This window comes from Demequina sp. NBRC 110057, assembly GCF_002090175.1.
In the GTDB taxonomy this organism is placed as follows: domain Bacteria; phylum Actinomycetota; class Actinomycetes; order Actinomycetales; family Demequinaceae; genus Demequina.
Window position 1 is genome coordinate 335,289 of sequence record NZ_BBRN01000004.1, and the last position, 225,416, is coordinate 560,704.

At 70.2% G+C, this 225,416-nt stretch carries 211 protein-coding genes, 7 tRNA genes and 2 pseudogenes (2 of these 220 cut by a window edge); 142 read left to right on the forward strand and 78 right to left on the reverse strand.

The window, feature by feature from the left end:
• On the reverse strand, nucleotides 1-174 hold the start of the coding sequence (locus B7K26_RS06500) for a LacI family DNA-binding transcriptional regulator (RefSeq protein WP_084078110.1). Its footprint begins 867 nt before the window's first position; the window shows 174 of its 1,041 coding nt (coding positions 1-174); the start codon lies at nucleotides 172-174; the stop codon falls past the left edge of the window.
• A 38-nt stretch (nucleotides 175-212) separates the two neighbouring features.
• On the reverse strand, nucleotides 213-1,859 hold the full coding sequence (locus B7K26_RS06505) for a glycoside hydrolase family 13 protein (protein ID WP_084078111.1): 1,647 nt from the start codon (nucleotides 1,857-1,859) through the stop codon (nucleotides 213-215).
• A 284-nt stretch (nucleotides 1,860-2,143) separates the two neighbouring features.
• Here B7K26_RS06505 and B7K26_RS06510 point away from each other — a divergent pair, with 284 nt between their 5' ends.
• Nucleotides 2,144-2,464 (forward strand): DUF2249 domain-containing protein, encoded by a 321-nt coding sequence (locus tag B7K26_RS06510; protein WP_084078112.1) that lies wholly within the window; start codon nucleotides 2,144-2,146, stop codon nucleotides 2,462-2,464.
• Here B7K26_RS06510 and B7K26_RS06515 read toward each other — a convergent pair.
• The 3 genes from B7K26_RS06515 to B7K26_RS06530 form a co-directional block, all read right to left on the reverse strand.
• Nucleotides 2,461-4,506 (reverse strand): UvrD-helicase domain-containing protein, encoded by a 2,046-nt coding sequence (locus tag B7K26_RS06515; RefSeq protein WP_159449630.1) that lies wholly within the window; start codon nucleotides 4,504-4,506, stop codon nucleotides 2,461-2,463. The genes B7K26_RS06510 and B7K26_RS06515 overlap by 4 nt on opposite strands.
• Before the next feature lie 225 nt (nucleotides 4,507-4,731).
• Complete coding sequence (locus B7K26_RS13030) at nucleotides 4,732-6,510, reverse strand: 3-hydroxyacyl-CoA dehydrogenase NAD-binding domain-containing protein (protein ID WP_200811006.1); 1,779 nt, start codon at nucleotides 6,508-6,510, stop codon at nucleotides 4,732-4,734.
• 47 nt (nucleotides 6,511-6,557) lie between these two features.
• On the reverse strand, nucleotides 6,558-7,187 hold the full coding sequence (locus tag B7K26_RS06530) for a TetR/AcrR family transcriptional regulator (RefSeq protein ID WP_159449631.1): 630 nt from the start codon (nucleotides 7,185-7,187) through the stop codon (nucleotides 6,558-6,560).
• Nucleotides 7,188-7,277: 90 nt separating this feature from the next.
• On the opposite strand from B7K26_RS06530, the gene B7K26_RS06535 reads away from it, so the two are divergent.
• Complete coding sequence (locus tag B7K26_RS06535) at nucleotides 7,278-8,141, forward strand: 3-hydroxyacyl-CoA dehydrogenase family protein (protein ID WP_084078115.1); 864 nt, start codon at nucleotides 7,278-7,280, stop codon at nucleotides 8,139-8,141.
• A gap of 94 nt (nucleotides 8,142-8,235) precedes the next feature.
• Here the strand turns inward: B7K26_RS06535 and glnA are convergent, their stop codons facing one another.
• Nucleotides 8,236-9,666, reverse strand: coding sequence for a type I glutamate--ammonia ligase (gene glnA / locus B7K26_RS06540; RefSeq protein ID WP_084078116.1), 1,431 nt, complete (start codon nucleotides 9,664-9,666; stop codon nucleotides 8,236-8,238).
• Nucleotides 9,667-9,849: 183 nt separating this feature from the next.
• Here glnA and B7K26_RS06545 point away from each other — a divergent pair, with 183 nt between their 5' ends.
• Both B7K26_RS06545 and B7K26_RS06550 read left to right on the forward strand, forming a co-directional pair.
• Complete coding sequence (locus B7K26_RS06545; RefSeq protein ID WP_159449632.1) at nucleotides 9,850-10,278, forward strand: RDD family protein; 429 nt, start codon at nucleotides 9,850-9,852, stop codon at nucleotides 10,276-10,278.
• Complete coding sequence (locus B7K26_RS06550; RefSeq protein WP_143340549.1) at nucleotides 10,275-10,931, forward strand: HAD-IA family hydrolase; 657 nt, start codon at nucleotides 10,275-10,277, stop codon at nucleotides 10,929-10,931. Before B7K26_RS06545 ends, B7K26_RS06550 begins: the two co-directional genes overlap by 4 nt.
• A gap of 81 nt (nucleotides 10,932-11,012) precedes the next feature.
• On the opposite strand, the gene B7K26_RS06555 is transcribed toward B7K26_RS06550, so the two are convergent.
• Genes B7K26_RS06555 through lipB form a run of 3 tightly spaced genes read right to left on the reverse strand, consistent with a single transcriptional unit; the run spans nucleotide 11,013 to nucleotide 13,487 of the window.
• Nucleotides 11,013-11,708: a DUF4191 family protein gene (locus tag B7K26_RS06555; protein ID WP_084078119.1), complete on the reverse strand. Its 696-nt coding sequence runs from the start codon at nucleotides 11,706-11,708 to the stop codon at nucleotides 11,013-11,015.
• Nucleotides 11,709-11,760: 52 nt separating this feature from the next.
• Nucleotides 11,761-12,786 carry a lipoyl synthase gene (gene lipA / locus B7K26_RS06560; RefSeq protein ID WP_084078120.1) on the reverse strand — a complete coding sequence of 342 codons (1,026 nt, stop codon included), beginning with the start codon at nucleotides 12,784-12,786 and terminating at the stop codon, nucleotides 11,761-11,763.
• Entirely contained in the window at nucleotides 12,783-13,487 is a 705-nt protein-coding gene (gene lipB / locus B7K26_RS06565; RefSeq protein WP_084078121.1) for a lipoyl(octanoyl) transferase LipB, read from the reverse strand. The genes lipA and lipB overlap by 4 nt, the downstream gene beginning before the upstream one ends.
• Nucleotides 13,488-13,595: 108 nt before the next feature.
• Between lipB and B7K26_RS06570 the strand changes: the two genes are divergently transcribed.
• Together B7K26_RS06570 and B7K26_RS06575 are read left to right on the forward strand one after the other, a co-directional pair.
• On the forward strand, nucleotides 13,596-15,791 hold the full coding sequence (locus tag B7K26_RS06570) for an MMPL family transporter (protein WP_084078122.1): 2,196 nt from the start codon (nucleotides 13,596-13,598) through the stop codon (nucleotides 15,789-15,791).
• A gap of 53 nt (nucleotides 15,792-15,844) precedes the next feature.
• Complete coding sequence (locus B7K26_RS06575) at nucleotides 15,845-17,035, forward strand: RIO1 family regulatory kinase/ATPase (RefSeq protein ID WP_084078123.1); 1,191 nt, start codon at nucleotides 15,845-15,847, stop codon at nucleotides 17,033-17,035.
• A gap of 4 nt (nucleotides 17,036-17,039) precedes the next feature.
• Here the strand turns inward: B7K26_RS06575 and B7K26_RS06580 are convergent, their stop codons facing one another.
• The 3 genes from B7K26_RS06580 to lpdA are packed head-to-tail and all read right to left on the reverse strand — an operon-like array spanning nucleotide 17,040 to nucleotide 21,189.
• Nucleotides 17,040-17,930: a TIGR01777 family oxidoreductase gene (locus tag B7K26_RS06580; RefSeq protein WP_084078124.1), complete on the reverse strand. Its 891-nt coding sequence runs from the start codon at nucleotides 17,928-17,930 to the stop codon at nucleotides 17,040-17,042.
• Between the two features lie 6 nt (nucleotides 17,931-17,936).
• Nucleotides 17,937-19,781 (reverse strand): 2-oxoglutarate dehydrogenase, E2 component, dihydrolipoamide succinyltransferase, encoded by a 1,845-nt coding sequence (gene sucB / locus B7K26_RS06585; RefSeq protein ID WP_084078125.1) that lies wholly within the window; start codon nucleotides 19,779-19,781, stop codon nucleotides 17,937-17,939.
• Between the two features lie 22 nt (nucleotides 19,782-19,803).
• On the reverse strand, nucleotides 19,804-21,189 hold the full coding sequence (gene lpdA / locus B7K26_RS06590) for a dihydrolipoyl dehydrogenase (RefSeq protein WP_084078126.1): 1,386 nt from the start codon (nucleotides 21,187-21,189) through the stop codon (nucleotides 19,804-19,806).
• An 88-nt stretch (nucleotides 21,190-21,277) separates the two neighbouring features.
• Here lpdA and B7K26_RS06595 point away from each other — a divergent pair, with 88 nt between their 5' ends.
• Nucleotides 21,278-21,613: an oxidoreductase gene (locus B7K26_RS06595; RefSeq protein WP_084078127.1), complete on the forward strand. Its 336-nt coding sequence runs from the start codon at nucleotides 21,278-21,280 to the stop codon at nucleotides 21,611-21,613.
• A 202-nt stretch (nucleotides 21,614-21,815) separates the two neighbouring features.
• Here the strand turns inward: B7K26_RS06595 and B7K26_RS06600 are convergent, their stop codons facing one another.
• A complete protein-coding gene (locus tag B7K26_RS06600; protein WP_084078128.1) occupies nucleotides 21,816-23,258 on the reverse strand; it encodes a leucyl aminopeptidase in 1,443 nt (480 codons plus the stop codon).
• Nucleotides 23,259-23,290: 32 nt separating this feature from the next.
• On the opposite strand from B7K26_RS06600, the gene B7K26_RS06605 reads away from it, so the two are divergent.
• A complete protein-coding gene (locus tag B7K26_RS06605; RefSeq protein WP_084078129.1) occupies nucleotides 23,291-24,295 on the forward strand; it encodes a quinone-dependent dihydroorotate dehydrogenase in 1,005 nt (334 codons plus the stop codon).
• A gap of 81 nt (nucleotides 24,296-24,376) precedes the next feature.
• On the opposite strand, the gene B7K26_RS06610 is transcribed toward B7K26_RS06605, so the two are convergent.
• Complete coding sequence (locus B7K26_RS06610) at nucleotides 24,377-25,483, reverse strand: C4-dicarboxylate ABC transporter (protein ID WP_159449633.1); 1,107 nt, start codon at nucleotides 25,481-25,483, stop codon at nucleotides 24,377-24,379.
• An 82-nt stretch (nucleotides 25,484-25,565) separates the two neighbouring features.
• Between B7K26_RS06610 and B7K26_RS06615 the strand changes: the two genes are divergently transcribed.
• Complete coding sequence (locus tag B7K26_RS06615) at nucleotides 25,566-26,468, forward strand: LysR family transcriptional regulator (protein ID WP_084078131.1); 903 nt, start codon at nucleotides 25,566-25,568, stop codon at nucleotides 26,466-26,468.
• 7 nt (nucleotides 26,469-26,475) lie between these two features.
• Here B7K26_RS06615 and B7K26_RS06620 read toward each other — a convergent pair whose 3' ends face one another.
• The 9 genes from B7K26_RS06620 to nadA all read right to left on the reverse strand — a co-directional run bounded on the left by B7K26_RS06620 (nucleotide 26,476) and on the right by nadA (nucleotide 37,099).
• Nucleotides 26,476-27,252, reverse strand: coding sequence for a creatininase family protein (locus B7K26_RS06620; RefSeq protein ID WP_084078132.1), 777 nt, complete (start codon nucleotides 27,250-27,252; stop codon nucleotides 26,476-26,478).
• Between the two features lie 77 nt (nucleotides 27,253-27,329).
• Nucleotides 27,330-29,606 (reverse strand): alpha-xylosidase, encoded by a 2,277-nt coding sequence (yicI, locus tag B7K26_RS06625; protein WP_084078133.1) that lies wholly within the window; start codon nucleotides 29,604-29,606, stop codon nucleotides 27,330-27,332.
• Entirely contained in the window at nucleotides 29,603-30,508 is a 906-nt protein-coding gene (locus tag B7K26_RS06630; protein WP_084078134.1) for a carbohydrate ABC transporter permease, read from the reverse strand. Before B7K26_RS06630 ends, yicI begins: the two co-directional genes overlap by 4 nt.
• A gap of 1 nt (nucleotide 30,509) precedes the next feature.
• Nucleotides 30,510-31,475, reverse strand: coding sequence for a carbohydrate ABC transporter permease (locus B7K26_RS06635; RefSeq protein ID WP_084078135.1), 966 nt, complete (start codon nucleotides 31,473-31,475; stop codon nucleotides 30,510-30,512).
• A gap of 61 nt (nucleotides 31,476-31,536) precedes the next feature.
• The gene (locus tag B7K26_RS06640) at nucleotides 31,537-32,853 is read right to left on the reverse strand and encodes an ABC transporter substrate-binding protein (RefSeq protein WP_084078136.1); all 1,317 of its coding nucleotides are present in this window, start codon (nucleotides 32,851-32,853) and stop codon (nucleotides 31,537-31,539) included.
• A gap of 101 nt (nucleotides 32,854-32,954) precedes the next feature.
• Complete coding sequence (locus B7K26_RS06645) at nucleotides 32,955-33,977, reverse strand: LacI family DNA-binding transcriptional regulator (protein WP_084078137.1); 1,023 nt, start codon at nucleotides 33,975-33,977, stop codon at nucleotides 32,955-32,957.
• 203 nt (nucleotides 33,978-34,180) lie between these two features.
• Nucleotides 34,181-35,191, reverse strand: a complete 1,011-nt coding sequence (locus tag B7K26_RS06650; RefSeq protein WP_084078138.1) for an aldo/keto reductase family protein — start codon at nucleotides 35,189-35,191, stop codon at nucleotides 34,181-34,183.
• 74 nt (nucleotides 35,192-35,265) lie between these two features.
• The gene (locus B7K26_RS06655; protein WP_084078139.1) at nucleotides 35,266-35,859 is read right to left on the reverse strand and encodes a DUF3043 domain-containing protein; all 594 of its coding nucleotides are present in this window, start codon (nucleotides 35,857-35,859) and stop codon (nucleotides 35,266-35,268) included.
• Nucleotides 35,860-35,893: 34 nt separating this feature from the next.
• Nucleotides 35,894-37,099: a quinolinate synthase NadA gene (nadA, locus tag B7K26_RS06660; RefSeq protein WP_084078140.1), complete on the reverse strand. Its 1,206-nt coding sequence runs from the start codon at nucleotides 37,097-37,099 to the stop codon at nucleotides 35,894-35,896.
• Between the two features lie 40 nt (nucleotides 37,100-37,139).
• Between nadA and B7K26_RS06665 the strand changes: the two genes are divergently transcribed.
• Nucleotides 37,140-38,099 carry a glycerate kinase gene (locus B7K26_RS06665; RefSeq protein WP_084078141.1) on the forward strand — a complete coding sequence of 320 codons (960 nt, stop codon included), beginning with the start codon at nucleotides 37,140-37,142 and terminating at the stop codon, nucleotides 38,097-38,099.
• A gap of 85 nt (nucleotides 38,100-38,184) precedes the next feature.
• A complete protein-coding gene (erpA, locus tag B7K26_RS06670; RefSeq protein ID WP_084078142.1) occupies nucleotides 38,185-38,538 on the forward strand; it encodes an iron-sulfur cluster insertion protein ErpA in 354 nt (117 codons plus the stop codon).
• Between the two features lie 66 nt (nucleotides 38,539-38,604).
• Here the strand turns inward: erpA and B7K26_RS06675 are convergent, their stop codons facing one another.
• Nucleotides 38,605-39,729 (reverse strand): cysteine desulfurase family protein, encoded by a 1,125-nt coding sequence (locus B7K26_RS06675; RefSeq protein ID WP_084078143.1) that lies wholly within the window; start codon nucleotides 39,727-39,729, stop codon nucleotides 38,605-38,607.
• Between the two features lie 56 nt (nucleotides 39,730-39,785).
• Between B7K26_RS06675 and coxB the strand changes: the two genes are divergently transcribed.
• From coxB to B7K26_RS06690, 3 genes are read left to right on the forward strand one after another with little or no spacing between them, the layout of a single operon-like run.
• Nucleotides 39,786-40,631 carry a cytochrome c oxidase subunit II gene (gene coxB / locus B7K26_RS06680; RefSeq protein ID WP_084078144.1) on the forward strand — a complete coding sequence of 282 codons (846 nt, stop codon included), beginning with the start codon at nucleotides 39,786-39,788 and terminating at the stop codon, nucleotides 40,629-40,631.
• Entirely contained in the window at nucleotides 40,631-42,355 is a 1,725-nt protein-coding gene (gene ctaD, locus B7K26_RS06685) for a cytochrome c oxidase subunit I (RefSeq protein ID WP_084078145.1), read from the forward strand. Before coxB ends, ctaD begins: the two co-directional genes overlap by 1 nt.
• Nucleotides 42,356-42,358: 3 nt before the next feature.
• Nucleotides 42,359-42,760: a cytochrome c oxidase subunit 4 gene (locus B7K26_RS06690; protein ID WP_084078146.1), complete on the forward strand. Its 402-nt coding sequence runs from the start codon at nucleotides 42,359-42,361 to the stop codon at nucleotides 42,758-42,760.
• 222 nt (nucleotides 42,761-42,982) lie between these two features.
• On the opposite strand, the gene B7K26_RS06695 is transcribed toward B7K26_RS06690, so the two are convergent.
• From B7K26_RS06695 to B7K26_RS06720, 6 genes are all read right to left on the reverse strand, one after another.
• Nucleotides 42,983-43,657, reverse strand: coding sequence for a potassium channel family protein (locus tag B7K26_RS06695; protein ID WP_159449634.1), 675 nt, complete (start codon nucleotides 43,655-43,657; stop codon nucleotides 42,983-42,985).
• 92 nt (nucleotides 43,658-43,749) lie between these two features.
• On the reverse strand, nucleotides 43,750-44,370 hold the full coding sequence (locus B7K26_RS06700; RefSeq protein ID WP_084078148.1) for a superoxide dismutase: 621 nt from the start codon (nucleotides 44,368-44,370) through the stop codon (nucleotides 43,750-43,752).
• Nucleotides 44,371-44,596: 226 nt separating this feature from the next.
• Nucleotides 44,597-46,312 carry a ubiquinol-cytochrome c reductase cytochrome b subunit gene (locus tag B7K26_RS06705; protein ID WP_084078149.1) on the reverse strand — a complete coding sequence of 572 codons (1,716 nt, stop codon included), beginning with the start codon at nucleotides 46,310-46,312 and terminating at the stop codon, nucleotides 44,597-44,599.
• Nucleotides 46,312-47,409, reverse strand: coding sequence for a ubiquinol-cytochrome c reductase iron-sulfur subunit (locus tag B7K26_RS06710; protein ID WP_084078150.1), 1,098 nt, complete (start codon nucleotides 47,407-47,409; stop codon nucleotides 46,312-46,314). The genes B7K26_RS06705 and B7K26_RS06710 overlap by 1 nt, the downstream gene beginning before the upstream one ends.
• Entirely contained in the window at nucleotides 47,406-48,191 is a 786-nt protein-coding gene (locus B7K26_RS06715) for a cytochrome c (RefSeq protein WP_084078151.1), read from the reverse strand. Before B7K26_RS06715 ends, B7K26_RS06710 begins: the two co-directional genes overlap by 4 nt.
• A gap of 10 nt (nucleotides 48,192-48,201) precedes the next feature.
• Entirely contained in the window at nucleotides 48,202-48,831 is a 630-nt protein-coding gene (locus tag B7K26_RS06720) for a heme-copper oxidase subunit III (RefSeq protein ID WP_084078152.1), read from the reverse strand.
• A 111-nt stretch (nucleotides 48,832-48,942) separates the two neighbouring features.
• Here B7K26_RS06720 and B7K26_RS06725 point away from each other — a divergent pair, with 111 nt between their 5' ends.
• Together B7K26_RS06725 and trpD are read left to right on the forward strand one after the other, a co-directional pair.
• Nucleotides 48,943-49,371, forward strand: a complete 429-nt coding sequence (locus tag B7K26_RS06725) for a response regulator transcription factor (RefSeq protein ID WP_143340551.1) — start codon at nucleotides 48,943-48,945, stop codon at nucleotides 49,369-49,371.
• A 38-nt stretch (nucleotides 49,372-49,409) separates the two neighbouring features.
• Entirely contained in the window at nucleotides 49,410-50,450 is a 1,041-nt protein-coding gene (trpD, locus tag B7K26_RS06730) for an anthranilate phosphoribosyltransferase (protein WP_084078154.1), read from the forward strand.
• A 28-nt stretch (nucleotides 50,451-50,478) separates the two neighbouring features.
• Here trpD and B7K26_RS06735 read toward each other — a convergent pair whose 3' ends face one another.
• A complete protein-coding gene (locus tag B7K26_RS06735; RefSeq protein ID WP_159449635.1) occupies nucleotides 50,479-52,167 on the reverse strand; it encodes a DEDD exonuclease domain-containing protein in 1,689 nt (562 codons plus the stop codon).
• Between the two features lie 86 nt (nucleotides 52,168-52,253).
• Between B7K26_RS06735 and B7K26_RS06740 the strand changes: the two genes are divergently transcribed.
• Nucleotides 52,254-52,457 (forward strand): hypothetical protein, encoded by a 204-nt coding sequence (locus tag B7K26_RS06740; RefSeq protein ID WP_084078607.1) that lies wholly within the window; start codon nucleotides 52,254-52,256, stop codon nucleotides 52,455-52,457.
• Between the two features lie 5 nt (nucleotides 52,458-52,462).
• On the opposite strand, the gene B7K26_RS06745 is transcribed toward B7K26_RS06740, so the two are convergent.
• The gene (locus B7K26_RS06745) at nucleotides 52,463-54,259 is read right to left on the reverse strand and encodes a long-chain fatty acid--CoA ligase (protein WP_084078156.1); all 1,797 of its coding nucleotides are present in this window, start codon (nucleotides 54,257-54,259) and stop codon (nucleotides 52,463-52,465) included.
• Nucleotides 54,260-54,345: 86 nt separating this feature from the next.
• Here B7K26_RS06745 and B7K26_RS06750 point away from each other — a divergent pair, with 86 nt between their 5' ends.
• From B7K26_RS06750 to B7K26_RS06765, 4 genes are read left to right on the forward strand one after another with little or no spacing between them, the layout of a single operon-like run.
• On the forward strand, nucleotides 54,346-55,326 hold the full coding sequence (locus B7K26_RS06750; RefSeq protein WP_084078157.1) for an ROK family glucokinase: 981 nt from the start codon (nucleotides 54,346-54,348) through the stop codon (nucleotides 55,324-55,326).
• 27 nt (nucleotides 55,327-55,353) lie between these two features.
• Nucleotides 55,354-56,076 (forward strand): 1-acyl-sn-glycerol-3-phosphate acyltransferase, encoded by a 723-nt coding sequence (locus B7K26_RS06755; protein ID WP_084078158.1) that lies wholly within the window; start codon nucleotides 55,354-55,356, stop codon nucleotides 56,074-56,076.
• 40 nt (nucleotides 56,077-56,116) lie between these two features.
• Nucleotides 56,117-57,316 carry a pyrophosphate--fructose-6-phosphate 1-phosphotransferase gene (locus B7K26_RS06760; RefSeq protein ID WP_084078159.1) on the forward strand — a complete coding sequence of 400 codons (1,200 nt, stop codon included), beginning with the start codon at nucleotides 56,117-56,119 and terminating at the stop codon, nucleotides 57,314-57,316.
• Between the two features lie 4 nt (nucleotides 57,317-57,320).
• Nucleotides 57,321-58,667, forward strand: coding sequence for a class II 3-deoxy-7-phosphoheptulonate synthase (locus B7K26_RS06765; RefSeq protein WP_084078160.1), 1,347 nt, complete (start codon nucleotides 57,321-57,323; stop codon nucleotides 58,665-58,667).
• Between the two features lie 68 nt (nucleotides 58,668-58,735).
• Here B7K26_RS06765 and pknB read toward each other — a convergent pair whose 3' ends face one another.
• On the reverse strand, nucleotides 58,736-60,682 hold the full coding sequence (gene pknB / locus B7K26_RS06770; RefSeq protein ID WP_159449636.1) for a Stk1 family PASTA domain-containing Ser/Thr kinase: 1,947 nt from the start codon (nucleotides 60,680-60,682) through the stop codon (nucleotides 58,736-58,738).
• 65 nt (nucleotides 60,683-60,747) lie between these two features.
• Nucleotides 60,748-62,133, reverse strand: coding sequence for a lytic transglycosylase domain-containing protein (locus B7K26_RS06775; RefSeq protein ID WP_234998724.1), 1,386 nt, complete (start codon nucleotides 62,131-62,133; stop codon nucleotides 60,748-60,750).
• 127 nt (nucleotides 62,134-62,260) lie between these two features.
• Here B7K26_RS06775 and B7K26_RS06780 point away from each other — a divergent pair, with 127 nt between their 5' ends.
• Nucleotides 62,261-62,611 carry an Rv2175c family DNA-binding protein gene (locus B7K26_RS06780; RefSeq protein WP_234998725.1) on the forward strand — a complete coding sequence of 117 codons (351 nt, stop codon included), beginning with the start codon at nucleotides 62,261-62,263 and terminating at the stop codon, nucleotides 62,609-62,611.
• Nucleotides 62,612-62,619: 8 nt separating this feature from the next.
• On the opposite strand, the gene B7K26_RS06785 is transcribed toward B7K26_RS06780, so the two are convergent.
• The gene (locus B7K26_RS06785) at nucleotides 62,620-63,693 is read right to left on the reverse strand and encodes a polyprenyl synthetase family protein (RefSeq protein ID WP_159449637.1); all 1,074 of its coding nucleotides are present in this window, start codon (nucleotides 63,691-63,693) and stop codon (nucleotides 62,620-62,622) included.
• Between the two features lie 108 nt (nucleotides 63,694-63,801).
• On the opposite strand from B7K26_RS06785, the gene B7K26_RS06790 reads away from it, so the two are divergent.
• Nucleotides 63,802-64,854, forward strand: a complete 1,053-nt coding sequence (locus B7K26_RS06790) for a DUF4192 family protein (protein WP_084078609.1) — start codon at nucleotides 63,802-63,804, stop codon at nucleotides 64,852-64,854.
• Between the two features lie 215 nt (nucleotides 64,855-65,069).
• Nucleotides 65,070-66,326, forward strand: a pseudogene (locus B7K26_RS06795) (RNA polymerase sigma factor); the annotation flags it as partial.
• Between the two features lie 70 nt (nucleotides 66,327-66,396).
• Here B7K26_RS06795 and B7K26_RS06800 read toward each other — a convergent pair.
• On the reverse strand, nucleotides 66,397-67,845 hold the full coding sequence (locus B7K26_RS06800; protein WP_084078165.1) for a sodium:alanine symporter family protein: 1,449 nt from the start codon (nucleotides 67,843-67,845) through the stop codon (nucleotides 66,397-66,399).
• Between the two features lie 108 nt (nucleotides 67,846-67,953).
• Here B7K26_RS06800 and B7K26_RS06805 point away from each other — a divergent pair, with 108 nt between their 5' ends.
• Both B7K26_RS06805 and B7K26_RS06810 read left to right on the forward strand, forming a co-directional pair.
• On the forward strand, nucleotides 67,954-68,328 hold the full coding sequence (locus B7K26_RS06805; RefSeq protein WP_084078166.1) for a hypothetical protein: 375 nt from the start codon (nucleotides 67,954-67,956) through the stop codon (nucleotides 68,326-68,328).
• A 1-nt stretch (nucleotide 68,329) separates the two neighbouring features.
• Complete coding sequence (locus B7K26_RS06810; RefSeq protein WP_084078167.1) at nucleotides 68,330-68,824, forward strand: GNAT family N-acetyltransferase; 495 nt, start codon at nucleotides 68,330-68,332, stop codon at nucleotides 68,822-68,824.
• 1 nt (nucleotide 68,825) lies between these two features.
• Here the strand turns inward: B7K26_RS06810 and B7K26_RS06815 are convergent, their stop codons facing one another.
• Nucleotides 68,826-69,683, reverse strand: coding sequence for a tryptophan-rich sensory protein (locus tag B7K26_RS06815; protein WP_200811007.1), 858 nt, complete (start codon nucleotides 69,681-69,683; stop codon nucleotides 68,826-68,828).
• Nucleotides 69,684-69,810: 127 nt separating this feature from the next.
• Between B7K26_RS06815 and B7K26_RS06820 the strand changes: the two genes are divergently transcribed.
• The 6 genes from B7K26_RS06820 (at nucleotide 69,811) to B7K26_RS06845 (ending at nucleotide 78,229) form a co-directional block, all read left to right on the forward strand.
• Nucleotides 69,811-71,910 (forward strand): type IIA DNA topoisomerase subunit B, encoded by a 2,100-nt coding sequence (locus tag B7K26_RS06820; RefSeq protein ID WP_234998726.1) that lies wholly within the window; start codon nucleotides 69,811-69,813, stop codon nucleotides 71,908-71,910.
• A 152-nt stretch (nucleotides 71,911-72,062) separates the two neighbouring features.
• Complete coding sequence (locus B7K26_RS06825) at nucleotides 72,063-72,824, forward strand: hypothetical protein (protein ID WP_084078169.1); 762 nt, start codon at nucleotides 72,063-72,065, stop codon at nucleotides 72,822-72,824.
• Nucleotides 72,825-72,895: 71 nt separating this feature from the next.
• Nucleotides 72,896-73,585, forward strand: coding sequence for a class F sortase (locus B7K26_RS06830; RefSeq protein ID WP_084078170.1), 690 nt, complete (start codon nucleotides 72,896-72,898; stop codon nucleotides 73,583-73,585).
• 84 nt (nucleotides 73,586-73,669) lie between these two features.
• Nucleotides 73,670-74,044, forward strand: a complete 375-nt coding sequence (locus B7K26_RS06835; RefSeq protein ID WP_084078171.1) for a hypothetical protein — start codon at nucleotides 73,670-73,672, stop codon at nucleotides 74,042-74,044.
• Between the two features lie 108 nt (nucleotides 74,045-74,152).
• A complete protein-coding gene (locus B7K26_RS06840) occupies nucleotides 74,153-75,466 on the forward strand; it encodes a threonine/serine exporter ThrE family protein (RefSeq protein WP_084078172.1) in 1,314 nt (437 codons plus the stop codon).
• A gap of 93 nt (nucleotides 75,467-75,559) precedes the next feature.
• Nucleotides 75,560-78,229: a phosphoenolpyruvate carboxylase gene (locus B7K26_RS06845; protein ID WP_143340555.1), complete on the forward strand. Its 2,670-nt coding sequence runs from the start codon at nucleotides 75,560-75,562 to the stop codon at nucleotides 78,227-78,229.
• Between the two features lie 82 nt (nucleotides 78,230-78,311).
• Here the strand turns inward: B7K26_RS06845 and B7K26_RS06850 are convergent, their stop codons facing one another.
• The gene (locus B7K26_RS06850) at nucleotides 78,312-80,759 is read right to left on the reverse strand and encodes a DNA topoisomerase (ATP-hydrolyzing) subunit A (RefSeq protein WP_084078173.1); all 2,448 of its coding nucleotides are present in this window, start codon (nucleotides 80,757-80,759) and stop codon (nucleotides 78,312-78,314) included.
• 122 nt (nucleotides 80,760-80,881) lie between these two features.
• Between B7K26_RS06850 and B7K26_RS06855 the strand changes: the two genes are divergently transcribed.
• Genes B7K26_RS06855 through B7K26_RS06865 form a run of 3 tightly spaced genes read left to right on the forward strand, consistent with a single transcriptional unit; the run spans nucleotide 80,882 to nucleotide 83,201 of the window.
• On the forward strand, nucleotides 80,882-81,448 hold the full coding sequence (locus B7K26_RS06855; protein ID WP_234998727.1) for a DUF5998 family protein: 567 nt from the start codon (nucleotides 80,882-80,884) through the stop codon (nucleotides 81,446-81,448).
• Complete coding sequence (locus tag B7K26_RS06860) at nucleotides 81,445-82,617, forward strand: alkaline phosphatase family protein (protein WP_084078175.1); 1,173 nt, start codon at nucleotides 81,445-81,447, stop codon at nucleotides 82,615-82,617. Before B7K26_RS06855 ends, B7K26_RS06860 begins: the two co-directional genes overlap by 4 nt.
• Nucleotides 82,614-83,201 carry an alpha/beta hydrolase gene (locus B7K26_RS06865; protein ID WP_234998728.1) on the forward strand — a complete coding sequence of 196 codons (588 nt, stop codon included), beginning with the start codon at nucleotides 82,614-82,616 and terminating at the stop codon, nucleotides 83,199-83,201. Before B7K26_RS06860 ends, B7K26_RS06865 begins: the two co-directional genes overlap by 4 nt.
• 44 nt (nucleotides 83,202-83,245) lie before the next feature.
• Here B7K26_RS06865 and sepH read toward each other — a convergent pair whose 3' ends face one another.
• Entirely contained in the window at nucleotides 83,246-84,274 is a 1,029-nt protein-coding gene (sepH, locus tag B7K26_RS06870) for a septation protein SepH (RefSeq protein ID WP_084078176.1), read from the reverse strand.
• A gap of 87 nt (nucleotides 84,275-84,361) precedes the next feature.
• Here sepH and B7K26_RS06875 point away from each other — a divergent pair, with 87 nt between their 5' ends.
• From B7K26_RS06875 to B7K26_RS06900, 6 genes are all read left to right on the forward strand, one after another.
• Nucleotides 84,362-85,189, forward strand: coding sequence for an inositol monophosphatase family protein (locus B7K26_RS06875; protein WP_084078177.1), 828 nt, complete (start codon nucleotides 84,362-84,364; stop codon nucleotides 85,187-85,189).
• A 111-nt stretch (nucleotides 85,190-85,300) separates the two neighbouring features.
• Nucleotides 85,301-85,600, forward strand: coding sequence for a DUF4193 domain-containing protein (locus B7K26_RS06880; RefSeq protein ID WP_084078178.1), 300 nt, complete (start codon nucleotides 85,301-85,303; stop codon nucleotides 85,598-85,600).
• 7 nt (nucleotides 85,601-85,607) lie between these two features.
• A complete protein-coding gene (gene dut, locus B7K26_RS06885) occupies nucleotides 85,608-86,063 on the forward strand; it encodes a dUTP diphosphatase (protein WP_084078179.1) in 456 nt (151 codons plus the stop codon).
• Nucleotides 86,056-86,658: a DUF3710 domain-containing protein gene (locus tag B7K26_RS06890; protein WP_084078180.1), complete on the forward strand. Its 603-nt coding sequence runs from the start codon at nucleotides 86,056-86,058 to the stop codon at nucleotides 86,656-86,658. Before dut ends, B7K26_RS06890 begins: the two co-directional genes overlap by 8 nt.
• Nucleotides 86,655-86,933, forward strand: a complete 279-nt coding sequence (locus B7K26_RS06895; protein WP_084078181.1) for an OB-fold nucleic acid binding domain-containing protein — start codon at nucleotides 86,655-86,657, stop codon at nucleotides 86,931-86,933. The genes B7K26_RS06890 and B7K26_RS06895 overlap by 4 nt, the downstream gene beginning before the upstream one ends.
• Entirely contained in the window at nucleotides 86,930-87,646 is a 717-nt protein-coding gene (locus B7K26_RS06900; RefSeq protein WP_084078182.1) for a DUF3159 domain-containing protein, read from the forward strand. Before B7K26_RS06895 ends, B7K26_RS06900 begins: the two co-directional genes overlap by 4 nt.
• Here the strand turns inward: B7K26_RS06900 and B7K26_RS06905 are convergent.
• Nucleotides 87,564-88,250 (reverse strand): TrkA family potassium uptake protein, encoded by a 687-nt coding sequence (locus B7K26_RS06905; RefSeq protein ID WP_084078183.1) that lies wholly within the window; start codon nucleotides 88,248-88,250, stop codon nucleotides 87,564-87,566. The two genes, B7K26_RS06900 and B7K26_RS06905, sit on opposite strands and share 83 nt — an antisense overlap.
• Nucleotides 88,247-88,912 carry a TrkA family potassium uptake protein gene (locus tag B7K26_RS06910; RefSeq protein ID WP_234998729.1) on the reverse strand — a complete coding sequence of 222 codons (666 nt, stop codon included), beginning with the start codon at nucleotides 88,910-88,912 and terminating at the stop codon, nucleotides 88,247-88,249. The genes B7K26_RS06905 and B7K26_RS06910 overlap by 4 nt, the downstream gene beginning before the upstream one ends.
• A gap of 42 nt (nucleotides 88,913-88,954) precedes the next feature.
• Here B7K26_RS06910 and B7K26_RS06915 point away from each other — a divergent pair, with 42 nt between their 5' ends.
• The 4 genes from B7K26_RS06915 to dxs all read left to right on the forward strand — a co-directional run bounded on the left by B7K26_RS06915 (nucleotide 88,955) and on the right by dxs (nucleotide 96,898).
• Nucleotides 88,955-90,850 (forward strand): APC family permease, encoded by a 1,896-nt coding sequence (locus tag B7K26_RS06915; protein WP_143340557.1) that lies wholly within the window; start codon nucleotides 88,955-88,957, stop codon nucleotides 90,848-90,850.
• A complete protein-coding gene (locus tag B7K26_RS06920) occupies nucleotides 90,847-92,043 on the forward strand; it encodes a class I SAM-dependent RNA methyltransferase (RefSeq protein ID WP_084078185.1) in 1,197 nt (398 codons plus the stop codon). The genes B7K26_RS06915 and B7K26_RS06920 overlap by 4 nt, the downstream gene beginning before the upstream one ends.
• 74 nt (nucleotides 92,044-92,117) lie before the next feature.
• Nucleotides 92,118-94,928, forward strand: coding sequence for an aconitate hydratase AcnA (gene acnA, locus B7K26_RS06925; protein WP_084078186.1), 2,811 nt, complete (start codon nucleotides 92,118-92,120; stop codon nucleotides 94,926-94,928).
• Between the two features lie 101 nt (nucleotides 94,929-95,029).
• On the forward strand, nucleotides 95,030-96,898 hold the full coding sequence (gene dxs / locus B7K26_RS06930) for a 1-deoxy-D-xylulose-5-phosphate synthase (RefSeq protein WP_084078187.1): 1,869 nt from the start codon (nucleotides 95,030-95,032) through the stop codon (nucleotides 96,896-96,898).
• 122 nt (nucleotides 96,899-97,020) lie between these two features.
• Here the strand turns inward: dxs and B7K26_RS06935 are convergent, their stop codons facing one another.
• Nucleotides 97,021-98,289 carry an HRDC domain-containing protein gene (locus B7K26_RS06935; protein ID WP_084078188.1) on the reverse strand — a complete coding sequence of 423 codons (1,269 nt, stop codon included), beginning with the start codon at nucleotides 98,287-98,289 and terminating at the stop codon, nucleotides 97,021-97,023.
• On the reverse strand, nucleotides 98,286-98,846 hold the full coding sequence (locus B7K26_RS06940; protein WP_084078189.1) for a DUF3000 domain-containing protein: 561 nt from the start codon (nucleotides 98,844-98,846) through the stop codon (nucleotides 98,286-98,288). The genes B7K26_RS06935 and B7K26_RS06940 overlap by 4 nt, the downstream gene beginning before the upstream one ends.
• A 113-nt stretch (nucleotides 98,847-98,959) precedes the next feature.
• Between B7K26_RS06940 and gndA the strand changes: the two genes are divergently transcribed.
• On the forward strand, nucleotides 98,960-100,396 hold the full coding sequence (gene gndA, locus B7K26_RS06945; RefSeq protein ID WP_084078190.1) for an NADP-dependent phosphogluconate dehydrogenase: 1,437 nt from the start codon (nucleotides 98,960-98,962) through the stop codon (nucleotides 100,394-100,396).
• A 94-nt stretch (nucleotides 100,397-100,490) separates the two neighbouring features.
• Entirely contained in the window at nucleotides 100,491-101,468 is a 978-nt protein-coding gene (gene zapE / locus B7K26_RS06950; RefSeq protein ID WP_084078191.1) for a cell division protein ZapE, read from the forward strand.
• A gap of 7 nt (nucleotides 101,469-101,475) precedes the next feature.
• On the opposite strand, the gene B7K26_RS06955 is transcribed toward zapE, so the two are convergent.
• Nucleotides 101,476-101,940 (reverse strand): MarR family winged helix-turn-helix transcriptional regulator, encoded by a 465-nt coding sequence (locus B7K26_RS06955; RefSeq protein ID WP_084078192.1) that lies wholly within the window; start codon nucleotides 101,938-101,940, stop codon nucleotides 101,476-101,478.
• A gap of 167 nt (nucleotides 101,941-102,107) precedes the next feature.
• Here B7K26_RS06955 and B7K26_RS06960 point away from each other — a divergent pair, with 167 nt between their 5' ends.
• Nucleotides 102,108-103,583: an MFS transporter gene (locus B7K26_RS06960; protein ID WP_084078193.1), complete on the forward strand. Its 1,476-nt coding sequence runs from the start codon at nucleotides 102,108-102,110 to the stop codon at nucleotides 103,581-103,583.
• Nucleotides 103,584-103,650: 67 nt separating this feature from the next.
• On the opposite strand, the gene treZ is transcribed toward B7K26_RS06960, so the two are convergent.
• The 3 genes from treZ to B7K26_RS06975 all read right to left on the reverse strand — a co-directional run bounded on the left by treZ (nucleotide 103,651) and on the right by B7K26_RS06975 (nucleotide 108,466).
• A complete protein-coding gene (gene treZ / locus B7K26_RS06965) occupies nucleotides 103,651-105,384 on the reverse strand; it encodes a malto-oligosyltrehalose trehalohydrolase (protein WP_084078194.1) in 1,734 nt (577 codons plus the stop codon).
• Nucleotides 105,381-107,900, reverse strand: a complete 2,520-nt coding sequence (gene treY, locus B7K26_RS06970) for a malto-oligosyltrehalose synthase (RefSeq protein ID WP_084078195.1) — start codon at nucleotides 107,898-107,900, stop codon at nucleotides 105,381-105,383. Before treY ends, treZ begins: the two co-directional genes overlap by 4 nt.
• A gap of 137 nt (nucleotides 107,901-108,037) precedes the next feature.
• The gene (locus B7K26_RS06975) at nucleotides 108,038-108,466 is read right to left on the reverse strand and encodes an organic hydroperoxide resistance protein (protein WP_084078196.1); all 429 of its coding nucleotides are present in this window, start codon (nucleotides 108,464-108,466) and stop codon (nucleotides 108,038-108,040) included.
• Between the two features lie 107 nt (nucleotides 108,467-108,573).
• On the opposite strand from B7K26_RS06975, the gene B7K26_RS06980 reads away from it, so the two are divergent.
• Together B7K26_RS06980 and B7K26_RS06985 are read left to right on the forward strand one after the other, a co-directional pair.
• On the forward strand, nucleotides 108,574-109,116 hold the full coding sequence (locus tag B7K26_RS06980) for a TetR/AcrR family transcriptional regulator (RefSeq protein WP_143340558.1): 543 nt from the start codon (nucleotides 108,574-108,576) through the stop codon (nucleotides 109,114-109,116).
• 23 nt (nucleotides 109,117-109,139) lie between these two features.
• Complete coding sequence (locus B7K26_RS06985; RefSeq protein WP_084078198.1) at nucleotides 109,140-109,736, forward strand: DUF1684 domain-containing protein; 597 nt, start codon at nucleotides 109,140-109,142, stop codon at nucleotides 109,734-109,736.
• Nucleotides 109,737-109,745: 9 nt separating this feature from the next.
• Here B7K26_RS06985 and B7K26_RS06990 read toward each other — a convergent pair whose 3' ends face one another.
• From B7K26_RS06990 to B7K26_RS07020, 7 genes are all read right to left on the reverse strand, one after another.
• The gene (locus B7K26_RS06990) at nucleotides 109,746-110,012 is read right to left on the reverse strand and encodes a PLD nuclease N-terminal domain-containing protein (protein WP_084078199.1); all 267 of its coding nucleotides are present in this window, start codon (nucleotides 110,010-110,012) and stop codon (nucleotides 109,746-109,748) included.
• Nucleotides 110,013-110,078: 66 nt separating this feature from the next.
• Nucleotides 110,079-110,153: transfer RNA gene (locus tag B7K26_RS06995), tRNA-Val, on the reverse strand.
• Nucleotide 110,154: 1 nt separating this feature from the next.
• Nucleotides 110,155-110,225, reverse strand: a tRNA-Cys gene (locus B7K26_RS07000).
• Between the two features lie 34 nt (nucleotides 110,226-110,259).
• Nucleotides 110,260-110,332: transfer RNA gene (locus tag B7K26_RS07005), tRNA-Gly, on the reverse strand.
• 258 nt (nucleotides 110,333-110,590) lie between these two features.
• Nucleotides 110,591-110,665, reverse strand: a tRNA-Val gene (locus tag B7K26_RS07010).
• 1 nt (nucleotide 110,666) lies between these two features.
• Nucleotides 110,667-110,737, reverse strand: a tRNA-Cys gene (locus tag B7K26_RS07015).
• A gap of 34 nt (nucleotides 110,738-110,771) precedes the next feature.
• Nucleotides 110,772-110,844 (reverse strand) — tRNA-Gly (locus B7K26_RS07020).
• A gap of 93 nt (nucleotides 110,845-110,937) precedes the next feature.
• Here B7K26_RS07020 and B7K26_RS07025 point away from each other — a divergent pair.
• From B7K26_RS07025 to B7K26_RS07050, 6 genes are all read left to right on the forward strand, one after another.
• The gene (locus B7K26_RS07025) at nucleotides 110,938-112,029 is read left to right on the forward strand and encodes a chorismate-binding protein (protein WP_159449638.1); all 1,092 of its coding nucleotides are present in this window, start codon (nucleotides 110,938-110,940) and stop codon (nucleotides 112,027-112,029) included.
• A complete protein-coding gene (locus tag B7K26_RS07030) occupies nucleotides 112,026-112,898 on the forward strand; it encodes an aminotransferase class IV (RefSeq protein WP_084078201.1) in 873 nt (290 codons plus the stop codon). The genes B7K26_RS07025 and B7K26_RS07030 overlap by 4 nt, the downstream gene beginning before the upstream one ends.
• Before the next feature lie 24 nt (nucleotides 112,899-112,922).
• Nucleotides 112,923-112,997, forward strand: a tRNA-Val gene (locus B7K26_RS07035).
• 179 nt (nucleotides 112,998-113,176) lie between these two features.
• Entirely contained in the window at nucleotides 113,177-113,770 is a 594-nt protein-coding gene (locus tag B7K26_RS07040) for a thymidine kinase (RefSeq protein WP_084078202.1), read from the forward strand.
• A gap of 50 nt (nucleotides 113,771-113,820) precedes the next feature.
• Entirely contained in the window at nucleotides 113,821-114,540 is a 720-nt protein-coding gene (locus B7K26_RS07045; protein ID WP_084078203.1) for a TylF/MycF/NovP-related O-methyltransferase, read from the forward strand.
• 78 nt (nucleotides 114,541-114,618) lie between these two features.
• The gene (locus B7K26_RS07050; RefSeq protein ID WP_084078204.1) at nucleotides 114,619-115,824 is read left to right on the forward strand and encodes an aminoglycoside phosphotransferase family protein; all 1,206 of its coding nucleotides are present in this window, start codon (nucleotides 114,619-114,621) and stop codon (nucleotides 115,822-115,824) included.
• Nucleotides 115,825-116,026: 202 nt separating this feature from the next.
• Here the strand turns inward: B7K26_RS07050 and B7K26_RS12940 are convergent, their stop codons facing one another.
• The 3 genes from B7K26_RS12940 to B7K26_RS07065 are packed head-to-tail and all read right to left on the reverse strand — an operon-like array spanning nucleotide 116,027 to nucleotide 118,679.
• Entirely contained in the window at nucleotides 116,027-116,521 is a 495-nt protein-coding gene (locus B7K26_RS12940) for a hypothetical protein (RefSeq protein WP_159449639.1), read from the reverse strand.
• A gap of 20 nt (nucleotides 116,522-116,541) precedes the next feature.
• Nucleotides 116,542-117,207 (reverse strand): response regulator transcription factor, encoded by a 666-nt coding sequence (locus B7K26_RS07060; protein ID WP_084078206.1) that lies wholly within the window; start codon nucleotides 117,205-117,207, stop codon nucleotides 116,542-116,544.
• Nucleotides 117,204-118,679 carry a cell wall metabolism sensor histidine kinase WalK gene (locus B7K26_RS07065; RefSeq protein WP_234998730.1) on the reverse strand — a complete coding sequence of 492 codons (1,476 nt, stop codon included), beginning with the start codon at nucleotides 118,677-118,679 and terminating at the stop codon, nucleotides 117,204-117,206. Before B7K26_RS07065 ends, B7K26_RS07060 begins: the two co-directional genes overlap by 4 nt.
• A 143-nt stretch (nucleotides 118,680-118,822) precedes the next feature.
• Between B7K26_RS07065 and thrS the strand changes: the two genes are divergently transcribed.
• From thrS to B7K26_RS07155, 18 genes are all read left to right on the forward strand, one after another.
• Entirely contained in the window at nucleotides 118,823-120,847 is a 2,025-nt protein-coding gene (gene thrS / locus B7K26_RS07070) for a threonine--tRNA ligase (RefSeq protein WP_084078208.1), read from the forward strand.
• Between the two features lie 27 nt (nucleotides 120,848-120,874).
• Nucleotides 120,875-121,402 (forward strand): HIT domain-containing protein, encoded by a 528-nt coding sequence (locus B7K26_RS07075; RefSeq protein ID WP_084078615.1) that lies wholly within the window; start codon nucleotides 120,875-120,877, stop codon nucleotides 121,400-121,402.
• Complete coding sequence (gene pgsA / locus B7K26_RS07080) at nucleotides 121,402-122,079, forward strand: phosphatidylinositol phosphate synthase (protein ID WP_084078209.1); 678 nt, start codon at nucleotides 121,402-121,404, stop codon at nucleotides 122,077-122,079. Before B7K26_RS07075 ends, pgsA begins: the two co-directional genes overlap by 1 nt.
• Nucleotides 122,076-122,972, forward strand: a complete 897-nt coding sequence (locus B7K26_RS07085) for a phosphatidylinositol mannoside acyltransferase (RefSeq protein WP_084078210.1) — start codon at nucleotides 122,076-122,078, stop codon at nucleotides 122,970-122,972. The genes pgsA and B7K26_RS07085 overlap by 4 nt, the downstream gene beginning before the upstream one ends.
• Entirely contained in the window at nucleotides 122,969-124,099 is a 1,131-nt protein-coding gene (locus tag B7K26_RS07090; RefSeq protein WP_084078616.1) for a glycosyltransferase family 4 protein, read from the forward strand. The genes B7K26_RS07085 and B7K26_RS07090 overlap by 4 nt, the downstream gene beginning before the upstream one ends.
• 47 nt (nucleotides 124,100-124,146) lie before the next feature.
• Nucleotides 124,147-125,052 carry a pyridoxal 5'-phosphate synthase lyase subunit PdxS gene (gene pdxS / locus B7K26_RS07095; RefSeq protein ID WP_084078211.1) on the forward strand — a complete coding sequence of 302 codons (906 nt, stop codon included), beginning with the start codon at nucleotides 124,147-124,149 and terminating at the stop codon, nucleotides 125,050-125,052.
• Nucleotides 125,042-125,620, forward strand: a complete 579-nt coding sequence (locus B7K26_RS07100) for an NUDIX hydrolase (RefSeq protein ID WP_084078212.1) — start codon at nucleotides 125,042-125,044, stop codon at nucleotides 125,618-125,620. The genes pdxS and B7K26_RS07100 overlap by 11 nt, the downstream gene beginning before the upstream one ends.
• Nucleotides 125,617-126,201, forward strand: a complete 585-nt coding sequence (gene pdxT / locus B7K26_RS07105) for a pyridoxal 5'-phosphate synthase glutaminase subunit PdxT (RefSeq protein WP_084078213.1) — start codon at nucleotides 125,617-125,619, stop codon at nucleotides 126,199-126,201. Before B7K26_RS07100 ends, pdxT begins: the two co-directional genes overlap by 4 nt.
• Nucleotides 126,202-126,337: 136 nt before the next feature.
• A complete protein-coding gene (locus tag B7K26_RS07110) occupies nucleotides 126,338-126,805 on the forward strand; it encodes a tetratricopeptide repeat protein (RefSeq protein ID WP_234998732.1) in 468 nt (155 codons plus the stop codon).
• A 31-nt stretch (nucleotides 126,806-126,836) separates the two neighbouring features.
• The gene (locus B7K26_RS07115) at nucleotides 126,837-127,487 is read left to right on the forward strand and encodes a hypothetical protein (protein WP_084078214.1); all 651 of its coding nucleotides are present in this window, start codon (nucleotides 126,837-126,839) and stop codon (nucleotides 127,485-127,487) included.
• On the forward strand, nucleotides 127,484-127,858 hold the full coding sequence (locus tag B7K26_RS07120; protein WP_084078215.1) for a hypothetical protein: 375 nt from the start codon (nucleotides 127,484-127,486) through the stop codon (nucleotides 127,856-127,858). The genes B7K26_RS07115 and B7K26_RS07120 overlap by 4 nt, the downstream gene beginning before the upstream one ends.
• A gap of 143 nt (nucleotides 127,859-128,001) precedes the next feature.
• Entirely contained in the window at nucleotides 128,002-128,754 is a 753-nt protein-coding gene (locus B7K26_RS07125) for a YebC/PmpR family DNA-binding transcriptional regulator (protein ID WP_084078216.1), read from the forward strand.
• A gap of 3 nt (nucleotides 128,755-128,757) precedes the next feature.
• Nucleotides 128,758-129,309 carry a crossover junction endodeoxyribonuclease RuvC gene (gene ruvC, locus B7K26_RS07130; RefSeq protein ID WP_084078217.1) on the forward strand — a complete coding sequence of 184 codons (552 nt, stop codon included), beginning with the start codon at nucleotides 128,758-128,760 and terminating at the stop codon, nucleotides 129,307-129,309.
• A gap of 71 nt (nucleotides 129,310-129,380) precedes the next feature.
• Nucleotides 129,381-129,989: a Holliday junction branch migration protein RuvA gene (ruvA, locus tag B7K26_RS07135; protein ID WP_084078218.1), complete on the forward strand. Its 609-nt coding sequence runs from the start codon at nucleotides 129,381-129,383 to the stop codon at nucleotides 129,987-129,989.
• Nucleotides 129,973-131,034 (forward strand): Holliday junction branch migration DNA helicase RuvB, encoded by a 1,062-nt coding sequence (ruvB, locus tag B7K26_RS07140; RefSeq protein WP_200811009.1) that lies wholly within the window; start codon nucleotides 129,973-129,975, stop codon nucleotides 131,032-131,034. Before ruvA ends, ruvB begins: the two co-directional genes overlap by 17 nt.
• Nucleotides 131,035-131,142: 108 nt before the next feature.
• Nucleotides 131,143-133,119, forward strand: a complete 1,977-nt coding sequence (secD, locus tag B7K26_RS07145; RefSeq protein ID WP_159449640.1) for a protein translocase subunit SecD — start codon at nucleotides 131,143-131,145, stop codon at nucleotides 133,117-133,119.
• Nucleotides 133,120-133,122: 3 nt separating this feature from the next.
• Nucleotides 133,123-134,199 carry a protein translocase subunit SecF gene (gene secF, locus B7K26_RS07150; protein WP_084078219.1) on the forward strand — a complete coding sequence of 359 codons (1,077 nt, stop codon included), beginning with the start codon at nucleotides 133,123-133,125 and terminating at the stop codon, nucleotides 134,197-134,199.
• Between the two features lie 190 nt (nucleotides 134,200-134,389).
• Complete coding sequence (locus tag B7K26_RS07155) at nucleotides 134,390-136,639, forward strand: bifunctional (p)ppGpp synthetase/guanosine-3',5'-bis(diphosphate) 3'-pyrophosphohydrolase (protein ID WP_084078220.1); 2,250 nt, start codon at nucleotides 134,390-134,392, stop codon at nucleotides 136,637-136,639.
• Here B7K26_RS07155 and B7K26_RS07160 read toward each other — a convergent pair.
• From B7K26_RS07160 to B7K26_RS07170, 3 genes are all read right to left on the reverse strand, one after another.
• Complete coding sequence (locus tag B7K26_RS07160; RefSeq protein ID WP_084078221.1) at nucleotides 136,597-137,193, reverse strand: hypothetical protein; 597 nt, start codon at nucleotides 137,191-137,193, stop codon at nucleotides 136,597-136,599. The two genes, B7K26_RS07155 and B7K26_RS07160, sit on opposite strands and share 43 nt — an antisense overlap.
• Nucleotides 137,194-137,318: 125 nt before the next feature.
• The gene (locus B7K26_RS07165) at nucleotides 137,319-138,683 is read right to left on the reverse strand and encodes a DUF349 domain-containing protein (protein ID WP_084078222.1); all 1,365 of its coding nucleotides are present in this window, start codon (nucleotides 138,681-138,683) and stop codon (nucleotides 137,319-137,321) included.
• The gene (locus B7K26_RS07170; protein ID WP_084078223.1) at nucleotides 138,680-139,489 is read right to left on the reverse strand and encodes a peptidylprolyl isomerase; all 810 of its coding nucleotides are present in this window, start codon (nucleotides 139,487-139,489) and stop codon (nucleotides 138,680-138,682) included. Before B7K26_RS07170 ends, B7K26_RS07165 begins: the two co-directional genes overlap by 4 nt.
• 96 nt (nucleotides 139,490-139,585) lie before the next feature.
• On the opposite strand from B7K26_RS07170, the gene hisS reads away from it, so the two are divergent.
• Together hisS and aspS are read left to right on the forward strand one after the other, a co-directional pair.
• Nucleotides 139,586-140,935 (forward strand): histidine--tRNA ligase, encoded by a 1,350-nt coding sequence (gene hisS / locus B7K26_RS07175; protein WP_084078620.1) that lies wholly within the window; start codon nucleotides 139,586-139,588, stop codon nucleotides 140,933-140,935.
• A gap of 96 nt (nucleotides 140,936-141,031) precedes the next feature.
• Nucleotides 141,032-142,822: an aspartate--tRNA ligase gene (aspS, locus tag B7K26_RS07180; RefSeq protein ID WP_084078224.1), complete on the forward strand. Its 1,791-nt coding sequence runs from the start codon at nucleotides 141,032-141,034 to the stop codon at nucleotides 142,820-142,822.
• A gap of 15 nt (nucleotides 142,823-142,837) precedes the next feature.
• Here aspS and B7K26_RS07185 read toward each other — a convergent pair whose 3' ends face one another.
• Nucleotides 142,838-143,818, reverse strand: coding sequence for an EamA family transporter (locus tag B7K26_RS07185; protein ID WP_084078225.1), 981 nt, complete (start codon nucleotides 143,816-143,818; stop codon nucleotides 142,838-142,840).
• Nucleotides 143,819-143,889: 71 nt separating this feature from the next.
• Between B7K26_RS07185 and B7K26_RS07190 the strand changes: the two genes are divergently transcribed.
• The gene (locus tag B7K26_RS07190) at nucleotides 143,890-144,792 is read left to right on the forward strand and encodes a LysR family transcriptional regulator (RefSeq protein ID WP_084078226.1); all 903 of its coding nucleotides are present in this window, start codon (nucleotides 143,890-143,892) and stop codon (nucleotides 144,790-144,792) included.
• Here B7K26_RS07190 and B7K26_RS07195 read toward each other — a convergent pair.
• Together B7K26_RS07195 and B7K26_RS07200 are read right to left on the reverse strand one after the other, a co-directional pair.
• A complete protein-coding gene (locus B7K26_RS07195) occupies nucleotides 144,776-146,116 on the reverse strand; it encodes an MFS transporter (RefSeq protein ID WP_159449641.1) in 1,341 nt (446 codons plus the stop codon). The genes B7K26_RS07190 and B7K26_RS07195 overlap by 17 nt on opposite strands.
• On the reverse strand, nucleotides 146,113-146,712 hold the full coding sequence (locus tag B7K26_RS07200; protein ID WP_084078228.1) for a transcriptional regulator: 600 nt from the start codon (nucleotides 146,710-146,712) through the stop codon (nucleotides 146,113-146,115). Before B7K26_RS07200 ends, B7K26_RS07195 begins: the two co-directional genes overlap by 4 nt.
• Nucleotides 146,713-146,790: 78 nt before the next feature.
• On the opposite strand from B7K26_RS07200, the gene B7K26_RS07205 reads away from it, so the two are divergent.
• The 34 genes from B7K26_RS07205 to coaBC all read left to right on the forward strand — a co-directional run bounded on the left by B7K26_RS07205 (nucleotide 146,791) and on the right by coaBC (nucleotide 184,498).
• Nucleotides 146,791-148,146 carry a replication-associated recombination protein A gene (locus tag B7K26_RS07205; RefSeq protein ID WP_084078229.1) on the forward strand — a complete coding sequence of 452 codons (1,356 nt, stop codon included), beginning with the start codon at nucleotides 146,791-146,793 and terminating at the stop codon, nucleotides 148,144-148,146.
• Nucleotides 148,147-148,266: 120 nt separating this feature from the next.
• Nucleotides 148,267-148,893 carry a 30S ribosomal protein S4 gene (gene rpsD / locus B7K26_RS07210; protein WP_084078230.1) on the forward strand — a complete coding sequence of 209 codons (627 nt, stop codon included), beginning with the start codon at nucleotides 148,267-148,269 and terminating at the stop codon, nucleotides 148,891-148,893.
• Between the two features lie 174 nt (nucleotides 148,894-149,067).
• Nucleotides 149,068-151,728, forward strand: coding sequence for an alanine--tRNA ligase (gene alaS, locus B7K26_RS07215; RefSeq protein ID WP_084078231.1), 2,661 nt, complete (start codon nucleotides 149,068-149,070; stop codon nucleotides 151,726-151,728).
• Nucleotides 151,721-152,206 carry a Holliday junction resolvase RuvX gene (ruvX, locus tag B7K26_RS07220; protein ID WP_084078232.1) on the forward strand — a complete coding sequence of 162 codons (486 nt, stop codon included), beginning with the start codon at nucleotides 151,721-151,723 and terminating at the stop codon, nucleotides 152,204-152,206. Before alaS ends, ruvX begins: the two co-directional genes overlap by 8 nt.
• On the forward strand, nucleotides 152,199-153,341 hold the full coding sequence (gene mltG / locus B7K26_RS07225; RefSeq protein ID WP_084078233.1) for an endolytic transglycosylase MltG: 1,143 nt from the start codon (nucleotides 152,199-152,201) through the stop codon (nucleotides 153,339-153,341). The genes ruvX and mltG overlap by 8 nt, the downstream gene beginning before the upstream one ends.
• 2 nt (nucleotides 153,342-153,343) lie before the next feature.
• The gene (locus B7K26_RS07230; RefSeq protein ID WP_084078234.1) at nucleotides 153,344-154,201 is read left to right on the forward strand and encodes a shikimate dehydrogenase; all 858 of its coding nucleotides are present in this window, start codon (nucleotides 153,344-153,346) and stop codon (nucleotides 154,199-154,201) included.
• 101 nt (nucleotides 154,202-154,302) lie between these two features.
• Entirely contained in the window at nucleotides 154,303-155,964 is a 1,662-nt protein-coding gene (locus B7K26_RS07235) for a GspE/PulE family protein (RefSeq protein WP_084078235.1), read from the forward strand.
• A 120-nt stretch (nucleotides 155,965-156,084) separates the two neighbouring features.
• On the forward strand, nucleotides 156,085-157,644 hold the full coding sequence (locus B7K26_RS07240; RefSeq protein ID WP_304441438.1) for a type IV pilus twitching motility protein PilT: 1,560 nt from the start codon (nucleotides 156,085-156,087) through the stop codon (nucleotides 157,642-157,644).
• Entirely contained in the window at nucleotides 157,644-158,870 is a 1,227-nt protein-coding gene (locus B7K26_RS07245; RefSeq protein ID WP_084078236.1) for a type II secretion system F family protein, read from the forward strand. The genes B7K26_RS07240 and B7K26_RS07245 overlap by 1 nt, the downstream gene beginning before the upstream one ends.
• A 99-nt stretch (nucleotides 158,871-158,969) precedes the next feature.
• Entirely contained in the window at nucleotides 158,970-159,446 is a 477-nt protein-coding gene (locus B7K26_RS07250; RefSeq protein WP_084078237.1) for a type II secretion system protein, read from the forward strand.
• Between the two features lie 97 nt (nucleotides 159,447-159,543).
• Nucleotides 159,544-161,418, forward strand: coding sequence for a prepilin-type N-terminal cleavage/methylation domain-containing protein (locus B7K26_RS07255; RefSeq protein WP_084078238.1), 1,875 nt, complete (start codon nucleotides 159,544-159,546; stop codon nucleotides 161,416-161,418).
• Nucleotides 161,408-162,079, forward strand: coding sequence for a type II secretion system protein J (locus B7K26_RS07260; protein WP_084078239.1), 672 nt, complete (start codon nucleotides 161,408-161,410; stop codon nucleotides 162,077-162,079). Before B7K26_RS07255 ends, B7K26_RS07260 begins: the two co-directional genes overlap by 11 nt.
• A gap of 8 nt (nucleotides 162,080-162,087) precedes the next feature.
• Nucleotides 162,088-163,644 carry a hypothetical protein gene (locus tag B7K26_RS07265; RefSeq protein ID WP_084078240.1) on the forward strand — a complete coding sequence of 519 codons (1,557 nt, stop codon included), beginning with the start codon at nucleotides 162,088-162,090 and terminating at the stop codon, nucleotides 163,642-163,644.
• Nucleotides 163,645-164,433, forward strand: a complete 789-nt coding sequence (locus tag B7K26_RS07270; RefSeq protein ID WP_084078241.1) for an A24 family peptidase — start codon at nucleotides 163,645-163,647, stop codon at nucleotides 164,431-164,433.
• 82 nt (nucleotides 164,434-164,515) lie between these two features.
• Nucleotides 164,516-165,562 (forward strand): type IV pilus assembly protein PilM, encoded by a 1,047-nt coding sequence (gene pilM, locus B7K26_RS07275; RefSeq protein ID WP_234998764.1) that lies wholly within the window; start codon nucleotides 164,516-164,518, stop codon nucleotides 165,560-165,562.
• 95 nt (nucleotides 165,563-165,657) lie between these two features.
• Complete coding sequence (locus B7K26_RS07280) at nucleotides 165,658-166,317, forward strand: hypothetical protein (RefSeq protein ID WP_084078243.1); 660 nt, start codon at nucleotides 165,658-165,660, stop codon at nucleotides 166,315-166,317.
• The gene (locus tag B7K26_RS07285) at nucleotides 166,317-167,177 is read left to right on the forward strand and encodes a hypothetical protein (protein WP_084078244.1); all 861 of its coding nucleotides are present in this window, start codon (nucleotides 166,317-166,319) and stop codon (nucleotides 167,175-167,177) included. The genes B7K26_RS07280 and B7K26_RS07285 overlap by 1 nt, the downstream gene beginning before the upstream one ends.
• A 79-nt stretch (nucleotides 167,178-167,256) precedes the next feature.
• Nucleotides 167,257-168,441, forward strand: a complete 1,185-nt coding sequence (gene aroC / locus B7K26_RS07290; RefSeq protein WP_084078245.1) for a chorismate synthase — start codon at nucleotides 167,257-167,259, stop codon at nucleotides 168,439-168,441.
• Nucleotides 168,441-168,962, forward strand: a complete 522-nt coding sequence (locus tag B7K26_RS07295) for a shikimate kinase (RefSeq protein ID WP_084078246.1) — start codon at nucleotides 168,441-168,443, stop codon at nucleotides 168,960-168,962. The genes aroC and B7K26_RS07295 overlap by 1 nt, the downstream gene beginning before the upstream one ends.
• On the forward strand, nucleotides 168,959-170,080 hold the full coding sequence (gene aroB, locus B7K26_RS07300; protein ID WP_084078247.1) for a 3-dehydroquinate synthase: 1,122 nt from the start codon (nucleotides 168,959-168,961) through the stop codon (nucleotides 170,078-170,080). Before B7K26_RS07295 ends, aroB begins: the two co-directional genes overlap by 4 nt.
• A gap of 5 nt (nucleotides 170,081-170,085) precedes the next feature.
• The gene (locus B7K26_RS07305; RefSeq protein WP_084078248.1) at nucleotides 170,086-170,526 is read left to right on the forward strand and encodes a type II 3-dehydroquinate dehydratase; all 441 of its coding nucleotides are present in this window, start codon (nucleotides 170,086-170,088) and stop codon (nucleotides 170,524-170,526) included.
• Nucleotides 170,527-170,604: 78 nt separating this feature from the next.
• Nucleotides 170,605-171,168, forward strand: a complete 564-nt coding sequence (gene efp / locus B7K26_RS07310; RefSeq protein WP_084078249.1) for an elongation factor P — start codon at nucleotides 170,605-170,607, stop codon at nucleotides 171,166-171,168.
• Nucleotides 171,168-171,599, forward strand: coding sequence for a transcription antitermination factor NusB (gene nusB, locus B7K26_RS07315; protein WP_084078250.1), 432 nt, complete (start codon nucleotides 171,168-171,170; stop codon nucleotides 171,597-171,599). The genes efp and nusB overlap by 1 nt, the downstream gene beginning before the upstream one ends.
• A gap of 484 nt (nucleotides 171,600-172,083) precedes the next feature.
• Complete coding sequence (locus B7K26_RS07325) at nucleotides 172,084-173,694, forward strand: HNH endonuclease signature motif containing protein (RefSeq protein ID WP_234998765.1); 1,611 nt, start codon at nucleotides 172,084-172,086, stop codon at nucleotides 173,692-173,694.
• Between the two features lie 151 nt (nucleotides 173,695-173,845).
• Nucleotides 173,846-174,391, forward strand: a complete 546-nt coding sequence (pyrR, locus tag B7K26_RS07330; protein WP_084078253.1) for a bifunctional pyr operon transcriptional regulator/uracil phosphoribosyltransferase PyrR — start codon at nucleotides 173,846-173,848, stop codon at nucleotides 174,389-174,391.
• Entirely contained in the window at nucleotides 174,388-175,371 is a 984-nt protein-coding gene (locus tag B7K26_RS07335; RefSeq protein ID WP_084078254.1) for an aspartate carbamoyltransferase catalytic subunit, read from the forward strand. The genes pyrR and B7K26_RS07335 overlap by 4 nt, the downstream gene beginning before the upstream one ends.
• Entirely contained in the window at nucleotides 175,368-176,681 is a 1,314-nt protein-coding gene (locus B7K26_RS07340; protein ID WP_084078255.1) for a dihydroorotase, read from the forward strand. The genes B7K26_RS07335 and B7K26_RS07340 overlap by 4 nt, the downstream gene beginning before the upstream one ends.
• The gene (gene carA, locus B7K26_RS07345; protein WP_084078256.1) at nucleotides 176,678-177,826 is read left to right on the forward strand and encodes a glutamine-hydrolyzing carbamoyl-phosphate synthase small subunit; all 1,149 of its coding nucleotides are present in this window, start codon (nucleotides 176,678-176,680) and stop codon (nucleotides 177,824-177,826) included. The genes B7K26_RS07340 and carA overlap by 4 nt, the downstream gene beginning before the upstream one ends.
• A complete protein-coding gene (carB, locus tag B7K26_RS07350) occupies nucleotides 177,826-181,119 on the forward strand; it encodes a carbamoyl-phosphate synthase large subunit (RefSeq protein WP_084078257.1) in 3,294 nt (1,097 codons plus the stop codon). Before carA ends, carB begins: the two co-directional genes overlap by 1 nt.
• An 87-nt stretch (nucleotides 181,120-181,206) precedes the next feature.
• The gene (gene pyrF / locus B7K26_RS07355; protein WP_084078258.1) at nucleotides 181,207-182,049 is read left to right on the forward strand and encodes an orotidine-5'-phosphate decarboxylase; all 843 of its coding nucleotides are present in this window, start codon (nucleotides 181,207-181,209) and stop codon (nucleotides 182,047-182,049) included.
• A 33-nt stretch (nucleotides 182,050-182,082) separates the two neighbouring features.
• Nucleotides 182,083-182,397 (forward strand): integration host factor, actinobacterial type, encoded by a 315-nt coding sequence (gene mihF / locus B7K26_RS07360; protein ID WP_084078259.1) that lies wholly within the window; start codon nucleotides 182,083-182,085, stop codon nucleotides 182,395-182,397.
• Nucleotides 182,394-182,948, forward strand: a complete 555-nt coding sequence (gmk, locus tag B7K26_RS07365) for a guanylate kinase (protein ID WP_084078260.1) — start codon at nucleotides 182,394-182,396, stop codon at nucleotides 182,946-182,948. The genes mihF and gmk overlap by 4 nt, the downstream gene beginning before the upstream one ends.
• A gap of 47 nt (nucleotides 182,949-182,995) precedes the next feature.
• Nucleotides 182,996-183,262 carry a DNA-directed RNA polymerase subunit omega gene (rpoZ, locus tag B7K26_RS07370; RefSeq protein WP_084078622.1) on the forward strand — a complete coding sequence of 89 codons (267 nt, stop codon included), beginning with the start codon at nucleotides 182,996-182,998 and terminating at the stop codon, nucleotides 183,260-183,262.
• A gap of 12 nt (nucleotides 183,263-183,274) precedes the next feature.
• Nucleotides 183,275-184,498: a bifunctional phosphopantothenoylcysteine decarboxylase/phosphopantothenate--cysteine ligase CoaBC gene (gene coaBC / locus B7K26_RS07375; RefSeq protein ID WP_084078261.1), complete on the forward strand. Its 1,224-nt coding sequence runs from the start codon at nucleotides 183,275-183,277 to the stop codon at nucleotides 184,496-184,498.
• Between the two features lie 10 nt (nucleotides 184,499-184,508).
• Here coaBC and B7K26_RS07380 read toward each other — a convergent pair whose 3' ends face one another.
• Complete coding sequence (locus B7K26_RS07380; RefSeq protein ID WP_084078262.1) at nucleotides 184,509-185,237, reverse strand: SDR family NAD(P)-dependent oxidoreductase; 729 nt, start codon at nucleotides 185,235-185,237, stop codon at nucleotides 184,509-184,511.
• A gap of 31 nt (nucleotides 185,238-185,268) precedes the next feature.
• Nucleotides 185,269-185,781, reverse strand: a complete 513-nt coding sequence (locus B7K26_RS07385; protein ID WP_084078263.1) for a YpsA SLOG family protein — start codon at nucleotides 185,779-185,781, stop codon at nucleotides 185,269-185,271.
• Between the two features lie 110 nt (nucleotides 185,782-185,891).
• Here B7K26_RS07385 and metK point away from each other — a divergent pair, with 110 nt between their 5' ends.
• The 19 genes from metK to B7K26_RS07480 are packed head-to-tail and all read left to right on the forward strand — an operon-like array spanning nucleotide 185,892 to nucleotide 205,779.
• On the forward strand, nucleotides 185,892-187,061 hold the full coding sequence (metK, locus tag B7K26_RS07390; RefSeq protein ID WP_084078264.1) for a methionine adenosyltransferase: 1,170 nt from the start codon (nucleotides 185,892-185,894) through the stop codon (nucleotides 187,059-187,061).
• Between the two features lie 28 nt (nucleotides 187,062-187,089).
• Nucleotides 187,090-189,144 (forward strand): hypothetical protein, encoded by a 2,055-nt coding sequence (locus tag B7K26_RS07395; RefSeq protein WP_084078265.1) that lies wholly within the window; start codon nucleotides 187,090-187,092, stop codon nucleotides 189,142-189,144.
• Between the two features lie 59 nt (nucleotides 189,145-189,203).
• Nucleotides 189,204-190,136: a methionyl-tRNA formyltransferase gene (fmt, locus tag B7K26_RS07400; protein WP_084078266.1), complete on the forward strand. Its 933-nt coding sequence runs from the start codon at nucleotides 189,204-189,206 to the stop codon at nucleotides 190,134-190,136.
• Nucleotides 190,133-191,608 (forward strand): RsmB/NOP family class I SAM-dependent RNA methyltransferase, encoded by a 1,476-nt coding sequence (locus B7K26_RS07405; RefSeq protein WP_084078267.1) that lies wholly within the window; start codon nucleotides 190,133-190,135, stop codon nucleotides 191,606-191,608. Before fmt ends, B7K26_RS07405 begins: the two co-directional genes overlap by 4 nt.
• Before the next feature lie 29 nt (nucleotides 191,609-191,637).
• Nucleotides 191,638-192,303, forward strand: a complete 666-nt coding sequence (gene rpe / locus B7K26_RS07410) for a ribulose-phosphate 3-epimerase (RefSeq protein ID WP_084078268.1) — start codon at nucleotides 191,638-191,640, stop codon at nucleotides 192,301-192,303.
• A 1-nt stretch (nucleotide 192,304) separates the two neighbouring features.
• Nucleotides 192,305-193,336 carry a bifunctional diaminohydroxyphosphoribosylaminopyrimidine deaminase/5-amino-6-(5-phosphoribosylamino)uracil reductase RibD gene (gene ribD / locus B7K26_RS07415; RefSeq protein ID WP_084078623.1) on the forward strand — a complete coding sequence of 344 codons (1,032 nt, stop codon included), beginning with the start codon at nucleotides 192,305-192,307 and terminating at the stop codon, nucleotides 193,334-193,336.
• Complete coding sequence (locus B7K26_RS07420; protein ID WP_084078269.1) at nucleotides 193,336-193,926, forward strand: riboflavin synthase; 591 nt, start codon at nucleotides 193,336-193,338, stop codon at nucleotides 193,924-193,926. The genes ribD and B7K26_RS07420 overlap by 1 nt, the downstream gene beginning before the upstream one ends.
• Nucleotides 193,923-195,173: a GTP cyclohydrolase II gene (ribA, locus tag B7K26_RS07425; RefSeq protein WP_084078270.1), complete on the forward strand. Its 1,251-nt coding sequence runs from the start codon at nucleotides 193,923-193,925 to the stop codon at nucleotides 195,171-195,173. Before B7K26_RS07420 ends, ribA (B7K26_RS07425) begins: the two co-directional genes overlap by 4 nt.
• Nucleotides 195,170-195,634, forward strand: a complete 465-nt coding sequence (gene ribH, locus B7K26_RS07430; protein WP_084078271.1) for a 6,7-dimethyl-8-ribityllumazine synthase — start codon at nucleotides 195,170-195,172, stop codon at nucleotides 195,632-195,634. Before ribA (B7K26_RS07425) ends, ribH begins: the two co-directional genes overlap by 4 nt.
• A gap of 49 nt (nucleotides 195,635-195,683) precedes the next feature.
• Nucleotides 195,684-195,947, forward strand: a complete 264-nt coding sequence (locus B7K26_RS07435) for a phosphoribosyl-ATP diphosphatase (protein ID WP_084078272.1) — start codon at nucleotides 195,684-195,686, stop codon at nucleotides 195,945-195,947.
• Between the two features lie 10 nt (nucleotides 195,948-195,957).
• The gene (hisG, locus tag B7K26_RS07440; protein ID WP_084078273.1) at nucleotides 195,958-196,800 is read left to right on the forward strand and encodes an ATP phosphoribosyltransferase; all 843 of its coding nucleotides are present in this window, start codon (nucleotides 195,958-195,960) and stop codon (nucleotides 196,798-196,800) included.
• Nucleotides 196,801-197,772 carry a YafY family protein gene (locus B7K26_RS07445; RefSeq protein WP_084078274.1) on the forward strand — a complete coding sequence of 324 codons (972 nt, stop codon included), beginning with the start codon at nucleotides 196,801-196,803 and terminating at the stop codon, nucleotides 197,770-197,772.
• Nucleotides 197,765-198,685 (forward strand): YafY family protein, encoded by a 921-nt coding sequence (locus B7K26_RS07450; protein WP_084078275.1) that lies wholly within the window; start codon nucleotides 197,765-197,767, stop codon nucleotides 198,683-198,685. Before B7K26_RS07445 ends, B7K26_RS07450 begins: the two co-directional genes overlap by 8 nt.
• A 36-nt stretch (nucleotides 198,686-198,721) precedes the next feature.
• A complete protein-coding gene (gene tatA, locus B7K26_RS07455; RefSeq protein WP_084078276.1) occupies nucleotides 198,722-199,009 on the forward strand; it encodes a Sec-independent protein translocase subunit TatA in 288 nt (95 codons plus the stop codon).
• On the forward strand, nucleotides 198,999-199,772 hold the full coding sequence (gene tatC, locus B7K26_RS07460) for a twin-arginine translocase subunit TatC (protein ID WP_084078277.1): 774 nt from the start codon (nucleotides 198,999-199,001) through the stop codon (nucleotides 199,770-199,772). The genes tatA and tatC overlap by 11 nt, the downstream gene beginning before the upstream one ends.
• Nucleotides 199,769-200,707: a diacylglycerol kinase family protein gene (locus B7K26_RS07465; protein WP_084078278.1), complete on the forward strand. Its 939-nt coding sequence runs from the start codon at nucleotides 199,769-199,771 to the stop codon at nucleotides 200,705-200,707. The genes tatC and B7K26_RS07465 overlap by 4 nt, the downstream gene beginning before the upstream one ends.
• A 10-nt stretch (nucleotides 200,708-200,717) precedes the next feature.
• Complete coding sequence (locus B7K26_RS07470; protein ID WP_084078279.1) at nucleotides 200,718-203,459, forward strand: RNA helicase; 2,742 nt, start codon at nucleotides 200,718-200,720, stop codon at nucleotides 203,457-203,459.
• Nucleotides 203,460-203,506: 47 nt separating this feature from the next.
• On the forward strand, nucleotides 203,507-205,042 hold the full coding sequence (gene lnt / locus B7K26_RS07475; RefSeq protein WP_084078280.1) for an apolipoprotein N-acyltransferase: 1,536 nt from the start codon (nucleotides 203,507-203,509) through the stop codon (nucleotides 205,040-205,042).
• Nucleotides 205,039-205,779 carry a polyprenol monophosphomannose synthase gene (locus B7K26_RS07480; protein ID WP_234998735.1) on the forward strand — a complete coding sequence of 247 codons (741 nt, stop codon included), beginning with the start codon at nucleotides 205,039-205,041 and terminating at the stop codon, nucleotides 205,777-205,779. Before lnt ends, B7K26_RS07480 begins: the two co-directional genes overlap by 4 nt.
• A gap of 4 nt (nucleotides 205,780-205,783) precedes the next feature.
• On the opposite strand, the gene B7K26_RS07485 is transcribed toward B7K26_RS07480, so the two are convergent.
• From B7K26_RS07485 to B7K26_RS07495, 3 genes are all read right to left on the reverse strand, one after another.
• A complete protein-coding gene (locus tag B7K26_RS07485) occupies nucleotides 205,784-206,122 on the reverse strand; it encodes an RNA polymerase-binding protein RbpA (RefSeq protein ID WP_084078281.1) in 339 nt (112 codons plus the stop codon).
• Nucleotides 206,123-206,259: 137 nt separating this feature from the next.
• Nucleotides 206,260-207,366: an ACR3 family arsenite efflux transporter gene (gene arsB / locus B7K26_RS07490; protein ID WP_084078283.1), complete on the reverse strand. Its 1,107-nt coding sequence runs from the start codon at nucleotides 207,364-207,366 to the stop codon at nucleotides 206,260-206,262.
• Nucleotides 207,363-207,767 (reverse strand): arsenate reductase ArsC, encoded by a 405-nt coding sequence (locus tag B7K26_RS07495; RefSeq protein ID WP_084078285.1) that lies wholly within the window; start codon nucleotides 207,765-207,767, stop codon nucleotides 207,363-207,365. Before B7K26_RS07495 ends, arsB begins: the two co-directional genes overlap by 4 nt.
• A 72-nt stretch (nucleotides 207,768-207,839) precedes the next feature.
• Here B7K26_RS07495 and B7K26_RS07500 point away from each other — a divergent pair, with 72 nt between their 5' ends.
• Complete coding sequence (locus tag B7K26_RS07500; RefSeq protein ID WP_084078287.1) at nucleotides 207,840-208,184, forward strand: helix-turn-helix transcriptional regulator; 345 nt, start codon at nucleotides 207,840-207,842, stop codon at nucleotides 208,182-208,184.
• Here the strand turns inward: B7K26_RS07500 and B7K26_RS07505 are convergent.
• Complete coding sequence (locus B7K26_RS07505; RefSeq protein ID WP_084078289.1) at nucleotides 208,181-208,966, reverse strand: alpha/beta fold hydrolase; 786 nt, start codon at nucleotides 208,964-208,966, stop codon at nucleotides 208,181-208,183. The two genes, B7K26_RS07500 and B7K26_RS07505, sit on opposite strands and share 4 nt — an antisense overlap.
• A gap of 44 nt (nucleotides 208,967-209,010) precedes the next feature.
• On the opposite strand from B7K26_RS07505, the gene B7K26_RS07510 reads away from it, so the two are divergent.
• From B7K26_RS07510 to B7K26_RS07525, 4 genes are read left to right on the forward strand one after another with little or no spacing between them, the layout of a single operon-like run.
• Complete coding sequence (locus tag B7K26_RS07510) at nucleotides 209,011-209,454, forward strand: helix-turn-helix transcriptional regulator (RefSeq protein WP_234998736.1); 444 nt, start codon at nucleotides 209,011-209,013, stop codon at nucleotides 209,452-209,454.
• A gap of 4 nt (nucleotides 209,455-209,458) precedes the next feature.
• The gene (locus B7K26_RS07515; protein ID WP_084078291.1) at nucleotides 209,459-209,869 is read left to right on the forward strand and encodes a VOC family protein; all 411 of its coding nucleotides are present in this window, start codon (nucleotides 209,459-209,461) and stop codon (nucleotides 209,867-209,869) included.
• Between the two features lie 53 nt (nucleotides 209,870-209,922).
• Nucleotides 209,923-212,277 (forward strand): excinuclease ABC subunit UvrA, encoded by a 2,355-nt coding sequence (locus B7K26_RS07520; protein ID WP_084078293.1) that lies wholly within the window; start codon nucleotides 209,923-209,925, stop codon nucleotides 212,275-212,277.
• Nucleotides 212,274-212,546: a DUF1905 domain-containing protein gene (locus tag B7K26_RS07525; RefSeq protein WP_084078295.1), complete on the forward strand. Its 273-nt coding sequence runs from the start codon at nucleotides 212,274-212,276 to the stop codon at nucleotides 212,544-212,546. The genes B7K26_RS07520 and B7K26_RS07525 overlap by 4 nt, the downstream gene beginning before the upstream one ends.
• A gap of 84 nt (nucleotides 212,547-212,630) precedes the next feature.
• Here B7K26_RS07525 and B7K26_RS07530 read toward each other — a convergent pair.
• A pseudogene (locus tag B7K26_RS07530) lies at nucleotides 212,631-213,443 on the reverse strand (EamA family transporter); the annotation flags it as partial.
• Between the two features lie 76 nt (nucleotides 213,444-213,519).
• Between B7K26_RS07530 and B7K26_RS07535 the strand changes: the two are divergent.
• Genes B7K26_RS07535 through B7K26_RS07550 form a run of 4 tightly spaced genes read left to right on the forward strand, consistent with a single transcriptional unit; the run spans nucleotide 213,520 to nucleotide 216,228 of the window.
• Nucleotides 213,520-214,083: a MarR family winged helix-turn-helix transcriptional regulator gene (locus B7K26_RS07535; protein WP_234998737.1), complete on the forward strand. Its 564-nt coding sequence runs from the start codon at nucleotides 213,520-213,522 to the stop codon at nucleotides 214,081-214,083.
• Between the two features lie 53 nt (nucleotides 214,084-214,136).
• Nucleotides 214,137-214,814: a GTP cyclohydrolase II gene (ribA, locus tag B7K26_RS07540; protein ID WP_084078299.1), complete on the forward strand. Its 678-nt coding sequence runs from the start codon at nucleotides 214,137-214,139 to the stop codon at nucleotides 214,812-214,814.
• 47 nt (nucleotides 214,815-214,861) lie between these two features.
• Nucleotides 214,862-215,704: a VOC family protein gene (locus B7K26_RS07545; protein ID WP_084078301.1), complete on the forward strand. Its 843-nt coding sequence runs from the start codon at nucleotides 214,862-214,864 to the stop codon at nucleotides 215,702-215,704.
• A complete protein-coding gene (locus tag B7K26_RS07550) occupies nucleotides 215,701-216,228 on the forward strand; it encodes a GNAT family N-acetyltransferase (RefSeq protein WP_084078303.1) in 528 nt (175 codons plus the stop codon). The genes B7K26_RS07545 and B7K26_RS07550 overlap by 4 nt, the downstream gene beginning before the upstream one ends.
• Nucleotides 216,229-216,287: 59 nt before the next feature.
• Here the strand turns inward: B7K26_RS07550 and B7K26_RS07555 are convergent, their stop codons facing one another.
• Nucleotides 216,288-216,545 (reverse strand): hypothetical protein, encoded by a 258-nt coding sequence (locus B7K26_RS07555; RefSeq protein ID WP_143340566.1) that lies wholly within the window; start codon nucleotides 216,543-216,545, stop codon nucleotides 216,288-216,290.
• Nucleotides 216,546-216,624: 79 nt separating this feature from the next.
• On the opposite strand from B7K26_RS07555, the gene B7K26_RS07560 reads away from it, so the two are divergent.
• Complete coding sequence (locus B7K26_RS07560; RefSeq protein ID WP_159449643.1) at nucleotides 216,625-216,933, forward strand: PASTA domain-containing protein; 309 nt, start codon at nucleotides 216,625-216,627, stop codon at nucleotides 216,931-216,933.
• Between the two features lie 385 nt (nucleotides 216,934-217,318).
• Here the strand turns inward: B7K26_RS07560 and B7K26_RS07570 are convergent, their stop codons facing one another.
• On the reverse strand, nucleotides 217,319-217,507 hold the full coding sequence (locus B7K26_RS07570) for a hypothetical protein (protein WP_084078311.1): 189 nt from the start codon (nucleotides 217,505-217,507) through the stop codon (nucleotides 217,319-217,321).
• An 11-nt stretch (nucleotides 217,508-217,518) separates the two neighbouring features.
• Between B7K26_RS07570 and B7K26_RS07575 the strand changes: the two genes are divergently transcribed.
• The gene (locus B7K26_RS07575; protein WP_084078313.1) at nucleotides 217,519-217,986 is read left to right on the forward strand and encodes a hypothetical protein; all 468 of its coding nucleotides are present in this window, start codon (nucleotides 217,519-217,521) and stop codon (nucleotides 217,984-217,986) included.
• A 106-nt stretch (nucleotides 217,987-218,092) separates the two neighbouring features.
• Nucleotides 218,093-218,761: a hypothetical protein gene (locus B7K26_RS07580; protein WP_084078315.1), complete on the forward strand. Its 669-nt coding sequence runs from the start codon at nucleotides 218,093-218,095 to the stop codon at nucleotides 218,759-218,761.
• 66 nt (nucleotides 218,762-218,827) lie between these two features.
• Here the strand turns inward: B7K26_RS07580 and B7K26_RS07585 are convergent, their stop codons facing one another.
• The 6 genes from B7K26_RS07585 to B7K26_RS07610 all read right to left on the reverse strand — a co-directional run.
• The gene (locus B7K26_RS07585) at nucleotides 218,828-219,325 is read right to left on the reverse strand and encodes a flavodoxin domain-containing protein (RefSeq protein WP_084078317.1); all 498 of its coding nucleotides are present in this window, start codon (nucleotides 219,323-219,325) and stop codon (nucleotides 218,828-218,830) included.
• Nucleotides 219,326-219,501: 176 nt separating this feature from the next.
• Nucleotides 219,502-222,909: a pyruvate carboxylase gene (locus B7K26_RS07590; RefSeq protein WP_084078319.1), complete on the reverse strand. Its 3,408-nt coding sequence runs from the start codon at nucleotides 222,907-222,909 to the stop codon at nucleotides 219,502-219,504.
• 222 nt (nucleotides 222,910-223,131) lie between these two features.
• Nucleotides 223,132-223,704 (reverse strand): MerR family transcriptional regulator, encoded by a 573-nt coding sequence (locus tag B7K26_RS07595; RefSeq protein WP_084078321.1) that lies wholly within the window; start codon nucleotides 223,702-223,704, stop codon nucleotides 223,132-223,134.
• An 89-nt stretch (nucleotides 223,705-223,793) separates the two neighbouring features.
• Nucleotides 223,794-224,516 (reverse strand): MerR family transcriptional regulator, encoded by a 723-nt coding sequence (locus B7K26_RS07600; protein WP_084078323.1) that lies wholly within the window; start codon nucleotides 224,514-224,516, stop codon nucleotides 223,794-223,796.
• 4 nt (nucleotides 224,517-224,520) lie between these two features.
• Nucleotides 224,521-224,940: an FHA domain-containing protein gene (locus B7K26_RS07605; protein ID WP_084078325.1), complete on the reverse strand. Its 420-nt coding sequence runs from the start codon at nucleotides 224,938-224,940 to the stop codon at nucleotides 224,521-224,523.
• Nucleotides 224,937-225,416 carry the 3' portion of a CDP-alcohol phosphatidyltransferase family protein gene (locus B7K26_RS07610; RefSeq protein ID WP_159449644.1) on the reverse strand. Its footprint extends 171 nt past the window's final position, so only the last 480 of its 651 coding nucleotides appear in the window; its start codon lies beyond the right edge, outside the window; it ends in the stop codon at nucleotides 224,937-224,939. The genes B7K26_RS07605 and B7K26_RS07610 overlap by 4 nt, the downstream gene beginning before the upstream one ends.

Below are 225,416 nucleotides of genomic sequence, written 5' to 3' on the forward strand. Positions count from 1 at the left end.
GCGGCCGGAGGCGAGCGATGACGCCGAGGCGGAGACGACGTACCCCAGCTCCTTCGCGGCGGCCTCGACCCTCGCCTTGGTGGCGGGGGAGACCGACGACTTGCCGGCAAGCGCACGGGAGACCGTCGCGGTGGACACGCCAGCGAGTTCAGCGACCTTCTGAATCTTCGCCATCGACGTATCCCTTCGCGAACGGTCTCCCGGGACGCCTGTTAGCGCCGCAGCCAGACCGTGGTGTCCGCAGGAATGGTATCGGTCACCGGGGCGGAGGCCAGCAAGACCTCTCCGTCGGGAAGCGGCACCTCGACGCCGGGGTCGACAGCCGCCCACACCTCGATGCCGCCGGTACGGAACGCGAGAGCACCCTCGGGCACTCCGTCGATCCACTCGACCTCGCCCTCGGCCAGGCCCAGCTCGCGGCGCAGCCGCAGCGCCCTGCCGTAGAGGTTGAGAGTCGACGACGGGTCGTCCAGCTGCACGTCGCGCGCGAGGCCGGCCCACTCGGCGGGCTGGGGCAGCCAGGTGTCGCCCGTGGTGTTGAACCCGTAGGCGGGGGCATCGGCGCTCCACGGCAGCGGCACGCGGCAGCCGTCACGGCCGTAGCGCTCACCCTCGGTGCGGAACCAGGTGGGGTCCTGGCGCGCCTCGTCGGGGATGTCGATGGCCTCGGGAAGGCCGAGCTCCTCGCCCTGGTAGACGTACGCGGAGCCGGGAAGCGACAGCATGAGCGCTGACGCCGCGCGGCCGCGGCGCAGGCCGAGCACGGGGTCGGGAAGGCCGAGAGACTTGGGGCCGATGCCGTGGCCCTGCGGGTTCTCGGCGCTCAGCGCGAGACGACTCGCGTGGCGCACCACGTCGTGGTTCGACAGCACCCAGGTCGAGGGGGCACCGACCTTGCCAAACTCCTCGAGCGACTCGTCGATGACGCCGCGCAGGTCCGCGGCCTTCCAGTCGGTCTCGAGGTAGGCGAAGTTGAAGGCCTGGTGCATCTCGTCCGAGCGGACCCACTTGGCCATCTTCGACAGCGGCAGCACCCAGGCCTCGGCGGCGAGGACGCGGTCACCCTCGTACTCGTCGACGACGCGGCGCCAGCGGCGCCAAATGTCGTGGACGCCCTCGAGGCCGAAGTATGGCGACTGCGGGCCCTCGGTGCCGCCCATCGAGTTGGCGTCGTCGTCGAAGGTGAAGTCGGGAAGGCCGTCGGCCTTGATGAGGCCGTGTGCCACGTCGACGCGGAAGCCGTCGGCGCCGCGGTCCAGCCAGAAACGCAGGACGCGGTCAAACTCCTCGAGCACCTCGGGGTTGGTCCAGTCGAAGTCGGGCTGCGTCGAGTCGAACAGGTGAAGGAACCACTGGCCGGGGGTGCCGTCGGCGTTGACCGAGCGCGTCCAGGCGGGGCCGCCGAACACTGAGTGCCAGTTGTTGGGCGGCAGCTCGCCGGCCTCGCCGCGGCCATCGCGGAACACGTAGCGGGCGCGCTCGGGGGAGCCCTCGCCCGCGGCGAGCGCGGCCTTGAACCATGCGTGCTGGTCGGAGGAGTGGTTGGGGACGATGTCGACGATGACCCTGAGGCCCAGCTCGTGGGCGCGCGCCACCATCTCGTCGAAGTCGGCGAGGGTGCCGAAGAGGGGGTCCACGTCGGTGAAGTCGGCGACGTCGTAGCCGGCGTCCTTCTGCGGCGAGGTGTAGAACGGCGACAGCCAGATGGCGTCGACGCCGAGCGCGGCGAGGTCGTTCAGGCGCGAGGTGATGCCGGCGAGGTCGCCGATGCCGTCGCCCGAGGCATCCGAGAAGGAACGGGGGTAGATCTGGTAAATGACGGCGGTACGCCACCATTCGGCGGGAGCTGCGGTGCTCATCGGGGTCCTCTCGGAACGAATCATGCGGGCGGCGCGCGAAGGCGTGCCACGGGACGGGGCCGGTCGGGTCAGGCCCGCGGCTTGCCCACCAATGTAAACGTTTGCAGGCGTGGCGCGCAAACGCGACGATCCCCGCCGGCGTGGCGAGCGGCCGTGACTGTCGCCAAGCCCGGGACGTACGTCCCGCCGCGACCGCCGACACGGCGCCTAGCCTGGTGGGCAGACGGGTGGCGCTCCGGGGACACAGGCGCCACCCGTCTTCATTCTTTCCCGGGAGGCTGACCATGCGCGACGGCGGACACACGCTCATCGACGAGATCGACCTGATCGCGCTGGGCCACATGCCGGGTGGAGCGGCGCTGGCGCGTCCGCGGCCGCTCGCGCACCTCGACCTCACCGGCCTCGACCCGCAGGCGGCACGCCAGGTCGCGCTGGCCGAGGTGGCGCGGCTCGTGCCCGGCGACACGATCATCGTCGTGACAGCCGATGCCCCCTTTGCGCTGCTGGACGCGCTCCACTCCGCGACGGACGGACGGTGCCTGTTTGAGTACCTGGCGACCGGCCCCGAGGCCTGGGCCACGGCCGTCTCGCGCCTCGACTCTTAGCGCCCCGCGCCTGCGACGCGCTCGCCATCGCCGATGCGGAGAGGGCCCTCCGTGACGACGGCGGGGTCGGCGACGAGCTCCTCCACGAAGGGCGACTCCTCGCCCTCGACGGTGAGGATGGTCACGGACACGCGCGCCCGCGTGAGCGCCACGTACAGGAGCCTGCGCTCCTCCGCATCCGGGAAGTCGTCCTCGCTCGCTGTCGCGAGGGCGAGGAGGGGATCATCGGCGCGCGACGAGGGGAACCCATCCCTGCCGCGCGTCATCGCGGGGACGATAACGTGGTCGGCTTCCAGCCCCTTCGACCCGTGCATGGTGCGGAAGGTGACGTCGATTCCCATGGGCGTGTCGCGGGGGAGGAGCGCCTCGTCGGAGCGGTAGCGGCCCAGGACGTCGACGGTGGCGCCGTCCGATGCCTCGGCAAGCCCTGCGAGGCGGTCCCTGAGGGCGGCCGTGAGGTCTCGTCGCCTCGTCACGGTCACGACGGTCACGGGTGCGCCGCCCGGCCCGGCAGCGGCGTGAACCGCCTTGGTGATCTGCGCGGGGTTGCGGGCCACGAAGCGTCCCGCGACGTCCGCGATGGTCTGGGTGGTGCGGAAGGTGGTCTCGAGGCGTCGCGTGAGCGCCGGCCCGCACCAGGAGGCGAAGTCGGTCAGGAGGGAGGCATCGGCCCCGGCGAAGCCGTTGATGGCCTGCCAGTCGTCGCCGACCACCAGCAGGTGGGTGCCGTCCCTGTCGGCGAGCGCCTTCACCAGTCGCGCCCGCGCGGGGCTCGTGTCCTGGAACTCGTCGACCATGACGAGGTCGACCGGCAGGAGCGTGCGCTTGCGCTCGAGGTGGCGCGCGGCCTCGGACAGCATCGCGTCGTAGTCGACGGCGCCCGCCTCGGCGAGGTCCTGGTCCCACCGGTCGTGCACCTTCCAGTACAGGTCCAGCAGGCGGCGCGTCCGGGTGGCGTCCTCGTCACGACGTCCCGCGAGCCGGGAGCGCAACTCCGCCCGGGTGAGGTTGCCCGCTTTGACGTGTCCCATGAGGCGATGCAGGAGCGCCGGAAGCCGATCGGGGCTCACCGTCTCCGGCTCGGGCAGGGGGACCCCGTCGGCCACGAGGTCCGCGAGGATCCCCGCGATGTGCTCGGTCTCCGTGCCGTCCGCCACCCAGGACGCGAGCGGAGGACGCGTCCCGGTGGCGCGCTCGATCACGTCGAGGCCGAAGGCGTGGAAGGTACTGACCCTGATCCCCTCGGGGTCGAGGCCCGCGCGGGTGAGGCGGTGCCGCACGCGCGCATCGAGCTCGCGGGCGGCATCCGCGTTGAACGCGAGCATCACGATCCTGTCGGGCGCGGCGAAGCCACGGTCGATCGCGTACGCGGCGCGCGCCACCATCACCGCGGTCTTGCCCGAGCCCGCCGCCGCGATGACCCGCACACGGCTGTCATAGGTGAGCACCGCGCGCGACTGCTCAGGGGTGAGCGGCGAGGACTCGACCGTGGACAGGAGGCGCGCGCGCGAACGGAGTTCGGCCTGGAGGATCGGCTGATTCGCGGCGCTGACGCGGGCAAGGTGGTCGGTCGACAGGAATTCCAGAAGGCCCCGCTGCGCCTCGTCGAGGCTCGCGCCGAGCTCGGCGAGTTGCCGCTCGTCGAGTTCGGCGAGCGCCTCCGCGTGGGTCGGCATGCCGCGCAGGCACGCGACCACGTCGTCGTAGGCGATCCAGCGTTGCTCCCGCTCGCGCGTGGCGATGAGGCGGTCCAGCCGATCGCGGGCAAGAGAGGCGGCGTCGAGGTGGGGCACAAGGAGCCCGCGTGCCGATGCCCGGGAGACCGCACGGCGGATCACCACGGCATCGGCCCTGCGCACCCCCACGAGCCGCCACGGCACGGGGCCGTCGACGACGAGCGAGCGGCGCAGGAACCATCGCGATACCCGCAGGCGCTGCGCCTCGTCACCTTCGAGCGTGAGGGTGCGTCCGGCGGCGTGCACCAGGAGGCGGCCCGGCTGCTGCTCGACGCTCCACCCCGTCCGCGTCACCCTGCCTGCCACGCGTCTATTGTCGCCGATGAGCGCGGCGCCTCTCGCCGCAGCCCCGGCGTCCATAGTGCCGCGCGGCACTCAGAAACCCTCAGATGTCGGGTATGCGACTGGGCCCTATCGCGGGGCGCGGCATGCGCCTACCGTGGCGGGCATCGGCCTCGCGTCCGCCATCTCGTGTGGCCGATGCGAAGGGGCGTGGGTCACCGACCCACGCCCCTTCATCATGGGCGCGCGCTACAGGGCGGCGTCGCGGCGCCAGCCGAGCGCCAGACCGGTGGCGGACCCGGCCAGGGTCGTGACGACCCGGTCCTCGCCGGTCGCGAGGGTGATGGCGCGGATGGTGCCGCCGAGGTCGCCGACGTACGCCACGCCGTGGCGCTCGTCCAGGGCGAGTCCGATGGCCTCGGTAAAGCCGGTCGCGAGGACCGTCGAGGCGACGCCTGCCTCGCTCGGGGCGGGCAGCGGTGCGCGGTTCAGGGAGTTGCCGCGCTCGCCCGCGCCGCGGTCGGTCCAGTACAGGAAGCCGTGGGCGGCGTCGACGTGCAGGTCGATGGGTTCGGGAAGGTCGGACCACAGCGTCTCGACGTCGGTGCGCGTGGCGGGGTCCTTGCCGGCGGGGAGGTCGAGCGCCGCACGGAAGATGCGACCCTGGCCGGCCTTCGATGCACCCTTCTGGGTCCAGTAGAGGTGTCCCCGCCCGGGGTCGACGGCGATGCCGACACAGTGCTCCTCGGCCTCGCTCGGGCCGTGGCCGGCCGTGAGAACCAGGGCGGTGACGCCGGAGCCATCGCGCTCGGCGCGGTAGACGCCGCGACCCTCGCGGTCGGTCCAGTACAGGCGCCCCGTGGCGGGGTCCTGGGTGACCTGCTTGCCGGTCGTGAAGGCGCCGCGCTCCACCAGCACCGTGGGGGTGCCGCCGGCGAGGGGAAGGGTCTGGAGGGAGCCGTTGCGGGTGGTGAACGGGGGCTCGTTGCCCGGCACCAGGTCGCCGGCAGCGGCGTCGGGTGCGCCCATCATCGAGACGACTAGGCGGTCTCCGTCCACGACGATGCCGTCCGGCGCCTCGGCGATCCCCTCGGCGAGGGCGGTCGACTCGCCGGTGGTGACGTCGATGCGGTGCACCGCGCCGCGAGCGATGTCGAGGGCGTAGAGGTCGGGCACCTCGTTCTCGCGCGACACGGCGCTGGCGACCGCCGTCGTGATCCTGTCGCGACGCGCGACGCGCTCGGCGTAGGTGTCAGCGGTGCCGTAGGCGCGCTCGACGCCCTCGACCACGCGACGCATGTCGTCGTCCTCCCGGGACGGGGTGTGAAGGTCGAAGGCGTTGAGGGCGGCGCCCACGTGCTTGAGGATGTGTCCGAGCCCACCGGGACCGCCACCGAGGTGGCCGGCCTCGAGTACGCCGGTGGACGCCCAGCGCAGGCCGAGCGAGCCTTGCACCACCTGGTCGAAGCCCTGGGCGTCGACGACGCCCTGCTGGATAAGCCACAGCGCCTCGTCGAGGACTGCCTTCTGGACGCGGTTGCCGACGAAGCCGGGCACCTCCTTGGCCAGCGCGACCGGGTTCTTGCCCACCGCGCGGTACATCTCCACGGCCCGCGCGACGAGCTCGGGGCGGGTGGACGGCGCGGGAACGACCTCCACTAGCGGCATGAGCTCCGGCGGGTTGTAGGGGTGGCCCACCAGGATCTGGTCGGCACGCGCGTTGCCCTCGGCGAGGAGCGAGGGGAGCAGGCTCGACGTCGAGCTCGCGATGATGGTCTCGCCGTGAGCTGCGGTGGCGATGTCGGCCAGCAACTGACGCTTGATGTCGAGGCGCTCGGGCCCGTTCTCCTGCACCAGGTCGGCGCCGTCGACGGCATCCGCGATCGTGGTGGCGACGCGGTAGCCGCGGTCGCGGGGGATCGCGTCGGGGTTGACGTCGAAGACGGCGACATCGTCGCCGTGGGTGGTGAAAAGGTCGGCCCACGAGAGTCCGATGACTCCCGCGCCGATGATCGCGATACGTGACATGTGTCTCTCTCCGGGGTGATGCGAGGGGTGGTGCGCGGACGCCTGGGTCAGGCGGACGCGGGATCGCCGTCGTGCGCGGCCACGGGGATCGTGAGGCCGCTCAGGGTGGCAAGGATGGTGTCGCGGCGCAGCGTGTCGGGATCCTCGACCAGCGGCGCCTGCAGGACCGCGCCGACGTTCGCGGCGATGAGAGCGCGGACCGCGGCGGCGGCGTCGAGGGTCAGGCGGCGTCCCGCTGCGGCGACGATGGCGAGGACGAGGGGCTCGAGGCCCTCGCGCAGTTCCTCGCCATGGTCGCGCAGCGACTGCGTGCTGTCGGCGTGAAGGTGCTGCTGGCGCGCGAACGAGGCGCGAAGGGCGTACCAGTCGGGCTCCGCGGGGATGAGGTCGAGCACGTAGTCGACGAGGCCGCCAAGGGTGGCCTCAGACGGGAGCTCGGGGTCCGCGGCGGCGAGGCGGCCGAGCAGCGCCTCGGTGCGCCGCTCGTAGACGGCGAACAGGAGGTCCGTCATCGATGAGAAGTTGGAGTAGAAGGCGCCGCGGGTGAAGCCCGCGCGCTGGCAGACGTCGTCGATGCCGAGGTCGGTGCCGCGTACCGCGAGGAGGTCCTCCGCGGCGTCGAGGAGCCGCGCGGTGGTCTGCGCGCGTCCGCGCTTGGCGCCCGTGTCCTGGGACATGACCGACCTCCGTGTCGTCAGATGCATAATGTATTGAATACAGAATGTATCGAAGCCTCGCAGGCGAGGCAAACGACAGGAGGCGTCCCCATGACCTACTCGCTCCCCACCGACATCGTCGGCCGTCCCGTCACCGTGATCGGCGCGGGCACGCTCGGCCGCCGCATCGCGGCAGTGTTCGCGAGCGGAGGCTCGCCCGTCCGCATCGTGGACTCGGTCGCCCAGCAGCGCGACGCCGCCGTGGCCTACGTGGGTGAGGCGGCCCCGGGCCTCGCCGCGAGCATCGGCCGCGAGGGACAGGCCCTGGGTGAGGTGACCGCGTACGAGGACGCTGCCTCGTCCGTGCCCGGAGCGTGGCTCGTCATCGAGGCAGTGCCCGAGCGCCTCGACATCAAGACCCCGCTTTTCGGTGAGCTCGACCGTCTCGCAGACGCCGAAGCGATCCTCGCCACCAACTCGTCGTCGTACGCCTCGCGCCTGGTGATCGACGAGGTCTCACACGTCGAGCGCGTCATCAACATGCACTTCGCTATGCCGCCCGCCTCGATGGCCGTCGAGCTGATGTCGGACGGACACACCGACGAGGCCATCCTTCCGTTCCTCGACGACCAACTGCGGGGCTACGGCCTGCTGCCGTTCATCGCGCACCGCGAGAGCACCGGCTTCATCTTTAACCGCATCTGGGCCGCGATCAAGCGCGAGAGCCTCGACGTGGTGGCGCAGGGAGTGAGCACTCCCGAGGACGTCGACGCCATCATGAAGGCGAACATGGGCATGCACACGGGCCCGTTCGCGGCGATGGACCAGGTGGGCCTCGACGTGGTCCTCGACATCGAGGAGCACTACGCCGCCGAGAACCCCCACCTGCCCGAGGGGCCGCGCACCCTGCTGCGCTCCTACGTGGAGGCCGGCAAGCTAGGCCGCAAGTCAGGCGAGGGCTTCTACACGTACTAAGCCTCAGCCGCGCGCGCGTTCAGGCGCGGCATGGAAAACACGAAGCCCCCGGCATCCTCGCGGACGCCGGGGGCTTCGTGGCTACGAGAGCGACTTAGCAGTCGTAGTACAGCTCAAACTCGTGCGGGTGGGGACGGAAGCGCAGCGGGTCGATCTCCGCGGTGCGCTTGTAGTCGATCCACTCGGCGATGAGGTCCTCGGTGAACACGCCACCCTCCGTGAGGTAGGCGTGGTCGGCCTCGAGCTCGTCGAGCACCTTGGACAGCGAGTCCGGAACCTGGGGGATCGAGGCGTGCTCCTCGGGGGGAAGCTCGTACAGGTCCTTGTCGATGGGGGCCGGCGGCTCGATCTTGTTCTTGATGCCGTCCAGGCCCGCCATCAGCAGCGCGGCGAACGCGAGGTAGGGGTTACCCGACGAGTCGGGGGCGCGGAACTCGATGCGCTTGGCCTTGGGGTTCGAGCCGGTGACCGGGATACGGACGGCGGCCGAACGGTTACGGGCCGAGTACACCAGGTTGACGGGCGCCTCGTAGCCGGGAACCAGGCGGTGGTAGGAGTTCACCGTGGGGTTGGTGAACGCGAGCAGCGACGGAGCGTGCTTCAGGATGCCGCCGATGTACCAGCGGGCGATGTCCGACAGGCCGCCGTAGCCGGCCTCGTCGTAGAACAGCGGCTCGCCGTTCTTCCACACCGACTGGTGCACGTGCATGCCCGAGCCGTTGTCGCCGAACAGGGGCTTCGGCATGAAGGTGGCGGTCTTGCCGTTCTTCCACGCGACGTTCTTGACGACGTACTTGAACTTCATCAGGTCGTCGGCGGCGTGCAGCAGCGTGTTGAAGCGGTAGTTGACCTCCTGCTGGCCGGCGGTGCCCACCTCGTGGTGCGCGCGCTCGAGCTCGAGGCCCACCTCGCCGAGGACGGTGCACATCTCGTCGCGCAGGTCGGCCATCTGGTCGCCGGGGGAGACGGGGAAGTAGCCCCCCTTGATGCGGGTCTTGTAGCCAAGGTTCGGCGAGCCGTCGGCCTCCTTCTCGACGCCGGTGTTCCACCAGCCCTCGGAGGAGTCGATGTGGTAGTAACCCTCGTGCTGGTTCGTGTCGAAGCGCACGGAGTCGAAGATGAAGAACTCGGCCTCGGGGGCGAAGAACGCGGTGTCGCCGATGCCGGTCGACTTCAGGTACTCCTGCGCCTTCATCGCGACGTTGCGCGGGTCACGGGAGTAGGGCTCGTCGGTGAAGGGGTCCACCACGGAGAAGTTGATGACCAGCGTCTTGGCCTTGCGGAAGGGGTCGAGGTACGCGGTCTGAAGGTCGGCGATGAGCTTCATGTCGGACTCGTTGATGGCCTGGAAGCCGCGAATCGACGAACCGTCGAATGCCGCGCCGTCCTCCAGGACGGTCTCGAACTGGGCGGCGGGAACGTTGACGTGCTGCATCGCGCCCGGAAGGTCGCAGAAGCGGATGTCGATGTACTCGACCGCCTCGTCCTTCACATAAGCGATTGCCTCTTCGGCAGTCTTGAACATCCGTGTGCTCCTTGATTGGGTCGTGCCTGTCGCTGGCGAGGCCAGCCTAGGGTCAGGCGGTTTCCCCCAGGTTCGCCAAATGTTACAAACGCGTTTCCTGGGTCCACCGGGCGCACCCCCTCAGACGGGGCGCTGACATCGGCGTCGCCCTCGACCCTATACCCAGCGCTTTACGATGGACCGGTGAGTGACACCCCCACCGCCCAGGCGCCCAGCGGCGCACTCGTCGGCCGCCGTCTCCTCGGCATCGGCATCGACTGGGTGCTGTGCCTCCTGATCTCGTCGGCCTTCTTCGTCGCCCCCGCGCTCGAGGACGCGACGGGGGTGGAGCGCGTGCTCCTCGCCGGGGACCCCACGGCAACCCTCATCATCTGGGCGGCGCAGCATCTGGTGCTGGTCTCGCTGCTGGGCACCACCATCGGCCACCGTGTCGCGGGGCTGCGAGTGGTGCGCGAAGACGGCGCGCCGTACGTGGGCCCGCTCAAGGGCCTGGGGCGCACAGTCCTGCTAGGCCTCGTCATCCCCGCCGTCGTCTGGGGACCCGACGGTCGCGGCCTTCACGACCGCGCCATGGGGACACGCGTCGTCGACGTGAGGGCGGCCCGGCCGTGAGCGCGCCGCAACGGCTTGAGGTCGCAGGGGTGCTCTTCGACATGGATGGCACCCTCGTCGATTCGAATGCCCCCGTCGACGTGATCTGGAACGAGTTCTCCGATGCGCACGGCCTGGACAGCACCGAGGTGCGGGCCTACGCCCACGGCCGCCCGTCGCGAGCGACCGTCGCAACCTACCTCCGCGATGACCAGCAGATCGCCCACTGGATCGACAGGATCCACCACCTCGAGGCCACCATGTTCGACGTGGTCACGGAGATCCCCGGCGCCGGCGCCCTGGTGCGGTCACTGCCCGAGGACCGCTGGGCGGTCGTGACGTCGGCCATCCGCGAGCCCGCGCGCGAGCGCATCGGCGCGGTCGGCATCCGCGTCCCCGCCGTCTTGATCGGCGCCGACGACGTGACGCACGGCAAGCCCGACCCCGAGGGATACCGCGCGGGTGCCGCGGCGCTCGGCCTCGACCCCGCCGACTGCGTCGTCTTCGAGGACACCGACGCTGGCGCCAAGGCGGGACTCGCGGCCGGCTGCCGCGTGGTCGTCGTGGGCCAGGGGCGCTCGGAGACCCTCGACGCACTGCCGCGAGTTGCCGACCTCACCCACGTGACGGCCGATGCCACGGCCGCCGGTCGCATCGGCCTCACCCTGTCCTAGGGCCACCCACCGCATCGGCGCTGGGAAACGACGAACGCCGCCCTCCCACGGGGGAGAGCGGCGTTCGGAACGGCGATGAGGTCAGCGACCGCGCATGGCCTTGCGGTCGGGGCGCGCGCGCATGGGGTCGACGCCCTTGGGCATGGGCAGCTTGGCGCCGCCGATGGCGTTGAGGCGGGCCGAGACCTGCGCACGCTGCGCCTTGGTGAGCGCCTTCTTGTGGCCCTTGATGGCCTTGACGAGGCTCTTCAGCGGGACCTGGCCCTCGCCGGTGCCCTCGTAGATCGCGTGCACGGGGACGCCGGGAACCAGCTTCGTGAGGCGACGCGTGGTCGCCTCGACCTGCTTGCGTGCCCCGTTGCCGCCCTCGGCGATGAGGACGATGCCGCCCTTGCCGACGCCCTGGAAGACGATGCCCTTGCCGCGCGGGTCGACCGACACCGGCTCCTCATTGAACTGCCATCCCGAGCGGATCGACTGGGCGATCGAGATCGAGGCGCCGCGCTGGCCCTCCATGCGGATGTACGCGTTGCGCTCGAAGCGGCGCGTCAGCGTGTACATGCCCGCGAGCACCGCGACGAGGATCGAGAAGATGATCGCGTAGACCAGGATCCAGGTGGAGCCCGACGCGAGACCGATCGCGACGCCGGCGCCGATAATGATCAGCGGGATGCCGATCAGGAGCGGCAGCAGCCACTTGTCATAGGGTGCCGTGGACGTATAGGCCTGCGCGACGAGCTTGTACCACCGCGGGCGCTTCTCGGGTTCTTTCGCCATGATGCGGCACAGTCTAGTCGCGTCCCGGACGCGCCGGGAGCGACGTTCGCCGTCAGCAGGAAGGACGCGAGGGCGCGGCCCAGGTGAGCAGGGCCGATGCCTCCTGGCGTGCCTCCATCGGCTCACCCAGGTGCGCGAGCGCCTCGGGGATGGGGCGGCCCTTGCTGGTCATGGCCTGTCCCCACAGCCGGCCGGCGCGGTAACTGGAGCGGACGAGCGGGCCCGACATGACGCCGAGGAAGCCGATCTCCTCGGCGGCCTCGGACAGGTCGACGAACTCCTCGGGCTTGACCCAACGCTCGACTGGGTGGTGGCGGGGGCTGGGGCGCAGGTACTGCGTGATGGTGATGAGGTCGGTGCCGGCATCGTGCAGATCCTGCAGCGCCTGAAGCACCTCCTCCATCGTCTCGCCCATGCCGAGGATGAGGTTGGACTTGGTCACGAAGCCGTCGGCCTGGGCCCGGCTGATGACCTCAAGGGAGCGCTCGTAGCGGAACGCGGGGCGGATGCGCTTGAAGATGCGCGGCACCGTCTCGACGTTGTGGGCAAGCACCTCGGGGCGCGAGGAGAAGACCTCCGCGAGCTGGTCGGGGTCGGCGTTGAAGTCCGGGATCAGCAGCTCGACGCCAGTGCCGGGGTTGAGCTCGTGGATCTGGCGCACGGTCTCCGCGTAGAGCCACGCGCCGCCGTCGTCGAGGTCGTCACGCGCGACGCCGGTGACCGTCGAGTACTTGAGGCCCATCTGCTGGACGGACTTGGCGACCTTGAGGGGCTCCATGCGGTCGAGCGCCGTGGGCTTGCCGGTGTCGATCTGGCAGAAGTCGCAGCGGCGCGTGCACTGGGCGCCCCCGATGAGGAACGTCGCCTCGCGGTCCTCCCAGCACTCGAAGATGTTGGGGCAGCCGGCCTCCTCGCACACCGTGTGCAGGCCGCCGCCCTTCACGAGCGACTTGAGCTCGGAGTACTCGGGACCCATGGTGGCCTTGGTGCGGATCCACTCGGGCTTGCGCTCGATGGGAACCTCGGCATTGCGGGCCTCGATGCGCAGCATCCGGCGGCCTTCGGGGGCGATGGTCACGCGAGCTCCTTGTGGGGGTCGGGGACGGCGAGGGCTCCGGCGGGGGTGTCCGCCTGCGCCTCTAAGCGTACGGGGGTGAGGGAACGTTCGAGGAACCGCAGGGCACGGGGCAGCACCTCGGCGATGGTGACGTCGCGTCCCAGCTCGAGGGACAGCGAGGTGACGTCGGCGTCGGAGATGCCGCAGGGCACGATGCGGTCGAAGCGGTCGAGCGAGGGATTGCAGTTGAGCGCGAACCCGTGCATGGTCACGCCGCGCGCGACGCGCACGCCGACGGCGCACACCTTGCGCTCGAGGCGGTCGGCCGTGGCGGGGAGCCACACCCCCGAGCGGCCCTCGACGCGGACAGCCTCGAGGCCGTAGTCCTCGCACAGGTCGATGACGGACTGCTCGAGGTGGCGCACGTAGCGCACGACGTCGATGGGCTCGGTGAGCTTCACGATGGGGTAGCCCACCAACTGGCCGGGGCCGTGCCAGGTGATCCTGCCGCCGCGGTCGACGTCGACGACGGGGGTGCCGTCCGTGGGTCGATCCCACGACGCCGTGCGCCGGCCCGCGGTGTACACGTCCTCGTGCTCGACCAGCACGAGAGCGTCGTCGCGTTCATCGGCGGCGCGCGCGGCGTGCAGGTCGCGCTGGACCTGCCAGGCCTCGTCGTACGGCACCAGCCGCTCGCCAAGGCCGAGGGGAAGAATCTCCATAGATGGTCCAGGCTAACGCGGGGCCAGCGAGAGGGGAACTCCTCCCCACGGCCGATCACGGTTCGGCTACGACGGGAATAGCCTGGCACCTTCGTCGTTGGGAGGGACATGTCCACGTCTGCGCGCGCCTGGTGGCGCCCACTCGCCATCCTTGTCGTCATCGTCGTCTGGCTCGCCATCGGAGGCGCCGGAGGGCAGACGTTCGGCAAGCTGTCCGACGTCCAGGAGAACGACTCCGCAGCCTTCCTACCTTCCTCTGCCGAGTCCACGGAGGCGGCCGACGCCCACCGCGAGTTCTCGCCCGTCACGAGCCTGCCAGGCATCTTTGTCGTCGACGGCGTGAGCGGCGAGGACGATCTCGCGGCGGTGCAGGCCTTCGTCGACGACGTGGTCGCGACGGAGATCCCGGGTGACGCCGACGGACGCACCGTGGGCGAGGTGCTGTCACCCGCGGCCGACCAGCAGGCGCCGCAGGTGGTGCCGAGCGAGGACGGCGAAGCAGCGCTCGTCGCGTTCTCGATCGACGCCGATGTCGCGGAGGAGAGCGTGGGCGAGGGCACCATGGGCGAGGTGGTCGCCGAGACCATCCGCGACGTGTGGGCCGAGCAGGCCACGCAGCTGGAGGGGCACCTCACCGGCGGCCTCGGCATCCTTGCCGACCTGCTCGAGGCCTTCGCCGGGATCGACGGCGTCCTCCTCGTGGTGGCGCTGGCCGTGGTGCTCGTCATCCTTCTCGTCGTTTACCGCAGCCCCGTGCTGCCGCTGCTGGTGCTGTCGACCGCGATGATCGCCCTCACCGGCGCGATCCTCGCCGTGTACGCGATGGCCGACGCGGACATCATCACGCTCAACGGTCAGTCGCAGGGGATCATGTTCATCCTGGTCGTCGGCGCCACGACCGACTACGCGCTGCTACTGGTCGCGCGCTATCGCGAGGAGCTCCTGCGCACGCCGTCGCCGTACGCCGCCATGGCACACGCGTGGCGCCGGTCCGTGGAGCCGATCGCCGCCTCGGCGGTGACGGTCATCCTGGGACTGCTGGTGCTGCTGCTCAGCGACCTCAAGTCCAACGCCGCCCTCGGCCCGGCCGGCGCCCTCGGCATCGTCGCGGCCCTGCTCGCCGCGCTCACGCTGCTTCCCGCCCTGCTTCTCCTCGGCGGCAAGCACGCCCGCGGAGTGTTCTGGCCCGCGATGCCGCGGTACCGCGAGGAGGCGGCCGATGCCGCTGTCGCCGACCCGTCGCAGGGCACCGGGATCTGGGCACGCGTGGCGCGGGGCGTCGACGCGCACCCGCGCCGCACGTGGCTGGCGGCCGCCGGTGGCCTGCTGGTCCTCGCCGCCTTCGTGCCGACCTTCAAGGCATCGGGCCTGGGAGAGCAGGAGGTCTTCACCCGCGACACCGACTCGGTACTCGGCACCGCGGTGCTGGAGGACCACTTCGACGCCGGCGCCACCTCGCCCATTCGGATCATCGTGCCGGAGGACCAAGCGCAGGCGGCGGTGGACGCCGTGCTCGCCGTCGACGGCATCGAGGACGCCTACCCGCTGACCGAGTCCGTTGCCCAGGGCGCGCCCGCCGGCGTGGCGGGACCCGAGGACCCGATCGTCGTGAACGGCGAAGTCGAGGTGGTCGCCATCACCCAGGTGTCGTCGAGCTCCAACGAGGCCGCGGACATCGTGGTCGACGTGCGCGACGCCGTTCACCCGCTCGGTGATGACGTCCTCGTCGGCGGCACCGCCGCCGAGCAGCTCGACACACGCCTCACCACCCAGCGCGACACCCTCGTGATCCTGCCCACGATCCTCGCGGTGATCTTCGTGGTGCTCGTCCTGCTGCTGCGCGCCGTCGTGGCGCCCCTGCTCATCGTCGGGGCGAACATCGTGTCCTACGGCGCCACCATCGGCCTGTCGGCGCTGCTGTTCAACCACGTGTTCGGGTTCCCCGGATCGGACCCCTCGGTGCCGCTGCTGGGCTTCGTGTTCCTCGTCGCGCTCGGCGTCGACTACTCGATCTTCCTCATGTCCAGGGCCCGCGAGGAGTCGCTGGCACACGGCAACCGCGCGGGCATCAGGCGGGCGCTTGCCGTCACGGGCGGCGTCATCACGTCCGCGGGAATCGTGCTGGCGGCGACGTTTGCCGCGCTCGGGGTGATCCCGCTGATCTTCCTGGCGCAGATCGCGGTGATCGTCGGACTCGGCGTCCTCATCGACACCTTCGTGGTGCGCTCGCTGCTGGTGCCCGGACTCGTGGCGGACGTGGGCAGGCGCTCCTGGTGGCCGTGGCAGGGACGCATCTCCGACTGATCCCGGCTTGTGGATAGCGGCCGCGCGGGCTCTCCGCGCGGCACGCTTGACGCATGACCACCGCGACGAGCGCCCCAGCCCTCCTGGGCCGCGTGCTCGGCGCCGGGGAGGGACTCGAAGCGCGGGCACGTGCACGAGGGGAACGCCTCGCCCGGCTAGCGCGTGACGACGTGCTCGCGCCGGCCGAGATCGACTGCGACGCACACGGGCTGGTGACCGCCCGCGTGCCCGTCGTCGACGGGGTCGACCTGGCTCAGCTCGCCGTCCACCGCGCCCCGCTCAGCGCGGGGGAGTGCGTGTGGTTGGGGCGACGCATCGCCGCCGCGTTAGCAGCGATGCACGCGGCGGGGCTGGTCCACGGCGACGTGGCGCCCGCGAACGTCCTTGTCAGGCGCGACGGCGTCACCCTCGTCGACACCCTGGGAGCCGCGCGGGCCGACGAGCGCGGCACGCCCGGCTTCCGCGCGCCGGAGACCGTCGCGGGCGAGCACGGGGAGGCCGCCGACGTGTTCGCACTCGGCCGGCTCCTGCGGTGGGCAGTGAACGACGCCGACGAGGACACGGTGCGCGCCTGGACCGTCCCGCTGGTGGCCGCGGACCCGGCGGCACGCCCGTCCGCTGCCGCGGTCGACGCGGTCCTCGCGCTGTGCGCTCCCGAGCGCAGCGTGGCACCCTCGCCACCCGACATCGTCTCGTCGGTGCGCCAGCGAGCGATGGATCGCACCGAGCGGTTGGCCTCCGGGCGGGCGTGGAGGGCATGGCGCTGGGGACTGCGTGCGGTCGCGGTCGCGGCGGCGACGCTGACCGTCGCGTGGGGCGCGCTCAGCGTGCCGGGGCTGCTCGACAGTGCCGAGGGGGAGGACGGCACCGGCGACCCCGCCACCGCGGCGCGTGACCTTACCGAGGCCCGCATCGGGGCCCTCGCCGCTGGCGACCCCGACGCGCTGCTCGCCACGGTCACCGGCGACGGCACTGTCGCCAAGGACGCGAGCACCGCGGCCGAGGAGCTCGCGTCGGGCACTTCGTACGAGGGCCTAGGGGTGGAGGTTCAGGACGTCGCGGTGCTGTCCGAGGACGAGGACTCCGCACGCGTCGCGGTCACGTACGTGGTGTCGGAGCACACCGTCGTGTCGCAGGGGGAGGGCACGGTGGTACCGGCCACGCGTCAGGCAGTGGACCTGACGCTGACCGCCACGAGCGACGGATGGAGGGTGGCGGCCGCCGTGGCGACGGAAGCGAGCTGACGCCTCAGGCGTCGGCCATGACCGCGTGGGCGGCGGCGGTGATCTCCGGGTGTCGCCACTCGAAGCCGAGCCGCGTGAGCACGCCGGGGCTCGCGAGTTGGCTCGACAGCAGGTCCTCGACGGCCGGCCCGATGGCGGCGCGCAGCGCGAAGGCGGGGACCGGCAGGCCGGGGGAGCGTCCAGCGGCGTCGGACATCACCCGGATGAGCTCGCGGTCGCGCACGGGGATGGGCGCGATGATGTTGGCCGGGCCCGCGTGGTCCGAGTCGAGGAGGAAACGCTGGGCGCGGATCTGATCCGTCAGCGTGATCCAGGAGTGCCAGGCCTCGCCCGAACCCAGCGTGCGCAGCAGGCCGCGCTTCACGAGGGGCATGAGCCGCTCCGCGAAGCCGCCGTGGCCGGCGAGCACCAGCCCGGTGCGGCAAAAGACGGTGCGGATGCCGGCCTCGACCGCGGGGGAGGCGGCCGCCTCCCACTGGGTGACGATCGAGGCGAGAAGGGTGTCTCCCGGGCCCGAGCGCTCGGACAGGCGCTCCTCGCCGCGGGCCCCGTAGTAGCCCATCGCCGAGCCCTGGAGCAGCACGCCGGAGAAGCCGGCGTCGACGAGGCCATGGACCAGCGTCGAGGTGGAGTCAAGGCGGGACTGCAGCACCACGTCGGCGTAGGAATCGGTGAGGCGCTTCGCTCCGATCGACGCGCCCGCCAGGTTGACCACGGCATCGGCCGTGCCCAGGAGCTGCGTGTCGACGGTGCCCGCCTGGGGGTCCCAGGCGGATTCATGCGGTCCGCGCGCCTCGCGACGGACCAGCGAGACGACATCGTGGCCGTCCGACCTCAACGACTGCTGCAGGGCAGTGCCGATGAGGCCGGACGAGCCAGCGATGACGACGCGCATGGGTCGTTACAGACCCAGCTCGGACTCGAACTCGCCCGCCTCGATGATGCGCTTGACCGTCTGCAGGAAGCGGGCGGCGTCGGCACCATCGACGATGCGGTGGTCGTAGCTGAGCGGCAGGTAGCACATCGGGCGCACCGAGATGACGTCCTCGCCGTCGGGGCCCTTGACCACGACGGGCTTCTTCACGATCGCGCAGGTGGCGAGGATGCCGACCTGCGGGCTCGGGACGATCGGGGTGTCGAACAGCGTGCCGCCCGAGCCGGTGTTGGTCACCGAGAACGTGCCGCCCGAGATCTCGTCGGACTTGAGGCCGCCGTTGCGGGCCTTGCCGGCGAGGTCGACGATGCCCTGGGCGTGCTCCACGATGGTCTTCGAGTCAGCGTCACGCAGCGTCGGCAGCATGAGGCCCTTCTCGGTGTCCACGGCGAGCGACAGGTTGACGCTCGGGTGGTAGACGATCGAGTCGCCGTCGACGGAGGCGTTGAGGAACGCGTGCTCCTGCAGCGCGATCGCGACAGCGCGGGTGAAGAAGGGCAGGAACGTGAGGTTCACGCCGTGCTTCTCGGAGAACGCTGCCTTGTTCTTGGCGCGCAGGGCCCAGATCTTGGTGCAGTCGACCTCGACGACGGAGGTGAGCTGCGCCATGCCGTGCAGCGACTCCATCATCTTGTCCGACGTGATCTTGCGGATGCGGGTCATCTTGACCGTCTGGCCACGCAGCTCGGAGACCTCGACCTCGTTCGCCGACGACGCCGGGGCGGCGGCAGCGGGAGCGGCCGATGCTGCGGCAGGGGCAGCGGCGGGCTTGGCCTCGGCAGCGGCGAGCACGTCCTCCTTGCGGATGCGGCCACCGACGCCGGTGCCGGACACCGTCGCCAGGTCGATGCCACGCTCCTTGGCGAGCTTGCGCACGATGGGCGTGACGTAGCCCGAGCCGCCCGTGGGGGCGTCGCCGGCGGGTGCCGACTGCTGCGCGGGGGCGGCCGATGCCGCGGCGGGTGCCTCAGTCTCCGGCTGCGGAGCGGGAACGCTCGCGGGTGCAGGAGTGGGGGCGGGCGCGGAGGCGGCGGCCGGCTGGATGGCCGGTGCCGATGCCTGGGCGGGCGCAGACGCCTGGGCGGGAGCCGCGGGCGTCGCGGCGGGAGCGGACTCCTGAGCCGGGGCCGACTCAGCGGCCGGGGCGGCGGATCCGTCTCCGATGCGGGCCAGGACGGCGCCCACCTCGGCCTCCTCGTCCTCGTTCACGAGGATCTCGAGGAGGGTGCCGGCGACGGGCGACGGGATCTCGGTGTCGACCTTGTCGGTCGAGACCTCGAGGAGGGGCTCGTCGACCTCGACCTCTTCACCCACCGACTTGAGCCAGCGGGTGACGGTGCCCTCGGTGACGGACTCGCCAAGGGCGGGAAGCGTCACGTCCTGGCCACCGGCCGACCCAGAGGCGGCGGGGGCAGAGGCGGCGGCGGGAGCGGCCTGCTCCTGCTGGGCGGGGGCGGAGGCCTCGGCGGCCGGGGTGGCGGCGGGCTCGGCCTGGGCGGGGGAGGGCTCCGCGGGAGCGGACTCCTGCGCGGGGGCCGAGTCGGCAGCGGGTGCGGCGTCGCCGCCGGACTCGCCTGCCTCGCCGATGCGGGCCAGGACGGCGCCCACCTCAGCCTCCTCGTCCTCGTTCACGAGGATCTCGAGGAGGGTGCCGGCGACGGGCGACGGGATCTCGGTGTCGACCTTGTCGGTCGAGACCTCGAGGAGGGGCTCGTCCACCTCGACGGTGTCGCCGATGGACTTCAGCCAGCGGGTGACGGTGCCCTCGGTGACGGACTCGCCAAGGGCGGGAAGAGTGACGTCGTTGCTCATATGAGTGATCTTCTCCGTTGAATCAGTCGTGCGCGTGGAGCGGCTTGCCGGCGAGGGCGAGGAACGCCTCGCCCACGGCCTCGGTCTGGCTGGGGTGGGCGTGGATCAGGGGAGCGACATCCTCGGGGTGAGCGTCCCAGCTCACGATGAGCTGCGCCTCGCCGATGAGCTCGCCGACGCGGGCGCCCAGCATGTGGACGCCGACCACGGGGCCCTCCTTGACGCGCACGAGCTTCACGAAGCCCTGCGTACCGAGGATCTGGCTCTTGCCGTTGCCGCCCAGGTTGTACTCGACGGTCTCGACGGCGTCCTCGCCGTGCGTCTCCTTGGCCTTGGCCTCGGTGAGGCCCACCGACGCGACCTCGGGGTCGCAGTAGGTGACGCGGGGGATGTTCGACTCGACGATGGGCTGCGGGCTGAGGCCGGCAATCGTCTCGGCGACGAAGATTCCCTGGCCGAAGCCGCGGTGGGCGAGCTGGAGACCGGGAACGATGTCGCCGACCGCGTAGATGTTGCCCACACCGGTGTGGAGCTTCTCGTCGGTGAGCACGAAGCCGCGGTCAACACGGATGCCCTGCTCCTCGTAACCGAGGCCGGTGGTGCGGGGGCCACGGCCCACGGCGACCAGCAGGATCTCGGCCTCGAGGACGGTGCCATCGGCGAGGGTGACCTTGACGCCCTGGTCGGTCTGCTCGACCTTCTCGAAGAACACGCCGAGCTTGAAGTCGATCTTGCGCTTGCGGAATGCACGCTCGAGGCCCTTGGAGATGGCCTCCTCCTCGTTGGGAACGAGGTGCGGCAGGCCCTCGACGATGGTGACGTTCGAGCCGAAGGAGTTCCACACGGAGGCAAACTCGACGCCGATCACGCCTCCGCCGAGGATGATCGCCGAGGCGGGCACCACGTCGAGCTCGAGCGCCTGGTCGGACGTCATCACGCGGCCGCCGATCTCGAGACCGGGGAGGGTGCGCGAGTAGGAGCCGGTGGCCAGGACGATCGACTTCGCGGTGTAACGCTCGCCGCGCACCTCGATCGCGTCGGGGCCCACGAGCGTGCCGTGGCCCTCGATGACGGTGACCTTGCGCGACTTGATGAGGCCCTGAAGTCCCTTGTACAGGCGGTCGATGACGCCCTGCTTGTACTGGTTGACGACGTTCATGTCGATCGACTCGAGCGTGGTGTTCACACCGTACTTCGCGCCCTCACGCGCGTTGTCCGCGAGCTCCGCGGCGTGCAGGAGGGCCTTGGTCGGGATGCATCCGTTGTGCAGGCAGGTGCCGCCGAGCTTGGACTCTTCGACGAGTCCCACGGTCAGGCCGAGCTGCGCGGCGCGCAACGCAGCGGCGTAGCCACCGGAGCCGCCGCCAAGAATGAGTAGGTCGTACGAGCGTGGGGTGGACTCGGTCACTATGTGTACTCCTTGTGGGTGTCGGTCCCTCCCATCTTGCCACTCCAGCACGTTCCCGCGAACCGCCACGCGTGACTAACCTGGGCACATGGGGATGTTCTCGCGCATGTTCGGGTCCAAGAAGACCGCCAAAGCCGGTGGCACGTCGTCCAGTCAGGCGCGCGAGGAGACCATCGCGCACCTCAAGGAATTCGTCCGCAGCCGGCCGGGCTGTGAGGCGTTCATCGAGCCGCCTACGCGCGTGACGCAGACGACGATGGTGGTCGTCGCCGAGTCGGGCGAATGGACGCGGCGCCGCGTGCCGGACCAGGACACCGCGCGCAAGGTCGCGTCCCAGCTGGGCGTGCCCGCGTTCGACGTCAACCTGTCCGGCTACCCCTCCCGCATGCGCGAGTGGAACGAGAAGCAGCGCAAGCAGCGCTAGCCGGCCCCCGCATCGGCCCCACCCTGTGGCGCGCAAATGGCCTCATTTGCGTCACGAACGCGAGTGTGAGGCCGCAAATGGCCGCATTTGCGGCAGGAGAGTAGCCCGCAGGCGAGTGGAGAGGTGCGGCCGATGCCGCGGCCGCCACACGCACGAGCGCCCGGCCACCAAGCGGTGGCCGGGCGCTCGTGCGTCAGAGGGGTCAGGCTCCCGCGCGCTGCTCCAGGAAGCGGAACAGGGTGCGCACACCGAAGCCGGTGGCGCCGGCGGGGGTGTAGCCCCACGGTGCGCCCTCGTTGAACGCGGGGCGCGCGATGTCGAGGTGGGCCCACGGGGTGTCGCCGACGAACTCCTGCAGGAACACGCCGGCCGTCAGCATGCCGCCGCCATTCGGGTCACCCATGTTCTGCAGGTCCGCGACCTTCGACTTGATGCCGTCGCGCAGGTGGTCGGGCAGGGGCATGGGCCAGAAGGGCTCGTTCGCGCCGCCGGCGGCGTCGACCACCTCGGTGCGGATGTCGTCGTCGCCCATGACGCCGGCGGTGCGGGTGCCGAGCGCGACGCCCTGGGCGCCCGTGAGGGTCGCGATGTCGAGCACCACGTCGGGGTTGTCCTCGATGGCGCGGGCGAGGCCGTCGGCCATGACGAGGCGGCCCTCGGCGTCGGTGTTCAGCACCTCGACGGTCTTGCCGCCGTAGATGCGGATGACATCGGAGGGACGCTGGGCGGTGCCGGACGGCATGTTCTCCGCCATGCACAGCCAGCCGGTGACCTTGACGGGAAGCTCCGCCTTGGCAGCGGCGAGCACGGTGTGGAGCACCGCGGCCGAGCCCGACATGTCGGACTTCATCGTCTCCATCGACTTCGACGGCTTCAGCGAGATGCCGCCGGTGTCGAACGTGATGCCCTTACCGATAATCGCGACGTGCTGCGAGGCGCCCTCGGGGGCCCACTCGACCTTGACCAGGCGAGGCAGGCGCGAGGAGCCCATGCCGACGGCCAGCAGGCCGCCGAAGCCCTCGTCGGCGAGGCGCTGGGGCTCCCAGACCTCGACCTCGACGCCGTGGGCCTCGCCGTAGGACTGCGCGATCTCGGCCACGGCGCCGGGGAACATGTCCAGCGGCGGGGTGTTGACCAGGTCGCGCGCGCCGGCGACGGCGCCGGCGAGGATGCGGGCACGGGTGATGGCGGCCTCGGAGGCGCCAGCGATCAGCCAGTCGGGGCCGTGGTAGCCGGCGACCTCGTCGTCGGACTTGTACGCGTTGAAGGAGTAGGCGCCCAGCACGGCACCCTCGGCGATCGCTGAGGCGGCGGCGTCGTCGGCGGCGGGCAGCGCGACCACGACGGTGGCGGGACGGGTGCCGATCGCGCGAGCGGCAGCGCCGGCGGCCTCGCGCAGCTCGCCCTCGGAGCCGCCGCCGATGCCGACGACGACGATGCGCTTGGCCTCGACGCCCGTGCCGGGCAGGACGACGGTCGAGCCGACCTTGGCGGACGCCTCGAGCGTCGCCGCGGACTCGGCCACCGCGGCGCGCACGGACTCGTCGAGGAGCTCGTGGGAGATGACATCGCCGTCGAAGCCCAGGATGAGGGCGTCGGCGGCGAGAGTGGACACAGAAGTGCTCGTGGCATTCATGGAGGTCATGCCTCGAGCCTACGCCGCGCTACCGTGGTCGCGTGTATCGGGCCCTTTACGACCATGTCCTCTCCCACGTCGACGCCGAGCGCTCGCACCGCATCGGCGTCCTGGGATTCAAGTACGGGGCGTGGGCGTTCCGTGCGGGGCGCGCGGTCGGCATGCTGCCCAAGGTCACGACGCGGGTCGAGGCGCTCGGCCTGACCTTCCCCGGTCGCGTGGGCCTCGCCGCCGGTATGGACAAGAACGCCGAGGCAGTGGTGGGCCTCGCGGACTCGGGCTTCGCCTTCGTCGAGGTGGGCACCGTGACCGCGCAGGGCCAGCCGGGCAACGAGAAGCCGCGCTCGTGGCGAGAGAAGGACCTGAGAGCGCTGCGCAACCGCATGGGCTTCAACAACGACGGGGCCGATGCCGTGGCCGAGCGCCTGCGCCGCCTCCGCGCGAGCAAGCGGGGCTCCCGCGTGGTGCTGGGCGTGAACATCGGCAAGACCAAGGTGACGGCCCCCGAGGATGCGGCGGCCGACTACGCCTACTCGGCGACAAGGCTCGCGCCCTTCGCCTCGTATCTGGTGGTGAACGTGTCGTCGCCGAACACGCCGGGCCTGCGCGACCTGCAGTCGACCGAGTCGCTGCGTCCCATCCTCGTCGCGGTCCGGGAGGCGGCCGATGCCGCGGTGACGGAGCGGCGCGTGCCGCTGCTCGTCAAGATCGCCCCGGACCTGGCAGACGAGGACGTCGACGCCGTCGCGGACCTCGCGCTCGAGCTGGGACTCGACGGCATCATCGCCACGAACACGACCATTGCGCACGATCGCGGCCCGGGCGGCGTCTCGGGTCCGCCCGTGCGCGTTCGCGCGGTGGAGGTCGTGACGCGCCTGCGCGAGCGGGCGGGTGAGGGCCTGGTCATCATCGGCGTCGGTGGCATCGAGTCCGAGGCCGATGCCCGCGCGCTGCTGCGGGCGGGTGCCACCCTGCTGCAGACCTACACGGGATTCGTGTACCAGGGGCCGGGGTGGGTCGCGCGCCTCAACGCCGCCATCGCGTGACGCGCCGCTGAGAGGGGATCCACTTCCATGGCACCAGCGCCGGTGTCATGAAAATGGATCCGCCCCCAGCGGTCGTCGCGCTCAGATGGCGTAGGTCGCCGCCACCGTGCGATCGGCGTCCGCGGCGGCGAGCGTCTCGCCTCCCCACGCGGCGCGCCGGCGCGTCAGCTCCCTCACTGTGCCCCACGCGCTCACTGCCCACCCGCCCAGCAGCGCCGCCAGGAATGCCACGGCCAGCGCGAGGAGCGCCCCCGAGCCCGTCAGGGTCGCGAGGCCGGCGGCGCCCGTCGCGCAGGTGCCCACGGGGAACGTGAACGACCACCACGACATCGCGTACGGCAGGCGTCGCCCCGCGACGCGCACGGCCACCGCTATGGCCACGGCGAGCCACAGGACCGCGAAGCCGAGCACGGGTATCCCGATGAGGATGGCGGCGGGGGCGAGCGCCTGGCGGACCCACGGCAGCGCGTCGCCCGCGTGCAGCGCGAGCATGGCGAGCACGGTCACCGACTGCCCGAGTGGGCCCAGGACGACCCACAGCGCGGGGACAGTCGATGCGTCGGCGTGCTGGTGGTGAGCGAGCCTCCACCACACCGCGGCGATGGTGAGGGCGGCGGCGATGCCGGCGGCACCGGCCATCGCGAGGCAGGCGAGCGCCACCGCCTGCGCGAGGGCGGGGGAGTCGAGGCGGTCGGCCAGTGCGGCGCCGGTGGCGGCCGAGACCATCGGCGCGACGACCGGGAGCAGCCACGTCGGCGAGGCGGCATCGGTACCCACGCGGTGCGTCGTGAATTGCCTGGCCGGCACGGCGACCGCCACGGTGAGGCCTGCGGCCGTGCCGACTGTCCAGAGCGCGACGTCCGCGACGACGGGCCACGTCCCGCCCAGGACGGGCGCCAGGGCGAGGGTCGCCCCGCCCACGGCGAGGAGTGCCATCGGTGGAGCGCCGAAGAACGGCGCGACCGCGGAGTCGGCGACCTCACGCTGCAGGAGCGAGCGGTCGCGTCGGTACGCGCGGACAGCGTGCGTCACCGCCGCCCCGAGCAGCACCACGGCGAGGGCCCAGGCGCCGACGGCGACGGAGTCGAGCACCGGGGAGGAGATGGGCAATGCCTCGACCGCGGTCGCCACGATGGCCGTGCCCATGACGGGCGTGAACCATTGCGGGGTCGAGGACGGGGGTGCCATGGGGTCCATGCTCCAGCCTCGCTCCGCGCGCCGGTAGGGTGACCTCCACAGGTATCCACAAGGGATTGTTGTGGGAGGTGGGATGACCGAGCCGTCGCTGGAGGAGTTGCGCATGCTGCTCGCCGTTCAACGCCAGGGCTCCCTCACGGCCGCCGCCGAGGACCTGGGCGTCACCCAGCAGGCGGTGTCCCAGCGCATGCGGACCCTCGAACGACGGCTCGGCCTTAACCTCCTTGAGCGCAGCGCCAGGGGATCGACCCTCACCTCTCACGGTCGGCTCATCGCCGACTGGGCGCGAGGAGTGATCGACCAGGTCGAGGCGCTGACGGCGGCCGCCGCCGCGCTGCGCGAGGACCGCGACGCGCAATTGAGTGTCGCCGCGTCCATGACCATTGCGGAACACCTGATGCCACGCTGGCTGGTCGCCGGCAGGGCGCGGGGTGTCCAGGCACGCCTTGAGCTCGCCGCCGTGAACTCCGCCTCCGTGGTGGATCGGATCCGGGCGGGCGAGGCGGAGCTGGGCTTCATCGAGTCGCCTGACGTCCCCCGCCGCCTCGCGAGTCGCGCGATCGGCGCGGACGAGGTGGTCGTCGTGGTCGCGCCAGGGCACCCCTGGTCGCGGCGCACCCGCGTGGGCGCCGACGAGGTGGCACGCACCGCGCTGATCTTGCGAGAAGAGGGCTCAGGCACGCGCGTCACCCTGGAGCGCGCACTCGCCGCGTCAGGCCTCACGCTCGCGCCACCGGCGGCGGAGCTGTCGACCACGGCCGCGATCCGCGCCGTCGTCATGGCCGGCACGGGGGCAGCGGCGGTGTCGGAACTCGCCGTGCGGGACGACCTCGCCTCGGGCGCGCTGGTCCGCGTCCCCGTCGACGGCCCCCCGCTCACCCGACACTTCACCGCCGTATGGGACGGCTCGCGCGCGCTGTCGCCAGCGGGCGCCGGATTCCTCGAACTCGCGACAGCGCTCGGCGTCGGCCAGTAGCGAGGACTCAGGCCGCGGGGTCGAAGGTCGCGATCTCCTGCAGGGCCTCGACGCCGTCGGCGATGAGGCCCGAGGCGATGCGTTCGCCCGCCCCGGCGCTCGCACCGGTGGGATCGCCGAGCACGCCATCGAACCCGAAGTCGTCGCTGAGCCAGCCGAACTCGACGCTCGCGCCCGCGAAGCCGAGATGACGGTGGTCGGCCAGCGTCGGCGGGATGGCGCGAGCGAACTGGGCGGCGTCGACGAGCTCGGGGCGCAGGTGCATGAGGAGCGACGCCTCGCCCCAGCCTCCGTGGATGCCGAGCCCGCGTTCGTCGGGGCCGTCCACGCCGTCGCCCGAGGGGATGGCGACCGACATCGCGAAGGTGCGGAGCCCGTACAGGCGCCGCAGCTCGCGCAGCGCGGTGGCAAGCACAGGGGTGTTGCCGCCGTGGCCGTTGTAGAACACCAGCGTGCGCGCGGGAGTGGAGGCGAGGGAGCGGCCGATGCTGCGCAGCGTCGCGAGGAGCTCGTCGGCGCCGATCCAGAAGGTCCCGGGTGCCCAGGCGTGCTCGTCGGACTTGGCATAAGCGATGGGGGGCAGGCGCCACACGTCGAGGCCGGCGTCCACGGCCGCGGAGGCGAGACGCGCGGACATCTGGTCCGCCGCGATGAGGTCCGTGGCAAGGGGCAGGTGCGGGCCATGATGCTCGATGGACCCGACGGGCAGCAGCACGATCGAGTCGGGGGTGAGGGTGGCGGCGAGCGCCGGCCCGCTGAGGTCGGCAAGGTCGCGAGTCGTCATGGGCCGAGTCTCACACACGGCCGCGCCCCCGACACCGGGTCACACGGTGTCGGGGGCGCGGCGCGTCGTCGGGAGGCCTAGCGGTGGACGCGCACCTCGGGCGTCGCCGTGGTGCCTACCGCCGTGGCCGTCGCGCTGTCGCCCTCGCCGTTCACCGTGAACGTCACGCGCTCGCCGTCGGGCGTGACGACGTCGACGGAGCCCGTGATCTCGTCCGCCTCCGGGTAGACGTCAAGGACCAGGCCGTCGAGGTAGTCGTAGTCCGGCCGGTCGGTGCGCGAGCCGCGCGCGATGACGGCCCCAGGCCGCACATACAGGGGCAGCGAGTCGAAGCCGTGGCTCTCGCGAAGCCACCGGCCACCCTCGACGCGCTCGCCGGTGATCAGCGAGGTCCACGTGCCCGAGGGCAGGTACACGTCGACGGTGCCGTCCGCGCTCATGACGGGGGCGACGAGCACCTCGGACCCGAGCATGTACTGGCGGTCCAGGTACGTGACGGCGGGGTCGTCGGGGAACTCGAAGAACATCGGCCGCGCGATGGACACTCCCGTGGCCGCAGCATCGGCCCCCGCCGCGAGCAGGTACGGCATGAGGCTGTTCTTCAGCTCCGCGAACCGGCGCGTCACCGCGACCGCCTCGTCGTCGAACGCCCACGGGACGCGGTACGAGTCCGAGCCGTGCAGGCGGGAGTGCGACGACAGCAGGCCGAACGCCACCCAGCGCTTGAACACCCCGGGATCCGGGGTGCCCTCGAAGCCGCCGATGTCGTGGCTCCAGTAGCCGAATCCGCTCGCCGCGAGGGACAGGCCGCCGCGCAGCGTCTCCGCCATCGAGGGGTAGGTCGACGTGTTGTCGCCGCCCCAGTGCACGGGGAACTGCTGGCCTCCGGCGGTCGCCGAGCGGGCGAAGAGCACCGCCTCGCCCTCACCTCGCTCCTCCTTGAGCACCTCGAACACGGCGTCGTTGTACAGCTGTGTGTAGAGGTTGTGCATCACCGTCGGGTCGGAACCGTCGTGGTACGTGACGTCGGTGGGGATGCGCTCGCCAAAGTCAGTCTTGAGCGCGTCAACCCCCTGACGCAGGAGCGTCCTGAGGCGGTCCTGGAACCACCGGCGTGCGGCGGGGTTCGTGAAGTCCACGAGCGCCATGCCCGCGACCCACAGGTCCCACTGCCACACCGTGCCGTCGGGGTTCTTCACGAAGTACCCGTGCTCGAGCCCCTCGTCGAACATCGAGGAGGCCTGGGCGATGTACGGGTTGATCCACGCGCACACCCTGAGGTCCCGCTCGTGCAGGCGCGCGAGCATGCCCTCGGGATCGGGGAAGGTGCGCTCGTCCCAGGTGAGGTTGGTCCACTCGAACTCGCGCATCCAGAAGCAGTCGAAGTGGAACACGGACAGCGGGATGTCGCGCTCGCGCATGCCGTCGATGAAGCGGTTGACAGTGGCCTCGTCGTAGTCCGTCGTGAACGAGGTCGACAGCCACAGCCCGTAGGACCAGGCGGGAACGCTCGCCGGGCGCCCCGTCAGGCGGGTGTACCGGTCGATGACGTCCTTGGGCGTCGGGCCCGCGAACACGAGGTACTCGAGCGACTGGCCGGGGACCGAGAACTGGACCCTCTCGACAGTCTCCGAGCCGACCTCGAAGGACACGTGCTCGGGGTGGTTGACCAGCACGCCGTAGCCGCGGTTGGTGAGGTAGAACGGAATGTTCTTGTAGGACTGCTCGGACGAGGTGCCGCCGTCGGCGTTCCAGATGTCGACGCTCTGACCGTTCTTCACGAGCGGCCCAAATCGCTCGCCGAGGCCGTAAACCACCTCGCCCACGCCGAGGTCGAGCTGCTCGTGCGTGTAGGCACGCGCCGGCGCGCGGCCGTCGTGCGCGACCCCGGTCTCCCCGGCGGGCTCCGCCGCCACGGCGGCATCGGCCCCGAGCACCATGTGGCCCGGGCCCTTTTCTCCCGACCCGGTCAGCCGCGTGTCGCCGTCGAAGAACTCCAGGTTCCACGGGGCTCCCGCGGTCACGACCGCACGCAGGCGACCCGCCGTGACGGTGCCCGCGGTCTCGGTGACCTCAACCTCGCCGCCACAGCCGGCATCGGCCGTCAGCGCGAACCCGGGGGAGCGGCGCACGCCGCGATGGTGGTCGATGCGCACGCGGATAACACCCTCGGCGACGGGAGCCACCGTGACCTCCAGCGCGGGAAGGTTGAGGACATTGCCTCGCGCCTGGATCTCGCGGGTGGGCGCGAGGACGTGCAGGGCCCCGTCGCGTTCCGTGAGGCGGAAGGCCTCGCGGGCGTAGAGGGCCTCGACGCCGGGGCGGCGCTGCCAGAATCCGTCGGTGAACTTCACTTCACTGCTCCTGCCGTAATGCCTCGGGTCAGCGTGCGCTGGAAGATGAGGAAGAAGATGATGGTGGGGATGATGCTGATGAGCGTGCCGGCCACGAGGGTCGTGGTGTCGGTCTGTCGCTCGCCGTTCAGCTGCTCAAGGACCAGCGGCACCGTGAGCGAGTCGGGGGAGTTCAGGAACGCCAGGGGCAGCAGGAACTCGTTCCACGTCCAGATGAAGAAGAACACCATCAGCACGCTCAGCGTGGGCTTGATGATGGGCACGATGACCGATCGCAGCGAGCGCCAGCGGGTGGCGCCGTCCATGGCCGCGGCCTCCAAGATCTCCTTGGGGAACGTTCCCAACAGACTGGACAGCAGGTAGGTGCCGAAGGCCGCCTGGATGACGGTGAACGTGATGATGACGGACCACGGGTTGGACAGCAGCCCGAGGTCGTCGTACAGCTGGAACAGCGGGTCGAACAGCATCTCCTGAGGCACCAGGTTGGCCATCAGGAAGAGCAGCACAATCCAGGTGCGGCCCTTGACGCGGCCGATGCCGATCGCGAACGAGTTCAGCACCGACAGGATCACGGCGAACACGGCCACGAGCGTCGAGATGAAGATCGAGTTCCACAGTGCGCGCGGGAAATTCTGCTCCTCCCAGAAGGTCTGGATGCCGGTGAAGTCCAGGGACTCGGGGAAGTCCAGCGGCGACGAGTTCGCGTAGTCCGCGGGCGACTTGAAGGCGTTCATGAGCAGGAGCAGCACCGGGAAGATGATGACGAGTGCTCCCACGACGGCGAGGATCATCAGGATCCACTCCGCCGGCGTGCGGGGGCGAGCCTTGTTGCGGCTCGTGGGGTCGGCGCTTGCCTTGCGGCGAGGCTTGCGGTCGGCCGATGCCTGGGCGAGGTCGGTCATGTCAGGCGTCCTTTCGCTCGGCGCGGTTTTGCACGCGGATGAAGATGACGGCGACGATGAACACGACGACCGTGACGGCGGTGGCGATGGTCGCGGCGTAGCCCTTGTCCTGGCCGTTGATGAACTCGTTGTAGGCGTAGAACGACGGCACGTAGGTGGACTTGTTGGGGCCGCCCTGGGTCAGGATGAAGACCGGGGCGAACACCTTCAGGGCAGCGATCGTGGTCGTGAGGGACACCACGAAGACCTCGGGACGAATCATCGGCAGGGTGATGGCGCGGAAGCGCTCAAACCAGTTGGCGCCGTCGAGTTCGCTGGCCTCGTACAGTTCGGGGTCGACGCGCTGCAGGGCGGCCATGAAGATCACGATGGGGTAGCCGATCTGGATCCAGATCATGAGCACCATGACCGATGCCATGGCGGTGCCGTACGAGCCGCCCAGCCAGTTGATGGTGACGTCGTCGCCAGTGATTGCGCTGAGGAACTGGTTGACCACGCCATCGGAGTTGGGCTTGAGCAGCCAGCCGAACAGCACGCCGGCGACGGCGATGGGGAGGATCTGCGGGATGTAGTACGTGGCGCGCAGGAAGCTCGAGAGCTTGCCGCCGAAGCGGCGGCCCACCACGTCGAAGAGCAGCGCGGCGATCACGAGGCCCAGCAGGGTGGGCACGATCACCATCGCGATGATGACCAGGAAGATGTTCTGGAAGGACTGCAGGAACTCGTGGTCCTGGAACAGGGCGGTCCAGTTGTCGAGGCCGGCGAACTGCTCCTCGGCGCGGCCCCCGCGCCAGTGGAAGAAACTCAGCCGCACGTTGCGCACGATGGGGTAGAAGATGATCGCGGCCATGAGGAGCAGGCCGGGAATGAAGTAGAGCCAGTAGCCCCACTTGTGGCCGCCGCGCTGGGGGATGCGCGCGGCATCGGCCGGGCTGGTGGAGCGCCGCCGGGTGGGTGTCGTCGTCATGGTGTCATTCCTCTCGGGCGCGGCCCGGGCAGGGCCCGGGCCGCGCCGGTGAGCGGGTCGGTCAGCGCAGGTCCGCGGCGTACGACTCGTAGTACTCCTCGAGCTGTGCCTCGGCGCTCGCGACGTCGTAGTCGCCGTTCACGAGGCCCTGCAGCACGGCGTTGAGGTCGCCGTAGAAGTCGGGCGTGGGCCAGTCGGGGTAGAAGGCGAGTCCGTCGCGGTCGTTGACCTCGTTGAACAGGCCGATCAGCTGCTGGGCGTCCGGGTCGGTGATGTCATCGGTGTTGGCCGCGACCGGGAGGCCGCCGGACTCGCCGAGCAGCGCCTGCACCTCGGGGCGCATGGTGACGTCGATGAAGATCCGCGCGAGGTCGGGCTCCTGCGACTCGACGGGAACCACCCACATGTTGCCGCCGGATCCGGGCGTGAGGGTGGTGTCGGGCCAGTTGGTGGTGCCGAGCTCGAAGTCGGTGATGTCCGACAGGAAGCGGCCGTACCACCAGGAGCCGGAGTAGAACATGGGGGTCTCGCCGTTGATGAACTGCAGACCCGCGTCCTCGGCGGTCATGCCCGTGATGGCGGTGTCGAGGTAGCCCGACTCGACCCAGTCCGCGATGGTCTGCGTGGCGTAGGTGATCTCCTCGCCGGTCCAGTCCACGGGCTCCGTGTACAGCTGGTAGGCGTCGACGAAGTCGCGGTCGGCCTTGCTCAGCGCCAGCTGGTACCACAGCTGGCCCAGGGGGTACTCCTGTGCCGACTCGGCGAACGGGGTGATGCCCTGGTCGGCGAAGGTGGCGGCGGCGGCCTCGATGTCGGCCATCGAGGTGGGCTCCTCGAGCCCGGCCTCCGCGAACATGTCCTTGTTGTAGTAGAGGAACACGAACTCGCCGTAGTTGGGAACGCCGTAGTAGCTGCCCGAGCCCATGACGCCGTTCTCGTCGTACTGCGCGGTCGTGGCGACCGAGTCGGACAGTGCGTCGGACCAGCCGTACTCCTCGTAGGCGTCGTCGAGGTTCTGGATGACGCCGATGGCGGCGAGCTGGCCCGCGGTGGCGTTCCCCTTGTTGTACTCGGACACGTCGGGGGCGTCGCCGGAGTCGAAGAGCTGCTCGGCCGAGGTGCGAAGGTCCTCGAAGGCGGTGGTCTCGAGGTTGACCTCGGCGCCGGTCTCCTCCTCGAAGATCTCGATGGCCTTGTCCCACGCGATGCCCATTGCGGAGTCGGCGCCCTCGTAGTGGAGGACGTTGAGGGTGTGGCCGGACCAGTCGCCGTCCTCGGGGACGTCGCCGCCCCCGTCGCCTCCGGAGGAGCACGCCGTGAGGGCGATGAGTGCGCCGGCTGCGCCCAGCGCGCCGGTGTAGCGGATACGGGTATTCATGCGGGTTCTACCTCCTTGTAGTGGCCGCGGGGGCCGGGTGCGATGTCTTTCGAAGCGCTTCGAAAGTGGGGTGGGCAAGAGTGAGGGCGCCGGCGGCGGCCTCACACCTCTGAGGGCCGAGTTGTCGCGTGGACCACAGAGCCGCGAGTGATGTAGGTCGGCGGGAGCAGGGTCGTCTCGGGCGCGACGAACCCGTCGTCGATGATGCGCGCGAGGAGGTCGACGGCGGCAGAGCACGAGGCGCTGGCGTCGAGCGGGATGGTGTCGAAGGGAACGGTGAAGCGGGCAGTAGAGAAGGTGACGCCTGCGGCGATGACGCTGACGTCGCCCGGCACTGTGCGGCCGTGCTCGACGAGCGCGGCGGTGACGGATGACGCCACCTCGGCTGTCGTGTTGAGCACGAGCCCGTCGAGATCGGGCTGGGCCTCCAGGAGCGCGGCGACGGCCTCGTGCGCCCGGTGAAACTCGGGGTGCGCCACGGGTGCCTCCAGCCCCACCTCCCGCGCGTGGTCCACGAAGCCCTCGCGGAACCTCAGCGGAAAGTTGGACTCGCGGCGCATCGTCTCCAGCGGGTGCGACACGAGGCCGATGTTGCGGCGTCCGGCCACGAGCAGCGCGTCGATGGCGTCGCGCGCCGCCGCGGCGAAGTCGAGGTCCACGCACACGAGGCCGGTGGTGTCGGCCGGAATGCCGATGAATACCGTGGGGCAGGCGATGTCGCGCGCGAGCTGGGCACGCTCGTCGTGCGCGTCGACGTCGAGGACGACGATGCCGTCGGCGAGCGCCGTGCCGGCCGAGCGGCGCATGCCCTCGCTCGCGTCGGTGTCGACGAGCAGGAGGGTGTCGTAGTCGTGAAGGCGCGCGGCCTTCGTCACCTCCATGGCAAACACCATGTGCGCGCTGTGATCGGTGTCGGGGTGGAGCGGGGCGGTGACAGCGAGGATGTGGGAGCGGTTGGCGGCGAGCATGCGGGCCGAGGCGTGGGGGAGATACCCCAGGGCGGCGGCGGCGGCGAGCACTCGCTCGCGCGTCTCGGCCTTCAGCGATCGCTTGCCGGAGAGTGCATAGGACACGGTCGAGATGCTGACGCCCGCCTCGCGGGCGACATCCTGAATCGTGGCCATCGTGACTCCGTCGTCTGATCGTGCTGCATTTCGAAGCGCTTCGAAGAGCGCGTCCCGACGACCATAAGTTGCCTGCGACAACTTAGCAAGGGGGGTAGCGATGATTTACCGTTTTGTGACCTTGGCGCCGGTACACACCCCGGACGGCAGAGGGCCCCGCAACCATCGTGGTCGCGGGGCCCTCCGCCATGCCTGTGGTCGGTTTAGCGGCCGGGCTTGGGGTTGGTCTCGACGGTCTTGCCCGGGTCGCGCTCCACGATGTCGCCGAGCGCCTCGTCGATCCTGGCCATCGCCTCGGCGGGGATCTCGACGCCGGACGCCTTCGCGTTCTCGTAGACCTGCTCCGGTCGGGAGGCGCCGATGATCGCCGCAGACACGTTGGGGTTCTGCAGCACCCACGCCAGCGCGAGCTGCGCCATGGTGAGGTCGAGCTCTTCGGCGACGGGCGCGAGCGCCTGCACCCGCGTGAGGACGTCGTCGTTCATGAACCGCTGAATCATGTTCGCGCCGCCCTTCTCGTCGGTGGCGCGCGAGCCGGCGGGCGGCTCCTGGCCGGGCTTGTACTTGCCGGTCAGCACGCCCTGGGCGACGGGGGACCACACGATCTGCCCCAGGCCGGCCTCGACCGAGGCGGGGATCACCTCGTCCTCAATGACGCGCCACAGCATCGAGTACTGGGGCTGCGAGGACACGAGCGGGATGCGCAGCTCGCGGGCGAGGGCGGCGGCCTCGCGAATCTGGCTCGCCGTCCACTCGGAAACGCCGATGTAGTGCGCCTTTCCCGCATGGACCACGTCGGCGAAGGCGGACATGGTCTCCTCGAGCGGCGTGTCGTGGTCGTAGCGGTGTGCCTGGTAGACGTCCACGTAGTCGGTCTTGAGGCGGCGCAGCGAGCCGTTGATGGACTCGAGGATGTGCTTGCGCGACAGCCCCATGTCGTTGGCACCCTTGGGCCCGGTGGGCCAGTAAACCTTGGTGAAGATCTCCAGGCTCTCGCGGCGCTCGCCGGCGAGGATCTCGCCCAGCACCGTCTCCGCGGCGGTGTTGGCATAGACGTCGGCAGTGTCAAACGAGGTGATGCCCACGTCGAGTGCCGCCTTGACGCAGGCAGCCGCCTGCTCGTTCTCGACCTGCGAGCCGTGGGTGAGCCAGTTGCCGTAGACGAGTTCGGTGATCTTCAGTCCTGAGTTGCCCAGGTAGCGGTAGTTGACCATGCCGTCACCCTAACGCGGCGATGGCCCGCCGCCCCGGGTGGGGCGACGGGCCATCGGCCATGAAAGACGGCGCGTCAGACGGGGAACTCGCCGCGTGCCACCTTGGGGCGGGGAACGCGGAAGCGGCGCATGTTGAGCGCGCGCGAGATGACGTAGAAAGTCCAGCCGCGGGGCATCCGCGAGGCGCCGAACTTCTCGATGAAGCGCTTCTTCATGCGGCGCACCATGACGAACGTCTCAACGGCTGCGGCGAGCACGAGGACGTAGAAGATGAGCACCATGAGGCCGCCCAGGGCGCCGAACTGGCCCATGAACAGCGACAGGATCACGAAGATGATCGCGACGGGGAGCAGGAACTCGCCCATCGACCAGCGCGCGTCCACGTAGTCGCGCAGCCAGCGACGCTCGGGGCCCCGGTGCTCGAGCGGCATGTTGCGCTCGTCGCCCTCGCGCATCGCCTGGTACTCCTTGTCGCGCTGGACCCGCATCTTCTCGCGGTCGGCCTTCTTGGCCGCCTTGGGGTCGTCGAACAGCGTGCGACGGTTCGCGGCCTCCTGGTCCTTGCGCTTGGGGGTGGGGCGGCCCTTCTTGTCGGAGGGCGCGGCGATCGTCGAGTCGTCAGCGGGGACCTCGACGGTGGAGTCGTCGCTGGGGGTCTTGTCAGTCATGGGTTCCTTGCAGGCGGCCGATGCGGGCGCCGGGTCAGTTCTTGGGTGCGGTGATGCCGGGCAGCGCCAGCATCTGGTCGAGGGCCACCTTGGCCTCGGCCTGGGTCTGGGGGTCGACGACGATGCGGTTGGGCACCTCGCCAGCGACGAGCGACTCGAGAGCCCACACGAGGTGGGGAAGGTCGATGCGGTTCATCGTCGAGCAGAAGCACACCGTGTCCTCGAGGAAGTGGATCTCCTTGTCGGTGTGCTGATTAGCGAGCCTACGCACCAGGTTGAGCTCGGTGCCGATGACCCACGTGGACCCGGGCTCGGCCGCGTCGAGCGCCTGGATGATGTACTCGGTGGAGCCCACGTAGTCGGCGGCACGGACCACGTCGTTGGTGCACTCGGGGTGCACGATCACGTTGATGCCTGGCACCTTGGCGCGGGCGCTGTCCACGTTCTCCTTGCGGAAGCGTCCGTGGACCGAGCAGTGGCCGCGCCACAGGATGATGCGCGCCGCCTCCAACTGCTCGCGGGTGTTGCCGCCGAGCGGCTTGCGCGGGTCGTAGACCACGCAGTCGTCAAGGCTGTAGCCGAGCTTCTCGACGGCGGTGTTGCGGCCAAGGTGCTGGTCGGGAAGGAACAGCACCTTGCCGTCGCCGTCCACGCCGCCCACCTGGTCGTAGGCCCAGCGCAGCGCGACCTCGGCGTTGGACGAGGTGCACACCACGCCGGAGTTGCGGCCGCAGAATGCCTTGATCGCGGCGGTCGAGTTCATGTAGGTGACCGGCACGGTGCGGTCGGCGATGCCGGCCTCGCGCAGCTGGTCCCACGCGTCCTCGACCTGGTTGATGTTCGCCATGTCGGCCATCGAGCAGCCCGCGGCCATGTCGGGAAGCACCACCTGCTGCTCGTCCGAGGTGAGGATGTCGGCTGACTCCGCCATGAAGTGGACGCCGCAGAACACGATGTACTCGGCCTCGGGCCTGGCGGCCGCCTCGCGGGCGAGCTTGAAGGAGTCGCCGGTCACGTCGGCGAACTGGATCACCTCGTCACGCTGATAGTGGTGACCGAGGATGAAGACGCGGTCGCCCAGCGCCTCCTTTGCGGCGCGTGCGCGCGCGACGAGGTCGGGGTCCGAGGCGGATGGGAGGTCACCGGGGCAGTCGACGCCACGCTCCGAGAGCGGGTCGCGGCGGTTGCCCAGGAGCAGGAGCGCCGGAGACTGAGTGGGCTCGGAGAACGTCGTGCTCATACGCACATTGTGGCACGGTCGCCAGGGCACACTAGAGGCCATGCAGATCCTGGTCCTGACCGAAGACTGGCCCGGCGTTCCGGCGGCGCGCGCGGCGGCGCTGGCCCGCGAATCCTGGGCACGGGTAAACCCCGCGGTCGAGGTGACGGCCCTCGCCCTGGGCGGCGGCTCCGCCCGCACGGCCGATGCATGGGAGGGCGAACGCACCGCAGTCGCCGGGGTCGAGGTGGTGTCGGTCGCGGGCGCGACACTCGTGGCGCCCGCGGAGGGCGCGACAAGGTGGGACCCCGATGCTCTCGGTGGTGCGCTGCGGCACCTCGCCGCGGCGCATCACGCGGGACCCGTGCTCGTCCCCGTCGGCGACGACGCTCCCGCGGGCGACGCCACCACCCTGTGGGCCGGCGACGTGGTCGCGATGCGTGAGGCGGTGCGTGGTCTCGATATCCAGGTGCTCATCGCCGCCGACCGACCGCTCGTGGGATTCCATGGCATGTCGAACGCTGTGCGCGACGGGCGGGAGTCCGATGCGGCACTCGCCGTCGCCGCGCAGGCGCAGGAGGAGAGGTGGAGCGCTGTGGCGCGTGCCACCGATCCCGCCGCGCGCTCCTCACTCGTCGGCCCGGCCCGGCTGTCCGATGCGCCCGGCACCGGCGCCGCCGGTGGTCTTGCGTATTGCCTCGCCGCCGTCGGCGCGCACCTGACCCAGGCATCGGCTCGCCTCGCCAGCCTCGCGGGGGCTGACGCGACCGAGGCCGACGTGGTGGTGTCCGTTGGAGGAGAGCTCACGCCCAGGACGCTCGACCACGGCATCGTCCCCGCCGCGAGCAGGCTGGCAGGCCAGCGCGCCGTGCCGTGCGTCGTGGTCGCGCCCCAGGTGCACGTGGGGCGCCGCGACCTCATGGCGGCCGGCGTGGTGGGCTCCCACGAGGGTGAGCCGGGCGAGGCAGGGCTGTCGTCGCAACTCGAGCGCGTCGCGCACACGTGGACGCCGGTGCGCTGACCCCCACGGCATCGGCCACGGATAGTGGCGCTTTCAACGATTCGGCGTAGGCTAGTGCGCACCGACAAGAGAGAGGAGGCGGCATATGACTGACACCGCTGTTGAGGTTCCGACTCACGGAGTGGTCATCACCGACGCCGCCGCTGGCAAGGTGAAGAGCCTGCTCAAGCAGGAGGGTCGTGACGACCTCCGTCTGCGCCTTGCGGTGCAGCCGGGTGGCTGCTCCGGCCTCATCTACCAGCTGTACTTCGACGAGCGCATGCTCGACGGGGACGCGGTCAAGGAGCACGAGGGCGTCGAGGTGGTCGTGGACAAGATGTCCGTGCCCTATCTCGATGGCGCGACGATCGACTTCGCGGACACGATCGAGAAGCAGGGCTTCACGATCGACAACCCGAACGCGTCGAGCTCCTGCGCGTGTGGAGACTCCTTCGCCTGAGTCGACGACCGATACTGCGCGAACGGGCGGTGCGGGCCTTGCGGCCCCGCCGCCCGTTCTGCTGTCTCAGGCCGTCATCGACTGACGGACCTGTTCCACCACCCTGGGCAGCACCGCGAGGAAACGGTCCACGTCCGCCTCGGTCACCCCGGGGTGAAGACCGATGCGCAGGTTGCCGTGGGTAAGGGCGCCCATGGCGGCGAGCACGTGACTGGGCTCGAACGCCGCCTTCCCACAGGCGGAGCCGGACCCGACGGCGATGCCCTCGCGGTCCAGACGCGTCACGAGCGGCTCGCCGTCCAGATAAAGAAAGGCGGCCGTCAGCAGGTGGGGGAGGCGTTCCACGGCGTCGCCGACGAGGTGCACACCCTCGACCCGCGCGAGCCCCGCCCGCATGCGGTCGACGAGAGCGTGTTGTCGGCGCGCCTCGGCCTCCATTCCCTCGAGCATTTCCTGGAGGGCGACTGCCGCGGCCAGCGCGAGGGGCACCGAGACGCCGCCCGGCGCCCACGGGTCGGAGCCCTCGGGCCAGTGGGGGAGCCAGCGGGTGCGGGGGCCCAGCGCGATGACGCCGAGGCCTGCCGGTGCTCCCCAGTCGGCGGGATCCGCGATGAGCGCGTCCCAGCGCTCGGGGGCCGGCACGTGGCCGATCGTGGCCGTCGCGTCGACGACCAGCGGGACCCCGGCGGGCTCGGTGATGTCCGCGACGGCGTCCAGCCGCTGGAGGGTGCCGATCTCGTGGTTGCCATGCTGCAGCGCGATGAGGGCCGTACCGGGGTGCGTGGCGCCCTGCCGCACGGCATCGATGTCGACGTGGCCGTCGGCGTCGACGGGGTAGCGGTCGACCGCACCGGGCGCGAGGAAGTCGGCGGTGTCGAGAACGAGGTCCCGTTCGATGGTCGACACGCCGATGCGATCGCGTCCCCGGCGAGCCGTAAAGACCCCCGTGAGCAGGCGTTCGACGGCGAAGGGAACGGACGAGGCGAGGTGCACGTTGTCACGGTGGACACCCCACGCTTCGGCGATGGCCTCGCGGGCCCCGTCGACAAGCGCCCTGGCACGGCGCGACTCGGCCGTCAGACGCGCCGGATCGGCCCAGCCATCCGCAAGTCCGGCCCGCAGCGCATCGGCCGTACGAGGGGTGACGGGGGCGCGGCCCCCGGCGTCAAGGAAGAGGCGCTGCGCTGGCATGCCCTCACGGTATCGCGCGCTAGACTGCCCGTGTGTCCCACGAACTACGTCCCCGCATGCCCAGAAAAGCCGTCATGGGTGCCGGCGCGGCGGCCGCGGTCCTCCTGCTCTCGGGGTGTTCCCAGGGCATCGAGAACGGCGCGCTTCCCTCGACTCCGGAGATCACCAATCAGACCGGCCGCGTCATCGACCTGTGGAACGGCTCCTGGATCGCCGCGCTCATCGTCGGCGTCATCACCTGGGGTCTGATCCTCTGGTGCGTCGCCGTCTACCGCAAGCGCAAGGGCGACAACAAGCTTCCCGTCCAGACCAGGGTGAACCTGCCCCTCGAGCTGATGTACACCATCGTGCCGATCATCGCGATCGGCGTGCTGTTCAAGTACACCGCCGAGGACATCTCGTTCCTCACGGACACCTCCGCCGACGCCGACATCGAGATTCAGGTGGTCGGTAAGCAGTGGAGCTGGGACTTCAACTACCTGACGGACGACGTGTTCGACCCGGGTGTGCAGGCTCAGCTCACGGGCGAGGAGGGCGTCGAGGAGACTCTCCCGACCCTGTACCTGCCCGTCAACGAGACGGTGCACTTCTACCTCAACTCGCGCGACGTCATCCACTCGTTCTGGATCCCCGCGTTCCTCTACAAGGAGGACACGGTCCCCGGTCGCACCAACGAGTGGCAGGTGACTCCCACCAAGACCGGTACCTATCAGGGCAAGTGCGCCGAGCTGTGCGGCGAGTACCACGCCTCCATGCTCTTCAACGTGAAGGTCGTGGAGCGCGACGAGTACGACGCGTACATGGAGGAGCTGCGCGACAAGGGCTACGAGGGTGCCTTGGGCCTCGAGTACAGCCGCGACCAGGTGGTCGAGTTCACCACCGAGCACGGGGAGACTGAGTAATGGCCACGGCCACGTATGAGACCGAGCGCGACCTCACCGAGGCACCCGCGCCGACCGCAGCCCCCGCCCGCTCGGGGTCCATCGTCATCAAGTGGATCACCTCCACCGACCACAAGACGATCGGGTACATGTACCTGATCACGTCGTTCATGTTCTTCATCATCGGCGGCGTGCTTGCGCTGCTGATCCGTGCCGAGTTGTTTGCGCCCGGCATGCAGGTGGTGCAGTCGGCGGAGCAGTACAACCAGCTGTTCACAATGCACGGCACGATCATGCTGCTGCTGTTCGCGACGCCGCTGTTCGCCGGTTTCGCCAACGTCATCACCCCGCTGCAGATCGGTGCGCCCGACGTCGCGTTCCCGCGTCTGAACATGTTCGCGTACTGGCTGTACCTCTTCGGCGGTGTCATCGCCGTCGCCGGCTTCTTCACGCCGCAGGGTGCCGCGTCGTTCGGATGGTTCGCCTACTCGCCGCTGTCCAACGCCGTGTACTCGCCCGGCGTGGGTGGAAACCTGTGGGTCTTCGGCCTCGCGCTCGGTGGCTTCGGCACCATCCTCGGTGCGGTGAACTTCATCACCACCATCGTCACCATGCGTGCGCCCGGCATGACGATGTTCCGCATGCCGATCTTCACGTGGAACATCCTCGTGACCTCGATGCTGGTCCTGCTGGCCTTCCCGCCGCTGGCCTCGGCCCTGTTCGCGCTCGGCTCGGACCGCGTCCTTCACTCGCAGGTGTTCAACCCGGACAACGGCGGCGCCATCCTGTGGCAGCACCTGTTCTGGTTCTTCGGGCACCCCGAGGTCTACATCATCGCCCTGCCGTTCTTCGGCATCATCACGGAGATCCTCCCCGTCTTCTCGCGCAAGCCGCTGTTCGGTTATCACGGCCTGGTCTACGCGACGATCGCGATTGCGGCGCTGTCCGTGACCGTGTGGGCACACCACATGTACGTCACCGGCGCGGTCCTGCTGCCGTTCTTCTCGTTCATGACGATGCTGATCGCGGTGCCGACAGGCGTGAAATTCTTCAACTGGATCGGCACGATGTGGCGAGGGAAGCTCACCTTTGAGACCCCGATGCTGTGGACCATCGGCTTCCTCATCACCTTCCTCTTCGGCGGCCTCACCGGCATCATCCTGTCGGCCCCGCCGCTGGACTTCCCGATCTCGGACTCCTACTTCGTGGTCGCCCACTTCCACTACGTGGTGTTCGGCACCGTCGTGTTCGCGATGTTCGCCGGCTTCTACTTCTGGTGGCCCAAGTTCACGGGCAAGATGCTCAACGAGCGCTGGGGCAAGGTGCACTTCTGGCTGCTGTTCGTCGGCTTCCACACCACGTTCCTCATCCAGCACTGGCTGGGCGCCTCCGGCATGGCGCGACGCTACGTCGACTACATGCCCGAGGACGGCTTCACCTGGATGAACCAGGTGTCGACCGTGGGCTCCGTGATCCTCGCGCTGTCGACCCTGCCGTTCTTCTGGAACGTGTACATCACCGCGAAGCGTGCGCCCAAGGTCACCGTCGACGACCCGTGGGGCTACGGCAACTCGCTCGAGTGGGCCACCTCGTGCCCCCCACCGCGCCACAACTTCGTGTCGATCCCGCGCATCCGTTCGGAGCGTCCCGCGTTCGACCTCCACCACCCGGAGGCCGCCGCACGCGACCACGCGTCGGCGCACCACGCCCCCGTGGACGCCGCCCCCGTCTCGAAGGAGTCCTGACCCATGCGTCTTGAAGCCAACATCTTCACGCTACCGTCGCTCTTCTTCCTCGTGGCGGGAACGGCCTACGGCATCTTCACCGGCTGGTCGGAGTGGGTGGGTCTCACCTGCATCCTGCTGACCTTCGGCATGTTCATCATGGTGGGCATCTACTTCAAGATGCTCGCCAAGCGTCACGGTATGCGCGCCGAGGACGACAACGACGGCGAGATCTCGCAGCTGTCCGGAGAGCAGGGTGTGTACGCGCCGTGGAGCTGGTGGCCGCTGCCGCTGGCCCTCGGAGGCGCCCTCGCCTTCACCGCGATGGCCGTGGGCTGGTGGCTCATGGTTCCCGCCGCCGTCATCGGCGTCGTGGGCCTGTGTGGCTGGGTGATGGAGTTCTCCACCGGCCGCCACGCGCACTAACTCTCAGCATCGACGAAGGCCCGTCTCCCCACGAGGGGAGGCGGGCCTTCGTCATGTCCTCTCGTCCTTCACCCGCCTGCCACCCGCCCCGCTCCCACCCCCACCGTGACCGTCGCAAATGGCCACATTTGCGGCACTCAACGCGCGTTCGAGCCGCAAATGTGGCCATTTGCGGCCGGAGCGGAGGGGGCGTGGTGGCGTGGTGGCGGCACCGCGGACGAGCTAGCGCTTGTCTCGCTGCATGAGCCCCGCGACGCCGACCAGGCGCGCGATGACGACCGCCACGAACAGTGGCCCCACCACGGCCTCGGCGGCGGCCAGGGAGCGTGCCCACGGCCCGACGGGGACGATGTCGCCGAAGCCCAGGGTGGCGAGCGTGACGAAGCTCGCGTAGACCATGTCCTGCCACCCGAGGTCCTCACCGGTCGACAGCGCGACCCAGGAGCCCGGGTCGAGCAGCACCTGCAGGCCCGTGAAGGCCGCGAAGACGCCGCCGATGAGGAGATACGCGCTGAGGGCTATGAGCAGCATGTCGGTGGTGCGCAGGTCCGCAGGGGGCCTCAACAGCGCGTCTCCGAGGGTGACGAGGAGAGCGGCCTGCAGCACCCCGATGCCGCTGACCAGAATCGCCTGGGCGGCGGTCGAATCCTGGTGCAGGACAAACCACAGTCCGGCGGCTCCCATCACCACAGAAGCGCCGATGAGCAGCCGGTGCTGCGCGGCATTGGGCGCGAAGCGCGTGACGGCGACCGCGATCAACGCGATGTACACGGCGACGTAGACCGCGGCCCACCCATGGCCCCGCAGCGTGAGGGGCGCGCCAAACTGCGCAACCGTCAGGACGATCAGCAGGGCCGCCAGGTGCCGTCGGGACGGAGCCGCGGGGGAGTCGGTCATAGTCACGCAATCTAGCGGCAGCATGTGCCCGGACGCGCGAAGGGCGGGTCACCCCTCGGGGTGACCCGCCCTTCGCGGTGGTCGCGTGGCGATTACTGGACGATGAGGCCCTGGGTCGCGGTCGCGGTGATGAAGCGCTGCTGGACGTTGGCCCAGTCCACGACGTTCCACCACGCCTTGACATAGTCGGCCTTCACGTTCTTGTACTGGAGGTAGAACGCGTGCTCCCACATGTCGAGCATGAGCAGCGGGATGAGGCCGACGGGGACGTTGCCCTGCTGGTCGTAGAGCTGGACGATGATGAGCTTCTTGCCGATGGTGTCCCAGGCGAGGATCGACCAACCCGAGCCCATGATGGTCATGGCGTTGTTGGTGAAGTGAGCCTGGAAGCCGTCGAACGAGCCGAAGTGCTCGTCGATCGCAGCGGCGAGCTCGCCGGTGGGCTTGTCGCCGCCCTCGGGGGAGAGGTTGGTCCAGAAGATCGAGTGGTTGGTGTGGCCACCGAGGTTGAAGGCGAGGGCCTTCTCGAGGCCAGCGATGGCGCCGAAGTCGCCTGACTCGCGCGCGGCGGCCATCTTCTCCAGTGCGGTGTTGGCGCCCGCGACGTAGGCGGCGTGGTGCTTGCTGTGGTGCAGCTCCATGATTTCGCCGGCGATGTGGGGGTCAAGTGCGCCGTAGTCGTAGCTCAGATCGGGCAGCGTGTAGTCAGCCATGCTTCCTCCTGCTCAGGGCGCGGCGGTGGCCGCGCTGGTATTTCCGGGGTACGGGTCGAGCCTATCGCCGTCGACGCGGCGACGGGCACCGATGCCCGGGTGTGTCAACGCCGGGCGAGGCTCACGGATTCCTCCTCATGCGTGCCGGGTGCGAGTGGGCCGGATGAACGACGAGGGCGGCACCCCCGTGGTGGGGATGCCGCCCTCGTGTGCGGTGCGGGGAGGGCTACTTAGCCTCGTCCTCGACCTTGTTCCACTCGCCGGTGAGGCGCTCGTCGGCGTCCTTCGCATCGGCGGCCTGGATGTCGGCCTCGGCGTTGCCGTGACCGTGGTGGTGCTGAGCCTCGTCGTACTCCGCCTTGGTGACGGGCGAGATGCGCTCCTCGTAGTAGAAGCGCGACAGGGCCTGCTTGAAGCGGTCCCAGCGGTAGCCCTTGCGGCGCACACCGTTCTCGTTGTACTCCGGCGCCACCTCGAGCGGGGCGATGTCGTCGTGCGAGACGCGCAGCCACACCTCCTGCTCGTCCAGCGGGCTGTGAACCTCGATGTACTCGCCGTTCTCGTGGCGGACGATGGTGCCCGTCTCGTGTCCGTGGAGCACCAGCTCGCGGTCCTTGCGCTGAAGGCCCATGCAGATGCGCTTGGTGACCCAGAACATGATCGGGGGCAGGATGAAGATCGCCCACTGGAAGAAGATCGTGAGGTCGTTGAGCGACAGGTGGAACAGCGTCGCGACGATGTCGTTCGATCCCTCGAGCACCAGGATCACATAGAAGGTGATGGTGGCGACGCCGATGCCCGTACGGACCGGGACGTTGCGAGGACGGTCGAGGACGTGCTTCTCGCCGCGGTCGCCGGTGGCCCACTTCTCGATCCACGGGTACATCGCGATGAATCCGAAGAACAGTCCGGGCATGATCAGCGCGGGCAGGAGGATGTTCATCGACAGGGTGTAGCCGAAGATCTCCCACTCCATCGGGATGCCGAACAGCCAGCCGGGCATGAGGCGCAGGGCGCCGTCGACGAACAGGATGTACCAGTCGGGCTGGGTTCCCGCGGAGACGGGGGACGGGTCGTAGGGGCCGTAGTTCCACACCGGGTTGATGGTGAAGACCGCAGCCACCAGGGCGATGATGCCGAAGACGACGAAGAAGAAGCCGCCGGCCTTCGCGGTGTAGACGGGGAACAGGGGCAGGCCGACCACGTTGCGGTCGGTCTTGCCGCCGCCCGGGTACTGGGTGTGCTTGTGCAGGAACACCAGGAACAGGTGCACAGCGATCAGCGCCAGGATCAGGCCGGGAACCAGCAGGATGTGCGCGGTGAACAGGCGGGGAATGATGTCGCCACCCGGGTACTCGCCGCCGAACAGCCAGTAGGACGTGTACGAGCCGATGATCGGGATCGACTTCACGACGCCGTCGATGATGCGCAGGCCGTTGCCGGACAGCACGTCATCGGGAAGCGAGTAGCCGGTGAAGCCGGCCGCGAGGCCGAGGACCATGAGCGTGAAGCCGACGAGCCAGTTGAGCTCGCGGGGCTTACGGAACGCGCCGGTGAAGAACACGCGGCACATGTGGGTCATGATCGCGGCGAGGAACAGCAGCGCCGACCAGTGGTGAATCTGGCGAATCAGCAGGCCGCCGGGGACCTCGAAGGAGATCTTGAGGGTCGAGGCAAAGGCCTCGGTCATCGAGACGCCGTGCATGGTCTCGAAGGCGCCCTCGTAGTGGACCTCGGTCATCGACGGCACAAAGAAGGCCGTGAGGAAGACACCCGAGAGCAGCAGGACCACGAACGAGTACAGGGCGATCTCGCCCAGCATGAACGACCAGTGGTCGGGGAAGAGCTTGCGCGCGAAGAACTTGACGAAGCCGCCGATCGAGGTGCGATCGTCGACAAAGTTCGCGGTGCCGCCTGCGGCGTTGTTCAGCTTGGTGCCCATCAGTGGCTCTCCTCCTCGACGGACGTGGCCTCGGTGGTCGAGTCACCCTTGAGGCGCGTCCAGTACGACGGACCCACGGGCTCGTCGAAGTCGTTCTGCGCGACGATGTAGCCATCGTCATCCACCGAGATGGGCAGCTGCGGCAGGGGGCGCTTGGCGGGGCCGAAGACGACCTTGGCGCCGTCCGAGACGTCGAAGGTCGACTGGTGGCACGGGCACAGCAGGTGGTGCGTCTGCTGCTCGTACAGGGCCACGGGGCAACCGACGTGCGTGCAGATCTTGGAGTACGCGATGACGCCGTCGAACGACCAGTCCTCGCGGCCCTCCTGGATCTTGAGGTCCTCGGGGTTGAGGCGCAGCAGCAGGACGACGGCCTTGGCCTTCTCCGCCATCTTCTCGTGGTGCTCGAGGTCGTTGAGGCCCTCGGGAATCACGTGGAAGACGGAGCCGATGGTGACGTCGGCTGCCTTGATGGGCGAGCCATCGGGGTCGCGGGTCAGGCGTACACCGGGGCCCCACATGGTGTGGCGGAACTTGGAGATGTTCCAGTCCGAGCCCATGTTGCCGATCTGCGGCACGAGCACCGACAGGGGAGCGATCGCGAGGGCGGTGATGAGCGAACCCTTAAGCAGGCTGCGGCGCTTGACGCCGGTGCCCGCCTCGTCGGGGGTGCCGAGGCCGGAGTCGGTGACGCCGTCCTTGAGGTTCTGGATGGCAGCTTCGCGGTTCTCGTCGGACGTGCGCAGCGCGTGGCGCTCCTCGACCATCTCGTGGTCGCGCATGAGGGTCTTGGCCCAGTGAATGGCGCCGAAACCGATGCCGACCATGGCGAGGAACACGCCAATGCCGATCCACAGGTTCATGCGGTGGACCGCGTCGACGTCGCTGCCATCGCCCGCGTCGAGGCCGAAGTAGGCCCAGATCGCGATGATGGTGCCCAGCGCCGACAGGCCGAACAGGGCGGCGACCTGGCGCTCGGCGCGACGGTCGGCCTTGGGCTCGACGTCCGCGCGACGGGGACGGTGGTGCGCGAGTCCGGGGTCCGTAAACCCGTTCTTCGTCACGGGCTCTTCTTCGTGGTGCTCAGGGGTGCTCATGAGGAACGTGCTCCAACCCAGACGGTAGCGCCGATGATCAGGCCGAGGAGGACCAGCCAGGCCCAGAAGCCCTCGGAGACGGGGCCGATGGCGCCCAGCGACAGGCCGCCGGGGGAACCCTCCTGCTGGGCCGTGAGGTAGGCGATGACGTCGCGCTTGTTCTCGGGCGTGATGTTGGCGTCGTTGAAGACCGGCATCGACTGCGGGCCGGTCAGCATGGCCTCGTAGATGTGGGTGGGGGTGGTCTCGAGCAGCGAGGGCGCGTACTTGCCCTGCGTCAGGGCGCCGCCTCCACCGATCGAGCCGTGGCACATCGCGCAGTTGGTGCGGAACACCTCCATGCCGTTGGCGGCGTCGCCCAGCGAGGCGTCGACCTGCTCAGCGGTCGGGACGGCGGGGCCTGCACCGAGCGAGGAGACCCACGCGGCGAGCTGGTCGATCTCGTCCTGGGTGAACTGCGCCTTCTTGGCGATGGCCTGCGGACCGGAGGCCTGCATCGGCATACGACCGGTGCCGACCTGGAAGTCGACGGCCGCGGCACCCACGCCGACGAGCGACGGCGCGACGCCGTCCTGACCCTCGGCGTCGAGGCCGTGGCAGGACGCGCAGTTCGCGGCGAAGAGGGCCTCGCCGGTCGCGATGTCGTCGGCCGATGCGGTCTCGGTTGCGGCCGCGGTGGAAGGCGCGGCGATGGCCGCCACGCCGGTGATCAGAGCGAGCAGCGCGAGCACCAGCAGCAGCGGTGCTGCTTTGTGGTGGCGCCTGCGAGCGATTGCGTGCATCGGGATTCCCTTACTGAACCAGGTAGATCACGGCGAACAGGGCGATCCAGACGACGTCGACGAAGTGCCAGTAGTAGGACACGACGATCGCCGTGGTCGCCTCGTGCGTGCCGTACTTCTTCGCGGCGAACGAGCGCGCGAGCACGAACAGCATGGCGATGAGTCCACCGACGACGTGCAGGCCGTGGAAGCCGGTCGTGAGGTAGAACACCGACCCGTACGGGCTCGACGAAATGGTGAGTCCCTCGGACACGAGCATCGCGTACTCGTAGACCTGGCCGGCGACAAAGACCGAGCCCATGATGAACGTCAGGACAAACCACTCGTGCATGCCCCACGACTTCACGTTCCAGAAGGAACCGGTGCGGCGGCGCTGGTAGCGCTCGGCCGCCCACACGCCAGCCTGGGCGGTGAAGGAGGACAGCACCAGCACGGTGGTGTTCGCGAGAGCGAAGGGGACGTTCAGGAGCTCCGTCTTATCGGCCCAGACCTCGGGCACCTGAGCACGCAGCGTGAAGTACATCGCGAAGAGACCCGCGAAGAACATCAGCTCCGAACTGAGCCAGACGATCGTGCCGACGGCTACCTGGTTAGGGCGCGTGGCATGGATGGGTGACGGCATAGTCGTCGCTTGGGACATAGGTCCCATTAAAGCGCAAGAAAGAGGCCGCGGGCGCCAGGTGGGGCTGCCTGTCGCGGCTCTCGAAGGGGTTAACGAACGACCTTCTCGGAACGTGCCAGAATGGCCACCATGAGTGACGTGGCCAAGCACGAAGAATCTGCCGCGACGCCGTCCAAGGCGCGCATCCTTGTCTACAGCGACGACCGCAACGTGCGGGAGAAGGTGCGCTTCGCGGTCGGGTCGTCCACGCACGGCCGTCCCGTCGACTGGCACGAGACCGCGACGCACGCCGCCGTGATCGAGGCAGTCGAGACGCAGCGCTTCGACCTGCTCATCCTCGACGGCGAGGCCGCGAAGGTGGGCGGCATGGGCATCTGCCGCCAGATCAAGAAGGAAATCTTCGACGCGCCCCCGGTCCTGCTCCTGGTGGGTCGTCCCGCCGATGCGTGGCTCGCGACCTGGTCCGAGGCGGAAGCCGCCGTGGCCCACCCGCTCGACCCCTTCGTGGTCCGTGACGCCGTCGACGCGTTCTTTGCGCCCGCCGCGCAGAACTCCTGATTCCCTCATCCCGCCCCTGACCTAACTACGGAGGCGCCGTGGCCGCGCTGCAGGAACTGCTGTCCCGACTCGTCGAGCATGAGGACCTGACCGCGGAGGAGACGGCCGCGGTGATGGACGACATCCTCACCGACTCGGCGTCGCCCGTGGCGATGGGGGCGTTCCTCGCGGCCCTGCGAGTCAAGCGGGAGACGCCCACGGAGGTGGCCGGCCTTGCCGCGGCGATGCTGCGGCATGCGCTGCGCTTCGAAGTGCCCGGTCGCACCGTCGACATCGTGGGCACGGGTGGCGACGGGTTCTCGACCGTCAACATCTCGACAATGTCGTCGCTCGTGATGGCGGGTGCCGGCCTGACCGTGGTCAAGCATGGCAACCGCGCCGCCACCTCGAAGTCGGGGAGTGCCGATGTGCTGGGCGAGCTCGGCGTGCGGTTGGATCTGCCGGTCGAGCGGGTGAAGGAACTCGTAGGTGAGGTCGGCATCACGTTCTGCTTCGCCCAGGTGTTCCACCCGGCCATGCGTTTCGCCATGCCCATCCGCAAGGAGCTGGGCGTGCCGACGACCTTCAACATCCTCGGGCCGCTGACGAACCCCGCGCAGCCGTCCGCGACGGCCATCGGGTCGTCGAGCCTCAGGGTGTCGCCCGTCCTCGCCGGCGTTGTCGCCGAGCAGGGTCGCGAGGCTCTCGTGTTCTACAGCGACAACGGGCTCGACGAGCTGGCGGGCACCTGCCCCGCGACGGTGTGGGAGGTGCGCGGCGGGGGAGTGACGGAGCTTCGTCTCGACCCCGTGGCCGACCTTGGCCTCACGCCCATCGGCGTCGAGGACATTCGTGGCGGCAGCGCGGCGGAGAACGCCGTGGTCGCACGCGAGCTGCTCGCCGGGGCGACCGGTCCCGTGCGCGAGACGGTGCTCCTCAACGCCGCCGCCGGCATCGTGTCCGATGCGACTCTGCCAGGCACGGCCTCCGGCACCCTTGTCGAGCGCATGCGGGTCGGCATGGACCACGCCGCGCGGGCCATCGACTCGGGGGCCGCGGCCTCCGTGCTCGAGCGGTGGGCGGCAGCGAGCCAGTCCTAGCGACGCGCGGCGCTGATCCCCGGGGCGGCTACCGCGCCGTCGCGGCGATCTTGCCGTGATCGAGGCGGCGCGCGTCCACCCAGCGATGGTGGCGACCGGCCGAGGTGAGCGGCGAGGCCCACTCGCCGTCGACATACAGCAGTCGGGTACCGGGGCGTTCGAGCCAGCGCAGGATCATCTCCTGCTCCTCGACGAGCGGCTCCTCGATCTCGAGGGAGTCCCACGCGTCGCGGAGCGGTGCCGCCGCGTCCCAGACGCCCGACCGGACCCTTGCAGACCCCACGAGCGTGCCGCCCGCGGTGGCGACAAGTTCCCACGCATCGTCGACGCGGCGCACCGCGACGATCTTGCAGGCACGCAGCGACGCGAGTCGGCTCGCGCGCTCGGCGGCGTCCACCACGGCACTGATGGCGTCGCGCGCATCGGCCGCGCGCTCGAACTCCTCGGCCGCGGCGTGGTGGGCGACGTCGGCGGCGAGCGCCTCGACGACGGGAGAGATGTCGAGCCTTAGCGCGTCTCGCGCCGCGTCGACAGTGGCCTCGTAGCCGCTCGCGGTCCCGAGCACGCACGGGGCGGTGCAGCGCCCGAGGTCCTGCTGGATGCAGGCGCGGGCGCCGGCGCGAGGGGCGCGCGTGAGGCGCGTGGTGCACGTGCGTACCCCGAGGGCATGCTGGAGTGCCTCGACGGCACGCCGCGCATCGGCGGCCGAGCGCATCGGCCCCAGGTCCGCGCCATCGGCCGCGGCCGACCGGCTGACGACCAGTCGCGGAAACGCCTCATCGGTCAGCCGCACCCACGGCGTGCGCTCGGGCCGCGCCGAGCGGCGGTTGTACCGGGGCCGGAACGAGTCGATCATCCGCACCTCGAGGACGTTCGCCTCGAGTTCGGTGGGGCACACCACGGTGTCGACGCTCACCGCAAGGTCGATCATCTCGCGGATGGGTCGGCGCGTCTCCGCCTTGGTGAAGTACGACTTCACCCGCGAGCGGAGGTTCTTGGAGGTACCCACGTAGAGCCTCTCGCCCCGCGGACCCCGAAACGTGTAGACGCCGGGTTTGGCGGGGACGGTGTCGGCCATGGTGGCCTTGCGCCTGACCTTGTCGGACACCGGGTCCCTAAGCGTGGCGAGATCGGCGCGGTGAGTGATGCCGAAGGCCGCGAGGCGCTCGAGCATCCCGTGGAGAATCTCGCCGGTCGCGCGGGCATCCTCCAGCGCACGATGGTTGGGGGTGACGCGGGTGCCGAACACGCGCGCCAGCGTGCCGAGCTTGCGGTTGGGCGCCTCCTCCTTGGTGACCACGCGTCGGGCCAGCGTGAGGGTGTCGACGACCTCGGGGCCCGGCCACCGGTATCCGTGGGCACGGCAGGCGGCCCTGAGGAAGCCCACATCGAAGCGGGCGTTGTGAGCGACGAGCACGGCGTCGCCGAGGAATTCAAGGAACGCCGGGAGCACCTGTTCGATGCGAGGCGCCGCGACCACCATCGCGTCGGTGATGCCCGTGAGCGCGACGATCATCGGAGGGATGGGCGAGCCTGGGTCCACGAGCGTCTGGAACTCGCCGATGACCTCGCCGCCGCGGGTCTTGACCGCGCCGATCTCGGTGATGCCACAGTCGGCAGGGGAGGCGCCGGTGGTCTCCAGGTCGACGACGACGAAGGTGGTGGCCGAGAGCGGCTCGCCGATCGCGTCGAGGCTGTCCTGGACTTCAAAGCTCATGAGGGACACGGTACGTCCGGCCACCGACATCGACGTCACGGGCCTCGGAGCGTGCGATGTCAGAGGCGCGACATAGCGTCGCGAGCATGAACATTGATTGCGACACCTGCGAGGTGAAGGGGAAGGCCTGCGGCGACTGCTTCGTGTCCTTCCTCACCGTGCGGACACGGACGCCGGACGCCGTGGAGATGGACGACGCCCAGCGCCGCGCGGTCGACACGATGGTCGCAGGCGGCCTGGTGCCGCCGCTGCGGCTCGTCGACGCGAGGCAGCGCCGACGAGCCGGATAGCGGGCCTAGTTGCCGCCGTGCTTGCCGGAGTAGATCGACTCGATCACCGGCGCGAAGTCGGCGAGCACGCGCGCACGCTTCACCTTGAGCGAGGGCGTCAGGTAGCCGTTCTCCACCGTGAGGTCGCCGTCGATGATGCGGAAGGTGCGGACGGACTCCGCTCGCGACACTGCACGGTTGGCGCGATCCACGGCCTTCTGAATGCGCTCAAGGATGCGGGGGTCCTGCGCTGCCTCTGCCGCGGTCATCGGCTCCCAGCCCTTGCCCTTGAGCCAGCCGGGCAGCGCGTCCGCGTCGAGCGTGATGAGGGCCGCGATGAACGGCTGCGCGTCACCGACGACGACGCACTGGCTGACGAGGGCGTAGCCGCGGATGCGATCCTCGAGCTCCGCCGGCGCGACGTTCTTGCCGCCCGCGGTGACGATGATCTCCTTCTTGCGACCGGTGATCGTGAGGTAGCCGTCCGCGTCCTCCGCGCCGATGTCGCCGGTGTGGAACCAGCCGTCCACGACGGCCTCGTCGAAGGCCGTGGGGTTGCGGTGGTAGCCCGTGAAGAGCTGCTCGCCGCGCATGAGCACCTCGCCGTCGTCGGCGATGCGCACCTCGATGCCGGGAAGCGCGGGGCCCACCGTGCCGATCTTCGCGAGTCCCGTGCGGTTCACGTGCGAGGCCGCGTTGGTCTCAGTGAGGCCGTATCCCTCGAGCACCACGAGTCCGAGGCCACGGTAGAAGTGGCCCAGGCGGTCGCCCAGCGGCGCCGATCCCGAGACAGCCCAGTGCGCGCGCCCACCGAGCAGCGCGCGGATCTTCTTCAGCACCAGCGCGTCGGCGACAGCATGCTTGAGCTTGAGGCCGATGCCGGGGCCACGCTCCGTGTCGAGCGCCTTGGAGTGGGCGATGGACTGCTGGGCGGCCCAGCGGAAGATCTTGACCTTGCCGTCGGCGGCAGCCTTCTGCTCGGCGCCGTTGTAGACCTTCTCGAATACGCGCGGAACCGCGAGCAGCAGCGTGGGGCGCATGGTGCCGATGAGAGGCACGAGCCGCGAGGCATCGGGGCAGTAGCCGATGACCACGCCACCCGCGAGCAGGATGTGCTGCACCAGGCGCGCGAGCGAGTGCGCAAGGGTGAGGAACAGCACCGTCGAGGCGCCGTCCTCGAGGATGATCTCGCTCATCTCGTCCGTCATGCCGGCGATGTGGCGGGTGTACGAGAACTGCGTGAGCTCCACGCCCTTGGGCCGGCCCGTGGTGCCGGACGTGTACATGATGGTCGCGAGCGTCTCGTGACCCACCGTGGCCAGCGCGGCGTCGAGCTCACCGTCGGTGACGGCGGCGCCGTCGGCCGCGAGCGTGTCCATCGCGCCCTCGTCGATGACGAGGACCTCGCGCAGCGGCGTGCTCGCCTGGGCGAGCACCTCACGGGCGCGCGCGGCGTGCGACTCACGCTCGGCGATGACCACGGAGACCTCGGCGTCTTCGCAGATCCACTGAATCTGGTCCACCGAGGAGGTGTCGTAGATCGGCACGGGAATCGCGCCGGCGGTCATGATGGCGAGGTCGCACACGGTCCACTCCCACCGCGTGCGCGCGAGGATCGCCACGCGGTCGCCCGGCTTCACGCCGTGAGCGATGAGCCCCTTGGCGGTGGCGTCCACCTGCGCGCGTGCCTGCGCGCCCGTGATGTCGACCCAACTGTCGTCGGGGAGGGGGCTCCTCGCGACGGTGGTGGTGGCGCGAGAATCCCAGGTCGTGCGGACCAGGGAGACGATGTGGGGCGCATACGTTGCGTCCTGAGGGGGCATGAGGTTCTGTCTCCGTCGCTTCAGCAGGTGGCGCTCACGATACCCTCTAGGGAGTCCCACCACCCAACATGAGGGAGCCCTGGCACATGCATGCGATCGGCGTTGACATCGGCGGTACCAAGATTGCCGTCGGCGTGGTCGATGACGAAGGTCGAATCGTTGCGAAGACGCGGCGCAAGACCCAGCCCGAGGATGCCGCGAGCATCGACAGCGCGATCGCCGATGCGGTAGCTGAGTTGTCGCGGGACTACGAGTTCACGTCGATCGGCCTGGCGGCGGCCGGCTTCGTCTCGTCCGACCGCGAGCGGGTGCTCTTCGCCCCCAACATCGCCTGGCGCGAGTACCCCCTGGCGCAGCGCGTGCGCGAGGCGATCGGTCGCGACGACCTCACTGTCGTCGTCGAAAACGACGCCAACGCTGCAGGCTGGGCCGAATTCGCGTTCGGCCCCGCGCGCGAGGCCTCCAGCCTCATCATGCTGACCATCGGCACCGGCCTGGGCGCCGCCATCATCTCCGACGGCAAGCTGGTGCGAGGATCCGAGGGCTTCGCCGCCGAGCTGGGGCACGTGCGCGTGGTCCCTGGTGGGCACGCCTGCGGCTGCGGCCTCAAGGGTTGCTGGGAGCAGTACGCGTCGGGCTCCGCCCTGGTGCGCGAGGCGAAGCGCGCGGCGCACGAGCGCCCCGTGCGCGCCGCCGGCCTGCTGCGCCTCGTCGGCGGCAACCCCGACGACATCACCGGCCCGCACGTGACGCAGATCGCCGAGGACGGTGACGACCTCGGCATCGAGCTCCTGACCGACCTTGGCCGCTGGATCGGCGAGGGCGCGGCATCCCTGGCGGCCGCGCTCGACCCCGAGATGTATGTGGTCGGTGGGGGAGTGGTCGCGGCCGGCGACATGATCCTCACGCCTGCCCGCGACGCCTACCGCGAGCACCTTCCCGCCGCGTCGCACCGCACCATCGCGCCGATCGTCGCGGCGTCGATGGGTAACGACGCGGGTATCGTGGGCGCCGCGGAACTCGCACGCCTCGACCTGGACGGCAACCGGATCGACGCGGGCGCCTAAGCCACAGCCGACAGGAGGCCACTCGCCGTGTACTACGGGCTCTTCAAGCACGTCCTCATCGGACCGCCGGTGAAGACGTACTATCGCCCCTGGTCGGAGGGCACCGAAAACGTGCCCGCCACGGGCGGTGCCATCCTCGCCTCCAACCACCTGTCCTTCTCCGACTCGATCTTTCTTCCGCTCGTGCTCAAGCGGAAGGTGCTCTTCCTCGGCAAGGCTGAGTACTTCACCGGCAAGGGAATGAAGGGGTGGGCCACGAAGGCCTTCATGGAGGGCTCCGGCGTGATTCCCGTCCACCGCGGTGGAGGTCGCGCCTCCGAGGCTGCCCTGCGCACTGGGCTCGAGACGCTGCAGGCCGGCGAACTCCTCGGCATTTACCCCGAGGGAACTCGCAGCCCGGACGGGCGTCTGTACCGCGGCAAGACGGGCGTGGCTCGTATGGCCATCGAGGCGGGCGTCCCCATCGTCCCGGTCGCCATGATCGATACTCACATCGCTCAGCCCATCGGCAAGAAGGTGCCGAGCCGGCACCCCGTCGGCGTACGCATCGGCGAGCCCATCCCGATCACCGCCTACGCGGGCCGTCAGGACGACCGCGAGGCGCTGCGCGAACTCACGGACTCCGTCATGCAGGCCATCGCCGCGCTGTCGGGTCAGGAATACGTCGACCGCGACGCCGCGCAATACAAGCATCAGCTGGAGCGGGAGGCGAGGGCCGCGCGGCCCGAGCCCGATGCATCGGCCCCCTAGAATGACAACGCAACCCACCACATCCCACGAAAGGTCTGCCATGTCGGTCCGCCGTGTCGCCCTGCTCACCGCGGGTGGTTTCGCCCCCTGCCTGTCCTCCGCCGTCGGAGGGCTGATCGAGCGTTACACCGAGATCTCCCCCGAGGTCGAGATCATCGCCTACCAGCACGGCTACTGGGGCCTTCTGCAGGGTAAGTATGTGGAGATCACGGACACCGTCCGTGAGAAGGCAGGCCTGCTGCACAACTTTGGTGGCTCGCCCATCGGCAACTCGCGCGTCAAGCTCACCAACTACGAGGACTGCTTCAAGCGTGGCCTCGTGGGCGAGGGCGAGGACCCGCTGAAGGTGGCCGCGGAGCAGCTGAAGGCCGACGGCGTCGATGTCCTGCACACCATCGGTGGCGACGACACCAACACCACCGCCGCGGACCTCGCTGCCTACCTTCACGAGAACGACTACGAGCTGACCGTCGTGGGCCTGCCCAAGACGATCGACAACGACGTGGTGCCGATCCGCCAGTCGCTGGGCGCCTGGTCGGCCGCCGAGCAGGCCTCGGAGTTCGCGCAGAACGTCATCGGCGAGCACCGTTCGGGCCCGCGCATGCTGATCATCCACGAGGTCATGGGCCGCGCCTGTGGCTGGCTCACCGCTGCCGCCGGTATGAAGTACCGCCAGTGGCTCGACACGCAGGAGTGGCTGCCCGAGATCGGCCTGTCCAAGGAGCGCTGGGACATCCACGCCCTGTACGTGCCCGAGCAGAAGCTTGACATCGACGCCGAGGCCGAGCGCCTGAAGGCCGTCATGGACGAGGTCGGCAACGTCAACATCTTCCTGTCCGAGGGCGCCGGCGTGCCCGAGATCATCGCGGAGATCGAGGCGTCCGGCGGCACCGTCGAGAAGGACCCCTTCGGTCACGTGAAGCTCGACACCATCAACCCCGGCCAGTGGTTCGCGAAGCAGTTCGCGGAGAAGCTTGGTGCCGAGAAGGTCATGGTGCAGAAGTCGGGTTACTTCTCGCGTGCGGCCAAGGCCAATGCCGAGGACCTCCGCCTCATCAAGTCGATGACCGACCTCGCCGTCGAGTGCGCCCTGCGTGGCGAGCCCGGCGTGATCGGCCACGACGAGGAGGACGGCGGACGCCTCAAGGCGATCGAGTTCCCCCGCATTGCGGGCCACAAGCCGTTCGACACCACCACCGAGTGGTACACCGAGCTCCTGACCGAGATCGGTCAGGGCTGATCGGATGAGCGAGGCAGCCCTCGCGGCCGCCGGCGTCGACTCGTACCGCGCCCTCGAGGCGAAGCAGCAGCCCACCTGGCCCGACCGTGCCGCGCTCGACGCGGTCACGGGACGGCTGAGTGAGCTGCCCCCGCTGGTGTTTGCCGGTGAGGCCGATGTGCTGCGCGAGCAGCTGGCCGCCGCAAGCAGGGGAGAGGCCTTCGTCCTCATGGGTGGCGACTGCGCCGAGATCTTCTCGGAGGCGACCGCCGACCGGATCCGCAACAAGATCAAGACGATCCTGCAGATGGCCGTCATCCTCACCTACGGCGCCTCGACGCCCGTGGTGAAGATGGGCCGCATGGCGGGCCAATACGCCAAGCCGCGCTCCTCGGACGAGGAGACGCGCGATGGCGTCACGCTTCCCGCCTACCGCGGCGACATCGTCAACAACTTCGCGTTCACCGAGGAGGCGCGGGTGCCCAACCCGCAGCGCCTGCTCGACGCGTATCACGTGTCCGCGTCGACGCTGAACCTCATCCGTGCGTTCACGCACGGTGGCTTCGCGGACCTGCGCGCCGTCCACTCGTGGAACCAGGGCTTCGCCGCCAACCCGGCGTACGCCCGCTACGAGCAGATGGCGGCGCAGATCGACCGTGCCGTGAAGTTCATGGGCGCGGCCGGCGGCGACTTCGACGCCCTGCGCAACGTGGACCTGTTCGCGTCCCACGAGGCCCTGCTGCTCGACTACGAGCGGGCGCTGACGCGCATCGACTCACGGTCGGGCGATGCGTACGACTGCTCTGGCCACTTCCTGTGGATCGGGGAGCGCACGCGCGAGCTGGACGGCGCTCACGTCGAGTTCATGTCGAAGATTCGTAACCCCATCGGCGTGAAGCTCGGCCCCACCGCATCGGGCGCCGACGCGATCGCGTTGGCGGAGAAGCTCAACCCCGAGAACACCCCGGGGCGCCTGACCTTCGTGGCCCGCATGGGCGCGGCGAAGGTGCGCGAGTCGCTTCCGCCGCTGGTCGAGGCCGTCCGCGACGCGGGGCTCAACGTCACGTGGCTGACGGACCCGATGCACGGCAACACGTTCACGTCGGAGTCGGGCTACAAGACCCGCCGCTTCGACACGATCCTGGACGAGGTCACCGGCTTCTTCGAGGTGCACCGCGCGCTCGGGACCGTCCCCGGCGGGCTCCACGTGGAGCTCACTGGCGACGACGTCACCGAGGTCATGGGCGGCACCGAGGAGATCGACGACGAGGGCCTCGCCGCGCGTTACGAGACCAAGGTCGACCCGCGCCTGAACCACCAGCAGTCGCTCGAGATGGCGTTCCTGGTGTCGGAGCTGCTCAGCCAGCGCTGACCCGACGCCGCACAGACGGAAGGGCCGATGCCAGGTTTCCCTGGCATCGGCCCTTCCGTCTGTGGGGCTTAGTACTCGAGGTAGACCGACGTGCCGCGCTCGACCTGGGTATTGGGGCCGGGGTCCATGTTGAACACGACGGTGGAGAAGTTCCACGGGTTGTCGTCACCGGTGACCGTGAGGCCCTGCGCCTCGAGGGCCGCCTTGGCCTCGTCGAAGCCCATGCCGCGGACGTCCTGGATCGTGACGAGCGGCAGGCCCTCGGACACGGTGATGGACATCTCCTGGGTGCGGAAGCCGTCGGTGCCGGCCGCGGGGGTCTGCTCGTAGACCTCGCCCGTGGCGACGGCCTCGGTGCGGCCCGTCGCGATCGTGGGCTCGATGCCCAGCTCGGCCAGGGTGGCGACGGCCTCGTCCTGCGTCATGCCGGTGAGGTCGGGGGTGGTGATGGGTTCGGGGCCGTCGGAGACGGTGAGGGTCACGATCGTGTCGTGGCGCACGGATTCGCCGGCCTCGGGAGACATCGAGAGCACCTCGCCAGCGGCGGCGGTGTCGGAGTACTCGTGCTCCGTCTCGCCGAGTCCAAAGCCCTCGTCGGTGAGCTGCTCCTCGGCGTCGTCCTGGGTCGAGCCGACGACGTCGGGGACGTCGCTCATGCGCGGCCCCTGGGACACCGTGACGATGATCTCGGCGCCGTCGAGGGCGCGCGCGTTCTTGCTGGGATCGGTGCTGATGACGATGCCCTCGGCGACCACGTCGTCGAAGGCGTCCTCGGTCGACACCGTGAAGCCGAGACCCTCCAGGGTGGCGGTGGCCTGGTCCTCGGTGAGCCCGGCCACGTCGGTGACGGTCGTGTAGGCGCCGGGGCCGATGGCCTGGTACCACCACACCACGAGCGAGCCCAGCACGATGATCGCGGCGATGATGGCGCCGATCCACCAGCCGGCACGGTGACGGTGCCGGACGGGCTCGGCGGCCTCGGGGTCGTCCTCGGGCGGATCGGTGGTGACGGTGAGCGCGGTCGCCTGGCCGTCGAGGCCGATGGGCAGGGCGATCGTGGCGCCGGCGGGGGCCTCCTCGAGCACCGTGGTGTGGTCGTGATCGTCGGCAGGCGGCTCGCTGCCGGCGGGACGGGCCGCCTGGCGGTCGAGGGTGGGGTCGTCGAGGGCCGAACGCGCGGTGCGGACGGCCACGAGGGCCGCGGCGGCATCGGCAGGGCGGTCGTCGATGTCGCGTGCGGTGAGCAGCGCCACCAGGTCGTCGATCTCGACGGGTAGCCACGGGACGAGCTCCGACGGCGGGGGAACGTCCTCGTGGACGTGGCGCGAGGCGACGGCGAGGGCGGTTTCGCCGGTGAACGGCTGGCGCCCGGTGATCATCTCGAACAGCAGGATGCCGGTGGAGTAGACGTCGGCGCGGGCATCGGCGGAGGCCTCGGTCACGACCTCGGGGGCGAGGTAGGCGACGGTACCCAGGAGCGTTCCGGTGGCGGTCGACGTGACCTCGGTGACGGCGCGTGCCAGCCCGAAGTCGGTGAGCTTGGGCCCGCCCTCCTCGTCCAGCAGGACGTTCTCGGGCTTGACGTCGCGGTGCACGAGGTCGGCGCGATGCGCGGCAGCCAGGGCGTCGAGCACCCGCTCGGTGATGCCGAGCGACTCGCCCACGGTCAGGGGACCCTCGTGGGTCATGCGCTGACGGAGGTTCTCGCCGCCCACGTACTCCATGGTGAGGTACGAGATGGAGCCGTCGACGCCCTGGTCGTAGACCCGCACCATGCCAGGATGGGTCAGGCGGGCCGCGGCCTTCGCCTCACGCCGGAAGCGCGCCACAAAGTCGGCCTCGGATGCATCGGCAGCGAGGTGGGGGTGCATGACCTTCAGTGCGACGTCGCGCTCGAGGCGACGGTCGAAGGCAACGTAAACGGTGGCCATCCCGCCGGCAGCGACGCGCTCACGCACCTCGTAGCGGCCGTCGATGACGCGGCCGAGCAGGGGGTCGGTGAGGGTCTCTGACACGGTGTTCATTGTAGGCGCGGGCGAGGGCGGCTCGGAGATGCCGCGGCGGTGAGCCGCGCGACTGCTCAGAAGCGCGCCATGAGGGACTTGACGGAGGCAACGTACTGCTTGGTGTCGGCGTACATGCCGTACTTCGCGACGCCGGTCTCGCCCTGGTAGTACCCGGCGATGGCAGTGTCGAGCGAGCGGCCCCCGCGCGTGAGGTGCTTCAGGACGGCCACCCCCGCCTCGACGTTGTCGACGGGGTCGAGCAGGTTGAGGTCGCGTCCCACCAGGTCGGAGGCCCACTCGCCGGTGGTCGGGATGACCTGCATCACGCCCACGGCGTTGGCGGGGGAGACGGCACGCATGTTGAAGCCGGACTCCTGGTAGGCGACCGCCTGCGCGAGCGAGGGGTCGACGCCGTAGCGGTTGGCGGCGGCCACGACCATCGACTGCATCTGGGCGCGCGTCGGGACGGACATGGAGTTCAGCGTCGCCTTGTTCTGGTTGGCGGCGCCGACCGTGCCCGCGGCGTAGGTGCGACCGGCGAAGGTCGAGCCCACGAGTCCCGTGGGGGTGCCGCCAGAGATGGTCAGGGTCTGGCCGATGCGGATAACGGACGTGTCCGACAGCCCGTTCGCCTTGGCGATGGAGGCGACGGTGACTCCCTGCGCGGCCGCGATCTTGCTGAGCGTGTCGCCGGACTTGACGGTGTACGTCACCGTGGCGCCGCCGAACGAGGACAGGTTGCCCTCGGTGGCGAGCGTGCCGGAGGAGGTCGAGGAGGAGCTCACGGTCTTCGACACGGTGGTCACCGTCGCGGTGCCGGAGGCGCCGGGGATGGTGAGGGTCTGGCCGATGCGGATGGTGGCGCTCGAGCCCAGGGAGTTGGCCTTGGTGATGGCGGAGACGCTGGTGCCGTACTTCTTGGCGAGGTCCCACACGGTGTCGCCGGCGGCGACGGTGTGGCGGCCGCTCGTGGCCGCAGTGGTGCTCGCTCCGCCGCTCGACGCCGTCGCGGACGTGCCAGCGCCGGGAATGGTGAGAGTCTGGCCGATGCGGATGGTGGCGCTCGAGCCCAGGGAGTTGGCCTTGGTGATGGCGGAGACGCTGGTGCCGTACTTCTTGGCCAGGTCCCACACGGTGTCGCCGGCGGCAACGGTGTGGCGGCCGCTTGTCGTCACCTTGGTGGCGGAGGCTTGGGACGTGCCCGAGGCCGTCACCGAGGGGATGGTGAGGGTCTGGCCGATCACGATGAGGGCGTCGCCGTCGAGGTGGTTCGCGGCGACGATGCGCTGGACCGAGGTGCCGTACTTCGTCGCGAGCGCGGAGACCGTGTCGCCGGGGGCCACGCGGTGCTCGTCGGCGGCGACGGCCGGGATGGCGCCGGTCGCGGTGATGGCGAATGCCGTGCCTGCGGCAACGGCGGCGCCGCGAGCGGCGCGCTTCATGTCTACTGAACGTCCCACGACCGAGTCCTCCTGAGGCTGATGTGTCTCATGTGACAAATGTGACTCAAGTGACTGTAGTTCACGTCTGAGGCGTCCGCAACAGGCGTCGGCGCGCGTCCGCGCCGAGGTTTTGTACGCTTGTCCCGTGAGTGACGAGGTTTCCTGGCTGTCCGTTCCCGACTTCGCCGATGCATGGGGCGTGAGTGCATCCGACGTGCGCGACGCGCTGCGCACTGGCGCCCTCGTGGCCGTGCGACGCGGCGAGAACGATGCGTGGCACCTGCCGGCGGGCTTCCTCGAGGAGCACGAGGGTCAGGTCCGCGTGCTGCCCACGTTGGTGGGCACGCTCACCCTGCTGCGCGACAACGGCTTCTCCGACGAGGAGATCGTCGCCTGGCTGCTCGAGTTCCACGAGGAGCTCGGCGCATCGCCGCTGGGCGCGCTGCGCGAGGGCCGTCGTGCCCCGGTGCGCCGCGTCGCGCAGACCCTGCTGTAGCGCGCGGCCTAGTGCTGGCGGTCGACCGCCAGCGTCACGAGCGCGTCGATGGCCGCCGCTCCCGCATCGGCCATCTCCACCGTGGCAAGTGATTCCCGTGCCTGCCGCGTGAGGGCCGCGATCTCCCGCTCCACGGCGTCGAGTGCGCCGGTGGAGACGATGGCAGCCACCGCGGCGGCGACCTCGTCGTCACTGGCGTCGCGCCGGCCGAAGGCGCGCGTCACCGTGTCGCGGCACGCGTCAGCGCCGTAGAGCCACGCGTGCCACACGAGAAGGGTGCGCTTTCCCTCGCGGACGTCGTCCCCGGCGGGCTTGCCCGTGAGCGAGGGCGCGCCGACGAGGCCCAGCACGTCGTCGCGCAGTTGGAAGGCGATGCCCAGGTCACGGCCGGCAGCGCGCATGGTCTCGATCGTCGCGGCGTCCGCCCCCGCCACGGCTGCGCCCAACGCCAGCGGGAACTCGGCAGAGTAGGACGCGGTCTTCGCGCGCATGACCGCGCGAATCGCGGCCTCCTGGCCCGCGAGGGCGTCGAGCGGCTGTGCTGCTGCCCGCATGTCGGCGTACTGGCCCGCGGTGACGAGATCGGCCATCTCGGCGAACATCGCGGTGAGGACGACGGCACGCTCGGCGCGCGCGGCGCCCGCGGCCCCCACCGCGCGCTGACAGGCCATGAGCGCGAGGTCGCCGGCCAGGATCGCACCGGCGGCGCCAAAGTCCCGCGACGCGCCGTGCCAGCCGCGGGCGGCATGGAACGCCTCGATCTCGCGGTGCGCTGAGGGTCCGCCCCTGCGGGTGTCGGAGCCGTCGAGCACGTCATCGTGAAGCAATGCCGCCGTCTGGAACAGCTCGAGGCCCGCCGCCAACGAGGTTGCCGCATCCGGGGAGTCGCCGCCGTGCGCCGCGTGCGAGGCCAGCAGGAGCAGGGCCCGCAGGCGCTTGCCGCCCTCGGAGTAGCGCGTCACGGGGGCCAGGAGTTCCTCGACGTCGGGGACGGCGACGTCCACCGAGGAACGGACGGCCGCGAGCGTGGCGGCGATGGCTGCGTCGGTCTCCTGGCGCCAGGCGGCGAACTGATCAGTCACGCGCGCAAGCCTACGGCCCCGTGCACAGGCCGTCGGCGCCCCCGTCACCGTCCACAGAAGATCAGCGGCCGCCGCGGCGTTCGGCACGCGGAGACGACGATCGCCGGCATGGAGACCACCACGATTTTGGGCCCGGGGGAGCTGATCGCCGCGCTTCCCGACATGCTGGGGTACACGCCGACGGAGGCCGTGGTCGTCGTCGCACTCGATCGCGGCGGCATGGTGCTGTGCGCCGCAGCCGTGGACAGCGTCGACCTCGCCATCCCGGAACTCGCGCCGTCGATCGGGCCGATCCTCGCCCGCGACCTCGCCGAGGCCGGCACCCGCAGGGCGATCGCCGTGAGCTGGAGCGACGCGGCGCCGGGAGCCGTATGCCCGGAGTTGGAGGAACTCGCCCCCGACCTGCGAGCGGTCGGCATCGAGCCATGCCTGTGGGCCACCGACGGCGACCGTTACTGGTCGCCCGAGTGTCACGACGACGAGTGCTGCCCGGTCGAGGGCAGGCCGCTGCCGCGGGGGGAGTGGGGCAGCGGTGGCCGGGCGGCCGCTCGTGCCAGGCATAGATCGTCGCGGGCGCGGCCCGTCGCGTCCGATGCGCAGCGACGTTCGGCGAGGCGCGCCGCCGACCGCTGGTGGAGGCGCCGGAGCGAGGACCGCGAGGCCTGGTGCCTGCGCGCCTGGGACCTGACCATCGGATGCGGCCCAGACTCTGACGCCCCCGCGTGGGGCAAGACGATCGCCTCGCTACAAGACGTGCGGGTGCGGGACGCGCTCATCGTGCGGTGGCTGGGCGCCGAGGCCGCCGTTGTCGCGGACGTCCTCACCGGCACCGCGAGCGAGGGCGTGCATCGCGTCATGGACGGGGCGTTGCGCCCCGGGAGCGCGACAGTGCCCAGCGCCGCCCAGATCGGCGAAGGGCTACGTTGGTGCCACGAAGGTGCGACGTATGCACGCCGCACGGAGCGCGCCGTCCTGCACGCGCTGTGCGCCGTGCTCTACTGGTGGGCGGACGACCTCACCGCGTCGCGCGAAGCGGCCGCCGATGCGCTCGACTGCGACCCGTCCTACTCGCTTGCGCTGCTGGTCGCTCAGATGTGCGACAGGGGGCTCGCACCGGGGTGGCGACGAAGCCCTCACACGCCGCCGTGGGGGAACGGATGAGTGGACATCGTCGTTATACTTGAATGGATTTGCGTGAGGCTCTCCAAGCCTCCCGATACATCCCTTCGCCGCATGCGGTACGGCACGGTGCCGCGGACCGGCGAGGGGAAAGATGCGGGAGCGGCGATGTCCTGCACAGAGCACTCACGCAAGCCCACCACGGCGACTCCGCCCGCATCCGTGACACGCATCGCGTCTGACCAGGCGCCTCCCACCCGAAGGAGAAGGCCACGACTACCGCAGCCACGTCCACCGCCCGCACGGCCGCGAAGGCGAAGGCCTCGAAGGCCAAGGCCGAGGAGGCCTCGACCGAGGTCGAGAACGAGGACACCGCGGCCACCGCCGCGCCCAAGAAGGCGCCAGCCCGCAAGACCGCCGCTCGTAAGGCCCCCGCGAAGAAGGCGACCGCCAAGGGAGCCGACGACGCGGCGACCACCGACGAGTCCACCGAGGACGCCGCCGACGAGACCCCCGCCAAGGACGAGCCCGAGGACGAGAGCCGCGGCTTCGTCTTGGGTAACGCCGAGGACGACGCCCCCGTCCAGCAGGTCATGACGGCCGGCGCCACCGCCGACCCCGTCAAGGACTACCTCAAGCAGATCGGTAAGGTCGCGCTGCTGAACGCCGAGCAGGAGGTGGACCTCGCCAAGCGGATCGAGGCCGGCCTGTTCGCGGAGGAGAAGCTCGGCTCGGGCGAGAAGATCGCTCCCAAGCTGCGCACCGAGCTCGAGTGGATCGCCAACGACGGCCGCCACGCTAAGAACCACCTCCTCGAGGCGAACCTTCGCCTCGTGGTGTCGCTCGCCAAGCGCTACACCGGCCGCGGCATGCTCTTCCTGGACCTGATCCAGGAGGGCAACCTGGGCCTCATCCGCGCCGTCGAGAAGTTCGACTACACCAAGGGCTACAAGTTCTCCACCTACGCGACGTGGTGGATCCGTCAGGCCATCACACGCGCCATGGCCGACCAGGCCCGCACCATCCGTATCCCGGTGCACATGGTTGAGGTCATCAACAAGCTGGCCCGCGTCCAGCGTCAGATGCTCCAGGACCTGGGCCGCGAGCCCACTCCCGAGGAGCTGGCCGCCGAGCTGGACATGACGCCGGAGAAGGTTGTCGAGGTCCAGAAGTACGGCCGCGAGCCCATCTCGCTGCACACGCCGCTGGGCGAGGACGGCGACAGCGAGTTCGGTGACCTCATCGAGGACTCCGAGGCCGTCGTGCCCGCCGACGCCGTGGGCTTCACCCTGCTCCAGGAGGAGCTCAGCAAGGTCATGGACACCCTTTCCGAGCGCGAAGCCGGCGTGGTCGGCATGCGCTTTGGTCTCACCGATGGCCAGCCCAAGACCCTTGACGAGATCGGCCGCGTGTTCGGCGTGACGCGTGAGCGCATCCGCCAGATCGAGTCCAAGACCATGTCGAAGCTGCGCCACCCGTCGCGCTCGCAGGTGCTGCGCGACTACCTGGACTGACACCAGCCCGAGACGAAGGGCGCCGCCTCCCGCGAGGGAGACGGCGCCCTTCGTCGTTGTCCGGGGTGGTTCAGGTGGTGGGGGTGCGGCCCGTCACGCTCTCCTCGTCCTCCCAGACGTCGATGCCGCGGGCATCGGGAAGCCGGTCACGCGTGAAGACCGGGTCGCGCCCCTCGGCGAGCTGCTCGCGGTAGTCACGCAGCAGCGCGACGGCGTGCCTCGACAGGAGCGCGATCACGGGGAGATTGATGAGCGCCAGCATCGCCAGCGCCAGGTCGGACAGCTTCCACACGGCTCCCGCGTTGAGCGTGCAGCCCACGAGCACGACGGCCACGACCAGCACACGGTATGCGCGCATGGCAGAGGCCCGCGGCGTGATGTACGCGACGTTGGCCTCGCCGTAGTAATACAGGCCGAGGATGGTCGAGAAGGCGAGCAGGAACACGATGAGGGACATGGCCCAGCTCGACCAGGAGCCCAGCGTCGACACGACCGCGGTCTGGGTGAGGGCGATGCCGATGGGCGCGCCCGTGAGGTCCGGCGTCGCCACCAGGATGATGAACGCCGTGATGGAGCACACCAGGAAGGTGTCGAAGTAGACGCCGAGACTCTGCACGAGCCCCTGCTTGACCGGGTGCGTGGTCGCCGCACTCGCCGCGGCATTCGGCGCCGTGCCGAGGCCGGCCTCGTTCGAGAACATCCCGCGCTGGATGCCGGTGACGATCACCCGGCCGAGCGCTCCGCCGGCGACCGCCTCACCGCTGAAGGCGTCGGTGATGATGGTGCCGAGCACGGGAAGGATCTGGTCGGCGTGCGCGGCGATGACGAGGATGCCCAGCACCAGGTACAGCAGCGCCATCGACGGCACAAGCGACTCGGTGACCCGAGCGATGCGGCGCGCTCCGCCGAACACCACCGCCGCCGTCAGTGCGGCGAGCACGGCGCCCACCGCCCAGGGAAGCCAGGAGTCCATGGGGAGGCCCACGGCATCGGCCACCGTCTCCGCGATGGTGTACGCCTGCAGCGAGTTGATGATGAGCGGCGAGGACACGATGAGGATCACCGCGAAGGCGATCGCGAGGCGCCGAGAGCCGAGCCCGCGCTGGATGTAGTACGCGGGGCCGCCGCGGAAGCCATCCTCGGTGCGGTGCTTGTAGAGCTGAGCGAGCGACGCCTCGATGAAGGCCGACGCGGCTCCTAGCCAGGCCATCACCCACATCCAGAAGACCGCCCCGGGGCCTCCGACCGCGATCGCGGTCCCCACGCCGGCGATATTGCCGATGCCGACGCGCGACGCGGCCGAGAGAGTAAAGGCCTGGAAGGCGGACAGCGACTGCGGCTCGCCGTCCGGCCCCACCGGGGTGCGGTCCTTGAGCGTCGCGATCATGCGGGGGAAGAGGCGAACCTGCACCACCCCGGTCCGCACCGTGAACCAGCAGCCGAGCGCCAGCACGATGGGGGTGAGTACCCACCACACGTCCTCCGCCACGGCGGAGATGATGCGCTCTGCTGCGTCCATAGTGGGGCCAGGCTAGTGGCGCGTACCGGGCTCCCGCGAGCGCTGTGCCGCGGCGGCGCCGGGCCGCGATAGCATCGACGCCGAGCCATTTCGGGAGGAAGACACCTCATGGACATCCTGCGGTACACGCTGCTGGTCCTTCACCTCATCGGCCTCGCGGCAATCCTGGGCCCGTTCCTCGACCAACTGCGCAGCGACGCGAAGCGCGTCACGCAGACCATGGTGTGGGGCGCCAGGGCACAGATCGTCACGGGCCTCCTGCTGGTGGGGGTCGCGGAGATGAACGACTACGACGTCGACCACGCGAAGATCGCGGTCAAGCTCGTCGTCGCCCTCGCGATCGCCGGCCTCGCCGAGGTGGCGGGCAAGAGGACCCGGGTCGCGCTCGCCGGTAGCGGCGACCTGTCCCCGGTGCGCACCCTGTGGTGGCTCATCGGCGGGCTCACGGTGGTGAACATCATCGTCGCCGTCGTCTGGCACTGACGTGAGTGAGGTCAGGGAGGCCACGCCGGCCGATGCCGCGGAGATCGTCCACCTGGGCGCCCTCATGTATAAGGCGGTGGGTGCCAAGCCCACGCCGACCTGGGCGGTCGACGCCACTCGGCTCGTGCGTGACCGCCTGGGCAAGGACCTCATCGGCATGGTGATCGATGCCCCCGAGGGCGGGCTGGCGTGCTGCGGGCTGGTCAACATCGCCCCGCGCCTTCCCAAGCCGGGCGCGCACGCCCACCACATGGGCTACATCCAGTGGGTGTCGACAGCCCCGCAGCATCAGCGCAAGGGCTACGCCCGCATCGTCATGGATGCCCTGCTTGCCGAGACCGATGCGCGGGGAATCGAGGTCGTGGAACTTCACGCCACGCCAATGGGAAAGCCGCTGTACGAGGACCTCGACTTCTGGGTGAAGAGCGACAACGTCGCCATGATGACCGTACGCGGACGCGCCGACGTGCCCGACACGGAGGGCGAGGGGCTCTAGCTCAGGCGTCGGCGTCGGTGTCCGTCAGGTCCACCGATTCCATCCGGTGGTCGCGGCGAAAGTCGAAGGCGGCGAAGGGAGCCGCGAAGGCGATCGCGGCGGCCACGCCCGCAGCCCACATGACGGCGATGTTGTGTGGCTCTCCCTCCGCCCGCCCCGCGGCAATCCAGCCCAGGCCCCAGGCCATCGCGACGCCGACGGACATCGCGAGCGCGGGACGCCAGCGCAGCCTCACCGCGATGACAGAAGCGAGGACCGCGACGGCGGCGAGCGCGAGGATGGCCCACACCGTGCCCTCGCCCGCGTCGGCGCCGATCGCGTCGCGCCCCGCGGCGGCGATATTCGCGACGGTCGCCACGGCCGCCCAGCCGAGGTACAGGCCCACCGTGATCTCCGTCGCGGCGAGGTCGAGGGGGTTCGCGGCCTCCGTCGCCGCGAGGCGGCGCGCGACGACGCCGAGGACGGCGACAAGGACCGCGATGACGAGGACCGACAGCCACAGCCAGCCGGCCTGCACCACGCCGATCCACACGGCGTTGAGCACCATCGACGCGAGAATCCACCACGACACCGCGCGCATGCGCGCGTCGGTGGCTCGCGAGGGGAGCAGCTGCACCACCGCGAACACCACCAGCGCGGCGTAGATCGCGGACCAGATGGCGAACGCGGGGGAGTCGGGGGCGAGCAGCGTGGCGTCGGCAGCCAACGCGCCGCCCGCGGCGTCCTGAATGGGCGTGCCGCCAAACGCTCCCGAGCCCCAGGCGGCGCCCAGCATGGCGATCACCGCTCCCACGGCGACGGTCCACTGGCGGACCCGGTCGGCTGCGGTGGCGGTCGGGACGGTCGTGGTGGTGGTCATGATGTCCTCCTTTGGACCCCACAACGCACGCGCCGCCCCTGGTAGTCCCGCGCCAGACGGATTGGCCGATGCCGTGCGTCGGTGCGCCTGTCCGCCCGTGTCGGCGGCGCCGTCTACCCTTGTCGCCGTGGCAGCATCCGATTACTCCGCACGACACCTGTCCGTCCTCGAGGGCCTCGAGGCGGTGCGCAAGCGACCCGGCATGTACATCGGCACCACTGACTCGCGGGGCCTCATGCACTGCCTGTGGGAGGTCATCGACAACTCCGTCGACGAGGCCCTGGGCGGGCACGGCGACACCATCGAGGTCATCCTCTATGCGGACGACTCCGTGGAGGTGCGCGACTTCGGGCGCGGCATCCCCGTCGACGTCGAGCCCAAGACGGGCCTCACCGGGCTCGAGGTCGTCATGACCAAACTGCACGCGGGCGGCAAGTTCGGCGGCTCCTCCTACGCCGCCTCCGGAGGCCTCCACGGTGTGGGCGCCTCCGTCGTCAACGCGCTGAGCGAGCGCCTCGACGTGTGGGTCGACCGTGGGGGAAAGACTCACCACATGGCCTTCCGCCGCGGAGAGCCCGGCCAGTGGGCGGACCCGGCGTCGGGCGCCTCGCCCCAGTCGACCTTCGCCCCCTTCACCACGGGCTCCGAGATCGACATCACCGGCAAGGTCGCGAAGGGGCGCACGGGCACGCGGACCCGCTACTGGGCCGACCGCCAGATTTTCAACAAGAACGCGCGCTTCTCCTACGAGGACCTCCTGACGCGCGCCCGGCAGACCGCGTTCCTGGTCCCCGGCCTCACCCTCACCATCCGCGACGAGCGCAATCCCGAGGAGCCGCACGAGGAGTCGTTCCGCTACGACGGCGGCGCCAAGGACTTCGTCGAGTACGTGGCGACAGATGCTGGCATCACTGACACGTGGGAGCTGCAGGGCACTGGCTCGTACAAGGAGACCGTCCCGGTCCTGAAGCCCGACGGCACCCTGGTGTCGGAGGAGGTCGAGCGCGAGTGCGTCGTCGACATCGCGCTGCGCTGGGGAGTGGGTTACGAGACCGAGGTCCGCTCCTTCGTCAACATCATCTCCACCCCCAAGGGCGGCACGCACCAGTCGGGCTTCGAGACAGGCCTGACCAAGATCCTGCGCAAGGTGATCGAGACCAACGCTCGCAGGCTCAAGCTCACCAGCAAGGACGGCGCGGAACGCATCGAGAAGGACGACATCATGGCGGGCCTGACCGCCATCGTCACCGTGCGCATCCCCGAGCCGCAGTTCGAGGGTCAGACCAAGGAGGTGCTGGGCACCACGCCCGTGCGCGCCATCGTCGCCAAGACCGTCGAGACCGAGCTCAATGCCATCCTCACGAGCCCCAAGCGCGACCTCAAGCAGCAGGCCAACTCGGTGCTCGAGAAGATCGTCGCGGAGATGCGCGCACGCGTGGCTGCCCGCAAGCAGAAGGAGATCTCGCGCCGCAAGAACGCGCTCGAGACCTCCTCGCTGCCCGCGAAGCTCGCGGACTGCCGCTCGAACGACGTCGAGCAGTCCGAGTTGTTCATCGTCGAGGGTGACTCGGCGCTCGGCACCGCGAAGCTCGCTCGACGCTCCGATTTCCAGGCGCTGTTCCCCATCCGCGGCAAGATTCTCAACGTGCAGAAGGCGTCCGTCACGGACATGCTTCACAACGCCGAGTGCGCGGCGATCATCCAGGTGCTGGGCGCCGGCTCCGGCCGCACCTTCGACCTGGAGCAGGCGCGCTACGGCAAGATCATCCTGATGACCGACGCCGACGTCGACGGCGCGCACATCCGCACCCTGCTGCTCACCCTGTTCTTCCGCTACATGCGTCCACTCATCGACGCCGGTCGCGTCTACGCCGCGGTGCCGCCGCTGCACCGGATCGAGGTCAAGGGCTCGCCGCGCCGCGAGAAGGAGTACATCTACACGTACTCAGAGAAGGAGCTGGCGACCACGCTCGCCGACCTGCGCCGCAAGGGCCGCAAGTACAACGAGGACATCCAGCGCTACAAGGGCCTGGGCGAGATGGATGCCGACCAGCTGGCGGAGACCACCATGGACCCCGAGCATCGGACGCTGCGCCGCGTCACCGCGGAGGATGCCGAGGCCGCCGAGCGCGTGTTCGAACTCCTCATGGGCAACGACGTGGGCCCGCGCCGCGACTTCATCATCGCGGGCGCCGCCAAGCTCGATATGGCGCAGATCGACGCCTAAGCGCTCGAGCGCTGGGTTCTCTGCCCCATCCGCGCCCTCGGGGGCGACGAATACAGGGGTGGAGAGACCTTGCGGATCCGTCGACAGGGGCGTTGACGCGGGCTTTCCGGGAAGGACGGGCAGATTGCCCGCCCTCGACGGAAGGGAACGACATGAGGATTCTTCGATCCACCCTCGCTGCCGCGGGAGCGGCCACCATCATCGGCCTGGGCGCGACTGGCGCCGCGGCCGCCGATGGCTACAACGCGACGCTCGACGAGCTGAACGGCTCAGGCGCCGAGTCGACGGCGATGGTCACCGTCGACGGCACCACCGTCCACGTGGAGATCTCTGGCACGGGTTTCGCCCCGGGCGCCCCGCACGCGCAACACCTGCACGGCGCGACGGATGCTGACTTCACCTGTCCCACGGAGGACGACGTCGAGGAGCTCGACGAGGACGGCGACGGACTGTTGAGCACCGCCGAGGCGGCCGTCATGTACGGAGACGTGATGGTGTCGCTCACCACCGAGGGCGATACCTCGGGAGACTCGGCGCTCGCCGTCGACCGCTTCCCGGTGGCCGATGACGAGGGCAACCTCGAGTACGAGCGCACCTTCGAGGTGTCCCAGGAGGTCGCGGACGGCCTCAGCAACCTGCACCTCGTGCAGCACGGCATCGACCTCGACGACTCCGGCGAGTACGACGGCGATGCTGTCTCCTCGCTCGACGACTCGCTGCCCCTGGAGGCGACCATCCCCGCGACCTGTGGCGCCTTTGGCGCCTCCCAGTCCGTCGCGCCGATCGGCGGCGTGCAGACGGGCGACGCCGCGGCCGACGGTACGGACGCCGTGGTCCTCGGCTCCGCCGCCGTGCTCGCCGCCGCGGGAGGCATCGGCCTGATGGCCGCCAACCGACGCCGCGCCCAGCAGTAGTCAGCAGCGCCTGGTCCGGCCCCGCGTCGCGCGGGGCCGGGCCGGGCGATCCGCTGTCGAGGAAGGCACGCATGAACTCTCGTCTTGCGATCACGGCAGGGACAGCGCTGCTGGTCGGCGCCGGCGCCCTCGGATACCTCGCGTACGACGCGCTACGGGTCGAGGCGCCCCCGCCACTCGCGGCCGCGACCGCCACCACTGAACCACAGGCCCCACCGGATAGGAACCCGAGCGTGACCGCCCCCACGCCAGCGCCCACATCCGTGGGTGCCGGCACGACAGGACGGGACCGCGTCACCGTCGCGGACCCTGCGCCGGCGCTCCCGACGCGCCTCGAGATCCCGGCCATCGACGTGGACACGGTGCTCGAACGCCTCGGCCTGCTGACCGACGGCTCTCTGGCGACGCCGGAAGACACCGACCTCGCGGGGTGGTTCGAAGGCGGGCCCCGCCCCGGCGCCATCGGCCCCTCCGTCATCGCCGGGCACGTCAGCTGGAACGGCGATCCCTCGGTGTTCTTCCGGCTCACGGAACTGGTGCCTGGCGACCTCATCACCGTGGAGCAGGCGGACGGGCGTGAGGTGACCTTCGAGGTGACGCGCATCGAGCAGCACCCCAAGGACGCCTTCCCGACCGTCGAGGTCTACTCGAACACGGACGACCCCGAATTGCGGCTCATCACGTGCGGCGGGGACTTCGACTCATCGACCGGCCACTTCGACGACAACATCGTGGTGTTCGCTCGGCTCGCCGATGCGTGAGCGGGACGCGGCGGGAAATCGGCCGGAGCCTCGCCGCGTTGTCCCCGACGGGCCGCGAGGGCCCGCGGGAGAAGGGAAGAGGCTATGGGCCACGGATCGAAGGAGATGTGGGGCAGCGCGACATACCTGGAGCGTGATGCGGGTCTCCCCTCCATGGGTGAGAGCGGGCTCGGCCCGCGGCCGCTCACGCATGCGGACGTCGACGCCATCATGGCGTGTACGGATCGAGCCGCCCTGGCGGAGATGAAGGGGTACGCCAGGTCGTACTTCGCGGTGGGCGGGTCCGTGATCGCCGGCACCGTGACGTGCGTCGCGGCGGCGCTAGCGGGCAAGCCCCGTCTTGCGATCGGCGCCATCATCGTCGCGGGTGCCGGGGGCACGGTGGTGATGGAGGCCCGGCGCCGGGCGCGGCAGTGGGAGGCCGCCGTGGACGCGCGCCTCGCGCTTCTGACGGGCTAGGAGCGAGCGCCGCCGCGCGCGGGTGCACGCGACCGCGCCACAGCATCGGCCCTGGGACACGGGAGCTTCACCCGTCCCGCGGCCCGTTGCGCCTGCCACAATGGCGGGGTGAGCGACGAGCAGGAACGGCCCGACGACACGCAGGTGCGCGCGGTCAACGAACTCGAGGAATCCCTCGAGCCCGTGACCCTCATCGAGCAGTCCCGCGTCATCATGCGCGTGGGCAGGCTCATGCTTGCCGCCGGCACAGCGAGCTATCGCGTCAAGCAGGCCATGGCGTCCGTGGCGCAGTCACTGGGCGTCCACGAGTACTCCAATCACGTGTCGATGACGGCGATCTCCGCCACCTCCCACCGCGGCAAGATCTTCCGCACCGAGGTGACCGAGAACCGGTCGTTCGCCATCAACGTGGACCGGCTCGCCCACCTCGACAGGATGCGCCGCACGCTTCCCGAGCGCACCAGCCCCGCGGAGGTGCACCGGGCGCTCGACGAGATCGAGGGCAGGGGAGCGCTCTACCCCGGCTGGGTCAACAGCGCCGTCGCCGGCATGGCCTGCGGCGCCTTCGCGGTGCTGAACGGCGGCGTGCCGTGGGAGGTCATCGTCGTCTTCCTCGCCGCCATGGCCGGTCAGCAGGTGCGCCGCACCCTCGCGCACCGCCACTTCAACACCTTCGGCGTCACGCTCGTGGCCGCGGCCGTCGCGACCGCCCTGTATGCGGCAGGGATCGCGATCATCGGGGCCGTGACGAGCGGCCCCGACCTCACCATCCACGCGGCCGGCTACATCTCGTCCGTCCTCTTCCTGCTTCCCGGCTTCGCGCTCATCACGGGCGCTCTCGACATGGCGAAGAACGACGTCCAGTCCGGCATCCAACGCATCGTGTACGCGACCATGCTCGTGATGGCGGCCGGGGTCAGCGTGTGGGCAGTGTCGCTTGTCACCAGCCTCGAGACGTCGCCGCGGGTGGTCGAGCACGTGTCCCTCGGTGCGGACCTCGCGCTGTGGGCCATCCCGTCGTTCCTCGGTGTGCTCGGGTTCGCGCTCATGTTCAACAGCCCGCTGCGTCTCGCGCTGACCGCGGCTGCCATCGGCGGCGTGGCCAACACGCTCCGGCTGTGGTCCGTGGACGCGGGGCTAGAAATTCAGGCGGCGACCACCGCCGCGTGCCTGCTCGTGGGCTGCCTCGCGGCGCTGGCGGCCAGGGGCGGCAGGTTCCCCGTGATCACCCTGTCGGTCCCCGCGGTGCTGGTGATGATCCCCGGCGTTCCGGCCCACGAGGCGCTCGTCTCGCTGAACCAGGGTGACTACATCTCGGCGGCCGCCGGCATGCTCGAGGTGACCGTCATCATGGTGTCGATCATGGTGGGGCTCGTGGCGGCCAAGCTGGTCACGGACAGGGAATGGTCGTTCGGCTCCTAGACGGCCGATGCTGGCGACGGCCGGGTGGTCACGAGACCAAGCAAAAGCCAGGGAATTGCAAAGACCCGGGGTGGAGCCAGTAGTCTCGGCCCTGTGACTGAGAACTCGCTGACCCCGGCAGAGCGCACTCTCGCTCGCCACGAAGTTCCCGATCCGCTCCGCGACGACGTCCGCCTCCTCGGCGGCCTGCTCGGGCGCGTGCTGCGCGAATCGGGGGGCGAGGACCTCCTCGCCGACGTGGAACGTCTGCGCGAGCTGACGATCCGCGCCCACGACCTTGACCCGGAGACGGGCCGCGTCGCGCTCGACGAGGCGGAGGCGCTCGTCGCCGGCTTCTCGCTCGAGCGCGCCGAGCAGGTGGCGCGCGCCTTCACGTGTTACTTCCACCTCGCCAACCTCGCCGAGGAGCACCACCGTGTGCGCGTGCTGCGTCAGCGCCGTGCCGCGGCGCTGACCGAGGACGACACGCTCTCGGCAGCGTTCGCGCAACTCGCCGACGAGGTGGGACGCGACGAGGCCCTGCGCCGCGTGCAGGCCATGGAGTTCCGCCCGGTTCTCACCGCCCACCCGACCGAGGCCCGCCGCCGCGCCGTCTCCGGTGCCATCCGCCGCATCGGCGAGCTCCTCGGTGCCCGTGAGCGCGACGACATCGGCGGCACCACCGGCGCCGAGAACGAGCGTGCGCTGGTGGCCGAGATCGACGGCCTGTGGCGCACCTCGCTGATTCGCGCGCAGAAGCCCACCGTGTTGGACGAGGTCCGCTCGGCCCTGGCCGTAGTCGAGTCGACGATGTTCGACACCTTCCCGCGCGTGTACCGTCGCCTCGACGACTACCTGCTGGGAGACGATGCGGGCCGCAGCGAGCCGCTCGTTCGCCCGTTCGTCTCGCTCGGGTCCTGGATCGGTGGAGACCGCGACGGCAACCCCAACGTGACCGCCGAGATCACGCGCGCCGCCGCCGGCCTGGCCGCCGAGCACGCCCTCACGGCGCTCCAGAAGGCGTCCCTCTCCGTGGCGCGAGCGCTCACCCTCGACGACGGCACCACGCCGCCCTCGGCCGCGCTTCTCGCGCTGCGCCAGCGCCAGTCGCAGTTCGACGGCGCCCTGAGCGCCGACGCCGACAACGAGTCGCCGCACGAGCCGCACCGCGCCGCGATGCTGTTTGTCGCCGCCCGCGTGGCCGCCACCCAGGCGCGCAACGCCGACCTCCAGTACGCGAGCCCCGAGGCCCTCGTCGAGGACCTCGTCGTGGTCCAGGAGTCGCTCGTCGCCGCCGGCGCGAGCCGCGCCGCCTACGGCCAGCTCCAGCAGCTCATCTGGCAGGTGCGAACCTTCGGCTTCCACCTCGCCGAGCTCGAGGTGCGCCAGCACTCGCAGGTCCACGAGGAGGCGCTCGCCGACATCGAGGCGAATGGCATCCATGGAGACCTGCAGCCCCGCACCCGCGAGGTGCTGGACACGTATCGCGCCATCGGCGCCGTTCAGCAGCGCTACGGCGTCCGCGCGGCCCGCCGCTACATCGTGTCGTTCACGCAGGCCCCCGAGCACCTGTCGGCGGTCTACGAGCTCGCCGCGCACGCCTTCGGCGACGGCGACGCCCCGATCATCGACGCGATCCCGCTGTTCGAGACCTTCGAGGACCTGCAGAACTCGGTGGACATCCTCGAGGCCATGCTCGAGTTCCCCGCGGTGATCAAGCGCCTTGCCGAGAACGGCCGCCGCGTCGAGGTCATGCTCGGCTACTCGGACTCGTCGAAGGACGTGGGCCCCGTGTCCGCGACCCTCGCGCTGCACTCCGCCCAGCAGCGGATCGCCGAGTGGGCAGAGCGCCACGACATCGTCCTCACCCTCTTCCACGGGCGCGGTGGCGCGCTCGGTCGTGGCGGCGGCCCCGCCAACCGTGCCGTGATGGCGCAGCCCGCGGGCTCGGTCGACGGCCGCTTCAAGCTCACCGAGCAGGGCGAGGTCATCCTTGCCCGCTACGGCAACGCGACCATCGCCGAGCGCCACATCGAGGAGGTCGCCGCGGCGACCCTCCTGCAGGCCTCGCCGAGCGTCGAGAAGCGCAACACCGAGGCGACGGCGGCGTTCACTGGCCTCGCCGCGCGCCTCGACGAGACCTCGCGTGCCCGCTTCCACGAGCTCGTCAAGGCCGAGGGCTTCCCGCAGTGGTTCGCCCAGGTCACGCCGCTGGAGGAGCTGGGCCTGCTGCCCATCGGCTCGCGCCCCGCCAAGCGCGGTCTGTCGGTCAACTCGCTGGACGACCTGCGGGCCATCCCGTGGGTGTTCTCGTGGAGCCAGGCTCGCATCAACCTCGCTGGGTGGTACGGCCTCGGCACCGCGCTTGCCGAGTACGGCGACCTCGCCGAGCTGCGTCGCGCCTACGCCGAGTGGCCGCTGTTCACCACGCTGCTCGACAACATCGAGATGTCGCTGGCGAAGACCGATGAGCTGCTCGCGAGCCGCTACCTCGCGCTGGGCGACCGCGACGACCTCGCACAGATGGTCCTCGACGAGATGGCGCTGACCCGCGAGTGGGTGCTCAACGTCACCGGCTCGGAGCGTCCGCTCGCCAAGCGCCGCGTGCTCGGCCGTGCAGTGCAGCTGCGCGCCCCCTACGTCGACGCGCTGTCCCTCATCCAGGTGCGCGCGCTCGCCGCCCTGCGTGGCGGACTCGAGGACGAGGCGGCGGTGGACGGCGTGCGCAAGGTGCTGCTGCTGACCGTCAACGGAGTCTCCGCCGGAGTGCAGAACACCGGCTGATCCCCGCGACAGGGCGATAGCGACAGGGCCCGCCCCCGGAGAGATCCGGGGGCGGGCCCTGTCGCGTGGGGCGTGTGCGCCGTTAGCCGATGCCGAGCACCGGCGTCGCCAGGGGAGAGCCGGAGCCGTCGCGGCGGCCGTGCTCCTCGGGAAGCGCGACCTCCTGGCCGGCACCGGAGGTGGCCTTCGCCGGACCCTTGCCGACCCAGGCGATGAGGAGCGTGTCCTCACCCTTGAGGAAGCGGTGGGCGCGCACGCCGCCGGTCGCGCGACCCTTGGCGGGGTACTCCGAGAACGGGGTGATCTTCGCCGCGCCGGGAACCGTGCCGGGAAGCGCGGTGGAGGAACCGGCGACGGTGACCACCACGGCATCGGCCGGGGTCCTCACCACGCCGAAGAACAGCGCCTTCACGTCGTCCTCGACGTTGATGCCCGCCACGCCGCCGCCGGAGCGGCCCTGGGGCCTCACCTTGTCGGCCGCGAAACGCAGCAGCGACGCCTGGTCCGTGACGAAGACGAGCTCGCTCGAGTCGGACGCGGGGGCTGCGCCGATGACGCGGTCGCCATCGTGCAGCGAGATGATCTCCCACGCGTCCTTGTTCGGAGCCGGCTCGGCCTTGACGCGCTTGACGACTCCATCGGCCGTGCCCAGGGCGAGCGGGACGTCGGACGTCAGGGACACGAGAGCGAGAGGCTCCTCGTCCTTGTCGAGCGTGAGGTGCTCCGACAGGGGAGAGCCGCCGCCGAGCGAGGGCGGTTCGCTCGTGGGCGCGAGCGCGGACAGTTCCATCATCGACAGGCGCAGCACGCGGCCCGCCGAAGTGACGACGCCGATGTCCGCACGCGTCGACGTGTGCAGCACCGAGCGCAGGACGTCGTGAGAACTGCGGCGCCCCTCGCGGGCGGGCGCCTCATCGTCCGTGGTGCGCGCGATGAGGCCGGTTGCCGACAGCAGCGCGTAGCAGGGGGTGTCCTCGATCTCGAGGGACGGCGCGGCGGCCTTGCCCGCGCGTCCCGCGACGGCGCCCGGCGCGGACGCTGCGGAGGTGACGGCGCCGGCCTCCGCGAGGAGGATGGTACGGCGCGGTGTGCCGTGCTCGGCGGCCGCGGCGTCCATCTCGGCGCCCACGACGGCGCGCAGCGCGCTGTCCGAGCCGAGGATCTCCTCGAGGGCGGCGATCTCCGCGAGGAGCTGGGCCTTCTCGTTCTCGAGCTCGATGCGCGAGAACTTGGTGAGGCGTCGCAGGCGCAGCTCGAGGATGTACTCGGCCTGGATCTCCGAGAGGTCGAACGCCGTCATGAGTCGCTCGCGCGCCTCGGCCGTGTCCTCGGAGGAACGGATGATCTGGATCACGTCGTCGATGTCGAGGATCGCGATGAGCAGGCCGTCCACGAGGTGGAGGCGGTCGCGGCGTGCGCCTAGGCGGTGCTCGGAGCGTCGGCGCGTGACGTCGAGGCGGTGGCACACCCAGACGGTCAGCATCTCCTTGAGGCCCATGGTCCGCGGCTGGCCCTCGACGAGCGCCACGTTGTTCATCGAGAAGGACTCCTCGAGCGGCGTGAGCTTGTACAGCCGCTCGAGCACAGCATCGGGGTTGAAGCCGTTCTTGATCTCGATCACGAGCCTCAGGCCGTGGTGGCGGTCCGTGAGGTCGGTGACGGCGGTGACGCCCTGGAGCTTCTTCGCCGAGACGGCGTCCTTGATCTTCTCGATGACACGCTCGGGGCCCACGAGGTACGGAAGCTCGGTCACGACGATGCCCTGACGGCGGGCCGTGACCTTCTCGATGCGGGTGGTGGCGCGCGTGATGAACTTGCCGCGGCCTGTCTCGTACGCCTCGCGCACGCCGTCCAGGCCCACGATCTTGCCGCCGCCGGGAAGGTCGGGACCCGGCACGAACCGCATGAGCTCCTCGAGGGAGGCCTTCGGGTTGTCCAGCAGGTGGCGCGCCGCGGAGATGACCTCAATGAGGTTGTGCGGGGCCATGTTGGTCGCCATGCCCACGGCGATGCCCGATGCGCCGTTGACCAGGAGGTTCGGCAGCGCCGCGGGGAGAACCTCGGGCTGCGTGAGCTTGTTGTCGTAGTTGGGGACGCGGTCCACGACGTTCTCGTCGAGGTCGGCAATCATCGCCATCGACGCCTTCGCGAGGCGGGCCTCGGTGTAGCGCGCCGCGGCGGGGCCGTCGTCGAGCGAACCGAAGTTGCCGTGCCCGTCCACCAACGGCAGGCGCAGCGAGAAGGGCTGCGCCATGCGCACCAACGCGTCGTAGATCGCGCTGTCGCCGTGCGGGTGGTACTTACCCATGACCTCGCCGACCACGCGCGACGACTTCACGTGCCCGCGCTCGGGGCGCAGGCCCATGTCGCCCATCGCGTAGATGATGCGACGCTGCACGGGCTTAAGGCCGTCGCGCGCGTCCGGCAGGGCGCGCGAATAGATGACCGAGTACGCGTACTCGAGGAAAGAGGTCTCCATCTCGGCGCTGACGTCGATGTCGACGATCTGGCTCTCGGGCGCGACGGCCATGGGTCTCCTGATCTCACGGTGGGGCGGTGACTGCCGGCCATTGTCTCGCACGCCGCCTACACGCGAGCACAGGGCACGCGGGCCGGTGGTCACACGGGCGCCAAGGTGGAACAATGTCCCGCATGTCTCACACGCTCGACCAGGCCGTTGCCGTCGCCGGGTATTACCCGGCCCTCGCCAGTTCTGTACTGCGCAGAGCCATCGGCGACGAGACGGTGCAGGCGCACTTCGTGCACGCCGAGACCACGTTCGACGACCGTGAGGTGCGTCGCCACATGACGGTGCTCGTCCTCACGGACACGCGCCTGCTGCGCATGCACATCGACGACGGCTCGGGGCACTCCGTCGAGGGCGCGCACGAGGCATCGGCCACCGTGGAGACCGCGATGCTCACCGCCGTCACCCACACCGCGATGACGCACGTGGTGCACCACCCCGAGAACTTCTCGGACGGCGACGCGCCCAGCGAGCTGGTCCTCGCCGTCGGCTGGGGAGTGCACTCGCGCATCGAACTGGAGCCCGCCTCGTGCGGCGACGAGTCCTGCGACGCCGACCACGGCTACACGGGCGGCATCACCGGCGACGACACCCTGGTGCGCGCCTCTGCCATCGCGGACGGCGAGGAGACGGTGCGCGCCCTGGAGGACTTCGCCGACGCCCTCCAGCGGGCGCTCGGCCGGCGCGGGTGAACCTACCCGAGCGCCTGGCGGCCGCCGGGCTCACCCTTCCCGACTACGGGCGCCGTGACCTCGGCGCCGTCCTGTCGGGCGCCTTCGCGGCGGTCGGGGCGGCCGATGCCGTTGTCGGCCGCGACGCTCGCGCCGACCAGGCGAGGCTCGGGCTGGGGGCGCGGTCCCACGTGGTGGTGGTGCTGCTCGACGGCCTCGGCGCGCTGCAGCTCGGCGAGTTCGGCGGCCACGCGCCGTTCCTGCGTTCCATCGCCAGGAAGGGGCTGTCGGCCGGCTACCCGTCGACCACGGCATCGTCCCTCGCGTTCCTCGGCACCGGACGCCCCGCCGGGCAGACCGGTATGGCCGGCTACACCGTCAGGAATCCCCGCACGGGCGGGCTCGCCAACCTCGTGTCGTGGGACGGCGCGTACGACGCCCACGAGTGGCAGCCGTACCCGAGTCTCCTGGAGGCGGCCTCCGCGCAGGGCGTCGCGGTGACCGCGATCGGCAAGGCGCGCTTCGAGGGCTCGGGCCTCACCCAGGCGGCCCTGCGCGGCGGCACCTTCGTGGGCGCCGAGGGACTCGACGCGCGCGTGGACGCAGCGCTCGCAGCGGCCCGCCGGCCCGGCGTCACGTATCTGTACTGGGCCGAGATCGACAAGGCAGGGCACCATCACGGGTGGGGGTCCGATGCCTGGGTCGCCCAACTCGAGGACGCCGACCGCGCGTTGCGGCGCCTCGCAAGCTCGCTGCCGCGCGGTGCCGCCTTGGTTGCCACGGCGGACCACGGCATGGTGAACGTCACGGGTGCCGAGCGCTGGGACGTCGCGGAGGACGCCGCGCTGCGCGAAGGCGTCGCGCTCGTCGCCGGCGAGCCGCGCGCCATGCACCTCCACGTGGAGTCCCCGGCCGCGGCCTCGGACGTCGCCGCGCGCTGGTCGGAGCGGCTGGGGAGTGCCGCGGTCGTCGCCACGCGCGAGGAGGCGCGGGAGCATCGGCTGTTCGGAGTGCTCGACGCGTCGGTCGAGGACCGCATCGGCGACGTCGTGGTGGCCATGGCGGGACGCGCGAGCGTCGTCGACTCGCGCACCCAGACCAAGGCGTCGCTGTCGTTGGTCGGGATGCACGGCTCCCTCACCCCTGCGGAGCTGAGGATCCCCCTGCTCGTCGCGGAGGCGGCGGCGTGAGCGCCGTCGTGTTTGGCGAGGCCTCGGCCGCCGCCCGCATCGTGGTGGTCCCCGGCTGGGGAGGCTCAGGCGAGGCCCATTGGCAGTCGCTGTGGCAGGCCGCCCACCCCGCGGCCTCCCGCACGGCGCCGGCCAGCTGGGACGAGCCTGACCTCGAGGATTGGATCGCCGCCCTCGACCGGGCCGTCGCGGCCGGCCCCGACGCGCCGCTGCTCGTGGCACACAGCCTTGGCACGTATGTCAGCGCTCTATGGATGGCGCTGCACCCCGGACGTGCGCGTGGGGCGCTGCTCGTGGCACCTCCCGACCCCGGGCGTGACGGCGCGGCCGACGCCATCCGTGGGTTCGCGCGTGACTCCTTCGACGCCGTGGGCGAGCCCGCCATCGCGGTGGCCAGCACCGACGACCCCTACGGGACGCTCGATCACGCGCGCTGGTACGCGTCGCAGGTGGGCGCGCCGCTCGAGGTCGCCGGCGCGTACGGGCACATCAACGCGGATTCCGGCCTTGGCGGGTGGCCCCAGGGGCTCGACCTGCTCGAGCGGCTGGCCCTCGCCACCCACGCGTCAGATGAATCCCCTTGACTCGTCTCAGGGTTGAGGCGAACCACACGGATCCATCGGACGGCTTAGTCGTTCTTGGCTCCGAAGACGATCTCGTCCCAGCTGGGCACTGACGAGCGACCCGAGCGACGGCTCGGCTTACGCTCCGGGGCCGATGCCTCGGGCTCGTCTGCGGTCGCGGCGCTGGGTGCGGCCGCCTCGTCGTCACCACGGCGGGCGGATCCCGCGGGGTGACCCATCGAGCCGGCCGGCGGCGAGGAGAATCCCACGTCGGCCTGGCGCTGACGCTGTACCGCGGGGCCGAAGCCCTCGAAGCCGCCGTCGTCGTCGTGGTCGTCGAGGTCATCGGCATCGACGCTGTCACGGGTGCCGCGGCGCGCGTCAAGGTCGTCCAGGAGGAGCTCGGTCTGCGTGGGCTCGGTCTCCAGGGGAGCGGGCATGGCGGGCCGCGCCTGGTCGAGCGGGGCGGCGTCGTCCTTCGCATCGCGCACGGCGCTGAGGTGACGCTTGGGGATCGGCACATCAAGAAGCTCGGTCTCGGTGAGCCAGCGCGACTCGTCGTCGAGCGCGGTCACGGCGCGAGCGGTGTGGTCAAAGGACCACTGGGCGCGCACGTTGCGGCCCTCGACGCGGTAGTCGGCCGCCACCATCCACGGCTCGTCGACCTCGCGCCACGCGTCCCAGCGGACGGCCTCGGGGTCGACGCCGCGACCGGCGAGGCGGTCGGTGACGAGCTCGCCGAGCACAGGGGAGTCGGACTCACGCCCGATGCGCGTGCCGCGGGCGAGGTCGGCGATGTAGGAACGCTCGGCGAGCACGGGGCTCTCGTAGCGCTCAAGCAGGGCCAGCGGCTGCCCGGTCAGTTCGGCGAGCTCGGCGGCGTTGAGGCCCCCGCGGATGCGCTGCTGAATCTCGCGCGGGCTCATGGCGGGGGCGTCGTCGCCGCCGTCATCGGCGGCACGGCGAGGGCGTACTGTCGCGACCGCGCGGCGAAGGTCGTCGGTCAACTCGAGCTCAAACTGCTCGCCCGACTCCCCGGTAAGCACCAGGTGCTCGCCGTCGTCTCCCGGTCGCACGAAGGAAAGTCGCGTCATGCCCTCAGGGTGCCACGCAGGGCAGCCAAAGGTGGCGTGCGCCACGCCCGAGCCCGCAATCGGGCGCGGTGCGGCACCATGGTCGCCATGACCCCTTCCGACTCGCTCCTCGACGTTGCCCGACGCCTCGCCAGCGAGGCGGGTGACCTGATCCGCGAAGGCCGCGCCTCGGCGCAGGTGGCGGCCACCAAATCTTCCAGCGTGGACATCGTCACGCAGATGGACCTCGCGTCCGAGCGGCTGCTGCGCGACCGCCTCGCGCAGTGGCGCCCCGGCGACGGCATCCTGGGCGAGGAGGGTGACGACGTCGAGAGCGAGACCGGCATCACGTGGGTGCTGGACCCTATCGACGGCACCGTCAACTACCTGTACGGCATCCCGCACTACGGGGTATCGGTGGCGGCCGTGAGCGGCGAGCCCACCACGCACGGCTGGACCCTTGAGGCTGGCGCCATCAGCGACGCGACGGGAGTCCTGTGGTCCGCCGCGCGGGGTCAGGGAGCGTTCCGCGACGGCGAGTCGCTGACGCGCGCCGGCGATGCCCCTCCGTTGGAGCGCACCCTGCTGGCCACCGGGTTCCAGTACCTGGCCGAGCGCCGTGAGGCCCAGGGGCGCGTCGCGGCCGCCATGGTGAGCCGCGTGCGAGACATCCGACGCCTCGGCGCCGGCGCCATCGATCTGTGCCACGTGGCGGCCGGCACCGTCGACGCCTACTACGAGCACGGCCTGCAGCCGTGGGACATCGCCGCGGGCGCCTTGATCGCGCGCGAGGCGGGTCTGATGGTCGCGGGGATCGACGGTGGACCGGCGGACGAAAGCGTCCTCATCGCGGCCGCTCCCGAGCGCTGGCACGAGCTGCGGGACGCGCTCGTCGAGGCGGGCGCCGCGCACCTGTGGGACGCGGCGGGCCGGTAGAGTCGCGCTCCGCCGAATTTTGGGGCACAATGCCTGCGCCCGAGGGAACAAATCACCCTCGCGCGGCATTGTGTACACACATGTTGCACACCCGAAGGGAAGAACTGCCTGATGGCAACTGACTACGACGCTCCCCGCAAGACCGACGACGAGATCTCGGCCGATTCGATCGAGGAGCTGAAGGCCCGCCGCAACGACAAGACGTCTGGCGTGGTCGACGAGGACGAGACCGAGGCCGCAGAGGGCTTCGAGCTCCCCGGCGCGGACCTGTCCGGCGAAGAGCTCTCGGTGCGCGTGCTTCCTGCGCAGCAGGACGAGTTCACTTGCATGTCCTGCTTCCTGGTCCACCACCGCAGCCAGCTTGCCGAGCTGCGCGGCGACCAGCCGATCTGCACGGAGTGCGCGGCCTAAGCGGCCGATGACGATGGCCTCCCTCGACGTGCTGGTCTCCACGACCTCGCCCGACGTTCCGCTTCCGCGCTACTCGCATCCCGGCGATGCGGGCGCGGACATCACGACACGCGTGGACGTGGAGATCGCACCGGGGGAGCGCGTCACCGTCCCCACCGGACTTTCCATCGCGCTGCCGGACGGCTTCGCCGCCTTCGTGCACCCGCGATCAGGCCTCGCCGCGAAGCGCGGCCTCACCATCGTGAACGCCCCCGGCACCGTCGACGCCGGGTACAGGGGCGAGATTCAGGTCACGCTCCTCAACACCGATGCGCGCGAGGCGGTGTCGCTGAAGGCAGGCGACCGCATCGCGCAGCTGGTCATCCAGCGCGTCGAGCGCGCCGACTTTGTGCAGGTGGACCGGCTCCCCGGCTCCCACCGCGGCGAGGGCGGGTTCGGCTCCACGGGGGTGACCGATGCCTGAGAACCTTCCCGACGTCCTCGACGGGCTCGAGCGCCTCGACGGGCCATGGAGCCTCGCAGACGCGCCCGCCGACGCGACCTTCATCGACTTCGGCGCGCTGCGCGTGGGAGCCGTCGAGGGCCTGCGCTTCCGCCCCGAATACGACCAGGCCACCCGTACCTGCGGCGCCGTCTCGATCCGTTCGGGCCTGGTCCAGGTTCAGCTGCAGGTGGTCGCGGCCCCTCGCGGCGAGGACCGCTGGACGGCGCTGCGCCCCCAGATGGCCGAGCGGCTTCGCGCCGAGGGTGCCCACGTGAGCGTTGTCGAGGGAGACCTCGGGCCCGAGCTTGCCGTGCTGCGCCCCCACCAGCGCCCCGACGGCACCACCGCCGCCATCCCCATGCGTGTGCAGGGCATCGGCGGCGACCGCTGGATGCTCAAGGTCACGAGCATCGGCCCCACCGTCCACGACGCCGCCACGCGCGCGAAGGTGGACGCACTCGTGTCCCGCTGCGCCGTGGAGCGCGGCTCCGGCCCCGCGGTGGCCGGCTCGGTCCTTGAGCTGACGCCGCCGCCCGGCGCCCCGCGCCCCGGCGCGGAGGGAGGCCGCGCATGAGCGTCGCCCCCACGGCGCAGCGCATCGCCGACGCCGCGGCTCGCGAGGTCGTCACGCTCGCCGGCCGCGTGGTGGCCCTGCAGGTGGAGCCCCACGACGCGGCCCCCCAGCTCACCGCGCGCATCGACGACGGCACCGGCCGCATCGACGCGGTCTTCATGGGTCGGCGCGTGATCCCCGGCATCGAGGCGGGCGTCCAGCTCACCATCGAGGGCCGCATCTCCGACGCCGACGCGCGCCCGCGCATCTACAACCCGCGCTACTGGCTGTCGTGAGCGACGAGCCGCGCGAGACCGGCGACGCCGGCGCCAACACCCCCGCAGCACGCCCCGAGGTCGCCCGCGGACTCGGGCAGGCGCTGAACTCCGAGGAGTTCAACCTCGCCGAGGCGGTCGGCGGCTGGCGTGGCTTCGCCGAGGCCGCAGCGCCCGGCGTGGTGTTCGTCGCGGCGTACCTGATCGACGGGTCGATGCAGGTCCCCGTCATCGCGGCGGTCGTGACCATGCTGATCCTCGTCGCGGTGAGGCTCGTGCAGCGCTCCTCGATCCAGCAGGCGCTCTCCGGCGCGGTGGGCGTCGCCATCGGCGCCATCTGGGCGTGGCGCACTGGCGAGCCCAGCGACTACTTCGTGGGAGGCCTGTGGCTCAACGGCGCGTACCTCGTGGGCCTCGTCATCTCCATGCTCGTACGCTGGCCGGCCGTCGGCATCGTCGCCGGCCTCCTGCGGGGGGAGGGCACCGGGTGGCGCACGCGCCGCGGCGAGATGCGGGCCATGCAAGTGGCGACGGCGATCCTCGTCGCGATGTTCGCGCTGCGCCTCGCGGTGCAGGTGCCGCTCTACCTCAGCGACCAGGTGGCCGCACTCGGCACTGCACGGCTCGCCATGGGCGTGCCGCTGTTCGCGCTTACTCTGTGGGCGGTGTGGATCGTGGTGCGGAGCGCAGCACCGGCGTCAGAGACTCAGGATCCGCCTCAGCCGACACGATGAATAGCAGTTCGTCGTAGGCCTCGAGGGTGTCGGCGGGGCTGGGAGCGATGGTCCTGTCGCCGCGCACGATGCAGGACAGCACGATTTCCTGAGGCCACTCGATCGAGCGCACCGTCGCGCCGACGACGGGGGAGTCCGCCGGCAGCGTGACCTCCATGATCGACGCACCCGACTGGTGGAAGGTGAACACCTTCACCAGGTCGCCCACCGCGACGGCCTCCTCGACCATCGCGGTCATGATGCGCGGGGTGGAGACGGCGACGTCGATTCCCCACTGGGCGTCGTACATCCACTCGTTGCGAGGGTTGTTGACGCGCGCCACGGTGCGCGGCACGCCGAACTCGGTCTTGGCCAGGAACGACACGACGAGGTTCGCCTTGTCGTCGCCGGTCGCGGCCACGACGACGTCCATCGTCTCCGTGCCTGCCTCGCGCAGCGCGGCCATCTCACAGGCGTCGGCGAGCATCCACTCGGCCTCCGCGACCTGGGCGACGCGCATCGCGGCGGGGGAGGCGTCCATGAGCATGACCTCGTGGCCGTGCTCCAGGAGGTCGCGGGCGATGGAGCGGCCCACCGAGCCGGCGCCGGCGATCAGAACCTTCACTTCGCTCCTCCGGGGACGCGGGACACGGTGCGCTCGGCGTGGGCACGCGCGGCATCGGGGATGGCGAACCACAGCTCGTCATCCACCTGGACGGTCGTGGTGGGCTCGGGCAGCACTGCGGTGCCGAAGCGCACGAGGTAGGCGACGCGCGTCTGCGTGGCCTTCTCGAGCGCGGCAACGGTGGTGCCGATCCACGCGTCGTGCAGGGCGAGCCTGCGCACCGCGATGCCCGCCGTCTCGTCCGTGTAGCCCTCGTCGGCGCCGCCGGGAAGCAGGCGCGACAGGATCTGCGAGCTGGTCCACGGCACGGGGGCGACGGTGGGGATGCCGAGACGTCGGTAGACCTCGGCGCGGCCGGGGTCGGCGATGCGGGCCACCACGTTGTCGACGCCGTAGGTCTCGCGCACGACGCGCGCGGCGAGGATGTTCGAGTTGTCGCCGGAGGACACGGCGGCGAACGCGTAAGCGTCCTCGACTCCGGCGGAGACGAGGGTCTCGCGGTCGAATCCGATGCCCGTGATGCGTTGACCCTGGAAATCGGCGGGGAGGCGGCGGAACGCGTCTCCGACCCGGTCGATCACTGCCACGGAGTGGCCCCGGGACTCGAACTGCCCCGCGAGCGCCGCGCCGGTACGGCCGCAGCCCATGATGACGATGTGCACGAGACCCCACGCTATACCCACCGGCCCCTAGGATGGTGCGACGTGCGAGGTCTATGGGAACGGCTGAGGCGCCTGGTGTTCGGCGTGCCGGTGGCCACCGATGCCGCGACGCCGGTGACGCTGCGGAGCCGGCTCGCCCTGCCGGTGTTCGGTGCGGGCGTGTTGTCCGCCGTGGCGTACGCGCCCGATGCCGTGGTCGACGCGCTCCGACGCGGAAGCCAGCAGGGCGCCATCCCCTTCATGGCGCTGGGCGTCGTGGCGATCATGCTGCTGCTCGCGCTCGCCTACCGCTCCAACGTTCACGCCCGCCCCGACGCGCTGGGTGACTACGGCCTGGTGCGTGACGTGCTGGGCCGCAACGCCGGCGTCGTCACGGGCGCCGCCGTGCTGGTCGACTACCTCTTCACCGTTGCCGTCTCGGTCGCCGCGATCACGCAGCTGGTCGCCTTCGTCATCCCCGCCTGGCAGGACTGGGACGTGCTCGTGGGGGTCGTGCTGCTGGGGCTCATCACCCTCGTCGCGCTACGCGCGGTTCACGAGCGCGCCCGCGTCCTTCTGTTCGTGTGGTTCGGCTTCCTCGTCGTCGTGGTCTTCATGCTCGCGTTCGGCCTCGCCCGCCAGCACACCGTGGGCGACCCCATCGCGGCGAACGCGCCGGAGACCTGGTCCATCTGGTTCTCCTACGCGGGCGCCATCGCCTCGGGCGCCGTCATGGTGACCGGCATCGAGCACCTGGCGTCCTCGGCCCCCAACCACGCGAAGCCGCGCGCCAAGCGCGCGGGGCGCACGCTCGTCATCGCGGTCGCTGCATCGGCCGTCGCCTTCTTCGCCGTCGCCTACCTGTCCTGGCTGTACAGGATCACCGGCTGGTCCAAGGGGCCCATCCTGCTGCAGGTCGCGCAGGAGGTGTTCGACAACGCCGCCGTGGTGTGGATCATCGCGATCCTCGCCGGAGCCATCCTCTACGTGGCCGTCATGGCAGTGTTCCGTCGCTTCTCCAACCTGGGCGCCTACCTCGCCCGCGACGCCTACCTGCCGCGCCAGCTCTCGCAGCGCAACGACCGGCTCGTGCTGCGCGGCGGCATCCTGACCATCGCGTCGCTGTCGGCAGTCGTCGTGGTCCTGGCAGGCGCCGAGGTGGAGACGCTCATCCACATGTACGTGGTGGGCGTCTTCGCCGCGATCGTGATGAGCCAGATCGCGATGGTGCGCTGGACCTCCGCGCGCCTGGGACTCACCACCGTCAGCGGCCAGCGCGCCCGCCTGCAGGTCCGGCGCGCCCTCCACGTGGTCGCGGCCGTCGTGGCCGGCGTCGTGTGGATCGTGGTCGCGGTCTTCAACTTCGTCAACGGTGCGTGGATAGCCCTCGTCCTTATCGGCGTCCTGATCGTCGGCATGCACGCCGTCAACAAGCACTACGCGGCGGTGCGTGCCGACGTGCGGTTGGGCAAGAAGGACCTCGACGTGGCGCTGCCCAGCGCGACCCACGGCGTGGTCCTCGTCAACCAGCTGCACCGTCCCGCGATGCGGGCGCTGGCGTATGCCAAGGCGGCCAGGCACTCGTCGCTGGAGGCCGTCGCGGTGCAGACCGACCGCGACTCGTCCCTCGAGCTTCAACGCATGTGGGGTCGCATCGACTCCGGCGTGCCGCTCGTCATCCTCGACTCGCCCTACCGCGACCTCGTGGCTCCCGCGCTCGAGCACGTCGAGCGCATTCACCGTGCGAACCCCCGCGAGGTGGTCGTCGTCTACGTGCCCGAGTACATCGTGGGCCGCTGGTGGGAGCGTTTCCTGCACAACCGCGCGACCACCCGCCTGCGCCAGCAGCTGCTGGGCCTCAAGGGCGTCGTGGTCGCCGCCGTGCCGTGGCACCTGGAATCCGCCAGGGAGGCCGCCGCGGTCGAGGAGGCCCCCGTGCCAGGAGAACAGCTGCCATGACCGAGATTGAACTGACCGTCGGCGCCCCCGCCCACGGGGGCCACTGCGTCGCCCGCCACGAGGGCCGTGTGGTGTTCGTGCGGCACGCTCTTCCCGGGGAGCGGGTCCTCGCCCGTGTCACCGAGGGCGGCGACGACGCACGCATGTGGCGGGCCGATGCCGTCGAGATTCTCGAGGCCTCGCCCGACCGCGTGCCGAGCGCCTGGCCCGAGGCCGGCGCCGGCGGCATCGGCGGGGGAGAGCTCGCCCACGTGGCGCTTCCCGCGCAGCGTGAGTGGAAGCTCGCGGTGCTGCGCGAGGCGTTCGAACGGTTTGCGGGCCGCGCCTTCGACGGCGCCGTGGCGCCGGCTCCGGGGGACGAGGCGGCTGGCGGGCTGCGCTACCGCACCCGCGTCACGGCGACGGCCGATGCCGAGGGTAGGGCGGGCATGCACCGTCACCGGGGTGACGGCGTCGCCGCGCTGACGTCGATGCCCCTCGCGGTCGCCGAGGTCGAGGAGGCGCTGCTGGGCCAGCGGTTCCCTGCCGGCGCGCGCATCGGCGTTGCCCAGGGTTCCGACGGCACCGTGCGCGTCACCGTGAATGGTGACCCGTGGCGCGCGGGAAGGGTCGACGCGAGGCCGAACGCCCCGCGCACCCTGCGCGAGAGCGTCACCGTGAGGGAGCGCACCTGGGAGTACAAGGTGGACGCCGACGGCTTCTGGCAGGTGCACCGCGCGGCCCCCGCGGTCCTCGTGGGCGAGGTCCTCGGCCGGGTGGGGGACGCCGCACGCGTCGCCGACCTCTACGCCGGCGCCGGCCTCTTCACGCTCCCGCTCGCCGACTCGGGACGCGAGGTCGTCTCCGTCGAGGCGCACCGCGGCGCCTCCCGCGCCGCACGGCGCAACCTTCACCACCACCCCTCGGCGAGCATCGTCCCCGGCGACGTGCGCCGCACGCTTGCCGGCGGCATCGGCCACCTTGACGCGATCGTGCTTGACCCGCCTCGCTCGGGTGCCGGGCGAGCCACGCTCGACGCCGTCGCCGCGACCGGCGCCCCGCGGCTGGTGTACGTCGCGTGCGACCCGGTGGCACTCGCGCGCGACACCGCCCTGCTCGACGAGCGCGGGTACGACCTGGTGGATGCCGAGGCTCACGACCTGTTCCCGATGACGCACCACGTGGAGACCGTCGCGACCTTTACCTCTCGTTGACCGGACCAAGGGTCAACCGTGTCCGTCATGGCCGATAGGATGGTCGCCGGACGATAACCACGGGAGGTTACTGCATGAGCGAGAACACGCTGGGATCCAAGGCCACGCTGGACGTGGACGGAAAGTCCTACGAGATCTACCGGCTCGGGGCAGTCCCCGGGCTGGAGAAGCTTCCCTTCTCGCTCAAGGTCCTCGCGGAGGCGTTGCTGCGCACCGAGGACGGCGCCAACATCACCGCCGAGCACGTGAACGCCCTGGCGACGTGGGACCCGCAGGCCGACCCCGACACCGAGATCCAGTTCACCCCCGCGCGCGTGGTGATGCAGGACTTCACCGGCGTCCCCTGCGTCGTCGACCTCGCCACCATGCGTGAGGCCGTCGCCGAGCTGGGCGGCGACCCGTCGGTCATCAACCCGCTCGCCCCCGCCGAGATGGTCATCGACCACTCCGTCGTCATCGACGTGTTCGGCCGCAAGGACGCGCTCGAGCGCAACACCGACCTCGAGTACGAGCGCAACCGTGAGCGCTACCAGTTCCTGCGCTGGGGCCAGACCGCCTTCGACAACTTCAAGGTGGTGCCCCCGGGCACCGGCATCGTGCACCAGGTCAACCTCGAGTACCTTGCTCGCGGCGTCATGACCAAGGACGCGGACGGCGTCACGCAGGCGTACCCCGACTCGTGCGTCGGCACCGACTCGCACACCACCATGATCAACGGCCTTGGCGTGCTCGGCTGGGGCGTGGGCGGCATCGAGGCCGAGGCGGCCATGCTGGGCCAGCCCGTGTCGATGCTGATCCCTCGCGTGGTCGGCTTCAAGCTCACCGGCGCGATCCCCGCCGGCGCCACCGCGACCGACGTGGTGCTCACCATCACGCAGATGCTGCGCGAGCACGGCGTGGTCGGCAAGTTCGTCGAGTTCTACGGCGAGGGTGTGGGCGCGGTGCCGCTTGCCAACCGCGCCACCATCGGCAACATGTCGCCCGAGTTCGGCTCGACGGCCGCGATCTTCCCGATCGACGGCGTCACCATCGACTACCTGAAGCTCACCGGTCGCTCCGAGGACCAGGTCAAGCTGGTCGAGGCGTACTGCAAGGAACAGGGAATGTGGCACGACCCCTCGGCTGAGGGCTACGTGGAGCCGGTGTTCTCCGAGTACCTCGAGCTTGACCTGTCGACGGTCGTTCCCTCGATCGCCGGGCCTAAGCGTCCGCAGGACCGCATCGAGCTGACCGACGCGAAGGCGTCCTTCGGCAAGTCGATCCTCAACTACGCGGAGCACGAGGAGCTCACCGGGCTCGACGAGTCCGTGGAGGAGACCTTCCCCGCGTCCGACCCGATCGCCGCCGAGGCCCACGCGGAGGACGCCCCTGCGCCCCGCGAGTCGAGCGCCGACATCAGCAAGCGCCGCCCACACAAGCACGTGCCGCTGACGCTCGCCGACGGCACCGAGACCGCCATCGACCACGGCGCCGTCGTCATCGCGTCGATCACGTCGTGCACCAACACGTCGAACCCCTCGGTGATGCTCGCCGCGGCGCTGCTGGCGCGCAACGCGAACCAGCGCGGCCTCAACGTCAAGCCCTGGGTGAAGACGTCGATGGCCCCCGGATCGCAGGTCGTCACCGACTACTACGAGAAGGCCGGCCTGTGGCCCGACCTCGAGGCGCTCGGCTACCACCTGGTGGGCTACGGCTGCACCACGTGCATCGGCAACTCGGGCCCGCTTCCCGAGGAGGTCTCGCAGGCCGTCAACGACAACGACCTCGCGGTCGTCTCGGTCCTGTCGGGTAACCGCAACTTCGAGGGCCGCATCAACCCCGACGTGAAGATGAACTACCTCGCGTCGCCCCCGCTCGTCATCGCGTACGCGCTGGCCGGCACCATGGACCACGACTTCGAGACCGACCCGCTGGGCCAGGACACCGATGGCAACGACGTGTTCCTTCGCGACATCTGGCCCTCCGCTGCCGAGGTCGAGGAGATCGTCGGCTCGTCGATCACCGAGGACATGTTCGCCAAGGACTATGCGGACGTGTTCGCGGGCGACGCTCGCTGGCAGCAGCTGCCCACGCCCGACGGCAAGACCTTCGAGTGGTCCGATGACTCGACCTACGTGCGCAAGCCCCCGTACTTCGAGGGCATGGGCGCCGAGCCCGAGCCCGTCGAGGACATCGCGGGGGCTCGCGCCCTTGCGCTGCTCGGCGACTCGGTCACGACCGACCACATCTCGCCGGCCGGCGCGATCAAGCCCGACAGTCCCGCCGGCGTGTACCTCGCCGAGCACGGCGTGGAGCGCCGCGACTTCAACTCCTACGGGTCGCGTCGCGGCAACCACGAGGTGATGATCCGTGGCACGTTCGCGAACATCCGCCTGAAGAACCTGCTGCTTGACGGCGTCGAGGGCGGCTTCACCTTCAACTTCATCAAGGGCGAGCAGGACACGATCTACGACGCCGCGCAGGACTACGCGGCCGCTGGCACGCCCCTCGTGGTCCTCGGTGGCAAGGAGTACGGCTCCGGCTCGTCGCGTGACTGGGCAGCCAAGGGCACGCGCCTGCTGGGCGTGCGCGCCGTGATCACCGAGTCCTTCGAGCGTATTCACCGCTCGAACCTCATCGGCATGGGCGTCCTGCCGCTGCAGTTCCCCGCGGGCGAGTCCGCCGCGTCGCTGGGCCTGGACGGCACGGAGACCTTCGACATCGAGGGCGTCGCGTCCTTCTCCGAGGGCAAGCACCCCAAGACGCTGCCCGTGAAGGCCACCAAGGGTGACGGCACCGTCGTCGAGTTCGACGCGGTGGTGCGTGTCGACACGCCCGGTGAGGCCGACTACTTCCGCAACGGCGGCATCCTGCAGTACGTGCTGCGGTCGCTCGTGACCGCCTGACGACACCGCCACGGCAACCCGCGCCGGTCCCGCCTCACGGCGGGGCCGGCGCGTCGTCGTGTGGTCCCCGTGACCACGTACAGTGGACCGACACCTGAGGAATGGAGGACTGCGTGCTGGAGCGCATCGAGTCGCCGCGTGATCTGGACGGATTGACGCGGGACGAGCTCGCCGGGCTGGCGCAGGAGATCCGCGACTACCTCGTCTCGTCGGTCTCGCTGACCGGCGGTCACCTGGGGCCCAACCTCGGCGTCGTCGAACTCACCCTTGGCCTACACCGCGTGTTTGATTCACCGCGCGACAGCCTCGTGTTCGACACCGGGCACCAGTCCTACGTGCACAAGCTGCTCACCGGCAGGCGCGACTTCTCGCAATTGCGCACCAGGGGAGGGCTCGCGGGCTACCCGCAGCGCTCCGAGTCCGAGCACGACATCGTCGAGAACTCGCACGCCTCTACAGCCGTGTCGTGGGCGGCGGGCATCGCGCGCGGCTACACGCTGCGCGGCGAGGACGACCGCACCGCGGTGGCAGTGATTGGCGACGGGGCGCTCACGGGCGGCATGGCCTGGGAGGCCCTGAACTCCGTCGCGGCCTCCCACGACCGCGTCGTGATCGTGGTCAACGACAACGGCCGCTCCTACGCGCCGACCATCGGCGGCCTCGCCCGCCGCCTCGACGGCATCCGCACGGACCCGCGCTACGAGCAGTTCCTCGGCTGGGGCAAGCGCAATTTCCAGGGCCGCGGCTGGGCCCGCAACTTCACCTACCAGACGCTTATGCATGGCAAGCGGGCGGTCAAGGGCCTCATCACCGAGCCCGGAATGTTCGAGGACCTGGGACTCAAGTACGTGGGCCCCGTCGACGGCCACGACCTCACGCAGGTCGAGGCTGCGCTGTCGCACGCCAAGGCGTATGGCGGCCCCGTCATCGTCCACGTGCTGACCGAGAAGGGCCGCGGCTACACGCCAGCGGAGGAGGACGTCGCCGACCGCTTCCACGCCGTGGGAGTCATCCACCCCGAGACCGGACTGCCCGTCAAGCAGTCCAGGTTCGGCTGGACCAAGGTGTTCGCACAGGAGATCCTCGACGTCGCCCGCGAGCGTGACGACGTGGTGGCGCTCACCGCCGCGATGCTCGCGCCCGTGGGGCTGCAGCCCATGGCCGACGAGTTCCCCGACCGCGTCATCGACGTCGGCATCGCGGAGCAGCACGCCGTGACGTCGGCCGCCGGCCTCGCGTTCGCGGGGCTGCACCCCGTGTTCGCCGTCTACGCCACCTTCCTCAACCGCGCGTTCGACCAGGTGCTCATGGACGTCGCGCTCCACGGCGCCGGCGTGACCTTCATGCTCGATCGCGCCGGGATCACCGGCGACGACGGCCCCAGCCACAACGGCATGTGGGACATGGCGCTCCTGCGACACGTGCCGGGGCTGCGCATCGCGGCCCCCCGTGACGCGTCGACGCTGCGTCGCGCCTTCCGCGAGGCCATCGACGTCGACGACGCCCCCACCGTGGTGCGCTACCCCAAGGGGCCCGTCGGCGACGACCTCCCCGCGCTGCGCTCCGTGGGCGACCTTGACGTGCTCGCCGAGCACGGCTCGTCTCCGCGCGTGGTGGTCCTGGGGCTCGGATCCATGGCGCCCACCGCCATCGACACCGCCGCCAAGATCGCCGCGGAGGGAATCGACGTCGTCGCGGCCACAGCCACCTGGGTGCACCCTGTGCCCGACGGTCTCGATGCCCTCATGGGCGATGCCGAGCTGATCGTCACGGTCGAGGACGGCCTCGTGGACGCCGGCGTGGGACAGGAGTGGGCCGACTACGCCCGCGTGCTCGGCCACCCCGCGACATGGAGCCACCACGGCGTGCCCCGCGAGTTCCTCAGCCACGCCTCGCGCGCGCAGATCGTCGAGCAGGTGGGGCTCGAGTCGTCGGCGATCGCCGACACCGTCATCGCCGCCCTCGACTGACCCGCCTCACCGTCCTCGGCCTCACTTCGAACCAGATCGGGCCCCGACACTCCGGTGGGCGACCGCTGCGAGGCGGTGGCTCCGGCGTGTCGAGGCCCTGAGTGGTGCGTATGTCGGAGAGGTTAGGCGGGGTCCGCTGTGGCCGCGTCGGTGGCCGATGCCTCGGCGGCCTCGACGAAGGCCTCCGCGAGCATCGGCGCGGTGAGGTCGATCTGCCACTGGCGAGCGTCCCGCGAGGCGAGCAGCGCGCGGATCTCGTCCTCGCCGCCACCGCGGTGCTCCCAGCAGGCCCGGCGCATCGCGTCGGGCTGCAGCACGTTCTCGATAGGCATGCCGATGCGCTCCGCGAGCTCGGCCATGCGCGGCTTGGCGGCCTCGAGGCGCGCGGCAGCCTCGGGACGCTTGTCCTTCCACATGCGCGGCTGCGGCGGACCGTCTCCGCGCGGGCCGCGCTTGGCGGGAAGCTTGGAGTCCGGCAGGCGCAGGGCCTTCTCGATCACCGGGTACCACCGCGGTGCCGCGCGCTTGGTGCCGCGGGACTGCCACTCGCGCACCTGCAGGAGCGCGGCAAGCGACGTGGGCTTGGCCTGAGCGGCGGCGACGATCGCCGCGTCACGCAGAATCCGCCCGGGGGAGGTGTCGCGCTGCTGGGCCACCCTGTCGCGCTCCTCCCACAGCGCGCGAACGACGGCGAGCCCGCGCTGGTCGCGAAGCTGGTGGGACCCGGAGGTGCGTCGCCAGGGGTCGACGCGCGGGGGCGGCGGGGGAGCCAGGCGGACCGCCTCGAACTCCTGGCGAGCCCACTCGAGCTTCCCTGCTTCCTCGAGGTGGCCGAGCATGGCCTCGCGCAGCTCGAGCAGGACCTCCACGTCGAGCGCGGCGTACACCAGCCAGTCGTGAGGCAGCGGTCGGGTCGACCAGTCCTGGGCCGAGTGCTCCTTGGCGAGCGCGAGCCCCAGCTCGCGCTCCACGACGGCGGCGAGGCCCACCTTGGGCCAGCCCAGCAGCCGCGCCGCGAGTTCCGTGTCGAAGACCGATGCGGGGGACAGGCCGAGGTCGTGCATGCCGGGAAGGTCCTGGCTCGCGGCGTGGAAGACCCACTCGGCGTCGCCGAAGGCGTCGTTCAGAACCGACAGGTCGGGAAGCGCCGCGGTGTCGACGAGGGCGATGCCCGCCCCGGCGCGCTTGAACTGCGCGAGGTAGGTCGCCTGGCCGTAGCGGAAACCCGAGGCGCGTTCGGCATCGGCCGCGATGGGGCCGGTACCGGCGGCGAAGGCGGCGGCCATCCGGCGCAGGCCGTCCTCCGTCGCGATCACCTGCGGCACGCCGTCGGCGGGCTCGGTGAGGGGGACGGCGGCCGGAGCCTCGTCCTCGAGGGGGGCGTCGCTCATGCGTGGCGTCCCGGCAGCATCGTTACTCCTTCAGGAAGGGGAGGCACGCCCGCGCAGGTGGCGAGCAGGTCGGTCCACGCCTGCACGTGCGGCTCCATATCGTTGTCCAGCGGGGTCCAGGACACCCGCAGCTCGACGTGCACCTCGTCGGGACGCTCCGCGAGCTCGCCGTAGGAGGAGTTCGTCACCTTCGTGACCGTTCCTCCCCGCGCGCGATGCGGCACCCCGTCGAGGGACTCCTCGAGCCATGACCAGGCCACGTCGGCCCACATCTCGTCGGCCCCCACCTCGGGCTCCACCTGCGCCTTTACGAGCGCCACCACGCGGTAGCGCCCGTCCCAGGCGTCGTGGCCGTCCGGATCGTGCAGGAGGACAAAGCGGCCGCTCGCGTGGGCATCGTCCCCGTGAAGCTCGCCGCTGATCGCGACGGCATAGGGGGCGAGGCGACCGGGCGCCGGCGCCTCGGCGAGGACCACGTCCGAGCGGGTGCGCGCGGACGCGAGCGACGTGAGCGCCGCACGGAAGTCCGGTGGCGCCTGCGCGAAGTCCTGGGCCATACCGTCGAGAGTAGGGGCGCTCGCCCGCGCCCCACGGTTCGCCACGCGACGCGGGGCCACTAGGCTGGAGCGCGGTACCGACCTCTATCCCCGAAAATTCAAAGGACGGACACATGGCGCAGGCCCAGATCGGTGTGACAGGACTCGCGGTGATGGGGCGCAACCTCGCCCGCAACTTCGCTCGCAACGGCTTCACGGTGGCGGTGCACAACCGCTCTCCCCAGAAGATGCACTCGCTCATCGAGGAGCACGGCTCCGAGGGCGAGTTCATCGGCTGCGAGACCCTCGAGGACTTCGTCGACGCGCTGGCGAAGCCCCGCACCGTCGTGATCATGGTGCAGGCCGGAGGCCCCACCGACGCTGTTATCGACGCGCTCACGCCGCTGCTGGAGGAGGGCGACATCATCGTCGACGCCGGCAACGCCCACTTCCCCGACACGCGCCGCCGCGAGGCCGCGCTCAAGGAGAAGGGCCTGCACTTTGTGGGCGCCGGTGTCTCCGGCGGTGAGGAGGGCGCCCTGCTGGGCCCCTCGATCATGCCCGGCGGCCCCGCGGAGTCGTACGCGACGCTTGGCCCCATCCTCGAGAAGATCGCCGCCAAGGCGGAGGACGGCACCCCGTGCTGCGTGCACGTGGGCCCTGACGGCGCCGGCCACTTCGTCAAGATGGTGCACAACGGCATCGAGTACGCCGACATGCAGCTCATCGGCGAGGCCTACCACCTGCTGCGCGCCGGCCTGAACCTCACGCCCGCCGAGATCGGCGACATCTTCGCCGAGTGGAACACGGGTGACCTCGACTCGTTCCTCATCGACGTCACCGCGAACGTCCTGAAGCAGGTCGACGCGAAGACCGGCAAGCCGCTCGTCGACGTGATCGTCGACGAGGCGGGCCAGAAGGGCACCGGTCGCTGGACCGTGCAGTCCGCGCTCGACCTCGGTGCCCCCGTGACCGGCATCGCCGAGGCGACGTTTGCCCGCGCGATCTCCTCGCAGACCGCCCAGCGCGAGGCCGCCCGCGGCGTCCTCGCCGGCAACGCTGGCGACTTCCACATCAAGGACCGCAAGGGCTTCATCGAGGACGTGCGCCTCGCGCTGTACGCGTCCAAGGTGGTCGCCTACGCACAGGGCTTCGACCAGATCCAGGCCGCCTCGGAGGAGTACGGCTGGGGAATCAAGCGCGGCGACATGGCGAAGATCTGGCGCGAGGGCTGCATCATCCGCGCCCGCTTCCTCGACCGCATCACCGAGGCCTACGAGCGCAACGACTCGCTCGCGTCGCTGCTGGTGGACGACTACTTCGCCGGTGCCGTCGCCAACGGCGTCTCGGCATGGCGCCGGGTGGTGTCGCAGGCAGCGCTGGCGGGCGTCCCCGCTCCCGCGTTCTCGTCGTCGCTGTCGTACTACGACTCGCTGCGCGCCGAGCGCCTTCCCGCCGCCCTCATCCAGGGTCAGCGCGACTTCTTCGGCGCTCACACCTACAAGCGCGTCGACGCCGAGGGCACGTTCCACACCCTCTGGGGCGGCGACCGCTCCGAGGTGGAGGCGTAAGCCTTCGATCGCTCGCCGCGCCCCGGTCACCCCTCGTGGTGGCCGGGGCGCGGCGCGTTTCAGGGGTGCTCGCGCCATCACTAGGGTGTCACCCATGACCGCCCGACTCGTCGGACGCAGGCCCCACGTCGAGCCCGACGCTCTGATCGCCGCCCTCGTCCCGCCGCCCCACTTCGACAGCGCCACCTTTGACTCCTACAGGCCCGATGCCGACTACCCGAGCCAGCGCGAGGCCGTCGATGCCGTGCGCTCCTTTGCGAAGGGGGTGGGAAGGCGCGGCCTCCTGCGCCGCTCCAGCGGGGGTCGCGGGGTCTACCTCGATGGCGGCTTCGGCGTCGGCAAGACGCACCTGATTGCCGCGCTGGCCCATGAGGTGGGCGAACGAGCTGCGTTCGGGACGTTCGTCGAGTACACGCAGTTGGTCGGCGCGCTGGGCTTCCAGGGCACGAGGCGTGCGCTGCAGGAGTTCGCGGTGGTCTGCATCGACGAGTTCGAGCTCGATGACCCCGGCGACACCGTCATGATGGCCCGCCTCATGAGGGAGTTGGCCGATGCCGGGGTCGCCCTCGCGGCGACGTCCAACACCCTGCCGGGCTCGCTCGGCCAGGGCCGCTTCGCGGCGGATGACTTCCAGAGAGAAATCAAGGCCGTCGCGAGCGTCTTCGACGTGATCACGATCGACGGACCCGACTATCGCGGGCGGGGCGACCTCACGTTCCCCGCGCCCGCGCGTGCCGACGAGGTGCTCGCCGTGGGCAGCCGCGACGGCGGGGCCTGCGAGGAGTGGGCGGCCCTCATGGAGGACCTCACCCACGTGCACCCCAGCCGCTTCGGGGCCTACGTCGAGGGTGTCGAGGTGCTGGGGCTGCGAGGGGTTGCGCCCCTCACGGATCAGGCCCAGGCGCTGCGCCTCGTGTCGCTCGTGGACCGTCTCTACGACAGGGACGTTCGCATCGTCGCTTCCGGGCACTCGCTCGGCGAGGTCTTCACCAAGGAGATGCTGCGCGGCGGCTACCGCAAGAAGTACTACAGGGCGCTCAGCCGCATGCTCGCGATGGTCGCGGGGGAGTAGGCGGGCCTCAGCGGGGGGCGTCCACCGGGGCGTCGGCGACCGCCTCGGTGTACCCGACGAGGAAGCGCGACAGGAGATCGAGCAGGGTGTCCTGTTCGGCGGCGTCCAGCCGGTCCAGGCCCGCACCGGTAATCTGCATCGCCTCGGTGAGAGCCTCCTCGAAGGCGCGCAGGCCCGCGTCCGTCGCCTCGACATGCCAGGCGGAGGATCCGTCCCGCTTGTGTTTGACCACGAGCCCCTGCGCGTGGGCGTTCGCGACCTGGCGGTGCACGGTGGACTGCTCGAGGCGCAGCGCCTCGCAGATCTCGCGCAGGGTGCGCGCCCTGCCGTCGGACAGCAGCCACAGCAGGCGCATGTCCGCGGTGCCGACCGCCACGCGCTGCTCGAGAGCATGGCGCGTGCGCTCGAGTCGGGCGATCAGTCCAGCCATGGTGCGCTCGGGAGTGCTGCCGATGTGCTGAGTGTCGCCCACGTCCTGCTCCTGCCGTGTCCTCGGGTCCGGGATTGGACGTCATCGTAGCCGAGGGTGTATGTATGTATCCTACATAACGGGACCAAGGTCCCGCTTGCACGCAACGACGCGGTGTGGGGCCCGTCGCCGGCGGTGTTTCCCCGCGCCGCCGCGAGGGAAGAGGCCCCATGTCCACCACCGCCACAGCGGCGCCGACCGCCCTGCAGGGCAAGAAGGCGGTCCTCGCGATCGTCACGCTGGGCTTCTCGAGCCTCGCCGCCGCGCTCATGCAGTCGCTCGTCATCCCCATCCAGGGCGAACTCCCCGAACTCCTCGGTACCACCGCGAGCAATACGTCGTGGGTCGTCACTGCCACGCTGCTGGCCGCCGGTGTGACGATGCCGGTCTCCGGTCGCCTCGCCGACCTCTACGGCAAGAAGCCCGTCATGGTCGCGTCGGGTGTGCTGCTCCTGGTGGGCTCGCTCATCGTCGCGCTGTCGTCGACGCTCGTGCCCGTCATCGTTGGCCGAGTCCTGCAGGGCGCGGCAATGGGGTACATCCCGATCGCCATCGCGATGGTGAGGGAGATCGCGCCGCCCCACCTGCGCAACCAGGCCATCGCTGGAGTGAGCGCCACGCTGGGGGTGGGCGGTGCCATCGGCCTCCCCCTGGCGGCCTGGATCGCCCAGGGAAGCGACTGGCACCTGCTGTTCTGGGTCGCCGCCGGACTCGCGGCGGTCATGCTGACCCTCACCATCGTCGCCATCCCTCACGTACGCGACGCACACCGCGGTCGCCTCGACTGGGCGGGCGCGATCGGCCTCGCCATCGGCCTCGTGTCCCTCCTGGTCGGCGTCTCCAAGGGCAACGACTGGGGATGGGACTCAACGACCACGTGGGCGTGCATCGGCCTCGGCATCGTGGTGCTCGTGGCGTGGGGCTTCTACGAGTTGCGCACCTCCGACCCGCTCGTGGATCTGCGCACCACCGCCCGCCGCCCGGTGCTGGTGACGAACATCGGCGCCATCCTCATCGGCTTCGGCATGATGGCGCAGTCCATCGTGGTCCCGCAGCTGCTGCAGATGCCGTCGACCACCGGCTACGGCCTCGACCAGACCATCCTGCAGGCCGGCCTGTGGATGGCGCCTGCCGGCCTCATGATGCTGATCTTCTCGCCGGTGTCCGCCTCGCTCATCACCAAGTGGGGTGCGCGCAACACCCTCGCACTCGGCGCCGCGATCCTCGCGGTCGGGTACGGCATCGCGTCGCAGCTGATGAACGCTCCGTGGGAGCTGATGGTGGCGTCGATCATCTGCCTCACCGGCGTCGCGATCGGCTACGCGGCCATGCCCACCATCGTGATGAACAACGTTCCCGAGCGGGAGGCGGCCTCGGCCGTCGGCGTGAACTCGCTCATGCGCTCGATCGGTACGACCGTGGCCGGTGCCGTCATGGCGGTGATCCTCACCTCGCAGACCATCGAACTGCAGCCCGGCGTGTCCGTCCCCGCGGAGTCGTCGTTCCAGTGGTGCTTCGTCGTGGGCGCGATCGCCGCGTTCGCCGGCGCGGGCATTGTGCTGCTCGGCCCCCACCAAAAGGGTGCGCCCGCGGCGCACGGTGCCGTGGTGGCCGAGGCCGCCGAGGAACCTGCCCTGACGCGCTGACACTCGGCTGAAGCGCCGCGGGCCCGTCACCCTCAGGGGGTGGCGGGCCCGCGGCGTGTGCGGAGGGCTAGCTCTGGGCGACGAGCGCCACGGCATCGGCGGCGATCTCGAAGCCGCCCGTGACCTGGGTGACCTCGCCGAAGGTGCCGACCAACTCGCCGCCGTCGCTCACGACGGCCGGAGCGTCGGACAGGTTGGCGTGGACGGTCACCGGGCCGTGAAGGGTGAGCACCCGCGGGGAGGACTCGCTCGCGCCGGCGGGGTGAGCGTCCCACGCCTCGCGGGGGTCGATGCTGGGGCGCAGGCTCATGAGCGTCGAGACCCAGGCGCGCAGCGCGTGGTTGCCGGCCGCGTCCGCGCCGACGCCGTCGCCGAGCTTGGAGCGCAGGAAGGTCACCCGGTCCTGGGGGTCGGGCACGTGAACCTCGCCGCCGTACAGGTCCTCCCAGCCGTGGCCGCCGAACTCGCTCATGCGCCCCTCCGACACCGCCGAGCCGAGCGGCTCGTCGTGGTCGGTGAAGAACATGAAGGGCCTGGTCTCGCCGTACTCCTCGCCCATGAACAGCATCGGAGTAAACGGCGACAACAGGATGGCGGCGAGCGATGTCGCCTGGGCGCCGGCGGTCAGCGACGACGCCGGACGGTCGCCGATGGCGCGGTTGCCCACCTGATCGTGGTTAGACGCGCACACCACGAAGCGTCGCCTGTCCATCGTGGGCGGCACCGGCGCGCCCCACTCCTTGCCCCGAAACGGCGAGTGGGTACCGTTGTGCCAGAACACCTCGCGGTACGCCTTGTCGAGGGTCTCGAGCGAGCCGAAGTCCACGTAGTAGCCGTGACGCTCGCCCGTGAGGTACGCGTGCAGGGCGTGGTGGACGTCGTCGTTCCACTGCGCCGTCATGCCCAGGCCGCCCTCGGCGGTGGGCGTGACCATGCGGGCGTCGTTGAGGTCGGACTCGGCCACGAGCGACAGCGGTCGGCCGATGCGCCGGCTGAGTTCCGTGGTCTCGTCGCTCAGCTGTGCGAGCACGTGGCGCCCCGAGTCGTCGCGCAGCTCGTGCACGGCGTCGAGGCGAAGGCAGTCGATGTGGAAGTCCTCGAACCACCGCAGCGCGTTGTCGCAGATGTAGCGGCGCATGCCGTCGGCGTCCGGCTGGTCGAGGTTGACCGCCCAGCCCCACGGGGTGTGGTGCGCGTCGGTGAAGTAGGGGCCGAACTTCGACAGGTAATTGCCGTCGGGACCAAGGTGGTTGTAGACGACGTCGAGGCAGACGGCGAGGCCCGCGCGGTGGGCGGCATCGACGAACCTCTGCAGCGCCTCCGGGCCTCCGTACGCCTCGTGGACGGCGAACAGCGAGACGCCGTCGTAGCCCCAGCCGTGGCGGCCCGGGAAGGGGGCGACGGGCATGAGTTCCACCACGTCGACGCCGACGGCGCGCAGCGAGGCCATCTGGGCCGCGGCGGCGTCGAGAGTCCCCTGGGGGGTGAACGTTCCCACGTGAAGCTCGTAGAACACCTTGCCGAGCACGTCGGTGCCCTTCCAGTCGGCGTCCGACCACGCGAAGCGTGACGAGTCGTAGACGCGGGACAGGCCGTGCACGCCGGCGGGCTGGCGCGCCGAGCGCGGGTCGGGCCAGGGTCCCTCGCCGTCCACGACATAGCCGTAGTCCGTTCCGGGAGGGAGGTCGGGCCCCGTCCACCAGCCGTCGTCCCCGCGCGTCAGCGGCGAGGCCTCGGCATCGGCCGACCCCACCACGAGGGAGACCTCACGTGCCTCAGGGGCCCACACGCGGGCGATCATGCGTCGTCCCTGACCAGCAGTGCGACGGGCAAGCCGCCGAGGAGCTCAGAGAGCTCCACGGTGCCCCCCTCGTAGGTCTTGCGGCCGAGCGCGTCGTGCCAGCGGCCGTCCGGAAGCGTCACGGTGTGCTCCCGCCATCCGCCCAGCTTCTCGAGGTCGAGGCCCAGGCGCGTGGCGGCGGTGATGACCTGGGGCCGCTCGCCGTCCGTGCGGGCGAACACGACGGCGTGGCCGGAGGACGACGGGAGCGGCGTGTACCCGCATCCGTCGCCGGTGAACGCCTCGGCGTGATCGCGTCGCACCTGGAGCGTGCGGGAGGTGACGAGCAGCTTCTCCTCCGCGAGGCCACGCGGCTTGGCGCGGGCGTTGAGGCGCTCGAGGCTCGAGCCCAGGGCGTCGAAGTCGACGGGCCGACGGTTGTCGGGATCCACGAGCGACGGGGCGAGCGACTCGGTGCCCTGGTAGACGTCGGGGACGCCGGGCATGGTGAGCTGGATGAGCTTCATCGACAGGATGTGCGCCCTCACGCCCGCGGCCGTGGCGTGGTGCCAGTCCGTGACGAGCGAGCGGACGGTGTGGTCGGCGTGACTGGACTGGGCGAACCACAGGACGGCGCTCTCGTAGCCCTCGTCCACCGAGGTCCAGGTGGTGTGCGTCTTGGCCTCGCGCATCGCCTTGATGAGGTAGCCCTCGAGGCGATCCCACGCCATGAAGGTGTGCTCGTCGGACGTGCCGACGAGGGTCTGCCACCAGAGGTTCTCCGTGCGGCCGTCCAGGAGCGAGGGGCGCAGGTCCTCCGTGGCGTGCTGCAGCTTGGTGACCAACGCGTCCCAGTCGTCGGCCGCCTCCGAGAGCACGGACAGCCGTGCGCGCACGTCCTCCGAGCGCTTGGTGTCGTGGGTGGTGAGGGAGGTCATCCCGTGGGGGTACTGGATCTGCTGCTCGTCGGCCCAGGCGTGGAAGTTCGCCGGAGGAAGCGCGAAGCGCGACGCGGGGGAGCCCACCTCGCACAGGGGCAGCAGGTGGGTCCACCGGTAGTAGGCGGTGTCCTCGATGCCCTTGGCCATCACGGCGCCGCAGGCCTGCTGGAAGCGGGTGATGAGTTCCCTGCGGTTGGCCTCGCCGGTGCGTCCGGCCGAGCCGACCTCGGCGCCCTTCAGCAGGTCCACGACAACCTCGAGGGTCTCGTAGCGCTCGGCATCGAGCTGGGCGCGCGCGAGCTCGGCGGCGTGGTCGATGGCGTCGAGCGAGTTCGGCTTGGGCGGCACCCCGGCGACCACGTACGCGCGGTAGCGGTCGAACGTGATGAGGAGGGTGCGCAGGCAGTCGTACAGGGAGCGCCAGGTGTGGTCACGCAGCCGCACGTCCGTGGTGCAGATCGTGTGAGCGATGGTGGCCAGGCGGTGGACCTCGCTCGACAGCGACTCCTTGACGATCTCCCGCTTGGCCTCGGAGATCATGGCGGGAAGGGTGCCCATCGCGTCGCCCGTGAGACGGTGAAGGGTCGCGGCCAGGGGAGAGGAGCCGGCGGGGTCGCGCAGCAGCGCCCCCACGCGCCACGCGCCGTCGTAGCCCGTGGTGCCCGCCGTCTTCCACGACGTGGGCAACCGCTCCTCATCCTCGAGAATCTTCTCGACGACAATCCACGCGCCGTCGGTGGCGTCCGAGAGGCGCTGAATGTAGCCGGCGGGGTCGGCGAGGCCGTCGGGGTGATCGATCCGCAGCCCCTGCAAGGTGCCGTCCTTGATGAGGTCGACGATGACGCGGTGGGTCGCGTCGAAGACGTCGGGGTCCTCCACGCGCACGGCCACGAGCGAGCCGACGTCGAAGAAGCGACGGTAGTTCAGCTCCTCGTTCGCCACGCGCCAATACGCCAGCCGGTAATGCTGCTGGTCGACAAGGGACGCGAGGGGCAGGTTCTCGGTGCCGGCGCGCACGGGGAAGACGTGCTCGTAGTAGCGCAGCACCGGCACCTCGCCGGCGTCCTCGAACCCCGGCACCACCATGGTGTCGAGGGAGAGTTCGCCGTTGGCGAGCACGGTGCCGATGCGCTCGCCCAGGACCGGCATGAGGACGGGGTCGCCGCCGCTCCAGTCGACGTCGAACCAGTGGGCGTGGTCCGATTCCTCGCCATCGGCGAGCACCGACCATAGCGCACGATTGTGATACGCGGGCGTGGGGACGGCCATGTGGTTGGGCACCACGTCGGCCACCAGGCCGATGCCGCGCTCGCCCGCCTTCCACGCGAGGTCCCGCAGGCCGGCCTCGCCGCCGAGCGACTCGGCGATCCGCGAGTGGTCCACGACGTCGTAGTAGTGGGTCGAGCCGGGGGAGGCCTCGAGCAGGGGCGAGAGGTACAGGTGCGTCACCCCGAGGGCGGCGAAGTAGTCGAGCCGCGCGGCCGCATCGGCGAACGTGAAGGCCTCGTTCAGCTGCAGCCGATACGTGGAGATGGGCACCGGCGCTCCCGCGCGGTGTCCCAGTCGGCGGTCCGGTTCGTGGCTGGTCTCAGACATGCAGCAGTGGCCCCTTCGATCGCTTCGCTGTCATCCTCCCAGATAAAGCGCGGTCGCCGCGTTTCCATTCCGGTGACACGGCGAGGGGCGGGCACGGTGTTCCGTGTCCGCCCCTCGTCCTGGGTCGTGGCCGATGCTTAGGCGGCCGTGACCTCGAGGTTCACCTCGATGTTGCCGCGGGTGGCGTTGGAGTAGGGGCACACCTGGTGCGCCATCTCGGCGAGGTCCTGGGCGGCGTCCTGGTCCACGCCCTCGGTGCGCACGTGGAGGGTGACGGTGAGGCCGAAGCCGCCGGTGCTGATCTGACCGATGCCGACCTCGGCGGTGACCTGGGCGGAGGTGAGCGCCGACTTCTCGCGCTTGGCGGTCATCTGCAGCGCCGAGTTGAAGCAAGCGGCGTAGCCGGCGGCGAAGAGCTGCTCGGGGTTGGTCTTGGTGGGAGCGGCGCCGGGCTTGGGGGTCGCGAGGTCGAACTCGACGAGGCCGTCGTCGGTGGCGACGTGTCCGTCACGGCCCGAGCCGGTGGCGGTGGCGGTGGCGGTGTAGAAAACCTGGGGCTTGTCCATGGGAATGGCTCCTTCGTTTGTTGGTTTACTAGTACGTCTACATAGTGCTCAACCGGGCAGGGCGTGGGATGATTCCCGGAAATCGGCGCATTCTTGAAGGAGCAGCGATGGCGAGCACCCGCGGGCAGGCGCGCGACGCGATCCTTGCCGCCGCATCGGCCCTCTTCAACGCCTACGGCACCCGCGCCGTGAGCGCCGACCGCATCCTTGCCGAGGCCGGGGTGTCCAAGGTCACCTTCTACCGTCACTTCGCGACCAAGGACGCGCTGGTGGTGGCCTACCTCGAAGGCGAGCTCGCACGGCTCCAGGAGCTGGGTACCGAGGCCAACGGCGATCCGCAGGCGATCGCCGGCATCTTCGAGGAGGAGATGTGCCGCCCGGGCTTCAGGGGATGCCCCTTCATCAATGCCGCCGCCGAGTACCCGGACCCCGCGCATCCCGTGCGGGAGGTGGTGGCGCGGTTCCGCGCCTGGATGATCGGCGCGATCGAGGCGTGGGCGATGCAGCGCGGTGCCGCCCACCCGGCCGATGTGGCGCGTCAGGTGATGATGCTGCGCGATGGCGCGCTCGTGGAGGGGTATGTGACGGGGGACGCCGAGCGTGTCGCCCGCGAGTTGCGCGCTGGGATCGCCGCGCTCGCGGCAGCCTGACGCCGTCGCGTACCGTCGGAGGCATGCACTACTCCTGGCACGTCCTCGACTGGCGGCGTGAGGTCGCAGACATCTACGCGGAGGTGCGTGCCTCCGCCGATCCCGTGGCGGCTCACGCGCGCTGGGCCGAGCGTCGCGCGGCGCTCCTCGCCACGCATCCCGCGACGCCGGTACCTCAGGCGCATCGCGCGAGCTTTGCTCCTGTCATCGCCCCCTACGACCCGTCGCTACGGTTCGAGGCGGAGGTCGAGGAGGCCGAGCCGGAGCGGCGCGAGGTTCCCACGGCGACCGACGGCGTGGTGCCGTTCGAGCGCATCGGCCGCGTGACGCTTGGCGAGCTCGGAAGCCTCGACGTGTGGTGGCTGGATTCCTACGGCGGGGGAGTGTTCGTGCCGCTGAAGGACGCCTCACCGGGGTCGTACGGTGGCGGGCGCTACCTCCTGGACACCGTCAAGGGCGCCGATCTGGGAGGCGGGACCGACGCGCTCGTGATCGACCTGAACTTCGCCTTCCAGCCGTCCTGCGCGTACTCGAGCGACTGGGTCTGCCCTCTCCCTGGCCCGGGGAACCGCCTCGACGTCCCGATCGAGGTCGGGGAGAGGTTTGTCGCGCTCGACTAGGGGCGGGCCTCAGCGCGCGGGAGGCGCCTCGGGGTAAAGCGCCTCCATGTCGCGCTGTGCCTGGCGACGGCCGGCAAGGAACCAGGCGATGCCGCCCAGCGGCGGTGCGATGAGCGTGACGATGAGCCACACCGTGAGGACGCGCCCCGACAGCACGCGCGAGTGACGGACCTCAGACACGGCCGCGGCGATCGTGATGACCAGCACGGCGGCGGTGAGCACCGACCACACCCAGTCGTAGGTGGTGGGAACCAGGGGATTGGCCGCGAGCTGCATGGCTCGACACTAGCGCGCGCCGCCAATGACAAGAGCCGCCCCGGTGTGTCCGGAGCGGCTCTCATGTGGTGGGCGATACTGGGATCGAACCAGTGACCTCTTCCGTGTCAGGGAAGCGCGCTACCGCTGCGCCAATCGCCCGAGGTGGGTACGGGATTCGAACCCGTGTATACGGCTTTGCAGGCCGCTGCCTCGCCTCTCGGCCAACCCACCATGGTCTGCCATAAGAATCGGCATGGATCCTGCGAGCGGACGACGGGACTCGAACCCGCGACCCTCACCTTGGCAAGGTGATGCTCTACCAACTGAGCCACGTCCGCATGATCCGGAACCTGCGTTCCGGGCCGTGGAAAACTGTAGCGCATCCTGGGACGGCTGGTGACCACCGCATCGGCCGCGTGTCGTGACGCTGGTTGCCGCACCCCCCACCCCGTCTGCCGCAAATGGCCGCATTTGCGGCGCGAAGCCGCGCGACACGCCGCAAGACCGGCCATCAGGGCACCACGCCACCGGCGGCAGCAGAGAAGCGGGGGGTCGCCGAGAAATGAAGAGAGCCGCCCCCGAAGGGACGGCTTGTCTGGTGGGCGATACTGGGATCGAACCAGTGACCTCTTCCGTGTCAGGGAAGCGCGCTACCGCTGCGCCAATCGCCCGAGGTGGGTACGGGATTCGAACCCGTGTATACGGCTTTGCAGGCCGCTGCCTCGCCTCTCGGCCAACCCACCGTGGTCGCCGAAAAACATCGGCTACGAACCTACGAGCGGACGACGGGACTCGAACCCGCGACCCTCACCTTGGCAAGGTGATGCTCTACCAACTGAGCCACGTCCGCACTGTCAGGGCGTGCCCTGACAAGACGAAAACCATAGCCCATGCCGGGACTCGATGCCAAATCGCCCTCGTCGTCAGCCACTACCGTGGGGCCATGAGCGAGACGGCCGGGGGCGTACGCGGCGAGGCCGCCTTTCGCGGCGTGCGCGCGTGGGATGCCGTCGAGCAGATCGACGCGTTGCGCGACGGCCATCGCCTTGCCGAGGGCGGATTTTGGGTTCTCGTCGGCACCTTCGAGGGGCGCGTCGATGCGTGGCGCATGGCGCACGTCGAGCGCGGAGACGCCACGCCGGAAACCACGGGGCGCGAGTGGCGCGGCCCGGCGGCCGATGCGTGGGTGACCTCGCTCGACAGGCGCGCCTACATGGCGGCCGTGGACCGCATTCGGGGAGACATCCGTGACGGGGACGTCTACCAGGCGAACCTGTGCAGGGTGCTTGCCGCCCGTCTCGCCGCCGGGCCCGAGGGTCCGGACGCCGTCGCCCTCAGCGAGCGGCTCGCCGCCGGCAATCCCTCGCGGTTCGCGTCCCGCATCGCCATTCCGCGTACGGCCGATGCCGCGGGCGCCTGGGTAGTGTCGGCGTCGCCCGAGCTGTACCTCGCCGTGAGCGGCGACACCGTGACGAGCGCACCTATCAAGGGCACCGCCGCGCCCGGCGAGGCGATGCTGCCCAAGGACGAGGCCGAGAACGTCATGATCACGGATCTCGTCCGCAACGACCTGTCGCACGTGGCGCTGCCCGGGACGGTGACCGTCCCGGAGTTTCTCGGGATCCACGAGCTTCCCGGCCTCGTGCACCTGCAGTCGACAGTGGAGGCGAGGCTTGCGCCGGCCTTCGACTGGACCGCGCCGATGTGGCCCGCGCTCCTGGACGGCACGTTCCCGCCGGGGTCGGTGTCGGGCGCGCCCAAGGCGAGCGCGCTGAGGATTATTGCCCGCGAGGAGCGGGTGGCCCGCGGACCGTACTGCGGCGCGATCGGGTGGATCGACGCGGACCGCAGGCAGGCCGAGCTCGCCGTGGGGATCCGCACCTTCTGGTGGGACGACGCCGACGGGGGCACCCTGCGGTTCGGCACCGGCGCCGGCATCACGTGGGGATCGGAGTCCGAGCGTGAATGGGATGAGACGGAATTAAAGGCCAACCGCTTGATAGGCCTGGCATCGACCGGAATGATGTCGTCATGACAACGGTGGTGTGGGCTGAGGGGAGCCTCCACGATCCGGGTGAGCCGCTGATTACGGCCCTGGATCACGGGGTGACCGTGGGCGACGGAATCTTTGAGACGATGGCGGTGCGCGACGGGCGGGTCTTCGCCCTCACGCGACACCTCGCGCGCATGGCCTACGGAGCGGACAGGCTCGGCATCGGCCCCGTAGACGCCGACGCGATCCACGGCGCCGTCGACGAGGTCATGGAGGCGGGACAGGGCACCCTCACGAGGCTACGCGTGACCGTGACCTCCGGGACCGGACCCATGGGGTCGGCCCGCGGCGACGGACCTCATAGCCTGCTGGTGACGGGTGTCGATGCGCCACGGCCGCGGACGTGCCATGCCGTGCGCTCGCCGTGGCGGCGCAACGAGCGTGGCGCCCTCACCGGGGTGAAGTCCACGTCCTACGCCGAGAACGCCGTCATGGTCGCGTACGCCAGGGAGCATGGGGCCGACGAGGCGATCCTGGCCAACACGCAGGGTCACCTGTGCGAGGGCACCGCCTCCAACGTGATCCTCGAGCGCGACGGCGAGATCGTGACCCCGCCGCTGGCGTCGGGCTGCCTCGCGGGGATCACCCGCGGCCTGGCCCTCGAATGGGGGGCCGCCGCAGGCATCCCCGTGCGGGCAGCGGCCCCGGGGGAACTCACCATGTCCGTGCTGGACGAGGTGCTCGCGGGCGACACGCACCTCGCGGTCACGTCGTCGACCAGGGGAGTGCAGCACGTCGCATCTCTTGATGGGAAGGCACTCGAACCAGGCACGATGTTGCGCCGTCTGGCCGCACAATTTGAGTTGCGCGCCGAGCAAGAACCGGATCCTGGTCTTCCGCGCTCCAAATAGGCGCTATATTGGTTCCTGCTCGCAGGGCGATTGGCGCAGGGGTAGCGCGCTTCCTTCACACGGAAGAGGTCACTGGTTCGATCCCAGTATCGCCCACCAGCATGAGGCCCCGTCGGAGAAATCCGGCGGGGCCTTTGTCGTGTCGTGCGGTGTGCGCCCTCCTGGTGGCTCGAAATGCGGCGTGTCGCATGCTGGGGAGCCGCACATGAGGACATTTGCGCAGGGTGGGCGGCGATAGGCTTCCGCGCAGTCCGTATTCGAGCAGGGGAGAACCACCGGTGGCGAAGCTGTACTTCCGCTATGGCGCGATGAACTCGGGAAAGTCGACGATGCTGCTGCAGGCCGCGTACAACTATCGCGAGCGCGCCCAGCATCCCGTCATCGTGAAGCCCGGCGTGGACACCAAGGCGGGAACGTCGGTGAGCTCGCGCATCGGGCTCGAGAAGCCCGTCGACGTGCTCCTCGGCGCCGGCGAGTCGCTCGCCGAGGCGATCGAGAAGGTGCGGCCGCTGAGCGCCGTCGACGCCATCTTCATCGATGAGGCCCAGTTCCTGGAGCCCGCCCAGGTGGACGAGGCCTTCACCCTTGCCGTCACCACTCGCATCCCCGTGCTCGCCTATGGCCTACGCAGCGACTTCCGCTCGCGCGCCTTCCCCGGCTCCGCGCGCCTCATGGAGCTCGCCCACTCGATCGAGGAGCTCAAGACCATCTGCCGGTGCGGCTCCAAGGCCATGCTCAACGCGCGCAAGGTGGACGGCGAGTTCGTGGCTCACGGGGCGCAGGTGGCCATCGACGGCCAGCACGCCGAGTACGAGTCGCTGTGCGGCCGTTGCTACCTCGAAAAGGTGGGACCCATCAGGCACGACGCCTAATTCTCGCCTGTCGCCGGGCGCCGTCGCCCGCGCGCCGGTAGCGTGCCGTCATGGCACCGACGCGCCCCACAGAGCTGCCCTCGCAGGCCTGGGCCTTCGCCCGCATGCCGGCCATCGCCCGCACCGTGGTCCGCGAGCGCCTCACCTATCTCTCTCCGGTGAAGTTGCGCCGGCTTCACGAGGCGCTTGACGAGGCCGATGCGCGCGGCGTCCCGGGCGCGATCGTCGAGTTTGGGATCGCGCTGGGCGGGTCCGCGACGGCGCTCGCCAGCCGCAGGGGAGGGCGTCACTTTCACGGCTTCGACGTCTTCGGTCAGATCCCGGCGCCCAACGAGGCGAAGGACGGCGAACGCGCGGTGCGGCGCTACGAGGTGATCGCCGCGGGCAAGAGCGAGGGCATCAGGGGCGACGCCTACTACGGCTACATGACGGACCTGCAGCGCCGGGTGACGGACACCATGCGCGCCCACGGCGTGGACGTGGACGGGGACACGGTGGCGCTCCACCGCGGCCTGTTCGACGAGTCCTGGCCCACGGTCCAGGAGCGCATCCCGACCATCGCCCTCGCCCATATCGACTGCGACTGGCACGACCCCGTCGCCTTCTGCCTGGACGCCATCGCCGAGCGCGTCAGCCCCGGCGGCATCGTGGTCCTCGACGACTACCTGGACTACGAGGGCTGCCGCACGGCGGTCGACGAGTTCCTCGCCGCTCACCCCGAGTTCGAGTGCCGCCACCTCGAGGGCAACCTCTCGCTCAGGCGCCGGTGACAGGTGCCCGGACGCCCGCATCGGCCCTCTGCCAGCGGATATCCCGCCACTGGCGCCGTCGGCATGGTTCGATAAAGCATGGCGACGGGGGACCAGGCGGCAACCGTGCTGTCGAGCGACGCGGCGGGAGACATGCTGTCGACCGCCGTCGCCACCGCGCACCAGACGCTCGAGTCGTGGCGCCTGGACGCCGTTCACGCGCGGCCGGGGGCCGAGACCTCGGCGACCTACGACGTCACGGTGTCCGGGGAGAGGCAGTACCTCGTCGCCTCCACCGTGTCCCTGACCGAGGACGAGCGCGCCGCCGTCAAGGCAGTGCGCCTCGAGTCCGACCTCGGCGTGGTGCACGTGTGGCGCCACCCCTCGGACCCGCGGCTTCCGGGCCTGGCCGATGCCTGCGTCCCCGTCGCGCTCGCCGATAGGCTCGCCCGGGTCGGCATCGGCGAGGCGACGGTCGAGCAGCTCGAGATGCTCGTCCTGCGGCCTATGCGCAGGGCGGTGCTACGCGCCAACGTCTCGAGCCACGGACTGAGCGGGCGGATCTACATCAAGGTGTTGCGGCCCGATGCCGCACGCCAGGTCCTCGCGCGGCATGCCGCGTGCGGGCTGGCCCCCAAGGCGTACGACGCCGGCGACGGCATCGTCGTCATCGAGGGGGCGGCCGGGCGGCCACTCACCGAGTACCTGTACCGGCCCGATGCCCCCCGTTACCTCGACCCTGCGGTCCTGGTGGCGGCGCTCGACTCCGTGGGGCCGGGAGCCATGGAGATGGACCGCCGACGCAGCGCCGCCGACCTCATCGACACCTACACGGAGGCGGCGGTTAAGACGGGCGCCGATGAGGCGCGGCTTGAAGCCGTACGTACCGCCATCCACGCCCTGACGGACGGCGCCGGCGACCTGGGGCCGCTGGTGCCCACCCACGGCGACTTCCACGCGGCGAACGTCTTCGTCGACGGCGGCGACGACGCGCGCGTCACGGCACTGATCGACCTCGACACGCTCGGCCCCGGGTACCGGGTCGACGACCTCGCCTGCATGCTCGCCCACCTGCACACGCTTCCCACCTTCGACGAGCACGGGTACCGCGACGTGCCGGGACTTATCAGGGACGCGACGGCCGACTTCTCGCGCCGGGTCCCGCCCGCGCAGCTGAGGGCGCGTGCGGCAGCGGTGCTGGTCTCCCTCATGGGCGGGGCTGAACACGAGGGACGCCGCGACAGATGGCTCGCCATCGCCGAGCACCTGGTGGCCGAGGCCCGGCAGATGAGAGTTCTCTCATAACCCTCTCCTGAGCCTCTCACCTCGGTGCAGCACAGTGATTCCTGTTCGACGGGTTCGCCGTCGTCGGGAGTCAAGGAGAACGCATCATGCAGATCAACCGCCGAGCCCTCTGGATCACCGCCGGCACCCTCGGAGTCGTGGCCGTCGGGACGGGGATGGCCGTGGCAGACAGCGCCATCAACCCCAGCGCCGACGAGTCGCCCTACGAGGAGACCGCCGGCACCCAGACGCCCACGTCCGGTCCCGTCGTGTCCGTGTCCGACGCCCCGGTCGTCATGGTCAGCAAGGCGACCGCGCCCACCGCCGCCTCGGCGGCCGACGCCTCGACCTCGTCCTCGACGACCTCGTCCTCGACGACCTCGTCGTCGACGCCCTCGCAGTCGACGACCTCCCACCAGGAGGCCGCCTCGACGCCCTCACAGGACACCGCCGTGTCGCCCGTCCAGTCGGCCAGGTCCGCCGTGAGCACCGTCACGCCCGTGACCCCGGTGTCCGTGGTCTCGGTCCAGACCACGCAGTCGCCCGTCACCCCGCAGTCCACCAAGACGCCGGTGAGCCCCGTGTCCACGAAGTCGCCGGTGACGCCGCAGTCGGCCAAGACCGCCGTCAGCCCGGTCTCCGCCAAGACGCCGGTGAGCCCGGTGTCGACGCAGTCGCCCGTGACGCCGCAGTCGGCGCCCTCCGCACAGTCAGCCAACTAATCGTTCTCGGCGTGGGCTACGCCACCATGCGGTAGCCCACGCCCCTGACCGTCTCGATGCGCCCGGCGCCGAGCTTGCCGCGCAGGTAGCGGACGTAGACGTCCACCACGTTGGAGCCCGGGTCGAAGTCGTAGCCCCACACGCGGGACAGCAACTGCTCCCGGCTCAGCGCCCTCCCCGCGTGGGACATGAGCGCCTCGGCGAGGGCGAACTCTCGCGCGGACAGGTCGACCTCCGCGCCGGCCACCGTGACTCGCCTCGTCAGCGGGTCGAGCGACACGTCCGCGCACGTGAGTGCCACCGGCCCCACCGCGGGGGTCACGGGAGACCGCAGGCGCAGCCGAATGCGCGCGAGGAGTTCCTCGAAGCGGAAAGGCTTGGCGAGGTAGTCGTCGGCCCCGCCCTCGAGGCTCCCCACGGACGCCTCGAGCGTGGTGCGCGCCGTCAGCACGATGACGGGCAGGTCGTTTCCCGAGCCTCGCAGCCGCTCCAGAACGTCCATCCCGTCCATGTCGGGAAGTCCGAGGTCGAGGACGATGAGCTCGAAGTCGCCCGTCATCGCGCGCTCGTAGCCGGCCGAGCCGGTCGCCTCGTGGGTGCTCGTGAAGCCCGCGGCCTTCAGCCCCTTGGTGATGAAGGAGGCGATGCGGTCCTCGTCCTCGATGATCAGGATCTGGCTCATGACTCGGGGGCCTCCTGGCCTCGTGAGGGATGGGGAAGGGACAGGGTGAAGGTGGACCCCGCGCCGGGGACGGAGGCGAGGTCGACGTGGCCGGCGTGTCCGCGTGCGATCGCCACGACGATGGACAGCCCTAGCCCCGAACCATCGCGGCGCGAGGAGTGCGCCTGTCCGAAGCGGTCGAAGATGCGCTCGCGGTCCTCATCGGCGACGCCCACACCCTCGTCGGACACCCACAGTTCGAGGCGCCCCTCGCGGACGCGCGACCCCAGCGAGACGCGCGAGCCCTCGTCGGAGAAGCGGACGGCATTGGACGCGAGCTGGAGCCACGCCTGCGTGACGCGATCGCGGTCAAGGTTGGCCACCGCATCGGCCGCCTCGTCGAGCTCCCACGTCCGCGGCCCGAGCGCCGCCGCCTTGTCCAGGACCGACAGCGTGAGGTCGCGCACGTCCACGGGGGCGGTGGTGACGAAGTCGGGCCGGTCGGCCTTGGCCAGGGTCAACAGGTCCTCGACGAGCGCCGTCATCCTGTCGAGTTCCTCGAGGCTGAGGTCCCGCACCTCGCGGGCGTCGCCGGGGTCGTCGGCGTCCATGAGCTCGAGGTGCCCGCGCACCACCGTGATGGGGGTCCGCAGCTCGTGGCTCACGTCGTTCAGCAGCGCCGTCTGCGACTCGAAGGCCGCCTCGAGGCGGTCGAGCATCGTGTTGACGGAGCGGGCCATGTCGGAGACGTCGTCGGCTCCCGTGACGGTCACGCGTTCCGTCAGGTCCTCGCGGCCGATGCGCTGGGCGGCCTCGGCGAGCGCGCCCACCGGGCGCAGAAGCCGCCCGGCGAGCAGCCACGCCAGCGCGCCCACGGCGACGAAGGCCCCCGCGGCCACGAGGGCGTAGATGCGAAACGCCCGGTGAAGGAGCCCCAGCTCTGCGTTGACGTCGTAGGCGAGCACCTGCGCCGCGACCGGGACCGCACCGGTGCCCGCGGCGCCCACGACGAGCCCGCCGTCCTCGGACTGGCGTGCGGGTGCCACGGCAACCAGGTAGTCGGCCGTGGGCGTGCTGAGGGACGTGTAGACGATGGCGTCGCCCTCGGTGAGGGGGGACACGGCGTCGAGGAACGCCTGGTCGTCGGCCAGGGGAGTCTGCGCGTCGCGAGACACCCACTCGAGCGAGCCGTCGAGGAACCCCACCACGCCCTCGTTGGTATCGGGGACGTTGCGCTCCATCGACGTGCGCACGGCCGCGCCCGGGTCGGTGAACGGCTCGCCGGTGACGGGATCGACGCCCTCCTCGGCCAGCACCACGAACTCCTGGAGGTCGCTCACCAGGTCGGCGTGCATGCGATCCCGCTCCGCATCGTCGAGCACCGCGAGGGCCACGAGACCGGCGAGCGCGAGCGCCAGGCCGGTGAGCGCGAGCACCGCGAGGCCAATGCGTGCCCGCACCGACACCCTGCCGAGGCGTTGACTGAGTCTCACGGGCGTCTCCGGGGTCGAGGTACGCCCACGGTAGCCGCTGACGGGCGCGGATCGGGGGAACCCCTGCCAGCGACATCGGCCGAACGAAGGTGCCTCAGACCCACGCGGGTCGGTAGCATCGGGGGGACCGACCGCGCGCTGCCATGCGCGCACGACCCCTCACAAGGAGACCCCTGGTGCCCAGCCTGCATGCAACCATCGACGGCGACGAGCGAGAGCTGACCGCCGGCACGACGGGCACCGACCTCTACGGCGAGCGCCGCGATGTGATCGTGATGCGGGTTGACGGCGCGCTGTGGGACCTGGCTCGCGAGGTTCCCGCGGGGGCGACCGTCGAGGCCGTGACCATCGCGGAGCCCGACGGCCTCATGGTCCTGCGTCACTCGACCGCCCACGTCCTCGCGCAGGCGGTTCAGCAGGTCAACCCCGACGCGAAGCTGGGCGTGGGCCCGCCCGTCGAGAACGGCTTCTACTACGACTTCGATGTCGAGACGCCCTTCACCCCCGAGGACCTGAAGAAGTTCGAGAAGGCGATGCAGCGCATCGTTAAGGAGGGCCAGTCCTTCGTGCGCCGCGAGGTCACCCGCGACGAGGCGCTCGCGGAACTCGCCCACGAGCCCTACAAGTGCGAGCTGCTGACCCACGACACCGAGGGCGCCGAGGGCGCGTCGGTGGAGATCGGCGAGGGCGACATCACCATCTACGACAACGTGCGCCGCAACGGCGAGCGCGCGTGGGGCGACCTGTGCCGCGGCCCGCACGTGCCCAGCACCAAGGTGCTCGCGAACGGCTGGTCGCTCATGCGTTCGGCCGCCGCGTACTGGAAGGGCAACGAGAAGAACCCCCAGCTGCAGCGCGTCTACGGCACCGCCTGGCCCACCAAGGAGGAGCTCACCGCGTACAAGGAGCGCCTCGCCGAGGCCGAGCGTCGCGACCACCGCAAGCTGGGCACCGAGCTCGACCTGTTCTCCTTCCCCGACGCGATCGGCTCCGGCCTCGCCGTGTTCCACCCCAAGGGCGGCATCATCCGCACCGAGATGGAGGAGTACTCGCGCCGCCGGCACATCGAGGAGGGCTACGAGTTCGTGGTCACGCCTCACGCCACCAAGTCGCGCCTGTACGAGATCTCCGGCCACCTCGACTGGTACGCGGACGGCATGTACCCGCCCATGCACCTCGACGAGGAGCGCGACTCCGCGGGCAACGTCACCAAGCAGGGCCAGGACTACTACCTGAAGCCCATGAACTGCCCCATGCACAACCTGATCTTCGACGCCCGCGGTCGCTCGTACCGCGAGCTGCCGCTGCGCATGTTCGAGTTCGGCACCGTGTACCGCTACGAGAAGTCGGGCGTGGTGCACGGCCTCACCCGTGCCCGCGGCTTCACTCAGGACGACGCGCACATCTACTGCACGCGTGACCAGATGAAGGATGAGCTCACCAAGACCCTCGACTTCGTGCTGGGCCTGCTGAAGGACTACGGCCTCGAGGACTTTTACCTGGAGCTGTCGACCAAGAACCCCGAGAAGTCCGTGGGCGACGACGACATCTGGGAGGAGGCCACCGACACCCTTCGCGAGGTGGCCGAGGCCTCCGGGCTCGAGCTCGTTCCCGACCCGGGCGGCGCCGCGTTCTACGGCCCCAAGATCTCGGTTCAGACCCGCGACGCCATCGGCCGCTCGTGGCAGATGTCGACTATCCAGCTCGACTTCAACCTTCCCGAGCGCTTCGAGCTCGAGTACACGGCCCCCGACAACACCCGTCAGCGCCCCGTGATGATTCACCGCGCGCTGTTCGGCTCGATCGAGCGCTTCTTCGCGATCCTCACCGAGCACTACGCGGGAGCCTTCCCCGTGTGGCTGTCGCCCGTCCAGGTGCGCGCGATCCCCGTGGCCGAGGCCTTCAACGACTACATGGCCGATGTCGTGGCGCAGCTGAAGGCGGCCGGCATCCGCGTGGAGCTCGACGACTCCGACGAGCGTTTCCCCAAGAAGATCCGCACCGCGTCCAAGGACAAGATTCCCTTCACGCTCATCGCCGGCGGCGACGACGCTGAGGCTGGCGCCGTGTCGTTCCGCTTCCGCGACGGTAGCCAGGACAACGGCGTGCCGGTGGCCGATGCCGTGGCGCGGATCGTCGAGGCAGTGCGCACCAAGGCGCAGGTGTAGCCCGTGGCGGACATCGTCGACGGCCACATGATGGGGGGCGAACCCGACGGGTTCGAGCGCCTGTGGACGCCCCACCGGATGGCATACATCGAGGACGGCAAGGACCGCAAGGCGTACGAGGGCCGTCACGACTGCCCCCTGTGCGCCAAGGTGGAGATGCCGGACCGTGAGGCGCTCGTGGTGCACCGCGGCGAGCACTGCTACGTGGTGCTGAACCTCTACCCGTACAACCCCGGCCACCTGATGGTCTGCCCGTTCCGCCACGTCGGCTGGTACACGGACGCCACGGACGCCGAGCGCGACGAGATGGGCGTGCTCACCCAGCAGGCGATGCGCGTGCTGTCGTCGGTGTCGGGGACGCAGGGCTTCAACATCGGCATGAACCAGGGCGCCATCGGTGGCGCGGGAATCTCCGAGCACCTCCACCAGCACGTGGTGCCGCGGTGGATGGGCGACTCGAACTTCCTGCCCATCATCGGAGCCACCAAGGCGCTTCCCGAGCTGCTCGACGACACGTGGGCGAAGGTTTCCGCCGCGTGGGGCGAGGTGGCCTGATGCTCGGTTGGCTCCGCCCCTTCATGGGCCGGCTGTGGGCCGCGCCCGCCAAGGGCCTCCTGCGCCTCGGCGTGCACCCCAACGCGGTGACGATCATCGGCACCATCGGCGTCGTGTTCGGCGCGTGCTTCTTCTTCCCGAAGGGCGGCGTCTGGCTGTTCTGGGGCGTCATGTTCATCACGTTTTTCGTGGTGACGGACATGCTCGACGGCACCATGGCGCGCCTGTCGGGCAAGACCAGCCGCCTGGGCGCCTACCTCGACTCGACGCTCGACCGGGTGGCCGATGCGGCGATCTTCGGCGCTCTCGTGTGGACCTTCAGGGTGGACGAGCCGGCGACGGCCATGGCCGCGCTGCTATGCCTGACGCTCGGCTCCTTCGTTCCCTACGCGCGCGCCAGGGCCGAGGGCCTCGGCATCGACGCCAAGGGTGGCATCGCCGAGCGCTCCGACCGCCTCGTCATCGGCCTCACCGCCACCGGGCTCGTGGGGCTCGGCCTGCCCCTGGTGGTCCTCACGGTGGTGCTATACCTTCTCGCCGCCGCCGCGGCGATCACAGTCGTTCAGCGCACGCTCGTCGTCATGCGCGAGAACGCGCGCGACCACCGGCTCGAGGCGGCCGATGCCCCGGCAGCCCCCGCCGCCGAGCCCGCCGAGGGTGACGCGACAACTCGATGAATGCGCTGCTGACCGCCTGGCGAGTCTCGCGCGTGCTGCCCGTGGCCGCCGTGCGGGTACTCGCCGCCGCCGGAGCGACCCTTGCCTGGCATCGGCCCGGTCAGGCGGTCCGGAGGCTCGAGGAGAATCTGCACCGCGTGACCCGGCTCGAGGGCGAGGATCTCAGGGCGCTGTCCAAGGCGTCGCTGAAGTCGGTCTCGCGCTATTACGCCGAGGCGCTCACCCTCGACCGCTTCTCGGCTTCCGAGGTGGAAGCACGCGTGCGGCTCGAGGGCTACGAGCCCGTCAGCGAGCTTCTCGAGACGACGTCGACCGGCGTCGTGGCGGTGCTGTCCCACAGCGGCAACTGGGACCTTGTCGGGGCCTACGCCTCCCCGCGGATCATCCCCGTCACGGCCGTGGCTGAGGTGCTGAAGCCTCGCGAGATGTACGACCGCTTCGTGGCGATGCGCGAGGACGTCGGCATTCACGTGCTCGGCCACGAGGGAGGGTCCACGTTCCGTGAACTCATCCGCATCGCCAAGCGCGAGAGGACGCTCATCTGCCTGCTGTCCGACCGCGACCTGTCGGGCTCCGGCATCGAGGTCGAGATGTGGGGACACGGCGTCAAGGTGGCCCCGGGACCCGCGGCGCTCGCCGTCGCCACCGGCGCCCCCGTGGTGCCGGTACACGTGCGCTACGAGCGGCTCACCGGAGCGCGCCGTCGCGCCGCCGGCTCCCCCTGGGGAGTGGTGCTGGCCTTCGGCCCCGCCATCGACCCCACGAGCTTCGACGGCGAGCGCGACGCGCGCGTCGCGGCGCTGAGCCAGGAGTGGGCCGCCTGGATGGCCAGGAAGATTGCCGAGGCCCCCGAGGACTGGCACATGCTTCAGCGATTCGGGTGGACGTCATGAGGATCGGCATCGTCTGCCCGTACAGCTTCGACCGTCCCGGCGGCGTGCAGCTGCACATCATGGACCTTGCCGAGGTGCTCCTGGAGCGCGGGCACGAGGTGTCCGTGATTGCGCCCGGCTCGCCCGGCACTGCCGTTCCGGATTACGTGTCGATCGCGGGCAAGTCGATTCCCGTCCACTACAACGGCTCCGTCGCGCGCATCAAGTTCGGCCCCATCGCCGCGGCCCGGGTCCGCATCTGGCTGCGCGACGGCAACTTCGACGTGGTGCACCTGCACGAGCCGGGCACGATGTCGCTGTCCGTGATCGCGATGTGGGCAAGGCTGGGCCCCACCGTCGCGACCTTCCACACGTCGAACGACCATTCGCGCGCCATGCGCATCGCGAAGCCGTTCATCAAGCCCGGCTACGAGGAGCTCGACGCGCGGATCGCAGTGTCGCCCTCGGCCGACCGCACCGTGAAGGAGCACCTGGGCGTCGCCGCCACGCACATCATCCCCAACGGCGTGGACACCGAGGAGTACGTGGTCGCCGATCCCCGCAGCGAGTGGAGGGGCACCCGCCACGCGCCGACGATCGGGATCCTGGGCCGCATGGACGAGCCGCGCAAGGGTCTCGAGGAGTACCTGAACGCGATTCCCCACGTGCGAGCGCGGTACCCGCGCGCCAGGTTCCTCGTGGCCGGACGCTTCTCGGACCGCGTCGCCGCCCGCGCCGCCCGCGCGGGAGCGGAGGTCATCGGCGAGCTCGACGAGGGGATGAAGGCCCGCTTCATGGCCTCCGTCGACGTCTACTGCGCGCCCAACACCGGGGGAGAGAGCTTCGGCATCGTCCTCGTGGAGGCGATGGCCGCGGGAGCCGCGGTCGTCGCCAGCGACCTGGTCGCCTTCCGTGACGTGGCGACCGACGGCGACGGGGAGGTGGGCGCCGCCCTGCACACGGTGGGCGACTCCGTGGAGCTCGCCGCCCGCGTGAACGCCCTTCTCGACGACCCCGCTGCGCGCGCCGTGCTGGCCGACAGGGGCCAGCAGCGGGCGCTCACGTTCGACTGGCAACAGGTCGCGCCGCGCATCGAAGCGACCTACCGCGACGCCATTAGACTGGACGCGGAACTGTTCCCCGCGTAGGGGCCCAGCACACCTCCGCACCCCGAGAAGCTAAGGAAGCATCAGGCATGAGCGACACCGCCGAGACCACCCCCAAGGTCGGAACCGACCTCGTCAAGCGCGGCATGGCCGAGATGCTCAAGGGCGGCGTGATCATGGACGTCGTCACCCCCGAGCAGGCCAAGATCGCCGAGGACGCCGGCGCGGTCGCCGTCATGGCGCTCGAGCGCGTTCCCGCCGACATCCGCGCCCAGGGCGGCGTGTCCCGCATGAGCGACCCCGACATGATCCAGGGCATCATCGAGGCCGTCTCCATCCCCGTCATGGCGAAGGCCCGCATCGGCCACTTCGTCGAGGCGCAGGTGCTGCAGAGCCTCGGCGTCGACTACATCGACGAGTCCGAGGTCCTGACGCCCGCCGACTACGCCCACCACATCGACAAGTGGAACTTCACCGTTCCCTTCGTGTGTGGCGCCACCAACCTGGGTGAGGCGCTGCGTCGCATCTCCGAGGGCGCGGCGATGATCCGCTCCAAGGGCGAGGCCGGCACCGGCGACGTCTCCAACGCGACCACTCACATGCGTACCCTGCGCACCGAGATCGCGCGCCTCACGTCGCTTCCCAAGGACGAGCTGTACGTGGCTGCCAAGGAGCTCCAGGCGCCGCTTCCCCTGGTCCAGGAGGTTGCCGAGACCGGCAAGCTGCCCGTCGTGACCTTCACCGCCGGCGGCATCGCCACCCCCGCGGACGCCGCGATGATGATGCAGCTGGGCGCCGAGGGAGTGTTCGTCGGCTCCGGCATCTTCAAGTCGGGCGACCCCGCCGCCCGCGCCGCCGCGATCGTCAAGGCCACCACGTTCTACGACGACCCGTCGGTCATCGCCGACGTGTCGCGCGGCCTGGGCGAGGCTATGGTCGGCATCAACGTCGACGAGGTTCCCGAGCCGCACCGCCTCGCCGAGCGTGGCTGGTAAGGCGAGCATCAACGACGGCGCGGCCGATGCGGGGGTCACCCCCGCATCGGCCGTCGCCTCCACCTCGGCCCCCGGCGCCGGCGTGATCCGTCGCGAGGGGGCGCGCGTCCTCCTCGTCGATGAGCAGCGACGGCTGCTGGTCATGCGGGCCCACGACTCTCACCGTCCCGAGCGCTCCTGGTGGTTCACCCCCGGCGGCGGCATCGAGGCGGGGGAGAACGCGGCCCAGGCCGCCGCGCGCGAGCTTGCCGAGGAGACCGGGCTGATCGTTCCGGTCGAGGCGCTGCGGGGTCCCGTGTGGGACAGAACGGCGCTGTTCGACTTTCAGTCGCGGCCCTACGTGCAGCACGAGGTGTACTTCGTGGCGTCGCTCGCGGATGCGACCCCGGCATCGGGCCTCGCCTGGACCGAGACCGAGCTCGACACGATCGACGGCACGGCATGGATGACCCGCGAGGAGCTCGCGGCTGTGGACATCGAGGTGTTCCCCGCGCAGTTGCGGGAGGACTGGGCGCCGTTCCTTGAGTGGGACGGCGAGACGATCGACCTGGGAGAGGCGAGCGAGTGACGACGGTAGGAGTGCTGGCGCTGCAGGGTGACGTGCGGGAGCACGCGGCCGCGGTGACGAGGCTGGGGGCGACGGCGACGCTGGTGCGACGCCCGCGCGAGCTCGACGAGGTCGACGCGATCATCCTTCCCGGCGGCGAGTCCACCACCATCGACAAGCTGCTGCGCGCGTTCGACCTGCGCCAGCCGCTCATCGATCGCATCGAGGGCGGCCTGCCCGTCCTCGGCTCGTGCGCCGGTATGATCCTGCTTGCCACGGACCTGGTGGACGGCATCGACGGCCAGCAGACCCTTGGCGCGATCCCCATGACGGTGCGCCGCAACGCCTTCGGCCGCCAGGTGGACTCCGCCGAGGCGTCCCTCACGTGGCTGCCGGACGGCTCGCCCATGCAGGCCACGTTCATCCGCGCCCCGTGGGTGGAGTCCTACGGGGACGACGTCGAGGTGCTGGCCACGGCCGTGGCGGCAGACGGCGCTGAGCACGCCGTGGCCGTGCAGCACGGCGTGCGCCTCGCTACGGCCTTCCACCCCGAGATCTCTGACGAGCCCCGGGTGCACCAGCGCCTGCTCGACCTGATCTGACGTGTCCGTTCACGACCCGTCCGCGGATTCCCCTCCGTCGTCCGCCTCCTCGCAGGTGGGGAGTTCTCGTCCACTGTCGGAACCTCCGCGCGAACAGCGGGGAGATGCTGCTCCTGATGAGGCGTGGGAGGCGCGGGTGGCGACGTTCTGGGACGGAGCGTCGCGCGACGACGCGGCGGCCGCGCTGGCCCAGGCGCGCGAGCTTGCCGCCTGTCGTCCCGGCGGCGACCCCGCGGCGCTCTTCGAGCTCGCCTCAGCCCACGACTACGTGGGCGAGGAGGCCGAGGCGATCGGCCTGTACGAGGAGGCGATCGCCGGGGGTCTCGACGCGCGCCGTCACGACGAGGCGGTGATCCAGCTCGCGAGTTCGCTGCGCAACGTGGACCGTTCCGCCGACGCGGTCGCGCTCCTGGAGGCGACTCCCGTCGCCGCGGCGCTCGCGCCGGCCGCCGCCGGCTTCCTCGCCCTCGCGCTTCACGACCTCGGACGTCACGCCGATGCGATGCGGGTCGCGCTCGGGGCGGTGTCCCCGACGCAATATTCGGGTGCGCTGACGCGATACGCATCCGACCTTGATCCGCGGGCATCAAGCATGGAGCCTTGATTTAGGGTTTTCAAGGCCCTAGCCTTGTTTTATGTTCGTCGTCACAGCCGATCAGCGTGCCAGCACCGCTACGGGAGAGCGCGTCGAGGAGTTGCTCGCCGGTCTTGCGCCGTGGAGCGTCGAGTGGCGCGACGACATCGCGCTGCCGCTCGAGCGCACCGTCGGTGACGAGGTGCAGGTGGTCCTCACGTCCGCCGCAGCCGCGGTGGACCTGGCGTTGCGGCTGATGCGCGAGGGCGACTGGTCCGTGGGGATCGGCGCCGGCGAGGCGAACCTGCCGCTGCGGGCGTCGTCGCGCGCGAGTTCCGGGCCGGTCTTTGTTCACGCGCGGGAAGCCGTGGAGCGCGCGCGGGGACGCTCCGAGCCCGTGCCGCTCGTCGTGGCAGGGGAGAGCGACGAGGCCGCGGCCGAGGCGACGGCCCTGCTTCAGCTGCTGGGTGGGGTCGTGAGGCGCCGTTCCGCGGCGGGCTGGCAGGTGGCCGATGCCCTGGCCGGGGGAGCCACGCGCCGAGAGGCAGCAGCGGCTCTCGGGATCTCGCCGCAGGCAGTGAGCCAGCGCGCGTCGGTCGCCATGCTTGACGAGGAGGCCGCCGCACGGCCCTTGGCCGCGCGCCTGGTGACGCGCGCGGCGGGCCCGGCGACGCCAGCATCGGCCCCGCGCGATACGGTGCCGTCATCATGACCGTCGCCCTGACCCTCGCCATCGGCGCCGCAGCGCTGGCCGTCTCCGCCGCGCTCGGCGCGCCCCTGGTCGCGTGGGTCCTCAGGCGCATCGAGCCCCTGGCCCCCACGCCCGGCCTCCTGCGTGGCGGGATGTGGGTTGGGGTGCTGGAGCGCGTGCTCGTGACCGCGAGCATCCTGGTGGGGATGCCCGAGGGCGTCGCCGTCGTCGTCGCCATCAAGGGCCTGGGCCGCTACCCGGAACTGCGGGATACGGATCGCGCCTCGCGCTCGGAGGCGTCCGAACGCTTCATCATCGGCACGCTGGCGAGCCTGATCTGGGCCGGAGCGCTCGGGGCCGTGGGGCGCTGGGCGATCCTCCTGCTCGGATAGCGACCGGGTTCTACCCCTGGGAGAACCCCGAGGGCGAAAGGTGGGCGGGGACGGGCAATGACCGGCGAGGGTGGTCCCGGACGGGCGCGGGCCCCTGAGTAGACTGGTCGGCAGTCCTGAACCCCCGTAGTCGAGGAGCACACGTGTCCGGTCACTCCAAGTGGGCCACCACCAAGCACAAGAAGGCCGTCATCGATGCGAAGCGCGGCAAGCTCTTCGCCAAGCTGATCAAGAACATCGAGGTCGCGGCCCGCACGGGCGGCGGCGACCCCGCGGGCAACCCCACGCTGTTCGACGCGATCCAGAAGGCCAAGAAGTCCTCGGTCCCCAACGACAACATCGACCGCGCCGTCAAGCGCGGCTCGGGCCTCGAGGCCGGCGGCGCCCAGTACGAGACCATCATGTACGAGGGCTACGGCCCCAACGGCGTCGCGATGCTCATCGAGTGCCTCACCGACAACCGCAACCGCGCCGCCATGGAGGTCCGCACCGCGCTGACCCGCAACAACGGCACGCTCGCCGACCCCGGCTCGGTCGCCTACCTCTTCTCGCGCAAGGGCCAGGTCGTGGTTCCCAAGGACGGCACCGATGAGGACGCCGTCATGGAAGCCACCCTCGAGGCGGGCGCCGAGGAGATCGCCGACGGCGGCGACGTCTTCGAGATCACCTCCGAGGCCACCGACGTGGTCGCGGTGCGCACCGCGCTGCAGGACGCCGGCATCGACTACGACTCGGCCGAGGCAGCGTGGGTGCCCTCGATGAAGGTCGACCTCGACGTCGAGGGCGCGCGCAAGATGCTGCGCCTCATCGACGCGCTCGAGGACTGCGACGACGTCCAGAACGTGTACGCCAACATGGACGCCTCCGACGAGGTGCTCGAGGCCGCAGCCGAGTAATCCATGCGCATCCTCGGCGTCGACCCCGGGCTGACGCGTTGCGGGCTCGGCGTCGTGGATGCCGCGGGCGCCAGGCGCGTCTCGCTGGTGCACGTGAGCGCGGCGACGAGCCCCTCGACGGCGGAGACCCCCGCGCGCATCGCGCGCCTGGCCGATGCCATCGAGGCGGTCCTCGACACGCATCGGCCGGACGCGATCGCCCTGGAGCGGGTGTTCGCGCAGGCGAACGTCTCGACGGTGATGGGCACCGCCCAGATCTCCGGCGTCGTGATGCTCCTCGCGGAGCGCCGCGGGCTCCCCGTCACGCTGTACACCCCGTCCGAGGTCAAGGCCGCGGTGACGGGCGAGGGAAGGGCTGGCAAGGCGCAGGTCGGCTACATGGTCACCAAGGTGCTGGGGCTTACCGAGATGCCCAAGCCGGCCGATGCCGCCGACGCCCTGGCGATCGCGATCGCCCACGCCTGGCGCGGCGCCGCGGCGCCCGTGGGTACGGGAGGCACCACGGCCGCGCAGCGGCTGTGGGCCGAAGCGGAGAAGGCGGCCAGGCGCCGCTGACGGCGCGTCGCTGGCCGCCGGCGTCGGGGGCATCCCGTAGCGTATTCGTACATACGTTCGAAGGAGGATGCGTGATCTCCACGCTTCACGGCGAGGTCCTGTCGGTCGGCGCGACGAGTGCGGTCATCGAGACCGGCGGTGTCGGCATGAAGGTGTTGTCGACGCCCACGACTCTCGCGGAGCTGCGTCACGGCGCCACGGTGCGGGTGCACACCCACCTCGTGGTGCGCGAGGACTCGCTGACCCTCTTCGGCTTCGGTACGGAGCACGAGCGCGATACTTTCGAGGCGCTGCAGTCGGTACAGGGGGTGGGGCCGCGCCTCGCTCTCGCCATGCTCGCCGTGCACACGCCCGATGCCCTCGCCCACGCCGTCGCGGCGGGGGATCGGAAGGCGCTCGAGCAGGTGCCCGGCATCGGCGCCAAGGTCGCGGCGAGGCTGCTGCTCGAGCTGGGAGGCAAGCTGAGCCTTCCCGAGCTCGACGAGGCGGGGACCGTGACGCGTCCTGCGGCCGCGGGTGACGCGCGCGACCAGGTCGAGGACGCCCTCGTGGGCCTCGGCTGGAACCCCAAGGCGGCGGCGAAGGCGGTCGACGAGGTGACGGACGGCCCCGTCGCGGCCGCCGACGTCGCGACCACCCTGCGCGCCGCGCTAAGAACCATGGGTGCCGCGCGTGGCTGACGCCGACTTCGACCCCCGCCTCGTCTCGGCCGATGCCGACGCCATCGAGCGCTCGTCCGAGGCCGCGCTGCGGCCCGGCAGCCTCGACGAGTTCGTGGGCCAGCAGACACTGCGCGACCAGTTGAGCCTGGTGTTGCGCGCCGCGGTGGCGCGCGGCACTACGGCCGACCACGTTTTGCTGTCCGGCCCGCCCGGCCTGGGAAAGACCACGCTGGCCATGATCATCGCGACCGAGATGGGCGCGAACCTGCGCCTCACCTCCGGCCCCGCGATCCAACACGCTGGCGACCTCGCCGCGATCCTGTCCTCGCTCGAGGAGGGGGACGTCCTCTTCCTCGACGAGATCCACCGCCTCGCGCGTCCCGCCGAGGAGATGCTGTACCTCGCGATGGAGGACTTCCGCGTGGACGTGGTGGTGGGCAAGGGCGCGGGAGCGACCTCGATCCCGCTGAGCCTGCCGCGCTTCACCGTGGTCGGCGCCACGACCCGCGCCGGCCTCCTGCCGGCCCCGCTGCGCGACCGCTTCGGCTTTACCGGTCACCTCGAGTTCTACGAGCCCGCCGAGCTCCAGCGCATCCTCGGCCGCTCCGCCAGGCTTCTCGACTTCCCGATCGACGCCTCCGCCGCCCACGAGATCTCGGGACGCTCCCGCGGCACCCCGCGCATCGCCAACCGCCTGCTGCGGCGCGTGCGCGACTTTTCCGAGGTTCACGGCAACGGTCGCGGCACCCTCGCCAACGCTCGCGAGGCGCTCGAGGTGTACGAGGTGGACGACAAGGGCCTCGACCGCCTTGACCGCGCCGTCCTGCGTGCGCTGTGCACCAGGTTCGGGGGAGGCCCCGTGGGCCTCTCCACGCTGGCGGTCTCGGTGGGCGAGGAGCCGGAGACGGTGGAGACGGTGGCCGAGCCGTTCCTGGTGCGCGAGGGGCTCATGAGCCGCAGCCCTCGCGGCCGCGTCGCGACGGCCGACGCCTGGGTCCACCTGGGCCTCACGCCGCCGGCCGACGCCGTGCCGGGCCAGGTGGGCGGACGCCTCTTCGACTAGGGCAGGTCGCCGCACCGGGGCGCCTTGTTCGACGGTCACGCCGTCTACCCCTACAATCGGCTGGGCTCCTTCGGGGGCTACCACGAAGGCGTCAGACGAAGGAATCCTGTGTCGAAAGCAACCAAAGGCGCACGCAAGGCGCTGATCTGGCTCGGGGCGATTCTCGCCCTCATCTATGCGGGCCTCGCGGTCGGTGTCGCGACGGGAGCCACCTCGTGGACCCCTGGCCTCGCGCTCGACCTCGCCGGCGGACGCCAGATCATCCTGTCTCCCGTGCTCGAGGACGGCGCCACGCAGGAGATCGAGCAGAGCGACCTCGACCAGGCAGTCGAGATCATCCGCCGCCGCGTCGACGCCTCCGGCGTCGCCGAGGCCGAGATCACGACGCAGGGCAACAACATCGTCGTGTCGCTGCCCGGTAACCCCGATCAGGACACCGTCGACCTCGTCGCGCAGTCCGCGCAGCTCCAGTTCCGCCCTGTCCTCATGACCGGCGACCCGAGCCCCACGACGTCCACCTCCGCTTCGCCGGAGCCGAGCGCCTCCGCCTCGGCCGACGCGACCGCCTCGACGTCCGCCACGCCCGAGCCCGAGGTGAGCGCGAGCGAGATGGCGAACGTCGTCGGCGAGACCGACGACGCGACCGTCACTCCCGAGGTGACGAGCGCCGAGACCGACGCCACCGCATCGGCCACGCCGGAGCCGAGCGCCTCCGCGAGCCCGTCGGCCACCGCCGACGCCACGACCGACGGACCGGTCTTCGGCACCACCGACCCCTCGTCGTTCGAGTGGCTGACCGAGGACGTGCAGGCCGACTACGCCGCCCTCGACTGCACCGACATCGAGAACTACTCCGGTCGCTCCATGGGCGACCCCGAGGCCGGCTACGTCGCCTGTGGCTCCGCCGACTTCCTCAAGTACGCGATGGGCCCCGTCGAGCTGTCGGGTGACGACCTTGAGACGGCCACGTCAGGACCCGAGTACACGTCGGCGGGCAACCTCACGGGCGCCTACGAGGTCCGCCTCACGTTCAACGACGAGGGCGCCTCTAAGTTCGACGAGGTCACCCAGCGCATCTCGGAGCTCGAGAGCCCGCGCAATCAGTTCGCCATGGTGCTCGACGGCACCGTCATCTCGGCCCCGTCGGTCTCGGCCCGCATCTCCGGCGGCGAGGCATCGATCACCGGCAACTTCACGCAGGAGCAGGCCGAGAGCCTTGCCAACCAGCTGAAGTTCGGTGCGCTGCCCATGAGCCTCGAGGTGCAGTCGAACCAGCAGATGTCCGCCACCCTCGGCGCCGAGCAGCTCGAGAAGGGCCTCATTGCCGGCGCGATCGGCCTGCTGTTGGTCGTCATCTACTCGGTGTTCCAGTACCGGGCCCTCGCGCTCGTCACGATGGGCTCGCTGGTGCTCGCCGGTGTCACCACCTACGGCATGATCACCCTGCTGTCGTGGGGCCTCGACTACCGCCTCTCGCTGGCGGGTGTCGCGGGTCTGATCGTGTCGATCGGTATCACCGCCGACTCGTTCATCGTGTACTTCGAGCGCATCCGTGACGAGCTGCGTGAGGGCCGGTCGCTGCCGAGCGCCGTCGACCACGCCTGGAAGCGCGCGCGCCGCACCATCCTGGCGTCCGACGCGATCTCGCTGCTGGCCGCCATCACCCTGTACATGCTCGCCGTGGGCGGCGTGCGAGGCTTCGCCTTCACGCTGGGCCTTACGACCGTCATCGACGTCCTGATCGTCATGCTGTTCACGCACCCGGTCATGGTCCTCATCGCCAAGACGAAGTTCTGGGGCGAGGGCCACGCCTGGTCTGGGCTCGACCCGCGCCAGCTGGGCCGTGAGCGCATGTACAAGGGCCGCGGACGCGTCCACTCCGGTGCGTCGGCAGCCCCCAAGGCGGCCACGAAGGCATCGGCCGAATCCGATGACGACGCGACCGAGGGCCTCACGCTCGCCGAGCGCAAGGCCGCTCAGCGCAAGGCGGCCCTCGCCACCCCCGCCGTCGAGGCGGGCGAGGCGACCGAGCCCGATGGCGGGACCGATGCCGACGACCACGACACCAAGAAGTCGGAGGGCTGACAGATGAGCCTCGCCACCTGGGGAAACAAGCTCCACTCGGGGGAGAAGACCTACCCGCTGGTCCAGCAGCGCAAGCGCTGGTTCATCGCGTCGGCGATCCTCGTCATCGCGTCGGTCGCGTTGCTGCTGGGCAAGGGCCTCACGCTCGGCCTGGACTTCACGGGAGGGTCGCAGTACATCGTCACCGACGTCGCGAACCCCACCGAGGAGATCGCTCAGGACGCCGTCGCGCAGATCGACTCGACGCAGGAGCCGCGCATCACCATCCTCGGCGACGATGACGTGCGCGTGCAGTTGGGCGAGCTGTCCGACGCCGACCAGCAGGCGCTGACCGCGGCGCTCGCCGAGGGCTACGAGGTGTCCACTGACGCCGTCAGCTTCGACCAGATCGGCCCCACGTGGGGCGCGCAGGTCGGCAAGCAGGCCGTCCAGGCCCTCGTGATCTTCCTGCTGCTCGTGTTCGCGGTCATCGCGCTGTACTTCCGCGCCTGGCGCATGGCGGCTGCCGCGATCCTCGCGCTCATCCACGACCTGCTGCTCACCGTCGGCGTCTACGCGCTGGTGGGCTTCGAGGTGACGCCTGCCGCGGTCATCGGCTTCCTGACCATCCTGGGCTACTCGCTCTACGACACCGTCGTGGTGTTCGACAAGGTCAAGGAGAACACCGCTCACCTGACCGAGCAGACCCGTTACACGTACGAGGAGCTGGCGAACCTCGCGGTCAACCAGACGCTCGTGCGCTCGATCAACACGTCGGTGGTAGCACTGCTGCCCGTCGCGGCGATTCTGTTCATCGGCGCGTTCGTGCTGGGCGCGGGAACGCTGATGGACATCTCGCTGGCGCTGTTCGTCGGTATGGCGGTCGGCACCTACTCGTCGATCTTCGTGGCGACGCCCCTCGAGGTGGCGCTGCGCTCGCGCGAGCCGCGCATCGTCGAGCACACCGAGAAGGTGCTGGCCCTGCGCGCCGGCGGCGGCTCGGACGTGGTGCGCGAGGACGGCACCGTGCGCGTGGGCGCGCTCACGCCCGGAGAGCACCTCGGCCAGGGCGCCCAGCCCAAGCGCAAGGGCCGCAAGTAGCACCACGCGTCGCACTCACGACCACCTCCGCGAGGTGGCGCACATGGCCTCATGTGCGCCACCTCGCGGCGTTTCGTGCCGCAAACGTGGCCATCTGCGACGCGTGGGGGTGGCCGATGCCGCGGCGTGCTCAGACGCCCGTCATGGCCCCTAGACTGGGATTTCCTGCAGTCCGACCGGAGGAGGCGTCATGACGGATACCCGACCCACGTCCTCCGCGCTCGGGCCCCTGGCGTTCCTGAGGCGCGCGCCGCGCGAGGCCACCGCCATCGACGGCATCCTCGACACGTATCGGCGGATGTACCCCAAGGGCAAGACCAGCCAGATCGAGCGCGCCTACCAGGTCGCCGAGAAGGCTCACCGGGGTCAGGAGCGCAAGAGTGGCGAGCCGTACATCATCCATCCGATCGCCGTCGCGCAGATCATCGCGGAGATGGGGCTGCCGGAGTCGGTGATCTGCGCAGCGCTGCTGCACGACGTCGTCGAGGACACGTCGTATCCGCTCGAGACGCTGCGCGAGGAGTTTGGCGACGAGGTCGCGGAGTTCGTCGATGGCGTCACCAAGCTCGACAAGGTCAAGTACGGCGACGCGGCGCAGGCGGAGACCGTGCGCAAGATGGTCGTCGCGATGGCGAAGGACATCCGCGTCCTCCTGTTGAAGCTCGCGGACCGCCTGCACAACGCGCGAACCTGGGAGCACGTACCCGTCGAGTCCGCGCGGCGCAAGGCGCAGGAGACCCTCGAGATCTACGCGCCGCTCGCTCACCGCATGGGCCTCAACGCCATCAAGTGGGAGCTCGAGGACCTGTCCTTCAAGACGCTCTATCCCAAGATCTACGGCGAGATCGTCGACGTGGTCGCGGAGCGTGCGCCCGAGCGCGAGAAGTACCTCGCGGAGATCAGGGCAGAGATCGCCGCGGAGCTGCGGCAGATGAAGATCAAGGGCGAGATCGCCGGCAGGCCCAAGCACTACTACTCGGTCTACCAGAAGATGATCGTGCGCGGCCGCGACCTTGCGGACATCTACGACCTCGTGGGCGTGCGCATCCTTGTCGAGACGGTGCGCGACTGTTACGCGGTGCTGGGAGCGATGCACGCCAGGTACCAGCCGGTGCCGGGCCGCTTCAAGGACTACATCGCGATGCCCAAGTTCAACCTCTACCAGTCGCTGCACACGACGGTCATCGGGCCGTCGGGCAAGCCGGTGGAGCTACAGATTCGCACCCAGGAGATGCACCGCCGCGCCGAGTATGGCCTCGCCTCGCACTGGCGCTACAAGGAGACCGTCAAGGGTGCAGGCGGTGGCCGTTCCGACGACATGGGGTGGCTGCGCCAGATCGCCGACTGGCAGCAGGAGACGGCCGACCCGACCGAGTTCCTCGACTCGCTGCGCGGCGAGATCTCCCGCGCCGAGGTGTACGTGTTCACGCCCCGCGGCCGCCTCCTGGCACTGCCGCAGGGCGCGACGCCTGTCGACTTCGCCTACGCCGTCCATACCGAGGTGGGCCACAAGACCATCGGCGCCAAGATCAACGGCCGCCTGGTGCCGCTCGACTCGACGCTCGAGAACGGCGACACCGTCGAGGTGCTCACCACCTCCGACCAGAACGCGCATCCCAAGCGCGACTGGCTCGACTTCGTGCAGTCCACCCGCGCGCGCAACAAGATCCGCCAGTGGTTTACGCGCGAACGCCGCGAGGAGTCCATCGAGACCGGCCGCGACATGCTCGCCCGCGCGATCCGTCGCCAGCACCTGCCAATGCAGCGCCTCATGTCCAAGTCGACGCTGCTGGCGCTAGCCAAGGAGATGCATTACGAGGACGTCGACGGCCTCTACGCGGCCATCGGCGAGCACAAGGAGCAGGCGGCCGATGTCGTGGGCCGCATGGTCGAGGCCGTGGGCGGCGACGAGGGTGCCGACGAGGACGTCACCGAGATCACCCGCCCGGGCACCTCCGCGCAGCGGGCGCGCCGCGGCGACGTGGGAGTGTCCGTCCATGGGCTGTCCGATGTGGTGGTGAAGCTGGCGAAGTGCTGCACCCCCGTGCCCGGTGACCCGATCCGTGGCTTCGTGACGCGCGGTAACGGCGTCTCGGTTCACCGCGCGGACTGCGCCAACCTCGCCTCGCTCGACACCCAGGCGGAGCGCTTTATCGACGTCCAGTGGACCGGCCAGTCTGACGCGACGTTCCTCGTCCAGATCGAGGTTGAGGCGTTGGATCGCAACCGCTTGCTGTCGGACGTCGTCAAGGCGCTGTCGGACTATCACGTCAACATCCTGGGCGCGAACGTGTCGACGAACAGGGACAGGGTGGCGCTCAACACCTTCACGTTCGAGATGGCCGACCCGTCGCACCTGGGTGCAGTGCTGTCGGCGATCCGCCGCATCGACGGCGTTTACGACGCGCGCCGCATCACCGGGGCCAAGCGGCCGCTGTAGGCCACCGCGGGCCGCACCCGCGGCATCGGTCCCTGAGCCGCCCTCAGTGCGCCCCACGCCGACCAGGCGCGCCGCCAGGTGTGGTCGCGGGTGGACAGGTCGTCGAGGACCTTCAAGGTCGCGGCGGCGTCGACCAGGCCAGCGGCTAGCAGGCGAGAGGCGCGGGGGAGCGCCAGCCCCAGGTCGGCCCACCTGAGCGCGTCCACGAGCGCCTCAGGCGGTGCCGCGACGGCGCCGCTGCGCGTCCCGACCCCGACCCCGCTGTGAACCCGGGACGGCATCGTGGGCGCCCAGGAGCGGGCGTGGCGGTGGTCCCTGGCGGCGAGGTCGAGTGATGTGGGCGCTCGCCCGCCGAAGGCCACCCACAGCGCGCCGAGCCCCGTGAGGGTGAGCCCCGGGTGGGTGTGACACGCGGCCGCCGCGGCGCGCACGCCGCTCGACTCCGGGACGTCGACGGGGCGGGCGACCCCGGGCAGCAACGGCGCCAGAGCGCCGTCGGCCAGCATCCGTCTGAACGCGACGGGGCTCACGTCGGCGGAGTGGACGAGCAGCATGCCGTCAAGTGTGACGGCGCGTGCGAGCAGTGGCACGGACCACTGGGAGATCTGTGGACAAAGCGAGGGGCCCGGGACGCCGATGCTGGCATCCCGGGCCCCTCAGGCCGTCGGTCAGGAGGGCGTCAGTTGACGACGCCCTGGATCTGCTCGAGCCAGGCACGGCGGGCGGCGAGGGCCTCCTCGGCCTCCTTCACCTTGCGCTTGTCCCCGGCCTCCTTGGCGGCGGCGAGGTCCTGCTCGAGCTCGGCGATCGCGGACTCGAGCTGGGCGGCGGCGCCGGTCGCGCGACGCTCGAGCTCGGGGTTGCGCGAGTTCCACTGCGCGTCCTCGGCATCACGCACTGCCTTCTCGACGGCGCCCATGCGCTTGTTGAGGCGCGCCACGTCGGCGCGGGGCACGCGGCCGGCGTCCTCGAAGCGGTCCTGGATGGCGCGCAGCTGGCGCTTGGCGGTCTCGAGGTCGGTCAGCGGCAGCAGGGCCTCGGCCTCGACCACAGCGGCCTCCTTGGCCTCGACGTTGCCCGACAACGCCTCGTCCTCGGCGTCCGACGCCGAGCGACGCGCCTCGAAGAACGCGTCCTGGGCCGTCTGGAATCGCTTCCACAGCGCGTCGTCAACGCTGCGGCGGCCGCGGCCGGCGGTCTTCCACTCACCCATCAGGTCCTTGAAGGCACGCGCGGTGCGGTCCCAGTCGGTGGACTCGGCAAGGCGCTCGGCCTGCGCCACCAGGTCCTCCTTGCGGCCGGCCACCTGGGCGTTGTCCTTGTCGAGCTGAGCGAAGTGGTGCTTGCGCGCCTTCTCGAAGCCCGACCGTGCGGCGGTAAAGCGCTTCCACAGCTCGCGCTCCGCGTCCTTGGCGATACGGGCGTTGTTGCGCTGCGCCTCCTTCCACGTGTCGAGGAGGGCGCGCAGCTCGGCGGTGTCGTTCTTCCAGTGCACCTGGGCCTCGGGCTTGGCGGCGATCGCCTCGGCCTGGGCAACGATGTGCTCACGCGTCTTGAGCGCCTCAGCACGGGCGGCCTCGCGCTCGGCCTGGATGCGCTCGCGCGCCTCGAGGGCCTCCTTCTGGACCGCGGCGAAGCGGTCGCGCAGGGCGGCGATGTCACCCACCACGGCGGGGGTCTCGAGCTGCGGGGCGATGGATCCGAGCGAGTCGTCGATGTCCTTGGGGCTGAGCTCCGCGGAGGCGAGGCGGGCGTGGAAACGCTCGATCGAGGCCGACAGCTCGTAGTACGCCTTGGCGAAGGGGACCAGCGGGTCGTCGCCGGCGGCGTCGCCCACGGTGACCTTGTCCTCGCCGATCGTCACGATCACGGACTCGCCCTCGACGGAGCCGAAGCCCTTGGCCGCCTCGATCTGCTCGTCGGTCACCTCGGCGACCACGGGAACCTTCACCGGGTGGGTCGCGTGCTGCGCGAGGACGACGGGGCTCGGGGCTCCGGGTCGGGGCCCGGGCTTGGGGGTCGGCTTGGGCTGGGGGGTGGTCACGATACAGACACCTCGTTCAGGATGACGGACTGTGCCGGCTGTCCGTCGGACTCGCCTGTGATGGTTCCGGCACTGGCAACGCCCTCAACAATACTCAAACCGTCAGTGACCTGCCCGAACACCGTGTAACCGCCCGCCGCGTCGGAGGGGATGGTCGAGTCGTCGTAGACGATGAAGAACTGGCTTCCCATGGATTCGCCGTCGCCGCTGACGCGTGCCATCGCGAGCGTGCCGGCCGGGTAGACATCGTCCGCCGGCGCGTTCTCGATGGGGCCGTACGAGTAGGCGGGGCCTCCGGAGCCCGTGGCCGACGGGTCCCCGCACTGCAGCACATAGATGCCGCTCGTGGTGAGGCGGTGGCACTCGGTCTGATCGAAGTAGCCATCCTCGGCGAGCGCCACGAAGCTCGCGGTCGCCTGAGGCGCGTTCTCCCCGTCGAGGGTGACGGTGATGTCGCCAACATTGGTCGCGATGGTCGCCGTCCACTGCCGGTTCTCGGCCACGGACGGGTCGGGGGGCTCGGGCGACGTTCCCCAGCCGTCGGTCGTCTCGAGGTCGTCGGAGGCGGAAGCCGTGGCCGATGCTGTGGTCAACGGCGTGGCCGCCGCCGTCGCGTCGTCGTCGCCGGCGTTGATGACAGCCATGACGATGAGGGTGGACGCGGCCCCCAGCACGAGCGCGGCGACCGTGATCGCGGCGACGATCCTGATGCGGCGTTCGTTCTTGGCGCGCTTGGCGGCCTGGCGGGCCTCGAGCTTGGACTGCTGGCGCTTGGCGTTGGCCTTGGCCTGCTTCTTCGTGGTCATGTCACCTCAACGTGTGAGCGGCTGGTCGCGCGCCAGTCTAGGGGCGCCGACCTTCGCGGCACCGCGCGCACCAGCCAGGATGGAACAATGGCGGGCATGGCCCGAGTGCGACCCCTGTCTGGATTCCCCGAGTGGACCCCCGCCGACCGCGTCGTGGAGGCGCAGGTCATCGACTCCCTCAAGGAGGTGTTCCGCCTTCACGGCTTCGCGGAGATCGAGACCCGCGTGGTCGAGACCCTCGAGCGCCTGGCCGGCAAGTCGGAGGCGGCGAAGGAGATCTACACGCTGGGGCGCCTGAACGCCGAGCCGGACTCCGAGGCGAAGCTCGGCCTTCACTTTGACCTGACCGTGCCGTTTGCGAGGTACACGGAGGAGTTCCAGAACGAGCTCGCGTTCCCGTTCCGCCGCTTCCAGATCCAGAAGGTGTGGCGCGGTGAGCGCCCGCAGGAGGGCCGCTTCCGCGAGTTCTACCAGGCGGACATCGACATCGTGGGCCGCGAGAACCTTCCCGCGCACCTCGAGGTGGAGGTCGCGGTCGTGATGGCGCGCGCGCTCGCGTCGCTGCCGCTGCCGGGCGTGACCATGCACGTCAACAACCGCCAGTTGGTGGAGGGCTTCTACCGCGGCGTGGGGATCGACGATGTCGCCGGCGCGCTGCGTAGCGTCGACAAGCTCGACAAGATCGGCCCCGACGGCGTGCGGGCCGAGCTCACCGAGAAGGGTGTCGCCGAGACGGCGGCCGATGCGATCCTCGAGCTCGCGCGCATCAACGCCGGCGACGGCTCGTTCGCCACCGCCATCGAGGACCTGTGGGCGACCACGACGACCATTGAGGACGTCGCCGACGCCGAGGCGCTGCTGAAGGACGGCATCGCCTCGCTCGTGGCGCTCGTGGAGGGAGTGAACGCCGCGGTGCCGGGCACCGCCGTCGCCGACCTGCGCATCGCGCGCGGCCTCGACTACTACACGGGTTCCGTGTACGAGACCTTCCTCGAGGGCCACGAGGACCTCGGTTCGATCTGCTCCGGCGGGCGCTACGACTCTCTTGTCGCCGGGGGAGGGTTCCCCGGCGTCGGCATGTCGATCGGCGTCTCGCGCCTCATCAGCCGCATGCTCGGCGCCGGCCTCGCGTCCGCCACGCGCGGCGTCCCCAGCGCCGTCCTCGTCGCGGTGACGGACGAGGCGCACCGCGCGGCATCGGCCGTCATCGCCGACCGACTGCGCGCCCGTGGGATTGCCTGCGAGGTGTCGCCCACGGCGGCCAAGTTCGGCAAGCAGATCCAGTACGCCGACCGGCGCTCCATCCCCTTCGTGTGGTTCCCCGATGCGGGCGAGGGTGGCGACGGCGAGGTGAAGGACATCCGCTCGGGCGACCAGGTCCCCGCGGACGCCGACGCGTGGGAGCCGCCCGCCGCGGATGCCAGGCCAGGCATCGTCCGCGCCTAGGTTCCACCGCACCGGGCCGCCGCATCGGCCCTAGACTTGACCCGCAATCCCAAGCGAACCGGCACGCCCGTCTAGCGTGCCCAAGAAAGGCTGAACGTGCTTCGCACCCACCTCGCAGGAAACCTCCGCGCCACCGACGCGGGCACCACCGTCACTCTCGCCGGATGGGTCGGGCGTCGCCGCGACCACGGCGGCGTGGCGTTCATCGATCTTCGTGACGCCTCGGGCTTCGCCCAGGTGGTCATCCGCGAGGAGGTGGCCCACAGCCTCCGCAACGAGTACGTCATTCAGGTGACCGGCGAGGTGCGCGAGCGCCCCGCCGGCTCGGCCAACCCCAACCTTCCCTCGGGCGAGATCGAGGTCGTCGTCACCGACGTCACGATCCTCAACGAGGCCGCGCCGCTGCCGATGCCGGTCGACGAGCACGTCACCGTCGGCGAGGAGGCGCGCCTCAAGTACCGCTACATCGACCTGCGCCGCCCGCAGCCGCGCGCGAACCTCGTGCTGCGCTCGAAGGCCAACCAGGCTGCGCGCCGTGTGCTCGACCGCCACGAGTTCCTCGAGATCGAGACGCCGACGCTGACGCGTTCCACCCCCGAGGGTGCACGCGACTTCCTGGTGCCCGCGCGCCTCGCGCCCGGCTCCTGGTACGCGCTGCCGCAGTCGCCCCAGCTGTTCAAGCAGCTGCTGATGGTCGCGGGTATGGAGCGCTACTACCAGATCGCCCGTTGCTACCGCGACGAGGACTTCCGCGCCGACCGCCAGCCGGAATTCACGCAGCTCGACATCGAGATGAGCTTCGTCGACCAGGACGACGTCATCGCGCTGGGCGAGGAGATTGTCCGCGAGCTGTGGAGCCTCATCGGCGTCGAGATCTCGACTCCGATCCCGCGCATCACGTTCAACGACGCGATGGCGCGCTTCGGCTCGGACAAGCCCGACCTGCGCTTCGGCCTCGAGCTCACCGAGCTCACCGCGTACTTCAAGGACACGCCGTTCCGTGTCTTCCAGAACGAGTACGTCGGCTCGGTCGTCATGCCCGGCGGCGCCTCGCAGCCGCGCAAGACGCTCGACGCCTGGCAGGAGTGGGCCAAGCAGCGCGGCGCGCGCGGCCTCGCCTACGTCCTCGTGCAGGAGGACGGCACGCTCACGGGCCCCGTCGCCAAGAACCTCTCGGAGGCGGAGCTCGCCGGCCTCGCCGAGGCCACCGGCGCCAACCCCGGCGACTGCGTCTTCTTCGCCGCCGGCAAGCCCGGCGCCTCGCGAGCGCTGCTGGGCGCCGCACGCCTCGAGATCGGCCGCCGCCTGGGCCTCATGGACCCCGAGCGCTTCGAGTTCTGCTGGGTCGTCGACGCGCCGCTGTTCAAGGCCGTCGACGCCGATGACGGTGACGACGACGTGGTGCTCGGCTCCTCCAACTGGACCGCTGTGCACCACGCCTTCACGTCGCCCAAGCCCGAGTGGCTCGACTCGTTCGAGTCGGACCCCGGCAACGCGCTGGCCTACGCCTACGACATCGTCTGCAACGGCAACGAGATCGGCGGCGGTTCCATCCGTATCCACCGCCAGGACGTGCAGGAGCGCGTCTTCAAGGTGATGGGCATCGGCGAGGAGGAGGCCAAGGAGAAGTTCGGCTTCCTGCTCGAGGCCTTCTCGTTCGGCGCGCCCCCGCACGGCGGCATCGCGTTCGGCTGGGACCGCATCGTGGCGCTGCTGACGGGTGCGGACTCGATCCGCGACGTCATCGCGTTCCCGAAGTCGGGCGGCGGGTTTGACCCGCTGACCTCCGCGCCGGCACCCATCACGGACGAGCAGCGCGCCGAGGCGGGCGTGGACTTCGTGCCCGAGGCCGACGAGGACGAGGCCGCGGAGGGCACGACCGCCTGACCTCACCCCTTTCCGTCAAATGGATCCATTTGGTTCTTTTATCGCCTTGGGCGAGCCAAATGGATCCATTTGACGTTGGTCACGAGGTAGGGCCGATGCCGTGGTGGGCTCCCGCACTCCCGTCGTCCTGCGTGTCGGCTGGCGAGACGCCCACCAGACCCCGGCGACGATGAGGACGCCACCGGCGAGCTCGAGCCATGCGGGCCGCTCGCCCAGCACGACCCACGCGGTGACGATGCCGACGATGGGAACCAGCATCGAGAACGGCGCCACGGCGCCCGCGGGGTGACGCGCCATGAGCCACACCCAGATGCCCGAGCCGACGAGGGTGCCGAGCACAATCGTGTAGGCGAGCCCGGCCCACGCGGGAAGTGCGGCGACCGTCAGCGACGTGGCGAGGGAATGGCCGATGCGCTCGGGACCCTCCACGACGAGCGAGATCGCCAGCATCGGCAGGGGCGGCACGATGCTCATCCATAGCACGAGGTTGAGCGGCCGGTCCGCGCGCGCCTGACGGCTCGCGATGTTGCCCAGGGCCCAACCGAGCGCGCCGCACAGGACGAGCAGGAAGGGCCCGAGCGGCGCCTGCGTGCCGTAGGACACCCCGACCACCACGAGGCCAAGCGTCGCGGCGACGATCCCGCCGATGTGCCGCGACCCCAGCCGTTCGCGCAGGAACGCGGCGCCGAGCAACACCGTGAAGGGCGCCGACGCCTGCAGGACCAGCGACGCGAGCCCCGTGGGGAAGCCCGCCGCCATGCCGAGGTACAGGAACAGGAACTGCAAGGTGCCAAACCCGATGCCGTAGGCGACGAGCCACCGCCAGGGCACGCGCGGCCGGGGAACGAAGAGCAGCGTCGGGATGGCGATGACGCCGAACCTCAGCGCGACGAGGAACAGCGGCGGGAACTGCTCGAGCGACGCATGAATGGCGAGGAAGTTCACCCCCCACAGGACGGCGACCAGGACGGCGAGGAGTCGATGACGCAGGGGCATGGGCCGAGTCTGGCCCGGTCGCAGTGCATGGACAAGCAATAATGAAGGCGTTAACTATGTAGGGAGCCTTCATGGAAGTCCGGCATCTCGAACTGCTGCGTGACCTCAGGGACCGCGGCACCCTTGCCGCCGTCGCCGAGGCGACCTATCGCACGCCGTCGGCCCTGTCGCAGCAGCTCCGGACCGCCCAGCGCGAGCTTGGCGTCGCGCTCGTCGAGCCCCACTCGCGTGGGGTACGCCTCACGTGGGCTGGCGAGATCCTGGCCGATGGCGCCGACGACGTCCTCGCCGCGCTCGCCCGAGTGCAGACGCGCCTCGACGACGGCAGGGGAGAACCGTCGGGGACCGTGCGCATCGGCACCCTCCCGAGCGCCGGCGCGGCACTCATGCCCGGCCTCTTCTCGCGGCTGCGGGGCACTCGCATCGACGTCACCCTCGACGACTTCGACCTCGCCGAGGCCGATTACGCCGCCCGCACCGCCGACGCCGACATCGTGATCGCCCACAGCCTCAGCGCCGACGTCCCCGCGGGAGCCGCGTGGCTCGCCTCCCGCGTGGTCCTGCGCGAACCCATCGACGTCGCCGTGCCCGCCGGGCACCGGCTCGCGGTCAAGTCCCGCGTCACGCCGGAGGACGTGGGCTCCGAGCCGTGGATTACCGTGCCGGAGGGCTACCCGTTCGGGACCATCCACGACCGGATCGAGGCGGCGACGGGCGTCGGTCTCCAGCGCATCGCGCGCGTCAGGGACAACCGGCTCGTGGAGTCGCTGGTGGAGGCCGGCCACGGCATCGGCCTGCTGCCGCGCTACTCCACACCCCCGAGTGACGACTACGTGCTCGTACCCCTCGAGGGGGTCATGGCCACGCGCGCCATTGTGGCGCTGTCCCGGCCGGACCGCGCGGAGCGCCGGGTGGTGCGCGCGGTCGTCGACCTCCTGGCGGAGGTGGGACAGGCGCTCACGGCGACGCGGTAGGGACGGCCGATGCGGTGGCCGCGCCCGTAGGCCGCTCACCCTCCCGCGGCCACCTCACCAAGGTGAGCGCGCCGAGCGCGAGGACGGCGGCGATCAGGGCGAAGCCGAGCGCGAGCGAGCCTCCGGTCGCGACGGCGCCCAGCCCCGCCGTGACGACGATCGCCGTCGCCTGGAGGGCCATGGAGCTGAGCGACAGCATCGTGGCGCGCTCGGCGGCGGCGACCTCGGCGTGCAGCAGCGTCTGCATGAGGGGCGACGCGATCCCCAACAGGACGTAGAAGCCGACGAACGCCGCCGCGGCCGTGCCGGCGACCGGCGCTGCGACGGCCGCGAGGCAGGCCGCCGCGAGCACCACGGCGATCGCCGCAGCGCGCGACGAGCGGCGTGCGATGCGGGCCGCGAGTGGCGCGAGCCCCGAGCCCGCCGCGGAACCCAAGAACCCCGCGGTGACCAGCACCGCATAGGGGCCGGCGGCATCGGCCGCACCGCCAAGGAGGTCGGCGGCGTGGCGAGGCGCCAGGAGTTCGATGCCCGCGAGGGCGGCGCCGAAGGCACCCGTGAGGAGCAGGAGGCGTCGCAGCGTCGAGCGTCCCGCCGCGAGGCGCACGCCGCGCGAGACGGCACGGGGAACGTCGCGCGACGTCGCCCTCGTGTGGGCGGCCACGCGGCGCAGGCGGTGGGCGGGAGTCTCGGGGGCAGCGCCGTCGCGCACGGCGCGGTGGTCCGCGGCATCGGTCACCCATTGGAGGGTGACGATGACCTGCACGACCGTCAGGGCCGCCTTCACCAGGAACGGCAGTGACAGCGCGATCAGGACGGCGCCGGATGCGGGAAGGGGAGCCAGACTCACGATCGCGCCCGAGGCGAGCGCCCCCACCGACAGCGCCACGGACTCGGCGACGGCGGCACGTGACAGGCCGGGGGTGAGGTCGGCGTGGGGGTCGACGGCGTGGACGGCGTCGACGTACCAGGCCTCGAGCGGCCCCGAGTCGAGCGCGCGTGCCAGGCCCATGACGACCACCGCCACGACGAGCCACGGCAGCGTGGTCGCCACGGCAAGCAGCAGCGCCGATGCCGCGCTGACCACCGAGGCGGCGACGATCACGGGGCGGCGCCCGAGGACATCGGCCAGCCCGCCGGTGGGAAGCTCACTGAGGACCGTGGTGGCGCTGTAGAGCGCGGTGAGGAGGCCGATGGCGGTTAGCGACAGCCCGCGCGCGCTCATGAGGAGAACGAGGCTGGGCGCCACGACGCCGGTGGGGAACCACCGCAGCGCGGTGAGGATGACGAAGCGCCGCCGCAGCGTGCGCACGTCGCCGGTCATCGCTCGTCGCCGGGATAGGCGTAGCCGAAGTAGCGCACCGCGCGGGCGCCGTCCGGTCGGGCCGTGGGGTCCGCGTCGCGCTCCACGAAGGGCGCGAAGAGCGCCATCATCTGGCCCTTGAGCGTCGCGAGCTCCTCCGGAGTCATCCAGGCGACCACGTCGGTGGACATGTCGGCCTCTCGCCACGCTGGCGATTCGGCGTCGCGTCGTGCGCGGTAGTCGCGCCATGCCGCGAACCGGTAGTCCTCGATGACGTCGGACAGGGCCGCCCCTGCACGGGTGTGGGCCGTGCCAGCGGCGCCCGACGAGTCCCAGCTGATGCCCTCCGCGCGAGCCTTCCACGGGCGCTCGCGCCCCACGCCGCCCTCGGCGGGGGAGACGTGGCCGTACTTCTCGAGCTGCCTCAGGTGATAGGAGCAGTTCGCCGGCGTCTGGCCCAGACGCTGTGCGCACTGAGTCGCGGTCAGGGGGCCAGCCGCGAGGAGGTCGAGGAGCGCGAAGCGCACGGGGTGGGCGAGCGCGCGCAGTTCGCGCGGGTCCGTGATCTCCCGCACGGGCCAGGGAATGCCCGATGCGGCGGCGGAGTCGGTGCTCATGCCGTCGAAGCTACTCTTTCGAAAGAACTCTTGCAATAGGGAGTCGCGATGTCCCCGACGCCAACTAGGGTGGGCGGCATGGATCTGTTCGAGTCGACGGAGCGCACCGGCACCGGGGTGCCCGAGCCGGGTCCCACCGCCCCGCTGGCGGTGCGGATGCGCCCGCGTGAGCTCGACGAGGTGGTGGGCCAGTCCCACCTTCTGAGCGAGGGCAGCCCACTGCGCCGCCTGGTGGGGGAGTCGGCGCCGGCCACCTCGGTCATCCTGTGGGGTCCGCCGGGCACCGGCAAGACCACTCTCGCCTACCTCGTGGCTGGCAACCGCCGGTTCGTCGAGTTGTCCGCCGTCACGGCGGGAATCAAGGACGTGCGCGCGGTTATCGACGACTCGAAGCGGCGCATCGCGACGGGCGAGCGCGAAACCGTCCTCTTCGTCGACGAGATCCACCGCTTCACGCGCACCCAGCAGGACGCGCTGCTCCCCGCCGTCGAGAACCGATGGGTCACCCTGATCGGCGCGACGACAGAGAACCCCAGCTTCTCGGTCGTGGGTCCGCTGCTGTCCAGGTCGCTCCTGCTGACGCTCCAGCCGCTCGCCAGCGCAGACCTCGGCGCCCTGCTCGACCGCGCGATCGCGGACGAGCGCGGCCTGGGCGCCCGCGTCACGCTCGCGGCGGAGGCCCGCGAGCACATCCTGCGCGTCGCCGGCGCCGATGCCCGCAAGGCACTCACGCTCCTCGAGGCGGTGGCCGATGCCGCCCTCGGCAAGGGGCCGGCCGAGCCCGGTGGGCTTCCCGAAATCACCGCCGAGATCACCGAGCGCACGATGGACGCCGCGCTCGTCGCCTATGACAAGTCGGGCGACCAGCACTACGACGTCATCAGCGCGTTCATCAAGTCGGTGCGCGGCTCGGACGTCGATGCGGCCCTGCACTATTTGGCGCGCATGGTGGTCGCGGGGGAGGACCCGCGCTTCATCGCTCGGCGGCTGGTGATCCTCGCGAGCGAGGACATCGGCATGGCCGACCCCCAGGGGCTCGTCATCGCCCAGGCGGCGGCGGACGCCGTGACATTCATCGGCATGCCGGAGGGACGCATCCCGCTGGCCGAGGCGACCACGTACCTCGCGACGGCGCCCAAGTCGAACCGGTCCTACCGGGCCATCGACGCCGCCATCGCCGACGTCCGCGCGGGCAAGGCCGGCGTGGTGCCCGAGCACCTGCGTGACGCGCACTACTCGGGTGCCGAGCGCATCGGCCACGGCAAGGACTACGTCTACAGCCACGACGCCCCCGGCGGGGTGGCGAGCCAGGAGTACCTTCCCGAGTCGCTGCGCGGAAGCCGCTACTACCGGCCTACGGAATTCGGGTTCGAGCGCACGGTCACGGATCGCATGACACGCCTACGTGAGATGCTCGGCCGCTCGGGAGACTGACCTGCTACCATTGTTGAGCCCTCGCGGACGGTTGGCTGCTGTCGCCGCGACATCTCTCATGATCTGTGCTGGAGCGACCGCGCCCCAAGCACAGAGGCAATCAAGCAAGGAACAACAAGAATGACTTCAGTTCAGAAGGCACGCCGCCAGGTGCGGCTTTCGCGTGCCCTCGGCCTCGCCCTGACGCCGAAGGCCGTGAAGCACTTCGAGAAGCGTCCTTACCCGCCCGGCGAGCACGGTCGTACCGCCCGCCGCAAGGAAAGCGACTACGCCGTCCGTCTGCGCGAGAAGCAGCGTCTTCGCGCCCAGTACGGCCTGCGTGAGAAGCAGATGACCCGCGTCTTCGAGGAGGCCCGCAAGGACTCCCGTCGTACCGGTGACGCTTTCGTGGAGCTCCTCGAGATGCGTCTCGATGCTCTCGTGCTGCGTGCGGGCTTCGCTCGCACCATCCTGCAGGCCCGCCAGGCGGTCCTGCACCGTCACATCCTCGTCGACGGCCAGATCGTCGACCGTCCGTCGTTCCGCGTGAAGCCCGGCCAGACCATCCAGGTCAAGCCCAAGGCCGTCACGATGGAGCCCTACATGGCCGCCGCCGCTGGCGCGCACCGTGACGTGCTCCCCGAGCTGCCGGACTACCTGGACGTGACGCTCGAGAAGCTGACCGCCAAGCTGGTGCGCCGTCCCGAGCGCGCCGAGGTCCCCGTGACCTGCGAGGTGCAGCTGGTCGTCGAGTACTACGCCCGCTAAGCGCGCAGTACCTGCAAGACCCTCGAAGCCGCTGGGTCCCGGTCCTTCCGGGCCCAGCGGCTTTGTCATACTTAGGGGTTGAACCCCGGGCATCGGCCGGACGGCCGATGCTGACCTCACCCGGGCGGGCGCGCCTCACCGCGTGCACGCCCCACCTCGCGACGGAGGACGCAGATGCGTACCGCTGACATCAGGCAGCGCTGGATCGACTACTTCGAGTCGAAGGACCACCACATCGAGCCCAGCGCCTCGTTGGTGTCGCCCGACCCGAGCCTGCTGTTCACTGTCGCAGGCATGGTGCCCTTCATCCCGTACATCATCGGCACCGAGACGTCGCCGCACCCGCGCATCGCCTCCGTCCAAAAGTGCATCCGCACCAAGGACATCGAGGAGGTCGGCAAGACCACCCGCCACGGCACGTTCTTCCAGATGCTGGGCAACTTCTCCTTCGGCGACTACTTCAAGGAGGGCGCGATCGACTTCGCGTGGGACCTCCTCACGGGACCGGAGTCCGAGGGTAAGTACGGGTTCGACCCCGAGCGCTTCTGGGTGACCATCTGGAACGAGGACCAGGAGGCGTTCAGCGCCCTCACCAACGTCGGTGTGGACCCCGAGCACATCGTGCGCCTGACGCGCGAGGAGATCTTCTGGGACACCGGCCAGCCCGGGCCGGCCGGCCCGTGCGCCGAGTGGCACTATGACCGCGGTCCCGAGTTTGGGCCCGATGCCGTGGGCGGCACGGTGGACCCCGGCGGCGACCGCTACCTCGAGATCTGGAACCTGGTCTTCGACCAGTACCTGCGCGGCGAGGGCTCCGGCAAGGACTACCCGCTCATCCGTGAGCTGGACCAGAAGGCGATCGACACCGGTGCCGGCCTTGAGCGCATCGCGTACCTCAAGCAGGGCGTCGCGAACATGTACGAGATCGACGAGGTGTTCCCCGTCATCGCGCGCACCCAGGAGCTGTCCGGCCGCGAGTACAAGGCCAACGCCGAGGACGACGTCCGCATGCGCGTCATCGCGGACCACGTGCGTTCCTCGCTCATGCTCATCAAGGACGGCGTGACTCCCGGCAACGAGGGCCGCGGCTACGTGCTGCGCCGCCTCATCCGCCGCACGGTGCGCTCGCTGCGCCTCATGGGCGTCGAGGACCCCGCGATCGAGACCCTCGTCCGCACCTCCTACGAGGCCATGCGCCCCTCCTACGCGGAGCTCGACGCGAGCATCGACAAGATCGTCAACGTCGCCGCCACCGAGGAGGATGCCTTCCGTCGCACCCTCGTCCAGGGCACCACGGTGCTCGACACCGCCGTCGCCCACGCCAAGAAGGCGGGCCGCACCAGCCTGTCGGGCGCGGACGCGTTCAAGCTTCACGACACCCTCGGCTTCCCGATCGACCTCACGCTCGAGATGGCCGCCGAGCAGGGCGTCACGGTCGACGAGGCCGGCTTCCGCTCGCTCATGACCGAGCAGAAGGAACGCGCCCGCGCGGACGCGAAGGCGAAGAAGGGCGGCCACGCTGACGTGGGCGTCTACCAGGCGCTCCAGCCCACCGTTTTCCGCGGCTACGACGAGCTCGCGCTGACCACCACCGTCGCCGCCGTCATCAAGGACGGCGTGTCCGTTCCCGTGGCGACCGCGGGGGAGACCGTCGAGATCATCCTGTCCGAGACCCCGTTCTACGCGGAGTCCGGCGGCCAGGACGCCGACACCGGCGAGATCCGCGGCGCCAACGCGACGCTGCACGTGGTCGACGTCCAGAAGCCCGTGGCCGACGTCATCGTCCACACTGTCACCGTCACCGAGGGCGAGGTCGCCGCCGGTGATCAGGTCTCGGCCGAGGTGGACCGCGTCAACCGTCACCAGGCGTCCAAGGCGCACTCGGCGACCCACCTCATCCACGCGGCGCTGCACGAGACGCTCGGCTCCGACGCCAACCAGGCCGGCTCCTACAACAAGCCCGGCTACATGCGCCTCGACTTCTCGTGGCGCAACCCCGTCACGGCCATGGCCCGCGAGGAGATCGAGGGCATCGCCAACCGCGCGATTCGGGAGGAGCTTCCCGTCGCGACCAACGTGATGAGTCTCGACGAGGCCAAGGGCCTCGGCGCGATGGCGCTGTTCGGCGAGAAGTACGGCGACCGCGTCCGCGTGGTGGAGATCGGCGGACCCTTCTCGCGCGAACTGTGCGCGGGAACTCACGTCGCCAACTCGAGCCAGATCGGCCTGCTGACGGTGACGAGCGAGGGCTCGGTCGGCTCCGGCGCGCGCCGCATCGAGGCGTTCGTGGGCGCCGACGCGTTCAACCAACTCGCGGCAGAGCGTTCCATCGTCGCCGAGCTCACCGGCACGCTCAAGGCGCGCCCCGAGGAGCTCAGCGACCGCATCGGCGGCCTGCTCGCGCGCCTCAGTGACGCCGAGAAGCAGCTCGCGCAGTACCGCCAGCAGGCGATGCAGCAGGTCGCCGGCCAGCTCGTGGACACCGCCGCCGACGTCAATGGCGTCCAGCTGGTGGCACACGAGTCGACCACGGCCGCCGACGGCGACGACCTGCGCACCCTCGTCACGGACGTCCGCACCCGCCTGGGTGACGCGAAGCCCGTGGTCGTGGCCGCATCGGCCGTCGTCAATGGCCGCCCCCAGGTGGTCATCGCGACCAACGGACCCGCGCGGGACGTCGGCGTGCGCGCCGGCGACCTCGTCAAGGTCGCGGCCCAGACCCTCGGCGGCGGTGGCGGCGGCAAGCCCGACCTCGCCCAGGGCGGTGGCCAGGACCCAGCCAAGGTGGCCGACGCCCTCGTGGCGGTCCGCGACGCGATCGAGGCCCGTGGATAGGGGCGTACGGCTCGGCGTCGATGTGGGCACTGTCCGAATCGGCGTCGCGGCGTCCGATCCCGACGGGCTGATGGCCTTCCCCGTCACCACCGTGCAGCGCGGCAAGGGCGACACGGCGGTGGCCGATGCGGTCGCCCAGCTCGCGGAGATCGTCGCCGAGCGCGGCGCCACGCAGGTCTTTGTGGGCCTGCCGCGGAAGCTCTCCGGAGCGCAGGGCACGTCCGCGGAGGACGCCCGGCTCATTGCCGGTGCGCTGTCGGAACGATGCGAGGCGGTCGTCCGTTTGGTCGACGAGCGTTTCTCGACCACCACCGCATCGGCCTCCATGAGGCAGGCGGGACGCAACGCGAAGCAGCAGCGTCAGGTGATCGACCAGGCAGCCGCGGTGGTGATCCTGGAGAGCGCGTTGGACATTGAACGACGGGGGAATCTGAGTAAGGTGACTGAGATGATCCCGCGTGAGGGTGGAAATGACTGATCTTTTTGAGGCCGAGGCAACCACGACCACGTCGCTGGACCTTCGCCGCCTGCAGCGGCAGAAGCGCCGTGCGGCACGCCGTAAGTGGACCGCCATCATCGTCGCCGTGGCGCTGGTGCTGGTCGCCGTCGCCGTCTCGGTGGCGAGCAACTTCGTGAGCGCGCTCGGCGGGGACGGCGAATCCGACGCCGTGTCCGACTACGACGGCGCGGGCCAGGGCGTCGTCCAGGTGGTCATCGAGCAGGGCGACACCGGCGCGGACATGGCGCAGACGCTGTACGAGGCAGGTGTTGTCGCCTCCCCGCAGTCGTTCACCCAGGAGTTCAACTCGCGCCCCGACGAGGCGCTGTCGATCACCGCGGGCTACTACTTCATGCAGAAGGAGATGAAGGCAGAGTTCGCGATGGACGCGCTGCTCGACCCCTCCAACCGCGACGAGCTGAAGATCACGATCCCCGAGGGTAAGGGCGTCGACGTCTACTTCCAGTCGATCGCGAACCTCACCGGCCACACCGCCGAGGAGGTGGCCGCGATCGCCGAGGACACCGACGCGCTGGGCCTGCCGGCCGAGGCCGAGGGCAACCTCGAGGGGTGGCTGTTCCCGTCGACGTACACATTCAACCCCGACGTCGAGCCGGCCGAGATGCTCTCCACGATGGTCGCCGAGACCATCAAGAAGCTCGACAAGTACGACGTGCCCGTCGAGGACCGCGAGCGGATCCTGACCGTCGCGTCGCTTGTCGAGAAGGAGGCGAAGAAGGACGAGGACCGCCCCATGATCGCGGGCGTCATCTACAACCGCCTCGACATCGACATGAAGCTGCAGTTCGACTCGACGGTGAAGTACATCGCGCCGTCCGAGGGAGTGTGGACCTCCGAGGAGGACCGCGCCATCGACTCGCCGTACAACACGTACATGTACACGGGCCTGCCTCCCACGCCCATCGCCGCTCCCGGCGAGGCCTCCATCGAGGCGGCCGTCAACCCGGCGGAGCACGACTACACGTACTTCGTGACGGTGAACCTCGAGACCGGTGAGACGGCCTACGCCACTACCCTCGACGAGCACCTGAAGAACGTCGAGATCCTCAACAAGTGGGTGGCGGAGAACCAGTCCTCCGACGACGAGGAGTAGGCGTGGCCGATGCGGCTGCCGGCCCCACCGGGGCCGGCGCCTCACGGCGTGCGGGCGTGCTGGGTCACCCCATCACGCACTCGCTGTCGCCGGCGCTGCACGGCGCCGCCTATGGCGCGCTGGGGCTCGACTGGACGTATGACGCGTACGACGTCACCGAGGAGTCGCTGACGTCGTTCGTGTCGGCGCTCGACGGCACGTGGGGCGGGCTGTCGCTGACGATGCCGCTCAAGGTGGCGGCGATGCCGTTGGTCGAGTTCATCGAGCCGATGGCCAAGCTGGTGGGCGCCATCAACACCGTGCTGGTGCAACGCGTGGGCCCTCGCCTGCAGCTGGTGGGCGCCAACACCGACGTCCACGGAGTGGTCGCTGCGCTTGCCGAGGGCGGGGTTGCTGCCGCAACGGAGGGAGTCGTGATCGGCGGGGGAGCGACGGCCACGTCGGCCCTCGCGGCGCTCGGGCGCATCGGCGTCACCCGTCCCGTCGTCGTGGTGCGCAACCGCGCCCGAGCCGGCGGCCTCATGCGTGCGGCGACAAAGATGGGCGTCGAGCCGCGCTTCGTGTCCTTCGAGGACGCTCCCCACTACCTGGCCGATGCGGAGGCCGTCGTGTCGACGGTTCCGGCCGAAGCCGGGGCGAGTGTGGCATCGGCCATGTCCCGGGTACGCCCCGGGGCGGCACTGCTCGATGCCGTGTACTCGCCGCTCGTGACGCCGCTGGGAGCCGCGTGGCGCGACGCCGGCGGCACCTTCGTCCCTGGCACACGCATGTTGCTGCACCAGGCGGGGGAGCAGGTGCGGCTCATGACCGGGCGTGAGGCTCCGCTCGAGGCCATGGAACGGGTGCTGCCCGCAACCTGACCGGATGTCGGAATCGTCACACTTGCTTCCGGGCTCAAGGTGGAGCCGATATACGTTGACGAGGGGTAGACATTGGCAACCGTACGGGGCGAGGAAAACGCGTGAAGCAGCTGGGAACAATCCTGATGGAGGACGGCGTCCTCACCGAGGAGCAGTTGCTTGACGCGATCGACGAGCAGCGGGAGCGCGGGCAGTCGCTCGGTCGCACGCTTGTCGAGCTCGGGCTGATTTCCGAGGGCCAGCTGGTGCGGGCCCTCGCGTCGCAGGTCGGCATGGATTTCGTGGAGCTCACGGACTTCCCGGTGGACCGCGCTGCCGTCGCGATGGTGCCCGACACCGTGTGCAGGCGCCACGCGGCGCTGCCGATTCAGATCGATGGCGACATCCTGAAGATCGCGATGTCGAATCCCGGCAACGTGGTGGCCGTCGATGACATCCGGACCATCACCAGGATGCAGGTGCTCCCGGTTGTGGCCGCCCACGACGACGTGCTCACGGCGATCGACCGCTACTGCAGGTCGGACGCTGAGCTGAACGAGCTTCAGGGCGCGATCACCGACGAGGACGAGGCCGTCGACCTCAACAACATGGGTTCGGTCATCGAGGACGACGCGCCCATCGTGCGCTTCGTCAACCTGCTCATCACGCAGGCGATCCAGGACCGTGCGTCCGATATCCACATCGAGCCCGCCGAGAAGGACGTGCTCGTCCGGTACCGCATCGATGGCGTCCTTCACGAGATGCAGCGGGCGCCGAAGGCGATCCAGAACGGCGTCATCTCCCGCATCAAGATCATGGCGGACATCGACATCGCCGAGCGCCGCAAGCCCCAGGACGGCCGTCTCTCCGTCAATCACAACGGCAAGAAGGTCGACCTCCGCGTCGCGACCCTTCCCACGGTGTGGGGCGAGAAGATCGTCATGCGTATTCTCGACAACTCGACGGCGTCGATGGACCTGATGGACCTTGGCATCCGCGAGGACAACCTCGAGATGTACAAGCAGTCGTACCAGAAGCCCTACGGCATGATCCTGGTGACGGGGCCAACGGGTTCGGGTAAGTCGACCACGCTGTACGCGACGCTGAACCAGGTCGCTCGTCCCGAGATCAACGTCATCACCGTCGAGGATCCGGTCGAGTACCGGATTCCAGGCATCAACCAGGTGCAGGTGAACCCCAAGGCGGGCCTCACGTTCGCCGCCGCGCTGCGGTCCATCCTGCGCGCGGACCCCGATGTGGTGCTGCTCGGTGAGATCCGTGACGGCGAGACCGCACAGATCGCCATCGAGGCGGCGCTCACCGGCCACCTGGTGCTGTCGACGCTGCACACCAACGATGCCCCGTCCGCCATCACGCGACTCATCGAGATGGACATCGAGCCCTTCCTCGTCGGTTCCGCGGTGGACTGCGTCGTGGCCCAGCGACTCGCGCGTCGCCTGTGCTCCAACTGCAAGGAGGAGTACACGCCGTCTCTTCCCGAGGTGGAGCGGTTCGGATGGACCGATGCCGAGCACCTGCCGACGCTGTGGCGGCCCACGGGGTGTGCGCGTTGCTCGCACACGGGCTACCGAGGGCGCCTGGCGTTGCACGAGATCATGCCGGTATCCGAGGAGATTGAGCGGCTCGCGGTGGCCCGTGCGTCTTCGGCGGAGATCGCGCGTGCGGCCAAGGACGCGGGCATGGAGGTGCTCCTGTCCGACGGCTGGGTCAAGGCGCAGCAGGGGCTCACCTCGACGGAGGAACTGCTGCGCGTCGTCAAGTGAGACGAAAAGGCGCTCAAGTGACAAATTCCACTGCCGATATAGCTGGCAGGTCATAGACCAGAACTGACCGCGGTCCTAGTATTGCGGCTGTCACCTCCGGGTGACGTATGAGGGGAAACGATGGCTGAGGACTTCACGCCTGGTGCTGCGGCTTTCATGCCGGAGCCCAGGCCAGATGCGACGCCTGCGCAGCGCGCCTTCGCTGATGAGGCGGCTGCGGCAGGTCTGAACGTCGGCGGTGTGCCGGCGGCTGCTGGCGTACCCACCCAGCAGTTCGCGCCGCAGGCACCGCGTGTGCCGTCCCAGCAGTTCTCGCAGCCGTCGCCCGTGACCGGGCAGGTTCCGCAGCGCCCCACGACGGGTGCGATTCCGCAGCGCCAGTCCACCGGCGCGTTTGGCCAGGCTCCCGCTCAGGGCGCTCCTGGTCAGGTACCCGGTGCTGTCGCCCCGGGAGCCGCACCGAGCGCACGACCGGCGGCCCAGCCGCCGCAGGTGCCCTCCGCCTCCCGGCCCGCCGCTGTTAGCCCCAGCGCGAATGCGGTCACCGGGGGAGTGGCGCCTCGCCGCCTTGGCATGTCGAACGAGAAGTCCGACGGTGACCTCGACCTCGCCGCGGCGCTGCGCGCGATGCTCGCCGCGGGAGCATCGGACCTTCACCTCAGCGCCGGTTCGCCGCCGATGATCCGCGTCGACGGTGGGCTCAAGGCCATCGAGGGCACGGAGAAGCTTGTCCCGGACGGCATCCAGAAGGCGATCTTCAGCATCATTACGCAGAAGCAGCGCGAGACGTTCGATGAGCACCTCGAGCTCGACTTCTCGTACTCGCTGATCGGTGAGGCCCGCTTCCGCGTCAACATTTACCGCCAGCGCAACGCGATCGGCGCCGCGTTCCGTGTCATTCCTTACGAGATCAAGCCGCTCGAGGCGCTCGGTGTTCCCGCCACGGTGGCGAACTTCGCAGGCATGCCCCGTGGGCTCGTGCTCGTCACCGGCCCGACTGGTTCGGGCAAGTCGACCACGCTTGCGTCGCTGATCGACCTCATCAACCGCAACCGTGCCGACCACATCATGACGGTCGAGGACCCCATCGAGTTCCTCCACCGCCACAAGACCTCGCTGATCAACCAGCGCGAGGTCGGCACCGACACCAAGTCGTTCGCCAACGCGTTGAAGCACGTGCTACGCCAGGACCCCGACGTGATCCTCATCGGCGAGATGCGTGACCTGGAGACCATCCAGGTGGCGCTCACGGCGGCCGAGACCGGTCACCTTGTCTTCGGAACGCTGCACACGCAGGACACGGCGCAGACGATCTCGCGCATCATCGATGTGTTCCCGCCAGAGCAGCAGGCGCAGGTGCAGACGCAGCTGGGCTCGGCGCTCCAGGGTGTGGTGTGTCAGAACCTCATCAAGCGCAACGACGGCCCCGGCCGCGCGGTCGCGACCGAGGTCATGGTGGCGACGCCCGCCATCCGCAACCTGATTCGTGAGGGAAAGACGCACCAGATCTACTCGATGCTGCAGGCAGGCTCGCGTCAGGGCATGCACACGATGGACCAGCACCTTGCGGAACTCGTGAAGGCCGGCAGGATCTCGTATGAGGCGGGCGCCGAGGCGTGCCACCACTACGAGGACTTCAACCGCCTGTGTGGGCGCCAGATGCCTGGACAGGTGCAGTGATGGCGACCGAGGCAAAGAAGTACGATTACGCCGTCCGCGACACCCACGGCAAGATCCAGAAGGGTTCCATCGAGGCGCCGAGTGAGGCAGCGGTCGCGAGCCGCCTGAAGGACATGGGCCTGGCGCCCGTGTCCATCACCGAGGCGAAGACCGGCGGGCTGAACGCCGAGATCAAGATCCCTGGCCTGAGCGACAGGATCAAGCTCAAGGACATCGCCATCATGTCGCGCCAGCTGGCCACGATGATCGGCGCCGGACTGTCGCTGCTGCGTGCCCTCACCATCCTGGGTGAGCAGACGGAAAACCCCGCGCTGGCCAAGGTGATCCAGTCGGTGCGTGCCGACGTCGAGGCCGGTGTGTCGCTCTCGACGGCGATGAGCAAGCACGAGACCTTCCCGCCGCTCATGGTGAACATGGTGCGCGCCGGTGAGGTCGGCGGATTCCTCGACACCGTGCTGGAGTCGGTGGCACAAAACTTCGAGGCCGACGTGAAGCTGCGCGGCAAGGTGAAGTCCGCGATGACCTACCCCGTCGTGGTGTTCATCATCGCGATCCTCGCCGTCATCGGCATGCTGCTCTTCATCGTCCCCGTGTTCGCCGGCATGTTCGACTCGCTTGGCGGCGAGCTGCCGTTCCTGACCAAGATCCTGGTCGTGATGTCCGACGTACTGAAGATCGGCATCGTCCCGCTGATCATCGGCATCGGCGTGGCCGTCTACCTGTGGAACAAGAACAAGAACAAGGTGAGCTTCCGCGAGAAGGTCGAGCCGATGTACCTCAAGGCCCCGGTCTTTGGTCCTCTCGTGCAGAAGATTGCCGTGGCACGCTTTACCCGCAACCTTGGCGCCATGCTGCGCGCAGGTGTGCCGATTCTTCAGTCACTGGACATCGTGGGGCAGACCTCGGGAAACATCGTCATCGAGAAAGCGTCGAAGGATGTGCGGGAGTCGGTGCGTACCGGCAACTCGCTCGCCAAGCCGCTCGCGCAGCACGAGGTGTTCCCGCCCATGGTGGTGCAGATGATGGCGGTTGGTGAGGATACGGGCGCGCTCGACAACATGCTCGACAAGATCGCAGATTTTTATGACGACGAGGTCGAGGCCACCACCGAACAGCTGACCTCGCTCATCGAGCCCCTGATGATCGCCGTCCTCGGCGGCATTGTCGGATTCATGGTGATCGCTCTGTACATGCCGATCTTCGGAGTGTTTGAGCTCATCCAATAACAGACTTCCCCGTGCCCGCCTTGCTGAGGGGGACGGTGAAGGAACTCCCTCGGGAGTTCTTACCCATAGATAAGAAAACGAACAGTAAAGGAGAGCGACATGATCGCTCGCGTTCAGAAGCGTCTCGCAGAGGACAAGGAGCAGGGCTTCACCCTGATCGAGCTCCTCGTCGTCATGATCATCATCGGAATCCTTGCCGCGATCGCCATCCCGATCTTCCTCTCGCAGCGTGCGAAGGCTGAGGACTCGGCGGCCAAGGCCGACGTGTCGACCCTGGGTAAGGAGATCGCGACCTATTGGGTGGACGGTTCGGCGGCGCCCACGGTCGAAGAGGGTGGCACCGAGGAGGAGCCCACCTACACGATCAACGACGAAATGGTGAGCAACCGTTCTGACAACACCGAGCTCGGCGGGTACTCGGGTGCCACGGCCACCGACTGGTGCGTGTGGGTGTTCAACGACGAGGGTGATGTGGCCGCGACGGATGGCGGCGGTGGCTACAGCTACTCCGCTGAGGGCGGTCTTCAGGATGGACCTTGCGCAGCGGCGCCTGCTGGTGGCGGTGACGACGACTAAGTCCTTATCTGCGTAACGTAGATAGTTTTGCTTGTGGTGGGGGCTAGGCACGTCCTGGCCCCCACCTCAGCTGAAATTGGATTGGGTGCATCACGACATGAATCGAAGTCGTCGGAGTCTGCTGAGTGCGCGTGACGAAGGCTTCACGCTCGTTGAGCTGATTGTGGCGATGTTCGTCATTGCGGTCGTCCTCCTCGCCATCCTCGGCGTGCAGACCTCGGCACTGGTCACGAACGCCAATTCCAACGCGCGTCAGCAGGCCACCTCGCTCGCCAACGGTGCCATGGAGCAGATGCGTGCGCTGCCGTGGAACGTGTTGAGCAAGGGAATGGCGTACAACTTCGTCTCCGCCGCAGGCGGTGATCCTTACGTGAGTGCCGGCACCACGTTCGACGTCGATCCGGATGATGACGTCGCCGCGCGCACCCTAGTCGTGGCCCAGGCGGGTAGTAATGGCACCAACGGCTCTCAGGACCTCTCGTCTCCGTGGCCGCCCCTGTACACAGCGTCCGGGTCCAACAAACTCGTGAACGAGGACACCGAGGGCCGGGGGACCGAGTTCGAGATGCGCACCTATGTCACCGAGGCGCCCGAGGATTCGAGCGGCGCGGCGGTCGGCATTGTGGTGGTCGTGACGTGGGGTTCCCTGGACGACGGCGATACCGAGACGACGACGTTGTATTCGACGGCATATGCGCCTTCTGGCGGCTGCGGCGACCTCAACAACGCGCCGTTCCTGGCCTCTTGCCAGGCGCTCTTTTACTCGCAGTCCTCTTCGGGCAGCGTGATGTTTGCGGCGACCGCCTCCGAGGTTCCCGCCACCGAGGAGGACCCTTCGGGCGGAGTCAGCCTCCCGCTGGTCCCGGGAGCCTCCTACTTCTCACTACAGGCGTCGACCGCGACCGCCTCCGCCCGCGCCGCGGGCCAGCAGTTCGCGACGGTCGACGGCTATGCGCAGAACGGCGGCGTCATCCACGACGACGACGTCGCGGCGACGGAGCCCTCCGAGCGTGGTTGGACCACGGGCTTCGGGGCAACGTCGTTGCGTGCCTCCAACGACACCGTGACTGCGGGCGCGGCGCCGGCCGACCCGAGTGACGTCTCTACCCACGGTGACTATGCCTTGACATCGGTCACGGGCACCGGTGGCTGGACACTGAACGCGCGCGCCGACGACACCCGCGATGGTGCGCTGCGTGCCTCCACGCTGCGCGCCTGCTCGATTGGTGTGGGCGCTTCACAGGTACCCGCGTCACAGCCGTGTTCCGCTTCCGCGATCGATCGGTCCTCGGCTCGCTCGTCGTATGTCGATCTCTCATCGGCTGGCGGGACGATGACGCTTGGCGAGGTGCGCTTCGACTCGGGCGTGTCCAAGGAGACCGCCTGGTCGTCTCGTTTCGTCGAGGGTCTCGCTGGGAATGCGAACACGGGGTGCCAGGTCCTGAGCGGCGCGGGCTGCACGTCTGCCGGTGCCTCTCGTTCGATCGCATCCGTCGTGGCAGGCAAGGCGCCCTGGGATGACGGTGCCGCGGCGTCGGGCCTGGTGGAGATCGCCGACTACTCCGATCTTGTGATGGTGCAGCGTGGGACCAGCCAGGCGGCCGCCGCGCCCACGATCGCCAGGAGCGCGACGCTGCGCTACTGGACTGAGTCGGGATACGTGACGCAGGCCGTGACAGCCACGACGTCGGGTACGTGGTCCGTGGCGCCCGTGACGTGGACATCGTCGGCCGGTACGGTGACCGCAAGCGGCGAGGTGACGGTCAGCGCACAGCGGGTCAAGGCCGAGGGAGCGGACCCGCTGTGCAGCGAGGAGGCCTGCGCCGTGAGTGCCGGTTCTGGGGGCATCGTCGTCTCGATGCAGTACCTCGTGACGCCCACCGCAGGCGATCCCTACGTGCTCAGCCTGTCGACCACCGTCAACGGCATCACCGCGAGCGCGTCGTACAAGGAGCCCGAGAATGCCGGCTAGGCGACCGGGCCGCGACGCCGAGGCCGGGTACACGCTGACCGAGCTGCTCATCGCGATGGCGATCTTCTCCGGGTTGATGGTGATGATCTTCTCGCTGATGATCACGATGATGCATCAGGCAGAAGACAACCTGGGTCGCACCCGGGCCGTCGAGCAGGCGCGACTCGGTATCTCGCAGATCGACCGCCAGATTCGCAGCGGCAACGTCATCATCGACCCGGCGAGCGACGGGCTCACCGAGTCGGGCGTCGCACAGAACTACTCGCTGCGGGTCTTTACCCAGGAGAACGGCGAAGACAAGTGCGTGCAGTGGAGGGTCGCCTTCCCCTCTGCGTCAGCACGCTTCGGCGACCTCGAGTACCGGGAGTGGGACGCCGGCGACCCCACGACCGCCACGACCTGGTCCGTCGTGGCGAGCAACGTGGTGCGCCCCTCAGTTTCGCCGGTCGATGCGAATGTCGAGGAGTCCTGGCCGCCCTTCTGGACGGACCCGAGGCTCCCCACCGGCACCCGCGCCCAGAACGTGCGCATCACCCTTCGACTCAGCGACCCCTCCGCCAACGAGGACGCGAAGCCTGCTTCCGTGACATCTGTCGTGACCGGACGCAACACCGTCTTCGGCTACTCTCCCGACTACTGCTCGGCCATTCCGGCCCCGTGAGGTGAATCATGTGGACTCAGAGAATTCGCGCCGCGCGCGGTGACGACGGTGTCGCGCTGGTGGCGGCCATGGGCGTGGCACTGGTGGGAATCGCCGTCGCGGCCGTGGTGATCACCCAGACCATCGTCGCGGTGAACGACTCCGGACGCGATCGCTTGCGCACCGCCGAGGTCCACGCAGCCGAGGCCGCCATCGACGCCACGATGGCGCAGCTGGAGATCGCGTCCCCGTGTGCCATCGGCCCCTTCACCTACGGCTCCGGAACCCAGAAGGCGAATGTCGAGATTGACCTCGACTACTACGTCGATTCGACCGCCGTGTCGTGTTCCGACGGCACGTTCTCCGATTCACCCAACCGTGCAGTCGTGTCCGCGACGTCGACGGGCGAGGTCGACTCCGTGGGACTCGATCCCGAGCGCACCGTCCAGGTGAGCCTTGGCCTTACTCCGCGCGTGAGCGTGTCGGACAACGCGGCGATCTACTCGACCTCGAACCTCACCACGTCGACGGGCCTGCAACTGAGTCCCGAGATCGCCGGGCAGAACGCCGACGTGTGGATCGACCAGGGATCGTGGACCTGCAACTACCCGTCGACCATCACTGGTTCGCTGATCATCCCCGACGGCGGGTACTCGATTACGGCCTCCGGCGGCAAGTGTGCGATCACCGGTGACCTGTGGGTCGAGAACGAGGTCTACGTGTCGGGCGGTACCGCCGGCTTCATTAACGTCGGCGGCGACGCCACGATTCGCAGCGGAGGGGTCCGCAACACCGGCCCCTTCAACGTCGGGGGAAGCATCACGGCGGGTGGCTCGCTCCAGAACGGCTCGAGCAGCGGTTGGTCCGGCCACCCCGTCACCTCGGGCGGTACCCAGAGCTACGACGTCGGCGCGGCGAATATCACGGACATCGAGCCGGTAGGCATTCCCTACATTGACTATGACTTCTCGGACTGGCAGTCGTTGGGCTTCGTGGAAAAGCAGGAGGAGGACCTCCTTGCGGAGCTGAAGAGCCAGTGGAATATCTCGGCCGATCAGACGTGGCGCTCGGGACCTCTCGCGAGCTGCCAGTACCAGGGGTGGATCTCCGAGGGGCGGCCGCTGAAGTTCTCGACCGTGAACTCCGTGTATGACCTGCGCGACTGCTCGACGACGCTCCTGAACAACGACCTCACGGTCGAGCTCTACGCAGACACAGCGCTGTTCGTCACCAACTTCTCCTCGACGGGCACCATCACCATCAAGTCCGGTGACGGCGACGACCACAAACTGTGGATCATCTCCCCGCAGTCCGGCGGAGGCCACGTGCCGGGAACCATCGAGTCGTCGCCGCAGATGACCGTGCTGGACGGCATCGAGACCTTCTGGTATTCCCCCAAGACCGTCACGTTTAAGTCGGCGAGTCAGATCAACGGCCAGATCTACGGCGGGACCGTGTACATGGCGTCCCCCGTGCTCTTTACGTACACCAATGTCGGAGTGCCAGGTGTCTCGCTCGTGTCCGCCGCGCAGACCCAGAACGGCTTTGTGGTCGAGCTGCTCTACAAGCGTGAGGTGACCGGCTAGGTGGAGGGCCTGATTCTCGCGGCGTGGGGCCTTGTCGGACTGCTCTGCGGGTCGTTTACCAACGTCCTCATCGCCCGCATCCCCTCCGGGGAGAACTGGGCGACGGGGTCGAGCCGATGCCCTCGCTGCGGCCATGACATCGCGTGGTACGACAACGTTCCGGTGTTCTCCTGGCTGTGGCTCCGTCGCCGGTGCCGGCACTGTCGCGCGCCCATCTCCGGACGCTATCCCGCCGTCGAACTCGTCGTCGCGGGCCTCTTCGTCCTGATCGGGATGGTCTGGGGCGTGTCATTCACCTCCGCTGCTCTCGTGTTCCTCGCCGTGACGCTGACCGCGCTGGCGGCTATCGACTTCCAGCACATGCGTCTTCCCGACGCATTGGTGTGGCCGAGCGCGGCGGTCCCCGGCATCGTGCTCGTCGTCGCGAGTGTGGTGGACGGAACCTGGGACGACGCGGTGCGTGGCCTGATCGGCGCGGCCATTCTCGCGGGCGCCTATTTTGTCCTGTGGTTCGCGTACCCGCGCGGGCTGGGGTTCGGAGACGTGAAGCTTGCCGTGGCGTTGGGATGGGTGCTCGGCTACCTCGGTTGGGACGCCCTTGCCGTGGGCGCGATCCTTGGGCCCATCCTTGGTGCGGTGGCCTCGGTTGTGGTGATCGCGAGGACGCGCAAGGTGGCTGGGGTCCGCATGCCTTACGGACCGTGGATGATTCTGGCCTTCTGGATCGGAGCCTTGGCCGGTACGCCTCTCGCGACCGGATACATCGAATGGGTGTCGTCGTGGACGTGACCACCCGAGTACTCACGCTTGAGTCGGCGCCGCGACGCGCCGATAGGACAGACGAGCATCCGCTGGAGGGAGCACTGTGGCAGTGACAAGATTGGGCGTCGACATCGGCGCGACGCATGTGCGCGTCGCCGAAGTTGAGGTCTCGAGCAAGGCCGGCGATTCCGGTCAACTGGTGGCCTTCGGCCACGCGCCATTGCCGCGCGGGGCGGTCCAAGCCGGTGAAGTCGTGGACGTGTCGATTGTGGGCGCCGCGCTCAAGCAGGCCTACCAGCAGGCGGGTTGCACGTCGAAGGACGTGGTGATGGGCGTCGGTGCCGCCAACGTCGTGGTCCGCGAGCTCGACCTGCCGTCCATGCCGATGAACCAGCTTCGTACGTCCTTGCCGTTCCAGGTCCAGGAACTCCTCCCGATGTCGACGAGCGAGGCGCTTCTCGACTTCTTCCCGACCTCGGAGGTTCCGGGAGAGACGGCATCGATGTTGCGCGGCATCATGGTCGCCGCGCCCAAATCGATCGTGGCGCAGAACCTCCTCGCCGTGGAAAACGCGGGGCTTCGCCCCAAGATGGTGGACCTCAACGCGTTCGCACTCCTGCGGAGCCAGAACGTGGGTGAGGCCGCGCAGAAGATCACGGCGTTCGTCGACATCGGCGCGCGCATCACGACGGTGGTCATCGCCAATCAGGGCGCGCCCCGCATGGTCCGCATTCTCCCCTCGGGAGGACAAGACATGAGCGACGCGATCGCCAGCGCCATGCACACGGGCGCGCAAGAGGCCGACGACATCAAACACTCGATGGGGCTCGGCGCCAACGTGAGTGCTGACTATGCCCCGGCTCAAGAAGCGCTCGGGCAGACCACGCGTTCACTCGTCGAGTCGATCCGCAATACGTTCGTGTTCTACTCGTCGAACAACCCCGGCGCGCCCATCGAGCACGTGGTCATCACCGGCGGGGGAGCGATGCTGAGCGGCCTCGGACAGTACCTGGCATCTGCGAGCCGCCTGCCCGTGAGCTTCGGCAATGCGTTCTCCAAGGTGACGATGGGTAAGAAGGTCAAGAAGGACCTCGTTGCTGGCCATGAGGTCCGCGCCGCTATCGCCGTCGGCCTGGCTTTTGGAGAGGCACGATGAACCCGGTCCCCGCATCAGTGAATGCGCCTGCCCTGCCGCAGGTCAACCTTCTTCCGCCCGAGGTAGAGGCACGGCGAAGCGCAGGACGTGCGCGCGTGATCATCCTCATCAGCCTGGTGGTCTTCGTCCTGCTGATTGTCGCCGCATGGTTCATCGCCTACTCCGCGCGCACGCAGGCCGAGGACGACCTCGCCGCCGAGCAGCAGCGCACCACCGAGTTGAACACGCAGCTCGCCGAGTACAACTACATCAACGACCTGGCCGACGTGTACGAGAACTCGATCATGGCGCGTGCCTGGGCGGGTTCGACGGACATCGACTGGGCCGCGCAGCTGGAGGTGCTCTTCGGCGCCTTCCCCGACGACGTCCAGTGGACCGACGTGCAAATCTCGCAGGCAACGCCGTACGGCGGCCTCGGTACCGACGGCACCGATTTCGGCACGATCGACATGGGCTCGCTGTCCTTCACCGGACGGTCGCTGGATCCGATCTCCACGGCCGAGTGGATGGATGCCATCGACGCCTTGCCCGGATTCTCGACCACGCGCGTGGACTCGCAGGCCATTGCGGGCAATGAGGGTTCCGGTACGGAGTACTGGGAGTTCTCCGGTACGACTCGCATCACCTTCAACGCGCTCTCTGGGCGCACGGTGACCGAGCAGACCGAGGTTCCCCAGGAGCTCCTAGATTCCATCGAGGGCGGCGATGCTGCGCCAAGCGCCGAGCCTTCGGCCGAAGCAGAGGAGGCGAACTGATGAAGAATCAGCAGACGGGTCTTGTCCTCCTTCTTTCCGTGGTGGTCGCCATCGCCATCGCAGGTCTTGCGTACGTGTTCCTGATCTCGCCGGAGATCGACAAGGCAAGCACCGCGCGCGAGGACGCTCAGTACGCGGCGGATCAAAACGATCTGCTCGAAATCAAGATCGCCCAGATGCAGGCGCTCGAGAAGGAAGTCCCCACCTGGCGCGAGGACATTGCGCGGGTGGCGCTGGACCTTCCCGCTACGCCGGAGGAGTCGGATCTCACTCGCCTCGTGCGTACGCAGCTGGAGGATGCAGGCGTTCCTCTCGTCGACCTGACCGTGGGGCAGGCGACGGTGATCGACCCTCTCGCCTCGGACGGCTCCGACCTGCCGACCTTGGAGACGGAAGAGGAAGCGGCAGAGGATGGCGCGGAAGCGTCACCGACTCCGACCCCCTCGCCGTCGGCGAGCACGGAGGCATCTGATGCTGGCGGGGATGCGTCCGCGGATACGGCGGCCGTGGCTCCGTTCCAAGGGCTCTATGGCATCCCTGTGGCCTTCACGTCGGAGGGCAGCCCCGCGGAACTTCTCGCGGTGCTCAATGACATGAGCTCGCAGCTGGACCGCTTCTTCACGGTCAGCGGGCTGACCATCACGACCGCAGGCGAGAATGAGGAGCAGCCGGGAAGGCCCGCTCTGACCACCGACGACTGGACCGTTCAGGTTACGGGGCTCGTATTCTCGCTGTGGAGTGACGACCGCTCGGTCACGATGGACGAAGAGGGTGAGCCTCCCGTCTACTCCGGAAGCACTGCGACAAACCCGTTCGCGCCGCTTCCCGGGACCGAGGACAGCAGCTCTTCGGGGGACTAGACGTCCGCCATGTGAGACCGCAAAGGCCGGGTTCCGACACGCGTCGGGACCCGGCCTTTCGTCTGCCAGAATGTGACCCATGCTCAGATGGCTTACCGCAGGCGAATCCCACGGTCCCGCCCTCGTCGGCACCCTTGACGGCCTGCCCGCAGGCGTCGAGGTGACCTCCTCCGAGATCCAGGCGGCCCTCGCGCGCCGCCGACTCGGCTATGGACGCGGCGCCCGCATGAATTTTGAGCAGGACCAGGTCACCGTGCTCGGTGGGGTGCGTCACGGCGTCAGCCAGGGCGGCCCCGTCGCCATCCAGGTGGGCAATACCGAGTGGCCCAAGTGGGAGACCGTGATGAGCGCGGACCCCGTGGATCCTGCGGAGCTCACCGGCGCACGTGCCGCGGCGCTCACGCGCCCGCGTCCGGGCCACGCCGACCTGGTGGGCATGACCAAGTACGGCTTCGACGACGCCCGCCCCGTCCTTGAGCGCGCGTCGGCACGTGAGACGGCCGCACGCGTCGCCCTCGGCGCCGTCGCCGAGGCGTTCCTCGAGCAGGCCGCCGGCGTGCGCCTGGTGTCGCACACCACTCAGGTGGGCCCCGTGCGCATCCCGGATGACGCGCCGCTGCCGCCGGCTGACGCCACCGAGGCGCTGGACGCCGACCCCATTCGCTGCTTCCACACCGAGACCTCCGCGGCGATGATCGCGGAGATCGACGAGTGCCAGAAGGATGGCGACACCCTCGGCGGCGTCGTCGAGGTCGTCGCCTACGGGCTCCCCGTGGGGCTTGGCAGCCACGTGCACGGAGACCGTCGCCTGGACGCTCGTCTCGCCGGCGCCCTCATGGGCATTCAGGCGATCAAGGGTGTCGAGGTCGGAGACGGCTTCCGGACGGCCGCCCGTCGTGGCTCGCAGGCGCACGACGAGATCGAGTACCAGGACGGCAATGTCACCCGCCGCACCAACCGCGCGGGTGGACTCGAGGGCGGCATGACCAACGGCGAACCGCTCCGTGTATCCGCCGCCATGAAGCCGATCAGCACCGTGCCGCGCGCGCTCGACACCATCGACACCGCGACGGGGGAGGCCGCGAAGGCCATCCACCAGCGTTCGGACGTCTGCGCCGTAGCCCCCGCGGCCGTGGTCGCCCAGGCGATGGTGGCTCTGACGCTCGCGGACGCGCTCCTCGAGAAGTTCGGTGGCGACTCGGTCGCCGAGGTCAAGCGCAACATCGCGGCCTACGAGGCGGCCATCCCGGACCACCTGCGCTAATGGCGGCTCCCCGCATCGTCCTCATCGGCCCCCCGGGGTCCGGCAAGTCCTCCGTGGGCCGTGCCCTGGCGACGGCCACAGGCCTCGCGTGGCGCGATACCGACGAGGACGTCGCCGCCACGGCAGGCAAGTCCATCGCCGACATCTTCCTCTCGGACGGGGAGGAGACCTTCAGGGACCTTGAGCAGGCCGCCGTGGCCGATGCCCTCGCTCACCACGACGGCGTGCTGTCCCTCGGCGGAGGAGCGATCCTGCGGGAGGCCACCCAGCAGAAGCTGCGCGCGGCGGTCGACGGGGGCACGCGCGTGGTGTTTCTCGATGTCTCGTTGAAGGCGGCATCGCCGCGCGTGGGCCTCAACAAGTCGCGTCCCCTGCTTCTGGGCAATCCGCGTCAGCAGTGGCTCACTCTGATGGAGGCACGCCGCCCGGTCTACGAGGCCCTCGCGACCCAGACGGTGCTCACGGACGACCTCACGCCGCGCCAGGTGGCCGCCGTGATCGAACAGGGAGAGGGCGCATGAGCCGCACCATTACCGTGGCCACGGCGAGCCCGTACGACGTGACCATCGGCTCGGGACTTATCGAGCCTGCCGTACTCTCCATTCCCGAGGGCGCCTCGCGGGTTCTCGTGGTTCACGCCGCGCCCTTGCGTGCCATGGCAGACATCCTGCGCGCCCGCATCGAGGCCACCGGCCGCACCGCGGTGCTCGCCGAGGTGCCCGATGCCGAGAGCGGCAAGACAGCCGAGGTTGCGGCGTTCCTGTGGCAGGTGCTCGGCAAGTCGGACTTCACCAGGAGCGACATCGTCATCGGGCTGGGCGGGGGAGCGGTGACCGACCTCGCCGGCTTCGTGGCCGCCACCTGGCTTCGCGGCGTTGGGGTAATCCAGATGCCCACCACCGTACTCGCGATGGTCGACGCCGCCGTGGGGGGCAAGACCGGGATCAACACGGCCGAGGGCAAGAACCTGGTCGGTGCCTTCCACGAGCCGCTGAGCGTCTGGTGCGACCTCGACACCCTGGCCACACTTCCCGCGTTCGACCGTGTCGCCGGGCTCGCCGAGGTCGTCAAGGGCGGATTCATCGCCGATGCCGTCATCCTCGACCTGGTGGAGGAGAACGCCGCCGGCCTTACCGGGGACACGCTGGACGCCGCGACGCTCGAGGTTCTCGAGGAGCTCATTGCACGCAAGGTCCAGGTCAAGGCGACGGTGGTTGCCGCCGACCTGAAGGAGTCCTTCCAGCGCGAGATTCTCAACTACGGTCATACGTTCGGGCATGCCATCGAATACACCGAGCGCTATCAGTGGCGTCACGGTGCCGCCGTCTCGGTGGGCATGGTGTTCGCCGCCGAGCTTGCCCACCTTGCGGGGCGCCTGGACGAGGCATCGGTGGAGCGGCATCGGACGATTCTTGGATCGCTTGGTCTTCCCACCACGTATCCGGGCGACCGCTGGGATGCGTTGTCGACGGCGATGCGGCGCGACAAGAAGACGCGCGGAGACCTGCTGCGTTTCGTCGTGCTGCAGGGCATCGGTAACCCGGTGCGTCTTGAAGGACCCGACCCGTCGCTGCTGCTGGGCGCCTACGACGCGGTGTCCTCGGCTCCGGCGGTGGGCGGCGCCATCTCGCTAGGCTGACGCCCATGAGCATCGTCCTCGTCGCCAATGGCCCAAACTTGGGCCGTCTGGGCAGCCGTGAGCCCGAGAAGTACGGCACCGCCACCATGGACGACGTCGCCGCGCTGTGCATGCAGTGGGGGAGCGAGCACGGCCTTGAGGCGGTCGTCCGCCAGACCGACGACGAGGCGGAGCTCGTGCGATGGATGCACGAGGCCGTCGACGCAGGCTGGCACGTGGTCCTGAACCCCGCGGCCTTCACCCACTACAGCTACGCGCTGCGCGACGCGTGTGCGCTCGTGACCGCCGCGGGCCTCGTCCTGATGGAGATCCACCTCACCAACCCGCACACACGCGAAGAATTCCGTCACACGTCGGTCATTAGCGGGGTCGCGACCGGGGTCATCGCAGGCCTCGGCACCGACTCGTACCGGCTGGCGCTCGACGCCGTGGCCGCGCGCGCGTAAGCCGCTCACGGCATCGGCCCGTCCGGGCGGGTAGACTTTCCGACGGCTCTTTTTCAGAACTTCACGAAGGACAACACCGTGGCGACCTCGAACGACATCAAGAACGGCTCCGTGCTCAACCTCGACGGCAACCTCTGGTCCGTCATCGAGTTCCAGCACGTGAAGCCCGGCAAGGGCGGCGCCTTCGTCCGCACCAAGCTCAAGAACGTGCTCTCGGGCAAGGTCGTCGACAAGACCTTCAACGCCGGCACCAAGGTCGACTTCGAGACCGTTGACCGCCGCACCATGCAGTACCTCTACAACGACGGCGCGTCCTACGTGTTCATGGACCCCGACACCTTCGACCAGATCAACGTGTCGCCCGAGGTCATGGGCTCCGCCACCGACTTCCTGCTCGAGAACGAGAACGCGACCATTGGCTCCCACAACGGCAACCCCATCTTCCTGGAGCTGCCCGCATCGGTCGTCCTCGAGGTCACCTACACGGAGCCCGGCCTCCAGGGCGACCGCTCCTCGGGCGGCACCAAGCCCGCCACCCTCGAGACGGGCAAGGAGATCCAGGTCCCGCTGTTCCTCGAGCAGGGCACCAAGGTCAAGGTCAACACGGAGTCGGGCGACTACCTCGGTCGCGTGAACGACTAGTGGGAGCCCGCACCAAGGCCCGCAAGCGCGCGCTCGACGTCCTCTTTGAGGCGGAGCAGCGCGGCGTTAACGTCGCCGCGATCCTGGAGGAGCGCCTCGCACACCCGGGCCACCAACACCCTCTTCCCGCGTACTCGCAGGAGATCGTGCGGGGCATCGTGGACCGCTGGCGCGAGCTGAACGTCATCATCGAGGATGCCTCCACGCAGTGGACCCTCGAGCGGATGCCCGCCGTCGATCGCAACCTGATCCGCATCGGCGCCTGGGAAATCCTCTGCAACGACGAGGTCGCCACGGCCGTCGCGATCGACGAGGCAGTGGAACTCGCCGCCGACCTCAGCACCGACGATTCCGCGAGCTTCGTCAACGGCGTCCTGGGCCGCATCGCCCGCGACGCGCCTGCGATCGGCTCGACGTCCGCCGACGACTAACGAGTCGCACCACGACGACTATCGCGCCGACGACGAGCTCAGGCTCGTCGTCGGCCGCGAGGAGATCGACATCTCCCGCCGCTGGGAGACGGTGTCGATTCTCAATGACGTCCTCGTCGCCCTCTGGTTCATCGCCGGGTCCGCCGAGCTCCTTGCTCGCCCCGCGATTCAACTCGCGCGCAACATTCATATCGGGCGCGTGAGCGGTATTCGGTCGCCAAATCCACGGGATTTCTAGTCCGAAGCCGGCGATGTCAGACCCCAGTGGTGTGATGTCTCTATGGCCGATTCGCCCGCATCGACACTCGCCACAGGCGCCGCCGCCTCGCGCGAGGACCGGCGCGCGCTTGCGGATCGGCGTGTCCGGGAGGCTCTCCTCCGGCGCGACGTGCTGACCCGCGCGATGACTGACGCGATGGGCGACGATGAGCTCGACGCCATCTCCTCCGCCGTCGGCGCCGTGCACCAGGACTCGACCCGGATGATGGCTGTGATCGCGGCGACTATCGCCGATCGATCTCGTGCCAAGGAGCGTGACGTGGGCTTCGCACGCAGGCGCGGGCACCGTGACGTGCCCGGGATGCTCGAGAAGCAGGGCGGGGTGTCGGGTCCCGAGGCGCGGCGCCTCATTGAGCTGGGCGAGACACTGGCCGATGCCGAGAGGGCCCACGATGACGGGTCCAGTTCCGGCGACGGGCCCGCCCGTCCCGTGTTCTCCCATGTGGCCGATGCCGTGCGCGCCGGCCGTATGGGCACCGAGGCCTCCGTCGCGATCACTCGCATGCTCAGGCGCGTCGCCGACCGTTGCGAGGCGGACGAACTCGCGCGTGCAGAGAAGGACCTCGTGGAATCGGCGCGGTACATGCGCCTGGATCGCCTGCGACAACTCATCAACCGGTACGAGGCAAGGCTCGACGCCGCACACCTTGAGGAGCTCGCCGAAGCGCGCAGGCAGCGCCGGTTCCTGCATGTCGGCGAGAACGCCGACGGCATGATCCGCGTCAACGGTCAGCTCGATCCCGAGAACGGCGCCCCGCTGCTGGTGGCGATGGACGCGATGGTGAACCAGCACTTCCGGCTACGCAAGCGCGCCCAGGACGCGCAAAGAGTGGGTCGCATCGTCGACCTCGACGACCGCACGCCCGAACAGGTGCGGGCCGATGCCATGGGCGACTTCGCGCGCCACCTCCTCGGCTGCGACGTCGACGTCCTGCCGCACAGCGGCGTGAAGGTGATCGTGCGGATGGATTACGAGGCACTCAAGGCCCAGGCGGCCGACGTCGACTCGTCCATCGACGGGCTCTCCACGACGCCGGATGCCGGGGAACTGCGCCGCTTTCTCGCGCGGGCCGGGCTGATCCCTCAGATGCTCGGCGGCGGGTCAACAACGCTCGACTACGGCCACGAACGCACCGGATTCACGCCTCACCAGAAGTTCGTGCTCCTCGAGCGCGACGGCGGCTGCGCGAAGTGTGGGGCACCGCCCTCCTGGTGCGACGCACATCACGTCACGCCGGTCGAGTTCGGCGGCAGGACCGACATCGCCAACGGGGTGATGCTCTGCGTCAGATGCCATCACGACGTTCACCGTGACGGTTGGATCATCAAGGTGACGTCGACCGAGGTCTGGTTCATCCCGCCCGCACACCTCGATCCGCATCGGACTCCGCAACCGGGAGGCAGGCGCCTCTTCGACGCGATGCCGACACCGACGGAACTGCCCGACGAGTCTGAGGTGCTCTCCTCGACGCCCGTCGCGGCGACCAGGGTCGGAGATGCGCGGCGTCGTGCGCCGGCACAGCCGGGAGCGCGCCATGGGACATCCGGTGGACCGCGACGCGGCGGAGCCGTACCGAGAACCGAGTCGCTCGCGTGCGCGATGCGGCGCACACCGAGTGTCAGCGCGCCTGACAAGGCGCCGGACGCAGACCTGGGCGCACCGGTGCGTCCATCGACTGGCCGGAACGGCCGGATGGACTGGATCGGCCGGGCCCGACGCGGAACCACCTCAACACATCGGTTCACGGTGGTCGCCATCCGTGACCGTGGCCACCTACGAGTCGATCTCGCTGCGGCCGCCGATCATCCTCCGTAGAACTCCCGCGCCTCCAACACGCTCGCCTCATCAGCACTGCAACAGGGACGAGAAACGGTCAGCACCACGGCATCGGACCAGGTACGCTGACACACGAAAACCGACATCCTTTAAAGGACCGTCCTGAGAGGCGGGAAAGGGGGTCGCCAGTTTGACTGGGACCATTCTCGGTGCGCCCGATATCGGGCGTGCCCTCACACGTATCGCGCACGAGATCCTCGAGCGCAACGAGGGCCACGAGGACATCGTCCTCCTGGGCATCCCGACTAGGGGAGTGCCGCTCGCCCAGCGCCTCGCCGCGAATCTCGCCGAGGTCGAGCCGGGCTTCGACGCCACGCAGCGCATCGGCGCCCTCGACATCACGATGTATCGCGACGACCTGCGCAGCCAGCCCACCCGCACCATCGGCGCGACGACGCTCCCGAGCGTCGGCATCGACGGCAAGGTGGTGGTCCTGGTCGACGACGTTTTCCACACCGGACGCACCATCCGCGCCGCCCTCGACGCCATCAAGGACGAGGGCCGCCCGCGCGCCGTGCAGCTCGCCGTCCTCGTCGACCGCGGCCACCGCGAACTGCCCATCCGCGCCGACTTCGTGGGCAAGAACATCCCCACCTCCCGCACCGAGCGCGTCGACGTTCACCTGGCAGAGACCGACGGCGAGGACGCCGTCATCCTGACGGGAGGCCACGCATGAAGCATCTGCTCGGAACCGACGGCCTCAGCCGCGAGGACGCCGTCCTCATCCTGGACACCGCCGGCCAGATGGCCGCCACCCAGGAACGGGAGATCCGCAAGCTTCCCACCCTGCGCGGCCGCACCGTCGTGAACCTCTTCTTCGAGGACTCCACCCGCACCCGCATCAGCTTCGAGGCCGCCGCCAAGCGCCTCAGCGCCGACGTCATCAACTTCTCGGCCAAGGGCTCCAGCCTGTCGAAGGGGGAGTCCCTCAAGGACACCGCCCTCACCCTGCAGGCCATGGGCGCCGATGCCGTGGTGGTCCGCCACTGGGCCTCCGGCGCCGCGCAGCGCCTCGCCGAGTCCGGCTGGCTGCACGGCTCCGTCTCCGTCCTGAACGCTGGCGACGGCACCCACCAGCACCCCACCCAGGCGCTGCTCGACGCCTTCACGATGCGCCGCCACCTGATGGGCGCCGCGGTCGGCGACGACGTCACCGGCAAGGGCCTCGACGGCCTCACGGTCGCGCTCGTCGGCGACATCCTCCACTCGCGCGTCGCGGGCTCCAACATCGCCCTGCTGCGCACCCTCGGCGCCAACGTCGTCGTGGTCGCCCCTCCCACGCTTCTCCCGTACGGGCTTGAGGAGCGCGGCGAGGTCGCCGTCCACTACACGCTCGACGACGCCCTCGAGGCTCACGACCTCGACGCCATCATGATGCTGCGCGTCCAGCGTGAGCGCATGACCGGCGGGGGATCGGGCTTCTTCCCGTCGCCCGAGGAGTACACCCGCCTCTTCGGCCTCGACCGCGCCCGCATGGATCGCCTCACGGACCACGCGATCATCCTTCACCCCGGCCCGATGAACCGCGGCCTGGAGATCTCCGCGGAGGCGGCCGACTCGCCGCGCTCCGTCATCGTCGAACAGGTCAGCAACGGTGTCGCCGTCCGCATGGCCGCCCTGTACCTGCTGCTTTCCGGAGAGGAGGCCTCCGCGTGAGCGCCCCTATCGTCATCACCAACGTCTCGCTCTACGGCGACACCCCGTCCGACCTCGTGCTCGTCGACGGCCAGATCGCGTCCCTGGACGCGGCCGATGCCCCCGCCGACGCCCGCACGATCGACGGCTCCGGCCTGGTCGCCCTTCCCGGCCTGGTGGACCTTCACACCCACCTTCGCGAGCCCGGCCGGGAGGACGCCGAGACCATCGAGACCGGCTCCCGCTCGGCCGCGCGCGGAGGCTTCACCGCCGTCCACGCCATGGCGAACACGACCCCCACCGCGGACACCGCCGGCGTCGTCGAGCTTGTCGCGAGCCGCGGCCGGGAGGTCGGCCTCGTCGACGTCTACCCGGTCGGCGCCGTCACGGTAGGCCTGAACGGCACCCAGCTGTCGGAGATGGGCGCCATGGCCAACAGCCGCGCCCAGGTGCGCGTCTTCAGCGACGACGGCAAGTGCGTCCACGACCCGCTGCTCATGCGCCGCGCCCTCGAGTACGTGAAGACCTTCGACGGCGTGGTTGCCCAGCACGCCCAGGAGCCCCGCCTCACCGAGGGCTCCCAGATGCACGAGGGCCTCGTGTCCGCGGAGCTCGGCCTCGCCGGCTGGCCCGCCGTCGCCGAGGAGTCGATCATCGCCCGCGACGTCCTCCTCGCCGAGCACGTCGGCTCCCGCGTCCACATCTGCCACCTGTCGACCGCAGGCTCCGTCGAGATCGTCCGCTGGGCCAAGTCCCGCGGCATCCAGGTCACGGCTGAGGCGATGCCGCACCACCTGCTGCTGACCGACGAGTCCGCGCGCGGCTACGACCCCCGCTTCAAGGTCAACCCGCCCCTGCGCACCCAGGAGGACGTCGACGCCCTTCGCGCCGGACTCGAGGACGGCACGATCGACATCGTCGCCACCGACCACGCTCCTCACCCCGACGAGGACAAGGACTGCGAGTGGGGCGCCGCCGCCTTCGGCATGATCGGCCTCGAGACCGCCCTCGGCATCGTCCAGAAGACCATGGTCGACACTGGCCGCCTCACCTGGCGTGACGTCGCCCGCATCCTGAGCGAGACCCCCGCGAGCATCGGCCGCGACGAGGCGCACGGGCGCCCCCTCGCCGTCGGCGAGCCCGCCAACGTCACCCTCGTGGACCCGGCAGACGCCTGGACCGTCGAGCCCGCCGCCACCGACTCCCGCAGCAACAACTCGCCCTTCGGCGGGATCGAGCTGCCCGGACGTGCCGTCGCCACCTTCCTGCGCGGCACCCCCACGTACGTCGACGACCGTTTCACCGCACTGACCGAAGGAGCCTCCGCGTGACCGCCACCACCGCGCTGCTCGTCCTCGAGGACGGACGCAGCTTCGAGGGCAAGGCCTACGGAGCCACCGGCTCCACCCTGGGCGAGATCGTCTTCAACACCGGCATGACCGGCTACCAGGAGACGCTCACCGATCCGAGCTACCACCGCCAGATCGTCGTGATGACGGCGCCGCACATCGGCAACACCGGCGTCAACGACGAGGACGACGAGAGCCGCCAGATCTGGGTCGCCGGCTACGTGGTCCGCGACCCCGCACGCCGCCCCTCGAACTGGCGCTCGCAGCGGAACCTCGAGGACGACCTGCGAGACCAGGGCATCGTCGGCATCTCCGGCATCGACACCCGCCAGCTCACGCGCATCCTGCGCGAGGGCGTCATGCGCGCCGGCATCTTCTCCGGCGAGGACCTCGCCCCGGGCGGACAGCGCCTCACCACCGACGAGCTTGTCGAGCGCGTCAAGGGTGGCGCCGCGATGGCCGGCGCCCACCTCGCCGACGAGGCGAGCACCGACGAGCCCTACACCGTGGCCCCCGCCGATGGAGTCGAGGAGATCGCCCACGTGGTGGCGGTCGACCTCGGCATCAAGGCGATGACCCCCCACCTCATGGCCGAGCGCGGCATCCGCGTCACCGTGGTGCCCTCGTCCTGGACCGGCGAGCAGATCCTCGCCGAGAACCCCGACGGCGTCTTCTTCTCCAACGGCCCTGGCGATCCCGCCGCGGCCACCGGCCCCGTCACGGCCCTCAAGCAGATCCTCGACGCCAAGGTGCCCTTCTTCGGCATCTGCTTCGGCAACCAGATGCTGGGCCGCGCGCTCGGCTTCGAGACCTACAAGCTCCAGTTCGGTCACCGCGGCATCAACCAGCCCGTGATGGACCGGACGACGGGCAAGGTCGAGGTGACCGCCCACAACCACGGCTTCGCTGTCGACGCCCCGCTGGACGGCGACACCGACAGCCCCGCCGGCTACGGCCGCGTCAAAGTCAGTCACGTCTGCCTCAACGACGACGTGGTCGAGGGGCTCGAGTGCCTCGACCTTCCCGCCTTCTCCGTGCAGTACCACCCCGAGGCCGCCGCGGGTCCCCACGACGCCGCGTACCTCTTCGACCGTTTCGTCTCCGTCATGAAGGGAGAGCGCGCCTGATGCCCAAGCGCGACGACATCAACTCCGTGCTGGTCATCGGGTCCGGCCCGATCGTCATCGGCCAGGCCTGCGAGTTCGACTACTCCGGCACCCAGGCGTGCCGCGTCCTCAAGTCCGAGGGCGTGCGAGTGATCCTGCTGAACTCGAACCCGGCCACCATCATGACCGACCCCGAGTTCGCGGACGCGACCTACGTGGAGCCCATCACCACCGAGGTCATCGAGGCGATCATCGCCAAGGAGCGCCCCGACGCGCTGCTTCCCACCCTCGGCGGCCAGACCGCCCTCAACGCCGCCATCTCCGCGGCCGAGGCAGGCATCCTCGACAAGTACGACGTCGAGCTCATCGGCGCCAACCTCGAGGCCATCAACCTCGGCGAGAACCGCGAGCTGTTCAAGGGCGTCGTCGAGCGCTGCGGCGCCGACTCCGCCAAGTCGGCGATCTGCCACACCATGGACGAGTGCCTGGCCGCCGCCGAGGAGCTCAACTACCCCGTCGTGGTGCGCCCCTCGTTCACCATGGGCGGCCTCGGCTCCGGCTTCGCCTGGAACGAGGAGGACCTGCGCCGCATCGCCGGAGCCGGCCTGCACTACTCGCCGACCACCGAGGTGCTCCTCGAAGAGTCCATCCTCGGCTGGAAGGAGTACGAGCTCGAGCTCATGCGCGACCGCAACGACAACGTCGTGGTGGTCTGCTCGATCGAGAACGTCGACCCCGTCGGCGTCCACACCGGCGACTCCGTCACCGTTGCCCCCGCCATGACCCTCACGGACCGCGAGTACCAGCGCATGCGCGACGTCGGCATCGCGATCATCCGCGAGGTGGGCGTCGACACCGGCGGCTGCAACGTCCAGTTCGCCGTCGAGCCCGACACCGGCCGCCTCATCGTCATCGAGATGAACCCGCGCGTCTCGCGCTCCTCGGCACTCGCCTCGAAGGCGACCGGCTTCCCGATCGCCAAGATCGCTGCACGCCTCGCGCTCGGCTACACGCTCGACGAAATCCCCAACGACATCACGGGCTCCACGCCCGCGTCCTTCGAGCCCACGCTCGACTACGTGGTCGTCAAGGTTCCCCGCTTCGCCTTCGAGAAGTTCCCGGCGGCCGACCCGGTCCTCACCACCACCATGAAGTCGGTGGGCGAGGCCATGGCCATCGGCCGCAACTTCACCGAGGCCCTCGGCAAGGCGCTGCGCTCGATCGACAAGCGCGCCGCGAACTTCCACTGGGAGGGCGAGGCGCCCGACGCCGCGACCGTCGCCGAGCTGCTCGAGAAGATCACGATCGGCACCGACCAGCGCTTCATCCAGGTACAGCAGCTCCTTCGCGCCGTCCTCGCGGGCACCTGCACCATCGAGCAGATCTTCGACGCCAGCAAGATCGACCCCTGGTTCCTCGACCAGATGCTGCTCATGAACGAGGTCGCCCTCGCCACGCAGGAGGCGCCCGAGCTCACCGCCGAGGTGCTGCGCGAGGCCAAGCGTCACGGCCTCGCCGACACCCAGATCGCCCAGCTGCGCGGCATCTCCGTCGAGGACGTCTTCGCCGCCCGTCGCGAGACCGGCGTGCAGCCCGTCTACAAGACCGTCGACACTTGCGCCGCCGAGTTTGCTGCCCGCACGCCGTACCACTACAGCTCCTACGACGCCGAGACCGAGGTGGCCCCGCGCGAGCGCGAGGCGATCATCATCCTCGGCTCCGGCCCCAACCGCATCGGCCAGGGCATCGAGTTCGACTACTCGTGCGTGCACGCGGCGCTGTCCCTCAAGGACCGCTACGAGACCGTCATGGTCAACTGCAACCCCGAGACCGTCTCGACCGACTACGACACCGCCAACCGCCTGTACTTCGAGCCCCTCACGTTCGAGGACGTCATGGCCGTCTACGAGGCAGAGAAGGCAGCGGGCCCGGTCAAGGGAATGTTCGTGCAGCTCGGCGGCCAGACGCCGCTGTCGCTCGCACAGCGCCTGGCCGATGCCGGGGTTCCGATCCTGGGTACCTCGCCCGAGGCGATCGACAACGCCGAGGACCGCGCGGCCTTCGGCCGCGTCCTCGAGGAGGCCGGCGTCCCCGCCCCCGACTACGGCACCGCCCACGGCATCGACGAGGCGGTGGAGATCGCCAGCCGGATCGGTTACCCCGTGCTCGTGCGTCCCTCGTACGTGCTCGGCGGCCGTGGCATGGAGATCGTCTACTCGCGCGAGCAGCTGCTCGACTACGGCACCCGCATGGACACCGTGGGCGACCACGCGACCGACGCGCCCCTGCTGATCGACCGCTTCCTCGACGACGCGATCGAGATCGACGTCGACGCCCTGTACGACGGCGAGGAGCTCTTCCTCGGCGGCGTCATGGAGCACATCGAGGAGGCCGGCATCCACTCGGGCGACTCCGCCTGCGTGCTGCCGCCCGTCACGCTGTCCTCGGCCGAGCTTGCCCGCATCCGCACCGCCACCGAGGCGCTCGCCAAGGGCATCGGCGTGCGCGGCCTGATGAACGTCCAGTACGCGCTCGTGAGCGACGTGCTCTACGTTCTGGAGGCCAACCCGCGCGCCTCGCGGACCGTGCCGTTCGTGGCCAAGGCCACCGGCGTGCCGCTCGCGAAGGCGGCGTCGCTGCTGATGGCCGGCACCTCGATCGCCCAGCTGAAGGCCGACGGCGTCCTGCCGCAGACCGACGCGGTGACGATCGACATGAGCCAGCGCATCGCCGTCAAGGAGGCGGTGCTGCCGTTCAAGCGCTTCCGCACCCACGAGGGAGACGTCGTCGACTCGGTGCTCGGCCCGGAGATGCGCTCGACCGGCGAGGTCATGGGCTTCGACGCGACCTTCCCGCTCGCGTTCGCCAAGTCGCAGGCCGCCGCGTTCGGGGGTCTTCCCACCGAGGGCAAGGCCTTCGTCTCGGTCGCCGACCGCGACAAGCGCGCCATCTCCTTCCCGGTGGCGCGCCTGCACCAGCTCGGATTCGAGATCCTCGCGACCGCGGGCACCGCCCAGGTGCTCGGCCGTTACGGCATCCCGACCACCCTCGTGCGCAAGCACTCCGAGGGGCAGGGCCCGAACGGCGAGCCCACCATCGTTGACCTCATCTCGGCCGGCGAGGTGCCGCTCGTGGTGAACACCCCCGAGGGTCAGGGCGCGCGCGCCGACGGCTACGAGATTCGCGCCGCCGCCACGGCGCACGACGCGGCGATCGTCACCACCACCCAGCAGCTCGCCGCGGCGGTCCAGGCCATCGAGGCGCGCCGCCAGGGTCCGTTCGAGGTTCTGAGCCTCCAGGATGCGCAGAAGTAGGGGGACCTCCGTCCCCGTGCAGGATGCGTCATCGCAGGTAGCATGGCAGTAGCGACAGGCGAGGGACTCGCCGGCAAGGAGAATCGGATGTCATTCGGCGCGCGCCTCGCGGCGGCCATGGAGCGGCACGGACCGCTGTGCGTGGGCATTGACCCGCACGTGTCCCTGCTGTCCCAGTGGGGCCTGCCCGACACGCCCGACGGCCTCGCGGCCTTCTCGGACACCGTCGTCACGGCTGCGGCCGGGTCGGCGGCGGCGATCAAGCCGAACGCGGCGTTCTACGAGCGCCACGGCTCGCGCGGCATCGCCGTCCTCGAGCGGTTGCTCGCGGACGCCAGGGAAGCCGACCTCCTGACGGTGATGGACGCCAAGCGCGGCGACATCGGCTCCACGATGGCGGGCTATGCGGACGCGTTCCTGCGTCCCGGCTCGCCCCTCGAGGCCGATTCGCTCACCGTGTCGCCGTACCTCGGCTTCGGATCGCTGAAGCCTGCCCTCGACCTCGCGGCGGAGACGGGCAAGGGCATCTTCGTGCTCGCGCTCACCTCCAACCCCGAGGGTCACGAGGTCCAGCACGCACGCACTGCCTCGGGGGAGGCGGTTGCCGCGGCCGTGGTGCGCCAGGCATCGGCCCTCAACGAGGGGGCCGAGCCGATGGGAAACGTAGGCCTGGTGGTCGGGGCGACAGTGGGCTCGGCGGTGTCGGATCTCGGCATCGGCCTCGACGGTCTGAATGGACCGATCCTTGCGCCGGGTGTTGGCGCCCAGGGAGCAGGACCCGACGAGTTGGCCCAGGTATTCGGGAACTCTCGGAGCCGGGTGCTCGTCAATCAGTCGAGAGGTGTTCTCGCTGAGGGACCCTCCCTGGAAAGGCTGCGCTCCGCGGTGCGTGACGCATCGGACGCAGCACAGGCGGCCCTGGAGGGCTAACCCCCCGGGACCCGTTTCGTGGAAGGAATGAAAGTGGCGACACCCGAACTGACAGAGGAGCAGCGCGCAGCCGCTCTGGTCAAGGCCACCGCGGTACGTAGCGCGCGACGCGTCTTCAAGGAGGAGCTCGCGCGCGGCGAGATGAGCCTTGACCAGGCCATCACCCGTGCCAAGAGCGACGAGGCGCTGGCGGGAATCCGCGTGCGTGACCTCCTGCAGTGCCTGCCCGGCATCGGCCCCAAGCGTGCCGAGACCGCCATGGAGGAGATCGGCATCTCCCAGGCACGCCGTATCCGTGGGCTCGGCGCCCACCAGGTGTCCGCGCTGGTCGAGCGCGAGGGTCGATGAGTCGACTCGTCGTGCTGGCGGGCCCCACGGCCGTCGGGAAGGGCACCCTGGTGCGTGCGCTCAAGGAGCGCCACCCCGATGTTTGGCTGTCGGTGTCCGCGACCACGCGCGCGCCGCGACCGGGGGAGACCGAAGGGGTCGAGTATCACTTCGTCGACCCCACCGAGTTTGACCGCATGATCGCTCAGGGTGACCTTCTCGAGTGGGCGACCGTGCACGGCACGCATCGGTACGGCACGCCCCGCGGCCCGGTTGAGCAGCACCTCGCGGCGGGGGACCCGTCGCTGCTGGAGATCGACCTGCAGGGGGCACGGCTCGTCAAGGAGTCGATGCCGGAGGCCCTGTTCGTGTTCATCGAGCCGCCGTCCTGGGACGAGTTGGTGCGACGCCTCGTGGGGCGGGGTACCGAGTCCGAGGAGGAGCGGGAGCGACGCCTCGAGACGGCGCGCGGCGAGCTCGCCGCCGTCAGCGAGTTCGACCGCGTCATCGTGAATGACGACCTTGACCGCGCCGTGGACGAATTGGAAGCCCTCGTGAGGGACCCGCGCTAGACTGGTGCGCTGGACTTGTACGTAGCAACAATTGTGAGGATGTGACCGTGGCTGGAACCGTCGCGAACCCCCAGGGAATCACCAACCCCCCAATCGACGAGCTCCTCGAGAAGGTCGACTCCAAGTACGCCCTCGTGATCTACGGCGCCAAGCGTGCCCGCCAGATCAACTCGTACTACGAGGCGCTGGGCGAGGGCCACTTCGAGAACGTGGGCCCGCTCGTCGAAGCCGACACCACCGACAAGCCGCTCTCGGTCGCGCTGCGCGAGATCAACGAGGGCAGCCTGCTCGAGCTGGGCGACTCCGAGAAGTAAGACAGGCCTCCGATGCGCGTCCTGCTGGGCGTCACCGGCGGCATCGCGGCCTACAAGGCCGCCCTGGTGCTGCGACTCCTCAAGGAGGAGGGGCACGACGTTCGCGTCGTGCCCACCGCCGCATCGCTCAACTTTGTGGGCCGCGCCACCTGGGAGGCGCTGTCCGGACACCCTGCACCGACGGACACGTTTGAGGACGTGCCGTCGGTGCAGCATGTCAGGCTCGGCCAGAGGGCCGATGCGGTGCTCGTCGCCCCCGCCACCGCCGACTTTCTGGCGCAGATGGCCGCGGGACGCGCGACCGACCTGCTCGGCAACGCGCTGCTCGCCACCGAGGCACCCGTCCTGGTGTGCCCGGCGATGCACACCGAGATGTGGAACGACCCCGCCGTCGTCGCCAACGTCGCCACCCTGCGCTCGCGCGGCGTGACGGTGCTCGAGCCCGCCGTCGGACGCCTTACCGGTCCAGACTCCGGGCCCGGGCGGCTTCCCGACCCCGAGGACATCGTGGGAGCCTTCCACGGGATGGTTGACCCGACCCCCGAGCCGTTCTCGGTGCTGACGGTCGGCACGTGGGGCGACCTCGACGGCGTGAGCGTCGTCATCAGTGCCGGCGGCACCCGCGAGCCGATCGACGCGGTGCGCTACCTCGGCAATCGCTCGTCCGGTCACCAGGGCTTCGCCCTCGCCGAGGCAGCGCGCGAGCGCGGCGCGACCGTCACCGTCGTCGCGGCCAACGTGACCCTGCCGCTGGGCGAGGGCATCGGTCGCGTGGACGTGGAGACCGCCGCACAACTGGCCGATGCAGTGCGCGAGGCGGCCACGGAGGCGGACGTCGTCATCATGGCGGCTGCAGTCGCGGACTATCGCGTCGCCGAGGCGTCCGCGACCAAGCTCAAGAAGGACGGCGACGCCGGGCTCACCCTCGAGCTCGTGCAGACCGAGGATGTGCTGGCCGGACTCGCCGCCTTGCGCCGGGAGGGCCAGATCATCGTGGGCTTCGCCGCGGAGACGGGCGACGCCAGCGGCTCGGTCCTCGAGCACGGCGCCGCCAAGGCGCGTCGCAAGGGCGCCGACCTGCTCGTGGTGAACGAGGTGGGGGAGTCGAAGGGGTTCGGCACCGCCGCCAACTCGGTGGTGATGCTGGACGCGGCCGGCGAGCCCGTCGCGGAGGCGAGCGGCCCGAAACTTGCCGTCGCGCACGCGATCCTGGACGCCATCGTCCGCCTGCGGTGAGGCTGACCGGCTAGAGCCCGCCGCCGACCCTCAGCACCGCGCCGGAGGCGTAGGCGGCGTCCTCCGACAGCAGCCAGGCGACGGCGCCGGCAATCTCGCCGGGCTCACCGGGCCTTCCCCAGGGGATGGCGGCGGCTACCTTGTCCGGCCGCTCGGGATCGGCATGAAAGTCGGTCCTCACCGTGCCGGGCTCGACGCACGACACCCGGATGCCCGCGGGGCCGAGTTCGCGCGCAAGCCCCTGGGCGAACATCGCCACTCCCGCCTTCGCCGCCGCGTAGTGCACGTACGTCCCCGGGGAGCCCTGCTGGGTGGCCGCCGACCCGATGAGCACGATGCTGGCGCCCGCTCCCAGGTGATCGAGGGCGGCGCGGCAGGTGAGGATGGGCCCGGTGAGGGTGACCTCGATGTCGCGCGCCAGGGCGCCGGGATCTTGGTCGCTCAGGCCACCCACCGCCGTCGCGGCCCCCGCATTGGCGACCACGCCGCCGAGCTGGCCGCGCCGGCTCGCCTCGGCGAAGAATCGCGCCAGGGACGATGCCTCGGTGATGTCGACGGTGACCGGCCAGGCCTCGCCGCCACGGGAGCGGATCTCGGCCGCGACGGCATCGGCCGCCTCCTCGTCCCGGCGGTAGCCGACGACCACGGACCAGCCCTCGGCGGCTGCCCGCAGGGCGATCGCACGCCCGATCCCGCGCGAGGCTCCGGTGACTGCGAGGACCTTCCGAGGCGTCGTCATGGCGACGATCGTGGCACAGCTGGCCGCGCCGTCAGCGCCGGTCCCGCTCCAACAGGGCCGTGACGAACGCGTAGGACGCGTCGCGTGCCCCGGGCCACTGAGACTCGCGGGGACCGGCCACGTTGATGAGGAGCTCGCGGCCGAGACCCGAGAGCCACGCGAAGGCCTCATCGGGCGTGGCGGGGGAGACGAGGCACGGACGGCTCAGCTCGGCGGCGGTGCCGACGGCGCGCGCGGCACCCTCGGACACCTCGGGATCGCCAAGCACGAGCGTCGCATGGGAGTCGCGGACGTTGAGACGCGTGCGGATCTCGGGGTCGGCCGACATGGTGGGCTTGAGTCCGGGATAGTCGATCAGCACCCCGGGGGCGTAGGGCTTGTCCTCGGCGATGCCTCCGGCGGGGCACCACCCGCCGTGGACCACCTTCATCGCGATGGCGGCGTCGAGGGCGCCGCGGTCCACTCCGGTCTGCCCTCCCGCGATGATCCGGGCGATGACTCCGCCCGTCCCCGTGACCTCGTCCGCCCGTGTCCCTCCTCGCATGCACACGAACCTAGCGGTCGGGCCGGGGATGCGGAATGGGGCCGAGGTCCCGGCGTGGCGGCGCGAGCACGCGCCCCGCGGTGTCGGACCGCGCCGCTAGGCTTGCCCGCATGACTGATCTGCGGCTTTTCACGTCCGAGTCCGTGACCGAGGGCCACCCCGACAAGGTGTGTGACCAGGTCTCCGACGCGATCCTGGACGCGATGCTTACGCAGGACCCCGCCGCGCGCGTCGCTGTGGAAACAATGGTGACCACCGGGCTCGTGCACGTGGCCGGAGAGGTCACCACCGAGGCGTACGTCGACATCCCCGGCACCATCCGCGACGTCGTCACGGGAATCGGCTACACGTCCTCGAAGGTGGGCTTCGACGGCGACTCGTGCGGCGTCTCCGTCTCCATCGGCGAGCAGAGCGCCGACATCTGGGCCGGCGTGGGCTCCGCCACGGACACCGACGGCTCGGAGCTCGGCGCCGGCGACCAGGGCCTGATGTTCGGCTACGCGTGCACCGACACCCCCGAGCTCATGCCGCTGCCCATCGCGATGGCGCACCGCCTCACGCAGCGCCTCGCCGAGGTGCGCAAAGACGGCACGGTCGCCGGCCTGCGCCCTGACGGCAAGGCCCAGGTCACCATCGGCTACGACGGCGACGTCGCGCGCACCGTCGACACCGTGGTGCTGTCGAGCCAGCACGACGAGTCCTGGGTCACCCAGGACCTGCGTGCCCAGCTCGAGGAGGCAGTGATCGCGCCGGTCCTCGCCGCCTACGAGCTCGACGCCACGGGCCACAGGAGCCTGATCAACCCCACCGGTCGCTTCGAGATCGGCGGGCCCAAGGGCGACGCCGGCCTCACCGGCCGCAAGATCATCGTCGACACCTACGGCGGCATGGCCCGCCACGGCGGCGGCGCGTTCTCGGGCAAGGACCCGTCGAAGGTGGACCGCTCGGCCGCCTACGCGATGCGCTGGGTCGCCAAGAACGTCGTGGCCGCGGGCCTTGCGGAGCGCTGCGAGGTGCAGGTGGCCTACGCCATCGGCACGGCGCACCCCGTCGGGCTCTACGTCGAGACCTTCGGCACCGCCACGGTGGACCCCGCGCGCATCGAGGCCGCCATCAAGGAGGTCTTCGACCTGCGGCCCACCGCGATCATCGACGCGCTCGACCTGCGCCGCCCGATCTACCGCTCCACGGCCGCCTACGGCCACTTCGGTCGCGAGCTGCCGGACTTCACGTGGGAGCGCACCGACCGCGCGGACGCGCTCGCCGCGGCCGCGCAGTAGCGGCCGCAGCCATCGGCAGGAGTGCAGCGTGAGTGAGGGAGGCGTCGGCGACGACGCGCTCTTCTCGCTGCCCGCGCCCGGCCCCGCCCCAGCCCCTGCACCCTCTCGCAAGCGTCGCGCGGCCCCGCCCGTCGAGGACGAGGCGGGACCCGTCGCACGCGTGCGGGTGGACAGCCCGCTTCCGCACCTCGATAAGCCCCTGGACTACCGGGTGCCCCCGAAGCTCGCGGACACGGTGGAGGTCGGCTCGCGCGTGAGGGTCCCGATGGCGGGTCAGCTCGTCTCGGCAGTGGTCACAGCGATCGCCGAGAACAGCGACTTCGACGGCGCGCTCGCGCGCGTGAAGTCGAGCTCGCTGGTCCCCTCGTTCACGCCCGATGCCGTGGCGCTCGCCGAGCGCATCGCGCGCCGCTACGCAGGCTCGACCTGGGACGTCCTGCGCCTCATGGCGCCCCCGCGCGTTCTTGCCGTCGAGAAGCGCGACTGGGACGCTCCCGACCCCGATCCCGCCTACGCGGAGGCGCTTGCCGCCGCGCCAGGCTCGACGGGCGGGCTCGCGCTGCGACCGGGCGACCGCGTCGTGTGGCAGGGCCTTCCCGAGGCCGATCCCCGGACGTCGGTGCCCGCCCGGGCGATGGTCGAGGCGGCGCTAGCGGCCGTGGGTGAGGACGCATCTGCAGTGCTGGTGGTGCCCGATGGCAGGAGCATCGGGGCCGTGCTCGCCGAGTGCGAGCGGCGCGGCCTCACGCGGTGGCGCGCCGGTCACGGCGGCCAGGTCGCCGTGCTCGACGCCGACGACGGACCGAGCGTGCGGTTCGGCTCCTACGTCGCCGCCATGCGCGGCCACGCCCGCATCGTCGTGGGCACGCGGCCCGCCGTCATGCAGCCCGTCCCGCGGCTCGGGCTCCTGATGCTGTGGGACGAGGCCAACGGCGTCTACGAGGAGCTGCACGCGCCGTACCCGCACGCCAGGACCATCGCCGCGATGCGCGCCGAGGAGGGTGCCGCCGTCGTGATCGGCGGCTACGCGCTGAGCGCAGACGCGATCGCCCTCGTCGAGCACGGGTGGGCACGCTCGGCAGTCCCATCGCGCGACGAGGCCCGCGAGGCGGTGCCGGCGATGGACATCCTCACGCAGGAGCGACGCGACGCCGAGGGACCGGGCGGCTGGCACTGGATGCCGTCGAGCGCCTGGCGCGCGCTCACCAAGGCCCGCGAGCGCGGCCCGGTCGCCGTCATGGTCCCGCGCGCCGGCTACGTCCACGCTGCCGCCTGCGCGACGTGTGACGCGTGGGCGCTGTGCCGGCAGTGCGAGTCTCCGCTGGCGCTGCCCGCCGCGGGCGCCGTCCCCGTCTGCCTCGAGAACGGCCACACGCAGCCCGACTGGCACTGCCCCGAGTGCCACGGTCACAGCCTCAAGCACCTACGTCAGGGAATCGAGCGCATCGCCGAGCAGCTCCAGCGCATGGCCCCCGACGTGCCGCTCACCGTCTCCAGCGCTGCGACCGGAGTGGTGGCGGACCTCGCGGTGGACGCCGGGATCGTCGTCGCGACCCCCGCGGCGCTCCCCGCCGTGAGCGGTGGCTACGCGCACCTGGTCATCGTGGACGCCGGCGTTCCCGCGCACGCCGGGCTCGGCGCTGAACTGCGCGCCGTGCGGTGGTGGATCACAGCATCGGCCCTCGTCAGGAGCCGCGCCGACGGGGGAGCGGTCACCATCGTCGGCGAACTTCCCGACCTGACGCGCCGCGCGTTGTCCACGTGGTCGCCGGTGGACGCCGCCCGCGAGGAGTTCGCCGAGCGCGCGCCGCTGGGCTTCCCGCCCCATCGCCGCCACGTCGAGGTCACCGGCGACCAGTGGACGGTGGACGCGGCGCTCTCCGCTGCCGGCGTGAGCGACGGCGGGGATGGCGCCACGGTCATCGCCCGGCCCGACGGCGCCTCGCTCCTGCTGCCGCGCGGACGGGCCCAGGCCGTGGTCGATGCGCTGCGGACGCATCAGCAGCGGCTGTCGGCGGCGCGCGGCAAGGAGCGCGCCGAGGTGAGACTCAAGGTGGACGGCCCGCTCGAACTGCCGAGGTGAGGCCCGCCCACGGCGCCCCACCCGCGAGGAGGCGTGCCGCGCGCACCTACGATGGACGCATGCGCCTCCTCTTCGCCGGAACTCCCGACGTCGCCGTGCCCGCGCTCGAGGCCCTCGTCGCCTCCGAGCACGAGGTCGCGGCAGTGATCACCCAGCCCGACGCCCGCGGCAAGCGCGGCAAGCAACTCCACGCGAGCCCGGTGAAGGTCGCGGCGCAGGCGCACGGCCTTACCGTCCTCGACCCGGCAGATGCGCGCGACCCCGAGTTCATCGCTCAGGTGGCGGCCCTCGAGGCGGACGCCGCCGCCGTCGTGGCCTACGGGCAGATCCTTCGCCCCGCCCTCCTGGACGCGACAGCGCACGGCTGGGTCAACCTTCACTTTTCGATCCTTCCCGCGTGGCGCGGCGCTGCCCCGGTGCAGCGGTCGCTCATGGCGGGAGACGAGATCACCGGCGCCACCACCTTCCTGCTCGACAGGGGAATGGATACCGGCCCCGTCATCGGCACCATGACCGAACGAATCCGACCCACGGATACCGCCGGAGACCTGCTGGATCGCCTCGCGGTCGCGGGCGCCCCGTTCCTGCTCCAGTCGATCGAGGCGCTCGTGGCCGGCGCCGCCGTCCCCGCCGCCCAGCCCGAGGACGGCGTGAGCCACGCCGCGAAGCTCACCCGCGACGACGCGTACGTCGTGTGGGACCTTCCCAGCCACGTGGTGGATCGCCAGATCCGCGGCTGCACGCCGGCGCCCGGCGCCTGGACCACGCTTCCCGATGGTTCCGTCGCCAAGCTGGGGCCCGTCACCCCCGTCGAGGGCGCGACGGGCACCCCCGGCCACGTGTACGAGGAGGATGGCCGCGTGCTCGTGGCCACCGGTTCCACACCGGTCGCCCTCAGCACCATCGCTCCCGCAGGCAAGAAGCCGATGGACGCCGCGGCCTGGTGGCGCGGCGCACGCCTGGGCGACGCCGCCATCCTGGGAGAGGCATGAGCACGGAGCGCCGGGGCGGCCGGCGCGACGACCGCGGCGGCGGCCGGGACCGGAGCCGCCACGGCGACGACCGTCGGCCACCCAGGATCGACCCGGCGCGGCGCGCCGCGTACGACGTCGCGTTCGCCGTCGAGGCCGAGGACGGCTACGCGAACCTCATCATGCCCGGCATCCTCAAGCAGCACCGTCTCGCGGGACGCGATGCCGGCTTCGCGACGGAGCTCGCCTACGGCGCCCTGCGCGGGCGAGGCCTGTACGACGCGATCATCGGCGACGCCGCCCGGAGAGACGCAAGGACTCTCGACCCCGAGCTCGCCGTCGCGCTGCGGCTGGGTGTTCACCAGGCCCTCGCGATGCGCGTGCCCGCCCATGCAGCGGTCTCGGAGACGGTCGACCTGGTGCGCGCGGTTCACGGCCGTGGGGCGGGGCTCGCCAACGCTGTGATGCGCCGCGTCACCGAGCGAGACCTCGAGACGTGGCTCGCCCGCGTGGCGCCCGGCACGAGCCGCGAGTCCCTCGCGATCCGCCACTCGCACCCCGCGTGGGTGGTGGGCGAGCTCGAGCACGCGCTGCGTCACGACGGCAGGGCCGGCGAACTCACGCAGCTCCTGGAGGCGGACAACGCCCCGGCGAGCGTGACCCTCGTCGCACGACCAGGACTCGTCGATCGTGGCGCGCTGGTCGAGGAGGCGGGCGGCGCCCCTACCGTCTACTCGCCGCTCGGCGTGACGCTCCCCGGCGGGGCGCCGGGCGACGTGGCGTCGGTCGCGGAGGGCACCGCCGCCGTCCAGGACGAGGGAAGCCAACTCGCAGCGCTCGCCCTCATCCACGCCGATGCCGCGCTCGCCGACCGCGCCCGCCCGGACGACGCCCCCGCCGGGTCAGTGATCGACCCCGGCGAACGCTGGCTCGACATGTGTGCCGGCCCCGGCGGCAAGGCGGCCCTCCTCGCCGCGGCCGCCGCCGAGGGTATGGCGACCCTCGACGCTCTCGAGTTGCACGACCACCGGGCGGCCCTGGTGCGGCGCTCGCTCAAGGCCATCCCTGAGGGCGTCGCGACCGTGCACCGTGCCGACGCCAGGACGTGGAGCCCCGACGAGACCTACGACCGCATCCTTCTCGACGCGCCGTGCACCGGCCTCGGCGCGCTGCGCCGCCGTCCGGAGGCCCGTTGGCGCCGCAGCATCGACGACCTGGACGCCCTGGTGGACCTCCAGCACGCGCTCATCGCGCACGCGGGAAGCCTGCTCGCGCCGGGTGGCGTGCTCGCCTACGTGACCTGCTCGCCTGTGCTCGCCGAGACCCTCGACGTGGTTGAGGCGTCGGGGCTGGCGACCGTCGACACGCGCGTCGCCGTCGCATCGGCCACCGGCACCACGCCCGGCGAGTGGGGCCGGGGCCCGCACGTGCAGCTGTGGCCGCACGCGCACGGCACCGACGCGATGTTTATTCAGCTCCTCAGGCGGGCGTAGGAACACCGGGCCTCCACTACGCTCAGGGCATGGGTATGCAGATCGCCCCGTCCATCCTGTCCGCTGACTTCGCGAACCTCGAAAGCGAGATCGTGAAGGTCGACACCGCCGACTGGCTTCACGTCGACGTCATGGACGGCCACTTTGTGCCGAACTTGACGCTCGGCCTGCCGGTGGTGGAGCGCATCGCCGAGGTGTCGCCGATGCCCATCGACGCGCACCTCATGATCGACGATCCCGATCACTGGGCTCCGCGGTACGCGGAGGCCGGCGCGGCATCGGTCACCTTCCACTACGAGGCCGCGAAGGACCCGCGAGCCATCGCCCGCGACCTGCGCCGCCTCGGCGCACGCGCGTCGGTGGCGCTCAAGCCAGGCACCCCCGTGGACGCCATCCTCGGCGACCTCGCGGAGTTCGACATGGTGCTCGTCATGACCGTCGAGCCGGGCTTCGGTGGCCAGGCCTTTATGCCGGACATGATGGACAAGGTGCGCGCCCTGCGGGCGGCCTCCGACGCCGCCGACCAGGGACTGTGGATCCAGACTGACGGCGGCATCGCGCGCGACACGATCGAGACCGTGGCCCGCGCGGGTGGCGACGTCTTCGTGGCCGGCTCCGCGGTCTACGGCGCGCACGATCCTGCCGCCGAGGTGGTCGCGCTGCGCGACCTCGCGACTGCCGCGGCCCGTGGCTGACATGGCCGCCGGGCCGGCCGAGGCGCTCACGGACGAGGAGGCGATGGACTTCGCCGTGGTGCTCGCGGGGCGAGGCCCCGTGACGGGCCCCAACCCCCGCGTCGGCTGTGTCATCACCGCCACGGACGGCACCGAGCTGGGCCGCGGGTGGCATCGCGGCGCCGGCACGCCCCACGCTGAGGTCGCCGCACTGACCGACGCCCGCGAGCGCGGCAACGAGGTGGTCGGCGCCACCGCCCACGTGACCCTTGAGCCCTGCAATCACACGGGCCGCACCGGCCCGTGTGCCGGCGCGCTGACCGATGCCGGCATCGGCCGCGTCCGGTACGCCGTGGTCGACCCTGGCGACGCCTCCGCGGGGGGAGCGGCGACGTTGAACGCGCGCGGCATCCCCGCCGAGCACACCCCCCACGGCGGCGCCGAGGCACTCACGGCGCGCTGGCGCCGCGCCATGACGCTCGGGCGCCCCTACGTCATCGCCAAATGGGCCGCGACGCTCGACGGGCGGATGGCGGCCGCCGACGGCACGAGCTTCTGGATCACCGGCGAGGACGCTCGCGAACATGCGCATCAGGTGCGCGGCACCGTCGACGCGATCGCCGTCGGCACCGGCACCGTCGAGATCGACGACCCCTCGCTGTCGGCGCGCCCCGGCGGCGTCGAGGCCGGCCACCAGCCGCTGCGCGTTGTCGTCGGCTCGCGTCCCACCGAGGACGCAGCCGTGTGGCGAGACGAGAACGCGCTCCGTGTCGACTCTCACGCTCCCCGCGACGTGCTCGCCGCCCTGTGGCAGCGCGAGGTCCGCTCGCTCGTGGTCGAGGGAGGGCCTACACTTCTCAGCGCCTTCCTTCGTGCCGGCCTCGTGGACGAGGTTCACGCCTACATCGCCCCGGCGTTGCTGGGTGCGGGCCCCACCGTGGTGACCGATCTGGGAATCGGGACCATGACGGACGCGTTGAGGGGGCAGGACGTGACCGTGACGCGCCTCGGCGCCGACACGCTCGTCATCGCACATCTCCCTGGAGGAATCTGATGTTCACCGGCATCGTCGAGACGGTCGGGACGGTCGAGGCCGTCACCGAGGCGGGCTCGACGGCTCAACTCACCATTCGCTCCGTCCTGGACGGCGACTACGTCCACGGCGAGTCCATCGCCGTCAACGGCGTGTGCCTCACGGTGGCCGCCGCCGACGGCGAGTCGTGGACGGCCGACGTCATGCGCATCACCCTCGAGACGACGGCCCTGTCGGGCGTCGCCGTGGGGGACCGCGTCAACATCGAGCGCGCGCTGCGCGCGGACGCGCGCCTGGGCGGTCACATGCTGCTCGGACACGTGGACGGGACCGCCACGCTCGTCGCCGTCGACGCTCAGGAGGAGTGGACGGATCTGACGTTCGAGATCCCCGCGGACCTGGAGCGCTACGTGGTGCGCAAGGGCTCGATCGCCCTCAACGGCACGTCGCTGACGGTCGCCGAGCTCGAGGGCACCCGCGTCACGGTGTCGCTCATCCCCACCACGCTTGCCGAGACGACCTTCGGCGACCTCGCGGTGGGCGACAGCGCCAACGTCGAGGTCGACGTCATCGGCAAGTACGTCGAGAAGATGCTGGGGGAGCGCGCATGAGCCCGGCCAACCCCGAGGTGACCGCCCGTATCGAGCGGGCCCTGCAGGACCTGCGGGACGGCAAGCCCGTCCTCGTCGCCGACTCGCACCACCGCGAGAACGAGGCCGACTTCATCATGGCGGCGCAGACGTCCACCGTGGACTGGATCGCGTGGGGCATCCGGCATTCGTCCGGCTACCTGTGCGCGCCCATGCCCGGCCCCAAGGCCGATGCGCTGAGCCTGCCGCTCATGGTTCCCGACAGCCAGGACCCGCGACGCACCGCCTACACCGTGTCCGTGGACGCCGCCTCCGGCGTCACCACCGGCATCTCCGCCGCGGACCGCCACCGCACCCTTCAGGTGCTGGCCCAGCCCGACGCATGCCCCGACGACGTCATCCGCCCCGGCCACGTGCTGCCCCTGCGAGCGGTCGCCGGGGGAGTGCTACATCGGCCCGGCCACACCGAGGCCGCAGTGGACCTGTGCCGCCTCGCGGGCCTCGAGCCCGTCGGCGTGATCGCTGAGATGGTCAACGACGACGGGACCATGATGCGCTACGGCGACGCGACGGCGCTTGCCGAGCGCGAGGGCCTCGTGTTCATGACCATCGAGGAGCTCATCGATTACCGTCGCGACCAGGGCGACGAGCCCATCGCCGTCGAGCCCGCGCCGCATCGTGTGGTGGCTCTCGGCGAGGCAAGGCTGCCCACCCGCCACGGCGTGGTGACCATCCACGGCTACCGCGATGCGCGCACTGGCGAGGAGCACGTGGCCCTCACCGCTCCCGTCCCCGATGGCGGCAGGCCCGTGGTTCGCGTCCACTCCGAGTGCCTGACGGGCGACGCCTTCGGCTCCCTGCGCTGCGACTGCGGCCCCCAGCTCGACGCCGCCATCGCCAGGGTGGCCGCCGAGGGCGGCGCGGTGGTCTACCTGCGCGGCCACGAGGGCCGCGGCATCGGCATCGTCGCGAAGATCCAGGCGTACGCACTCCAGGATCAGGGGCGCGACACCGTCGACGCCAACACCGACCTCGGCTTCCCCGCCGACCGCCGCGAATACGGCGCGGCCGCGGCGATCCTTGCCGACCTGGGGCTCACCGACGTGCGCCTCATGACCAACAACCCCGCCAAGGTGGAGGCGATGCGTGCCTCGGGCATCACGGTGTCCGAGCGCGTCCCGCACCACTACGGCGAGCACCCCGAGAACGCCCAGTACCTGCTCACCAAGGTCGAGCGCATGGGCCACCTGCTAGGAGACAACGCATGAGTGGAGACGGCGCACCCGCGCTCACCGTCGACGGCCGCGGCCTCAAGGTCGAGATCGTCGCTAGCCTGTGGCACACCGACGTGATGGACGGCCTTGTCGCCGGCGCCGTGCGCGCCGCCCAGGCCGCCGGGGCCGACTATCGCGTGACCCGCGTGGCCGGCGCCTTCGAGCTCACCGTCGTGGCCGAGCACCTCGCACGCAAGGGTGCAGACGCGATCGTGGCGCTCGGCGTCGTGGTCCAGGGCGAGACCCCCCACTTCGAGTACGTGTGCGCCTCCGCGACTGACGGGCTCACCGAGGTCGCGCGCGCCCACGCGGTGCCGGTCGGCTTCGGGCTGCTCACCGTCGACGACGTCCAGCAGGCACTCGACCGCGCCGGGCTCGAGGACTCCAAGGAGGACAAGGGCGCCGAGGCCGTCGAGGCCGCCCTGTCCACCGCGCTCACCCTGCGCTCGCTGTAGTCCGGCGCGCGTTTGCGCCGGTACGCCGCGACCCCACTAGGCTGGCGGCGTGAAGACGTTCGAGAGCCTGTTTGAGGAGTTGCAGCGTCGCGCCGAGGAGCGTCCGGAGGGATCCGGCACGGTGGCGATGCTCGATAAGGGAGTCCACGCGATCGGCAAGAAGCTGGTCGAGGAGGCTGCCGAGTCCTGGATGGCCTGTGAGCATCAGAGCGACGAGGAGGCTGCCGAGGAACTCTCGCAGCTGCTCTACTGGGCCCAGGTGATGATGGTCGCCAAGGGCATCTCGCTGGACGACGTCTACAAGAATCTCTGAGGTCAACGAAGTGCTACGCATCGCCGTCCCCAACAAGGGGTCACTGTCCGAGCCCGCCTCCCAACTGCTGCAGGAGGCCGGCTACAAGCAGCGCCGCGACTCCCGCGAGCTGGTGCTCCACGACGTCCGCAACGACGTCGAGTTCTTCTTCCTGCGTCCCCGTGACGTCGCCGTGTACGTGGGCGCCGGCACCGTCGACGCCGGCATCACCGGCCGCGACCTACTTCTCGACTCCGGCGCGGAGGCCGTCGAGCACCTCGAACTCGGCTTCGGCGGATCGACCTTCCGGTACGCCGCGCCCGCCGGCGACATCGCCGACATCCAGGACCTCCAGGGCAAGCGCGTCGCCACCAGCTACCCGCGGCTCGTGAAGCACCACCTCAAGTCGTTTGGCGTGGAGTCGAAGGTGGTCCGCCTGGACGGCGCCGTCGAGTCGTCGGTGCAGTTGGGTGTGGCCGATGCCGTGGCCGACGTCGTCTCGACCGGCACCACCCTGCGGGCTGCCGGTCTCGAGATCTTCGGCGACCCCATCCTCAAGTCCGAGGCGATCCTCATCCGCCGCGCGGACACTCCCGAGGAGGACATCGCGGTGCTCACCGCACGCCTGCGCGGTGTGCTGATGGCCCGCCAGTTCGTGCTCGTCGATTACGACGTGCCGAACGAAAACCTCGAGGCGTCGATCGCGGTCAACCCCGGCATGGAGGCCCCCACGGTCACCCCGCTGCACGGCAAGGACTGGCACGCCGTGCGCGTCATGGTGCCGCGCACCGAGATGAACCAGATCATGGACAAGCTCTACGCCGCCGGCGCGCGCGCGATCCTCGCCACCGAGCTGCTGGCGGTGCGCGTCTAGATGGCCATCGCCGCCGAGGAGCGCCTGCTCGGGCTCATCATCGCGCTGATGCACGCGCGCACGCGGATGACCAAGGAGGAGATCCGCGCCTCGGTGGACGGCTACGACAAGGCCGATTCCTCCCTCGACGAGGCGGCGCGCAAGCGCAGCGACGCCGCCTTCGAGCGCATGTTCGAGCGCGACAAGGACAAGCTACGGCGCCTGGGAGTGCCCGTCGTGACCGTCCGCCACCAGGCGCACGGCGACGACATCGGCTACCGCATCGACCCCTCGCAGTCGCGCCTTCCCGCGCTCGACTTCACGCCGGCCGAACGCGCGGTGCTCACTCTCGCCGCCGACTACTGGCACGGCGTTACCCTCGGTGAGGACGCGCACCTCGCGCTGATCAAGGCGGCCTCCACCTCGTCCCACGCCGCCGCCGAGGCGCTGCCCTTCGCCGCGCTGTCGACCCGGCTGACGGACGCGACCGCCTTCCTGATCGAGGCGATCCAGGCGCGCCAGGCAGTGCGCTTCGAGTACGCCTCGGCCTCGTCCGGCACGGCGGTGCGACGAGTGGAGCCCTGGCGCGTGCTGCTCAGCGGGGGAGCGGAGTACCTCATCGGCCACGACGTCGACAGGGACGCGTCGCGCACCTTCCGGCTCGGCCGCATCACTGGCAAGATCACCGCGGTCGGCGAGCCGGGCGCGTTTACCCCGCCCGCCACGATCGACGCCTCGCTCATGCCCGACGCCACCCCCGGCACCGCCACGGTGGCGGTGCGCCCCGAGGCGGCGCACGCGCTTCGGCGCCGGGGCAGGCATGCGGGTGAGGACGGCGACTGGGACCTGCTGATCGTTGACTACTCGCACCTCGACGCGCTGCGCGACGAGATCCTGGGACTGGGCGGCGCCGCGCGCGCCGTGGCGCCCGATGCCCTGGTGGACGCCGTGAGGGCGCACGTCGACGCGGCGCTGGAGGTGACGCGTGGCTGACAAGACCCTTGGCCGGCTCACCCGGCTCCTCGGCATCGTCCACTACCTCGAGAACCACGGCGCGACGCCCTTCGACGAGCTCGCCGACCAGTTCGGCGTCTCCGAGCGCCAGATCCGTGCCGACGTGGAACTTCTCTGGGTGTCCGGCCTTCCCGGCCACCAGTTCGACGACCTCATCGACTTCGACGGCTACCTCTTCGACCAGGGCATCGCCGACCTCACCAACAGCCAGGGAGTGTCGCAGGTGTCCTTCTCGCCCCGCGAGGCGGCGGCGCTCATCGGCGCCCTGTCAGCGCTGAGCGCCACCGGCGCCGCGCCCGCAGCCGCGGCGAGCGTCCTCGAGAAGCTCCGCGGGGCAGTCGACGGCGTAGGCGTGGAGGTCGCGGGAGGCTCCGCGGTCGCCCCCGGCGTGCGCGAGACCCTCGAGGACGGCATCCGTTCCGGCACCGCCGTGAGGCTCGACTACGTCGACGCCCAGGACCACCGCACGGAGCGCACCATCGAGCCGCATCGCCTCGTCGTCATCGACGGCGCGGCGTACATCGAGTGCTGGTGCCGCAGGGCGGGGGACCACCGCACGCTTCGCGTCGACAGGATCGCGACGGCCACCCCGACAGACAGTCCCGTCGGTCATGCGCCGGTCGACGGCCACGGGTTCTCGTTGGCGCAGCGCTACGAGGCCACCGTCACGCTCGGCCGCGCCGCCAGGTGGGCGGTCGAGGACCTTCCCGGCGTGAGGATCGAGGCGGCCGACGACGACGCGGTGGTCGCCACCTTCGGCGTCGCCAACCCCGCATGGACGGCCGGGAGGCTCCTCGCCATCGCCCCGCATCTGCGCGCCGTCGAGCCCGCGGAGCTGCGCGCGGAGCTCGCGCAGCGGGCCCGTGCGGTCCGTGCCGCACAGGGCGACTAGACTGGCCCGCAGTCCCCGAACTTTGGAGGAACCCTCATGGGTGCACGCGAGTGGATCATCATTCTGGTGATTGTGGTGCTGCTGTTTGGCGCGCCCAAGCTCCCCGAGCTGGCCCGCAGCGTCGGCAAGTCCCTCAACATCCTGAAGGACGAGACGAGCAACCTCCGGTCCGACAAGGACGCGAAGCCCGCCGACCAGGCCGCAGGCGCCACGACGGCGGCTGCGACCCCCGAGGCGCCGCAGCAGACCCAGGCGCCCTCGGCATCGGCCATCCCCGACTCCACGGTCGAGCTCCCCTCCGACGACGAGGCGCGTGGCAAGTAGCCGCCCGCGCCGGACGGATCCCGACGCCCGGCGACCGCTGGGCGTCCACCTCAGGGAGTTTCGCAACCGCCTGATCCTGGCGGTCATCGGCATCGCCATCGGCGCCGTCGTCGGCTGGTTCCTCTACGAACCCATCTTCGAGGCGCTTCAGCGCCCCATCCTGCAGGCGGCCGAGGAGCAGGACGCCCTCGTCACCGTGAACTTCGCGGGGCTCGTGACCGCGCTCGACATGCAGATCAAGGTCGCGATCTTCGCCGGCGTCGTCCTCGCCGCGCCCTGGTGGCTGTACCAGCTCTGGGCCTTCGTCGCACCCGGCCTCAAGAAGCGCGAGAAGTGGTACACGGTCGGCTTCCTCGGCACGTCCATCCCTCTCTTCGTCGGCGGGCTGGCGCTCGCCGCCTGGGTGTATCCGCGCGCCGTGGTGATCCTCACCGGCTTCACGCCCGAGGGTGGCACCAACGTGCTCGACGCCCAGATGCTGATGACCTTCACGATGAGGCTGTTCCTCGCGTTCGGCGTGGCCTTCGTGTTCCCCGTGCTGATGGTGTTCCTCACGTGGGCGGGGATCGTCCGCACCCGCACCTGGCTGAAGGGCTGGCGCTGGGCAGTCCTCATCATCTTCATCGCCGCCGCCGTCCTCACGCCCACTCCCGACGTCTTCACGATGCTGACCATGGCCTTCCCGATGGTGGGGCTGTACTTCGCGGGCATCGGCGTCGGTTGGCTGCGCGAACGCAAGCGGCCCTCGCTCGAGGACCTATGAGCCGCGTCGGCGTCGTCACCAACCCGGCAGCAGGGTCGGGGCGCGGCGCCGGCCCGGGAGCGAGGACGCTCGCGGGCCTGACCGCGGCCGGCCACGACGTCACCGACCTCACGCGGGGCTCGTGGGCAGAGGCCCTCGAGGCGGCCGATGCGGCGGCCAGCTCGCTCGACGCCCTCGTCGTGGTCGGGGGAGACGGCATGGTTCACCTGGGCGCCCAGGTGTGCGCCGAGCGCGACCTGCCTTTGGGAATCGTCGCGGCGGGATCGGGAAACGACCTCGCGGCCACCGTGGGGCTTCCCGTGGGCGATGTCGCCGCCGGGGTGACGGCGGTCGTCGACGCGCTCGCTGACCAAGCAAGTAGCCTCACTATTGACCTGGGCAAGGTGACCTCCGACGCGCTGTCTACGCTGAGCAGGCCCCGCTACTTCGCTGGAGTCCTCTCCGCCGGGGTCGATGCCGCGATCGCCGCGCGTGGCATGCGCCTGCGGGTCCCGCGCGGCCCGGCCAAGTACAAGGTGGCGATCGGGCTCGAGCTACCGCGCTTCCGCCCGTACGGCGCGCGGCTCACGCTCGACGGGCACAGTGGCGCCGCCGACAGGTACACGCTGATCGCCATCGCCAACGGCACGTTCATCGGGGGCGGGATCCCCATCTCGCCCTCGTCGTCGCTCACGGACGGCATGCTCGAGGTCATCACCGCCGACGCCCTCACACTGCCGCAGATCGCCGCCATCCTGCCGCGCCTGCAGCGGGGAGAGCACCTGTCGCACCCGGCCGTCCACGTGCGGCGGGCGCGCGAGGTGACGCTTGCCCCGGCGAACCCCGGCGCGGCCCTTCCCGTGGCATCGGCCGACGGGGAACTGGTGTGTGCCGCACCCGTGACGGTGACATGTGTGCCGGGCGCGCTGCGCCTGCTCGTGCCCGGCCGCGATTAGCCTGGACGGCATGACCTCTCCCGCCGAGCGCTACGCGGCAGCGCGCGCCCGCGCCAAGCGCACCGACCTGTCCGAGTTCGAGGCTTCGCTGTCCTTCCCGCTGGACCCGTTCCAGCGCGAGGCCTGCGAGGCGGTCGCCGACGGGCACTCCGTGCTGGTCGCGGCGCCCACCGGAGCGGGAAAGACGCTCGTGGGCGAGTTCGCGGTGCGGCACGCCTTCGATCGCGGCGAGAAGGCGTTCTACACGACCCCCATCAAGGCGCTCAGCAACCAGAAGTTCAACGACCTGCGCCGCACCTACGGCGTCGACAACGTCGGGCTCCTCACCGGCGACACGTCCATCAACGCGCACGCGCCGATCGTGGTCATGACCACCGAGGTGCTGCGCAACATGATCTACGCCGGCTCGCGCGACCTCGAGAACCTCGGCGCCGTGGTGCTCGACGAGGTGCACTACCTCGCCGACCGCTTCCGCGGCTCCGTGTGGGAGGAGGTCATCATTCACCTCGGCCAGCGCACCGCGCTGATCTGCCTGTCGGCGACGGTGTCCAACGCGGAGGAGTTCGGCGCCTGGCTCACGGAGGTCAGGGGCGACACGAAGGTGATCGTGTCCGAACATCGGCCCGTCCCGCTGTGGCCCCACGTGCTAGTCCGGGAGGGCATCTTCGACCTGTACTCGCCCGGCGTCGACCCCCAGGATCCGGGGCCCAACCCGCGCCTCAACCCCGAGCTCGAGGCGATCACCCGACGGTCGCGCTCGGGCGACGGCTACCAGGGCCGTGGGGGGCGTCCCACCCGCGGCGGCCGCCGGCCGGCGGGACGTCGCTCGCCGCCACGCTTCGCCGTCGTCGACGTGCTCGACCAGCAGGGACTCCTCCCGGCCATCGTGTTCGTCTTCTCGCGCGCGGGCTGCGAGGATGCCGTAGACCAGGTGCGCGCCGCCGGCCTGCAGCTCACCACCCCCGAGGAGTCGGCCGAGATCGGCCGCATCGTCGACGAGCGCTGCTCGGGTATCCCCACCGCCGACCTCGGCGCGCTGGGCTTCCTGCGCTGGCGCGACCACCTCGAGGCGGGCATCGCCGCGCACCACGCCGGCATGATCCCGCTGTTCAAGGAGGTGGTCGAGGAGCTCTTCGCCGCGGGCCTCCTCAAGGTCGTCTACGCGACGGAGACCCTCGCGCTGGGCATCAACATGCCCGCCCGCTCCGTGGTGCTCGAGAAGCTCGTCAAGTGGGACGGCCAGGGCCACAAGGACCTGACGGCGGGGGAGTACACCCAGTTGACGGGGCGCGCGGGGCGGCGCGGCATCGACATCGAGGGCCACGCCGTCGTGGTGGAGCACCCCGGCTTCGACGCGCCGCAGCTCGGAAGGCTCGCGTCGCGGCGCACCTACCCGCTGATCTCGAGCTTCGCCCCGTCGTACAACATGGCCATCAACCTGGTGGCGCAGTCCGGCGTCGACGAGGCCCGCAAGCTCCTCGAGCTCTCGTTCGCGCAGTACCAGGCCGACCAGAACGTGGTGGGCAAGGCGCGGCGCGCACGCGAGCTGGAGGCGACCCTGCGCGGCTTCCGTGAGACCGCCACGTGCGACAAGGGCGACTTCATGGAGTACGCAGCGCTGCGCGAGCGCATCACCCGCGCCCAGAAGGACGCGTCGCGCATCGTGAAGCGCCAGCGCCGCGAGGCGGGCGTCGAGACCCTGTCGTCGCTGCGCCGCGGCGACGTCGTGAAGATCGAGTCAGGCAAGCGGCAGGGCTTCGCCGTCGTCACCGTTCCTGACGACCACGCCGAGGCCCCGCGCCCCACGGTGGTGAGCGACGAGGCGCGGTTCTTCCGCCTGGCGGTCGCCGACCTCCAGGCGGGCATCGAGGCCGTGGGGGCCATCAAGGTGAAGAAGGGTGTCGACACCCGCAACGCCAGGGTGCGCCGCGAGCTCGCGCAGCAGATCGACGCCGCCCGTCACACCTTCGACACTCCCTCGCGTCGCCAGGCGCGCCCCGAGCAGGACCATCAGCAGGCCCGCGTGGACGCGCTGCGCCGCGAGATGACGGCGCACCCGTGCCACTCGTGCCCCGACCGTGAGCAGCACGCCAGGTGGGCCGAGCGCTACCACCGCACCCTGCGCGACCGCGACCGCCTGACTGGCGAGATCGCCCGGGCCACGGGGTCGATCTCCGCGCTGTTCGACCGCCGCTGCGCCGTCCTCAGGGAGCTCGGCTACCTCGAGGGCGACGGCCCTCAGACCGTCGTGACGGACGACGGCGCCCTCATGAAGCGCCTCTACTCCGACAACGACCTTGTCATCGCCGAGTGCCTGCGCACGAACATCTGGCACGAGCTCCACCCGCCGGCCCTGGCGGCCGCCGTCTCGACGCTCCTGTACGGGGGACGCCGGGAGGATGAGACCCGCACCCCCAAGGTTCCCGGCGGCCCCGGGGGAGTACTGGGACGGGCTCTCAAGGAAACCGTGCGCGTGTGGTCCCGCGTCGACGACCTCCAGCATGCGCATCGGCTGCCCGACGCTCCGGCCCCGCACTGGGGCATCGTGTCCGCCATCCACGCGTGGGCGCAGGGCAAGAACCTCGACGTGGCGCTCAAGGACACCGAGATCGCGCCCGGCGACATGGTCCGCTGGTGCAAGCAGGTCATCGACGTGCTCGACCAGGTGGCGCAGGTGGCGCCCACGGAGCTGGTGCGGTCGCGTGCACTGACCGCGATCGACGCGATGCGGAGGGGCGTGGTCGCCTACTGACCGGCAGGGTGCACCGCGGACGACGCGGGCGAAAGTAGGCTGGTCCGGTGCCCCGCGCCCTCCTGAATCTCCTGCTCGCCGTCGGCGGTGGACTCGTGCTCAACGCGGGCTTTCCCGACCTCGGCTGGTGGCCGCTCGTCTACGTCGCCCTCGCGATGCTGTGGCTGGCGCTGCGCGAGGCGACGGTGTGGCGGGCGTTCGGCCTCACCTGGGCCTTCGCGATCGCCTTCCTGCTCCCGCACCTGACGTGGGCCGATGCCTCCGTGGGCGCCGTGCCCTGGGTCGCCCTCAGCATCGCCGAGGGGGCGTTCATCGCCCTGTTCGGCGCCGGCTGGGCCTGCGTGCGCCGTTCTCCGCTCATGCAGGGCCGTCCGCCGTGGTGGTCTCCCGCCGCGTTCGGCCTGCTGTGGGTCGGCATGGAGCAGCTGCGGTCCATGATCCCGTTCGGCGGCTTCCCCTGGGGGAGGATCGCGTACTCGCAGGTCGACGCCCCCATCGCCAGGCTCGCGTGGCTGGGCGGGGTGCCCCTCACGGCCTTCGCCATCGCGACGGTGGGCGCGTGCCTCGGCCTCGCTGTCGAGGCGGCGCTTACCCGCAGGCTTGTCCTCGCTGGCGCCGCGCCCATCGCAGCTGCGGCGCTGTTCGTCGGGGGCCTCTTCATCCCGATCGACACGCAGGCCACCGACGGGACCCTGCGCGTGGGCGCCGTGCAGGGCAACGTGCCGAACACCGGCCTCGACGCGTTCTCGCAGGCGCGCGAGGTCACCAAGAACCACCACGACGGCACCCTGCAGCTCGTCGAGGATGACCCCGGCCCGATCGACCTGCTGCTGTGGCCGGAGAACGCCGCCGACTACGACCCGCGGACGGACGAGGAGTCGGCGCGGCTCGTCACGGAGGCGGCGCAGGCGGCCGGCGCGCCCCTGCTGCTGGGCACCAACGATTACTCTCCCGAGGACGGGCGCTACAACACGATGCTGCTGTGGTCCCAGTCGGGTGCAGTGATCGACTCGTACGACAAGCAGCGTCCGGCGCCGTTCGCCGAGTACATCCCCATCCGCGACGTCGTCTCGCACTTCTCGGATGCTGTCGACCTGGTGCAGACCGAGGTCCTGCCGGGGACGGGCTCGGCCACGATCGACGTTCCCGTCGAGGCGCTCGACCGCGTCGTCACTGTCGGCACGCCCATCTGCTTCGAGATCGCCTACGACGAGATCATCACCGACGCCATCGCGCAGGGCGCCGAGGTGCTCCTGGTGCCCACCAACAACGCGAGCTTCGGCCTCACCGCGGAGTCCACCCAGCAGCTCCAGATGACCCGCCTGGCGGCGATCACGACGGGCCGCGCCGCCATCCAGATCTCGACCGTCGGCGTGTCCGGTGTGGTCACCCCCCACGGCAGGCTCATCGAGAGCACTGAGCTCTTCACCGCGGACCAGATCTACGCCGAGCTGCCGCTGCGCACCGAGATCACCCCGGCCGTCGCCCTGCGCCACGTGTGGCATTGGGGCTTCCTGGTGCTGCCGCTGATCCTGGTGGTCTCCGCTGCCGGCCGCACCATCCGAGAGAGGTACGACTGGTGACCCGCACCCTCGTCATCATCCCCACGTACAACGAGCGCGCCTCGCTGCCCGTCCAGGTGGAGGCGGTCAGGGCCGCCGCCCCCGAGGTCGACATCCTCGTTGCCGACGACAATTCGCCCGACGGCACGGGCGCCTGGGCCGACGAACGGGCCGCCGCCGACCCGCACGTCCACGTGCTTCATAGGCCCGGAAAGGCCGGGCTGGGTGCGGCCTACCTCGCGGGCTTCGCATGGGGCCTGGAGCGCGGCTACGACGTGCTGGTCGAGATGGACGCCGACGGCTCCCACCGTGCCGAGGACCTTCCCTCCGTGCTCGCGGCTCCCGGCCCGTGGGACCTCGCGATCGGCTCACGCTGGGTGCCAGGAGGCTCGGTCGTCAACTGGCCGGCGCATCGGCGGCTGCTGTCGACGGGGGCGAACACCTATGTGCGCCTCATGCTCGGCCTGGGGGTGCACGATGCCACGGCGGGCTTCCGCGCCTACCGCGCCGAGACCCTGCGCTCCCTCGACCTGGCGCACGTCGAGTCGCAGGGGTACTGCTTCCAGATCGACATGGCCTGGCGCGTGGTGCGCGCGGGCGGCACTGTGGTGGAGGTGCCGATCACGTTCGTCGAGCGTGAGCAGGGGCAGTCGAAGATGTCCGGCGCGATCATCCGCGAGGCTCTCGTGAAGACGACCGCCTGGGGAATGAAAGAGCGCGCGACGCAGGTGCGTCGCGCGCTCTCCAGGGAGACGTAGGGGCTTAGCTGCCGATGCGGCCGGCCCTCAGCAGTTCGAGTCGCTCGTCGAGGAGTTCCTCGAGCTCGGGGATGGTGCGGCGCTCCAGCAGCATGTCCCAGTGCGTGCGGGCGGCCTTGGTGTCGGTCTCGGCGGGGCGGTCGCCGTCCCTCAGCAGGGCAAGGGCGCCGCAGTGGCACTCCCACGACAGCGGGACGTCGGCCTCGACGGAGAACGGAAGGGTGACGACGTGTCCGTTGGGGCAGTCGTAGTGGACGTCGCGGCGCTCGGCCAGCTCGGAGTTGCCCGGCGCCTCCATGCTCTGGGTTCCCAGACGCATTCCTCGCAGTGCTCGATCAGCCATGTCAGCCTCCCTCGAAATCGGTGGGCAGGCGGGGGTGGTGCCTGCGCTCTGTGGAGTCAACGAGCCTGATACCAGGGTTGTTCCCGGTCGAGGGTTACCGGTCCTGGGAACGGCCGATGCCTGGGCCGAGCAAGCGGTTACCCGCCGGTGCGCGACGGGGTGACGGTGGCATCGGCCGTCGCTACCTCGCCGGCGAAGAGGCGGGGGCGTAGCCACAGGGTGACGTACACGAGGGCGACGAGCACGGGCACCTCGATGAGCGGCCCGACCACACCGGCGAGAGCCTCGCCACTGGTGGCGCCGAAGGTGCCGATCGCGACGGCGATGGCCAGCTCGAAGTTATTGCCGGCGGCGGTGAAGGCGAGCGTGGTGGTGCGCGCGTAGCCGAGGCCGAGCGCGCGGCCCGTCGCCATTCCCGCTCCCCACATGATGGCGAAGTAGGCGAGCAGCGGCAGCGCGATCCGCGCCACGTCCCACGGGTGGGCGACGACCTGTTCGCCCTGCAAGGCGAAGAGCAGCACGATGGTGAACAGCAGGCCGTAGAGGGCCCAGGGGCCGATGCGGGGGAGGAAGGCGGACTCGTACCACTCACGTCCCTTGGCTCGCTCGCCGATGGCGCGCGACGCGAAGCCGGCCGCGAGCGGGATACCTAAGAAGATGAGGACGTTGAGCGCGATGGTGCCCATGGAGGCGTCGAGCCCCTGGGTGTCGAGCCCGAGCCAGCCCGGCAGCACGGTGAGGTAGAACCAGCCCAGCACCGAGAAGGCGACGACCTGGAACACCGAGTTGATCGCGACAAGCACCGCGGCTGCCTCGCGGTCGCCGCACGCGAGGTCGTTCCAGATGACCACCATCGCGATGCAGCGGGCAAGTCCAACGATGATCAGCCCGGTGCGGTATGCGGGCAGGTCGGGCAGGAACGTCCAGGCGAGCGCGAACATGACGGCGGGCCCGACGAGCCAGTTCAGCACGAGCGAGCTCACCAGCAGACGCCTGTCTCCCGTGACGGCGGCGACCTTGTCGTACCTGACCTTCGCAAGCACCGGGTACATCATGACGAGCAGGCCCAGGGCGATGGGAAGGGAAATTCCGCCGATCTCGAGCGCCTCGAGGCCGTCACCGAGCGCGGGGACAAACTGTCCGAGCCCGATGCCGACCAGCATCGCGAGGCCGATCCACGCGGGGAGCCAACGGTCGAGAGTGGACAGGCGCGCGGGGGCGTCGGCGGCGGCGAGCGGGGTCATGCCGTGAGGTCGGCGAGCAGCGCCTCGACGCGCCCCTTGATCTCGTCGCGGATGGGGCGGACGGACTCGATGCCCTGCCCGGCCGGGTCCTCGAGCACCCAGTCCTCGTAGCGCTTGCCGGGGTAGTAGGGGCAGGCGTCGCCGCAGCCCATGGTGATCACCGCATCGGACGCCTGCACGGCATCGGGCGTGAGCACCTTGGGCTGCTCCTCGCGGATGTCGATGCCCACCTCGAGCATCGCCTCGACGGCCACCGGGTTGATCTGGTCGGCGGGCATGGAGCCGGCCGAGCGGACCTCGACGGCGCCGCCGGACAGGTGCCGCATGAAGCCGGCGGCCATCTGGGACCGGCCGGCGTTGTGGACGCACACGAAGATGACGGAGGGCTGGGAGTCGCTCATGCGGCAAGCCTGACGTGAATATCGATGTCTGTCAATATTGAAGAAGATCGATACACCCGTTAGCCTGGCGCGATGGCGATCCGCGAGAACCTGCTGGCCGACGCCGAGGTGTGTAGCCCCGGCACGGTGCTGAGAGTGCCCGAGGGCGATGACGCGTCCTCGGCAGCGCTTCTCAAGGTGGTCGCCGACCCCACGCGGCTGCGGATATTGCGCATCCTCGCCGCCAACGGCGCGGTGTGCGCGTGCGACCTCGAGGCGCCCCTGGGGCTCAGCCAGCCCACCGTCTCCCATCACCTGCGCCAGCTCCACGACGCCGGGCTCGTCACCCGCGAGAAGCGCGGCACCTGGGCCTTCTTTGGGCTCGACCGCGAGGCGGTCGCCAGGGTGGGCGCGCCGCTGGCCGCGCTGGCGAACTAGAGATCCTCGAGACTCGCCACCACGCCCGGCAGGGCCGCGAGCGCGCTGACGTGCCCCTCGCCGTCCAGCTCGACGAGGCGCGCGTGGGGGATGGCCTCCCGTAGCCACCTGCCGTGGGTGACGGGCACGATGCGGTCCGCCGTCCCATGCATCAGCGTCACCGGGCACGCGATGCTGCCAAGGTCGACGCCCCAGTCATGCACGTACGCGAGGTCGTCGTCGATCGGGCCGTCGACGGCTCCCGGCGCCTGGCCAAGCCAGGACAGCGCCCCGTCGAGGGCTGCCAGGTCTCGGGAGGTGAACTCGGGGTCGTAGGCGGCATCGTCGAGGGCGCGGCGTGCGTCCTCGCCCGCCGCGGCGGCGGTGAGCGCCTCGACGCCTGAGGGGATCATTCCGGCGAACCAGTCGAGCCCGTCGGCCTCTCGCGGCGCGAGGGAGGCGACGGTGACCGCCCAGGCCACCCTGGCATCGGTCGCCGCGCAGGCGAGCGCGTGAGGGCCACCGCCCGAGTACCCGATCACCGCATAGGAGTCGAGCCCCCAGTCATCGGCGAGCGCTGCCACGTCGCGGGCCACATCGGCGGGGCTGCGCCCTGGCAGCCGGGTGGATTCGCCGTAGCTGGGCCGGTCCACCCCGGCCCAGCGCATGCCCGCGGGAAGCGTCAGGGGCGGTGGGGCCCCGGTGCCCGGCGTGCCGTGATGCCAGAAGACCGTCAGCCCGGCTCCCGGGGACCCGTACGCGGCAAGGCCCCGCCCGTCGACCATCGTGTGAATGTCGGCCATGGTCGAAGGCTACGTCCCAGGTCGCGCGGTGGCACCATGAATCCGTGCCAACCCTCACGGAGCAACGCCTGCGAGATCTCGCGCTCCTGCGCCGTGCGCGGGACAGGATGGACCGGGAGCATGCGCTTCCTCTCGACGTGGAGTCGATCGCCGCCGGCGTCGGCATGTCCGCCGGGCACTTCTCGCGCTCCTTTCGCGCCGCGTATGGCGAGAGTCCGTACTCGTACCTCATGACGCGTCGCATCGAGCGCGCCATGTCTCTATTACGCCGCGGCGACCTCACCGTGACCGAGGTGTCCCTCGCGGTGGGTTGCCAGTCACTCGGCACCTTCACCACCCGCTTCTCCGAGCTCGTCGGCATGTCTCCCGGCGTCTACCGGCGTCACATGGCCGATGCCGTGATGGGGCTTCCCACGCTCGTCACCAGGGAAGCCGGCAGACCGGTCAGGAATCGAGAAGCCGCGGTGCCGGTGACGGTCCTACGGTGAAGCCATGGACATCACGATTCACTCCTCCTTCCTGCCGCTGACCGACCCGGACGCATCGCTCGCGTTCTACCGCGACGTCCTCGGCTTCGAGATTCGGCTCGATGTCGGGCAGGGCGCCATGCGCTGGATCACTGTCGGCCCGGCCGGTCAGCCCGACACGAACATCGTCCTGTATCCGCCGCAGGCGAACCCCGGTGTGACGGACGCCGAGAAGGAAACGATCGCGGAGATGATGGCGAAGGGCACCTTCGCGTCGCTGCTGCTCGCGACGCCCGACGTGGACGCGGCGTTCGAGCGCATCGAGCGGCACGACGTGGAGATCGCGCAGGAGCCCACCGACCAGCCCTACGGCGTGCGCGACTGCGCGCTGCGCGACCCGGCCGGCAACCTCCTCCGCCTCCAGCAGCGCCCGTGACACGACTGGCAGACTGACCCCACCACCGCATCGGCCCACCCCAAGGAGTCCCCGTGAGCCAGGCTGACAGCCACGACATCATCCGCGTGCGCGGAGCGCGCGAGAACAACCTGCGCGACGTGTCGCTCGACCTTCCCAAGAGGCGCCTCACGGTCTTCACCGGCGTCTCGGGATCGGGCAAGAGTTCGCTCGTGTTCGGCACCATCGCTGCCGAGTCCCGGAGGCTCATCGACGAGACCTACCCGGCGTTCGTGCAGGGCTTCATGCCCTCGCTGAACAGGCCCGACGTGGACTCCCTCGAGGGCCTCACGACGGCGATCATGGTCGACCAGGAGCGGATGGGCGCCAACTCCCGCTCCACCGTGGGCACCGCGACCGACGCCAACGCGCTGCTGCGCATGCTGTTCTCACGCGTGGCACAGCCGCACATCGGCTCGCCTCAGGCCTACTCGTTCAACGTGGCGTCCGTCTCCGGGCAGGGCGCCGTGCAGATGGAGAACAGCCGCGGCACCACCACCAAGGAGGTGCGATCGTTCTCGATCCAGGGCGGCCAGTGCGCGAGGTGCGAGGGAATGGGAGCCGTGTCGGACATCGACCTCTCCCAGGTGGTCGACGAGTCGAAGTCGCTGCGCGAGGGGGCCATCACGGTGCCGGGCTTCACTGCAGACGGCTGGATGGTGCGGATCTATGCGGAGGCCGGGTTCTTCGACGGCGACACCCCCGTCAAGGACTTCACCTCGCGTCAGCGCGACGACTTCCTCTACAAGGAGCCCGTGAAGGTCAAGGTCAACGGCATCAACATGACCTACGAGGGCCTCATCCCGCGCATCCAGAAGTCGATGCTGGCGAAGGACAAGGAGTCCATGCAGCCGCACATCCGGGCCTTCGTGGAGCGCGCGGTCACGTTCCAGACCTGCCCCGAGTGCGACGGCACGCGCCTCAACGAGACGGCGCGCTCCTCGGTGATCGACGGCAAGTCCATCGCCGACCTGTGCCGCATGCAAATCACCGACCTCGCACAGTGGTTCGCCGGGGTCGACCTCCCGGCCGCAGGCCCGCTGGTCGAGGGGATCCGGTCCGTCCTCACCGCCTTCGTGGACATCGGCCTGGGCTACCTGTCCCTCGAGCGGCCCACCGGCACGCTGTCGGGAGGCGAGTCGCAGCGCACCAAGATGATTCGCCACCTCGGCTCGGCCCTCACCGACGTCACCTACGTGTTCGACGAGCCCACCATCGGGCTTCACCCGCACGACATCCAGAACATGAACGACCTGCTGCTGCAACTGCGCGACAAGGGCAACACGGTGCTCGTCGTGGAGCACAAGCCCGAGACCATCGCGATCGGCGACCACGTGGTCGACATGGGCCCGGGCGCCGGCACCGACGGCGGCGAGGTGGTGTTCGAGGGCACGCCGGCGCAGCTCGCCGAGGCCGACACGAGGACCGGCCGGCACCTTCACGACCGCGCGGGGCTCAAGGAGGCGGTGCGCACGCCCGCCGGCGCGATCGAGGTCAGGGGCGCCGATGCCCACAACCTGCGCGGCGTCGACGTCGACATCCCCACGGGCGTCCTGGTGGTCGTCACGGGAGTGGCAGGCTCGGGAAAGTCCTCCCTCATCCACGGCTCGGTGACCCCGCGCGAGGACGTCATCGCGGTGGACCAGAGCCCCATCCGCGGGTCTCGCCGCTCGAGCCCCGCCACCTATACGAGCCTGCTTGACCCCATTCGCAAGGCGTTCGCCAAGGCCAACGGGGTGAAGCCCGCCCTGTTCAGCTCGAACTCCGAGGGTGCGTGCCCCGTGTGCAAGGGCGCGGGCGTGACCGTGACGGACCTGGGCCCCTTCGACTCCGTCGAGACAGTGTGCGAGGAGTGCGAGGGCCGCCGCTTCCAGGCCTCCGTCCTCGAGCACACGCTGGGCGACAAGAACATCGCCGAGGTGCTCGGCATGTCGGTGGCGCAGGCCGAGGAGTTCTTCGCGACCGGCGACGCCAAGACCCCCGCCGCCCACAAGATTCTGGCCCGCATGAAGGACGTGGGGCTGGGTTACCTCAAGCTGGGTCAGCCGCTCACGACCCTCTCCGGGGGAGAGCGCCAGAGGCTCAAGCTCGCCGCCCGCATGACCGAGAAGGGCGACGTCTACGTCCTGGACGAGCCCACGACCGGCCTGCACCTCGCGGACGTGTCGACGCTGCTGGGGCTGCTCGACAGGCTGGTGGACTCGGGCAAGACCGTCATCGTCATCGAGCACCACCAGGCGGTCATGGCGCACGCCGACTGGATCATCGATATGGGCCCCGGCGCCGGCCACGACGGCGGCGCAGTGGTGTTCGAGGGGACGCCGGCGGCTCTCGTCGAGGACGCGTCGACGCTCACCGGCCAGCACCTCAAGGAGTACGTGGGCCGATGAGCGACGAGACCCTCAGGTTCGATGCCGTCATCGGCGTCGACATCAAGGGCGAGACGTGGTCATGCGTCGAGATCCCTGGCTCCGCAGAGTTCTTCGGCACGGGCCGCGCGGTCCGCGTGGACGCGACTGTCGACGAGGTCACGCTCACCAACGTGGGCGCCATGGTGACCGGCCGCGGCGGGCACATGATCTCGCTCAGCGCCAAGGTCAGGAAGGCGCTCGGGAAGGACATCGGCGACACCGTCGCGGTCACCGTCACCCAGCGTTGAGGCGTCGTCCGGTGCTGACGCGTCGGCAGCCTCGGCCGGCGTGACGGCGCGGGGCCTGCCGGCGATCGCGCCCACGGCCACCGCGACGAGGACCAGCGCACCGCCCGCGAGCTGGACGGGGCTGAGCGACTGGCCCAGGACCCACCAGCCGAGCGCGCCAGCGGTCAGCGGGGTCAGGAAGCTCAGGAGGCTCACCTGCGTGGCGGGAAGCTTCAGGATGCCGCCGAACCACAGCAGGTACGCGATGGCGGTGCCCGGGATGGCGAGCCACGCATAGCCCAGCAGGTTGTCGGCCGTGAGGCTCGAGGGAAGGCCCTCGAGCGCAAGCAGCGGCACGAGCAAGACGAGCCCGCCCGCGACCAGCTGCCAGCCCGTGAACGCGAGCATCGGCACGGGGCGCCCCCACCGCTTGGTGAGCATGACACCCGCCGCGGTCGAGACCGCCGCGCCGAGCCCGGCGGCGATGCCCCAGGCGTCAAGCCGCGCCGACGGCGTGATGACGAGGAGCGCCACTCCCGCGACCCCCGCACCCGCGGCCACGCGGGCCAGGGGAGAGACCCGCTCGTGCAGCACCACGCCGGCGAGCATGGCGGTGATGAGCGGGTGCACTGCCGCAAGCGTCGCGGCGATGCCGCCGGGGAGGCGATAGGCCGAGGCGAACATGAGGGCGAAGAAGGCGCCGATGTTCAGGGTGCCGAGGACGGCGGCCTTCCACCACCAGTCGCCGCGGGGGAGGACCCGGGTGAGGGCCAGCAGCGCCAGGCCGGCGGGTAGGGCGCGCAGCGTGGCGGTCAGCAGGGGGCGGCCGTCGGGCAGGAGCTCGGTGGTCACGAGGTAGGACGTGCCCCAGGTGATGGGGGCCAGCGCGGTGAGGGCGAGCGTGCGCAGGGTGTTCATGACGACCTTCTTCGAGGAGATATTTCGATGTCAAGATATCAGACATATCTCGACGTCAAGATATTCCGCTGGCATGATGAGCCGCATGCCAGACCGCCAGCCCGATGCCGTCGACGCCTTCTACGCCGCGTGGAGCCGCGAACGCCCGGACCTCGACCTCGAGGCGTTCCCCATCATCGGGCGCCTGTCCCGTTTCGCCGACCTGGTCCAGGACAAACTCGACGCGGTGTTTGCCGAGCACGACCTCCAGTCGTGGGAGTTCGACGTGCTCGCGGCGCTGAGGCGTGCGGGGGAGCCCTACGAGCTCACGCCGGGGGAGCTGGATCGCGCCCTCCTCATCTCATCGGGCACCACGACGCACCGCGTGCAGCGCCTCGAGCAGCGCGGCTACGTCACGCGCAGGCGCGACGAGGCCGACCGCCGCGTGGTCCGCGTGCGCCTCACCGATGCGGGGCGGGAGGTTCAGGCGTCCGCCCACGCGGCCCACGCGGCCAACGAGACGCGCATCCTCGCGGGGCTCGCGCCGGGGGAGCGGGATGCACTCCTCGGCGGGCTCATGGCGCTGGGCCGTGAGTTGGGCGATGTCGCGCCCGGCACGGCGCCCGCGGACGCGACGGGAATGCCGGGCCCCACGATGTAGTTGAATCCTCAAGTAATCGGGCCTACGCTGGGCTCGACCACCCGAGGAGAGCCATGACCGCCGTCACCTTCGCCGCCACCGCGGCCACCGCATCGGCCGTACCCGATGCCGCCCTGCGCACCTCGGTGCGCGTGCCCCTGCACTTCGCGGACGGGTACAGCACCGAGGCCGACGTGATGACCTTCACGGGCCTCGTCGACGGGCGCGAGCACCTGCTGCTTGGCCTGGGCGACTGGCGCGGCGCGCTCGACGCCGCCGCCCACGGGGGCCAAGCGCCGCTCACGCGTCCGCACTCGGAGTGCCTCACGGGCGACGTGTTCGGCTCCGAGCGGTGCGACTGCGGGCCGCAGCTGCGCGAGGCGGCGGAGCGGATCGCCGCGACGGGCGGTTTCCTCGCGTACCTGCGCCAGGAGGGCCGGGGCATCGGCCTGTATGCGAAGTTGGACGCCTATGCGCTTCAGGACGCGGGCCTCGACACCTACGAGGCCAATCGCGCCGTGGGCCACGGCGACGACGAGCGCGACTACGCGATGGTGGCGCAGATGCTGGCCGCCGTCGGCGCTTCGCGCATCCGCCTGCTGTCGAACAATCCCGACAAGGCTTCGCAGCTTCGTGGGTACGGGCTCGTGGTCGACGAGCAGATCCCCACGGGCGTGCACCTGACCGCCTCCAACGCCCACTACCTCGCCACCAAGCGCGAGGTCACCGGCCACCTGCTGGACCTCGCGTGACGGCGCGGCCGGCGCATCGGCCGGACTCCCTGGACGCGGCGACGGCCATGGGCGCCGTGACCCTCAAGGTCGCCGACCTCGACGCGATGATCGCGTATTACCGCGACGGCGTCCTGCTAGAACTGTTATCCCTGGTAGATGGTGTGGCGACGCTGGGGCGCGGGGGAGTGCCCGTCGTGGTGCTGGAGCACGCCCCCGAGCTGTCGTGGGCGGCCCGCGGCGCCGCCGGGCTGTTCCATACGGCGATCGTCTTCGACACGCGCGCGGAGCTGGCCCGCTCGCTGTACTCGATCGCGCGGCGCTACCCGGGCACCTACACGGGCAGCGCCGACCACCTCGTCTCGATCGCGTTCTACATGACCGACCCCGAGGGCAACGGCGTCGAGCTGTACTGGGACAGGGAGCGCACCGCGTGGTCGTGGGTGCACGGCCAGGTCGAGATGGGGTCGATGTACGTGGACCCGAACTCCTTTCTCGAGGAGCACCTGGTGCGCGACACGGCCGACGCTGTGGAGGGCCTCGCGCCGGCGTCCGTGGGCCACGTGCACCTGTCGGTGGGCGACGTCGACACGGCGCGCGCGTTCTATGTGGACGCTCTGGGCTTCGACCAGACGTTCGCCATGCCGGGGTCGGCGCTGTTCGTCTCCGCTGGCGGGTATCACCACCACATGGCGATGAACGTGTGGAACTCGCGCGGCGCGGGCCTGCGCGCCCCGGCGTTGGGCCTGGGGCTCGTACGCATCGCCCTTCCCACGGCCGATGCGGTGGGCGAGGCGGGGGAGCGGCTCGCCTTTGCGGGGGTGTCGCTGGCGGACGACGGCCGTACGGTGCGATTCGACGACCCGTGGGCGAACCGGATCGAGCTCTCCGTGGAGGGCGCCCCACGATGACGGATGGCGGCCCTCATGACCGTCCTCCGTGCGCGCCGCTCAGCGACGCGGCGGTGTCATTGGAGCCATTGAGGGAGGACCACGCCGAGGAAATGGTGCAGGTGCTCGCCGCGCCCGAGTTGTATCGCTTCACGGGCGGCGCGGCGCCGTCACTCGCCGAACTTCGGCAACGTTATGTCAGACAATCGCGGGGACTGTCGCCGTCGGGCGACGAGGCGTGGCTCAACTGGCTTGTCCGGGACCGGGCGTCGCGGGAGGCACTCGGGTACGTCCAGGCGACGGTGGCCCTCAGTGCGAGCCAGCGGACGGCATCGGTCGCATGGGTCGTGGCACCGGCGCATCAGGGACGCGGCATCGCGACGCGCGCCGCGAGACTCATGGTGAGCCACCTGGAGTCCGACGGCGTCCGGGCATTCTCGGCGAGCATCGCCGACGGCCACACGGCTTCAGAGCGCGTCGCGACGCGTCTCGGCATGCGCCGCACCGAGGAACTCGACGACGGTGAGGTTGTGTGGCGGCGATGAGGGCCGCCATGGCGCCTCGTGAGGTTCACTCCTCCGTAACGCCGATAATGCACATTATGTCATTTACGTCGTGAGCGAGCCGCTCCGGCCACTGCCCCGACGCTGAGCCACGACAGGATCGCGGCGACGGACACCGCGGACATCACCGTGCCGACCGACAGGAACGACCCGACGGACAGCACGGAGCCCGCTGAACCGATGCTGAGCACCGAATCCGTGGAACCGATGCTGAGGATGGAGCGATTGCTGCCGATCGACAGCACGGATCGGTTCGAGGCGATCGACTTCCACGACTGACGTGACGCGTGAGTGTCCATGCTCAGCACTCTAGGTGGGGCTTTCGCCTTGTGCCGCGGTCAACGCTCTGCCAGAGTCGGAGAAGTCTCAGGGGGAAACATGAAACTCGGTTCGGCCATCAGCGGTCTCGCGGTTCTCGTCGTGCTTGCAGGATGCGGCGCGGCCGATGTCGCGGCCCCTGAAGGGTCACCCACCCCTGTCGCGATGTTGACGGCCGTCACCGGCTCGACGCCGGCGCCCGATCTCATCGGCCTCTCGCTCGACGAGGCCGTCGACGCCATGGAGGCCGCCACGGGAACCCGTCCCCAGATCATGATGGAGTCCGACGGCGTGGTCATCAGCCAGTCCCCCGAACCCGGAGAGCCCCTCCCGGCCGAGGGGGCCATGTCCATCGAGTTCTCGCGGTGAGCACCCCGCCCGCCTTCGCCGGGCCGCGAGGCAGACGCTTCCTGCTCGAGCTCGCGCGGGCGCTGTCCGAGGACGTCTCACACCTGACCTTTCACGCCGCGCTGTCCCTGGAGCCGGAGCCCGGCGGGTCGCGGCTGCGGCTCTTCGCCGGCGACGGCGCCCCGCCTCACGTGACCACTGAGGACATCGCACAAGCCATCGCGCGCGTGGACGTCGACGCCATCACGGCCGATGCCGTGTGGGACGCCGTGCGCGCCGCCGTCGACGACGCACGCTACTGGGAGCCACCCGGCGGTGAGGACGTCCTGTCCGCGGCCCCCGAGCTCGCCGGAGTCCTGGGCGGACTCGCCCAGGCGGTGCGGGACGCAGGGATGCTTCCCGACGGTCACGACGGGAACCTGGCGATGGTGTCCTGGGCCGAGCAGCCCATCGACTGGCCCACGCCCACCGCGGCGCCCTCCCTGCTCCAGGAGTGGTCGGCCGCCACCCGCGGGCACGAGGCCTTCGCGGCTCGCGAGTGGCCAGCCAACCCCGAACACACGGTGTCGAGCGAATGGTGGTCGACTCCCCCCACACGGCCTCGTCGTGTCGACCCCCGTCGATGCCACTCGCGGGCCCTGGGGCCTGAGCTTCGTCGAGGACGGCTTTGGCGAAGAGAGCGCCAGGGTGGCGCCGGTGACCCAGCACCGCGACGCACGGGTCCGCGTCGTCTCGTCGTCCGCCGACTGGACGGCACTATGCCTCGAGGCACCCCTCGAGGTCACGGCAAGTAAGCGTGGCGACTGGTTCCACACCACGGGCCGCCGCGACCTGCGGTGGGTGGTGCCGGACTGGTCCGTCATCGCGGAGGACGCCGATGCCGTGCAGCTCACCCTCGCCGGCTACCTCGATCTCGCGGGGCGTGCACTCGAGGTCTACCCGGGCGTCGGCAGCGTGATCGCGGGGTGGAACCCCGGCGATACCTACTCCTTTGGCGCCGTCACGATCGCGCCGGAGGCCGCCCGCGAGTGGCGACGCGACGACGAAACACAGCGCTGGTCCGTCGTCCCGTAGTGCACCACTCCCCCGCGGCGAGCCTCCTCCAGGCACAGAGAGCGCCGCGATAGGCTCGCTACCAGCGCCGATGTATCCGCGCCACCCTGAGAAGGCTGGAGGAGCGATGTCCGAGACCCTTGATGTGGCTGCGATTCCCACGCGTTGGAGGGAGCTCGACGACTCCTTCGGCGCCGCGCGAGCGCAGGCACGGGGCGCGGACCCCGCCCTCCTCACCGACCGCGGCAGCGCCGTCGTGCTCACCGCTCCCCACGCCACCAAGCATTACCGTGCGGGTGGCCTTAAACAGGCGGACCTCCACACCGGATCCCTCACCATGCTCGCGGGCGAGGTGGCCCACGTCTCCACGGTGGTCGTCACGCGCGCACGCCACGAATGGGAAACCTGGGACGAGCGCGACGACGAGTTCACCCGCCACCTGCGCGAGCTTCGCCACCCCGCACGCATGGTGGTCGACATGCACGGCATGGCCGATCACCACGGCCCCGACTTCTGCCTGGGGACCGGCCCTCAGCCCGGCGCGCTCGAGGAGATGGCCGTCGACATCCTGCGCGCGGAACTCGAGCCCTTCGACGTCGCCGTGGACTCCCCCTTCGACGCGAGCCCGCACTACACGGTGACGAGCCTCGCACAGCAGCACCTGGGCCTCGCGGGCCTCCAGATCGAGGTCGCCGCGCGCTGGCGCAGCCCTCACGACGACGCCGCCGCACCCGCGGTCTCGGCGCTGTCCTCGGCCCTCACCGTCGTGGACGAGCTCCTGCGCGACGCGGCCTGAGACCACACGACGAGGGGCGGGACGCGCGTGCGTCCCGCCCCTCGTCGTTGACGATGCGTGGCGCCACTACAGCGCCGCGACCGCCCTCAGCTCGATCGCGACGCCGTGCGCCCAATCGCGGATCTCCGCGAAGTCTCGGAAGTCGCCCTTGGGCGGGTTGAGCGCGCGGATGATCGCCTTCTCCCCCGCGTTCAGGCGCTCGTAGTCCAGGGCGCCGTCAAACGTGCGGTGCTCGCGCGCGCCCACGAGCTGCGCAAGATCGCGCGCCTCGTTGAACTCCTGGTGCGGCTGCTTCACCGTCGCCATGCCCACGGAGAACATCCACACGTCACGGTGACGCAACTCCTCGGCGTGCTCGCGCACGAGTCCCGCGGCGTCGCGTCGCCACAGCCCCCCGTACACGGCCGAGCCGATGATGATCGCGTCGTAGAAGTGGACGCCGGCGACCTCGCAGGCGTCCGCGCTGTCGACGTCGATGCCGAGCGAGGTGAGCTCCTCGGCGATCACGCGGGCGACCTCGCGGGTCGACCCGTACTTGGATCCGTTGGTGACCAGAACCTTCATGACGACCTCCTCCTGTGCTCACTCCAGTGTGGCGTGAGGATGAGGCGAATCCGAGGGACCTACGTCCCCAGGTCGGTTACCAGGCGCTTCTTGAAGTACCCGGCGGTGCAGACAGCAGCCCCCACACGGCATCCGCATCCTCCAGGGACGCGGGCCGCACGAGGGCCGCCTCCGCGCTAGTCGACAATGAGGATCAGGTCTCCGCCGCTCAGCGCCTCGGCCCCGTCGAGCGCGACGCGCGCCACCGTGCCCGCCACGGGCGACGTGATGGAGGACTCCATCTTCATCGCCTCGATGGTGGCGACCGTCTGACCGGCGGCCACCTCGTCACCCATCGCGACCGCTGCCGTCACGACCCCCGAGAAGGGCGAGCCGATCGACCCCGGCGCCTGCGCATCGGCCTTCTCGCGCTCGACGATGTCAACCGAGGCGGCCTCGTCGCGGATCTGCACCGGGCGCAGCGAGCCGTTGTAGTTGAACATCGCGGTGCGCTCGCCGTGGTCGTCGGGCTCGCCGAGTGCCTCGAGCGACACCAGGATCTCCTTGCCCTCGTCCAGGCGCACCGTCACCTCCTCGCCGGAGCCGACGGTGAGGCCGTACAGGTAGTGGAACGTGTCCACGACGGAGATGTCGCCGTACGTGTCCACCGCCACATCGAAGTCCTTCGCGGGCCCGGGGAACAGCAGGTGGTTGAGACGGCGGCGACGCTCCGGCCCGGCCGATGCCAGGGCCGCGCGGTCGTCGTCCGTCAGTTCCGCACGGGGCTTGGACTCGCCGCGACCCTCGAGGGCCTTGGTGCGGAAGGGCTCGGGCCATCCGCCCGGCGGGTCGCCGAGCTCGCCCTGAAGGAAGCCGATGACCGAGTCCGGGAGGTCCTGATCCTGCGGGTTCGCCTCGAACTCGGCGGGGTCCACTCCCCCGGCGACGAGGTTGAGGGCGAGGTCGCCCACCACCTTCGACGACGGCGTGACCTTGACGAGGCGGCCGAGCATGCGGTCGGCAGCGGCGTACATGTCCTCGATCTGCTCGAACTTGTCCGCCAGCCCCAGCGAGATGGCCTGCTGGCGCAGGTTAGAGAGCTGACCACCGGGGATCTCGTGGCGGTACACGCGTCCCGTGGGACCGGGCAGCCCCGACTCGAACGGGCCGTACAGCTTGCGGACGGACTCCCAGTAGGGCTCCAGGTCGAGCGCGGACTCGAGCGGGATGCCGGTCTGGCGGGCCGTGTACTCCATCGCGGCGATGAGCGCGCTCATGGGGGGCTGGGACGTGGTGCCGGCCATCGCGGAGTTCGCGACGTCCACCGCGTCCACACCCGCCTCGGCGGCGGCGAGCAGCGTGGCGGTCTGGCCGCCCGTGGTGTCGTGCGTGTGCAGGTGGATGGGCAGGTCGAACCGCTTGCGCAGGGCGTCGACCAGGACGAACACCGACGCGGGCCGCAGGAGTCCCGCCATGTCCTTGAGCGCGAGGATGTGCGCGCCGGACTCGACAAGCTGCTCCGCGAGGCGCAGGTAGTAGTCGAGGGTGTAGAGCTTCTCGTCGGGAGAGATGAGGTTGCCGGTGTAGCACAGGGTGGCCTCGGCCACCGCCTGGCCGGTGTCGCGCACCGCCTGGATGGCGGGCCGCATCTGGTCCACGTCGTTGAGGGCGTCGAAGATGCGGAAGATGTCGATGCCCGTCGCGGTCGCCTCCTCCACGAAGGCGTGGGCGACCTCGTCCGGGTAGGGCGTGTAGCCCACCGTGTTGCGTCCGCGCAGGAGCATCTGCAGGGCGATGTTGGGCATCGCCTCGCGCAGCTCCGCCAGGCGCAGCCAGGGGTCCTCCGACAGGAAGCGCATGGCGACGTCGTAGGTCGCGCCGCCCCAGCACTCCACCGAGAACAGCTCGGGCATCATGCGGGCCGTGTGGCTCGCGGCGCCCAGCAGGTCATACGTGCGCACACGGGTGGCGAGCAGCGACTGGTGCGCGTCGCGCATGGTCGTGTCGGTCAGGCGCAGGCGCTGCTCGGCACGCAGCGCGGCGGCGAACCCCTCCGGGCCCAGCTCGAGAAGCTGCTGACGCGTTCCCGGCGCGGGCTCGGCGTCGAGGTCGATACGCGGCAGCTTGGCACGCGGGTCGACGATGGTGGCGGGCGGCTCTCCGTGCGCGCGGTTGACGGTGCGGTGGCCGAGGAACGTCAGCAGCTTGGTGGAGCGCTCGGCGTTCTCCGGCACCTCGAGCAGCTGCGGGTTCGACTCGATGAAGGCGGTCGTCACTCCCCCGGCGCGGAACGACTCGTCGGCAAGGACGGCGCGCAGGAAGCGAATGTTGTTGGTGACGCCGCGGATGCGGAACTCGGCAAGGGCGCGCGACGCGCGCGTCACTGCCTGCTCGAAGTCGTGGCCGCGGCACGTGAGCTTGACGAGCATCGAGTCGAAGTGGCCGGTGATCTCGTTGCCCGCCATTCCCGTCGCGCCGTCCAGGCGCACGCCGGCGCCGCCGGGCGACCGGTAGGCGACGATACGGCCGGTGTCGGGAAGGAAGCCGTTCAGCGGGTCCTCGGTGGTGATGCGGGTCTGCACCGCGAAGCCGCGGGTGCTGATCTCGTCCTGGCGGATCCCGATCTGTTCCAGGGTCTCGCCGGCGGCGATGCGCATCTGGGCGGCGACAAGGTCGATGCTCGTGACCTCCTCGGTCACCGTGTGCTCCACCTGGATGCGCGGGTTCATCTCGATGAACACGTGCTTGCCGGCGCGCTCGCCCTCCGTGGCCAGGAGGAACTCGACGGTACCGGCGTTGACGTAGCCGATCGAGCGGGCGAACTTCACCGCATCGGCGCACAGCGCCTCACGGATGGCGGGGTCGAGCGCCGGGGCGGGCGCGATCTCCACCACCTTCTGGTGGCGGCGCTGCACGGAGCAGTCACGCTCGTACAGGTGGACGATGTTTCCCTCGCCGTCCGCGAGGATCTGCACCTCGATGTGGCGCGGGCCGAGCACTGCCTGCTCGAGGAAGACGGTCGGGTCGCCGAAGGCCGTGTCGGCCTCGCGCATGGCGGAGGCGAGCGCCTCGGGAAGTGCCTCGCGAGTCTCGACGCGGCGCATGCCGCGCCCACCGCCACCCGCGACGGCCTTGACAAAGATGGGGAAGCCGATGGCGTCCGCCGCCTCGATGAGCTCGTCGGTGTCCTTGGACGGCTCCGACGAGTCGAGGACAGGCACGCCCGCGGCGCGCGCCGCCTTGAGCGCGGCGACCTTGTCGCCGGCCTGCTCCAGCACCTCGGGAGGCGGGCCCACGAAGGTGACGCCCTCCTGGGCACAGCGGCGCGAGAGCTCGACGTTCTCCGAGAGGAAGCCGTAGCCGGGGTAGATCGCGTCGGCGCCGGCGTGCTTCGCGACGCGCAGCATCTCGTCGATGTCGAGGTAGGCCTTGACGGGGTGGCCCTCCTCGCCAATCCGGTAAGCCTCGTCGGCCTTCACCCGGTGCTCCGACATGCGGTCCTCGTGCGGGAACACCGCGACCGTCTTGGATCCGAGCTCCACCGCCGCGCGGAACGCGCGCACCGCGATCTCGGCTCGGTTGGCGACCAACACCTTAGAGAACATTGACTCCCCTTCGAACGTCTCTTGACGTGCGCCAGACTATCGCGGCTGGCTCGGGGCGCTCACCCCCACAATTTGAACCGATCGCGGCCGCGACACGCCGTCTCAGGCGCCGATGCGCGCCGTCGCCACGGCGCGTCGCCGCGCCACCGGTTCAAAGCGAGGGGCGGACGGGTGAGTAACGGGGAGGCCGGGAGGCGGGGAGGCAGGAACGGAAGGGTGCCGTCAGGAGGCCTGGGTGCGCTTGGCGCGGCGCTCGGCGAGCTCGTCGGTGCCGTCGGTGACCGGGTCGTCCTCGCCGCGGTCGGCGGGAAGCTCGGACAGCGAGCCCTCGAGCTCACGCCATACCTTTCCCAACGCGATGCCGAACACTCCCTGTCCGCCCTGGACAAGGTCGATGACTTCGTCGTCGGACGTGCACTCGTACACCGAGGCGCCATCGGACATGAGGGTGATGCGAGACAGGTCCTCGACGCCGCGCTCGCGCAGGTGGGACACGGCGCTACGAATCTGCTGGAGCGACACTCCCGAGTCCAGGAGTCGCTTCACGACGCGCAGCACGAGAATGTCGCGGAAGCCGTACAGGCGCTGCGTGCCCGATCCCCCGGCGGAACGCACGGTGGGCTCCACGAGGCCGGTCCTCGCCCAGTAGTCGAGCTGGCGGTAGGTGATGCCGGCGGCCTTGCAGGCGATGGGCCCGCGGTAGCCGGCGTTGCGGTCGAGATCGGCGAGGCCGTCGTCGAAGAGGATGCCTTGATCGCTCACGATGCGCACGTCGTAAGTCCCGCCGTCAGCCATGAGCCCTCCTCTTTCCCACGTCCTTCAACCTACGGTTGAGGCTTTGCCTGGTCAACGCACCACGCGGGTGGCGCCAGGTCACGATTCCTTTACGTGTCGACGCGCGCGTGAAGCCACGCCGAGAACAGCGCGACGGCGGCGTCGGTGCGGGCGCGCGTCGCGGCATCGGCCTCGGCGTCCCTGCCTTTGGACCGGTCGGCACGTCCCGCGCCGACGGCTCCGTCGGCCTCGCGGCCCACGGCTCGTCCCAGCACCACCAGGTCGCGCGGCGAGCCGCCGGACGCCAGGTACGCGCCAGCAGCGACCACGAGCGGCACCACCGCGCGGTCGAAGCGTCCCGGCACGGCCTGGGCGATCACTCCATCGGCCTCGAGCACGGCGACCACGTCGGCGTCCACCGACGCGGCGGCAGCAAGGTCGGCCGGGGACAGGAACGAGTCGCGCTGGTCCACGGCGTGAGGCACCACCGCCTCGTGCATGCGGCCCTCGTCGAGCGCGGTCAGGTGCTCGGCGATGACGCTCAGTGGACGGTAATGGTCGCGCTGCTGACGCAGCACAAAACGCACCCGCTCGACATCGGCGGGCGAATACTGGCGGTAGCCGGAGGGAGTGCGATGCGGGCTGACCAGGCCGTTCGAGTCAAGGAAGCGGAGCTTCGACGGGCTCAGCGCGGGGAACTCGGCCTGGACGAGCGCCAACACGTCGGAGACCCGCAGCAGCGGTTCGTGCGACAGGGCGTGCGGCCAGGTGCCCTCGAGCGGCTCGGGCGCCTCGCGCCGCGGCTCGGGCCCTGCTGCGCTCAGCGCGGGCATACGGTCAGCGGGCCGTTCCGGGGTGGAAGGTCATCCGGTACTTGCCGATCTGCACCTCGTCGCCGGCGGCGAGAACCTTCTCGCTGACCAGCTCGCGGTTCACATATGTGCCGTTGAGCGAGCCGGCGTCCTTGACCGTGAACGACGCGCCCTCGCGCAGGAACTGCACGTGTTCGCGGCTGACGGTGACGTCGTCGAGGAAGATGTCGGAGGACACCGATCGGCCCGCCGTGGTCAGGTCCACATCCAGCAGGAAGCGGGCTCCCTGATTGGGGCCGTGGTGGACGATCAGCAACGCGCAGTGCTCGTCGAGCGCGTCGATCGCCGCATCGTCCTGGGTGGACAGCCGCGCGGGCGAGTCCTCCGCGTTGATCTGGGCATCGAGGGACATGGTCCGCTCGACAGGACTCTCGTCGTAGGTCATGACGCCTCCTCGCTGTCTCGGATCGTGGCTTCCATCCTAGGCCCGTCGGCGGCCGGTCGCGCTCGCCGCGCCGCCGCGGCACGATGGCGAATGTCCTGGACGTAGCCCACCCCGGAGATCCAGTACAGGACCGCCGCCCCCAGCGACAGCACGATCGCGAGGACGTTCAGCCACGTCGCCACCTCGTAGCCCACATAGGCAAGGGGAAGGGTGATGTACAGGCAGAACGTGGCGGCCTTGCCCACGAATGTCACGTGGGGGCTGCGGATCTTGCGCGAGCGGCCGTACAGCAGGGCCGTCCCGACCATCGCGTCGCGCGCCATCAGGATGATGACGAGCCACCACGGGATAACGTCGCGGATCGCGAGGCCGAGCACCACCACGAGGGTGAGCAACCGGTCCGCGGCGGGGTCGAGCAGCCTTCCCAGGGCGGTCACCTGGTTCCAGCGACGCGCCAGGAAGCCGTCGAGGAAGTC

What these genes read in the sequence shown, in the direction of transcription:
- B7K26_RS06505 (WP_084078111.1), bottom strand. Translation starts at nt 1,859, where the DNA reads ATGAGCACCGCAGCTCCCGCCGAATGGTGGCGTACCGCCGTCATTTAC.
- B7K26_RS06510 (WP_084078112.1), top strand. Translation starts at nt 2,144, where the DNA reads ATGCGCGACGGCGGACACACGCTCATCGACGAGATCGACCTGATCGCG.
- B7K26_RS13030 (WP_200811006.1), bottom strand. Translation starts at nt 6,510, where the DNA reads ATGTCACGTATCGCGATCATCGGCGCGGGAGTCATCGGACTCTCGTGG.
- B7K26_RS06530 (WP_159449631.1), bottom strand. Translation starts at nt 7,187, where the DNA reads ATGTCCCAGGACACGGGCGCCAAGCGCGGACGCGCGCAGACCACCGCG.
- B7K26_RS06535 (WP_084078115.1), top strand. Translation starts at nt 7,278, where the DNA reads ATGACCTACTCGCTCCCCACCGACATCGTCGGCCGTCCCGTCACCGTG.
- glnA (WP_084078116.1), bottom strand. Translation starts at nt 9,666, where the DNA reads ATGTTCAAGACTGCCGAAGAGGCAATCGCTTATGTGAAGGACGAGGCG.
- B7K26_RS06555 (WP_084078119.1), bottom strand. Translation starts at nt 11,708, where the DNA reads ATGGCGAAAGAACCCGAGAAGCGCCCGCGGTGGTACAAGCTCGTCGCG.
- lipB (WP_084078121.1), bottom strand. Translation starts at nt 13,487, where the DNA reads ATGGAGATTCTTCCCCTCGGCCTTGGCGAGCGGCTGGTGCCGTACGAC.
- B7K26_RS06570 (WP_084078122.1), top strand. Translation starts at nt 13,596, where the DNA reads ATGTCCACGTCTGCGCGCGCCTGGTGGCGCCCACTCGCCATCCTTGTC.
- B7K26_RS06575 (WP_084078123.1), top strand. Translation starts at nt 15,845, where the DNA reads ATGACCACCGCGACGAGCGCCCCAGCCCTCCTGGGCCGCGTGCTCGGC.
- B7K26_RS06580 (WP_084078124.1), bottom strand. Translation starts at nt 17,930, where the DNA reads ATGCGCGTCGTCATCGCTGGCTCGTCCGGCCTCATCGGCACTGCCCTG.
- sucB (WP_084078125.1), bottom strand. Translation starts at nt 19,781, where the DNA reads ATGAGCAACGACGTCACTCTTCCCGCCCTTGGCGAGTCCGTCACCGAG.
- B7K26_RS06595 (WP_084078127.1), top strand. Translation starts at nt 21,278, where the DNA reads ATGGGGATGTTCTCGCGCATGTTCGGGTCCAAGAAGACCGCCAAAGCC.
- B7K26_RS06600 (WP_084078128.1), bottom strand. Translation starts at nt 23,258, where the DNA reads ATGACCTCCATGAATGCCACGAGCACTTCTGTGTCCACTCTCGCCGCC.
- B7K26_RS06610 (WP_159449633.1), bottom strand. Translation starts at nt 25,483, where the DNA reads ATGGCACCCCCGTCCTCGACCCCGCAATGGTTCACGCCCGTCATGGGC.
- B7K26_RS06615 (WP_084078131.1), top strand. Translation starts at nt 25,566, where the DNA reads ATGACCGAGCCGTCGCTGGAGGAGTTGCGCATGCTGCTCGCCGTTCAA.
- B7K26_RS06620 (WP_084078132.1), bottom strand. Translation starts at nt 27,252, where the DNA reads ATGACGACTCGCGACCTTGCCGACCTCAGCGGGCCGGCGCTCGCCGCC.
- B7K26_RS06630 (WP_084078134.1), bottom strand. Translation starts at nt 30,508, where the DNA reads ATGACCGACCTCGCCCAGGCATCGGCCGACCGCAAGCCTCGCCGCAAG.
- B7K26_RS06635 (WP_084078135.1), bottom strand. Translation starts at nt 31,475, where the DNA reads ATGACGACGACACCCACCCGGCGGCGCTCCACCAGCCCGGCCGATGCC.
- B7K26_RS06640 (WP_084078136.1), bottom strand. Translation starts at nt 32,853, where the DNA reads ATGAATACCCGTATCCGCTACACCGGCGCGCTGGGCGCAGCCGGCGCA.
- B7K26_RS06645 (WP_084078137.1), bottom strand. Translation starts at nt 33,977, where the DNA reads ATGGCCACGATTCAGGATGTCGCCCGCGAGGCGGGCGTCAGCATCTCG.
- B7K26_RS06650 (WP_084078138.1), bottom strand. Translation starts at nt 35,191, where the DNA reads ATGGTCAACTACCGCTACCTGGGCAACTCAGGACTGAAGATCACCGAA.
- B7K26_RS06655 (WP_084078139.1), bottom strand. Translation starts at nt 35,859, where the DNA reads ATGACTGACAAGACCCCCAGCGACGACTCCACCGTCGAGGTCCCCGCT.
- nadA (WP_084078140.1), bottom strand. Translation starts at nt 37,099, where the DNA reads ATGAGCACGACGTTCTCCGAGCCCACTCAGTCTCCGGCGCTCCTGCTC.
- B7K26_RS06665 (WP_084078141.1), top strand. Translation starts at nt 37,140, where the DNA reads ATGCAGATCCTGGTCCTGACCGAAGACTGGCCCGGCGTTCCGGCGGCG.
- erpA (WP_084078142.1), top strand. Translation starts at nt 38,185, where the DNA reads ATGACTGACACCGCTGTTGAGGTTCCGACTCACGGAGTGGTCATCACC.
- B7K26_RS06675 (WP_084078143.1), bottom strand. Translation starts at nt 39,729, where the DNA reads ATGCCAGCGCAGCGCCTCTTCCTTGACGCCGGGGGCCGCGCCCCCGTC.
- coxB (WP_084078144.1), top strand. Translation starts at nt 39,786, where the DNA reads ATGCCCAGAAAAGCCGTCATGGGTGCCGGCGCGGCGGCCGCGGTCCTC.
- ctaD (WP_084078145.1), top strand. Translation starts at nt 40,631, where the DNA reads ATGGCCACGGCCACGTATGAGACCGAGCGCGACCTCACCGAGGCACCC.
- B7K26_RS06690 (WP_084078146.1), top strand. Translation starts at nt 42,359, where the DNA reads ATGCGTCTTGAAGCCAACATCTTCACGCTACCGTCGCTCTTCTTCCTC.
- B7K26_RS06695 (WP_159449634.1), bottom strand. Translation starts at nt 43,657, where the DNA reads ATGACCGACTCCCCCGCGGCTCCGTCCCGACGGCACCTGGCGGCCCTG.
- B7K26_RS06700 (WP_084078148.1), bottom strand. Translation starts at nt 44,370, where the DNA reads ATGGCTGACTACACGCTGCCCGATCTGAGCTACGACTACGGCGCACTT.
- B7K26_RS06705 (WP_084078149.1), bottom strand. Translation starts at nt 46,312, where the DNA reads ATGGGCACCAAGCTGAACAACGCCGCAGGCGGCACCGCGAACTTTGTC.
- B7K26_RS06710 (WP_084078150.1), bottom strand. Translation starts at nt 47,409, where the DNA reads ATGAGCACCCCTGAGCACCACGAAGAAGAGCCCGTGACGAAGAACGGG.
- B7K26_RS06715 (WP_084078151.1), bottom strand. Translation starts at nt 48,191, where the DNA reads ATGCACGCAATCGCTCGCAGGCGCCACCACAAAGCAGCACCGCTGCTG.
- B7K26_RS06720 (WP_084078152.1), bottom strand. Translation starts at nt 48,831, where the DNA reads ATGTCCCAAGCGACGACTATGCCGTCACCCATCCATGCCACGCGCCCT.
- B7K26_RS06725 (WP_143340551.1), top strand. Translation starts at nt 48,943, where the DNA reads ATGAGTGACGTGGCCAAGCACGAAGAATCTGCCGCGACGCCGTCCAAG.
- B7K26_RS06735 (WP_159449635.1), bottom strand. Translation starts at nt 52,167, where the DNA reads ATGAGCTTTGAAGTCCAGGACAGCCTCGACGCGATCGGCGAGCCGCTC.
- B7K26_RS06740 (WP_084078607.1), top strand. Translation starts at nt 52,254, where the DNA reads ATGAACATTGATTGCGACACCTGCGAGGTGAAGGGGAAGGCCTGCGGC.
- B7K26_RS06745 (WP_084078156.1), bottom strand. Translation starts at nt 54,259, where the DNA reads ATGCCCCCTCAGGACGCAACGTATGCGCCCCACATCGTCTCCCTGGTC.
- B7K26_RS06750 (WP_084078157.1), top strand. Translation starts at nt 54,346, where the DNA reads ATGCATGCGATCGGCGTTGACATCGGCGGTACCAAGATTGCCGTCGGC.
- B7K26_RS06760 (WP_084078159.1), top strand. Translation starts at nt 56,117, where the DNA reads ATGTCGGTCCGCCGTGTCGCCCTGCTCACCGCGGGTGGTTTCGCCCCC.
- B7K26_RS06765 (WP_084078160.1), top strand. Translation starts at nt 57,321, where the DNA reads ATGAGCGAGGCAGCCCTCGCGGCCGCCGGCGTCGACTCGTACCGCGCC.
- B7K26_RS06790 (WP_084078609.1), top strand. Translation starts at nt 63,802, where the DNA reads ATGGAGACCACCACGATTTTGGGCCCGGGGGAGCTGATCGCCGCGCTT.
- B7K26_RS06800 (WP_084078165.1), bottom strand. Translation starts at nt 67,845, where the DNA reads ATGGACGCAGCAGAGCGCATCATCTCCGCCGTGGCGGAGGACGTGTGG.
- B7K26_RS06805 (WP_084078166.1), top strand. Translation starts at nt 67,954, where the DNA reads ATGGACATCCTGCGGTACACGCTGCTGGTCCTTCACCTCATCGGCCTC.
- B7K26_RS06815 (WP_200811007.1), bottom strand. Translation starts at nt 69,683, where the DNA reads ATGACCACCACCACGACCGTCCCGACCGCCACCGCAGCCGACCGGGTC.
- B7K26_RS06825 (WP_084078169.1), top strand. Translation starts at nt 72,063, where the DNA reads ATGAGGATTCTTCGATCCACCCTCGCTGCCGCGGGAGCGGCCACCATC.
- B7K26_RS06830 (WP_084078170.1), top strand. Translation starts at nt 72,896, where the DNA reads ATGAACTCTCGTCTTGCGATCACGGCAGGGACAGCGCTGCTGGTCGGC.
- B7K26_RS06835 (WP_084078171.1), top strand. Translation starts at nt 73,670, where the DNA reads ATGGGCCACGGATCGAAGGAGATGTGGGGCAGCGCGACATACCTGGAG.
- B7K26_RS06850 (WP_084078173.1), bottom strand. Translation starts at nt 80,759, where the DNA reads ATGGCCGTCGCGCCCGAGAGCCAGATCGTCGACATCGACGTCAGCGCC.
- B7K26_RS06855 (WP_234998727.1), top strand. Translation starts at nt 80,882, where the DNA reads ATGTCTCACACGCTCGACCAGGCCGTTGCCGTCGCCGGGTATTACCCG.
- sepH (WP_084078176.1), bottom strand. Translation starts at nt 84,274, where the DNA reads ATGACGCGACTTTCCTTCGTGCGACCGGGAGACGACGGCGAGCACCTG.
- B7K26_RS06875 (WP_084078177.1), top strand. Translation starts at nt 84,362, where the DNA reads ATGACCCCTTCCGACTCGCTCCTCGACGTTGCCCGACGCCTCGCCAGC.
- B7K26_RS06880 (WP_084078178.1), top strand. Translation starts at nt 85,301, where the DNA reads ATGGCAACTGACTACGACGCTCCCCGCAAGACCGACGACGAGATCTCG.
- dut (WP_084078179.1), top strand. Translation starts at nt 85,608, where the DNA reads ATGACGATGGCCTCCCTCGACGTGCTGGTCTCCACGACCTCGCCCGAC.
- B7K26_RS06890 (WP_084078180.1), top strand. Translation starts at nt 86,056, where the DNA reads ATGCCTGAGAACCTTCCCGACGTCCTCGACGGGCTCGAGCGCCTCGAC.
- B7K26_RS06895 (WP_084078181.1), top strand. Translation starts at nt 86,655, where the DNA reads ATGAGCGTCGCCCCCACGGCGCAGCGCATCGCCGACGCCGCGGCTCGC.
- B7K26_RS06920 (WP_084078185.1), top strand. Translation starts at nt 90,847, where the DNA reads ATGACCGAGATTGAACTGACCGTCGGCGCCCCCGCCCACGGGGGCCAC.
- acnA (WP_084078186.1), top strand. Translation starts at nt 92,118, where the DNA reads ATGAGCGAGAACACGCTGGGATCCAAGGCCACGCTGGACGTGGACGGA.
- dxs (WP_084078187.1), top strand. Translation starts at nt 95,030, where the DNA reads ATGGAGGACTGCGTGCTGGAGCGCATCGAGTCGCCGCGTGATCTGGAC.
- B7K26_RS06935 (WP_084078188.1), bottom strand. Translation starts at nt 98,289, where the DNA reads ATGAGCGACGCCCCCCTCGAGGACGAGGCTCCGGCCGCCGTCCCCCTC.
- B7K26_RS06940 (WP_084078189.1), bottom strand. Translation starts at nt 98,846, where the DNA reads ATGGCCCAGGACTTCGCGCAGGCGCCACCGGACTTCCGTGCGGCGCTC.
- gndA (WP_084078190.1), top strand. Translation starts at nt 98,960, where the DNA reads ATGGCGCAGGCCCAGATCGGTGTGACAGGACTCGCGGTGATGGGGCGC.
- zapE (WP_084078191.1), top strand. Translation starts at nt 100,491, where the DNA reads ATGACCGCCCGACTCGTCGGACGCAGGCCCCACGTCGAGCCCGACGCT.
- B7K26_RS06960 (WP_084078193.1), top strand. Translation starts at nt 102,108, where the DNA reads ATGTCCACCACCGCCACAGCGGCGCCGACCGCCCTGCAGGGCAAGAAG.
- treZ (WP_084078194.1), bottom strand. Translation starts at nt 105,384, where the DNA reads ATGATCGCCCGCGTGTGGGCCCCTGAGGCACGTGAGGTCTCCCTCGTG.
- treY (WP_084078195.1), bottom strand. Translation starts at nt 107,900, where the DNA reads ATGTCTGAGACCAGCCACGAACCGGACCGCCGACTGGGACACCGCGCG.
- B7K26_RS06975 (WP_084078196.1), bottom strand. Translation starts at nt 108,466, where the DNA reads ATGGACAAGCCCCAGGTTTTCTACACCGCCACCGCCACCGCCACCGGC.
- B7K26_RS06980 (WP_143340558.1), top strand. Translation starts at nt 108,574, where the DNA reads ATGGCGAGCACCCGCGGGCAGGCGCGCGACGCGATCCTTGCCGCCGCA.
- B7K26_RS06985 (WP_084078198.1), top strand. Translation starts at nt 109,140, where the DNA reads ATGCACTACTCCTGGCACGTCCTCGACTGGCGGCGTGAGGTCGCAGAC.
- B7K26_RS06990 (WP_084078199.1), bottom strand. Translation starts at nt 110,012, where the DNA reads ATGCAGCTCGCGGCCAATCCCCTGGTTCCCACCACCTACGACTGGGTG.
- B7K26_RS07025 (WP_159449638.1), top strand. Translation starts at nt 110,938, where the DNA reads ATGAGCGAGACGGCCGGGGGCGTACGCGGCGAGGCCGCCTTTCGCGGC.
- B7K26_RS07030 (WP_084078201.1), top strand. Translation starts at nt 112,026, where the DNA reads ATGACAACGGTGGTGTGGGCTGAGGGGAGCCTCCACGATCCGGGTGAG.
- B7K26_RS07045 (WP_084078203.1), top strand. Translation starts at nt 113,821, where the DNA reads ATGGCACCGACGCGCCCCACAGAGCTGCCCTCGCAGGCCTGGGCCTTC.
- B7K26_RS07050 (WP_084078204.1), top strand. Translation starts at nt 114,619, where the DNA reads ATGGCGACGGGGGACCAGGCGGCAACCGTGCTGTCGAGCGACGCGGCG.
- B7K26_RS07060 (WP_084078206.1), bottom strand. Translation starts at nt 117,207, where the DNA reads ATGAGCCAGATCCTGATCATCGAGGACGAGGACCGCATCGCCTCCTTC.
- thrS (WP_084078208.1), top strand. Translation starts at nt 118,823, where the DNA reads ATGCGCGCACGACCCCTCACAAGGAGACCCCTGGTGCCCAGCCTGCAT.
- B7K26_RS07075 (WP_084078615.1), top strand. Translation starts at nt 120,875, where the DNA reads ATGATGGGGGGCGAACCCGACGGGTTCGAGCGCCTGTGGACGCCCCAC.
- pgsA (WP_084078209.1), top strand. Translation starts at nt 121,402, where the DNA reads ATGCTCGGTTGGCTCCGCCCCTTCATGGGCCGGCTGTGGGCCGCGCCC.
- B7K26_RS07085 (WP_084078210.1), top strand. Translation starts at nt 122,076, where the DNA reads ATGAATGCGCTGCTGACCGCCTGGCGAGTCTCGCGCGTGCTGCCCGTG.
- B7K26_RS07090 (WP_084078616.1), top strand. Translation starts at nt 122,969, where the DNA reads ATGAGGATCGGCATCGTCTGCCCGTACAGCTTCGACCGTCCCGGCGGC.
- pdxS (WP_084078211.1), top strand. Translation starts at nt 124,147, where the DNA reads ATGAGCGACACCGCCGAGACCACCCCCAAGGTCGGAACCGACCTCGTC.
- B7K26_RS07115 (WP_084078214.1), top strand. Translation starts at nt 126,837, where the DNA reads ATGTTCGTCGTCACAGCCGATCAGCGTGCCAGCACCGCTACGGGAGAG.
- B7K26_RS07120 (WP_084078215.1), top strand. Translation starts at nt 127,484, where the DNA reads ATGACCGTCGCCCTGACCCTCGCCATCGGCGCCGCAGCGCTGGCCGTC.
- ruvC (WP_084078217.1), top strand. Translation starts at nt 128,758, where the DNA reads ATGCGCATCCTCGGCGTCGACCCCGGGCTGACGCGTTGCGGGCTCGGC.
- secF (WP_084078219.1), top strand. Translation starts at nt 133,123, where the DNA reads ATGAGCCTCGCCACCTGGGGAAACAAGCTCCACTCGGGGGAGAAGACC.
- B7K26_RS07155 (WP_084078220.1), top strand. Translation starts at nt 134,390, where the DNA reads ATGACGGATACCCGACCCACGTCCTCCGCGCTCGGGCCCCTGGCGTTC.
- B7K26_RS07160 (WP_084078221.1), bottom strand. Translation starts at nt 137,193, where the DNA reads ATGCTGCTCGTCCACTCCGCCGACGTGAGCCCCGTCGCGTTCAGACGG.
- B7K26_RS07170 (WP_084078223.1), bottom strand. Translation starts at nt 139,489, where the DNA reads ATGACCACGAAGAAGCAGGCCAAGGCCAACGCCAAGCGCCAGCAGTCC.
- hisS (WP_084078620.1), top strand. Translation starts at nt 139,586, where the DNA reads ATGGCCCGAGTGCGACCCCTGTCTGGATTCCCCGAGTGGACCCCCGCC.
- B7K26_RS07185 (WP_084078225.1), bottom strand. Translation starts at nt 143,818, where the DNA reads ATGCCCCTGCGTCATCGACTCCTCGCCGTCCTGGTCGCCGTCCTGTGG.
- B7K26_RS07190 (WP_084078226.1), top strand. Translation starts at nt 143,890, where the DNA reads ATGGAAGTCCGGCATCTCGAACTGCTGCGTGACCTCAGGGACCGCGGC.
- B7K26_RS07195 (WP_159449641.1), bottom strand. Translation starts at nt 146,116, where the DNA reads ATGACCGGCGACGTGCGCACGCTGCGGCGGCGCTTCGTCATCCTCACC.
- B7K26_RS07200 (WP_084078228.1), bottom strand. Translation starts at nt 146,712, where the DNA reads ATGAGCACCGACTCCGCCGCCGCATCGGGCATTCCCTGGCCCGTGCGG.
- B7K26_RS07205 (WP_084078229.1), top strand. Translation starts at nt 146,791, where the DNA reads ATGGATCTGTTCGAGTCGACGGAGCGCACCGGCACCGGGGTGCCCGAG.
- rpsD (WP_084078230.1), top strand. Translation starts at nt 148,267, where the DNA reads ATGACTTCAGTTCAGAAGGCACGCCGCCAGGTGCGGCTTTCGCGTGCC.
- alaS (WP_084078231.1), top strand. Translation starts at nt 149,068, where the DNA reads ATGCGTACCGCTGACATCAGGCAGCGCTGGATCGACTACTTCGAGTCG.
- mltG (WP_084078233.1), top strand. Translation starts at nt 152,199, where the DNA reads ATGACTGATCTTTTTGAGGCCGAGGCAACCACGACCACGTCGCTGGAC.
- B7K26_RS07240 (WP_304441438.1), top strand. Translation starts at nt 156,085, where the DNA reads ATGGCTGAGGACTTCACGCCTGGTGCTGCGGCTTTCATGCCGGAGCCC.
- B7K26_RS07245 (WP_084078236.1), top strand. Translation starts at nt 157,644, where the DNA reads ATGGCGACCGAGGCAAAGAAGTACGATTACGCCGTCCGCGACACCCAC.
- B7K26_RS07250 (WP_084078237.1), top strand. Translation starts at nt 158,970, where the DNA reads ATGATCGCTCGCGTTCAGAAGCGTCTCGCAGAGGACAAGGAGCAGGGC.
- B7K26_RS07255 (WP_084078238.1), top strand. Translation starts at nt 159,544, where the DNA reads ATGAATCGAAGTCGTCGGAGTCTGCTGAGTGCGCGTGACGAAGGCTTC.
- B7K26_RS07260 (WP_084078239.1), top strand. Translation starts at nt 161,408, where the DNA reads ATGCCGGCTAGGCGACCGGGCCGCGACGCCGAGGCCGGGTACACGCTG.
- B7K26_RS07265 (WP_084078240.1), top strand. Translation starts at nt 162,088, where the DNA reads ATGTGGACTCAGAGAATTCGCGCCGCGCGCGGTGACGACGGTGTCGCG.
- B7K26_RS07285 (WP_084078244.1), top strand. Translation starts at nt 166,317, where the DNA reads ATGAAGAATCAGCAGACGGGTCTTGTCCTCCTTCTTTCCGTGGTGGTC.
- aroC (WP_084078245.1), top strand. Translation starts at nt 167,257, where the DNA reads ATGCTCAGATGGCTTACCGCAGGCGAATCCCACGGTCCCGCCCTCGTC.
- B7K26_RS07295 (WP_084078246.1), top strand. Translation starts at nt 168,441, where the DNA reads ATGGCGGCTCCCCGCATCGTCCTCATCGGCCCCCCGGGGTCCGGCAAG.
- aroB (WP_084078247.1), top strand. Translation starts at nt 168,959, where the DNA reads ATGAGCCGCACCATTACCGTGGCCACGGCGAGCCCGTACGACGTGACC.
- B7K26_RS07305 (WP_084078248.1), top strand. Translation starts at nt 170,086, where the DNA reads ATGAGCATCGTCCTCGTCGCCAATGGCCCAAACTTGGGCCGTCTGGGC.
- B7K26_RS07325 (WP_234998765.1), top strand. Translation starts at nt 172,084, where the DNA reads ATGGCTGTGATCGCGGCGACTATCGCCGATCGATCTCGTGCCAAGGAG.
- B7K26_RS07335 (WP_084078254.1), top strand. Translation starts at nt 174,388, where the DNA reads ATGAAGCATCTGCTCGGAACCGACGGCCTCAGCCGCGAGGACGCCGTC.
- carB (WP_084078257.1), top strand. Translation starts at nt 177,826, where the DNA reads ATGCCCAAGCGCGACGACATCAACTCCGTGCTGGTCATCGGGTCCGGC.
- pyrF (WP_084078258.1), top strand. Translation starts at nt 181,207, where the DNA reads ATGTCATTCGGCGCGCGCCTCGCGGCGGCCATGGAGCGGCACGGACCG.
- gmk (WP_084078260.1), top strand. Translation starts at nt 182,394, where the DNA reads ATGAGTCGACTCGTCGTGCTGGCGGGCCCCACGGCCGTCGGGAAGGGC.
- coaBC (WP_084078261.1), top strand. Translation starts at nt 183,275, where the DNA reads ATGCGCGTCCTGCTGGGCGTCACCGGCGGCATCGCGGCCTACAAGGCC.
- B7K26_RS07380 (WP_084078262.1), bottom strand. Translation starts at nt 185,237, where the DNA reads ATGACGACGCCTCGGAAGGTCCTCGCAGTCACCGGAGCCTCGCGCGGG.
- B7K26_RS07385 (WP_084078263.1), bottom strand. Translation starts at nt 185,781, where the DNA reads ATGCGAGGAGGGACACGGGCGGACGAGGTCACGGGGACGGGCGGAGTC.
- metK (WP_084078264.1), top strand. Translation starts at nt 185,892, where the DNA reads ATGACTGATCTGCGGCTTTTCACGTCCGAGTCCGTGACCGAGGGCCAC.
- fmt (WP_084078266.1), top strand. Translation starts at nt 189,204, where the DNA reads ATGCGCCTCCTCTTCGCCGGAACTCCCGACGTCGCCGTGCCCGCGCTC.
- B7K26_RS07405 (WP_084078267.1), top strand. Translation starts at nt 190,133, where the DNA reads ATGAGCACGGAGCGCCGGGGCGGCCGGCGCGACGACCGCGGCGGCGGC.
- rpe (WP_084078268.1), top strand. Translation starts at nt 191,638, where the DNA reads ATGGGTATGCAGATCGCCCCGTCCATCCTGTCCGCTGACTTCGCGAAC.
- ribD (WP_084078623.1), top strand. Translation starts at nt 192,305, where the DNA reads ATGGCCGCCGGGCCGGCCGAGGCGCTCACGGACGAGGAGGCGATGGAC.
- B7K26_RS07420 (WP_084078269.1), top strand. Translation starts at nt 193,336, where the DNA reads ATGTTCACCGGCATCGTCGAGACGGTCGGGACGGTCGAGGCCGTCACC.
- ribA (WP_084078270.1), top strand. Translation starts at nt 193,923, where the DNA reads ATGAGCCCGGCCAACCCCGAGGTGACCGCCCGTATCGAGCGGGCCCTG.
- ribH (WP_084078271.1), top strand. Translation starts at nt 195,170, where the DNA reads ATGAGTGGAGACGGCGCACCCGCGCTCACCGTCGACGGCCGCGGCCTC.
- B7K26_RS07445 (WP_084078274.1), top strand. Translation starts at nt 196,801, where the DNA reads ATGGCCATCGCCGCCGAGGAGCGCCTGCTCGGGCTCATCATCGCGCTG.
- tatA (WP_084078276.1), top strand. Translation starts at nt 198,722, where the DNA reads ATGGGTGCACGCGAGTGGATCATCATTCTGGTGATTGTGGTGCTGCTG.
- B7K26_RS07465 (WP_084078278.1), top strand. Translation starts at nt 199,769, where the DNA reads ATGAGCCGCGTCGGCGTCGTCACCAACCCGGCAGCAGGGTCGGGGCGC.
- B7K26_RS07470 (WP_084078279.1), top strand. Translation starts at nt 200,718, where the DNA reads ATGACCTCTCCCGCCGAGCGCTACGCGGCAGCGCGCGCCCGCGCCAAG.
- B7K26_RS07485 (WP_084078281.1), bottom strand. Translation starts at nt 206,122, where the DNA reads ATGGCTGATCGAGCACTGCGAGGAATGCGTCTGGGAACCCAGAGCATG.
- arsB (WP_084078283.1), bottom strand. Translation starts at nt 207,366, where the DNA reads ATGACCCCGCTCGCCGCCGCCGACGCCCCCGCGCGCCTGTCCACTCTC.
- B7K26_RS07495 (WP_084078285.1), bottom strand. Translation starts at nt 207,767, where the DNA reads ATGAGCGACTCCCAGCCCTCCGTCATCTTCGTGTGCGTCCACAACGCC.
- B7K26_RS07500 (WP_084078287.1), top strand. Translation starts at nt 207,840, where the DNA reads ATGGCGATCCGCGAGAACCTGCTGGCCGACGCCGAGGTGTGTAGCCCC.
- B7K26_RS07505 (WP_084078289.1), bottom strand. Translation starts at nt 208,966, where the DNA reads ATGGCCGACATTCACACGATGGTCGACGGGCGGGGCCTTGCCGCGTAC.
- B7K26_RS07515 (WP_084078291.1), top strand. Translation starts at nt 209,459, where the DNA reads ATGGACATCACGATTCACTCCTCCTTCCTGCCGCTGACCGACCCGGAC.
- B7K26_RS07525 (WP_084078295.1), top strand. Translation starts at nt 212,274, where the DNA reads ATGAGCGACGAGACCCTCAGGTTCGATGCCGTCATCGGCGTCGACATC.
- B7K26_RS07535 (WP_234998737.1), top strand. Translation starts at nt 213,520, where the DNA reads ATGAGCCGCATGCCAGACCGCCAGCCCGATGCCGTCGACGCCTTCTAC.
- ribA (WP_084078299.1), top strand. Translation starts at nt 214,137, where the DNA reads ATGACCGCCGTCACCTTCGCCGCCACCGCGGCCACCGCATCGGCCGTA.
- B7K26_RS07545 (WP_084078301.1), top strand. Translation starts at nt 214,862, where the DNA reads ATGGGCGCCGTGACCCTCAAGGTCGCCGACCTCGACGCGATGATCGCG.
- B7K26_RS07550 (WP_084078303.1), top strand. Translation starts at nt 215,701, where the DNA reads ATGACGGATGGCGGCCCTCATGACCGTCCTCCGTGCGCGCCGCTCAGC.
- B7K26_RS07555 (WP_143340566.1), bottom strand. Translation starts at nt 216,545, where the DNA reads ATGGACACTCACGCGTCACGTCAGTCGTGGAAGTCGATCGCCTCGAAC.
- B7K26_RS07560 (WP_159449643.1), top strand. Translation starts at nt 216,625, where the DNA reads ATGAAACTCGGTTCGGCCATCAGCGGTCTCGCGGTTCTCGTCGTGCTT.
- B7K26_RS07580 (WP_084078315.1), top strand. Translation starts at nt 218,093, where the DNA reads ATGTCCGAGACCCTTGATGTGGCTGCGATTCCCACGCGTTGGAGGGAG.
- B7K26_RS07585 (WP_084078317.1), bottom strand. Translation starts at nt 219,325, where the DNA reads ATGAAGGTTCTGGTCACCAACGGATCCAAGTACGGGTCGACCCGCGAG.
- B7K26_RS07590 (WP_084078319.1), bottom strand. Translation starts at nt 222,909, where the DNA reads ATGTTCTCTAAGGTGTTGGTCGCCAACCGAGCCGAGATCGCGGTGCGC.
- B7K26_RS07595 (WP_084078321.1), bottom strand. Translation starts at nt 223,704, where the DNA reads ATGGCTGACGGCGGGACTTACGACGTGCGCATCGTGAGCGATCAAGGC.
- B7K26_RS07600 (WP_084078323.1), bottom strand. Translation starts at nt 224,516, where the DNA reads ATGCCCGCGCTGAGCGCAGCAGGGCCCGAGCCGCGGCGCGAGGCGCCC.
- B7K26_RS07605 (WP_084078325.1), bottom strand. Translation starts at nt 224,940, where the DNA reads ATGACCTACGACGAGAGTCCTGTCGAGCGGACCATGTCCCTCGATGCC.